The following is a 230,686-nucleotide window of genomic DNA, read 5'->3' as shown; positions in this document are numbered from 1 at the left end:
CCCAAGTCGTCTGTGTGGATTGCGACAAGATTTTCGAGATCAGCGCGCCGTTCATGGAATGGTATGGCAGCACGGTGTCGTTGAAGCTGGGTCTCAAACCCATTACCCAGCGTCTCCAAGTGAGCGCTCAGTGCATTGCGCAACGCCAGACCGGCTTGTGCCCGCATCGCGTTGCCAAGTAACCATGTCCAAGACGTCGAAACACGATACCCAATTTGAAATCGAGTTTTATGAAGCGGTGCACCGCCGCTGCCCGAGCTACGTAGATATCGTCGGTCTGCTCGGTGGACTTTACACGAAAGTTGGCCGCATCGCCGATGGACTCAAAATGGACCGTAAGCTGGTGCGCCTCGAACCGGAGAACGCGACCGCGCACTACAATTTGGCGTGCAGCCTGGCGCTCTGCAAAAAGCGTCCCGACGCGCTGCGCTCGCTGCGCAAAGCGGTTTCGCTTGGCTATGACGACGTCGACTGGATGCAGCAGGATCCCGATTTGGAAATCTTGAAAAAAAATCCCGAGTTCCAGCATTTGCTCGGGCAGTTGAAGCCGCAGAGCTGACGTTGGAATCCTAGCGAGAGCGCGTTAGCGCACAGCTCACCTCAGCGTTGCCCGAATACCAACTGGAGTATCGTCGTCATGTCCGAACCGGGGATGTAGCCCGACCCTTTCGGACGCACGAGGGTTTTGCCGCGAGCGCGGCGGAGAGCGGGATTATCCACTTCCAAAATCTCGACCGAGCCTGCGCGTTTGCCCGCGACTTCCGCCGGCGTCAGCGGCGTCCACGAGAACGGCAAACCTGTCACGCTCAACTGCACTTCCCAGCCACCGATGAGGCCGAGGGGAATTTCTTTTTTCAACAACGCCGGATAACGCACGATAAAATCCGGCCGGCGGCTCGTCACGATGCGGAAGCGCACCGCCGAATCCATGCGTGAGAAATACTGGTCGAAATTATCGACTTTGCGCGTGCGCCATTTGGACAGAAAATCCATCGGATCGAGGCCGAGCAGATTCATGCCGTTGTAATCGCCGTGCTGGTTCGGACTGCCGAATTTTCTCCAGTTATACCACGCTTGAAAATTTTCCGTGCCAACAAGACCAATCTCAAAATGCAAATGCGCGCGATCCTTCGGAATCGCATAGCCGCCCGCGCTGCGCCCCATCGTCGCGAGCACCTGCCCCTGCTTAACGGATTTGCCGCGCGCAATGCCGGGTTCGACTTTGGCGAGGTGCGCGTAAAGCGTGTAAACCGCCGGTTGCACATCCGGATGCTCGATCACGATGTAGCGACCATAACTACTGTTGCCGGGAGAAATGCTCACGTGCCGCACGACACCCGACATCGCCGCCGTGACCTTATCGGCCGCTTCACCTTTCGAATCGCGCGTCACCGGGCGAATATCCAAGCCCTCGTGAAACTGGGTGCCATTGCTCCGCACCGAACCGAACAAACCCGACTCCAGTTGTCCGGAAACCGTGGGCTGCACCCACGCGTCGTAGGATTTGCCCTGCTCCCACGCGCGGTTCGGAGTCGGCCAGCTGATGTCGATACGCTGCGCGACGAGCGTCACGCTGATGCAGGCGAAAATCCAAAAAATGCGGAGGCCGAATATCATTATTTCTTTTTGGCGGCGGCCCGCGCGATATCGAGCGAGGTGCGTTTGAGGCGACCGACGATTTCCGGCAGCTCCGCATCAGGTAATTCCACAAAAATTAAAACGACACCGTCGGCAGTCGCTTGCTCAATCCGGCGCGCGCCGACCGGCGAATCATTGAGAGAAAGGACGAGACGACGCCCTATATTCGAGACCGAAAGCCGGTAAAAATCGCGCGTCGCCGCCGGCGTCAGTTGCAGCATCAGGCACGCGCCGAGATCTACTTTAGCGACTTCGGCGTTCACGATATCGTATTCGACGATGATCGGTTTCGGGTTAACCGTCACACTGACTCCACTCACCGGCAGTGGGAGTGCCACACCGGTTTCGGTCGGTTTCGCTTCGAGGAAAAAGCGGGCCACAAGTGGCGCGTAATCCTTCGGTTTATCGGCCGTCTGACACCCGGCGAGCAACGCCACGATCAGCATTCCGGCGAAGCTTGGCAAAACGCGGCGGCAGTTCATTCGGCGGCTACCTTTGCGGAGGTTTCGAAAGCCTCAAGAATTTCCGCTCCGATTGCGTCAGCCACCAAACGCCCGCGATCCGTCAGGCTGATGCGCCCTTCCGGCGTCGTCACGAGCAAGCCTTCAATCAAGAGTTTCGGCAGTAAATCTTCCAGTCCGCTCCACGCAGCAGTCGGAAAACGTTTGCGCAATTGCGGCAGCGACACGCCCGCATTCATGCGCAGGCCAAAGATCACGGCATCTTCCGCAAGCAAGCCCGGCGTGAGTTCCACGCGGTCGCTGGTCGCACGTTTGCCGGCGTCGACATCAGCCAGCCACAAGCCGAGATCAGCAGGATTGCCTGAGCGCCAGCCGGCATGTTGCGAAGCCGCCGATGGGCCGAGACCGACCCATTCGTGCATATTCCACGTGTTGAGATTATGCAGGCACGCGTGACCGCGCCGCGCGAAATTCGACACCTCATACTGCCCGTAACCGGCCGCGTTGAGGTAATCCCACGTGTGTTGGTAGAACACTGCTTCCTTCGCCACATCGAGTTTCACTTTGCCTTGCGAAAGCTTGATCCACATCGCCGTGTCTTCTTCGAACGTCAGGCAATACGTCGAAAGATGATCCGGCGCGAGACGGATGGCTTCATCCAAATCCGCCCGCCATTGCGTTTCCGTCTGATTCGGCAGCGCGAACATCAGGTCGAGATTAACGCTTTGAAAACCCTGTGCACGAATCAGATCGTAAGCCCGATAAATCTGCTCCGGCGTGTGCTGCCGACCAAGCGCATCGAGTAACGGCGCATCGAAACTTTGCACGCCCATCGAGATGCGCGTCACCCCGAGTTGCTTTAACATCGCCAGCCGATCCGGCGTCACCGTGGCGGGCGCGAGTTCGACCGTCCATTCAATGGGTTGCCCGCCCGCATGACGCAGCACGGTTTGCCCCAATGCTTCGATTTCAGCGGGCTTTAACAACCCGGGCGTGCCGCCGCCCCAAAATACCGTGCTGATCCGTTTTCCGTTCCAAGGAACCAACAACGCCTCGCGCGCGACTCCGTCCAAGTAGCGTTTAACCGCGTCGCCTTTCGGCACGGTCTGGTAGAACGCGCAAAAGTCGCACGTCGTCGCGCAGAACGGCACGTGCAGATACAGGCCCAGTGGTGACTGAGCTTTTTCTTGCTCTGGGAGGAACCCAACCATTATGAAGTGAGTCAATTTACGATCTGCCAACGGCCTACGCGGCATCCGCAATCGATTATTCCCATGCAAAAGACTCCCTTCTCTCACGCGAGCAGAATTTTTTCCGCCCTTCTGGTCGCGGCGACGTTACTCGTCCTTACGGGCTGCAATTTCAGCATCACCAACCTGACGCCCGCGACCGTTCCGGCGAACCCGTCGCAAATCTACACGATCACCGCGAGCTTCCAGCCAAAGACCCAGCATATCCTTCGCGATTCGATCAATCCGCGCATCATTATCGACGGCTCCAGCTACAAGATGAACCACAGCGCGGTGAACGGTGATATCTGGGAATTCGACTACCAACTCCCCGCCGGTCGCACCTCGGCCTCGTATTATTTCATCTGTGATTTCCGCACCGAAGGTCAGACCTCCAGCATGCCGACAGAGGTTTATTCCGAGCTGCAAAATTTGAAAATTGTGGGCCGTTACGTGCTCCGCTCCGAGGCGACCCGCGCTCCGGTCGGTTCGCGCGTAAGCGTCCTCGGCGCCGGTTTCACGAGTTCGGACATCGTCTATTTCGATAGCGAGCCCGCTCGCACGGTGTTCGAATCGCCGAGTTCACTCAGTTTCTTCGTGCCGGCGTTGGCCGCAGGCCGTAGCTACAAACTCAGCGTCGTCGGTTCGGGTGCGAATCTCGACGTCGGCACCTTCCGCGTCGATGGCATCACTTTCCAAGTTTCCCCTTCCGCGCTCTCGCTCCGCCAAGGTGAGCAACAGTCGTTGACCTTCACGATCCCGCAACCGGCTCCGTCCGGCGGCATGCTGATCGACGTCACGACGGACATTGCTGCGAGCATCATCTTGCCCGAGGTCATCGTGCAGGCCGGCCTTTCAAGCGTCACCATACCCGTGCAAGGCGGTCAGCCCGGCACCGGCTCGCTTTTCTTCAAAAGCAGCGCCGGCGACAGCTCGATTCCAGTCACGGTCACGAAGTGAGACTGGAATTAAATTTTCACGAAAGGCGCGTTTCACGACGCGCCTTTTTCTTTTGCGACACCGTGCTGTTTCGCGTTCAGTTTTCCCCATGCCCGACTACCAAGCGCCCGCGTTTCTCACCGAACTGCTCAAAGCCAAATCGCCCTCCGGCGCCGAAGCCCAAGCCCAGGCGGTTTACGATAAGTTCGTGAAACCACACGCCGACACTTACGAGAAAGACGCCCTCGGTTGCCGCCTCGCCACGTTGAATAAAAAAGGCGCCCCGACCGTGATGTTCGCCGGCCACATGGACGAGCTCGGCCTCATCATCACCTACGTCAACAAAGACGGTTATCTTTATTTTGACACCATCGGCGGTCACGACCGCAGCATCATCTCGGGTCGCCGCGTCATCATCCAAACCACCAACGGCCCAGTCAAAGGCGTGACGGGCAAACGCGCGATTCACCTGATGGAAGAATCTGACCGCAAAAAGGTGCCGGAAATCCACGAGATCTGGATCGACATCGCCGCGACATCGAAAGCCGACGCACTCGAACGCGTTTCCATCGGCGACGTCGCCACCTACGACCACGAATTCGAATTGATCAACGGCAGCGTCGGCACCGCGCGCGCATTCGACAACAAAGTCGGCGCTTACGTCGTCGGCGAAGCGCTCATCCGCCTCGCGAAGGAAAACGCGAAACTGAATGCCAAACTCGTTTCGGTCGCCACGACGCAGGAAGAAATCGGCGTGCGCGGCGCGCAGACGTCGGCGTTTGCCGTCGATCCGCACGTGGCGCTGGCGGTCGACGTCGGTCACGCGACCGACCACCCCGATTGCGATCCGCGCAAATTCGGAGAAACAAAACTCGGCGCCGGCCCGATCGTTTGCCGCGGTCCGAATATTAATCCCAAAGTTTATCAACGCATCGTTGAAGTCGCGAAGAAGCACAAAATCCCGATTCAACTCGAAGCCGACCCGCGTCCGACCGGCACCGATGCTCGTGCCATCCAAATGGCCCGCGGCGGCGTCGCCTGCGGACTGATTTCGATTCCACTGCGTTACATGCACACGCCGAGTGAGGTCGTGGATTTGGAAGACGTGGAAAACTGCGTAAAGCTCTTCGTCGCGTTCGCGAAATCGATTTCTAAAGACGAAAGCTTTAACTGGTAATTATCTTGGGCTTGGCGGGCGTTTGCTCGACTTCGCTAAAAACAAAAGGCGCGATTCAAATCGCGCCTTTTTATCCATTTGGAAGACGCAGCTTAAGCGGCGTCTTTCGTGTCAGCTGACGTCGGGCGCGCCAGCTTTTTGACCTGCGGTTTGCGGCGGCCTTCCACGACGGCTCGGTCGATGATCACCTCGGCGATATCATCGCGGTGCGGGATATCATACATGACCTCGAGCATGATTTTCTCGATGATCGCACGCAGCGCGCGAGCGCCGGTCTTGAGCTCAATGGCTCGCTTAGCGATCGCGACCAGCGCGTCGCGGGTGAAACGCAGTTGCACGCCGTCCATCGCGAACAGTTTGGAATACTGTTTCACCATCGAATTCTTCGTGCTCAGGAGCACCTTTTCCAGATCGGCGACCTTGAGTTCGTCGAGCATCGAGATCACAGGCAGGCGGCCGATGAACTCTGGAATCATTCCGAAGCGAATCAAATCCTCCGGGGCCACCGCGCGCATCATTTCCTCCGGGGAAAGCTCCCGGTCCTTGTCATTCGAGTGGAATCCGAGCGAGCGCTGTCCGAGGCGTTTTTTGATCACGTCGTTCAAACCGACAAACGCGCCACCGCAAATGAAGAGGATGTTCGAGGTGTTAACCTGAATGTATTCTTGATTCGGATGTTTGCGGCCGCCTTGAGGGGGGACGTTGCACGTCGTGCCTTCGAGAATTTTCAGCAGCGCTTGCTGCACACCTTCACCAGACACGTCACGCGTGATGGAAACATTTTCCGTGGTGCGGCGAATCTTGTCGATTTCGTCGATGTAGATGATGCCGCACTCAGCTTTCTTGACGTCGTAGTTCGCGGACTGCAGGAGGCGCAGCACGACGTTCTCCACGTCTTCGCCCACGTAACCGGCTTCGGTCAGCGTGGTGGCGTCGGAGATCGCAAACGGCACATCAAGGATGCGCGCCAGCGAACGAGCCAGCAGCGTCTTGCCGGAACCAGTCGGGCCAACGAGTAGGATGTTACTCTTCTCGACTTCGACATCGGTGAACTCCGCCGGCATCGAAGCCGCGTCACGGTGGTTGCCGGATCCGGCATCGAAATTCAGTCGCTTGTAGTGATTGTAAACCGCGACCGACAAAACCTTCTTGGCGTGGTCCTGACCGATCACGTGATCGTCCAGCACTTTCTTAATTTCCGCCGGCTTGACCAAACGAAATGCCGGTTTGGCGCCGGCTTCGGGCGTCGTGCCCGTGGCATTGCCGGCCGACTTTACTTCACGGTCGATGATCGTCTTGCAGACATTGACGCACGAATCGCAGATATAAACGCCCGGGCCCGCAATGATCTTGCGGACTTCCGCCTGCGATTTGCCGCAGAACGAGCACAGGGTCATGCGCGAAGATTTGGCCATGTGGAAATAGTCAGTAAGGACGGGCGTTAGTCGAGGGATTTTCCCGTGCTAAGCCAGTTGTAACAAAAACGAACGCTTAAACTTAAGCGGCGCTCGGGACGAGTTGCTTAATGTCGCGCGTAGAAGTGATCACGTGATCCACAATACCGTAAGCCTTCGCTTCGTCGGCGCTGAGATAATAATCACGATCCGAATCCTTCTCCACTTGGTCGATGGTTTTGCCCGTGTGGCGGGAGATGGTTTCGTTCAAGGTCTGGCGCCAGCGGAGAATCTCGCGCGCTTGGATGGCGATATCGGCCTGCTGGCCGCCGGCGCCACCCGAAGGCTGGTGGATCATCACGCGGCTGTTTGGCAGCGCGAAGCGCTTGCCCTTCGTGCCGGCAGCGAGGAGCACGGTGCTCATGCTCGCGGCCATGCCGATGCAATACGTGACGATGTCGCACTGGAGGAAGTTCATCGTGTCGTAGATGGCCATGCCACCGGTCACGACGCCGCCAGGCGAATTGATGTAGAGCTGAATGTCCTTCTTCGGGTCCTCCATCTGGAGAAACAGCATCTGCGCGATAACCACATTGGCCACGCCATCATCGATGGGTGAACCGATAAAAATAATGCGGTCTTTCAGCAGACGGCTGTAGATATCCATCGACCGCTCTCCGCGGCCGGTATTTTCGAGGACGATTGGGACGTAATAGCTCATGCGTTGGCGGTTGCCGTGTTAACGGTAGCCTTAGACACGATAAAATCAAGGGCCTTGTCGAAAGTGATCTGCTGCTGGATGGCGCGAAGCTGTTCGCGATCCTTGCCGAGGTCTTTCACGAGCTTCTCGGGACGTTCGCCTGAGCGCATCGCTTCGCGCATGATCCAGTTGTTGAAATCTTTTTCGTCGACCTTGAGTTTTTCGTTCTCGGCGATCTTCGCGAGCATGAGCTGAACCTTGATGCGCGAGACAGCGGCCTTCGTCGCGTTGTCGTGCAGTTCTTTTTTATTCGCTTCAAACTGCTCCTGCGGAACGCCGCGGCGCATGTTCTCTTCGATGAACTGGCGAAGCACGCCATCGCGCTCGGAAGCAACGAGGCTCTCCGGCACCGGGAAATCAACCGCCGCGAGCAGCGCATCGGTCACCTGACGGCGTTGAGCGGCGCGGTTCTCGTGCTCTTTGCGCATCTTCAAGTTCGTGGAAACTTGCGACTTCAAGCCGGCGAGATCGTCAACTTGTTGTGCTTTGAAAAAAGCTTCGTCGAGCGGAGGCAACACGCGTTCGCGCACTTCCTGCACTTCGATTTCGTAGGAAGCGGTCTTACCAGCCAACGCGAGCACCGCCGCGAAATCAGCAGGGAATTCGACCGTCACGGTCTTCTTGTCGTCCTTCTTGAGGTCGGCGATTTGTTTGCTCAAGCCGGGCAGCAGCCCTTCGTTGGCACCTTCCACTTCTTCCCACGTTTGGGGAGCGGCCGCGTAAATTGCTTTGTCACCCACGACTTCGCTCAACGGTTTGCCGTCAAGCGTGCCGGTGTAACCAAAGCGGACGTAGTCACCTTTCGCGGAAGCGCGTTCGGCGACTTTGAAATCGGCGCGCTCAGAGCGCAGGCCTTCGATCACGGTGTCGAGTTCAGCATCGGTCGGCTCGACGGAAGTAATTTCCGTCTTCAAGCCGTTGTATTCCGGCAGCGTGAATTCAGGGCGCACATCGACCGTGATCTTCACGTCGACTGCCTGGCCCGCTTCGACGGTGCCTTCCTGCACATCGACGATGTTGAGCACATCGAGCTTCGATTGCTCGAGGCCATCGCGATAAGCTTTACCCACAACCTGGCTCTTGAACTCTTCCTTGAGCTGCTTGCCAAAACGCTGCGCGACCATCGCCGCGGGAGCTTTGCCCGGACGGAAACCGGGGATGCTGACTTGGCGGGTGTATTCGCCCAACAGTTTCTGGTATTCGGCATCCACCTCGCTCTTATCGAGCGCGACATTCAGCACTTTGCGGGTCTGGTTTGTTTCGGTAATAGTGACGTTCACGGTATTAAAAATTGAAGCAGTTTTGAGTCGTTGAACGGTCAAAGGTAGGTCACACCCCCTCTTGGTCAATGCCAGATTGGGTCACGCCGCACCCCGGAAACCAACATGGACATTTGCCTTCGCCCACCCAAACGTGCCCGCGCAATGCCTTCCCTTCCACAGCTTTTGGCCAGTCATGGCAACTTGCTCGTGCTGGATGCTGCTTCAACGCGCATCCAAGTCGGCCTCCTGCGCCTGCAAGCCCCGGCGATCTGGCGTGAAGCCGTCGAGGAGGCGGGCTCCGGCCTTTTTTCGCTGACCCAAGCCGCGTTGCAGGAGGCCAACCTAAGAATCGCCGAGGTGGGTTCTTTTGTATTCTGCGAGGGGCCCGGCTCGATGCTCGGCATCCGGACGGTTGCGGCAGCGTTGCGCACGTGGCAGGCGCTCGCGCCACGCCCCTGTTTCTCGTATCAAAGCCTGGCGGTTGCCGGTCATTACGCGTGGGCTAAAAGCGACGCCCGCCCGCTCACGCTCATCGCGGACGCACGCCGCGACACATGGCATGTCCAAATAATCAGCGTGGACGGCAAACTTGCACCGCTCGCACGCGTCGCGGCGACGGAGTTGGCCCAAGGAGAAATCTTCACCCCGGACAATTTCCGCGTGTGGACAAAACTGCCAGAGTCGGTGCAAACGTGCAGCTATCGCCTCGAAGAGATTCTCCCCACCTTGGTCGACGGCGATTATTTTCGCCCCACGGAAAATCCAGATGCGTTTCAGCACGAAGCTCCCGAATACAAAAAATGGTCGGCGCAGGTGCACAGTGCCGCGACCGCCCCGCAAAAGTAATTTACTGACCCGCAAATCCAAGCGGGCATAAAAAAGCGGCTCGTAAGCCGCTTTGAGTAGCAGGTTTTTGCGAAGCTGATCAGGGCTTGCCGATGCCGGAGGCGCGGAAACCGATTTTCCGAAGCGCCGCGAGATCGACGATGTTACGACCATCGAACAAGAATGCCGGCTTCGGCATCGCCGCATAGATTTTCGCGTAATCGAGCGCCTTGAATTCATCCCACTCGGTGAGAATCGCGATCGCGTGGGCACCTGCACAGGCTTCGTAGGCATCTTTCGCGATCGTAAGCCGCGGGTTCTCCGTCCCCTTGCCCAGCGTGTCGTGTTTGATTTCGTCTGCCGGAACTTTCGGGTCGTAAACGGAGACCTTGGCATGTTCGGAGAGAAGGTCGCGCACCACGTTGATCGCGGCGGATTCGCGCGTGTCATTCGTGTCTTTCTTAAATGCAAAGCCGAGGATCGCGATTTTCTTGTCGGCAACCGTGTTAAAGAGTTCGCGCACGATGCGACCGGCGAAACGCTTTTTCTGCCAATCGTTCATTGAAACGACCTGCGTCCAGTAGGCCGCGACATCGTGCAAGCCGAAGCTTTCGCAGAGATACGTGAGATTCAGAATATCTTTTTGGAAACATGAGCCGCCAAAGCCCACGGAACTCTTAAGGAATTTCGGACCGATACGGCTGTCTTTGCCGATCGCATTTGCGACTTCGTCGACGTCAGCACCCGTCGCTTCACACAGCGCCGAAATGGAATTGATCGACGAAATGCGCTGCGCGAGGAAGGCATTGGCCACCAGTTTCGAAAGTTCCGACGACCAGAGGTTCGTCGTAATCACGCGATCACGCGGCACCCAACGTCCATAAACCGCCGCCAGCGTCTCAATGGCTTTTTCCCCGTCAGTCGTGCGCTCGCCGCCGATGAGCACGCGGTCAGGGTTGAGCAGATCTTTGACGGCCGTGCCTTCCGCTAAAAATTCCGGATTAGATAAAACATGGAATTTCAAACCTTTGGAATTTGAACTGACAATCGTCTGGATCGCGTCGGCGGTTTTCACCGGGATGGTCGATTTTTCGACGATGATTTTGTCGCTTTCGGCATGCTCCGCAATCGTGCGCGCCACTGATTCGATATACCGCAAATCCGCCGCGCGGCCCGCCCCGACACCATAGGTTTTGGTGGGCGTATTCACGGCCACGAAAATAATGTCAGCCTTCTTAATATGACCGGCTACGTCCGTGGAGAAAAACAGATTACGCCCACGAGATTCTTCCACGATCTCCTGAAGGCCGGGCTCAAAAATCGGCAGATTTCCGCTATTCCAAGCCGCGACGCGCGTCGCATTCATGTCGACGACCGTCACCGTGATGTCCGGGCATTTAAGGGCGATCATCGCCATGGTCGGGCCACCCACGTATCCAGCTCCAATGCAGCAAATATTCATAAAAGTAAGCGCGAAGCGTGCTGGAGGCAGTTCTTCAATCCAAGACGATTCTCACAAAAAAGCCGGACGTAAAGTCCGGCTTGGAAGCTAATGGATTACACTATCCTCACGCCGGGTGCGGTGCCGGCGTGCCACCGTGCGAATCGGATTCGCGATTGGCCACCGAATCAGCAGGCTTCGCCGGTGAGGCTGGCGGAATCTTCGGTGGTTTTTCGCTGGAAATGGGCGAGCGAATCTCGCCGTGCTGAACAATCTCCAGCACGTGGCGACCTTCGATCGTCTCATGCTCGAGCAACGCGCCGGCAATCTTGTCGAGAGCCGCGCGGTGTTCACCAATGATTTCCTGCGCGCGTTTATACTGTGAGTGAAGGATGCCGGAAATGGCGTCGTCTATTTTCCGCGCAGTGTCTTCGCTGATTTGCTGCGAACGCGTAATATCACGACCGAGGAAAACCGTATCTTGGTTTTCGCCCATCGCGACCGGCCCGAGGTCGCTCATGCCGTAATCGCACACCATCGCGCGAGCAATCCGGGTCGCTTGTTTCAAATCGCCGTAAGCGCCGTTCGAAAAATCGCCCGTGACCATTTCCTCCGCGATACGACCGCCCATCGCCATCGCGATCTGATTGAGCAGTTTTTTCTTGGGCTGCGTGAGAATATCCTTTGTCGGAAGATAAGTCGTGCTACCGAGGCTTTGGCCGCGAGGAATGATCGTAACCTTGTGCACCGGCATCGTGCCGTCATCGAGCACAGCCTGCACGATCGCGTGGCCGGCTTCGTGCCAGGCAACGAGGCGCTTTTCGGCGTCGTCCATCACGCGGCGTCGCGAGAGGCCCCAAAGGATTTTATCCCGTGCTTCATCGACGTGCGCCATCTCGACTTTTTTCTTATTGCGACGGGCGGCGAGCAGCGCGGCCTCGTTCAAGAGGTTCGCCAGTTCCGCGCCGGAAAGGCCGGGCGTGCCGCGCGCGATGACCGCGAGGTCAACGTTCTCGGAGAGCGAAATTTTGCGGGCATGGACGCGGAGAATTTGTTCGCGACCGATGATATCAGGCAAATCGATCGAGACTTGGCGGTCGAAACGACCCGGACGCAGCAACGCGCTATCCAGCACATCGGGGCGATTCGTCGCCGCGATGATAATCACACCTTCTTGGGTGTCGAAACCATCCATCTCGACGAGCAACGAATTGAGCGTCTGCTCGCGTTCGTCGTTTCCACCGCCCAGACCCGCGCCACGTTGGCGGCCGACCGCGTCGATTTCATCAATAAAGATCAAGCACGGCGCGTTCTTGCGGCCCTGTTCAAACATATCGCGCACGCGGCTCGCGCCCACGCCGACGAACATTTCCACGAAGTCAGAACCGCTGATGGAGAAGAAGGGCACGTCCGCTTCGCCCGCGATCGCCTTGGCGAGAAGAGTTTTACCGGTGCCGGGAGGACCGACCATCAAGATACCTTTCGGAATGCGTCCGCCGATCTTTTGAAACTTCTTCGGCTCCTTCAAAAATTCAACGACCTCGCTCACCTCTTCTTTCGCCTCATCGCAGCCGGCGACATCGGCGAACATGATCCGGTCCTTGTCGCGAGTCAGCATCTTAGCGCGACTTTTGCCGAAGCTGAGGGCACCTTTGCCCGCCTGACGAATTTGCCGGACGAACAGAAAATACAACAACCCGATCACGATGATGAACGGTAGCACGTTTACAAAAAGCTGGTTCATCGCCGTGGTCGCGGGTTTTTCGGTGAACGCCAACGATTTCAATAAGCGATCCGCATTCGCCTCGGTGAGACGTCCGGAAGCGACAAACGATTTCGTCGCGGTGCCGCCTTCGACGCGCAACGTCGCTTCTTTGAGCTCGCCGGTCAGCGTATACCAGTTGCGACCGCCGTTGGCTTCCTCGCGAATCGAACCTTGGGCGACCAAGCCTTGCTCCGCGTATTCGACGACTTGCGGAATCTTCAGCGTGGCGGGCGTGGGCAACTTGCTTTCGCTAAATCGGTAAACCATCCAGATCATCGCGAGCACCGCGAGCCAGATGAGGATCATCTTCACAGGGAAGCTCTCAGGCGGAATAGGTTTAAGCGCGCGGCGTTTCTTGTTGTCGTCGTTATCGGCCATGGGGAGTTAGAGTAGTTGGCGAACGTGTAGGTTCCGCTAGGATAAGTCAAACGAAGCGCTCATGGAAATTCGCGCTAAAATCGCACCTAGCGTCATCGCAGGCTAAATTTCAACCCGCCCTGCTTCAACACGGCATAACCGGTTGCGCTTAAACTAAACCGCGTCGGCTTGCCCATCTCGACCGCCTTTAGCAATTGCTCGAAGCCCTGCCGCGACAAATCCACCGGCCTTTTCAAACTCAACAGCCACCCATGCAGCGCACGCCGGATGATCGCACGCGGCAACCCCGCCAGCGCATTAACATCGAGCCGGCCACGGTTGATCAATTTCAAGGACGCCACCCAAGCCTCCAGCGCTGCGTCGTCCTCTTCCAACCGCTCCCGCGCCAGTGCCGCGCCGGCTTGCGCATCGCGCCCGGCCGCTTCGATCCACGCGGGCAAAACATTTCGGCGCACTCGATTCCTAAAATAGTCGTCGGCTGCGTTCGAAGAATCCTCGCGCCACTTCACGCCCACGCTGCGCAACGCCACCACCAAGTCCTTCTTCTTAATTGTGAGCAACGGTCGCAGATGCACCCGCCCGTCGCCCACCCTTTGCACCGGTCGCGGAGCCGCGAGACCCGCCGTGCCACTCCCGCGCGCGAGCCGCATCAGCATGCTTTCCGCAATATCGTCCTGTTGATGCGCCAGCCACAGCAGTGCGCTGCCGAGCTCGCCCATTTCTTTTTCGAAAAACCCGTGCCGCGCCTGACGCGCTTCTGCTTCGCTCGCCCGTTTCACAACGCGACGCCAGCGTCCGACGCGTAATTTTACACCCAGGTCTGCGCACACTTTCCGGCAAAACTTCTCGTCCGCGTCCGACTCACGACCGCGCAGCTTGTGGTTGAAATGCAACGCGACTACCCGCTTCCGTCGCTCCGGCCACAACCCCCAGACCAACAGCAAAAGCGCCACCGAATCGGCTCCGCCCGAAAGCGCTACGCACCACGTTTCACTCCCGTTGTTACGACGATTCGCCACGCGCGCGAGCGGTGCGGGATGCAATCGTGTCAGCGGAAACCGCGCGGCGAGTGCCGACGCTTTTTCAGTGAGTCGGACACTCGATTTCTCTGAACTCATCTGCGGAAACCCGCCCGTCCGTTCACTTGAACGTGACGTATTCCTTGCCGAAATACGGCACGAGCGCCGCCGGCAGTTTCACGCGACCGTCTGCTTGCAGATTGTTTTCCAACAACGCGGCCAGCACACGCGGCACCGCCAGACCGGAACCGTTCAACGTGTGCACGAGCTCGGGCTTGCCAGTTTCTTTGCTCCGAAAACGGATCTGCGCGCGACGCGCCTGGAAGGCTTCGAAATTCGAGCAACTCGACACTTCGAGCCAGCGTTTCTGGCCGGCGGCCCAGACTTCGAGATCGTATTTTTTGGCCTGACCGAAACCAAGATCACCACCGCACATCAGCAGCACGCGATACGGCAATTCGAGTTTTTGCAGCAAGCGCTCGGCGTCGGCACGGAGCTTTTCCAACTCATCGTAGCTGCTCGACGGGTGAACCCATTTCAAAAGCTCAACCTTGTCGAATTGGTGCAGGCGATTCAGGCCGCGCACGTCCTTGCCATAACTTCCTGCCTCGCGGCGAAAACATGGCGTGTAAGCGCAACGACAGACCGGCAGTGCCTCTTCATCGAGAATCTCGTCGCGGAAAAAATTCGTCAGCGGCACTTCCGCCGTCGGCACCGCGTAAAGCTTGTCGATGGTTTCATACATCTGGCCTTCCTTGTCGGGCAGCTGGCCAGTCGCGGTTGCGCTCGCGGCGTTCACGAAAATCGGTGGGCTCACCTCGGTGTAACCGGCTTTACCGTCTTCATCCAAAAAGAACTGCAGCAACGCGCGCGAAATTTTCGCACCTTCGCCCACAAAAAACGGAAAGCCGGCGCCGGTGACTTTAGAGCCGCGTGCGAAATCGATGAGGTTACTAAAACCCGGAATTTCCCAGTGCGGTTGCGCATTGGGCGATACGGCTTCGACCGAACCGTTGGTCGCGTAAACTTGGTTTTCTTCGGGCGTGCGGCCTTCCGGCACCGAAGCATGCGGGAGATTCGGTAATGTGAGCATCGCCGCGCGCCATTTTTCCTCGGTCTGGTTAAACACCTCTTCCTTCGCCTTCACTTCAGCCGACACCGCCTTCATCTCTTGCACTTTGGCGATGAATTCCGGCGAACCTTTCTTGAGCGCCGCCATCTCGGTGTTAGCCGCTTTCTGCTTGGAGCGCAGCACCTCGACTTCGGTCAAAAGCGCACGCCACGTCGCATCAAGCGCCAGCACGGCGTCGAGATCGACGTCGAGATGCTTCTTGGCAATGGCCGCACGCACGGTGTCGGGCGATTCACGAAGGAGTTTGGGATCGAGCATGGGAGGCCATGTCTGACGCACCCGCCCGCAGGAATAAACAAAATTCTCCGCACCCGATTAATCCAGCCGCCGCATCCCGCCCGCTCGTTTATTGCGACGCGACCAGCGGCGACACTCCAGTCGTCTTGGGCGAGATTTTTTCAATCCGGTTGAAGGTCGAAAATACTTCCTTTGCCGACAACAGGCGCATGTCGCCCACCGGGGCTTGGATCGCAAAGTTAGTCGGACTCTTGATTGGATAAGGTCCGTAAACCCGCGGATCGGTCGGCCCGAAAATACCGATCGTTTTGAACCCCATCGCCGCCGACAAATGCATCGGGCCGCTGTCGTTCGAGATCACCCAGTCCGCTTTCGCCAGCAAAGCCGGCAGCGACGTGAGGCTCGTGTTGCCCGTGAGGTTCACGAACGCGCCCTCGGGAAACGTCTCTTTGCACGGCAGATAATTATTGCCCGCCCACACGACTTTGCGCCCGCCCTCGCGGATGAGCAGCGCCGTCAGCTGCACGTAGCCATCCCACTTTTTAGCCGGATGACCGCTATCCGGGAAAATCAAAATCGGCCGCGCCCCTCTGCGCGAATCCATGAACGCCAGCGGCAGCCGCTCCAGATCGCGGAAGCGCAACGGTCCCGCCAACTGCGGCTCTGCGCCGACGACTGTGCAAAATTGCAGCAACGTATCCAGGACGTGCGTCTGCGCGCCCGCCGCGGTCGATGCCAATTTCTCGTCGTAGAAAAATCCTGCACCCTCACGGGCATCGGCGCGACCGATCTTCTTTTTTCCCCGCGCCCACTTCGTCATCAGACCGGTGCGCAAGAGTCCTTGGAAATCGAGCACGAGATCGAACTCCTGCTTCCGCACTTCCTTCATCGTGCGGAAAAAACCGCGAACTCCCTCATGCCGGCGAAACACGTAAATCTGATCCACCGCCGCGCACGAACGCACGAGCGGCGCAAAAATATCGCGCACAATCCAGGAAATGCGCCACTCCGGTCGCTGCGCCTTAATCGACGTCGCCACCTGCAATCCGTGCACGATGTCGCGGAGTGCGGAGGGCTTGATGATGAGCATTTCCGGCATGGTTTTAAAACGAGACCGCGGTGGGGTAACCGCGTTCCTAAATTTGCATTCGCGCTTCTAAATGCAAACGCGAAGCAGCGTAGAAGACGATTTTTCCCAACGTTTTAAGAAACTCGCGCCGACGCCATTAGAGTTTCCGCGCCTGTAATTCCTGCAAGGCCCCCAACACCGCCACCGGGGCCAGCACCGCCAGATTTCCGCCCGGCGCTTCCACGGCGCAGTGCTTCCGATTCGATAACGGATACGGCCCGAAACGCTGCGGCGAAGTCGGCCCGAAGATCGCCAGCACACGATTGCCCGACGCCGCCGATAAATGCATCGGCCCGCTGTCATTGCCGATGAACGTCGCCGGCTGCCGCACCAGCGCGATCATCTGATCCATCGGGCAACCGGTTAAGTTGAGAAACCGCTCTGCCGGCACGGCCACCTTCGGCTCTTCCAGTTTGCCCGCGCACCATGCGACCCGCGCGTTCGGGATCGTCTCGAAAATCAGCGTCGTGAGTTCGTTAAAGCGCGGCCACTCCTTCTCCGCGCCACGACTGTCCGTAAACATCACAAACGTATTCGCCGGATCCGCGCTAAAAAATTCCGCCCATGGCTGCGCCGCGTCGGGTTTCAGCACGAGCGGGAAATCGATCCGCGGGGCAACTCCGGCTGCGGGCAAAAATTGCTGCAAAATATCCAGCGCATGATGCGGCCCTTCCGCCGCGGGCAGGGCCACGCGTCGATCGTAGAAAATGCCCGCACCCTCGCGCGCATCCTTACGGCCCCATTTTTGCGGTGAACGCACGGCCCATGTCATCAGCCCCGAACGCAGCAAACCTTGCATATCCCACACCGCATCGAACTGCCTGCCGCGCAGCGCTCGTAATAGATTCAGAAACGCCTTCGTGCCGTCGCGCCGCCGAAAAATAATCACTTCATGCACAAACGGCGCCGCCTGCACCAACCCGGCGAACCGCTCGCGCACCACCCAGCTGATCCGGCACTCCGGGCGCTCCTTTGCGAGCGTTTGCACCACCTGCAAGGCGTGCACGATGTCGCCGAGCGAGGAAGGTTTTATCACGAGGAGGCTTTTCATCAAAGAATGCGCGCAGGCTTGTGTCCGGCAGGGTTTTCTTCAACTCCATTTAGCCCGTCACATGAAATTCGAAGCCGACAAAATCGCCGCCCGCCAGCTCGACCTCACCGCCCGCTGGCACCAAGCCACGCCCGCCGCCACCGGCGAAGGTTTCGATCGCTTGCTGGAGGAAAATCACCTCCGCAATTTCTCGCTCTGGCACGAAGAAGACGTCGCCCGCCGCGACGACCTCGGTTTCGAGGCCGTTTACAAGGCCAAGCGCAACATCGACCGCTTCAACCAGGAGCGAAACAACTTCGCCGAGGAAATGGATAAAGCGGTCGTCGCCGCGCTCACGCCGCCGGAATCGGGTTGCCCGCGCAATTCCGAAACGCCGGGCATGATGATCGACCGCCTCTCGATTCTCGCCCTTAAGGAATTTCACATGCACGAGGAAACCGTGCGCGCCGACGCCTCCGCAGCGCACAAAGAAAAATGCGCCGAGAAGCTTGCGCGCATCCGCCGTCAGCGCGCCGATCTCACCGGATGCCTTGCCGATCTCCTCGCCGACGTCGCCGCGAAACGCCGCACGTTCTCCGTCTATTATCAGTTCAAGATGTATAACGACCCGGCGTTGAACCCGCAGCTCTACCGCAACCCAAAATCGGGCGCATGAGTCGCGCGAGCGACCAACTCAAGCTCTGGCTGCCGCAACACTGGCCGATGTGGTTCGGCGTGGGCGTAGTGTGGCTGCTCGACAAACTGCCCTGGCCGGAAAAACGCCTCCTCGCGCGCGGACTCGGCTGGTTTATTTTCAACGTGCTCACGATTCGCCGCCGCGTCGTGTTCACGAATCTGCGCCTCTGCTTTCCCAAGCTCAGCGTGCAGGAAATCAGCATCCTCGCCCGCGCGCATTACGATTCGCTCGCCCTCGGATTGTTCGAGGTGTGCGCCGGCTGGTGGGCGAAAAAGCAGGATTTGCCGCCTTACCGCGTCGTCGGCGCGGAGCATCTCGACGCGGCCCTGGCCCGCGGCAAAGGCGCGCTGTTGCTCACCGCGCATTTCACGACGCTGGAGATCGGCGGTCGCTTCATGTCGGAAACGCGCTCGATGGGCGGCCTCTACCGCGATCCCAACAATCCCGTCGTCGCACACTTGATGCGCGGCCAGCGTGCGCGGCACATGTCACCCGCCGTGCATTTCGACGACCTCCGCGGACTCGTGCGCGGGCTGCGCAGCAACGCGGCGATCTGGTATGCGCCTGACCAGGGTAAACGCACGAAATCATCGGAAATATTGCCGTTCTTCGGCGTGCCCGCGATCACCAACACCGCCACGAGCAAGATCGCCGAGATGACCGGCGCCGCCGTGGTGCCATTTTTCGCGAAACGCGAAGCCGATCACAGCTACACGCTCACAATTTTGCCGGCTTTGGAAAATTTCCCCACCGCCGACGCTTCCGCCGATGCCGTGCGCATCAACGAGATCATCGAAGAGCACATCAAGCACGCGCCGGAGCAATATTTCTGGGTGCACAAACGCTTCAAAGCTCGCGGGCCCGGTTACCCGACCGTTTATTAGCCCATGGCCTGGCCCGATCTCCGACCGCAGCGCATCCTGGTGATTCGTTACCGGTTTATCGGTGACACCGTGCTGGCCATTCCGACGCTGCGCAACCTTCGCCAGGCATTTCCGAATGCTAAAATCGACGTGCTGTCCGAACCGGTTTCCGGCGACACGCTCGCGCTCTGCCCCTACAAGGACGAACTGCTCTACTACGCGCCGCGACTGAAAGGCGAAAAAAAGCGCGCTTCGAAACACCCCACCAGCCTCATCGGCATCACGAAATTCCTCCGCGCGCGTCACTACGACCGTTGCTACATTTTGCGGCGCTCGTTTTCCTCGGCGATTCTGCCCCTGCTCGCGGGCATTCCGCATCGCGTCGGTTTCGCGACTGACGGACGCAGTTTCCTCCTCCAACGCAGCACGCCTTACGCCGATAAGCACGAGGTGGAATGTTTTCTCGATGTGCTCCGCGCCGACGGCATTCCGATCAACAGCACGCACAACGAAAACTGGACTGACCCCGCGACCGATGCCCGCGTCGCCGCCGCACTTCCGCCCGGCAATCGTCCACGCGTTTTCATCTGCGCGAAATCAATCGTCACTTCGAAAGATTGGGCGCCCGAACGTTTCGCCGAACTCATTGTGTGGCTGGTGAACGAACGCGGCTGCGAAGTGCATTTCTGCGACTCGCCCGCGCTCGCCGATTACTACGAACAAATCCGCGCCGCGCTCCCCTCGCCGCTCGTCCGGGAATGGCACGACTGGAGCCGCCAGCTTTCGATCAAAGAATCCAATTCTCTCTTTCAACGCATGGATCTCGCCGTCGGCATCGACACCGGCCTGCTGCATCTCGCGGCTTCCTTTCACCTGCCGATCGTCGGTTTGTTCGGCCCGCTCGAACCGTGGCGTTGGCACCCGTGGGACACGGCCCACACCATTGTCCGCCCGAATGATGTCACCGGCCCGCGTCCTTTGCTGCGGCTTTCCGTGGCCGAGGTAAAAGCCGTCGTGGAACCCTATCTGCAAGCGCTCGCGAATCGATGAGCGCCACTCCCCGCGTCATTCATTTTGTCACTGGCGGCGGCTCCGGCGCGACTAAAGTTGCCTTGGAGATCGCGTGCGGTCATCTGCGCACCGGTAATTTCGAGCCGTTGCTTATTCTTCGCCGAAAGCGCGCTTCGCTGCCTGCGTCGATGCAGGCGCAAATTGCCGCCTCCGGCATTCGAACGGTGTGGGTGGATAGCGGCTTTAAATACATCACGCGCCAACAGCTCGCCGCCGCCATTGCCGCGTTTCAGCCGCAGGTCTTTGTTGCTCACGGCAACAGCGAACACCTGTGGGGACGCCAAGCGGCGTTTCGCGCGAAAATTCCGGTCGTCATCCACGTCGAACACAACTGCGAGCGCTACTCGTTCTGGCGTCGCTGGCAGACGCGACAACTCGCGCGTGCCACGTCGGCCACCGTCTGCGTTTCCCACGGCGTCGCGGATCATTTACGGACGCATCGGCTCGCCAGTGAGCGGCTAGAGATCATCCACAACGGCGTCGACCCGGCATTTTTCGTGAAGGAAATGCCGTCATTCGCGGCGCGCAATCCCGACATCGTCATGGCCGCCCGTTTCGCGCGCCAAAAAGATCATCCCACGCTTATTCGCGCCGCGCACCGGCTCGTTCAATCCGGCTGGTCAGGCCGTTTACTTTTGGCCGGTGGCGGCAACCAGCGCCATCGCACCGCGTGCGAAAAACTCGTGCAAAAACTCGGAATCGCCGAGCGCGTGAATTTTCTCGGACAAGTCAGCGACATCACGAGCCTCTACCACCGCTGCCGCGTCGCAGTGCTTTCGACTCACTACGAAGGCATGCCGCTTTCACTCGTGGAATACATGGCCGCAGGCTGCGCGGCCGTCGCCAGCGATATCCCGGGCGTCACCGATGTGATCCAATCCGGCAAAAACGGCTGGCTGTTCCCCGTCGGCGACGACGCAGCCCTCGCGCAAATCCTCCAAACTGCCCTCGCCGGCGGCTCACACGTTGAAGCCGTGGCGAAACAAGGCACGCAAGACGCCGCAACGCGCTTCGCCCGGGACAAAATGATCGCGCGCTACGAAACACTTTTCACAGAGCTGTTGAACGCTGGCGCACGCTAGTTTGCCATTGCGAGCCGCGAGTCGGCCTCCAGTTTTTAGTTTATCGTCATGCCATTGCTCGAAGTCACCGACCTGAAGGTAAGCTTTCACACGCGCAGCGGAATTTATCGCGCGGTCAATGGAGTCAGTTTCTCCATCGAGAAAGGCGAGACGCTCGGCATCGTCGGCGAATCCGGCTCGGGCAAATCCGTCACGTGTTACTCGCTGCTCGGGTTAATTCCGCAGCCTCCCGGAAAAATCGAAGGCGGGCGCGCGATCTTCGATGGCGTCGATCTACTCAATTGCTCACCGGGCCAGTTGCGTAGCATCCGCGGGCGCCGCATCTCGATGATTTTCCAGGATCCGATGACGTCGCTGAATCCCTACCTGCGCATCTCGGAGCAACTCATCGAACCGCTGCTGGTTCACGAAAATATCTCCAAAGCCGCCGCGCTCGAACGCGGCTTGGCGATGCTCGAAGCGGTCGGCATTCAGGACGCGGCGAAGCGCCTGCACAGTTATCCGCATGAATTTTCCGGCGGCATGCGCCAGCGCGTGATGATCGCCATGGCGCTGATCACCAAGCCCGACATCCTCATCGCCGACGAACCGACCACCGCGCTCGACGTCACCGTGCAGGCGCAAATCCTGCAGCTGCTCAAAAAACTCCAGCGCGAACTCGGCATGGCGGTGATCTTTGTCACGCACGATCTCGCAGTCGTTTCAGGCATCTGCGATCGCGTGCAAGTGATGTATGCCGGGCGGATCGTCGAATCCGCGCCGACTCGGGAAATTTTCCAAGCGCCGCAGCATCCCTACACGAAAGCGTTGCAGCGCTGCATTCCGTCGCTTCAGGAAAAAGGCCGGCGCCTCTTCACAATTCCCGGCCTGCCGCCGGATCTTTCTCAGCCACTCACCGAAGCTCAGATCATGTCGCGCTTCGATTTCATGGCCGACGGGGACGGCGCTGCAGGCAACGAAAAATCCAATTACTCCGCTCCGGTCATCGGCGACGAAGTCGTGCTCGAGGCGCGCGACTTGTGCACGCATTTCTCCATCGAGAGTGGATTTCTTTTTCGGAAAAAAACCGGCGTCGTCAAAGCGGTCGATGGCGTGAGCTTTGCAGTGCGCCGCGGCGAAGTGCTCGGCTTGGTCGGCGAATCCGGCTCCGGCAAATCCACGCTCGCCCGCACCATCATGCAACTGGTGCACACGACTTCAGGCAGCGTGAAAATAAACGGAAAGCTGCTTTCGGCGGACCACAAACATCAGGCGAAAGACATCACGCGCGACTTGCAGATGATTTTTCAGGATCCGTTCGCCTCGCTCAACCCGCGCATGACGGTGTTCGATACGCTCGCCGAGCCGCTGTTGGCCCACGGCGCCGTGCCCTCGAACGAGATCACCCCTCGCGTCGCGAAACTCATGGAGCAAGTCGGCCTGGCCGCGCGCTTCATGCAAAAGTATCCGCACGAATTTTCCGGCGGCCAGCGTCAGCGTATCGCCATCGCGCGCGCGCTCGCGCTCGAACCGAAAATTGTGATCGCCGACGAACCCGTCTCGGCGCTCGACGTTTCTATTCAGGCCCAAATCCTGAACCTGCTCGCCGATCTCGTGCGCGACATGCAGCTCACGATGGTTTTTATCGCGCACGATCTTTCGGTGGTGAAACACATCTCCGATCGGATCGCGGTGATGTATCGCGGCAAGATCGTCGAAATCGGCAACGCCGTCGACGTCATCGAGCGCCCGCAGCACGACTACACGCGCACGCTCGTGAGCGCGATTCCAACGGTTACCTCCTGACAGGAGTCGCCGGCAAGGCGGCGACTGATTTCTTAATCGGACAGTCAGCTTTTGAAGCTTTCGCGTTGCGGGGCAAAAAACGCGGCGCACGGTCAGAGTCAGCTTTTACCCCTTATGAAGAAACCTCACTTCGTCTTCGGTTGCGCCGCGCTGGTCGCATGCAGCCTGTTCGCGCATACCGCGATCGCCTCCAATGTCGGCAAACGCTACGCCTCCGAAAAGAAAACCTACACTGACGCCGTCACCGGATTCGAAGTCACGGTGCTCACGAAGGATGACGCCGGCATGTCGAAGCCGTATCAAACGCACACCACCTGGACCGCCGACGGCAAATGGATCATCGGCCGCGGCAATCGGGGCGGCAATGGTTCGCAAAGTTTTCTGATTAACGAAAACACCGGCGACATCATTCAAGTGACCGATGGGCCATTGAGCGGCACGGGCAGCCAGAATCTCGCGCGTAAATCCATGAAGCTTTACGTCATTCGCGGCGGTCGTGCGCAAGGCGCCGCGGCGGATGCACCTGCCACGCCGCGCCAACTCGTGGAGATTAACCTCGATCCGCTCATTACCGACGCGATGAGCGGCAAACCAAAAGATGCCTCCGCCTATGAGCGCATCGTTTGCACGCTGCCGGAAGAGTTACGCGATGCGGGCGGCTTCGCGCTCGATGCCGACGAAACCAAAGCCTACTGGGGCGTGACGTGGGGCACGCCACCGCCCCGCCCCGCCGCGACCGCTCCTGCCACCGCCAGCAACCCGAACGAGCGCCGCTCCATTGACAACGCGAACACGAATCCGGCTGAAGCTCGTGAGGCGGCGCGGCAGCGTTTCGCGACCAACGGTAAAGGCCCCGGCGGCATCCGGGCGATCGATCTCGCGACTGGCGTCGTTACCAAAGTGATCGATACGGAATTCCGCATGGGCCACGTGCAGACCAATCCATGGGTGCCGGGCGAAATTATTTACTGTCACGAAACCACCGGCGACGCGCCGCAACGCATGTGGACCGTGCGTGGCGACGGCACTGGCAATCGCCCGCTCTATGTGGAAACGCCCGACGAGTGGATCACGCATGAAACGGTCGCGACGAAAGATGAAGTGATGTTCAACATCATGGGTCACCTGCCCTACTTGCGTGAACGCCCGACCGGCGTGGCCGTCATCAACCTTCGCACTAATACCATGAAGCTCCTCGGCCAGGTCGAAGAAGACATGGGCAAAGGCCAACTCGGCGGGTTCTGGCACTGCAATGGTTCACCCGATGGAAAATGGGCGGTCGCCGACACGTTCAAAGGCGATGTCTTCATCATCAATCGCGAGACGGGCGAAAAGCATTTGCTGACGACGGATCACAAAATGAAACCCGATCACACGCATCCGATTTTTAGTCCCGACAGCAAACGCGTGCTCATCCAGTCCGGCAAACAAAGCGACGGTAAGACGCTCGATTTGATGTATGTCGAGCTGCCTGCGAAGTGGTCGCGATAAGCCCGCGATTCATCGCGTCACGCAAAGCGTCCGCCAGTGGTGCGGGCGCTTTTTTTATTCTATCAACTGACGTTTTTATTTTTTCGTTTCTGATGACAACACTTCTGTTTCCGCGAGAAATTTCAATTCGCCCAACGAAACGCGGCCTTCGCGCATATTCGCTTTCAAGTGAACCAGCCCGTCAACCGGTCGACCAAAGGCCAACCCGCCAGCCTGGCTCAACACGGGTAACGCTTCGGTAAAGTTATTTCCCGGCGCACGCACGCTCAGTCGCGTCACCCAGATGAGCTTCGAGCGTTTTTCCTTTTTCATCAGCTGGTAATCGTAGGCCATCAAGACCACGAAATAGCGCTCCTCACTGAGTTCGGCGTAGAGCGTCTTTTCTTTCTCAGTTTGGTATCCGCCACGCTCGCCCAGGCGCTTCAAGCTATTGGCATAACCGAGCAACGTCGCATTACGCGATTGCGCACTGCTGACGTTGTTTTCGCTCCACGCCAACGAATCGGAAATAAAATCCATGGCACTCGAGTCCGCGATTCCGTTCGCCGCAATCTCCGCCTGATAGGCCGGCAACGCCGTATTCATCGCTTCGATCGACTTATCCTTCAAAGGATCATCGAAAACCAAAGTCGTTCCCCAATTCACCACAATCAGCACATCCGCGTTGGGCTCATCTTTTGTCGGGTAATATTTTTGCCGGGCTAGATCCGGAGCCAGCTTTTGCATCAGCTGCGTGAAAGTGACTTTTTCGATGCTCCGATCCACGGTGCCGCCGCTTAAAAATTTACCCTCAGTGACCACGTAAGTCGCCGCCCGCGGGCCTTTGCCGCCCTCCAGTTCACGGACATAATCCGGGGCCACAGTCGAACTGACTGCAATCCTCTCATTGAGCGGAGCCACCTCCGCCGCACAGATCCGTAAGGTGGACACCAACGCCAGCAACAAAAGCGATACTCTCATGATTTTGGAAGGGGTTACCCGTGAACCTGCCCGATCCTAAAATCGGCTCAACGAAAAATCTCCGCGACGTTTCCCGCGCCTAGAGAGTCAGGCCACCGATTTGGCGAAGAGCCTCGTAAGTCGCGATACCAGCCGACGTCGAAAGATTGAGCGAGCGAAGTTCGGCATTCGCGTGCGGGATTTTCACGCGATGCGCGTCACCGAATTCGGCGTGCAGCCAATCCGGCGCGCCGGCCTCTTCGTTGCCAAACACCAATCCGTCGTCCGCGGCGTAGCGCACATCCCAAAACCCCTGCTTCGCATGCGTCGTAAAAAGCCACATGCGCTTCGGCGCGACCGCGCTCGCCTTGAATGCCGCCCAGTCTGCGTGATGGTGCACATCGAGCGAGAACCAGTAGTCCATGCCGGCGCGTTTCAGGTTTTTGTCCGTCACTTCAAATCCCAGTGGATGAATTAAATGAAGTCGCGAACGGGTGACCGCGCACATCCGACCGATGTTACCGGTGTTGGGCGGAATCTGGGGTTGGAACAGCACGACGTGCAGCATGGAAAACGGCAGCGTGCCGCCGTTCGCCACGCGATGTCAACGATTGGCCCCCAAATCGCGGGCTGAGTAGTTTATCCGCTTTACGCAAAGCGGCTTCATCTCAAGACCGGTTACCTCGGTTAAGAATCCCCATGTCGGAGCGCCTCTCAAATCCCTCGGAAAAAATCGTCGTGTTGATCGACGACGAAATCGCCTACATTGACTTGTTGGCGCAACTGCTGGGCGAACAACTTTCGTGTCCGGTCCGCGGCTTTACCAAACCCTCCGAGGCATTGCGTGCCTTGCCGGGTTTGAATGTCGGCCTGCTCATCACGGATTACCAGATGCCAGAAATGAACGGCCTCACGCTGATCGAGCGCGTGCAAAAAATTAATTCCGACATTCCGATTCTCATGATCACGGGTCACTCGCTGCACCTGACCGAGCGAGAGAGACAGGAAATGCCTTCATTGCGCGGTTTCGTAAACAAGCCGTTTAAGTGGCGCACGCTCGCCGATGAAATTGCCAAACACTGGAGCGGATCCGTGCCGCCGAAAGTCGCTGTCTCAGCTGCGCCGGCGGGTCACCTTTAAGCCGGTGTTGTCACACCGCAGCAGGTGAACCTTACCCGTGACCCGGTGCCCGGCAAAGGCCGCCGCCATCGCTTTGCCGACCTTGTTCGCAACTTCGGGACGAGCCACACAAAGGACACTGGAACCGCTGCCGCTTAACCAACCCGTCAACGCACCCGCGGCCACGCCCGCATCGATCGCGGGCTTTGCGCCCGGGATGAGCGGCAGACGATAAGGTTCGTGGAGGAAATCGCGCACGGCGTCGCGCAAGCGTTCATACTGGCCGGACACAATCGCGGCGACGACGTAGGTCGCGCTGTTGACACTTTTGATCGCGTCGAAATACGGCAGCTCTTTCGGCAAGATCCCGCGCGCCTTTTTTGTTTCCAATTCCTGAAGCGGCGAGAACACGACGAAGTTCAAATCGCGCCCGATGGGCTTGCGCAACACGCCGAGTAATTCGTTCGTATGCGGGTCGCAACGCGCCACGCAAAAACCACCGATGACCGCCGGCGTCGCGTTGTCAGGGTGCCCCTCAAGTTGCGTCACAAGAATGCAAAGATCGTCCTTGGTGAGACGCGCGCCCGAAAGTTCATTCAGCGCCGCGACAACGCCCGCGCGCAAGGTCACACTCGAACCCAAGCCGCGCGACATCGGCACGTCGCCGGAGATCGCGAGTTCAAAACCAAATTCCTCCACGCCCGCGCGCACAAAAAACAGCGCTGCCGCTTCGTCGGCCATGCCAAGACCGGCGCGATCCGCGCTTTTCGCCGCCCGCGCCCCGACCCAATCGCCGCGCGTCAGCGTGACGTCGTTATAAACCGTAAGCGCGAGACCGAGCGTGTCGAAACCCGAACCGCAATTTGCTGTGGTGCCCGGCACGCGCACCGTGACGCTTTTAAGCTGCTTTTTCTTCATTTGCGAAATTTGAGCGCTTTGCGGGCCTCGAGGTTCAGTTCGCGCTTTTTGATATCGGCGCGTTTATCGAACTGCTTTTTGCCGGTCGCCGTGGCGATTTCGACTTTCACGAGGGCCTGCTTGAAATACATCCGCAGGGCCACGATGGAGCGTCCGCCGGTTTCGACTTGCTGCTGGAGTTTGCGAATTTCGTTCGCATTAAGCAGGAGTTGGCGCACGCGACGCGGCGCGTGCTGCGACAGGCCGCCGTGCGAATACTCTTCGACGTAAGCGCCGTAAAGCCACACGCCGCCCTTTTCCAACCGCGCAAAGGCATCCGTGATCTGCGCTTTGCCCGCGCGAATGGATTTCACCTCAGTGCCCGCCAGCTTGATGCCCGCCTCGAACTTATCATGGACAAAAAAATCCCGCAGAGCCTTCGGATTGCGAAGCTCCGTATAACGGGACGGGTCATGCTTGGTGGCGGCCATGAATAATCAAACTGATGCGTGGGAATGGAGACGTTACAAAACAAAAGAAGCGAGGCCAACAGCCTCGCTTCGCATAATAAGACCAAGCGTTGGCTTGGAAACTCAGCTAGTGTGCAGCTCGTAGCTGATCTTGCCTTCGATGACTTCGCGGAGGGCGACGTCTTCCGGGCTCAGTTTTTCGAGGGACTCGACAAGCGGGCGGCTGCCGCGGCGGAGTTGCTTCACGCGACGGGAAATCACGTTGATCAAGATGTTCGGGTCCGAAATGACTTTCTGGGCTTCGCGAATGTATTCGTCTCTCATGGTAAGTCGAAAATTTTGGTGAACGGATAGGGCTACGGCGGAGCGAGGCATGGTCAAGGGCTAATTTGTCACGCCGCCACCCTGCTTTTCGCTTTGCGGGAAACCGCCCTCCATGGACATTGAGCGCATGTTTATCGCATGGACCACCACCAGTGAACGAGCCGATGCTGACCGATTGGCGTTGGGCTCGGTCGAAGCGGGGCTTGCGGCCTGCGCCCAGGTCGACGCGGGCGTAACTTCGTATTATCGCTGGGCGGGAAAAATCGAAAATACGCAGGAATTTCGCATCTGGTTTAAATACCTGCCTGATAACGCTTCGCGATTAAGCGAGTGGATTCATGTCCATCATCCTTACGCCACGCCGCAATGGATTGAGGTCGCCGTCGAAAACGTGGGCGAAAAATACTTGTCATGGGCTAGGGCGAACTCTATCTCCCCACCCTTCCCGAGTCAGAAACCATCTTAAAACCACTCCCTTTATGTCCCAACATCCCAGTCTCAAAGCCGCCGGCGGCGGTATCGTGCAAAAACGCAACGTCCTGAAACGCTTCGAGCGCGTCGATTTGCTCAAGAAACGCGGCCAGTGGAAAGCCGGCGACCGCGTGCAAGGTCTCCGCAAGACCAAGCCTGGTATCTAATTAATTTAGAACTCTCCTTAGCAGGCAGTTTCAACGCTGCCTGCTTTTTTATTGCCCGGACGTTTCCCGTCACTTCGCGCCCATTCCTCCGCCATGTTCGACCTGATCAAGAAGCTCTTTGATTTCATTCTCCACATCGATGTTCACCTGAAAGAACTCATCGCCGACTACGGCGCATGGACTTACGGCATCCTCTTCTTAATCATTTTCGCGGAAACGGGTTTGGTCGTCATGCCGTTGCTGCCCGGGGACTCGCTGTTGTTTGCGGCCGGCGCATTTTGTGCACCGACCCCAGAACATCCCGTTCCGGTGCTGAACGTTCACTTCATGGCCGGTCTGTTGTTCATCGCCGCGGTCATTGGCGACACGCTTAATTATTGGATCGGCTCCAAGGTCGGTCCGGCGGTTTTCAAACGCGAAGACTCTTTCTGGCTTCGCAAAAAGCACCTCGATAAAGCGCATGCCTTTTTCGAGAAATACGGCGGTCGCGCCATCATCCTCGCCCGCTTCGTGCCGATCGTGCGCACCTTCGTGCCGTTCATCGCCGGCGTCGGCTCGATGACTTATCCGCGCTTTCTCGCCTACAACGTGATCGGCGGCTTCGTGTGGATTTATTTCTTCACCTACGCGGGTTTCTTTTTCGGCACGCAACCGTTCGTGCAGAAAAATTTCAAGCTGGTCATCCTCGCCATCATTTTCCTTTCCGTTCTGCCGATCGCCATCGAGTTCCTCCGCGAGTGGCTGAAGTCCCGTAAAGAACCCAAAGCTGTCGCGTAAGCGCGTCACACAGTTTTCAAACATTGCCTCAAGCGCCGCGCGATAACACGCTCGGCGCTTATTTTTTTACCCATGAGCAAAAAGAAAGTAGCCATCCTCACCGCCGGCGGACACGCCCCCTGCCTCAGCGCCGCCGTCGGCCAACTCATCCTCCACTATACGCAGCAATGCCCGGATTGGGAAATCATCTGCTACCGCTCCGGCTACAAAGGCCTGCTTCTCGGCGACAGCATTAAAGTGACTCCCGAAATCCGCGCCCAAGCCAGCGTGCTCGCCCAATACGGCGGCAGCGTCATCGGCAACAGCCGCGTCAAACTCACCAACGTCAAAGACGCCGTGAAACGCGGCCTCGTCAAAGAAGGCCAGCTCCCGCTCAACGTCGCGGCCGATCAACTCACGAAAGACGGCGTCGATATTCTCCACACCGTCGGAGGTGACGATACCAACACCACGGCTGCCGACCTCGCCGCCCACCTCGAGAAAAACGGTTACAAACTCAACGTCATCGGCCTGCCCAAGACGATCGACAACGACATCATCCCGATCCGCCAAAGCCTTGGCGCCGTGACCGCCGCCGAGCAAGGCGCGCGTTTCTTTTCCAACGTCGTCACCGAACTCGGTGCCAGCGCGCGCATGCTCATCGTGCACGAAGTCATGGGCCGCAACTGCGGCTGGCTCACCGCCGCGACCGCGCAAGCCTACCAGCAAAGCCTCGCCGGCAAAACGTGGGTGCCCGGCATCGGTCTCGCCAAAGAGCGCTACTCGGTCCACGCGATCTATCTCCCCGAGTTGGCTCTCGACATCGAAGCCGAAGCCAAACGCCTCCGCGCCGTCATGGACCAGGGCGGCAATGTTAATCTGTTCATCAGCGAAGGCGCGGGCCTCGACAGCATCATCAAGGAACTGACCGACAGCGGCAAGGAAGTCGCCCGCGACGCCTTTGGCCACGTCCGTCTCGATACGATCAACCCCGGCAAGTGGTTCGCCGAACGCTTCGCCTCGATGATCGGTGCCGAAAAAACGCTCGTGCAAAAAAGCGGTTATTTCGCCCGTTCTGCGCCTGCCAACGCGGAAGATTTTAAACTCATCGATACGTGTGTGCTCAAAGCCGTCGAGAGCGCCAAAGCGGGCATCACCGGCCTCATCGGCCACGACGAAGAACGCGGCAACGAACTGCGCGCCATCGAATTCCCGCGCATCAAAGGCGGCAAAGCCTTCGACGTCACGCAACCGTGGTTTCAAGCCCTCCTCAAGGAAATCGGCCAGCCGATGACGTCAGTCGTCCACGTCGCGCACTAAGCGTCCCAGGTGGTCACCGGTCTCCGCACCGGCGACAGCCACGCGCTCGTTGAAATGTCGGTGAGCCGACCCACGGCCACCCGCGTAGAAAAGCCGCAGCACAAACATCTTGAAAACGAGCGGTGCCCGCGAAAGCTACCCGCTCGGTTCCCTGCGAGTGTAGCACAATGGATAGTGTATCCGCCTCCGAAGCTGATGATCCGGGTTCGACTCCCGGCACTCGCACCAACTGTCAGTCAACGTTTCCTTAGAAATCCAGTCCGCGCGTGCCCACTCTGCCTCCGAAAACGCTGCGTGGTTTAATCGGCATCGTCTACGCCGTCGCGATTGGGTTGCTCGCCACCGAGCTATTAAATCCGAGCCGTCCTCGCGAACAAAAGATCGCTACGCCGCAAATCGAAGCAGCCGCCGCTCGCCTCGAACCAGCAAAGGCTCCTGCGCCCGAAAGAACGCCCTTCCAAATCGCGCTCCTCAAGCGCGCCGAGTATCTGTCCGGTCGGGTTGACTTCTTCAGGGACGCCTTCGCCAAAAATCCGCACCTGAAGATTCCCGAACTTGAAATCCTGCCTGAGCGCTACTGGCTCGATGTGGCCATAGGCTATGCCGACGATTCCGAAGCCAGGCAACTGGAGCAAGGATTGGTGTCACTGAGAGGCTACGCAAAAGCGCACTTCAGTATGGAAGAACTGGGCAGAGCGATGTCGAACTACCTGAAGCAATCCGGTGGAGAAATGCCCGCTTCGACGTCGGCCCTATTACCTTTTCTAAAAAACGAAAACCAAGCGGTGCGGGCGGAGATTTTGGAGCGCTATGAACTCGTTGCGAAAGGCTCCATCACCAATCTGTCCAAGGAAGAGCAGCGTCTGCTCCTTTTCGAGAAAACGTCTCCCGATGAAGCCAAAGATCAAAGAATGATCCTTGGAGCCGGCTCTGCGAGGTTTTCGCGCTTCGACGAATTCGACGCGGATCTCTCCGTGGCACGGAGAACCTACCTCACTCAATTTCCCGAACGGCAGAACGTCACCGATCTCGAACTGGCGGACTTCATCAAGCCACCGTTGTCGCCCTATCGCCGCCAGAAGCTCCGCGAAAAAGGGAATCCATGAACGGCAGCGTGAAAAAAATTCTGTGGACGGTCGTGTGGTTGCTTCCCGTCGTCTCCATTTCCAGAAGCGCACTCGTGCTGCTCAATCGCGAGCTACCGTCTCAGCCAGTCGTCGCTCCATCGAAATTTCCGGACATCGTCTCCTCATCTCCCACCGGAACAACACGGCCGCACCATTCGCCTGCCGAAAGTTCGCCGACGCGCGCCGCAAAAATCGCGGAGAAAACCGAAGCCCTGCTCGATTATTTTGCGTCTCATCCTGATCAAGCCATCCCCGAGATAGAATTGTTGACAGACGACCAATGGATCAAAGCCGCTGCCAATGCGGATACGAGCGCGCCAAATATTAAGAAGGCAGCTGCGGAATTAAGAATGGCCGCGAAAAGAGAATTCATCGGGCGCTTGGCCTCGGCTTATCAGCGTTACCTTCAAACAAACGACGGGAAGCGCCCCGCCACGCTGGAAGAAATCAATGCCTATTTCGTTCGCCCCGTTCCGTTGTCACTCTACCAGCGCTATGAGTTCAGCTCTGAAAATGGACTCCCTGCGCCCACGAGCGAAAAACTTCCGATAATCTGGGAGAAGAGTGCAATCGATAGGGAGCTGGATTCACGGGGTGGTGTCAGCGGTGAAGGCCGGCAGTGGTATGGCCGAAACGGAATTCGCGGATGGATTCCCTATCCAGACGGTTACGATGCGATGATGAAGAATGTCCGCGCCAGCTACTCGGCAGATCATCATGGCGCCGCTCCCGAAAATCTCGAAGTATTACGCAGCTACTTTGAGACGCTTATGCCGAAAGAGATGGCGGATGCCTTGATTAAAACCGAGCAACGCAAATAACCGTTTGTTCATGTCCTCTCCCATTTTAGGTTTCGGCATCGTCGGCACGGGTTCGATTGCCCACACCCACGCCCAAGCCATCGCTTCATTGCCGAATGCGCGCGTTGTCGGCGTCTCCAGTCGCTCGCAGGAAAACGCTCACGCGTTCGCGTCCAAGCACGGCATCGTTCAGGTAACCGCGACCGCAGCGGAGCTCGCTGCACGCGAAGACATCGACGTTATCGCCATCACCACACCAAGCGGTGCGCATCTCGACGTCGCTCTCGACGCGATCCGTGCGGGCAAACACGTCGTGATCGAAAAACCGTTGGAAATCACCACGGCCCGCGTAGACGAATTACTTTTGGCGGCCGATCAAGCCGGCGTGCGCGTCGCCGCGATTTTCCAAGCCCGCTTCGGCGATGGCGCGCGGACTGTGAAAGCGGCCATCGAAGCCGGCCGCCTCGGCCGGCTCGTGCTCGCAAGCGCTTACATCAAGTGGCACCGGCCGGCATCCTATTACACAGGTTGGAAAGGCACGCGCGCGCTCGACGGCGGCGCGGTGCTCATCAACCAGGCGATTCACGGACTCGACGCGTTGCAGTGGTTCGCGGGCATGCCGGGCGAAGTGTTTTGCCGCACGGCGCGACTCGTGCACACCGACATCGAAAGCGAAGACACCGCAGTGGCGACACTGCGTTACGCGAACGGCGCGCTTGGCACGGTCGAAGCCACGACCGCGATTCGCCCCGGTTGGGCGCGACGCATCGAACTCTGCGGTGAAACCGGCTCGATCTGCCTCGAAGACGACCGCATCACGCGCTGGGATTTCGCCACCGCGCAGCCCGAGGACGAATCGATTCGCGCTGGCAAATCCGTCGATGCGCTCGGTTCCGGGTCAGCGTCGCCCACGGCAATCTCACTCACGGGTCATATCCGTCAATACGAAGACATTTGCGCAGCGCTGCTCGAAAATCGTCCGTTCGCGATTGAAGGTCGCGAAGGCCGCAAAGCCGTCGCGTTCGTAAACGCGCTCTACGCCTCCGCCGAAAGCGGCCGGCCCGTCACGCTCTAAGCGTTTTAAAATATGGTTCACGCACTCGCCAGCTTGCTCGCCGGCAGACACGGGCATTTCCAAATGGAATCGGGCTACCACAGCGAGTGGTGGTATGATTTGGATAAACTCTTTTCTTGATCGCGCCCGCCTGCAGCCCTTCGTGCACGAACTCGCGTCGAAATTAAAGACGCTCAACATCGATGCCGTGTGCGGGCCGATGACCGGAGGCGCAAAGCTGGCCGAACTTGTCGCTGACGAACTCTGTCTCGAATCATTTTACACCGAACGCTTCGAACCACCCGCAGCCACTGGACTGTTTCCCGTGCGCTACAGCGTGCCCGCCAACCAACGGGCCAGCCTGCGCGGTCGCACCGTGGCCATCGTCGACGATGCCATCAGCGCCGGCTCGGCGGTGAAAGGCACCTACGAAGACCTGCTCGCGTGCGGTGCGCGACCAATTGCCTGCGGTGCGTTGATCCTGTTTGGCAACGCCGCGGAGAAACTGGCCGCTGATCGAAATCTAGCCCTCGTGAATGTCTGCCAGCTTCCCTTCGCGCTCTGGAAGCCCGACGCGTGTCCGCTTTGTGAAGCCGGTCTGCCGTGCGAAAAAATCTCTGACGCACCGAAGCCGTCGGTTGGCGCATCTTCGTAAGCGTCCAAAAAAAAGTGGCCCAAGCCTGAGCTTGAGCCACTGCGATGAAACTAACCCCAAATTAGAACTGCAGCGTGTTCGTGAGCATCCAGTTCCGGCCGGGCGACAGCACGAAGGAGCCTTCGGAATACTGCTCGTCGGTCACGTTATAGATACCCAGTGAGGACGTGAGGTTGAAGCCGAGCACCTTCCACGGATAGCTGAAGGTTGCATCGAACACCACGTAGTCACCGGCCTGGTAACCGCCCGCGAGCGGATTCCAGTCGACGGTGCGACTAACGACCGTCTCGGACGAGTAACGCGCACCGCCACCCACTGAGCCGCGACGCAACACCCCGTCGGTAAACGTGTATTTGCCGAAGACGGTGAACTTATACTCCGGCACGTTTTCGATACGCGCGTTGTAATAAATGTCAGACGCCACTTTCGCCGCAGCCGACGACGCATTGTAGGCCGCCGAACCCGGCGCTGCACGTGTGCGATCGTAAACGGTCTTGGCAGTCCACAACCACGATGCGTTTGTCACGAGTTGCAGGTTGGAACGCGGCGACCAGATGACTTCGGCTTCGGTGCCTTCGATGCGGTTCAACAAATCAGCCGTGCGCCAGCGGAAGTTACGCGTGTTGTAGCCGATCGTGCCCGGCGCGAACAGCGTCGTGCTGAAGTTAAACGGCTCTTCGATGTTCGACTGTTTGGCCGCGTCGTCGAGGCGTTGATCTTTGCGCTCGGCGCGGAAGAGCGAGAGCGTGCCGACAATCTTGGAATCGGCAGACGTGATCTTCGCGCCCACTTCCCAGTTCATGCCTGACTCGTCCTTGATGTTACGGTAAGCGCCGCGATCTTCCATGATCTTGCGCGCTTGCTCGACCGAGGTGACGGTCTGGCCGAGATATTGGAAGGAGCCGCCGCCATTGCTCAGCGCGCTTTGGAAGACAGCGAGCTCGTTGCCGGTGAAGACACCGCCGACGTTGCCCAAGTTGAATTGGAAGGTCTTCGAGACCGACGCGTAGATATTGATCGTCGGCGTGATCGCGAAGGACGCGCCGCCCATCCACGAGTCGCCCTTGCGACGATAGACGTTTGTGCGGGCGTAGTTGCCTGAGTAACCCCAGACATCTTCCGGATACGCGGACGGATTCAGATAAGCATCATTCGGGACGACGAACCACGGATAGTTCGACTCGAGGTATTGGCCCTTTTCTTCGCGCCATTGACGGCGGAAACCACCGATGACGTTCAAGCGATCTTCAAACATGGACGCTTGGTAATTCAAATAAGCAGCCTCGACCGTGGGCTTGTAGCCGTCGAGCCAGACGCGGCTGATCGGGAAAAGCTTGTCGATCGGCGGGGTCTCTTCGAAGCCCGGATCCCAATCGCTATACACGGCCTTCACGAGTTTGATGCTACCGTTACGGTCACGGATGACTTGGTTGACGGTCGGGATGCCGGTGTCGTGGCCGCGGCCTTCGCCGACGAGATTGCCCGCCACTTGGGTTCCACCGGTCGTGCCGGCGACGTAGCCAGGATTGGCAATTGGATTGGTCGATCCGGGCACAAAGCCGTAGAACGGCGTCAGGCGAATGTCGTTTGCCAGGTAGTTCTGCGTCCATTGCGACCACGAGTAGCCAGTGAGGAATTTATGATCGATACCCTTGGTTTTCGCTTTGAATACGAGGTCGAGTTGGTGCGTGTCCGCAAAACGATAGTAACCCGACGTGGCCGAAGCACCGACGTTCCAGTGAATGCCATCGGCATACGGTGTCGTGATGCCTTCAATCGAATTAAAGCGGCTGTTGTCGCGTTGGAATACGTAACGTGCGTCAAGCCATGTCGTCGGCGCGAGGTCGACCGTCGCGGTGAAGTTCTTCACCTCGTTGGTGGTTTTGGCGCCGCGGCTCGTGTAATTGAACTCCTCGTCGTGAATAAATTTTCCGGAGGCGTCCGTGTAGTAAGCGCCGCGTTCGACGCTCGTGTAAGCCGGCAGGGCGAAGTTGCCCGTCGCGATGCGCTTGTTGTTGATGTAGGTCGCGTAGGCGAGACTCGGAGTGTTCACCGAGTTGGCCTGGATGGCGCCGCCAGCCGCAGCCGCCTTCCAGCCGGCGAAGTCACTGAAGATCCAGTCGTAGTCGTTCATGTTGAAGCTTTCTTTCACGAACTCGAAATCGAGATTCACGCGGAGTTTACCGCTTTCGAACGGCACGATCGTCACCGACGGCGTGAGGTTGTAGTTCTTGCGGAACTCAAACCGACGCTCGCCTTCCGCATCTTCCCACGCTCCGATCATGCGCAACGCGACTTTGTCCGAGAGAACTTTGTTTACGTCGGCGACGAGCTTCTGACCGTTGTGGTCAGACAGGCTGTAACGGAACGTGCTCGGGATTTCAGTGAACGAAGGTTGCTTGGTGATGTAATTGATAACGCCACCCGGATAACCCTGCCCGAAAAACACCGCGGCCGGGCCTTTCACGATCTCGACGCGCTCGACGTTATCGAGGTTGTAGGAGATGTAGCGGAAAATGCTGTTACGCATGAGCGTGTTCACGGGGAAACCGCGCATCGTAAAACCACCTTGCGGCGTCGCTTCGTTACCGGGGCGACGCATCGCGAAACGCGTATCACCCGAGGCACTGCTGGTGTAGCGCAACACGTCCATCAAGGAACGCGTATTGGTGTCCTCGAGGAATTCGCTCGAGAGCACAGAGACGTTGAACGGCACTTTCTGAATCTCCATGCCGACGCGGGTCGCGGTGGCGGAGTTCGTTTTGAGGTAGCCGTTGTCGCGCGCACCCGTCACGGAGAACACCGACAACGAGAGCGTTTCGGGATCCGTCGAAGTAGTTTCGGTGCGCGCGGTCGAGGCGACTTTCGAAGCGCTGGAGCGCGCCGGCGTTGCTTCAGTCGACGCAGACGTGGTCTGGCTGGACGTCGCGCCGGGTTCATAGCGGCTTTTCAGAGCGGCATTCTCAGCGCGGAGCGCTTCGATTTCAGCGCGCATTTTCTGTAATTCTTCCTCAGGGGTCGCGTGCGCCGTCGCGACAAACGCGGAGAGCAGCGCAATACGGGCGACGAGTGACAGGTGTCGCCGGATAGGGCTTAAGGCTGGAGTAGTGTTCATGGGAGTTAAGATCTGTTCGCGCACAACATCACTTGTTTAACGCAATGCGATGCGAGAACTGAGTTTCCAACACGGGGGCTAGGTTTGGGTAGGCCTCACGCATCCTGAGACGCGCAAAGCAGGAAAGGTAACTTACCTCTCGACTCTGAAAGTAATTCACTTGATGTCGCCTTCGTAGAATTGGAAGCGTTGCAAAAATGGAAACAGTTACCCTTCGCGCCCTCGCCGAACTTTGCGGAATCTCTCCCGCCACCGTCTCGCGCGCCCTTTCCGGCCACCCGAACGTCAGCGACAAGGTCCGCAACAAAGTGCTCCAGTTCGCTCACGAACACGGGTATCAACGCAATCAACTCATCAGCGGCGTGATGGCTCAGGTGCGGCACGCCCGCACGCAGCACTTCGTCGGGAATCTCGCCATCGTGCACGTCCCCGCTCCGGAGCAACCCGAGCCCCGCCCGATGCAACAACGCATGATCGACGGCGCCAAAGCGCGGGCCGTGGAACTCGGATTTCAAATCGGGAGTTTCACGCTCGGCGCGAGCGCCGGCGCACCGGCCACCCTCGCCCGCGTGCTGCGCGCTCGCGGCGTCATGGGCGTCGTGTTTCTCCATTCAAATTCCAATGGTAAAGTCGCCGCCTTCCCCGCGACCGATTTTGCCGTCGTCCAGATCGATTATGATTCGCCGGTGCTGCGCCATCACACGGTGTCGCTCGATCACCATTTTACGCTCATCGGTGCGATGACGCGTCTGCGTGAACTCGGTTATCGCCGCGCGGGATTATTCATCGAAAACCACAAGGACGATCGTCTACTCAACAAGTGGTCGGCCGCGTTTCGCTCCTTCCAGGAAAATCAGGGTCTCATTGGCGACATTCCGGTGCTTCACGTAAAAGAACTCGTTCAAACCGAGTTCATGAAATGGCGGCGGGCGCACAAACCGGATTTGATTTTAGGCCACGTGGATCGCGCGGTCGAATGGCTCAAAGCCTCCGGTGCTAAAATCCCGGATGACCTCGGCTTCTTTAATTTGAATTGGAACGAGCGAACACATCCGTGCGCTGGCCTCGACCTGCGTCCCGAACTGCACGGCGTGGTGGCGGTCGAAACGCTCGCCGCCCAGATTCAGCGCAGCGAGCGCGGCTGGCCGGCGGATCCCCGCACCGTGATGTTCAACGGCACTTGGGTCGACGGCCCGACAGTGCGCACCGCTCCGATGGCGTTAGCAACTGCGACTGCCGGAAACTAACCGCACGGCGGTCAGGAACCAGGCGACTGACGCAAAACACGATTTCTGCAACGGTTGCAATATCCGCGGCTCGCTCCGCTCTGACGGTGCAGGCCAAGTAAGGGTTGCCGGACGGGACAGTTTGCTGCGCTTCCCCCGCCCGCGCTTCACCCCTCGGGAGCGTGAGCCGTTTTAACCCCAGAATTTGCATGATTCGCACCGCAATCGTTGGTATTTCCGGCTATGGCCGCTGGCATTTGATGATGGCGATCGACCAGATGCTGGTCGGTCGTCTGAAACTGGTCGGTGCCACTGTCATCAATCCCGAAAGCGAAGCGTTCGTCTGCCACCGCCTGCGTGAACTCGGTGTGCCGATCTTCGCGACGTTCGAGGAGATGATTGCGACGCTCCACGGAAAACTCGACCTGTGCCTAATTCCCACCGGCATCCATCACCACGCCCCGATGACGATCGCGGCGTTAGGCGCAGGCGCCAATGTGTTGGTCGAGAAACCACTTGCCGCGACGCTTCAACAAGCGAACGCCATTCACGCGGAAGAAGCGCGCACCGGGCGTTGGGTTGCCGTGGGCTTTCAAGATCTTTACGTCGAGGAAACCCATGTCATCAAACGGGCGCTCCTGGATAAAAAGATCGGCACCGTGCAACGCATCACCGTAGTCGGCCAATGGCCGCGCGGGCACAGTTACTACCGTCGCAACAATTGGGCAGGCCGCCTGCACGTGGACGGCGCCTGGATTCTGGATTCACCCGCGAACAACGCCTTGGCGCATTATTTAAATCTCGGATTGTTTTGGGCAGGTTCGGCGCCGAACGAATCCGCGGAGATCGTCGCCGCACAGGCCGGTCTCTATCGTGCCCAGGCCATCGAGAGCTTCGACACATTCAGTTTTCGCCTCGTCGCCAGGAGCGGCATCGAAGTTATTTTCCACGGCACGCATAGCGGCGCACGTAACGGCCCGCCAGAAATCACCATTCAAGGTTCCCACGGAAAAATTCATTGGATCTACGACCGACACTACACCGTGACGACTGCGGCAGGTGCGACCCAACACCGGCTTTTTGAATTCCTCGGCGCACGCATGTTCGTCGGGGAAGCCGTGGTTAAAAAATGCACCCAACCGGACACGTTCGTGTGCTCGACCGCCCTCGCCCGCGCCCATACCCGGGCGATCAATTTGTTGCATGGCACCTTCCCGATTGTCGATGTCCCGGCAGAGTTTCTCGAAACCATCTCCGAAGCGGGCGAAACTTTTACGCGGATCAAAGGAGTCGACACCGCCATTTCCACCGCCATCGAACGGGGCAGCCTGCTCGACGCGTCGTGCGCACCCTGGGCAGTCACCTCGGCCATGAAGGACGTCGAAGACTACCAAGTCTTCGAAGGTTGCTGGCCAGACTCAGAAACGAATTCTCCTCGCTAAGCTCATGCTCACTCCTCCGCTTTTTTTCGCCACCGTCACTCGCCAAGGCTTGAGCGCGCTCGATTACACGCTGCTCGCCGTCTATTTTGCGCTCAATCTCGGCATCGGCTGGTGGTGCGCCCGCAAACAATCTGGCAGCAGCTCCGGCTATTTTCTCGGTGGCCGCAAAGTCCTGTGGTGGGCCGCAGCGGTGAGTTTTTTCGCGACGAGCACGAGCAGCATCAGCTTCATGGCTCTGCCCGCGAAAACGTATCAATCCGACTGGATGGCCTTCGGCTCGGCGCCTGCGCAAGGCTTGGCAGGCTTGATGGTGGGCTTCGTCTTCGTCGGTCTCTTGCGCCGGCTCAATCTCACCACGATTTACGGTTACCTCGACCAGCGGTTCGACATGAAAGTCCGGCTGCTGGGCTCAGGGCTCGCAGTGTTGTTGAAATTATTCGGACGCATGAGCGTCGTGATGCTGCTGCCCGCGCTCGCACTTTCGACCGTCACGGGATTAAACGTTTACCTGAGCATTCTGTTGATGGGCGTCGTGACGACGATCTACGCAATGGAAGGCGGATTTGACGCCGTGATCTGGACAGACGTCATGCAAGTCGTCGTCACCTACGGCGGCGTAGTGATTGCACTCTTCTTTCTCGCGAGTGGCGTCGACGGTGGTCTGGCCGGCATCATCGCGACCGGCACCGATCTCGGGAAATTCAAGATGATCTCCTGGGAACCGACGCTCACGCAACCGACCGTGTGGGTGTTCATCGGCATGTTTTTCGGACACATTTTCACGCAACTCGCCGATCAACCGCTCATGCAACGCATGCTCGCGAGCACCGACGCCACCGAGGCGCGGCGCACCGTGGTGCTGGGCAACGTCCTCGGCATGATGAGCTCGCTCGTTTTCTTTTTCATCGGCACCGCGCTCTTCGTTTTCTACCGGGCGCATCCCGAACGCCTCGAAGCCGCGCTGCCCAACGACGCAATTTTCCCCTACTTCATCGCGAACGAACTCCCCTCGGGCATCGTCGGGTTGATCGTCGCCGGTCTTTTCGCTGCCGCGATGGGCGCGATGAGCAGCACACTCAATTCAATCGCTGCGATGGTGGTCACTGACTTCCAACTCACGTTCCGCCCCAAATCGCCGGAGAAATCGCAAGTGCGCCTCGCGCGCGCGACCACGTTACTTTCGGGTGTCATCGCGACCGGCATGGCGGCGTTTCTCGCGTGGCGAAATGTCAGCTCACTTTGGGATGAATTTCTCCGCTTGATCGCGCTCATCGGCGGCGGCTTCCCCGGCGTGTTCGCGCTGGGATTCCTCACAAGACGCGCTAACGCCCGTGGCGTGATCATCGGCACCTTCGCGAGCATCGCGATCACGTGGTGGGTGCAAAACTACACGCAAACCAGCGTCTTCCTCCACAGCTTCGTGGCCATCGCTTCGTGCATGATCATCGGGTATGTTGCCAGCATCCTCGCGCCGGACGGTTCACGCCCGAAAAATTTCGCCGGCCTCACGCTCTGGGATCTGCGCACGCGCGCCAAGCCCACTTCCAAATAACTCAAGCCTCCCGACGCCCATGAAATTCCCCGCTCTCACTCGATTGGTTTGCGCCCTGCCGTTAATGTCGTCGTTAATGCTCACAGCCGCACCGGCCAAAGCACCCGCGGGCGACTTCTACATCTGCGCCGGCGTGAATAAAAATTACGTCATCGGCTCGAAGATCACGACGGTCAACGGCATGTTCCGCCTCACGGATCAGAATACGTGGGAGCACGTCGGCTATAACGACACCACCATCACTGCTGCCGCCATCGATCCGCGCGATCACAACGTCGTTTACACGGCGGCGTTCAACGGCTGCTGGCGCACGCTCGACGGTGGCAAGACCTGGCGCATGACCACGAGTTGGGACATGACCGAAGGACTCAGCATCGCGCTGGACACTTTCGCACCCGACAACCTCTACCTCGCACTCGTCGACGGTATCGCGCACTCGAGCGATCGCGCGCAGACCTGGCGCCGTTTCGAAAACGGCCTCCCCGAGCGCGGTAAATTCACGCAGGTGATCCGCCTGGATCGCACGCGCCAGGGCCGCGTGCTCGCCGGCTGCGAATCGGGAATTTATTTAACGGAAAACACGCAATGGAAACGCGTGTTGCCGACCGACACCACCGTCATCGACATCCAACAATCCCCGCACGATCCGAAACATTGGTTCGCCGTCACGCAAAGCAACGGTGCCTGGGAGTCGCGCGACAACGCCGTCACGTGGACGCAGTTTAAATCCGTTTCGACCGAGCACGCACTTTACAGCATCACGCAAGATTACGCGAACCCCGCCCGCCTCGCCATCGGCAGTTGGGCGCACGGCGTATTAACCACCGAGGACGGCGGGCGCACGTGGACCCAGCGCAACACGGGCCTGCCGGCTTCACCGCGCGTCTGGCGCGTGGGCGTCGAGCCCGCGTCCAACCGCCTCTACGCCAGCGTGCGCAACGAAGATATTTTTTCCTCCGACGATTTCGGTCGCACGTGGAAACCCACCGGCCTCGCTGGCTCCGCCGTGCACAGCTTCCTGATCGTGCCCAAACTCGCCCGCTAATGAATCCCATGAAACTACGCGTCACCTTTCTCACGCTCGGGGCGATCTTTGTTTTCGGCTCGGCGTCGGCTCAACCTTCCTTCAGCGGCGCGGTGCCGGCCACCGCCGTCATTAACGATCCCGCCGCGCAGCGCGCCGCGTATTTGCAGCGCGTGGATGAAATGAAATCGTGGCGCATCGCCGAAGCGAATCGCGCCGGCGCCGCGCCGATGGACATGGCCGCGATCGCGGTAAAGCTTTCCCGTGGCGAAGACCTCGCCGCCTGCTCGCAGCGCGTGATCGAGTTGATGAAAGATCCCGGCACGGGCCCGTTCTGGATGTTCCCTGCGGTGAGTGTGACGTTCACCGGACGCGACAAACTTTCTTCCGAAGCCCGCGCGGCGTTGCGTGACGTGTGGCGCACGACGCGCCAACAACGCGGCGACACGGAAAATCACTGGGTGATGTATTACGCGAGCATCTACCTCATGGCAGATCTCTATCCCAACGAACCCGCGGAAAGCTGGGCCACCGGGAAAACTTCCGCCGAGAATCTCGCCGAGGCGGAAGGGTTTCTTCTGCACTGGATGGAGCTCACCACCACGCTCGGCCAGGGCGAATTCAACGCGACGCACTACATCGGCGAATACGCGATCCCGCTGCTCTTCCTCAAAAGCTGGGCCAAAGATCCCAAGATGCGCTCGCGCGCGCACATCATGCTCGATTGGATTTTCGCCGACCTCGCGCAGAACACGCTCAACGGCGTGCTGCGCGGCACGAATGCCCGCACCGACGACATCTCCGTAATCGAACGCTGGAACGCACTCGCGTCGACCTTCAGCTGGTTGCTCTTCGGCAATACCCCGCCGACGCAAAGCTACGGCGGCTGGGGAATTTATTTCGCCGTGGCCGCGGAAAACTATGAATTGCCCGACGTCATTTACCGCATCGCCGTCGATCGCAAAGAAGACTTTCTCCAGGAAGACATGAAGCGCACCCGCCGCCGTTGGCGCTTCAGCGACGTGCTCATGGCCCCGATCTACAAAACAAATTACGTGCGCCGCGACTACGCCGTCGGCTCTTATCAGGGCGGACTTAGCGATCCGATCCAGGCGCACGTGTGGGACGTTACGTGGCGCGTCGACGATCCGCGCGGCGTGCACCCGACGATGTTCTCGTTGCACCCGCACTCGTCGTCGAAGGCGATGCAGACCACCTTCAATTGGTATCCCGAGCCCATGATCAAGCAGGTCGCGTTCGAGGGAAAACCTTCTTACGACGAACCCGACAAAATCCTCGGCTGCTCGCCTTACGAAGCCGTTTTGCAAGACCGCGACACCATCATCGCCCTCTACAATATTCCCGCGGGCGAACGTTTCCCGCACATCAACGGATTCTTTTCCAAAGACCTCACCGATGTCAGCGAAGATTCCTCGGGATGGATCTTCGCCCGCGGTGGCAACACCTACCTCGCGTATCGCCCGCTCGCGAGCTACACATGGATGCCGTATCTATTTTATAAAACTATGTGGGCTTCCGATCGAGTCGATCAAGGCGATCGGCTACTCCAAAGCGCGCACTTGAAAAACGGGACGATCGTCCAAGCCGCCAGCGCGAGCGAGTTCGTGTCGATGGCTGCATTCAAAGCCGCGATCAACGCGCTGCCTTTGACCTACAAACTCGAGCCCGTCCCCACAGTCACCTTCACAAGTCTGCGCGGCCGCAAACTCGCGTTTACTTACGGCGAGACACCAAGCATCGACGGCAAGGTCATCGACCACGCAAAGTGGAAGCTCTTCCAAGGCCCTTACCTCAACTCCGATCTAAACTCCCGTCGCTTAGAAATCTCCCACGGAAAATTAAAACGCGTGCTAGATCTGAATACTCTGACAATCACCGACGCCTCCACGCTTTCGACGAAATAGCTACAGCAAGCTACGGGCATTTAGAAATTGGAGGCCGGGCCATCAGCCCCGCGTGTTGATACGCAAATTTGTAGGTGGCCCGCTGGCGGGCCACGTTCGTTGCGCGCAAGCGCGCAACCTACAAGCAGAGCAACGCCATAGCTCGCGGAACTGATGGCCTCGCCTCCAACGGAACGCCAAAAAAAAGGCCGGCACATGGGCCGGCCTCGTAGCTTGAACTGAAAGCTGACTGCTTCTCTCGCGTGCCGCGCGCGTCAGATGTGGATCGCCTTGCCGTGCACCGCGAGGGCCGCTTCGCCGAGGGCTTCGGAGAGCGTCGGGTGCGCGTGGATCGAATCGTGGATCTCGTCGACCGTCGCCTCAAGATTCATCGCGAGACCATACTCAGCGATGAGTTCGGTGGCTTCGTTGCCGATGATGTGCACGCCGAGAATTTCGCCCGTCTTCGCGTCGGCGATGACTTTGACGAAGCCTTCGGAGTCACCAGCCGCGACCGCCTTGCCCACGGCTGTGAACGGGAATTTGCCGACTTTGTAATCGAGTTTCTTTTCCTTCGCGGCTTTTTCGGTGACGCCGGTGCTGGCTACTTGCGGTTGGCAATACGTGCAGCCCGGGAAGATGCCCACTTGCTTCGGCTTGCTGTGGCCGAACATGCCTTCGACCGCCTGCACCGCGCGGAACGACGCGACGTGCGCGAGCCACGGCGGTCCCTGGATGTCGCCCGCGGCGTAAACGCCGGGGACGGACGTCTGGTAATTTGCGTCCACCTTCACGAAGCCGCGGTCGAGTTCGACCTTCACCTTGGAGGAGAAAAGTCCATCGAGCGCCGACGTGATGCCAATCGCGACGAGCACCGTCTCGACTTCGAGTTCGGTCTTCGCGCCATCTTTGACGAGGTCGAGCTTCACGCTCTTTTCGCCGACGCGGATGTTTTCGCTCTTGGTGCCCACATGCACCGCGATGCCTTGCTTCTCGAAATTACGCTGCAGGAGCTTCGCGACTTCTTCGTCTTCAACCGGCAACACTTGCGGCAACATTTCAACGAGCGTCACTTTCGTGCCGAACGCATTGAAGAAATATGCAAACTCCACGCCGATTGCGCCGGCGCCGATGATGGCCATCGTTTTTGGCGGCGCTTTGGCGGCGAGGGCTTCGCGCGAAGTCATCACGCGAGTGCCATCGACCGGGAGACCCGGCAATGCGCGCGGCTTCTGGCCGGTCGCGAGGAGAATATTTTTTGTGCGGAAGAACGTCCCTTTCTTTTCGCCTTCCGTGATCGAGACCATGCCGGGCACGGTGACTTCCGCTTTGCCGGTGAAGTAATCGACTTTGTTTTTCTTCAGGAGAAATTCCACGCCTTTCGCCATCTGGCCCGCGACTCCGCGTGAACGTTGGACGACTTTTTCGAAATCGAAGCCCACTTCTTTTACGCTGAGACCGTAGCTCTCCGCTTTCTGGAATGTGCGATATAATTCCGCGCTCTTGAGCAACGCCTTGGTCGGGATGCAGCCCCAGTTCAAGCAGGTGCCGCCGGCGCGCTCCATTTCAATGACGGCAACTTTCTTGCCGAGCTGTCCGGCGCGAATTGCACCCACATAGCCGGCAGGACCGCCACCGATGACCACTAAATCGTAAATTGTATCGGACATAGTTTAAGAGATTTTGGCCCTCAAAGTCGTCCTCCAGACCACATCCGTCAAACGGAAAGTCCTGCCGCCAGATTCGCCGCGCAACTGCCCGATCAAATATCGATCACGTCGTCACGCTTGCCGGTGGGACGGGGAGCCGATGGCGGCGGCGCGGGCGGGCGCGGCGGATTGAGCAGGCGATTCAAAACCAAATTCGTCACGCTGACGATTAACGCGCCGAGCAGCGCTGAGCCAAAACTCGCCACGTAAAACCCATCGACAATTCGCCCGACGAAATAAAACAGGAGCGCATTGATCAGCCAGATGCCGAGCCCCAGCGTGAGCACGATAAACGGCAGCGAGAACAGCATCAGCAGTGGTTTCAGCACGGCGTTGAACAAGCTCAGCAGAAGCACGACGACAAATAGCGTAGTGCCGGTATCGTAGCTGATGCCGTTGACGATTTTTGTGCTCAACACCACGCCCAGCGCCAAAATCGCCCAGCGCACCAGCAGATTGACGAAACCTTTGTTCATTGAATGATGTTTAACTTTTTACCGCGACACCTTGCGGAGCAATGAAAATTCTTATCGTCCAAGATTACCTGCGTAGTGGCGGCACCGAGCGTCAATCGGTGTTCATGGCTACGTCTTTCGCCAAAGCTGGCCACGAAGTCACGCTTCTCACCTTTCGCCCGCGCGGCGTGATCGAGTTCGAAGGCGAGCAACAACCTTTCGCGTTCCGCTCGTTGCAATCATTCGACACCGGCCTCGACTGGTTCGCGCCCGGCCTGTTGAAGGCCGCCGAGGAAGCCTCGCCTGATGTCGTCCTCTGCATGGGCCGCATGGCGAATTGTTACGCCGGCTTCATTCAAAAACGCCTGCCACGTGCCGCTGTCGTCTGCACGATGCGCACCGGTAAACTCCTGCCCTACCTTTTCGTGCGCTCGTTGCGTTTGTGCCGCCACATCATCGCTAACAGCCACGTCGCCAAACGGGTGTTGACCGACGACCACGACATCGAATCGCACAAAATCACGGTCATCCACAATTCCGTCCTGCGCTTCACCGACGAAACTGCCGCGCGCAACAATGCGCTGCGTCGCTACCATGGCGCAAATCCGACTACCGTCGTGATTCTCAACGTGGCCATGTTCCGCCCGGAAAAAAACCAGCGTGAATTGATTGAAATCTGCGCCAAGCTTCCCGGCTATCTCGACTGGCAACTCTGGCTCGGCGGCGATGGGGTCGCGCGCAAAAAGTGCGAACGCCTCGCGCACGATCTCGGTCTCGGGTCGCGCGTGAAATTTCTCGGCTATCAATCCGACCCGACGCCCCTCTACCTCGCGTCCGACGTCGCGGTGCTGGCCTCGCAAAGCGAATCGCTCCCGAATTTCCTGATCGAAGCACAACTTCACGGCGTGCCCGTCGTTGCCTACGACGTCGTCGGCGTCGGCGAATGTTTCGTGCCCGACCGCTCCGGCTACCTGATCGCAAATAAGGATCAAACCGGCTTTATCACCGCGCTCGATAAACTCATCCGCCAGCCCGCCGAGCGCCGTCGTTTTTCGCAAGTTGGCCGTGAACACGCGCAGGCAAATTTCGTGCCCGGTCGGCAAATGCAAGCGCAGCTCAACGTATTTCACGACCTGACGAAGCAGTAACTCGGTGGGCGTCGGTCCCCGCCCCGACGCCGGCGCCGATCGTGGCATCGGCAACCACCAAAGTTCAGCCGCGCCACTGCTCCCTCCTGACACCGTTATGTCAGCAGTCATCGATTGCGTCGGAGCGCAGTTTGCAATCCCCTCAAACCTCTTCATTCGTGCCTGCCGTGACGATCTCCGCCGCTCCCTCCAACCCTGAAGTCATCCGCCTCAAAGGCGTCCGCCAGAACAACCTGAAGGGCTTCGATCTCGATATCCCGTTAGGCAAATTTATCGTCGTCACCGGCCTCAGCGGCGCCGGCAAATCGTCGCTCGTTTTCGATACGCTCCACGCCGAAGGACAACGCCGCTACGTCGAGACCTTTTCGGCCTACACGCGCCAGTTCCTCGATCTCCTCGACAAACCGAAGGTCGACTCTGTCGAAAACATCCGCCCGTCCATCGCCATCGAGCAGACGAACACGGTCAAAACGTCGCGCTCCACCATCGGCACGATGACGGAACTCACGGACTTTTTCAAAGTCTGGTTCAGCCACGTCGCCGAATGCTTCGACCCCGCCACCGGCGAAAAGGTCGAAGACGACAACCCGCAAACCATTTGGACCAAGACGCACGTCACGCATCCGGCGGAAACGTTGCTCCTTTGCTTCCGCGTTGCGAAACCCGAGAACCTGAAATGGGCCGAGGTCCTCACGAGCATCAAGGGCCAGGGTTACACGCGCGTGCTGCTGGAACACTCGACGCCGAACGCTGAACGTCGAACATCGAAGTCGAACCAGGACGCTGATAGTTCGAAGTCATCCCCTGAACTCCATAAAATCGACGATCTCCTCGTAGCTTTAGACGGCTCTAAAGTTGAACGTTCAAAGTTCGACGTTCAAAGCTCGACGTTCATCCATGTCGTTCAAGACCGCTTGCTGATCTCCGCCGACAACAAGTCGCGTTTTCTCGAAGCCACGGAAACCGCGCTGCATTTCGGCAACGGCCAGATTTTTTTATTCACCGCCGACAAGTTCGCCGACGCCGGCCACTATTCGCGCGGACTGCATTCGCCGAAAACCGGCCGCACGTTCCGCGCCGCTACGCCGGGTCTTTTCTCTTTTAACTCGCCACTCGGTGCGTGCCCGCGTTGCCGCGGCTTCGGCCGCGTGATCGATATCGATTACCGCCTCGCGATTCCGGATCACTCGTTGTCCATCGACGACGGCGCGATCAAGGCGTTCGAGGGAGAAGTATTCAGCGAGTCGAAGCGCGACCTCCTGAAGTTCACCAAGAAAAACGGCATCCCCACCAACGTCCCGTTTGCCAAGCTTACCGCGGCGCAAAAGACGTTCGTGATCGAAGGCTCGCCGGGCTACGACGGCAAAGATAACCAGTGGCCGCAGTATTGGTATGGCCTCAAAGGTTTTTTCAAATACCTCGAAGGCAAAACCTACAAGATGCACGTGCGCGTTTTCCTCTCGCGCTACCGCACCTACAATCCCTGCCCAGAGTGCGGCGGGGCCCGCTTGCAGCCCGAGGCGCTGTGTTGGAAATGGCACAACCACACTCTCCCCGCGCTCTACCAACTTCCGGTCAGCGATCTGCTCGCACTCATCGCGAGCAGCGAAGGCGCCGCCGATAAATCCGCTTCCACGCATCAACGCGATCTCGCGCACGACTCCATCGTCACGCGCCTGCGTTACCTGCAACAAGTCGGCCTCGGCTACCTCACGCTCGACCGCACCTCGCGCACGCTTTCCGGCGGTGAAGTGCAACGCGTCAACCTCACGTCGTGTCTCGGCACCTCGCTCGTCGATACATTGTTCGTGCTCGATGAACCGTCGGTCGGTTTGCATCCGCGCGACATCGACCGCCTCATCGGCATCATCCGCACGCTGACCGATACCGGTAACACCGTCGTCGTCGTCGAACACGACGAAGCGATGATTCGCGCCGCTGATTACGTGATCGAAGTCGGCCCCGAGCCCGGCGCGCGTGGCGGCGAAATCGTTTTCAAAGGCACGGTGAACCAGATGCTGCGTTCGCCGAACAGCATCACTGGCACCTACCTCTCCGGACGCGCACGCGTGGAGCTGCCGAAGAAGCGCCGGCCCGTCGGCACCGATGGTAAGCTCGCGCACAATGCCTGGCTCCGTTTCACCAACGCCTCCAAGCACAATCTTAAAAACGTCAGCTTCGAGTTGCCGTTACAACGTTTCGTCTGCCTGTCCGGCGTCTCGGGTTCTGGCAAATCCACGTTGCTCAACAACGTCATTCACCAAGGCCTGCTCACGCAGCGCAACTTGATGACCGAGGATCCCGCGTCGATCGAATCGATCAAAGTTGATGCCGCGTTTTCGGAAGTCGTCCTTGTCGATCAATCGCCGCTTAGCCGCACGCCGCGCTCGAATCCCGCGCTGTATTGCGAAGCGTGGGAACTCATCCGCGAACTCTACGCGCGCGTGCCCGAGGCGCAGGAAGCCGGTTTCAGTTCCTCGAGTTTCTCGTTCAACAGCGGCGACGGCCGTTGCGACAATTGTCAGGGCCTTGGCAGCGAACGTGTCGAGATGCAGTTCCTTTCCGACGTTTTTGTCCCTTGCCCGATTTGCGAAGGTAAACGCTTCAAACCCGAAGTTCTCGCCATTTCCTGGAACGGCAAATCCATCGCCGACCTGCTCGCGACCACGGTCAGCGATTCTCTGCCACTTTTTAAAGGCCACGCGGAAATCCACCGCCGCCTCGCCTCACTCGACGAAGTCGGCCTCGGCTACCTCACGCTCGGTCAGCCGCTCAACACGCTCTCGGGCGGCGAATCGCAGCGCCTCAAGCTCGTGCGTTACCTAAGCAGCTACGCTGCCGAAGATGGCAGTTCGGAGATAAAAGATGGGGCCACAGGCAGCCCCAATCTCGCGTCTTCCATCTCCCATCTCCCGTCGGTTCATCCAGCAGGAGCTTTGCTGCTGCTGGATGAACCGACCACCGGTCTCCACCGCCACGATGTCAAACGCCTGCTCGAAGTGCTGCAGCGGATCGTCGATCGCGGCCACAGCATCGTCCTGATTGAGCACAATCTCGACGTCTTAAAATCCGCCGACTGGATTCTCGAAGTAGGGCCCGAAGCCGGCGCAAACGGCGGCCAGATCATCGCCAGCGGCACACCCGAAACCATCTCCCGCACGCACAGCGCGACAGCTCCCTTCCTCCTTGAAGCACTCGGTGCCAGCGAAATTCTTTCCGACGCCGAACTTGCCGCCGCCGAAGAACCCGCGCCTTACCAAACCAGTCTCGTGGCCGCGCCCAGCGAACTCGTGGTGCTCGGTGCGCGCGAAAATAATCTTAAGAACATCTCGCTCTCGATTCCGCACCGCCAGTTGTCCGTCGTCACCGGCGTATCTGGCTCGGGCAAGTCGACTCTGGCGTTCGACATCATTTTTGCGGAAGGCCAGCGCCGGTTCATGGAATCGATGTCGCCCTACGCACGGCAATTCGTCGAACAACTCCCGCGCCCCGACATCGATCGCTTGAGCGGCATTCCACCGACCGTCGCCATCGAGCAACGCGTCACGCGCGGTTCGCGCAAATCCACTGTCGCGACCATCACCGAAGTCGCGCAATACCTCCGCCTGCTCTACGCGCGCCTCGGCATCCAGCATCACCCGGAAACCGATCGCGCCGTCACGCCATTGACGCCAAGCCAGCTCCGTCTGTTGCTCGAGAAAATCATCGCCTCGCCCAAAGCGAAGAAAGCGAAACACCTTTATCTCTGTGCCCCGCTCATCCGCGGTCGCAAGGGTCACCACGAACCAATTGCGAAGTGGATCGAGAAACAGGGTTACGAACTCATGCGCGCCGACGGTCGCTTGCTGCGCGTCGATACCTTCCAAAAACTCGATCGCTACAAGGAGCATGATGTCGAAGTCGTCGTCGCCGACTTGAAAGGCAAAGCTCCGAAAGAAACCGGTGCGGCCCTCACTCTCGCTCTGAAACTCGGCAAAGGCGCATGCTTCCTGATCACGCCGACCGGCGAAGTGCTCTCTTGGTTCTCCACGACGCGCACCGATATCGCCAGCGGAGAATCTTTCCCCGAGCTCGATCCAAAGCATTTTTCCTTCAACTCGCCGAAGGGCTGGTGTCCGACCTGCCGCGGTCACGGACGCATCTTTGACTGGATGTTGAAGCCTGACGAAGACGAAGAGCGCTCTGACGAAGTCGCCGACGCGTTGCGCACCATTGATCCAGATGATCCCGCTTCGAATGGAAAAATCTGCCCGAGTTGCCACGGCGAACGCCTCAACCGCATTGCCCGCGCAGTAAAATTGCCGGTGAAACGCGCCGAGCCGATCTCGCTGCCCGCGCTCACCCGGCAAACACCCGAGGATTTGCTCGCGACGCTCCGGAACCTCCAACTCGACGGACGCGGTAAACTGATCACGCAAGACATCGTCCCGCAAATCGAAGAGCGCCTGCGTTTCCTCGATCAAGTCGGTCTCGACTATCTGCAAATGGATCGCCCGACCGACACGCTTTCCGGCGGTGAAGCCCAGCGCATCCGCCTCGCCGCCCAACTTGGTTCGAATCTCTCCGGCGTGCTCTACGTGCTCGATGAACCGTCGATCGGTTTGCACGCGCGCGACAACGATCGCCTCATCGAAACGCTGCTCTCGTTGCGCGACAAGGGAAACACTGTGCTCGTGGTCGAACACGACGATGTCGTCATGGAACGCGCCGACCGCATCATCGATCTCGGCCCCGGCGCCGGCATTAATGGTGGCCACCTTCTCGCCAACGACACACCTGCGCACCTCCGCAAAAACGAAAAATCGCTCACCGGCCTTTACCTCGACAAAGGCATCAAGCATCCGTTGCTCGGCCAATACCGCGCTCTGCCTGCAGCGAAAAAAGCGTCGGCCAAAAAACCAGAATGGCTGGAACTCAAGGACGTTAACTTCCGCAACATCCGCGACCAGTCGCTCGCAATTCCCCTCGCCCGCCTGACGTTGTTCTGCGGCCCGAGCGGCGCCGGCAAATCGACGCTCTGCCGCGACATTCTCCACCCGGCCGTCGCTTGCGCGATCAAGGAAAAGAAGGCCAAACTCTCCGGCAAAGATTTCGTGCGTCTCGCTGGCTTCGAGAACGACGATGAAATCGAAACTGGAAAACCGAAACCGCCCTTCTTGGAATTGACCGGCGCCAATGGCTTCAAAACCGTGGTCGAAGTCGATCAATCCCCCATTGGCAAAACGCCGCGTTCAACGCCGGCGACGTATCTCGGGATCTTCGACTTGATCCGCCAGTTTTTCACGACGTTACCGGAATCGAAAATGCGCGGCTACACGGCCAGCCGGTTTTCATTCAACACCGCCGGCGGCCGCTGCGAAACTTGTTCAGGCGCCGGTCGCATCAAACTCGAGATGGCATTCATGCCGGATTCCTATCTGCCGTGCGACGCCTGCGGCGGTTCGCGTTACAGCGCCGAACTGAACGACATCACGTGGAAAGGAAAAACTATCGGCCAGGTGCTGCAGCTCTCGTTCGACGAAGCTGCGGTGTTTTTCGATTTCCACTCGCAGCTTTCACAGGTCTGCAAACTCATGGTCGATTGCGGCCTCGGCTACCTCACGCTCGGCCAAAGCAGCCCGTCGCTCTCCGGCGGCGAAGCGCAACGCCTCAAGCTCGTCACTGAACTCACGCACGGCCTGCGCACCTACACGGAGCGCTCGCGCGATATCACCGTTAAAAACCTCTATCTCCTCGAAGAGCCCACCATCGGTCTGCACCTGAGCGACTGCGAAAAATTGATTCGCGTGCTGCAAAGCCTCGTTGATCAAGGTCACACTGTGGTCGTGATCGAGCATCACTTGGATCTGCTCGCTGAAGCCGACTACATCGTCGAAGTCGGCCCCAGCGGCGGCCCCGCTGGTGGCGAGATTCTCTATCAAGGCCCGCTCGCCGGCCTTACGAAAGTAAAACGCAGCCCAACCGCCCCGTATCTCCGCGAGAAGTTTAAGTGGTAGGACGGACTAATTCCTTGTGGAGGCGGGCCCATCAGCCCCGCGAGTTATCATTCTCGTCTTTGTAGGCGGCGGGCTTGCCCGCCACGTTGCGAGTAAACGCGCAACCTACAAGATCGAGCGGATATGATGGCTAGCGGGACTAATGGCCCCGCCTCCAATTAAGAAACAGCTAATGCCAGCGGCAAACTCGGCGCGATTTCCAGCGCGTAATTGGTTTCGTTGACGCCACCGGTTTCACGTTCCGCCCATGCAGCGAAGGCAATCATGCCGGCGTTGTCGCCGGTGTGACGCGGCAGTGCGCGTAAGAAAGAAATGTTTTGCCCGCGCGCGACGGAGTCGAGCTGGGCTTGCAGTGTTTTATTATTCGCGACGCCACCCGAGAGTCCGAAGCTGCGGTAGGCGCCACGCTCAAGCGCGAGCTTCGATTTGCGCACGAGCGCGTTGAAGACGGCGTTCTGATAGCTGGCACACAAATCCGCACGACGGCGTTCGATTTCTTCAGGCTGCATTTTTTCCAACTGGTAACGCAGGCTCGTTTTTAACCCTGAGAAACTAAATTCAAGCGACGAGCGTTGCGCGACCGCCTTGGGGAATTCGAACGCGTTAACATTCCCGCTCAACGCAATCTTCTCCACTTGCGGGCCGCCGGGATAACCGAGGCCGAGGAGCTTCGCGCCTTTGTCGAGCGCCTCGCCGGCGGCGTCGTCCATGGTCGTCGCGAGCAGGCGAATCTGGCGCGCTTCATCCAGCGAAAACAAAATCGTATTTCCGCCCGAGACCAACAGACCGAGGTGCGGCAGCAGTTTCGCGAACTCCTCCTCAAATGCCGCCGGATTCTCGGTGTGCAGTGGGATGAACGTCGAAAACGCGTGCGCGCGCAGGTGATTCACGCCGATCACCGGCACGCCCCAGGCGAGTCCGAGGCTTTTCGCAGTGGCGACGCCCATCGCGAGGCACGCGGCCAACCCCGGCCCATTTGTGACAGCAATTTTCGTAATAGCACCCGCATCGACGACGGTCAGCGCCCGCTTTACCAGCGGCCCAAAATGCGCGAGATGTTCGCGGCTCGCGAGATCGGGCACGACGCCACCGTAACTTTCGTGCAACGTGATTTGGCTGTGCACGAGTTCGGTCACGAAGCCTTTCGCGGGATCGAACACCGCCACGGCGGTTTCATCACAGGAACTTTCGAGCGCAAAAATCATTGTTTCGTTTCGCGAACTGCCAGCACGCCAGTCAGGACTTCTTCCGCGGCGTTGAGTTGCACGTCTTCGATGCGTTCGAAACCGAAGCGATCATTGAACTCTGTCGATCCCGCTAAATCTGGGCGCGATTGCTGCAATCGAATCTTATCTTCGTCGTCAGCGGAGATTTCGATTTCGATCTGCGGTTGAATGCCCCTCTCGTGAATCGTGACCCCGCTCGGCGTGTAATAACGCGCGGTGGTGAGGCGCAGTCCTTCGCCATGATTTAACTCGATGATGCTTTGCACGGAGCCTTTGCCGAAAGTTTTTTCGCCGACGATCACCGCGCGCTTCGTGTCTTTCATCGCGCCGGAAACGATTTCAGCCGCGCTGGCCGTGCCACTGTTCACGAGAATCGCGATCGGGTAATCCCGCTTGGTGTGCGCGCCGCCAGCGTTGAAATCCTCGCGCGCGTCCGGCGTGCGGCCTTGCGTGTAGGCGATCAGTTCGCCCTTCTCAAAAAATTCGTCGCACACCTCAATGGCCGCATCCAGCAAACCGCCCGGGTTGTTGCGCAGATCGATGATGAGCGAACGCAGGTTCTGTTTCTCCAGCGCGGCCAGTGCCGCGCGAAATTCCTCGCCGGTGCGTTCGCTGAACTGCGTGATTTGCAGGTAACCGATGCCGTCCGGGCGAATCATGGTATTGCGCACGCTTTCGAGGCGGATGCGTTCACGCTTCATCGTGAAATCCAGGTTCTTTTCCTGGCTCGGGCGATACACCGTCAGCGTGACCTCCGTGTCGGGCGCGCCGCGCACGAGGCGGACGGTTTTGTCGACGCTGGGATTTTCGACCGGTTTACCGTCGATTTTGACGAGCCGGTCGCCTTGGCGGAGGCCGGCGCGTTCGGCCGGAGTGCCGGCGATGGGCGTGATGATGACGATCTGGTTGTCGCGTTGCTCGACTTGAATGCCGACGCCGCCGAACGCATTGCTCAATTCCTCTTCGGATTCCTGAAACAGGTCGGCCGTCATGAACTGGGAGTGCGGGTCGAGTTTCGCCACCATGCCGTCGAGCGCATTGCGCGTAAGGTCGTCATAGCCGGCGGGAGCATCGCCCATGTAGTTTTCTTTCACGAGCTGCATGACTTCGCGGAAATACTTCACATTACGGTCGCGCTCACGGTCGGGCCACCAACTCGGTGCGCCGGAGCGGGCCGCGACCTGCGCGAGGCCGTAACCAGCGAACACCGCCGCCATGATGAACAAAAACCGTTTGAGCATGGCTTTCAGTGGTCACAAATGCTTGGCTTGGCAAATGGGTTCATCGTCCGACTTTTTCGAAATCTTTGCTGCAGTGCCAAACGCCACGACTGGCGTCTCGTTTGCGGACTACATGCAGCTGGCCATGTATCATCCGACGGCGGGTTACTACACGCGCGATTTTCAACGCGTGGGACGCAGCAATGCGGCGGATTTTTTCACGGCAACGTCATTCAACCCGGTTTTCGGCGAACTCGTCGTCGCGGCCTCGGTGCGGCTTTTGGGCAAGGACGCCAACCCTGCTGATTATACTTTCGTCGAAATCGGCGCGGAAACCTACGGCGGGACGCTGCGCGATATCAAACACCCGTTCGCGGCCTACAAAACCATTCCGTTCGGCAAGGCGTTCGACATCCCGCCGAAGTCCGTGGTGTTTTCGAATGAGTTGTTCGACGCGCAACCGTTTCACCGCGTCGTCTGGCGCGAAGGCAAATGGCGCGAACTCGGCGTGGCGATCCAAGGTCGGCACTTGCGCGAGGTGGAATTGCCGGAGTTTACCGCCGAACTCGTGGCCTACGCCGATCGCCTGCCCAAGAGCGCAGAGGAATACTATACGATCGACGTGCCGATCCGCACGGTGCCGATTCTCGAACGCATCGTCGACCAGCCGTGGAAGGGACTTTTTATTGCGTTCGACTACGGCAAGTTCTGGGTGGAACTCGCTCAGCACACCCCGCGCGGCACGGGGCGCACTTATTATCGCCAGAAACAGGATAACGATCTCCTTAACCGCCCCGGAAAACAGGACATCACCTGCCACATTTGCTGGGATTGGCTGGAAGACGGTTTAGTTCGCGCCGGTTTCGGCGAAACCCGGGTTGAATCGCAGGAAGCGTTCTTCATGCACCACGCGGCCGATACGCTCGCCGCGATGACTAAGGCCGAAACTGCGACCTTTAGTCCCCGAAAACGCCTGCTCATGCAGCTACTCCACCCGGCCAATATGGGGCAGAAGTTTCAGGCCCTCCACGCTTTACGCAAATAAACGAGCGACAGGCGACGTTTTATAAAATTCCCTTGCTAAGGGTTCGCCCAAACCTTTACTTCCGACCCTTTAACCAATCGAAACACCATGGCACGAATTTGCGCAATCACCGGTAAGCGTCCCACAGTCGGGAGCATCATCAATCGTAAGGGTCAGTCCAAGAAGAGCGGCGGCATCGGCACGCACATCACTAGCCTGACCAAGCGCAAGTTCCGCCCGAACCTGCAATGGATCAAGGTTAAGCTCCCCAATGGCGGCACGAAGCGCATGTGGGTCTCGGTCAAAGCCATCAAGGCCGGCCTCGTCCAAAAAGCTTAAGCGATTCTTCGCTGATCAATTTCAAACCCGTAGCCGCAAGCTGCGGGTTTTTTCGTGCCTTGGTTTGGAAGGTGGGCGTCGGTCTCCGCACCGACGCCTCTGCACTAGCGCGAGTGGGAACATGCACATGGAACATCGCCGGTGCGGAGAGCAGCGAGCACCTTTTCAGCTCAGTTCGCCAGTAAGTCCTGATACTCGGCATGCCGCTCGATGAACTTCGCCACGTAAGAGCACGCTGGCACGACTTTAAATTTCTTGGCGCGTGCCTCAGCGAGTCCCGCGCGCACCAACTGCTCAGCGATCCCTCGCCCGCGTAATTCCGACGGCACCAACGTGTGCGTGAAAATCATGAGCGACTCGTCGATCGCATAGTCGCACACCGAAAGATGGCCGTCCACGGTCGCTTCAAAACGATTGGCCGCGACGTTGTGCAGGACTTCGATGGGAACCGGCGTGCTCATCTCCACAATGGAATCTTCGCGCGCACTTTTGCAATGAGTGGTTCGAAATCTTCGCGCCCTTCGATTCTCAACACCCATAACACCCCCGCATAAATCGCGCACGCCAGCGGAATAAGCGTCACCAGCACCGCAAAATCCTGCGCCTTCCCAGCCAGTGGCGAGAACTGCCACGCCCACGCGCCTGCAAAGACGCATGCGCCCATCACCAAGCTCGCGAATACGATCTTCACCAAATTCGGCCAGAGCGGCGCAAACCCGAGCTCAGGCAGTTTTCGCGCAAGCCTCGTTTGCAAATACCACGCCTGTGCCAACACCGCGAGATTACTGGCCAGCGCCAGACCGACCGTCGAGAGCCACTGCATGAGCACGATGCTCAGCACGAGATTCACCACGAAACTCAGGATTGCCGCGCGCACTGGAGTTGTGGTGTCCTTCAACGCATAGAAACCACGCAGCGCGAGCGTCGTGAAAGACAGGAACGGCAGCCCAAGTCCATAGACCGCGAGGATCGGCGTCATGAGTGCTGTGTCGCTCGAGGTGAACGCGCCCCGTTGAAACAGCAGCCGCGTGATCGGTTCGCTCAACAATGCCAGGCCAACCGCTGCCGGCACATTCGCGACCAGCACCAAGCGCAGCCCTTTGTGATAATCCACGCCCATCGCCTTCCATTCATTTTTCGCGGCGTGTTTCGCAATCAGTGGAAACACCACGGTCGCGATCGCCGCCGCAAACACGCCAATCGGTAATTCCATCACCCGCGTCGCGAGATTCAGCACCTGCGTCGCGCTGTCGTTCAGCGACAGGCCGATGAAGCGCGAGATGGAAATGTTAATTAAGTAAACCGCCGAACCGAGCACCGTGGGCGCCATCAAACGGCGAATCTCCCGCACGCGCTCGTCCATCCGCAGATCGAATTTCGGACGCCAGCCTTCGCCCAACAACACTCCCGCCGGCACGGCCATCTGCAAAAACCCACCGAACAGCACGCCGGCGCACAGCAAATGCATGCGCGCTTCATCGCCCCACGCCCACCAACTGCCGAGCCCGAGCGACGCGAGCACGGCAAAATTTAACCAGATAGGCGAAAGCGCCGGCTCCGTGAAACGCCCGAGCACCTGACACGCTGCGCTAAACGCCGCCGCGAGGCACACGAACGTCATGTAAGGAAATAAAATCACGGCCAGATCAGCGCCCATCAACAAACGTCGAATCGTGTCCGGCTCCATGCCGAGCCCGCCGAATGCATCGAGTAACGACTCCGCATTAGCCATCACGACCATCGCAACGACGACCACCGCAACCGTCACGACCAGCAACCAACTCACGACTTTGCTCAGCAACGCAAAGGCCGTGTCCCGATGCCGGTGTTCCAGCTCCTGCGTCATCGTCGGCACAAATGCCGCCGTCAACGCGCCCTCGCCGAGCAAACGCCTAAACAAATTTGGCAACGTGTTCGCCGAGACAAAGGCCGAACTCAGCGCACTCGTGCCGAAGATCGCGGCGATCCCCATTTCGCGCACCAACCCGAGCACGCGCGACATCACGGTGGCAATCGCCACCACGCTGATGTTCTTCAGGTTTTTCGACACAGGGCGGCGGAGCAATACGCCGCGTTACTGCACGGCAATTTGAATCGTGCCCTGCGCGATCGTGACGCCGTCAACTTTGGCCCACGCTGAACGCAATTCGTCGGAGGTTTTCGCCTTCGAAATTAAGTTCGAAACCAACAGCCCGCCTGCTCCCGGAATGAGGTGCAGCGGGCATGAACCGAGATAAACTTTATCCGCTTTGAAAACGACATTACCGCCTGATTTCTCAAAACGACCCGTGGCAATCACGACGGTATCAAAAGTAGTGCCAAAATAATCCAGCGTCACCGGCACGCCGATTTGCAGCTGTTCGCCAATCACGCGAAAATTGGGCCGACCGGGAATGATCAACCCGTCGCTCGGCGCCTCTTTACCCTCGACGACAGGTTGCGCGCCCAGCGAACCCGCCCACGCGTTTAATTCGTCTTCGACCACTTCCACGCTCGTGCCCGCGATCAGTTTCGTCTGCTTGGCCTGCCACGTGCGGTTCTTCGCGCTGCTTTCCGAACCGGTGAGATAATACACCGTGCCGAGCGTTGTTTCCTTCGGCATTTCTTTCACGGTCTGCACCGGTTTAAACACCAAATACGCCGCCGCCAGCACCACGCCGAGCAGCAGTCCCAACAACGCGCCCACCGCGACCTCGGTCGTGCTCGGGCCATACAATGCTCTTTCGATCTTTTTGGTGGGCATGAGTGGGAAAGGTTCGAAAACGCGTCCGAATTCGACCCGAAATATGATTCTGGCGACGCAACTTGGCGAGTCTGTTCTACCTTCGAGGGGAACAGAATCCATTTGCCAACCCCCGCCTGCTGCCAAGCTTTGCTCGCGATGGATTTTGCTGCCCAATTCGAAGATTACCGCCAGCGCGTCGAGCGCGGCCTCAACGAATTGCTACCCGCCGCGCATACACGCCCCACGCGCCTCCACGAGGCCATGCGCTACAGCCTCCAAGCCGGTGGCAAACGTCTGCGGCCCGTCCTCACGCTCGCGACCGCCGAAGCCTTCGGGGCGGCTCCAGAAATCGCGCTGCCCGCCGCCGTCGCCATCGAGTGCATCCACACTTACTCGCTCATCCACGACGACCTGCCGTGCATGGACAACGATGACCTTCGCCGTGGCCGGCCGACTGCTCACCGCCAATTCGACGAAGCCACCGCCCTGCTCGCGGGCGACGCATTGCTCACGTATGCCTTTCAATTGATCGGCGGACATTACGCGGGAAACGCCAAGCTCTGCGCCACCCTCACCCGCGAAATCGCCGACGCCGCCGGCAGCGAAAAACTCATCGGTGGCCAGATGGAAGATTTGCTCGCGGAAAAAAACGCCAGCGCCACCGCGGACGATCTGGAGTTTATCCATCTCAATAAAACCGCCGCGATGCTCACCGTGTCGCTTATCGCCGGCGGTTTGTGCGGCAACGCGAATCCCACGCAACTCGCCGCCCTGCGCAGCGCGGGCCGGCAACTCGGTTTGGCGTTTCAAATCATCGACGATATTCTCGATGCCACTGCCGACACCGTGACGTTGGGAAAAACCGCCGGCAAAGACGCCCGAGCGGACAAGACGACTTACGTGAAACTTCACGGCTTGGAAAACTCGCGGCGTTTCGCCTCCGAACAATCCGCCGCCGCGATTGCCTCGCTGCGAACTTTACCCGGCAACCCCAGCTTCCTCATTGCTCTCGTGGAAGACATGGCCCGCCGCACTCACTAAGCAAAACAACGCAAAGTCGGCGTGACACGGATTACTTAAATTTCCACGAATTTCCCGATGAACTTGAGACAGTTTAACTCCCAATTCGTGCAAGTTCGTGAAATTCGTGTCTCCGCTCTTGCTCCCTAACCTCTCCGCATGCCCGCCCAACGCCGCGATTATCTGATGAATCAAATCGACCTGCTCCGGCAGTTCGTGGCGCGACTCGTCGACGGCAAGTCAACGCGGGACTCGACGACATGCTGCAGCTTTCGTTCAGCCTGCAGGAAAAATTATTCAACATGCCGCCCTCGGAGTTCCTGCAAAAGGAAGTGTCCGAGCAAGTGGCCTCTTTAAAAGCCGGCGAATCCGTAGCCGCCGGTCGCGAGAAATGCCTGACCTACGCATCGCTGCTCAAGGAAACCGCCGCCCTCTACGAAAATCGTGGGCACGACGATTTCGCCACTGGCGCGCGCCAACTCGCGTTGCATGTCACGCTCAGCGTCGCATTGGAAAATCCGTCGGACGTCGTAGCCGATAAATTAGTCGGAGACTTGCTCGCCAAACTTGACCCGCTGCAACTCCATCCGCCCGTGCGCGAATTGCTGGAGCAATTCAACCAGTCTTAAAATTCAGCGCGTCGGCGCGCGCGCGCCGATTTGGAGGCCGTCGAGCAGTTCTTCCATTTCGGCGGCGACCCCGGGATAATCTTTCTGCGTCGCCCAAGACCGCAGCTGCACCGCGCCCTCGCGACCACTGTAGAAATAGCCGTGATTTAGATAGGTCACTTTCTCCACCTGCGCGAGAAACTGCAGTTCGCTCATCTGCACGAGGCCACGCATTTTCTTCCCACGCTTTTTTACCGAGACACTATCGGCACCTTCGCGGGCAGTCTGCAAAACGGCATCCTCAATGTTTCCCTGCACGGGTTGCTCATCGATGATGAGCTGTGCCTCGGCTTTTTGATCCGCCCGAACTAAATTATAAATTCCCGGCTCCGTGTCGGACGGGTCGCGATACCACCGCGCCGCATCGTAACGCAGGCGAAAATTTCCCGCCGCGAGTTCGCGCCAGCGCTCGCGTTCGTCGACCGCGCGCATGTCTGCAAAATTAGCGTTCAACGAGAGACTGCTGAAGAAGCGTGTCGCGCGCGCCGACCCCGGCCCTTTATCCGCTGCAGGATATTCCGCGCTCATGATGTAGAGCGAAGAGCCGATCACCACCATGCGGATCTCACGCGTGGTGCGCTCGCGCGGCTGCGAAATCACGATGCGGTAACCATCGTAAGGCCCGAGCGCGAACGGCTCGCTCATCGTCACCTTCCCCGGGCGCGACTTCATCATCTCTTTCAGCGATTTGTCGTAGAGCGCAGGCTCTTCACCAGGAATCATCGCGAGCGGATAGACAAAGTGCACGAGCAGGTAATTCTCGCCCGACAGCTCAAGAAAGTAGCGTGTCGCTTTCACGTCACCCTGCGGCGACGGCGTGCTCACTTGATCCGTTGATGGCTTCGCCTCGAGCTTAACTTCGATCGCCCAATCGGGTGCGCTAAACTGATACTCTGCGCGGAGCGCCGCGCCGAAAATCAGGGCGCAAAAAAGAGCGATGGGGTAACGCATCGCTCAAACGAAATCAGAAGACTTTCTTGCCCCGCAAGCTCGCGCGCAAAGGTGTTTACCCCAGAATCACGGGGCCGAGGGGCGAATGGCTAGTTTGCTGCCGCCGCCGCCTTCACTAACTCGACAAAAGACTTCGCTTCAAGCGATGCGCCGCCGATCAGACCGCCGTCGATGTCTTTTTCCGCGAGCAGTTCGGCCGCATTCGAGGGCTTCATCGATCCACCGTAGAGAATGCGAACCTTTTGCGCCAAGGGCGCGCCGTAGAGCTTCGTGAGCAAATCACGGATGAACGCGTGCACTTCCTGCGCTTGCGCGGTCGTGGCAACTTTGCCGGTGCCGATAGCCCACACGGGTTCGTAAGCGATGACCACCGTCGTGATCTGATCGAGCGCGACGCCTTTCAAGCCACCTTCGAGTTGCGTCTGGACAACCGAAAGCGTCGAACCCGCTTCGCGTTCCGCGAGGGTTTCACCCACGCAAAGAATCGGCTTCAACTGGCTCGCCAGGGCGGTGATCACCTTCTTGTTAATGAACGCGTCCGTCTCGCCGAAATACGTGCGGCGTTCGCTGTGGCCGAGAATCACGTGGGTGACGTAAAGCGCGCGCAGCATCTCTGCGGAAATCTCACCGGTGTAAGCGCCGCTCTTTTCGTGGTGGAAGTTTTGCGCGCCCAATTTGACGGCCTGGCCTTCGAGCGCCTTTGCGACGCTTTCGAGCGCGGTAAACGGCGGACACACGACGACTTCGACCGACGTCTCGCGACCGATCTCGTCCACGATGTCTTTCACGAGCGTGGCGCCGTCGCCAGCCGACTTGTTCATCTTCCAGTTACCAGCGATAAGTTTCTTACGGATCATGTTAAATTTGGAGTTGGGAGATGGGAGATAGAAGATGGAAAACAGTCAAAGGATTCTGCGACTTTTCCATCTCCCATCTACGATCTTCGGAAACCGTTTTAGGTTTCCAAGAACGCCACGCCGGGGAGCTTTTTGCCTTCGAGGAACTCCAGGCTCGCGCCGCCACCGGTGGAGCAATGCGTGACCTTGTCGGCCACTTTGAATTTCTTCGCGGCTGTCGCCGTGTCGCCGCCGCCGACAATCGTCGTGGCGCCTTTCGCGGTGGCTTCAGCGATGGCGTCGGCCATGGCTTTCGTCGCGCCGGCGAATTTTTCGAATTCGAACACGCCTGCCGGACCGTTCCAGACGATGGTCTTGGAAGACAGAATCGCCTGCTTGTAAAGTTCGATGGACTTCGGGCCGGCATCGAGACCTTCCCAGCCATCCGGGATGCCGCCTTCGAGCGTGGAAGGTTGCGTGTTGGCGTCGGGGGCGAATTTATCGGCCGAGATAAAATCGATCGGGAAGATCAATTCCACGCCGCGCTCTTTGGCTTTGGCTTCGAGTTCGCCGACGATTTCCGCGCCGGCTTTGTCGAAGAGCGACGAACCGATTTTCATTCCACGCAGTTGTTTGTGGAACGTGTAGGCCATGCCGCCGCCGATGATGATCTTGTCGGCTTTCTCGATGAGATTTTTAATGAGCGGGATCTTGTCGTTGATTTTCGCGCCGCCGAGGATCGCGAGGAATGGGCGCTGCGGATTTTCGAGCACGCCGGAGAACGCATTGAGTTCTTTCTCCATCAGGAAACCCGCGGCTTTTTGCGGGAGATTCACGCCGACGATCGACGAGTGCGCGCGGTGCGCGGCGCCGAAGGCATCGTTGACGTAAACATCGCCGAGCTTCGAGAGGCTCGCGCGAAATTCTTCGACCTTCTTCGGATCGGCCTTCGTGGAGCTGCCGTCTTCGTTTTTGATTTTACCTTCCTCCTCAATGTGGAAACGCAGATTTTCGAGCAGCACGACGTCGCCCGCCGCGAGTTTCGCCGTCGCTTTTTCGACCTCAGCGCCGACGCAGTCGCTCAAGAACGTGACTTTCTGGCCGAGGAGTTTTTCGAGTTCGGCCGCGATGGGCTTCAGTGAAAATTTGTCGATCTTCTGGCCGTCGGGACGACCCAAGTGTGACATGAGGACGACCGACGCGCCTTGTTCGAGCGCGTATTTAATCGCGGGCAGCGCGGCGACGATGCGGGCGTTGTTCGTGATGGCGCCGGTTTGCTTGTCCTGCGGGACGTTGAAATCAACGCGCATGAGCACGCGTTGGCCGGAAAGGTCGAGGTCGCGGATGGTTTTAAATTTAGCCATATAAAAGATTCACCACGAAGCTCACGAAGGACACGAAGAGAAACAAAGTTCCGGCTTCGTGAGCTGCGTGCTCTTCGTGGTGAAGGGTTTAATTTTTTTAAATAGTCTTAGAGTTGCGCGGCGATCTTCTTGGTGAGGTCGACGACGCGGTTCGAATAGCCCCACTCGTTGTCATACCACGAGACGAGCTTGAAGAAGCGCGGGTTAAGTTCGATGGACGAGCCGGCGTCGTAGATCGACGATTGCTTGTCGTGGATGAAGTCCGAGGAAACGACTTCGTCGCTGGTGTAGCCGAGGATGCCCTTGAGATACGTTTCCGACGCTTTCTTGAGCGCGGCGTTGATCTCGGCGAGCGAGGTGTCCTTGGTGGCTTTGAACGTCAGATCGACGACCGAGACGGTCGGGGTCGGCACGCGGAAGGACATGCCGGTGAGCTTGCCCTTCGTTTCCGGCAACACGAGCGCGGTGGCCTTGGCGGCGCCGGTCGATGACGGGATGATGTTGATCGCAGCCGAGCGGCCACCCTTCCAGTCTTTCTTGGACGGACCGTCGACGGTCTTTTGCGTCGCGGTGTAAGAATGGATCGTGGTCATGAGACCTTCTTCGAGACCGAAGCCTTCCTTCAAGATCACGTGCACGAGCGGCGCCAAGCAGTTCGTAGTGCAGGAAGCGTTGGAAATGATGTTGTGCTTGCTGAGGTCGAGTTTGTCGTCGTTCACGCCCATGACGATCGTGATGTCCTCGCCCTTCGCCGGAGCAGAAATGATGACTTTCTTCGCGCCCGCCGTGATGTGGCCCTTGGCTTTGTCGGCTTCAGTGAAGAGGCCGGTCGATTCGATGACGAGATCGACGCCGAACTTCGCCCATGGCAACTCGGCCGGGCTCTTGGCGCTGACGACGTGGATGTCTTTACCATTCACCACGAGCACATCGTCTTCGAGCTTGTCGGCAGACGATTTCTTGGAGGAAACGGTGCCTTGGAATTTGCCCTGCGTGGAGTCGTATTTGAGCAAGTAAGCCAGATTGTCAGCGGGAACGATATCGCCGACGGCGACGACATCCAATTCTTTGCCGAGCAGACCTTGCTCAACCAGCGCGCGGAAAACGAGGCGGCCGATGCGGCCGAAACCATTGATTGCTACTTTGACTGCCATGTTAGGTGTTGGGTTAGGAACGTGTTAAGGGCTGACGTCTGGAAATGTCGTCAGTCGCCCGCTATCAAAAGCACGACCTATGCCTTGGCAAGTGAGATGCGTGCCATATTCGAGGCCCCAAAAGGGTGATTTTACCGAACGGCGAACGATCAATTTTCCGCGATCCAGAGACTGCAACCGAGCCCGGGAATAAACAGCTCCGAGGTCACCGTATGTCCCGACGGATGCTGCCCTTCCGTATAAAAACACTCGTGATCGGCCACCAACTTCCAATCTAACGCGCCGAAAGCCCCAATCGCTATGCTCAGGTCGTCGGTGTGCGGATTCACCGCAAACATCAACCGCGGTGCGCCCTGGCTACCGTCCGCGTTGTAAATCGCCACCAACGCCGGCCAGCCGGGTTGCGTGAAGCACTGGAAAAAACCTTCCGAAACGCGCGACCATTGCCGCAACAACGCTCCACGCGCCGATTTGCGAAACGCGATCCACGCGGCGAAATACGCATGCGTGCCCGAGAATTTCGCGAGCCGCCGATAATCGAGCGCGTTCAGGTCACCGCGTAGATACGTGTTATTCACGCCGTGCTTCGAACGCAGGAAATCCTGCCCGGCCGACAACATCGGAATGCCGACCGACGAAAACAAAATCGCCGCCATCAGATGCGTGCGCCGCCGATCGTTCAGCGTGGGATTGAAGCCGTTGAACTCCGCGTTCTCCGTAATCATGTCCAGCCACGCGCGGTCGTCGTGCGACTCCGTGTAGTTGACGGTTTGCGCGGGCCAATAGGCGAAATGCCACGGCGAACCTTTGAGAAAATACTCCAACTTCTCCGCTGCACCGATGCCGTGCACGTAACTGCGCACGAAGTTGCGATAACCGTCGTTCCACGACGCAAACCCTGTCGGGCGCAAGGCCGCCGAAATGTGACCGCGAAAACTCCACGGCTCCGCGATGAGGATCACGTCGGGTTTCACTTTTTTCAGCGCCGGCTCGACTTCACGCAACACATCGACGCCGATCAGCTCCGCCAAATCGAAACGGAAACCATCCACTCCATACACTTCGATCAGGTGCACGAGGCTGTCGATGATCAGTCGCGTGACCATCGCAGAGCGCGCCCGCAGATCGTTGCCGCACCCGCTCCAATTTTCCATCGTGCCGGCATCCTCGAGTTCGAAGTAGTAGAGTTTATCGACGAACAACAAATGCGCCGGCTCGCCGACGTGGTTGTAAACCACATCGATGATCACGGCCATGCCTTGCTGATGGAACGCCGCGACGAGCTCTTGAAACTCGCGCACCTGCGTCGCCTTCGCCCCATCCGACGCGTAAGCGCTCGCGGGCGAAAAGAAATTTACCGTCATGTAACCCCAGTGATATTCGCCCTTCGTTTTGTTATCGAACTCGTGAATCGGCTGCAGCTCGACCGCATTCACGCCAAGTTTCTTTAAATAAAATTCCGGGCTCTTCACCCACTTGGTCAGTCCTGCAAAACCGAGCCGCTCCTCTTCATTCAATGGCAGCGGCGCATGCGCCACAAGATCGCGCACATGGGCTTCGACAATCACCAAATCCTGCCACGCGGGAGTTTTGAAACCACTGCGCGGCGCTTTGCCCACGAGCGCCGCATCGAGCACAATCGCCGGGCCTTCGCGACCCACCACAGCCTGTGCGTAAGGATCCAGAATTTTTTGGTTCGGGTGGAAGTGACTGAACACGCCGGGCGGACCACTGATCGAATACCAGTAATACCAGCCGTGCAAATTCCGGTCGACATTCACTTCCCACACGCCGCGCCAGATTCCGTCCTCGTCGCGGCGATCGAGTTCGTAACCAAACGCCTTGCTCGAATCTTCGAGTTGGTCCGTCACCAAAATCCGCACGTGTTTCGCGCGCGGTGCAAAAATCCGGAACGTCGTGCCTCCGCGTTTCACGATCGCGCCAAGCGGCAAATCGCTGCGCATCTCGTGGAAAAATTTCCCCAGCCGCACGCGCACCTTCGGCGCCGGCGAACCGCTTTCCAGCATCGTGACAGTGTAGGCCAGATTCAGCTGCACGGGCTGCTGCGTCGTGAATTGAAACAGATTTCGGCCCGTGCGCCGCGGCAGCAGCGCCCAGTTGTAATGGCTGCTTCCGTCGGAAACTAAATTAGTGGCATCGTGCGGCAGATCGATCCAGCGGCTGTCACCCGTGATAAATTTAAACTGCTGCGGCGGCTCCGTGAAAAGAGCCTCCGTCGGCTTCCGCAGCAGCCACATCTCACGTCCGTTAATTGTGCCGGGTTGCAAACACCACTCGGCCTGCCCGACCGCCGCGTCCCAGCCATTGAAGCTACCCGCGACATACACCGGCATCTTCCCATAATCGATCCACGTGTGCTCCTGCGGATCGAGCACGAAGACCAGTTGACCCTTGTCATCGACAAAATACGCCGCCTCATCCGCGTATAAAGCGGGCGCCGCCGGCTCGAGCGAAGCGAAGGCGAATGCCTTGTCGCCAGGCGTAAGCACGGGCAGCGACTCTCCTTTCCAATCTGCGTCGAGTTCGATCACGCCACTTGTCGTGGAAGTGAGCCAGGCGCGGGCGATGCGTTGTGTGGTTTCGGGCAAGGAATTGGCAGTTTTAGCAGATGCCGCGCCACCGCAAGCGCGACCTGTGAAACATTTTCCGCCGCTACATCACGGGAAATTTCCGCATCCGCCCCACAGATTGACAAATCCTGCGCCCCCCACTCTTTCTCCTCCCCAATGGAACGCATCCTCGTCGGCATGTCCGGCGGCGTAGACAGCAGTGTCGCCGCCCTCCTCCTCAAGCAACAAGGCTTCGAGGTCGTCGGCGCTTACATGAAAAACTGGATCAACGAGGACAACGTCATCGGCCATTGTCCATGGATGCAGGACATCGACGACGCCCGCGCCGTCGCCGAGAAAATCGGCATTGAATTCCGCGTCGTCAATTTGATGCAGGATTACCGCCGCCTCGTGGTTGACTACTTGCTCGACGGTTACACGCGCGGCCTCACGCCCAATCCCGACGTGATGTGCAACAGCCGCGTGAAATTCGGTGTCTTCACCGAGTATGCGCGCGCCGAAGGTTTCACCGCGCTCGCCACCGGCCACTACGCGCAACGCGTCGAGCGTGGCGATCACTTCGCGCTCCTGGAAGGCGCCGACCCGAACAAAGACCAATCCTACTTTCTCGCGCTACTTTCGCAGTCACAACTTCGCGACGCCCGTTTTCCCATCGGCCATCTGCTCAAGCCCGAGCTGCGCCAAATCGCCGCCGATGCCGCCCTGCCCACTGCGCAAAAAAAAGACAGCCAAGGCATCTGCTTCATCGGTGAAGTGAAGATGGCGGATTTTCTCACCGCCTACGTGCCGCAGCACCTCGGCCCGATCATTCGGGCCACCGACGGCAAACTTCTCGGCCAGCACCGCGGCCTGCACTACTACACCATCGGCCAGCGCAAAGGCATCGGCATTCCTTCGAACACCGACCACGAAGCTTACGTCGTCACTGGTAAACGCGCCACCGACCACGCATTGCTCGTCGCCTTCGACGGCCCCCAAGCGCCCGGCCTGTGGACCAACGAATGCCGCGTCCACAGCCTGAGTTTCATCGGCGACGCATTAACCAAACCACAACGCCTCGAATGCCGCGTGCGTTACCGCGACCCGCGCGTCGTGATCGATTTCATCCCCGGCGGTGACGACACCGCGCTGGTAAAATTTGAAACCCCGCAACGCGCCCTCGCCTCCGGCCAGATCATGGCCTTTTACCAAGGCCCGCAACTCGTCGGCGGCGCGGTGTTCGCATAACACGCGGACTTGCCCGCCAGTCGTCGCGGGCCCATCTTTGGCTTCATGCGCACTCTCCCGCTTGTCTTGTTCGCGTTGGCTTTGGTCGGTTGCGAAACCACGAAAAAAACCGCCGTCACTCCCCTTACGCCTTCTCAAACCGTGATGCTCGCCGCCGAAAAACCGGAAGGCGTCACCGGCACATTCGAGTTCATCGTGCGCGGCAGCGGCCGGCAGGACGAAAGGTATTTTCTGAACTCGGAAGTCGATTATCGCGACCAACGCTGCCTCACCCTCGTGCTCACAAGCGATGCGTATCGCACCTTGAGCGCTCGCTTGGGTGATGACGCGGCCTCGATTCTAAACGGCAAAAAAATCCTCGTGAATGGCACAGCTCGCAAAACTCGCATCGATTTTATCTCCATGGGTCGCGTGACCGACAAATATTATTATCAGACGCATGTCGCGGTGGGCGACGCTGGGCAGATTCGAACCGTGAACTGATCGGCGTTTCCCACCGCCAGTTTCCCATGATGAAGGAAAACTACCGCTCGATCGCGCGCACCATCCTTCTCGCGTTTGTGCTCACCTTCGCGTGCGCGCGGATTTTGGTTTATCTCATCATGGCGCGCGTGGTGCCCGATTTGTATTTCTTCGTGGGCACGACGCATGTTCATCATCTCAACTACGGGATTTTTCTCCTTTCGGGGGTCGGCGCATTCTTGCTTTTTAAACGGCCCAAAGGTCGCTGGCTGACCGCGTCGGCGCTCGCGTATGGCGTCGGTCTCGGGCTGACGTTCGACGAATTCGGCATGTGGCTCCACCTCGGCGGCGGCTACTGGCAACGCGCGAGCTTCGACGCCGTCATCACGATTCTCGCATTACTGGGGTTGATCTCATTCATGCCGCGCCTGCGCACGTGGACGCCGAAGCGCTTTCTCTGGGCGGGCATCGTCGCGATCATCACCGTGATCTTCTTCTGGAAATTAATCGTCTCGCTCGATTTCGCCGGACGCTGGGGACCGCACTTGCGGCAGTTGGAAAGCGGAGATTCAACCCGCGCACCCCACGCTCAACCGTAGTTTACGTCCTTCGTTTCACGACTCAGAAAAAGCGCCACGAGTGTCAGCGCCGCCGCTCCACTCAAGTAATAACCGACCGCCGGCAACCCATGATGGGTCGCCAGCCACGTCGCCGCATACGGCGCGAGCGACGCTCCGAAAATTCCCGCCATATTAAAGGTCAGCGACGAGCCCGTGTAGCGCACGGCCGTGGGAAACAACTCCGAGAGCAGCGTGCCGAGCGGGCCGTAAGTCAGCCCCATCAATCCGAAGCCCACGATCATCGTGGCCACCGCGCCCGCGGTGCCGGCGTTGAACATCGGCGCGAGCACAAATCCAAATCCGATGATCCCCGCCGTCACCCACATCAGCGTAAACCGACGCCCGCTCCGATCCGCCAGCAAAGCCGAAAGCGGAATGCCCATCGCGAAGAACAGAATGCCGATGAGCTGAATAATGAGAAACTTCTCGCGCGTGAATCCAAGTTTGCTCGTGCCCCAACTCAGTGAAAAAACCGTAAGCAGGTAGAACAACACAAACGTCGCGAGCGCGATCATCGTGCCAAGAACCAGCGCCTTACCGTGGTGATGAATCACCGAAAAAAACGGCACCGCCACGCGTTCCTTTTTCGCCAGCGTCTGTTGGAACGCGGGCGTCTCGGTGATCTTCAATCGCACATACAATCCCACCAACACCAGCACGCTGCTCGCAATAAACGGCAGCCTCCAGCCGAAGGAAATGAACTGTTCGTTCGTTAGCGTCTTCGACAGCAGCAGAAAAATCCCGCTCGACCCGATGAATCCCAGCGGCGCTCCGAGCTGCGGAAACATCCCAAACCACGCGCGCTTTCCGGGTGGTGCATTTTCCGTCGCGAGCAAAATCGCCCCGCCCCACTCACCGCCCAAGCCGAAGCCTTGCCCGAATCGACACAGCGCGAGCAACAACGGCGCCGCCACGCCAATCGTCGCATACGTCGGCAGCAACCCGATGACCACGGTCGAAAGCCCCATCGTAAGCAGCGCCGCGACCAGCGTCGCTTTGCGGCCGATGCGGTCGCCATAATGTCCGAACACCGCCGAGCCCACCGGCCGCGCAAAGAATGCGAGCGCGAACGTCGCGAGCGATTGCAACGTTGCCGACGCCGGATCCGATGACGGGAAAAACAACTTCGGGAACACCAGCACCGCTGCCGTCGCGTAGATATAGAAATCAAAAAACTCGATCGTCGTGCCCGCGAGGCTGGCGAGCAGCACGCGTCGCGTGGAATTCAAAGGCGCGGGACTACTGGAAACAGAAGTGCTCATACGGGGACGACCGCAGTCGTGCGACTGGTTATGAATTCCCGCGAAAACACGTCAACGCCCGCGTGAGCCTCCACTCCGCACGGCTCGCATTTCTTGAGAGCGCATCCGCAAGTTCACGGCGTTAGTTTTCAGTGAAAGCACCGCGCGCGACCATTCCCGTGTCGCTTTCCGGCGAGCGTAGTTTCACGTTTGCCAATGCACCGTCGGCTTACGCCTCTCCACGCTCTCTTTCTCGCGCTCATCACGCTCGGCGCGCTGCGCGCCCAAACGCCGGTCAACCCGATCCTGTTCGTCACGCAGGTGCCGCACACGCAGGATTTCGCCGTCGCGTCGGTTTTTGGCAATCATCTCCCCGCGCCTTCGGCGGCGCCACGCGGGGGCGATCTTTGGATTCGTTATCCGGACGGCTCCGTGAAAAATCTCACCGCGACAGCCGGCTTCGGCGTAGCCTCCGGGTTTCAGGGCACTAACGGTATCGCGGTGCGTGATCCCTCGATGCACTGGGACGGCCGGAAGGCGATTTTCTCTATGGTAGTCGGCGGCTCCAGTGTGCGCTACCAACATCCGGTCTCGGACGTCTGGCAACTTTACGAAGTCACCGGCTTGGGCGCAAACGAAACGCCCGTGATCACCCGCGTGCCGAACCAGCCCGCAAACTACAACAACGTCAGCCCGTGCTACGCCACCGACGACCGCATTATTTTCACGACCGATCGACCGCACAACGGACAGGCGCATTTGTATCCGCAGCGTGACGAATACGAGGAGTCGCCCACCAACACCGGCCTCTGGAGTCTCAATCCCGTCAACGGCAATTTGTTTCTCATGCAGCACATGCCGTCGGGTTCGTTCACGCCGATCGTCGATAGTTTCGGCCGCGTGCTTTACACGCGCTGGGATCATTTGCTGCGCGACCAGCAAGCGGACAACGACCGCGCCACCGCGCTCGCGACCGGCCCCAACTCCACGACTTTCGGCACGTTTAATTATTCGAGTGAAAGCGCCAGCGCCACTTATGCCTTCGGCGTGCGCGACGAGGTTTTCCCCGAGAGCCGCCTGCCCGAGGGCAACGTCGAGGGCCTCGCATTTAATTTCTTTTTCCCGTGGATGATTCAGGAGAATGGTGAGGAAGAGGAAACGCTCAATCACCTCGGTCGCCACGAACTGCTCAACTATTTCGCCCGCTCGTTCACCGACGATCCGAACGTGGACTATTTCTTCAATCCCGGTGTCGCCGCGAATCCGAATCGCATCAACAGCTGCTTGCAAATGAAGGAAGACCCGCTCGTGCCGGGCCGCTACATCGCGACCGACGCGCAGGAATTCGGCACGCACGCCGCCGGTCGACTCTTCGCGTTCAACGCTGCGCCTTCGATCAATCCCGAGGACACCGTCATCAATTATCTCACGGTGCCGGCGTCGACGAATCCCGCGCAAAACACCACGGGACATTTCCGTGATCCCTTGCCGCTCAGCAACGGCGGCTTGGTCGCGATTCACACCGCCGACGCGCGCGAAGATGTGCGCAATGCGCCGTCCATTTATACGTTCCGCCTGCGTCAACTCACGCTCACCAATGGCGTCTGGACACCAGGGCCTTTTCTGACCAGCGGCACGAGCAAAACTTTGTGGTGGTGGTCACCGGATGAGCGCATCGATTTCTCTGGCGCCTTGTGGGAATTACAGCCCGTCGAAGTGCGTGCGCGTCCGCGGCCCGAGCGTCGTTGCGCGGATTTGCCCGACATCGAATCGGCCGTCTTCGCCCAAGCGGGCGTGCCCATCGCCGCGATGAAACGTTGGCTGCGCACGAATAATCTGGCGCTGATGGTTGTGCGCGATGCCACGACGCGCGACCGCGCCGACGAACAACAACCCTACAATCTGCGCGTGCCCGGCGGTGTGCAAAGCATCGGCAGCACCGGCAAAATCTACGACGTCACCCATCTCCAGATTTTCCAAGCTGACTTGGTTCGCGGCCTCGGCCTGCGCAAACCCACGGACACGCCCTACCCGGGCCGCCGCGTGCTCGCGCAACCGCTCCACGACACCGTCGCCGAGTTGCCCGCGACGATCGGCCCGGCGGGCAGCGTGAAGCTCGCGCTCGACGGCTCAGCCGCGGCCTTCGTGCCCGCGCGCCGCGCATTGAGCTGGCAACTCACCGACGCCGCCGGCGTCCCGGTCGTGCGCGAACGTTTTTGGATCACGTTTCAATCGGGCGAAGTGCGCAGCTGCACCTCCTGCCACGGCGTGAACACGCGCGATCAGGCAAATAAAACCGTTCCCACCAACACGCCCCAAGCGCTCGTCGAATTGCTCGCCACGTGGAAAACCAAACACCCGACCGAGCCGCTGACCGATCCCTACGAAGTGTGGGCGGCCGGCCTCGCCGACAAAGCACTCGCCGCCGATGCCGACGGCAATGGTCGCTCCAATCTACTCGACTACGCCTTGCCCGACGAACCCGCTGTTTCGCAAGTCACCGTCGGCGGAATCGCGCGTTGGAATTTCGGCTTCAGTCTTCCCGCCACCGCCACCGACACTAACTACGTCGTGCAAGCTTCCCGTGATTTGAAAACGTGGTCAGAGATCGCGCGCTTCGGTCCGGAAGGCGATTCGGTCACGCCCACGCTCGCCACCCAACTCAGCCGCACCACCAGCAACGGCGCGGACACCATTTTGCTCAGCCCCGTCCAACCCGCGACGGAAGCACCCACTCAGTTTTTCCGCATCAAATTGAAGCGCTACTGAGTCACGTCGAAGTCCGCACCGCCGGCCATCATCACGCGACCGGCACGCCCTCAACGATCAAGCGCAACGAGTCCAACCGCAGACGCGCTTGCTCGATCGCGGTGCGCGTTTGCAACACCTGCTTACGCGCGAGTTCGATTTCTTCGGGACGCACGTTGTCGTTGAGTTTGCTGAGGTCAACGAGTCGTTGCAGGTCGGCGGTTAACACCGCGGCAGCCCGCTCACGCGCATCCTTTTTCAGGACGAGCGAATGTTTCGCGGCGAACTCCGACGCGCCTTCCACGAGATTCTTCAGCAGCGTCGCGTTGAAGCCTGGGCGCGCCAGAAAACGCGGCAGCGGCGCATCCTCGATGTCTTTCGCGAGATTGGCGCGGTCAGGCGCGAACGACAAATCCTTGCCGTGGATATCCACGAGCACGCGCACCGGCGTCGGCGCGAGGAATTGATCCACGTGCCACTTCGAGTCAGCCACGGTTTCGAGCACAAACACCGCTTCGAGCAGCAAGTTCGGTTTGTCGCCTTCGAGTTGAACGAACGACGTGGTGCCGGCTTTTGAGTCGATCAAGAGATCGATCGCGTTCTGCACGAGCGCGTGATCCTGCGAGATGAAGCTGATGTCTTCGCGCGCAATCGCCCGCTCGCGCTTGAACGTCGCCAGCATGCCGTCCGCGTTGATCGACGGAAAGCTGTCCACGTAAGCGTGGCTCGGATCGAGCGTGATGTCGCCGTTCTCGTCCTCCTTGATGCGCACGCCGAAATGATCGAGCAAATCGATCAAGAAATTACGCAGCAACGGATCCGCATCCACCGTCCGCACGCGCTCGATGATTTTCGCCGCAACAGCCGGATTGAAGGAATTTAACTCCAGCAACCGGTCGCGCCCGCGTTCCATTTTTGCCGAGAGCTCTTCGCGAAACTGCACCGTGTCGGCGACCAGTTTCGCCAGATCGGCGCGGCTCGCCTTGCTGTCCCCGTCGGCGAATTCCGCCGCGACTTCCAGCAACCGCGATTTAAATTTTTCCTGATAATCGTTGCCGCCGTGCAACGATGTTTCAAACGCGTCGAGGCCGCGGTGATACCATTCGACGATGCACTCCTCGGCGCTGCCGCCGAAATACGGCGCGTGCACGCGGATTGTTTCCGTCTGGCCGATGCGGTCGAGGCGACCGATGCGTTGCTCGAGCAAACCGGGATTGAGCGGCAAATCCCACAGCACCAGATGATGTGCGAATTGGAAATTCCGGCCTTCGCTGCCGATTTCCGAGCAGATCAACAGTTGCGCACCATCCGGCTCCGCGAACCACGCGGCCTGGCGATCACGCTGCACGAGTTGCAGGCCTTCGTGAAAGTAACCGATCTTAATCGCCGTCTTCTCCTGCAACGCGGCTTCGAGCGCCGCGACTTTGCGCTGAGATTTGCAGATCAACAGCACTTTCGCGGGTTTGTTTTTTTGCAGAAATTCGACGAGCCAGTCCAGGCGCGCGTCTTCCTTGAAAGCGTAACGCACCTCGGAATCCGTGCCCGCTGCTTCCGCCGCGAGTTCGCGCGCGACGCGGGCGAGTTGGGTCAGGTTCGTCTCTTTGATCGGCACCGGGCAGAACTTGCGCTTCGGAAATCCGGTCATTGCCGCCCGCGTGTTGCGAAAAATCACCCGGCCCGTGCCGTGTTGGTCGAGCAAAGTTCTCAGCAATGCATCGCGCGCGCCGGCTTTACCTTGGTCGAGCGCATCGAGGTGTTCGGCCAGACGCTCCGGGTCGCTCACAAAAATTTTCTTCAGCGCCGCATGGTCTTTCGGCTTCAGCGGCTTGCTCTCGATAATTTTTTCGGCGATGTCGGCGACCGCACCGAATTCTTCCGACTCCTCTTTGAAACTCGCGAGGTCGTCGTAGCGACTCGGATCCAGCAATCGCAAGCGCGCGAAGTGTCCTTCCAAACCAAGTTGCGTCGGCGTGGCGGTCAGCAAAAGCAGTCCGGAGGTTTTTTGCGCGAGCTTTTCCACCAACGTGTATTCGGCACTCGGCGTTTCCGGCGACCACGCGAGATGATGCGCTTCGTCGACCACCACCATGTCCCACCCGGCGGCGAGCGCATGATCGCGACGCTTTTCATCGTTCGCGAGGAAACTCACGCTCGCGAGCACGAGTTGCGATGCGAGAAACGGATTTTGCGCCGCGTCGCTCGCTTCGAGATCGTTGCAGCGTTCGGCGTCGTAGATACTGAACCACAGATTAAACCGGCGTAGCAGTTCGACAAACCACTGGTGCGTCAGCGACTCCGGCACGAGAATGAGTGCGCGCTTCATTTTGCCGACCGCCAGCAGCCGTTGAAGAATCAAGCAGGCTTCGATCGTCTTGCCCAAGCCCACTTCGTCCGCGAGCAACACGCGTGGGAGCTGCCGCGAAGTCACTTCCTGCAGAATGTAGAACTGGTGCGGAATCAGCTGCAGTCGCCCCCCCAAAAAACCGCGCACGTCGGACTGGCGGAACTTCGACTGAGCCTGCAACGCACGCAGTCGCAGATCGAACACTTCGCTCGGATCAGCCTGCCCGGCCATCAAGCGTTCCTGTGGCAAACTCACGCTCGTGACATCGGAGATCGCATCTTCCCGCACGCGTTTGCCGCCGCCGATATAGGTCAGCAGCGCCTCCGTTTCATCGACTGACTCCACGGAAAATGACTCGCCGGTGCGCGTGGTGACATTTTCACCGACACTGAATTGCACGCGTTTCAACACCGGCGTGCCGAGCGCATAAATGCGCCGCTCATTCGTCGCGGGAAACTCCACGGTGATGCGTTTCGAGGACTTATCGACCTCCGCAACCGAGCCGAGCCCTAGTTCAGGCTCGCGCTCACTCACACAACGTTGTCCGACGACAGTTAGAGACATCCCACTATCAGGGCCGATAGGCGCGAGAGTTCAAAGAATAATTTTTAAGGCGCTGACGAAGCCAGTTTCATGTCGCCGCCCTCATCATCGAACGCCGGCGTCGCCGCGACTTCGTAACGTTGCGCCACAAAATGAACGATCATCGCGACCACGATTAATCCGCACGCGGCGCCGCACACCACTGGCCACCGCCCATGCGTCCACGCAAACGCGCCAATCAATGAGCCAACCGCGCCTCCGGCAAACCGCGACACCATGTAAAGCGTGTTCAAACGACTGCGCGCCTCAGGGAGCAGCGATAAGACCCGCCCCTGCTCGGCCACTTGCACGGTCTGCACGCCCACATCCATCAACAACACGCCGACGACCAGCATCGGGATGGTAACCCACACCCACATCAAGCCGAACGCCGCTAGAATCACCACGAGCGCAATCGACACCGTAAAAGCCGCGCCACGTTTATCGGCCAACTTGCCCGCGTAAGGCGCCGCGAGCGCGCCGACCAGACCGACCACGCCGAAGAGGCCGGTTTCAGTGGAGCCACGGTGAAATTCTTCGCTCATCAGAAACGCCAGACTCGTCCAAAAAGCCGTAAACGTGGCAAACGACAAGGCCCCCACCACGGCTGGGCGCCAGAGCCGCGGTTGAGTTTTCAACACAGCCCACAGCGAGCGCATCAGGCGCGTGTAAGATAATTTGAGGGTCGTCGGCCGATGCGGCAACCGTCCGCGTAACAAGAGCGCCAGCGTGACCATCATCAACGCCGCGAGCGCGAACATGGCGCGCCAGCCGAAATGGCCGCCGACAAATCCCGCGAGCGTGCGCGCGAGCAGAATTCCTCCCAGCAACCCCGTCATCATCACGCCGACCGTGCGGCCTTGCTCATTGGCCGGCGACATTTCCACGGCGAGCGGAATCAGAATTTGCGCACTCATCGCCGTCGCTCCGATCAACAAATTACCGAGAATCAACAGCGGCAGACTCGGGGCCGCTGCCGTCACGGCCAGCAGGCCGGCGCAAATCCAGATCAGATTCAGCACCAGTTTCCGGCGCTCAAGAATATCGCCGAGCGGCAGGAAAAAAAGCAGTCCCAAGCCGTAACCCGCCTGCGTCGCGACCGACACCCAGCCGACTTGCGACGCGGTCGCTCCGAAATAAACCGCGAAGTCTCCCAGCAACGGCTGATTGTAACAGATATTCGCCACGCAGACGCCGCACGCGATGGCCATCAGCCAGAGCGTGCGCGGCGACAATTGCCCGGAAGCATTTTTCGAAGTTACATTCATAATTTTGCGGGGCGGGTTCACTTAAAAACGAAGCGTAGAAAACACAAACGAGCAGGCTTTCCAAATGCACAACGACCACGCCAAAAAAATGGACGTGGTCGGAGCGAATCGAAACGGGCGGGATACCGGTTACGCCAAACCGCCGAACGTGCAGTGATCGTCGAGGTCAATCAGATCAAACCACGTGGAAATATCCTCCCTCGTTTTTGAAAACTCGGCGACGTGCGCGGCGAAATCCGCGAGCGTCTCCGCGTCGCTGTCCGGCGTGCGATGGGTCATGTATTCGCTCCAGCTCATAATTTCCCACGGCGTGCGCGCATGCTTGGAATGGGCATGCACCCACGCCAGCAACTCGCCGTCACCGCCACCTTTGGCGACTTCGGCGCGCAATGCTTCATGGTCGAGACCCGTGAAGTTAAAGAAGTGCCGATCCATCCCGCGGCCATTGAAACGATATTCGCCGAGCTTGTCGGCATGAGCCGCGCGGGCTTTATCGAGCAAGCGCGGGAGAAACACAAAACCGCCGAGCTTCAAGCGCGGACTGCGCGGCGGACGTTGCGTGAGGTCGATCGGACTGTGAGTCGTGGTCATGATTTTAAATCAAAAGTTACGCCTGGCTCAGTGCACGCCGCCGCCGGCGCGGAATTGTTCTCCGGTCAACCAGCCTGATTCATCGGACGCGAGAAACACTGCGATGGAAGCGATGTCGTTCGGCTGGCCAATGCGACCGAGTGGCGTTTGTGCCACGGCACTTTTTTGGAAATCAGAACCGATAAAACCCGCCGTATGCGTGCCTTCGGTTTCGATCATGCCGGGATTCAGCGCGTTCACGCGAATATTTTTCGGCCCAAGTTCTTTCGAGAGCACGCCGGTGATCGCATCGACCGCGCCCTTAGTTGCAGTGTAAACGGCGCTGCCCGGAGGCGTGATCGCGCTGACCACCGAGCCAATGTTGATAATGCTGCCGCCGCTCGCGGGGAATAGTTTCACGGCTTCCTGCGTTGTCAGCAGCAAGCCCAGCACGTTCACGTTGAACTGGCGGTGATAATTTTCCGGTGTGATCGCCTCGAGCGCCCCGAATTCGTAAACGCCGGCATTGTTGACGAGCACATCGATTTTACCGAACGCGGTTTTGGTTTCCGCCACGAACCGCACGATGTCGGCAGGTTTGGAAACATCGCCTTGGATTGCGACGGCTTTGCCGCCGGCGGCGGTGATTTCCGCCACGACCTTGTCGGCCCCGGCGCGACTGGATGCGTAGTTAACCGCGACCGAGGCACCGGCGGCGGCGAGGTGTTTAGCGATGGCGGCGCCGATGCCCTTGGAGGCACCGGTGACGAGCGCGACTTTACCGGACAATGAGGAGGATGATTTGGTATTCATATGGGTGTTGAGTTTGGATTTTTGATTATCGGGAAAATTTATTCCTGAGTCGGGCTCGTCTCGGTCGAGACCAGCGCGATGAGTGCCGCGAGAATGATGACAGTGAAGATCATGGTGGTTTAAATGAGTTGGATGAAGCTGCAGAGCTGTGCGTGCTGAGGCGTCAGGCAAAATGCGGTTGAGAGGCCGATGGCGCGGCGTTGCGTGCCGGTTTGTGCTTGGAAAGTGATATGACCCAAAGAGCCACCAGCGCGGTCGCACCACCGGCGAGCATCACCGTCGAGGAACCAAACGCATCGACGATGCGTCCGCCCGCCACCGAGCCTAGGGCGATGAAAATTTGAAACGTGGAAACCACGAGGGCCGCGCCGCCCTCGAGTTCGCCGGGAGCCGCCTTGAAGACCCAAAGTTGCAGCGAGATGGGCAGAGCACCGAAGGCCAGCCCCCAAACCACGAGCAAGGCGGTAGCACCGGCGGGATGCCGACCGAAGAGCGGCATCAGCAACACCGATCCGGCGAGTAACACGATCACGCCAACAAGCGTCGCGCGCAGATTCCGCCCAGCGAGCGCACCACCGGCGAAGTTGCCGATAATCCCTGCGAACCCGAAAACAAAGAGCAACGTGCCCACCAAACTCGAGCTGATGCGTCCGCTTTCCAGTAGAAACGGCGTTACGTAGGTGTAAGCGGCGAAGTGTCCCGCGATGGCGAAAGCGATCGTCAACAAACCGAGCCGCGCATCGACGTGGCTGAGCAGCCTCGCCAACTCACCCGCACCGAAGCGGCGCGTCGAAGGCAGCGCGGGCAACACGAAAAGTTGCACGATCGCGACGAGCGTCGCCGTGCCAGCGAGCGCGCCAAACGCCGTGCGCCAACCGGCAAACCCGGCGAGGAAAGTTCCCGCCGGCACACCCGCGACCGTGGCGATGGAAACACCCGCGAGAATAAACGTGGTGCCGCGCGCCACATTCTCGGGCATCAAACGTGCGCCAAGGGTCACGGCCACCGTCCAAAAACCGCCGAGGCTGATGCCAAACACCACGCGCGCGATCAGCATCACGGTCAGGTTCGGCGCCAGCGCGGCGAGAATATTTGCCACGACGAGCAACCCCAACAACGCCAGCACGAGAAAGCGCCGGTCAAGCCGACCCGCAAAAATTGTCAGCAGCGGAGCCGTTACCGCCGCAACCAAGCCGGGAACGGTGACGAGCAAACCAGCGGTGCCGGCAGATATGTTGAGACCTGAAGCAATCTGGGTGAGCAAGCCGATGGGCAAGAACTCGGACGTCACGACGATAAAAGCGCCGAGCGAAACCGAGAGGACCGCGAGCCAGGTTTTAAGTGTAGAAGGTGAATTCAGTGACATGAGAAACGCAGAATTTAAATTTAAGAGGTGCGACTCAGGCGTGTTCCGGCGCGATCGCCGGCGGCGTAATCGGCGCGGGCTTTGGCTTACGCGCGGCGAATTTTTCGAGCACCACGTAGAAAATCGGCGTGAGGAAAAGTCCGAACACCGTCACCCCGATCATGCCGGAGAATACCGCGACGCCCATGGCCTGACGCATTTCCGCGCCGGCTCCGGACGAGATCACGAGCGGGAAAACACCCGCGATAAACGCGATGCTGGTCATCAAAATCGGACGCAGGCGCAGGCGCGAGGCTTCGAGCGCGGCTTCCACAAAGCCCTTCCCTTCCTCGCGCAGCTTCACCGCGAACTCGACGATGAGAATCGCGTTTTTCGCCGCGAGCCCGATGAGCACGATGAGGCCGATCTGGGTGAAGACGTTGCTGTCGCCGCCCGTCAGCCACACGCCCACCATCGCGGAGAGCAGTGCCATCGGCACGATGAGCAACACCGCAAACGGCAGACGGAAGCTTTCGTATTGCGCCGCGAGCACCAGCAGCACGAGGAGGATGCTGAGCGGAAAGATGAACAGGCCGGTATTGCCCGCGACGATGCGTTGATACGTGAGTTCGGTCCAGTCGAGCGCCATGCCTTTCGGCAAAGTCTCAGCCGCGAGTTTTTCCATCAGTGCTTCCGCTTCGCCTGAGCTAAAGCCCGGCGCAGGCGCACCACTGATATCGGCGGCGGCGTAACCGTTGTAACGCATCGCGCGATCCGGGCCGTAAGTTTCCTTCACGGTCACAAGCGAGCCGAGCGGCACCATCTCGCCGGCAGAGTTGCGGGTTTTAAGACGAGTGATGTCCTCCGCAGTCGCGCGGAATTTTGCGTCCGCTTGCGCCACGACCTGATACGTGCGGCCGAAGCGGTTGAAATCGTTCACGTAAAGGGATCCGAGATTGATCTGCATCGTGTCGAAAATATTCGCGAGCGGCACGCCCTGCTGTTTCGCCTTGGCGCGGTCGACGTTCACTTCGAGTTGAGGCGTGTTAATCGTGAAGCTCGAAAACATACCGGCGAGGCCCGGTGTCTGGTTCGCCTTCGTGATCAGTTCCTGCGTCGCTTTATAAAGTTCGTCATAACCGAGACCGGCGCGGTCTTCGACGTAGAGTTTAAAGCCACCCGTTGAGCCAAGGCCGTTGACCGGCGGCGGTGGGAAGATGGCCACGAACGCTTCCTGAATCGCGCCGAACTTCGCCTGCAAGTCCGCCGCGATTTCGTTCGCCGACATGCCGGGCTTGCCTTTCCGCTCCTCGAACGACTTGAGCATCGTGAACGCGATGCCGGAGTTGGAGCTGTTCGTGAATCCGTTGATCGAAAGGCCAGGAAACGCGATGACGTCTTCCACGCCGGGATGTTGCCGCGCGATATCGGTCATGCGGCGGATCACGGCATCACTGCGCTCAAGCGAAGCGGCATCGGGCAATTGCGCGAACGCGACGAGATATTGTTTATCCTGCGTCGGCACGAAACCCGCCGGCACTTGTTTAAAGGCGACAAAGGTCAACCCCACTAGTCCCGCGTAAACGATGAGCGCGATGGCGCTCTTGCGAATCAGGCGCGCGACTCCGTTCGAATACTTTGTGGAAGCCCAGTCGAAAAACTGGTTGAAGGGACGGAAAAGCCAACCGAGCCCGCGATCCATGATGCGCGTGAGCCGATCTTTCGGCGCGTGGTGCGAGCGCAGCAGCAGCGCGCTGAGCGCGGGCGAAAGCGTGAGCGAATTAAACGCCGAGATGACCGTCGAAATCGCAATCGTGATGGCGAACTGTTTATAAAACTGGCCGGTCAATCCGCTGATAAATGCCGTGGGCACAAACACCGCGGAGAGCACGAGCGCCGTGGCCACGATCGGGCCGGTCACTTCCCGCATCGCAATCTTCGTCGCCTCGAACGGCGAGTGGCCGAGCCCGATATTACGTTCCACGTTTTCGACGACGACGATCGCGTCGTCCACCACGATACCGATCGCCAGCACGAGGCCGAAGAGTGAGAGCGCGTTGATAGAGAATCCAAGCGCATGCATCGCCGCGAACGTGCCGACCAGCGACACCGGCACGGCGGCGAGCGGAATGATCGACGCGCGCCACGTTTGCAGGAAAAGAATCACGACGATTACGACGAGCGCGATCGCTTCGAGCAACGTCGTGACGACGGCTTTGATCGAGCTGCGCACGAACACCGTCGGATCGTAAGCGATGGCGTAATCCAGACCTTCTGGAAAATTCTTTTTCAGCTCCGTCATCGTCGTGCGCACCTGATTGGAGAGATCGATGGCGTTGGAGCCCGGCAACTGAAACACGCCGATGCCAACCGCGGTTTTATTCGAAAGTAACGAGCGCAACGCGTAGTCAGCCGCGCCGAGCTCGATGCGCGCCACATCGCGCAGCAGCGTGCGTTCTCCACGTGTGCCGGTCTTCACGACGATGTTGGCGAACTCTTCTTCGTTCACGAGACGGCCCTGCGTGCTGATGAGCAGCTCAGTGTCCGAAACATTTGGCGTCGGCTGCTGGCCGACCGCACCGGCGGCGACCTGGACGTTTTGTTCACGAATGGCGGCAACGACGTCGCCCGCGGTCAGGCTGCGCGCGGCAATCTTGTGCGGATCGAGCCAGACGCGCATCGCGTAATCACCGGAGCCCCACATATTGACCTGACCGACACCGGGCAAGCGCGTGAGGACGTCCTTGATTTGGAGCGTCGCGTAATTGCGCACGTAGATGTCGTCGTAGCGTCCGTCCGGTGAGAATAAATGCACGACCATCGTGAGGTCGGGCGAACTTTTCGTCGTGGTCACGCCGATGCGGCGGACTTCCTCGGGCAGTTTCGGCAGCGCTTGCGCGACGCGGTTTTGCACCTGCACCTGCGCCTTGTCGGCGTCGGTGCCGAGCTTGAACGTGATCGTGAGCGTCATCGCGCCGTCGCTCGTCGCCTGCGAAAACATATATAGGGAATTCTCGACGCCGTTGATCGCCTGCTCGAGCGGCGTGGAAACGGTTTCGGCAATCGTTTTCGGATTCGCGCCGGGATAACGCGCCGTGACGATCACCGTCGGCGGAATCACCTCGGGATATTCGCTCACCGGCAGGTTCAGCAGCGAGATCGCGCCCACGAGAAACGTGACGATGGAAAGCACGCCGGCGAAGATCGGGCGTTTAATAAAGAAATCGGAGAAGTTCATGACGGGAAATAGCGGTGGGTGGGCGAAGCGGTAGCTGGAGCAGCGCGCGTGAAGCGGCTGATATAAGCGCGAAGTAAAACGAGGTTCTTTAGGTAGGGGCGGTTATCCTTAACCGCCCTCGTCGGTGATATAGTTTTCGAAAGGGCGGTTTGGGAGAACCGCCCCTACCCTCGAGCAGCTGGACGGATTTAATTCTGCGCGATTGATGTCGCGGGTTTCGGTTTGCTAGCAGGCGCGGCGTTTTCGGCCACAACGGTCATGCCTGGGCGCGCGCGTTGCAGGCCATTGACGATGATGCGTTCGCCGGGCTTCAACCCGTCGCGCACAACGCGCTGGCCTTCGATTAGCGGCCCGAGTTTCACCGCGCGATAAGCGACGGTGTTGGCGCCATCGACGGTGAGCACAAATTTCTGGCTCTGGTCAGTGCCGATCGCACGCTCGCTGACGAACATCGTTTTCTCCGCCGCGCTCACAGGCAGGCGCACGCGAGCAAATAATCCCGGGACGAGTTGGCCGTCGTCATTGGGAAACACGAAGCGCACCACGAGACTGCCGGTCGCTGGATCGAGACGATTATCGGACGACTCAACATAACCGCGATGCGTGAACCCCGACTCGTCGCTCAACTGCATTTCCACAGGCACGCGACCGTTTTCAGTGATGATCCGACCGGCGCGCTGCAGACGGTTGAAACCGAGCACGGTGTTTTCGTCGACGTCGGCGTAAACATAAACGTCGCCCGTCGAAACAATGCTCGTGAGCAGCGTCGCACCACCCGGCGCGCCGGAAACGAGATTGCCCGCCGTCACATACGCGCGGCTTACGCGACCGGCGATCGGGGCACGCACTTCAGTGTGCTCGAGATCGAGACGCGCGGTCGCTAGAGTGGCTTCGGCGGCGCGGAGTTCGGCGCGCGCTTCGGCAAGACGCGTGGTGCGCGTGTCGGCTTCCTCAACGGAAACCACCGACTTTACCAACAGCGCTTCGATGCGCTTTGCTTCGCGCTCGGCGATATTGAAACGCACGCGCGCGCTGTCGACCTGCGCGGTCGCGAGATCGAACTGCGCCTGATACCAACGGCGATCGATCACGAACAACACGTCGCCGGCCTTCACGAGTTGACCGGATTGCAGGCGCACTTCCGCGATATGCCCGGACACACGCGGGCGAATTTCCACGGCCTCGCGCGCATCCACGCGGCCGAGCAGTTCGCGTTGATCGACAAATAATTTCTCTTCGACGGGCGCGACGGTCACGGTCGGTCCTGCCGGCGCCGCGGCGGACGCCGCATCGGACTCAGCCGCTTCGGCGCGCGTGGCGACATACGCGGCGGCTCCGCTAAAGCCGAGCACACCGGCGATGGCAAAGAGTGAGCGGCGACGAAAACGTCCGCTGAGCAAGCGGTGGCGCGTGGTGGGCAAGGAAGATTCTGGCGTGTTCATAAATTGAAAAGTAAGTCTGGCTCAGTTGAGTAGTTTACTAATTAGTAAACAATAAGTGCAAAAAAAGGGATCAGCCAACAGGTTGCGTGCGTTTCGCGCCCAAAATATCCAACGCGGTTTCGGGCAGGTGGCGCAGGTAACTCAGGTCGTTGTGAATGCGGGCCTGGCCGAGGCTGCCCTCGAAAAGCGCGAAGAGGCACTTCGCTTTCGTCGCCGCATCGCCGGGCGGCAACACGCCCTCGGCTTGGGCATCGCGAATCGCCGACTCGAAGTAACGCACCTGACGCTGGAGGATCTCCTGCACTTTAGCGCGAATGGTTTCGTCCTGGGTCGAAGTTTCAGAACCGACCGAAAAACAGGGGCAGCCCAGCACTTTGCCCTGTTCGGCAAAAAGTCTTTCCTGCGCGTCGTGCGAGTTCTGAAAAAAGCTACGGATGCGCTCAAGCGGCGGCATGGATGCAGAGAACATCTCATCCCATTTCGCTTTGCCGCATTGCGCCCAGTCCGCCTCAAGCGCCGCGACAGCCAACTCGGACTTGGACTCGAAGAAATAGTAGAAACTCCCTTTCTTGACGCCCGCCTTGTCGCAAATCGCATCAATCGTCACGACGCCGTAGCTGCGCTCCCAGATCAGATCCAGTGCGGCTTCGAGTAATCGCTCTTTGGCGTCGCTTGTGCGTCCCATGGGGAAGACTGATTGTTTACTATTTAGTCAACTTCAAGGTTTTTCTCCTAAAAAGACGTTCCGGAATTCGTAACCCGTTAAACACCACAGTTGCGGCACTGCAATTTTCATCCCTCATTGCATCCGACACATGAACGCACTCGTGGTGAAATGGCGCGATTACGTGGAGCGGGAACGGCTGCAGCCGGACCTGAGCCGGGCGATGCGTGCCACCCTCGGCTTCATGGGCCCGATGCTCGCAGTGCAGTTCTGGCATTTGCCCGTGGAAGCGAGCTTTGCGGCGATCGCGGCCCAAAATATCGCGATGGTCGATGTGCGCGGCTCCTACCCTCTGCGGTTAAGTTTGCTGCTCGCCATGACCGCCGTGCTGGCCGGCTCGGTGTGGCTGGGCGGCGTGGCGGGCGACACCTTGCTCTATGCCCTTGTAGTCACGGCGATTGTTACCGGCATCACCGGGGTGTGGCGTCACCTCAGCATGGAATACGGCGCGTCGCTCGCTGCGGCGTCCGGCCTGCTTTTTCTAATTTCCATCGCCCATCCTGAAGGCGACGCCGTCGCGAACCGGCATTTTCTCGCGACGCTCGCGGGCGGATTTTGGGGGCTGGCGATTCAGGGATCGCTTTGGCCGTTCCGCGCACAACACCCGTTGCGACGCACCGTCGCCGACAGCTGGCTCGCGCTTTCCGACCTGCTGGAGGTCATGGCGCCCGATGAGAAAATTTCTGCCGCCGAGCGCCATCGCGCGATCATCGAAAAACAAGCGCTCCTGCGCACCGCGCTCGACCAAGCCACCGCCACCCTCGCGGCAGTGCCGGCAGCGAAGCCCCGCCCCTACCTCAAGCAACTCGACGACCTCAACATGACCGCCGCGCGCCTCGCGACGCGCTTCATGGCATTTAACGTGTCGCTCGAAAACGTGATGGAGAAACCCGCGTTCGCTTCGATCGCGCCAAGTTTTTCCCCGCTGATCACCTCGCTCACCAACACCGCACGCACGGTGGCGCTCACGATCGTATCGCGCCAGCCCTCGCACTTCGCCTCGTTCGAAGTGCGTTTGACGCGCCTGGAAAATTTGCTGCAAGCGCTGCAGGAACGCGTCCTCGCGCAAACCGACCACGCGTCGGAAGGCACGCAACTCACGTTTATCCTGCGGCAGATCTCCGCGCTGCTGCCGGCCGCGGGCAACGCATTGCGCTCCGCGACCGAACGCGCCGACGAACACACGGCGTTTTCGCGCGAGTTGTTCGACGTAAAAACGTGGACGCTGCGCCCGCTGGCCTCCGCGCTCAACTTACAATGGCGACCCGATCCGGCGCTGCTGCGTTTCGTCGCGCGACTCACCGTTATCCAACTAATCGGCGTCGGTATTTTTAAGTATTTCAATCTGCAACACGGCTACTGGTTGCCGCTCACCGTGCTCGTCGTCTTGCAGCCCGACTACGGGTCCACGCGGTTGCGCGCCAGCCAGCGCTTGATTGGCACGCTCGCGGGCAGCGTCGTCGCGAGCGGCGTGTTGTGGCTGTCATTGCCGCCGGGCGTGCTCTTCGTCGCGATGGCCGCCACCATGTTCGGCTTCGCTTTCTGGCTGAAACGAAATTACTCGATCGCGGTTTTTTTCATCACGCTGTTCGTGGTGCTCATCACCGAAATCTCCACGAAGGTCACGCTCGCGTTCACCCTCGAACGCCTCGCCGCCACCGCCTCCGGCGGCGTGCTCGCGCTCGTCGCCGCGCTGTTGTTCTGGCCGGTGTGGGAACGAAAAGTGTTTCCGCGGCTACTCGCGCGAGCGCTGCGCGCCAACCGCGATTTTCTCACCACGATCGACCAGCGGCTGCATGCGGGCGGCACTTACGACGAGCCGGCCATTCAGGCAAAACGCGCGGCCGAAGTCGCCAACAGCTTCGTGTTCTCATCGCTCCAACGCATGTCAGCGGATCCGAAAAATCAACAAACTGGCATCGATGCCGCCGCGGCGCTGGCGAACGGCAACCAGCGCCTCACGCAGTCGCTGACCGTGGTGGCGTTGCACCTCAACCGGGAACTGAGATTTGCCCGACCCGAGTTGCACCGTTTCAGCGAAGTAGCTTCCGAGATTCTGGAGACGCTCGCCCACGGTTTCGAAACGCACGACCTACACCCTGCGCAAAGCACGGAGCTACGCCAGACCCTCAACCAAATCGCGCTCACGATTCCGCCGGACGCCAAGCCGGCTGAAACCACCACGTATCTCCAGTTCAGTCGTTGTGCTACCGAGCTAGGCGCGATGTTACTCGCAATCGACTCCGCCCAAAACGCCACCACGCCACCGTTCGAGAACGACTAGCCAATCGTCGCGAATGCGAGGCTCACCGCGAAGCCCAAAAACACCACGCCCAGCGCGCGATCAATCCAGTGGCCATAACGCAGGAAGCTGCGCCGCACGCGTTCGCGCGTGAATACAAACGCGACGAAACTAAACCACGCCATCGTCGTCAGCGTCATCCAGAGCCCGTAGCCCGCTTGAACAATTTTCGGTGTCGTAACGCTCACCGCCAGCGGAAACAGCGAAATAAAAAAGAGCGCGGCCTTCGGGTTGAGCAAATTGACCAGAAACCCCGTCGTCCACGCCGCACGATCCGTTGGCGGCACGACGCTCGTCGCGAGTTCCATGTCACCCGTGCGCGGTTTCGAGCGCAGCGCCTGCACGCCTACATAGGCGAGATACGCCGCGCCGAGATATTTCACGACCGCGAGCGCCAGCGCGGAGTTTTTCAGAAATAACCCCAGCCCCAACAAACAATACGCGATGTGCACCGAAAGCCCGCACCCGATCCCGACGCTCGTCCACACCGCCGCGCGCCTTCCGTGGGTCACGCTCTGCTTCAGCACGATCGCAAAATCCGGCCCCGGACTCGCCACCGCGAGCGCATGCGCCATCATGATCGTCAGAAACTCTCGCCAGTAAATCATGGGATGAAACCGCGCGATTGCGCCGCCACTACCGCCGCAATTCCATGTCCTGCGGGACGTTGCTCAAGGCTTCGGCGAGAGTGGTGAGACCGTCTTTCACTTTAATGACGCTGTCCTGGTGCAGCGTCTTCATGCCGTTTTTCATGCAGATGCGTTTCAGCTCGGCGGTCTCGGCTTCCTTGTTGATCGCTTCGATGAGTTCTTCGTTGTTCACGAGAAGTTCGTGAATGCCGAGGCGGCCTTTGTAGCCGGTGCTGTTGCACTTCGGGCAACCGGTCGGATTGGCTTTGAAAATCTGTCCGCTCCAACCGATCGCGCGCTCCATCACTTCCTTTTCGCGCCCCTCCGGCTCGTAGGCCACGCGGCACACCTTGCAGACGCGACGCATCAGGCGTTGCGCGCACACGCAGACGAGTGACGACGAAATCATGAACGGCTCGACGCCCATGTCAGTCAGACGCGCCACGGTGCTCGGAGCGTCGTTCGTGTGCAGGGTGCTGATGAGCAAGTGCCCCGTGAGCGCGGCCTCGACGGCGATGTTGGCGGTTTCCTTGTCGCGAATTTCACCGACGAGAATGATGTCGGGATCCTGACGCAAAAACGCGCGCAAAGCCGCGGCGAACGTGAGGCCGATCTGCCGGTGCATCTGCATTTGGTTGATACCGGGCAGTGTGTATTCGATCGGATCTTCGGCCGTGCGGATGACGATGTCCTGCGTGTTGATCTCGTTCATCGCCGAGTAGAGCGTCATCGATTTGCCGGAGCCGGTCGGGCCGCAGTGCAAAATCATACCGTAAGGCTGGCGGATACACTCGCGGTATTTGGCGAGATTTTCCTCAGTGAAACCCAGCGCGGGCAGCGGCAGCGTCGACTTCTGTTTATCGAGAATACGCATCACGACACCTTCGCCGTGATTCAACGGCGCGGTCGAGACGCGTAGATCGATGTCGATGTTCTTCTTGTTATACTGCTTGAAAACAATGCGTCCGTCCTGCGGCAAACGTCGCTCGGAGATGTCGAGGTTACACATGATCTTCAGGCGCGCGACGAGCGCACCAGCGACCTTGGCCGGCAGACGAAGCTTTTCCTGCGTGAGCCCGTCGATGCGGTAACGCACCACGAGTTCTTTTTCCCACGGCTCGATGTGAATGTCGGACGTGCCGGCGAAATACGCATCCTCGATGATCCGATTCGCGAGTTGGATGATCGGCGCCGAATCCTCGCTCGTGAGATCCTCCTCTTTGATTTCCGCTTCCGTCTCCTGAAATTGCGCGCCGAGCTGATCGACGACATCGGCAAACTGCACGTCTTCGCGAACCTGGTCTTTCTTTAATTTATCGCGGATGTCCGTTTCTTTCCCGAGCAAGCGGATGACGCGTAGTCCGGTTTTTTCGGTGATTTTCGCCGCAAGCGCGGTTTCAAACGGATTTGCGAATGCCACCAACAGGAAGTCGCCCACTTTGCCGACTGGGAGAATTGTGTTCTTCTGGCAGAATTCCAAATCGATGATCTCAAACGTGGCGGGCTGGACTTTGAACCGCGCCACGTTGAACGGCGTGAGCCCGAGCGCGCGACACTTCGCGAGCTGCAACGGGAAATTCGTGATCTTGTATTCCGTGAGGAGAATCTGATCGAGCTGGTCGCCCGTCGGCTCATCGGGGCGCGCGAGTAGCGCCGTTTTTTGCTCGGTGGACAATTTCCCCATGTCCACCAGCTTGTCGACGATCTGAGTCTGGACGCGTCCGAGCGGCATGGTCAGGTCGCCGGTTTAGGCTTAGGGGCGTCTTTCGCCGCCTGGTCACGCTCAGTCTGCACGCGGTCGAGAAACTCCGCGATGATCTCCATCGTCGTCGCCTGCCACACGAGGTTTTTGCCGAGCTTTTTTTCCCAATGCGCGCGCACCGCGGGGCTCAAATAATACGCGGTCGCGATAAAATAAAAATCCTCATCCTTATCGTAAGGCACGCTCCACGACGCCCAGCACGCGCCGATATCCAATCCGCGCTTCACGTCTTCGGGGACTTCGTAGCTGCGCAGATCCACAACGCCCACCGTGTGCTCGTCGACCGCGCAATTAAGCAAATCCTGCTCGCGCAGCACTTTTTTTTCATCAACCAGCACGCTCAGCACCGAGCTGCGGCGCAAATCACCCGTCGCGGAGATTTCCAGCAAACGCTCGTTCGCTGTCTCGAGGTCTTCGAACTTCACCAGGTTGTGCTCGATCAGCGCCGAGCCCAGCAAGCGGTTGGCGCGCAAAAGGAGTGGCCGGTGTTCCGACATGAGACGGAGAGATGACTCAGGCTTTCGCGGCTGACGATTTCTTTTCCTTCGCGCGCATCTTCAGGACGCGTTTTAACAATTCTTTCCGAAGCTTCGGAATACCGACCTCGCTCAAGCAGGAGATCGGGATGATATCCACTTTTGAGTAGCGCTTCTTGAATTTCTTGATGTTTTCGACGGCCGCGTCCTCATCCATCTTATTCGCGACCACAATGCGCGGCTTGTCCAGCAACGCTTCGTCGTAAAGTTCGAGTTCCTGCAAGAGCTGCTTGTAGTCGTCGCGCGGATCACGCGTGTCGGTGCCCGCCATGTCGATCAGGATGAGCAGCAGTTTGCAGCGCTCAAGGTGGCGCAGGAAACGGTGCCCGAGTCCCTTGCCTTCGTTCGCACCGGCGATGAGTCCCGGCACGTCCGCCATGACGATGCGCTCATACTCTTCCACGTAATCGATCACGCCAATCTGCGGATGCAACGTCGTGAACGGATACGGCGCGGTTTTAGGACGCGCATTCGTGATGAGATTCGTGAGCGAGGATTTGCCGGCGTTGGGAAAGCCCACGAGGCCGACGTCCGCGATGCTCTTCAATTCGAGTTTGAACTCCGCAATCTCGCCGGGTTCGCCCGGACCAGTTTTGCGCGGCGCGCGCGTGACGGATGATTTGAAACGCGTGTTACCAAAGCCGCCCTTGCCGCCTTTGCACAAAACAAACTCCTGACCGTCTTCGAGAATTTCCGCGACGACCTCGCCAGTGTCTTTGTTGTAGGCGACGGTGCCGAGCGGCACGCGCAGGATCGCGGGTTTGCCTTCGCGACCGTTACAATCGCTGCCGAGGCCGTGACCGCCGCGTTCACCGTTCCAGTGCGGCTTGAATTTGAAATCGATGAGATTGTTCTGGTCGTCGTCGCCGCGCAGGATGACATCGCCGCCCTTGCCGCCATCGCCGCCGTTGGGGCCGCCCCACGGTTCGTATTTCTCACGCCGAAAACTGGCGCAACCGCGCCCGCCGTCGCCCGCACGTGCTTTGATGGATGTCTCGTCGATAAACATACGCCTAAAACGCGCAAACGGCGCGATAAGTCAAAGGTTACTCAGACGGTGATCTTGATGCCTTTGCGCAGGTAAGTCGGCACGTCGAGATCCTGCCCTTCGAAGAGATTTCGGTCGGATTTGCCGAAGGAACCGCGGTTTTCCACGGGCTCTTGTTGGAAACCAAACTCGTCCTGCTTCGGCTTATTGGGGTCGGCCAGCAGTTCGTCGTCCCTTATGGAAACTGCCGATTTGGCGGGCCCCGCATCTGCAGAAAGCAACGCTGCCGTGGCGGAAGCCGAAACCTTTTCGCTGGGCTTGCGCGGCGCGGTCGCAGCCGGTGCGCGGCGGACAAAATTGCGGCCACCCATGTCAGCCGCGCCCATCACGCAAATTTCAACTTTGCCCTGTAACCCTTCGTCGATCGACGCGCCCATCACGACGTGCGCTTCGCGCCCGAACTCATCCGTGATCGCAGACATGAGTTCGTTCACCTTCGTGAGACTCAAGTCGGCGCCGCCGGTGATGTTGACTAAAAGACGATCCGCTTTGCGCGCGTATTCCGGCGTGTGCAGCAGCGGGCATTGTTTCAAATCCTCGAACGCCGCCATCGCCGCGTTTTCGCCTTCGCCCACGCCGAGGCCGAATAAAGTTTTGCCGCCACGCTGCTGGAAAACCGTGCGCACTGCCGTGAAATCCACGTTAATCAACCCGGTGCGCGAGAGCATCGACCAAATCGACTTCACGCCGCGACCGATCCATTCGTCCGCGCGCGCGAACGAATCGAGGACACTCGTCTGTTCCGTGCCTTCCTGAAGCAGCATGTCGTTGGACAACGGGATCACCGCGTCGCACACGCGACGCAATTCCGCGAGCGACTCTTCCGCCTGTTTGCGGCGACGACCGCCTTCGAAACTAAACGGAAGCGTCACAAACGCCACGACAAGCGCCCCATTTTGCGAAGCGATTTCCGCCACGACCGGGGCAGCGCCTGAACCGGTGCCACCGCCCAAACCCGCGACGAGAAAAACCAAATCCGTGCCTTTGACGATCTCGGCAATTTTGTCCGCGTCGGCTTCGGCGGCTTTAGCGCCGAGTTCGGGATCGCCGCCGGCGCTGAGGCCGCGCGTGAGCGAAGTGCCGATGAGCACTTTGTCTTGCACGGGGGACGTGCTAAGCGCTTTGAAATCGGTGTTGATGACCGCGAGTTGCAAGCGGTCGAGATTCTCCATCTTGAGCCGGTCGACGGCATTCGAGCCGCCGCCACCGACGCCGACGAGCTTGATGCCGACATCGCGATCCGCGAGGGCCTCGAGCGGAAGTTCACTGTGCAGGTTGTCCATGGCTCAGGTCGAAAAAAGTTTTGTCAGGTTACTCAGCAAGCCGGTCTTGCGGCGCGGCGGCATCGCGTGCTCGTAAGCGCCGCGCAAGCCGAATTGGAAAACGCCCAGCACGCTGCTGAACATCGGATCGGCGAGTTCTTCCTTCACCCACGAAGGCGATTCGCCACGACGAGCCGGCACGCCAAACACGCGCGACGCAGCTTCTTCGATTCCCGGCATGCGCGAAGAACCGCCCGTCAGCACGACGCCCGCACCGCAATGTTCGGGCGCGAACGCGTGGCCGAGTTTCTGTTTCACGACTTCGAGCAGTTCGAGCATGCGCGCCGCAGAAATCGTTTCGATGGCGACCTTGGCCAACTGTCGGTCGCCGAACGACGCGTCGCCGTTGAGCCAGACTTTTTCGGATTTGTCGCGCGTCTGCACCGTCGCGCGTGACCAGCGCATTTTCAACACTTCCGCCTGCGCGGTCGTGACGCGCAAGCCGAGGCTCAAATCGTTTGTCACGTGATCGCCGGCGACCGGCAACGTGCCGGTGGTCAGCACATGACCGTCGCGATACAGCACGTAATCCGTGACGCCTTTCCCGATATCGATGACGAGCGCGCCCTGCGTGCGTTCTTCCAGCGTCGTGAGCAGCGAACCGCTCGCGAGGCTCGCGAGCACAATCTCGCGCACTTCCAGATGATAACCGCCCACGACGTGGATGTTGTCGCTCACTTTGCCTTCGTGGCCATGGACGATCCAATAACCCACTTCGAGCCGGCGACCGGAAAGATGTTCCGGATCCGGCACCGCGCGACCATCGAGCCGAAACGGGCGACGAATTTCGTGAATGCGCGACCGGCCTGCGGGGAGTTCTTTTTGTTTCGCGAGGTCGCACACCGACGCGATGTCGAGCGCCGTTACCGTGTTGTCGGCCGACTTCACGTTGACCGAACCTTCGTTATAGAAACCATCCAGGTGACCGCCGGTTTGCGCAATCCACACTTCCTCGATTTTGATGCCCGCGCGCTTTTCAGCCATTTCGAGCGCGTGATGCGTCGCTTCGCAGGCGGCCTTGTAATCGACGACTTCGCCTTTGAGCACGCCACGCGAGGGCGCGACGCCCACGCCGATGATATTGAGGCTGCGCCCGCGGGCGACCTCACCGATGAGCACGGCAATTTTACCGGTGCCGATTTCGACGGCGGCGATGATTCTGCTGCTGTTAGAGATCACGTTTTCGCTTAATGGGTGGAAGGTTCTTCTTGGAATTGGGAAGCCCGGCGCCGGCGAGTTCATCGGGCGTCTGCTCAAGTTCAACGGGCACTTGATTCTCGATCGTGAGATTCACCGACTTAAACACCGGGTCAGGCATCGTGTGAACGCGATCGATGATGTAGTCGAGCCGCGCGATCTGTTTGTAGAAATCGAGTTTTCGGCTAAACAAAATTTTCGGGATTGTTTTCGCCTGAACCGCAATCTCCTCGTTGTCGTCGAAATGCGCCATCGAGACGATCAGCCATTCCCGATACAAATGCGGGGCTTGCAGCTGGGCCGTGGAAAGCAGCGACGAAACTTCTTCCATGCCCGCGATCGGCTTGAAGCCCGCTCCGTCTTTCACAAGCGTGACGCCATCCAACACCGGCAGCGAGGCCAGCAATTCCTTCGAGTAACCCACGCCGAGATAAACCGTGCCGTCTTTCGCCACGAGCCATTCACGGGCATCGAAACCGCCATCGAAAATCCGCGCGACCGGCGAACGTTCCTTGAGCGTCACCACCAGCGTGTCGGGAAAGCTGCGCGTGAGCACGACGACTTGCGCCTGTTTGCTTTCCAATAATTTCTCGCGCAGCTCCGGCAGTTCGAGCGCCATCAGGCTGATATTTTTCGGCAACTGCAGGGTGTCGATCACCCACTTTTTATCGAGCACGCCGCCGGGAGTAAGCACCGCGATTTCCTTTAATGGTTCGCTGTGCACCGCCGAGGCCAGGCCGACGCGGTCCGTTTCCCATGAATAAATCACCGAGTAAATCGCCCACCCTGCCGTGCCGAACACCGCGCACAGCCCGGCGACTTTCGTCCACGCGATAAGGCGACGACGGCGACCTTTGCGCGACATCGCATCCGACTTCACGTCCTGCCGGATCGAGCGCCACGAGCCGCCCGTTTCCACTGGGGAAATTTTCCCGGCTGACTTCACCGCTTCGCCTCCGCGACGTTGAAGCGTTCCACCGCCGCCGAAACCATTTCGCGACACAGCGCGATAAAATCGAGCCCGACACAGCGCGCGCTCATGGGCAGCAGGCTGGTTTCCTTCATGCCCGGCAGCGTGTTGATTTCGAGCAGGTAAATTTCACTGTCCGCCGAAAGCATGAAATCGATACGGGCGTAGTCACGGCAACCGCACGCCGAGAACGCCGCCTCGGCCGCGGTGCGCATCTTGCTCGCGAGTTCCTCGGAGATTTTGGCCGGCGCGAAATACTCCGTGAGGCCTTTCGTGTATTTGCTCGTGTAGTCGAACACCCCTGACTTCGGTGCGATCTCCACGATGCCCATCGCGCGACCGCGCAATACACCGACCGTGAATTCGCGACCAAGAATACGTTTCTCGATGACCCAATCGCCCTGGCGGATGCCGTTCATGGCGATTTCGAGACCCGCCCGCGTCGTGATGATTTGCAGCCCGACACTGCTGCCCTGCCGGTTCGGCTTCAACACGACTTGATCACCGAGCTCATTCGATAGCGCCGACGCTGCGGGTTTCGCGGTCGCGTGGAAATTTTTACCGGGAGCGACTTGCACGCCCATCGCGGACACCGTCTGGCGCGTGCGCCATTTATCGAACGTGAGTTCGCTGCCTTTTGCATCGCAGCCCGCGTAGCAAATCCCCGCGCCTTCCAACAAACGCTGCATGCCGCCGTCCTCACCGAAGACGCCGTGCAGCGTGGAGCAGACGATGTGTTTGCGCGGATCGAGGCCCGGCGGCAACGCGTCGGAATCGATCACGAAAAGTTCCGTGGGGTAGGAATAAGCCATCGACAACGCGACGGCCTTGCCCGAACCGAGTGACACGTCGCGCTCCGGCGAAGTGCCTCCTGAGAATACTGCAATAGTTGGTGTGCTCACAAAACGTCCCTCCAGTCCTGCCCGTAGAGCAAAACCTCGGGTTCGAGGTCGATGCCTTTCGCGCTTTTGACTTGGGCGCGGATTTTCCGAACGAGCCCGATGATGTCGGCGCTCGTCGCGTGACCGCGATTTACAATGAAGTTGGCATGCACCGTGGAAACTTCCGCATCGCCCACGCGTTCGCCTTTCAAACCGGCTTCGTCGATGACGCGGCCTGCCGACGTGCCCGTCGGATTCTTAAAAATGCAGCCCGCGCTCGGCTCGCGCGGCTGGGACTCCACGCGCTTCTTTTGGTAAGTGTCGATCTGCTGACGAATCTCGCTGGATTCCACCGTCGCCGCCGGTTTCAGAAACGCGCCAAGCGCGATCGCGTGGTGCAGCTCTTCACAATGCCGGTAAGCGACGTGCATCTCGGATTTTTTGAGCGCACGCACGTCGCCGTCCATCGTCATCAGGTGGACTTCGTCGACGACATCGAACATCCAGCCACCCATCGCGCCGGCATTCATCCGCAACGCGCCGCCGACATTTCCGGGAATGCCTTCGAGAAACTCGAACCCTTTCAAGCCGGCCTTGATCGCGAGGCCGCACAAATTTTTAAGTCGCAAGCCCGCACCCGCCCACGCGCGACCGTCAGCCTGCGGTTCAAATTTTTGCCAGTTGGCGTGGCCAAAATTGATCACCAATCCATCCACGCCCGAATCGGGAATCACAAGATTTGAGCCCCGTCCCAGCAACAGCACCGGCAACGCGAGGCGCTTCGCTTCGACGATCAACTGCCGCAATTCCTCCGAGCTCGCCGGCTCCGCGTAAACGCGCGCGGGGCCGCCGACGCGCATCGTGGTCTTGCTCGCCAGCGATTCGCGCTCGGTAAATTTGGTGCCTGCCGCCAGGCGCGGGCGCACGGACGCGACAAACTCCTGCCAGAGCGTCTCGTCGATGGGCTGCGCGCGCGTGGTCATGATCGAAAACTCAGGCCGCACTTTCATGGTTGGAAGGCGCGGGCGCGTGACGCATGTGACGCGCCGGCATCGTGCCAGTCGCGAGATTTTGCAGATCGTTCACGATGATCTCGATCGAGTTTTCCTGCGACATGCGGTGCAGGTTGATCCGGAATTTCTTGAGCAGCCAGTCGTTGAAAATCACATCGAGCACTTCCTGTTTCAAAGTCGCCAGCGATTGCTCTGCAACGACAACACCGCCGCCTTGCTGTTCAAAATTCAGCGCGTTGGCCGCCTGGTGATTGTCGGCCGCGAAAGGATACGGAATCAAAATGGCCGGCGCTTCGCAGCGGACGAGTTCGGCGATCGTGCCCGCGCCCGCGCGGCTCAACACGAGATCGGCGGCCGACATCAACACGCCTACGCGATCGGAAAAGGATTCAAACTGCACTTTCACGGACTGGCCGCTGCGCGAACGGAACTCGCGCACGCCTTCGCTGCCCTTGCCCAAACCGGTCACGCAATAAATCTGCACGCCCTCCGCCGTGAGCGCCGGGATGTTTTGTTCAATCCACCCGTTAAGATTCGCGGAGCCCTGGCTGCCGCCGAGCACCACGAGCAAACGCTGGCCGACATCGAGTCCGAGTTGCGCGCGCGCTTCATCGCGCGGGAGCCGCACAATTTCCGTGCGCACGGGTAAACCGGTGTGGCGAATCAGCACGCCGCGCACATTCGGCAGGCGCACGCCGGGCGGCAGATAGAGACGTTTCGCAAGGCGCGACAGCACGCGGATTGCGCGGCCCGGGACGCGATTCGCTTCGTGTAACGCCACCGGAATGCCCAGCAAACGACCCGCGACCACCACGCCGGCATTCGTGAAGCCACCGAAACCGATGATCGCATCGGGACGATTCGCGCGCAGAAAACGCAGGCTGAAAATCAAGCCCTGCGTCTGCCGCAAATGGAAATTGATATGCTTGTCCGGACGCCACGAAAACGGCACGCCCGGCACGCGCTTCGTGGAAAGGTGCGCGTATTTTTCGACCAAACGCGTGTCCACTTTCTTCTGGCTGATGAAAAGCGTGACGGTGTGGCCGTGCGCGACGAGCGCCTCGGCGAGCGCGATGCCCGGCGAGAGATGTCCACCCGTGCCGCCGCAGGCGATGACGAACTTGCTCACGCGGTCACCTCCGTGAGCGAACGCCGGCGCAGGAGCGGCTTCGGGCGTTCCCACGTGCGCGCTGAGTTGATGACGATGCCGACGAGCAAACCCATCAGCAAAAGATTCGAGCCACCCGCGCTGATGAACGGCAGCGACATGCCTTTCGAAGGCAGCAAGCTGGTCACGACGCCGAGATTAACAATCGACTGCATCGAGATGAGCAGGATGCAGCCGGTCACGAGGAGAAATTGAAACAGATTCGGGGCGCGTCGCACGTGCATGAGTCCCGCGACGAAAATCGTGCCGAACAAAATCACGACCGTCAGCGTGAAGATCAGGCCCATTTCTTCTCCGAGAATCGCGAAGATATAATCGGTGTGCGCTTCCGGCAAAAACGCGTTTTGCTGGCGACCGTTGCCGAGCCCCACGCCATCGACGCCGCCCGAAGCCAGCGCAACGAGCGCCTGATACGGTTGGTAGCCGGCATCTTGTTTGTGCTCTTCCGGGCTGAGGAACGAGAGCACGCGCGTCATGCGCACAGGATTCAACGCCACCATCACGGCGAACGCCGCGACGGTGCCGAGAACGCACGGGAGCAAAAATTTCAACCGGGCACCGGCGAGGAAAAGCAGAATCAAGCCCACGGATCCGAGCAGCGCGGTAGCGCCGTAGTCGCTTTCAAGGATGATGAGAATCGCGAACGAACCGATCAGCAGACACGGATAGAGAAACCCTTTCACGAAATCGTGCAGGCGGCTTTGGTTGATCGCGAGGTAGTGTGCGAGCGCGAAGACCATCGCGATTTTCGCAAACTCGGAGGTTTGCAGACGAAACGAACCATAGCCGAGCCAGCGCCGACTGCCGTTGACCGAGATGCCGACGAGCAACGTCAGCAGCAGTGCGAAGAGCGCGAGGCCCATGATCGGCCACGCGAATTTGCGCAACTGCTCGAGATCGACGCGCGCCGCGAGCCACCCCAGCCCGATCGCCATGCCGAGGAAAATAAACTGCTTATACAAATACGCGTAAGGCCCGCCCTTGATGGGCGAGCTCGCGCTGAACAACACGACCAGCCCGATCGAGATCAACGCCGCCACGCAAACCACGATGACGCTCGCGGGCGTGATCGTGAGGTGTCGGCGGGGGACCGCGGCGCTCGTCGAACTCACCATGGCAGTGGCGAATTATTTCTTCGGCGGTTGCTCGACGGAGGGAAGTTCGAGCTTAAGCGTCGGCACTTCTTCCGTGGTGGTATTTTTCAAGCCGGCGTCCAAGTCCTGACCGGGCGGCGGTGGCGCGAGTTCAAAGCGTTGCACGTTCGACGCAGCCGGCGGAGTTTCGGCGGGCGGCGTCGAGGTATCGCCAGTCGGAGTGGCCGTGGCCGCACCGTTCGCCGCCGTGGCGGTCGCGGGTTTCGACGTGCCGTTGGCACGACGACCGCCGGGAATGTTGAGCGTCTGGCCAGCGCGAACGTTGGCTGGATTCGTAATATTATTTTCCGCGACGAGCGCGCCGACGGTCACGCCATATTTCCGGGCGATCACGCCGAGGACTTCGCCGGGCAATACCGTGTGCTTGATAAGTTCGCCTTTCGTCGCGGACTTTTCAGCGGACAGCGATTTCTCAGCGGGAGTCGTGCTGGCGGTCGTGGTCGTAAGGTCTTGCGGCGACGCAACCGCGGCAGCTTTGCCGGGAACCACGAGTTTCTTGCCGGGTTGCAGCGTCGAGTTCGTGGTGAGGTTGTTCATGCGCGCGAGTTCGGACACGCTCATGTTATTTTTCTTCGCGATGCTCCAGAGGCTGTCGCCACGCGTGACGGTGTAGGTGGTGATCGGGGCGACTTCCGGCGCAGGCTTTGCCGGAGTGACGGCGGCGGCGTTAGGCGAACCCGGACGGGTCGGAGCCGCGTAACCCGAAGTGGTGGTCGAAGCGGGCGGGCCGAGGTCGACGGGCGTGGGCGTGTTAAAGGAAACAGGAGCGACGTCTTGCGAAGGCGAGGTGGCGTCGGGCGTGGGCACGTTACGAGGGCCGGACTGGCAGCCGGGGCTCGCAAAAATGAAGATAAACGCGAGCACGTGGACGGCGACCACGGCTCCGAAGATCTGAAGGATTTTCATGACGGGAATATGAGTAGGCGGTTGGTTGATTAGCTATCTAAAAATCGGACTTATTCACAGGTTTTGCACAGCTGTTTTTGCGGCGGGCAAATGGACTGGAATTTCGAAGCTTTTGAAAAAGAAGAGCAGGTGTTCGCTGACAGCAAAGATAGGTAAGGTTCCGGTTAAGGATTGGATGTATAAAGAACCTGTCAGCGAACTCCTGCGAAAATTTTGGCGGTGCGCACCACGGGGCCTTCGATGACGGGTTGACCCGAGCGAAGGCGGCGCAGCTTGGAAAGGGAACGAACGATGGGTTGGCGCAACAGCAGCAAACTCGTGCGCGTGACATCACGAAAACTCGGGCTGGCTTCGAAGTTGTAATCGATCGGCATGGGAAATTTTTTGTTATCTGGAACTCAGGAAATCAGGAAGAAATGCCACAGCACCGGGTTCGTTCCTGATTTCCTGAGTTCCAGATTCATATTTTTGATTTTTAGCGCAGTTTCAGCGTGGCGAGGCCCAGCAGGGCAAAGCCGAGGGAGAGCACCCAAAAGCGCAGGACGACCTTGGTTTCCGGCCAGCCCTTCTTTTGGAAATGGTGATGAATTGGCGACATCAGGAAGAGGCGCTTGCCCACTCCGGTGCGACGCTTGGTGAACTTAAACCAGCTCACTTGAAACACGACGGACAGCAGCTCCATCACGAACACGCCGCCGACGATTACCAAGGTGAATGGCTGGTGAATCATGAAGGCCATCACGCCAATCAAGCCACCGAGCGCGAGCGAACCGGTGTCACCCATGAACACTTCCGCCGGGTGCGAGTTATACCAAAGAAACGCCATGCACGCCCCGATGAGCGCGCCGCAAATCACCGTGAGTTCGCCCGTGCCGGGCACGTAACTGATGAGGAGGTATTGCGAGTAAATGCTGTTGCCCGCGATATACGCCATGATGCCGAGCACCAGTGCCACCGTGATCGTGCAGCCCACGGCGAGGCCATCGAGTCCATCGGTCAGGTTGATCGCGTTGCTAAAGCCGACGATCCATAGATAAATTAAAATCAGCAGCAGCGACCAGTGCATGTGCGGAATCACGGCCGTCTTCAAAAACGGCACCCACAACTCGTGGATTTTATGCGAACTCGTCGGATGCCAGAGCAGAATCGCGAGCGCCACGACTGTCGCGAGCGACTGCCACGCGATTTTTTCCCACGAATTGATCCCGTCCTTGTTTTTGTGAACGACCTTCAGGTAATCGTCGCGAAAGCCCGGAATCGTGAGCGCCGCATAAACAAACAACGCGACCAACACCCAGACATTCGGCGTTGCCCAAAGCAATGCGCTGATGAACACCGACAAAAAAATGATCAACCCGCCCATCGTCGGCGTGTGCTTTTTATCGAAGTAAGTCGCACCGAGCGCGCCCGTGCGTTCGTCGATGTAGCCGTGGCCAAACTTCATTTTCTTAAACCAAAGGATGAGGCGGGGCGCGATGATGAAGCCCACGATCAACGCCGTCACCGCCGCACCGACCGTGCGCACGGAGATGTATTGGAGCAACCGGAACGGTCCGAAAACGTGGGCGTATTCTGAGAGATAACTAAGCATGGGCGACAGCGTGCGGATCGAGCACGGTTTCAAGCTGGTAACGGCGGCTGCCTTTCACGAAGACCGCGCCTTTAAAATGCGCGAGGCGGTCACGTGCGGGCTGCAAATCATTGAGCACCGCGATCTGCGAAAAATCATTTCCATTCTCGAGCACACCGACGCGCAACGCCTCGGCCTGGCTGCCAATGAGAAAAATAAAATCGCCGCTCCGCAAATGCAGCGAACGTCCCACCTGACGGTGAAACGCGGCCGAATCAGCGCCGAGTTCTTCCATCGAACCGAGGATGTAGAGGCGCGGCAGTTCCTCTTTTACGGAGGCCGTGAAAGCCGCGATCGCATCCATCATGGACGCAGGATTCGCATTGTAGAAATCGCAATACACGAGCGCGTCCCCCACCCGCTGCAGTTCCCCGCGCCACTTCGACGGCTGCCAGTGGGCGAGTCGCGTTTGCAGCGTCTCGTCCGACACGCCGAGTTCGGACGCCAGCACGAGCGCGAGCGCGGCGTTTTGCACCATGCCCGCGCTGACGCGTCGCGACAGGCTGAAGCGCCGTTTACCATTCAGAGTGAGTTCCGAGTTTTCCGCGCGTTGCGCGAAGGAAAACTTAATCGCCCGCCCGCTCGCCGGCTGCATCGCGATTTCGTTCTCCGGCACGAGCACGAGCGGATTCGCGAGTTCGCGAAAGCACTCGAACTGCCAGCACGACACCGGAAACACGGCGAGACCACCGCCACGATTCGCCGCCGGTAATCGCGATTTCTCAAACGCCACGCCACCGAGCGAGCCAAGTTGTTCCAAATGTGCCGGCGCGACGAGGGTGATGATGCTGTGATCGGGTTCAATCATCGCCGCCAGCGAAACCATCTCTCCCGGCACACTGATGCCAGCCTCGACCACAGCGGCCCGATGCGTCGCGGCGTCGAGCTTTGTGAGCGTCAGCGGCACGCCGATGAAATTGTTAAGATTCCCCGCCGTCGCCAGCACTTCGGGGGCGCCACCGAGCAACACCGACAAGAGATCTTTCGTCGACGTTTTCCCGACGCTGCCGGAGATCCCGACGACTGTGCCGGGAAATTCGCGACGATGGTCGCGCGCGATGCGTTGAAACGCTTCGAGGGTATCGCCGACGACGAGTTGCGGCAGATTTACGTCGTCAACTTCCCGACTCACCAGCGCCGCCGTCGCGCCGCTTTGCTGCGCTTGAGCCAGAAAATCGTGGCCGTCGCGCTTATCCGTTTTCAGCGCAACGAACACCTGCCCTGCCGCGAGTTGCCGGGTGTCGTTGGTAAAGCCAGCGACCGCGCCGCTGGGAAAGCGGTTCCAACGGCCGCCCGTCCCAGCGGCCATTTTTTCTGCGGTGAAGGTTGGCATGGAGAGAGGTTCAGACCGTCGTGGTGTTTTTGATGGCGATCAGCTCGCGCACCACTTGGCGGTCGTCGAACGGCACAATCGTGCCGGCAAATTCTTGATAAGTCTCGTGGCCCTTGCCCGTGATGACCACGCAATCGCCTTCGCGCGCTTCGGCGAGGGCGAGGCTGATCGCGCGACGACGATCTTCGGCAAAAGTGATCTTCGCCGGCTGACTCACGCCGGTTTTCATGTCTTCGAAAATTTGCGTCACCGCTTCCGAGCGCGGATTGTCCGCCGTCGCCCACGCGTGATCGGCAAACTCCTGCACTACGCCCGTCATGAGCGAACGCTTCGCGCGGTCGCGATTGCCGCCGCAGCCAAACACCACGAACAACCGCCCCGGCGTCACCGCGCGCACCATGCCGAGCGCATTGCGCAACGCGTCGTCGGTGTGCGCGTAGTCGACCAGCACATTGTAACCCTGGCCTTCGTCGATGCGCTCCATGCGACCGGCGACTCCGGCAAAACTTTTCAAACGCGCCGCGATCACCAATGGATCGCGACCGAGCGCATAACACGCCGCGAAGGCGGCCAACAAGTTGCTCACATTGTAGCGACCGATGAACGGGCTTTCAATTTCGAGCGCGCCTTCCGGCCACACGAGACGCAGCTGCGTGTTCGTGAAATTGAGACGCACGTTCTCGGCGCGCACGTTGGCGGCAGGCGATTCACCAAACGTCACGACTTTGATGCCGGCCGGCGTCTCGGCAGCGAGTTTCGCACCGCAAGCATCGTCGATGTTGATCGCCGCTGCGCGCGGCGCGTGCCCGTTGGCGCCATTGAACAAACGCGCCTTCACATCGAAATACGCGTCGAACGTCTGGTGACAATCGAGATGGTCGCGCGTGAGATTCGTGAACACCGCGACGCCCAATTGCAGACCGAGCACGCGATCCTGATCGATGCCGTGCGAGCTGATTTCCACTGCGGCCTGGCGACAGCCCGCATCGCGCATCTGCGCGAGCATGCCGTAAAGATCGAGCGCTTCCGGCGTGGAACGATACGACGGCACCACGCGGTTACCGAGATCGTAGTTGATGGTGCCGATCAAACCGACGCGCTGCGTCTGAGTGGAAAGCAGGTGTTTCACCAGACTCGCCACCGTGGTCTTGCCATTCGTGCCGGTGACGCCGACCAGATCGAGCGACTTGTCGGGAAAGCCAAAGAAACGCTGCGACACTTTAGCGAGCGCTCGGCGGGTGTTAGCAACTTGGATATAAGTCACGCGCGTGGCGGTGCCGGCGGGAATTTTTTCAGCAACAATCGCGACAGCGCCACGGCTGATGGCTTCGTCGATGTAGGAATGCCCGTCGGCGCGGCGTCCTGGGAGTGCGAAGAAAATATTTCCCGCCATCACGCGACGGCTGTCCATCGCCAGCCCGGAAATCGGACGCTCGAGATCCCCTTTGCTCGCGACGATTTCGCCGTCGTGGAAAAAGTCATCGAGCTTCGGCGCCATTTTCATGATGGGCGAAAGCGTGCGCCGCGTCGTGCGCGTGCGTTCCGTCGGCAGCGCACGAAACGCCGCGATCAACGGATAGTTGGGGGTAAGATAACCGATCATTGCTCGTCTCCCTTCATCGCCAAAAATTTAAACGGAGCCTGCTTCACAGGCTTGATGTCCATGTATTGAATGAGTTGTTCGCCGATGCGTTTGAACGACGGCGCCGCGACCGCGCGACCGTAAGCGTTGCCCTTGGTGACTTTACCGTCGTCGACGATCACGCTGATCACGACCTCGGGACGACTCGCCGGAAAAAAGCCGACGAAGGAACCAACGTGACGCGTCGTCGAATAACGACCGTCGATAATTTTTTGCGTCGTGCCCGTCTTGGCGGCGACTTCGAAGCCTTCGATGTCGAAATCCTTGCCCGTGCCGTGCGTGACGACGCCAGTGAGCAGTTGCGCGACAGTGGCGGCGGTGCTCGGGCGGATAACTTGCACCACTTTTTCCGGCCCGAATGAGCGGATGATTTTCCCGTTGGGTTCGCGGATTTCCTTGATGATTTGCGGACGAAGACGCGCGCCGCCGTTGGCGATTGTCGCGAAGGCCATGTGGATTTGCAGCGGAGTCGCGGCAACGGCGTGGCCCATCGGCATGCGGGAAATGGTGAGGCCGTCCCAACGTTTCGGATCGTCAAGGATGCCGCGCACTTCGCCGCCGAGCGCGAACTCCGTGCGCTGGCCGAAACCGAAGGCGCGCGCGTAATCGTAGAAGCGACGATCGCCGAGTTTCATCGCGAGATGCGCTGCGCCGCGATTGCTCGATTGTGCAGTGATTTCGGAGACCGAGAGCATGTGCCCTTCGTGGTCGTCCTTCGGGAGCTTAATCGTGCGGCCGTTGTATTCGACGGTGGAGTCCGCGCAGTTGAACACCGAGTCAGGCGTGACGAGATCGTCGTTCAGCGCGGCACCGATGGCGACGATCTTGAACGTGGAGCCGGGTTCGACGATGTCGGTGACCGCATAGTTGCGCTGCGACTCCGGTGTGGCCTTGTTGAAATTATTCAGGTCGTAGCTCGGATAGCTGCCCATGCCGAGAATCGCGCCGGTCTTGGGATCGCTCACTATAATAGAAGCGAATTTCGGCGAGAAGCTGGCGGCGATGGTCTTGAGTTCGTCTTCGACGATGTGTTGCACCACTGAATCGATCGTCAGCACGACATCGTTGCCGTCGTGGGCCTCGACTTCGCGCGAGCGGAATTGCGCCATCTCGCGGCGGGCGCCGTCTTTTTCGGATTCGATCCAGCCGTCCTGGCCTTGAAGATAAAGGTCGAAGTGATTTTCGGCGCCGGTGACTGGGGTGCCTTCTTTATTAAGGTAACCGACGATTTGAGCAGCGAGGCCGTTGCTCGGATAAACGCGGCGGTAAATGCGATCAAAGGTCATGCCTTGCAGCGTCACGTCCTCGAAACCGGATTTCTTTTTTGGATTGGGAATTTTGATCGCCTGAAGTTTGGCGAGCGTATCTTCGTCGATGCCCTCGCGGATTTTCACCCAACGATCGCGCACGAAACCATCTTTCACGCCGTCACGCGTATCTTTGGCGATGTCGATCGCCTTCATCTTCGGCTCGAAGGCGGCATCGATCTCCGCCTGCGACATGCCGAGGATTTGTGCGAAAACCGCGCGCGCGTCCTGCTGCTGTTTCGCGCGAAATGCGCGGCGCACGGGGCGTTTCGTATCCTGGTCGAGGTATTCCACCAATTGCCACGGATCGAGCGCGATGGTGATTTCGGATTTGCTGGTCGCGAGCAGGTTGCCGTTGCGATCGAGAATCGTGCCGCGACGCGCGTGCTCGACCGTGATCGACTGGCGCGCACGCTCCATATCTTTGATCCGCACGTCACGATCGATGACTTGCACAAAAACCAAACGGACCGCCACGACCGCAAAGCACGCTACGACGAGCGCGCTCAGCAGGTGCATCCGAAAGTTTGAGGCGAATCCTTGCGACATGAGTCAGTCCTTAGCGCAGCGAAGCGAAAACGATGCGGGTGGAATCAGCCGGCGCCGTGGCAACCGGGGTCGTGCCGCGCACATCGAGGCGCGGGCTGGACGCGATGTTGAAAATTTCCTGATTTCGTTTGCGCGCCAGATACAGAGTCGGCGATTGATCTACGCGCTGGACTTGGATTTCGCGCGGCGAAACCAACGCAAGTTTCATCACTTCATTCTGTTTGCGGAGAGCCGTCGCATCGATGGCCTGAGCGACTTCGGCGTTCACTTCGTCGATGCGGCGCTCGACGTCGGCGATTTTCACTTCGAGTGAGCGACTACGATTCGCGGATTGAGAAATCCCTTGGCGGGCCCAGACCGCGCCGAGTCCCAACGTGCCGCCGCAGACAAGCAGCACGAGCGTCAGGATGACAACTTGGTTAACAAGCGAGTGTGAAGGCGGTGGTTTCATGGGCAGCGGATCAGAGTTTGCGCAGCACGCGAAGCTTCGCGGAACGGCTGCGGGGATTGGCGGCGAGCTCGGCCTCGGAGGGTGTGAGCGGTTTGCGAGTAAGTGAGTTCGCGTGCTTCTCACGCAGCTGTTGCGGCGTGGAATCGTTGGCATCGACCGGCTGGCCACAGGCCTTGCGGAAAAATTGTTTCACCGGGCGATCTTCCAACGAATGGAAACTGATCACCGCGAGCACGCCACCGGAGGCGAGTTTTTCAAACGCCGCCGGCATCGCGCGCTCGATGGCGCCGATCTCGTCGTTCACCGCGATGCGGATGCCTTGAAAGGCGCGCGTCGCGGGATGGATGCGGCTCTCGCGTTTCACCGCGGCGGGAATCGCGTCGGCAATTAATTCTGCGAGTGAAGACGTGCGCGTGAGACGGCCGGTGCCGCGAGCGGACTCAATCGCGGAAACGACGCGGCGCCAGTTTTGTTCTTCGCCTAAATCACGCACCGCGCGCACGAGGGCTTCGTGACTCGCGAATTCGAGCCAGCGACTCGCGGGCTGGCCTTCGCGCGTGTCCATGCGCATGTCAGCCTCGCCATCGAGGCGAAACGCAAAACCGCGGTCGGCTTGATCGAGTTGAAATGAGGAAAGCCCGAGATCGAACAGGATGCCGTTGAACCCTGCGTCGGGCAGCGTGGCGAGATCGCCGAAGTTCAGGTCGACGAAGCGAAACGTGCCTGGAAATTCAGCTCGGAGTTTTTCCGTGCGCGGTTGCGCGGCGGGATCGCGGTCGAGCGAGGTGACATGCGCGCCAGTTTCGAGAATCGCGCGGGTATGCCCTCCTCCGCCGAAAGTGCAGTCAAGCAGGCGTTGGCCCGGTTGCGGCGCGAGGTATTCGAGCACCTCATGCAACATGACGGGTTGATGCCCAGGAGTCATCGCTAGGATCGGAAGCTCAAGCGCGCGCGCGGCCATTGAGTTTCTTCCAAGGCAAGCCGACGGTCATCGGCTGACGCAGGAGTGAACGCCGGTTCGCCGTGAAGATCGGCGAAAGCTTCGGCAAAGGTTGCGGACGGATGAGCGTGGTGAGGGTCTTCATTTTTTAGAGTCCGATGCGGCGCATCATGTCGCCGAAGTGTTCGCCGTCGGTGGCACCGTAGAGCGCTGTCCAGCGCGCGGAGCTCATGATGTTAAAAGTGTCGCCCATGCCGTTCAGGATAACGTCCTTCACCTCGATGCCGGCATGACGCAGCAGATCAGCGTTCACGCTAAAGCGGCCCTGCTTGTCGAAGGTGAACGAAAGCGCGTTTCCGAAGATGCGCATTTTCACCGCCTGCGCTTCACGGTCGGAAATCTTCATCTCCGAAACCTGCACCATCATCTTCGCCACGCGTGCCGGCGGCAAAATCGCGATGTAACCATCGGGATGCGGCATGGCCAAAAACGTCTCCGTGTCCGCATGCGTCCAGCGCCACGCAGACGGAATCGTGAGACGATTCTTGTCGTCGAGCGTGTGCTCAAAACGGCCGGTATAGACGGTGGTGCCAGTGGATGACATTAGGAAGAACTTTGGCGCACTTCCTCCAAAGTGCACCATTTCTCCCCATTTCACCCCTTTCAGTCAAGAACACAGACGGTAAATCGCTTAGATAATTGTTCACAAGTTGCTACCACGGGACGGAGTAACGTTGCATCCATCGGTGATAGTTCAACGTGAAAGCATATTCGTCTTAAAGCGTCGGGGAAATCCCCGATATCCACTCAGGCGAAGGTGAGTGCCAAAAATTGGCCTTAATTTCTCTTTTTATCAGCGTCGCAACTCATCGCTCAGCACACATGCGCAACCGCTACGCGCGTAATCGAGCCCAATTGGATGCAGGTTAAGCCACCGCCCATCGGCGGAGGAGCGGCGTCAGTTCAAAAACTCGCAGATCCATCTTCACAACGGCGTGCCTCCGCCCCGCGCTTCCGCGCCGTGCGCACGCGAGCAAATCCGGCAGATAAAATTTAAACCGCTTAAGTTACGGCGGGAAATTTCACCCAACGCGCGCCGCGCTTCGAGCTTAGCACTGTCGCCTCGATAAACTGCATGCCTTCGACCCCGTCGTCGATCGTGGGGAAATCCAGATTTGCCGGCGCCTTCTTTCCCGCGACTTCCGCGGCGATCGCGCGGAACGCTTCACGATAAATATTTGCGAACGCTTCAAAGTAGCCCTCCGGATGTCCGCCCGGAATACGGGTCGCGCCCTTCGCTTCGTCGCCGACATAACTATTGCCGCGCCGCCACGTCTCGGCGGGTTTGTCAGGATATTTCACGACGAGTTCATTCGGGTGTTCCTGCTTCCATTCGAGCCCGGCCTTTTCGCCATACACGCGCAACGAAAGATTATTTTCCTCACCGACGCAAATTTGCGAGGCGTGCAAAATGCCTTTCGCGCCGCCGTGGAAGCGCAGCAAAATCGCGCCGTCATCGTCGAGTTTTCTTCCCGGCACGAAGGCCGTCAGATCGGCGCACAGTTCGGAAATTTTCAACCCCGTCACGTAAGCCGCGAGATTCGCCGCATGCGTGCCGATATCACCGATCGCGCCGGCCGCGCCGCTGCGTTTCGGATCGGTGCGCCACGCCGCTTGTTTTTGATCGGAAGCCTCCAGTCGCGTCGCGAGCCAGCCTTGCGGATACTCGACGACCACTTTGCGAATCTTGCCGAGCTTGCCCGCGGCCACGAGAGCGCGCGCCTGTTTCACCATCGCGTTGCCGGTGTAGGTGTGCGTCAGCATGAACACCTTTTTCGATTTGCGCACGATGGCCTGTAGCTGCTTCGCCTGCGCGAGATCGAACGTCACCGGCTTGTCGCACACGACGTTGAATCCTGATTCGAGAAACAGTTTCGCCGGTCCAAAGTGCTGGTGATTCGGCGTGACGATCACGACGAAATCCAATCGGCGATCCGCCGGCATCGCCGCCTCGACGCGCGCCATTTCTTCGTAGCTCGCGTAAACCCGTTTCGGATCGAGAAAGAAATCCTCGCCGGAAACGCGCGAACGCTCCGCGTCGCTCGAGAAAGCGCCCGCGACGAGTTCCGCCTGATTGTCGAGTTGCGCCGCGATGCGATGCACGCCGCCGATAAAAGCGCCGCGCCCGCCGCCGATCATGCCGAAACGAAGTTTACGATTCATTGGTTCTTTTTATCGAAAGCTGCGTCGAACGCGATCGTGCTGCGCGCGAAATCAAGGGTGCGCACAAAGGCCGCGGCTTCCGTGCCGCCGTGCACGCGATCCATGCGAATATCTTCCCACTCCACGGAGAGCGGCCCGGTGTAGCCGACGTCGTTGAGGGCCACGATGACATCTTCGAATTTAATGTCGCCGCGACCGGGCGAACGGAAATCCCAGTAACGACGCGCGTCGCCGAACCCCGTGTGGCCGCCGAAAACACCGACCGAACCGTCGCCGTGGCCCCACCACACGTCCTTGATGTGCGAGTGAAAAATGCGGTCCCCGAACGTGCGGATAAACTTCACGTAATCGACGCCTTGGTAACCGAGGTGCGACGGATCGTAATTAAATCCGAAGCGTTTGTGATTCTTCACCGCGGCGAGTGCTTGCTGCCCCGAAGCGATGTCGAAAGCGATTTCCGTCGGATGCACTTCGAGCGCGAAGTTCACATTCGATTTTTCAAACTCTTCGAGAATTGGGCCGAAGCGTTTGCCGAAATCCTCGAAGCCTTTCGCCCAGTATTCCGCGCTCGTCGGCGGGAACGCGTAGATCGAATGCCAGATTGAAGAGCCGGTAAACCCATTCACGACGGCGGCTTTGTTCTTGGAGGTGGATCCATCCGGTTGTTCGTCGAAGAACGCGCGGGCGGCCTTCGCCGTCTTGACTAGTTGTTTCGCGGCGCGTCGACGCACGCCTTCCGGCTTGCCATCGCCCCACACCGCCGGAGGCAAAATCGCCTGGTGGCGTTCATCAATCAAGTCGCACACCGCCTGGCCCACGAGGTGATTAGAAATCGCGTAACACGTCAGGCCGTGCGCGCGCAGCAGTTCCCATTTTTCGCGGCGATATTTTGCCGATGAAGCGGCCGCATCGACGTCGAAATGATCGCCCCAGCACGCGAGTTCGAGGCCATCGTAGCCCATTTGCTTCGCGAGCGGCGCGAGTTTTTCGAGTGGGAGATCGGCCCACTGGCCGGTGAAAAGCGTGACAGGACGTGGCATAAAGAAGCGGAATTTAGAGTTTCAAGTCGCGCAGGTAAACGAGCGAAGCCGGAATATGTTCGAGCGGCGCGATCCCTTCATCTTCGAGGAAATAATATTCGACGCCCGCTTTTTCCGCCGCGCGCAAAATCGCCGGCCAATCGAACTGCCCCTGCCCGACCGCAACTTTATCCGTGGCCGGCGCGCGGCCCGTATGAATGCCCGTTACCACGCCGCGACGCATGTCTTTGACGTGAAGCAATCGCCAGCGGTCGGGAAATTTTTTCAACAACGCAACCGGATCGATCCCCGCGTGCGCCACCCAAAAAACATCCATCTCCAAGCACACATTTTCCGGTTTCGTCTTCGCGATGAGAATATCGAAACGCGTGCCGCCGCCTTCCATTGGCCGAAACTCGTAGCCGTGCGGATGGTAACCGAATTTCAACCCCGCCGCGCGCAACTGCGCGCCCCACGTATCAAATTCTTTCGCGATGGCCTCTGCATCGAAAATGCCTTCCTCATTCGGCAGCCACGGAATCACCACATAAGTTGCGCCGAGAGTCTTGGCCTCGGAAATCACCGCCGCAAGGTCGGCTTTCAGTCGCTCGTAGGGCATGTGCGCTGCCACGGCTTTTAATCCGCGCTGCTTCAGTGCCTCCGCATACGCCACCGTCGTCATGCTCCCGGTGCCGGCAGTTTCCACGAGGGCGAAATGGTAATCGCGCGCGAGATCCAGCGCGGCCACCGGATTAAGTTTTGCCTGTTCGCGCAGGCTCCACAGTTGAATCCCGAGCGCTTGCTGGAAGTCGCTTTTTTCAGAGGTCGGATTGCCGTGCATCATAGAGGTAAAACCGAGGAGAAGCGAAAGTCCGATCAACTTCCGCCGTGGCATCATCGTGAGATGGGAAAACAATTTCATTGGGGTAAGATTGAAAACTGGAACCTCTCTGGAGCGACCGCAAACCTCGAAAACACTAAGCCTGTCCGTCGCTGGCCACGTAATGGCTGCCTTTGCTGACCGGATTTAACGCAGCGGCGTGCACCACGAGCAGCGCGGTCTGGACGGCATTGCGCAACTCAATGAGTTCACGCGTAGGCCGACAGTCGCGGTAAAACGCCTGAATATCCTCACGCAGCTCCAGTAAAATCCGCCGCGCGCGCGCCAGCCGTTGTGGCGAACGAATGATGCCTGCGTAATTCCACATTGTTGTTCGCACCTGTTGCAAATCCTGTCGCACGAGCATCGGGTCGGCATTTTTCTGCGGGCTCGTCCATTCGCGCGGCGTCGGCAGGTGAAACGCGGCCTGCGACGCTTCCGCTTTCAACTCGGCAACGTCGGCCCGGGCCGTGGCTTTGGCCGCCACGAGGCATTCCAGCAACGAGGTGCTCGCGAGGCGATTCGCCCCGTGCAAACCGGTGCAGGCAGTTTCGCCGATGGCGTTGAGATGGCGCACATTCGTGCGACCACGCAGATCGGAGTGCACCCCTCCACAGGAAAAATGCGCCGCCGGCACGACCGGAATCGGCTCTTTGGTGATGTCCACGCCCCCGACCAGACAACGCTCGTAGATCGCGGGAAATCGCTCGCGAATGAAGTCTGCCTTCAACGCCGATAAATCGAGAAACACGCACGCATCGCCGGTCGTCGCGAGGTGCTGCTTAATCGCCCGCGACACCACATCGCGCGGAGCGAGCGAACCGAGCGGATGCACGGCGTCGACAAAACGCTGGCCCTTCGCATCGACGAGCACCGCGCCCTCCCCGCGCAACGCTTCCGTGATCAAAAATGGCTGCGCGCCGGCCTGACTGAAGATCGTCGGATGAAACTGCACGTATTCCAAATCGATCAGCCGCGCTCCGACGCGAAACGCCATCGCCACGCCGTGGCCGACGCTGCCGGGCTGATTTGTCGTATGCAGAAAAATTCCACCCAGCCCGCCGGTGGCGAGGATGGTTTTCTTCGCCACGAATGCCACGACTTCACCGGTCGCCGTATCGAGCGCGTAACACCCGAAACACGTGAGCGGCTCATAACGCTCACGCACATCGCTGGAGTTGTGCGAGAGCGTCAGCAAATCGATCGCAGCAAAACCCGTGCGCCGCGTGATATTCTTTGTCGCGTCAACGCGCTGCACAATCGAAGCCATGATCGCGTGGCCCGTTGCATCTTTCACGTGGATGATGCGGCGTTCGCTGTGGCCGCCTTCGCGCGTCAGGTCGAGTTGGCCGGCGGGAGCGCGATCAAATTCCACGTCGAGTTCTTCGAGCAATAATTCTTTCACCGCCGCCGGGCCCTCGCGCACGAGTTGCTCGACCGCGGCAGGATTCGCCATGCCATCGCTCGCGTCGATGATGTCGCGCGTGAGCTTTTCCGGATCGGGATCGGTGTCGTAAATAATCCCGCCCTGCGCCCAGTCACTGTTCGCTTGCAGCGGTTCGCCGAGCGAAAGCAACTCCACCGTCAACCCGGCGCGCGCCGCGTGCAACGCATACGCCGAGCCGGCGAGACCGGCGCCGAGCACGAGACAATCCGTGTGCACAATTTTCATCGACGTGATTTCAAACCGGTCGCGCGGAACGCAAATCGAGGCTCAGATCCGCCGAGGGCGCCGAATGAGTGAGTGCGCCGATGCTAATCACACTTACTCCAGGCAGCGCATAGTCGCGAATCGTCGCGAGCCGAACGCCACCCGACACTTCGACCAACGCGCGCCCCGCAATGACCGTGACCGCGGCAGCCACCTGCGCGGGCGACATGTTATCGAGCAAAATAACTTCTGCGCCGGCACGACACGCTTCGCGCACTTCCGCGAGCGTCTTGGCTTCCACTTCGATCTTCGCAAGGTGCGGCGCAGCGGCGCGGCAGAGTTGCACGGCCTTGGTCAACGAACCCGCGGCGGCAATGTGGTTGTCTTTGATCAACACATGTTCACCGAGCGAACTGCGGTGATTGAAGCAACCGCCTGTGCGCACGGCGTATTTTTCGAGCGCCCGCCAGCCGGGCGTGGTCTTCCGCGTATCGACCACGCGCACGCCGGTGCCTTTGACCGCTTCGGCGAATCGTTGCGAAAGCGTCGCGATGCCGGTGAGCCGTTGCACGAAATTTAACGCCGTGCGCTCCGCCGTGAGCAACGCCGCCGTCGGGCCGTCGACGCGCAACACTGCCGCTCCGCTTTTCACGTGGTCGCCATCGGCGGCGAGCAACTTGGTTTTAATCGACGAATCGACGCGCGAAAAAACTTCCGCCGCAACCGCCAAGCCGCACATGACGAGATCTTGCTTCGCATCGATAATCGCCCGGCTTTTGTGCGCCGGCGAAAAAATCGCGCGGCTGGTGACATCGCCGAGGCCGGCATCTTCTTCCAGCGCGAGATCGATCAAGTGAGTGGTGCGAGGGGAAAGCGGCATGGGGTGTTTGTAATATACTACGTTACAAAGGGTCGGTTCAGTCTTTTTTCGGCGTGAGTTCGAACATCCGCTCGATGCTGTGGGCGGCGCGCTGACGCAGGTCTTCGTCGAGTGTAATGATTTGGTCGGGACGCGGCGCGAGGAGCGCATCGCGCACTTTCTCGAGCGAATTCAGCTTCATGTAAGGGCACATGCGACAGCCGCCGATGAAACGTTTCTCAGGGTCCTCGACTTGAAGGCGCGCGACGAGGCCACACTCCGTGAGCATCAGGAAATACGGCGCGGGCGTCGTCTTCACGTATTTCATCATCGCCCCAGTGCTCCCCACGAAATCAGCCGCCGAGGCCACTTCCGGCGTGCACTCTGGATGCGCGACGACTTTCAAGCCCGGGAAACGCGCGCGGGCTTCGGTGATTTTTGAAACGTCAAACTGGTCGTGCACCATGCACGTGCCGTCGGAAGAGACGATGTCTTTGTCCACGCCACGCCGCTTCATTTCACTGCGCACGTTTTCCGCCATCAAGCGATCGGGCACGAAAAGAATTTGGCGCTGCGGAAGACCGGCGACGATGTCGTAAACATTTCCCGAGGTCACACAGACATCGGATTCTGCTTTCACTTCCGCCGTGCTGTTGATGTAGCAGACGACGGCCGCGTTCGGGTAGAGTGCCTTCATTTTTTTCACGTCATCGCCGGTGATGGAGTCAGCGAGCGAACAGCCGGAGTTGTGATCGGGCACCACGACCACGGCGTCGGGAGAAAGAATTTTCGCCGTCTCGGCCATGAAGACCACGCCAGCAAACACGATCTTCGCCGCACGGGCTTCCTTGGCTTTCAGGCTGAGGAAATACGAGTCGCCCGTGAAATCGCCGACGCCGTAGATGATCTCCGGCTCCACGTAGGAATGCGCGAGGATGATGGCGTTTTGCTCGCGCTTGAGCTGATTGATTTCGAGCGTGAGCGGGGCAATCGCGCGGCAGGCCTCGTAGTTCCACTGTTTGCCCGGTTCGCAGTCGACGTGCATCAACTTGCGAAAAAGCCGCTCGGTTTCCGCGTCGAGTTCCGCGGGCGTGAAAATGGGTGGTGAAAGCGTGCTCACGTAAAAGAGAAAAAGTTGGCCGGAGGCGCGGATTGGGCAAATTTTATCAGCGTCATCTGGAACGCGATTAGTCACTTGCGCACCCCGGCAGTTCCTTTCGTGACACAGGCTTGCCAACCGCCCGCTCTGGCCAAACTTGGGCACTGTGCCGCTGCGTTACCTCACCATCGATTTCAATTCGTTCTTCGCCTCGGTGGAGCAACAGGAACGACCAGAACTGCGCGGCAAACCGGTCGGAATCGTGCCGGTGATGGCAGAAACGACGGGCTGCATCGCCGTGAGCCTCGAAGCGAAAAAACTTGGCCTGACCCGCAACGCCCGCGTCGCCGAAGCACGTAAACAATGCCCGGGCATCGTCATCGTCGAAGCGCGACCAGAGCTATATATCCAGTATCATCGCAAGCTCGCCGCGATCGTTCACTCGATTCACCCGACTTGGAAAATCCAATCGATCGACGAAGTCACTTGTAAGTTTTTCAACGAAACCACGACGCGCGCCCAAGCCGAGAAAATCGCCCGCGACATCAAAGCCAAGATCTCGCGTGAGGTCGGGCCGTTTTTACGCAGTTCGATCGGCATCGCGCCGACCTGGCTGCTCGCGAAAGTCGCTTCGGACATGGAAAAGCCCGACGGACTCGTCGTGCTGGAGGACGCGGACGTTCCCGGGAAACTGCTCCGCCTCGAAATCGACGACATCAGCGGCATCGGGCCCAATATGGCGCTGCGCCTGCGCGCCGAAGGCATCGATACGATCGAAAAACTTTACGCCGCCGACATAAAACTGTTTCGCGGACTCTGGCGCGGCATCGTCGGCGAACGCATGTGGCGTTTGCTGCATGGCGAGGACGTCGATTTTCCGCAGGAAGAAAGCAAACAGCTCGGCCACGGCGCGGTGTTGCCGCCGGACAAGCGCAATCACCTCGATGCACTGGCAACGCTGCACCGCCTCTTGCAAAAAGCCGCGATGCGCCTGCGGCACTCGGGACGCTACGCCACGGGCATGCAGGTTTCGGTGGAATACATCGGCGAAGGTATTCATTGGAGCGATGAACTCCAGCTGACGGAAACACAGGATACATTAAAGTTAACCCAAGCACTCAACCAGCTGTGGATGAGACGACCCAAAAAATTTGAGCGCCACAAACCGGTGCGGATCGGCGTCCAACTCACCGGCCTCATCGACTTGAAGATGCACACGCCGGATTTGTTCGAGCAGCAAGCCGAGCAAGCCCACGATAAATTGTTCAAAGCCGTCGATCACCTCAACAAGGTGCTCGGGAAAAACTCCGTGTATTTCGGCGGGGCGCATGGCGCGACCAAAGATGCGCCAATGCGGATTGCGTTCACCCGCATCCCTAAACCTGAACTCGAAGAGATCGATCGGCGCTACGAAGGCCGGGTGAATAGCAAAAAAGAATTCACCGACCCTGAGCCGGAAGTGTGGTGAATGATTAACTCCCGCAATCGGACTACAGTGATTTCGGCAAATCGCTTTCGTTAAAAATAATCCGCGCGCCGCGGCGGTAGGTGAAATACGAATACACCCAGCTCATAAAAACCGAGATGCGGTTGCGCAGGCCGACGACGAAAATCAAATGCACGCCGAGCCAGGCCAACCACGCGGGCACGCCGCTCAAATGAAGTTTCCCGATCTGCGCGATGGCTTTTGAGCGACCGATCGTGGCCATGTTGCCCTTGTCCCAATATTTGAATGCCTCGCGCTGCTCCGGAGGGCGGGCGCCGACCGCGATGTCGTAAGCCACAAGTTTCGCGACATGCGCGCCACCCTGCATAGCACCTTGGGCGACGCCGGGGACGAACACGCCGTTGGCGTCTGTCAACGTCGTGAGATCACCGACCGCGAATACATGGCGATGGCCCGGCACGCTGAGATCGGGCAATACTTTGATACGGCCCGCGCGGTCAACTTCGACGCCGAGCGAGCGCGTGACGGGACTCGCCCCGACGCCAGCGGCCCACACGATGTTTCCCGCGCGCAGCGGCACGCCATCCAGTTCGACTTCGTTTTCACGGATCGCGGTGACCTTGGTGTTTAAACGGACGTCCACGCCGAGTTTCACCAGTTGCTCATGCCCTTTTTGCGAAAGATCCGGGGGAAACGCCGCGAGGACCCGCGGGCCACCTTCGACAAGAAGAATGCGCGCCTGCCGTGCGTCGATGTGATCGAAGTCCTTATAAAGGACGGTGCGCGCGAGCTCTGAAAATGTGCCGGCCAGTTCTACTCCCGTCGGGCCGGCGCCGATCACCACCGTCGTCATCAACTCCTGGCGCTTCGCGTCGTCTCCTTCCATTTCTGCGCGTTCATACGCGAGCAGCATGTTGCGGCGCACTTTCATCGCGTCGTCGAGCGTCTTGAGGCCGGGCGCGAATTGCTCCCACTCGTTGTGCCCGAAGTAACTCGTCTGCCCGCCCAGCGCGATGACAAGGTAATCAAAATTGAGCGTAGTGTCATCCAGCTCCACCTTGCGTGCGGCGAGGTCGACGCGCTTCACCGACGACATCATGACGCTCAAGTTCGGCTTTTTGCGCAGGATAGCGCGGATCGGTTGCGCGATGTCCGGCGCGGCGAGGCCCGCGGTGGCCACTTGATAAAGCAGCGGTTGAAACAGGTGGTGATTTTGCCGATCCACCACGGTCACGCGCGCCATGTGAGACGGAAAATGATTCGCAAAGGCGAGCCCGCCGAAGCCGGCTCCCAGAACCACCACATGCGGCAACTCCTGCTTGGTCGTATTCATGGCCTCATCAAGGTAGTCGGACAATAACAGGAGTAAACGTCGCTGACGGGAAAGTTTAAGGGCTTCACTTCACGGGCAGATTGCTAATAGCTGCTGGAAATTCTCCCATGCTCACGCCCACAGACATCCAGCTCATCGGTTCAGAAGTCGCCATTCGCTGGTCGGATGACAAAGAAAGCTTCATCTCATGCGCTACGCTGCGCGCTGCGTCGCCCAGTGCCGAAGTGCGCGGGGAAAAAGATATTTTCGGCCATCAATACGGCGGCGAAGCCCCGAAGAATTTCGTCGGTGTCGAAGTAAAAACGTGGGAGCGCGTCGGCAACTACGCCGTGCGTTTCGATTTCAGCGACGGCCATCGCACCGGCCTCTACAGCTATGAGTTGCTGCGGCAATTGGGCGAGTTGGGAAACAGCTGAGCGGCGTGTGAGTGCAGGTCGCGCGCCTGCGCACAACGTGGCCCGCAAGCGGGCCACCTACATTTCCTGTTTCTTGGAGACGGGTCCATTAGCCCCGCGAGTTATCACGTTCGGCGCTATGCCCCGCGGGGCAAATGGCCCCGCCTCCATTTAGAAATTATTTCCCTGCTACGACGCCGCGTTCGCTTCTCTCCACGAAGTTCAAGAAGTGCGTGAACTCGGCCGTGTTGGCCAACGCGTGCGCATGCATGCGTTCGAAGGCCTGCGTGCGATTCAAGCCGGTGCGGTAAAACACGCGAAACGCCTGCTTCACCGCATCGAGTTGCTCGATCGTAAAACCAAAACGCTCAAGGCCGACTTTGTTGATGGAACGTGCAATCGCCGGATTGCCGTCGGCGATGATGAACGGCGGCACATCTTGGACAGCTTTCGACATCGCACCGAGCATCACGTGCGCGCCGATGCGGCAGAATTGATGCACGCCGACGCCCCAGCCGATGTTCACGTGGTCTTCGACGATGACGTGGCCCGCGAGCGCCGCTTGCGCGCTCATGACCATGTGATTGCCGACAATACAATCGTGAGCGATGTGGCCGTAAGCGAGGATGACGTTGTCGTTGCCGAGGCGCGTGTATTCGTCGGCCTTAGTCGCACAGTGCACGCTCACATATTCGCGAAACACGTTGCGATCACCGACGATCAAGCCCGGTTCGCCACCGATGTATTTCAAATCGTGCGTCTTGGTGCCGATGCACGTGAACGGAAAAATTTCGCAGTCTTTGCCAATCGTCGTGCGGCCTTCGACGTTCGCGTGATGCTGGAGAATCGTGCCGTCGCCGAGCACGACTTGCGGGCCAACATAAGAATAGGCGCCAATCGTGACGTTTTCGCCCAGCTGCGCGCCGGGCTCGATGATGGCGGTGGGGTGAATAGTTCCGGCCATGACTGACTCAGTCCATCGCGCTGTTATCGACGACGGCGAACATCAAGTCCGCCGAGGAGACAGCCTGCCCGTTCACACTGCATTCGCCTTCGGCGCACGCGATCGTGCCCCGAATTTTAGTCATTTTTACTTTCACCAAAAGCTGGTCGCCGGGGCGAACCGGTTTGCGCCATTTCACTTTGTCGCAACTCATGAAGAGCGCAGTTTTGCCCTCCATGTTGGTCTGGCGAAGCAGCATGATGCCGGCGGCCTGAGCCATCGCTTCGATTTGCAGCACGCCGGGCATCACGGGATTGCCGGGATAATGGCCCTGGAAAAACGGCTCGTTAATCGTGACGTTTTTAATCGCGGTGAGCTCGGAGTCTTTGAGTTCCACCACGCGGTCGATCATCACGAAAGGATACCGGTGCGGCAGCATGTCGAGCACGCGACGAACGTCCAACGTGGTCTCTACCGTGACCTCGGCTTTCGGCGCGGCTGGCTTGGCGACTTTTTTGCCGCCCTTTTGCCACGCCTGGTATTTCTCGAAAAGAATCTTGGTTAACTCCGCATTGACGGCGTGGCCCGGACGCGTGGCGACGATGTGCGCTTTTAACGGCACACCGAGCAGCAGGATATCGCCAATGATATCGAGGATTTTGTGGCGCACGAACTCGTCCGCGAAGCGCAGCGGCTCTTTCGAAATGATTTTGTCGCCCTTGATGACGACCGCGCAGTCGAGCGAGCCGCCCTTGATTTTGCCCATCTTGATGAGCTCCTCAATGTCCTCGTAAATAGTGAACGTCCGCGCCGCCGCCACTTGGGCCGCGTAAACTTCCGGATCAATCGTCAGCGACAAATGCTGTGTGTGGATGCCGCGATCGTCGGCCGACGTGCAGGTGATTTTTAAGCCGTCGTAAGGTAGCGCGATGACGGAAGAGTTACCACGGGCGACTGAAATGGTCTCGGTGAGCGTGAAGTATTCGCGCTCAGCGTCCTGTTCGACGGGTTCACCTTGCTGGATGAGTTGAACAAACGGACGGGCTGAACCGTCCATAATCGGCGGTTCGCTCGCATCGATTTCGATGAGCAGGTTATCGATACCGTAGCCGTGCAGCGCACTGAGCACGTGCTCGACGGTATGCAGCTTTGCATGGCCGACCTGAATGGTCGTGGCGCGCACGAGGTCGGTCACTTGGTCGACGCGCGGCTTCAGCTCGGGATGGCCGTGCAAGTCCACCCGCTTGAACACGATACCGTGGTTCACGGGAGCTGGTTTGAAGATCATATGCACGGCGTCTCCGGTGTGCAGGGCATTGCCCTTGATGGAGACCTCGCGCAAAAGTGTGCGCTGCTTCATGGGATTTCGCGGAGTGTCCTAAGGCGCTTGGAAATGACAAGCTTGGAGATGTCACCCTCGATATTAGCGGGCCGGCCGAAAATGAAAATTCACCGACCTGACGGCGGGGTTGACATCCCCGAAGGCGGCTTCGTATTTCTATCCCCTTACGTAATTCAAAACCCTTAACCGTATCAGTCATGCCCGCAGCTAACGACGTCCGCAGAGGCCAAGTCATCAAATTCAACGGCGAGCCGCATCTCGTCATGGAAACCCAGCATCGCACGCCGGGCAATCTCCGCGCTTTCGTGCAGATCAAGATGCGCAATCTTCGCTACGGCAAGACGCTCGAACAACGCTTCAACTCCCCCGACCCGGTGGAAGTTCTCCCGACCGACCGCCGCACCCTGGAATTCAGCTACGCGGACCGCGACAGCTATTCGTTCATGGATCCGGAGACGTTTGAAACGTTCGAGCTGAACGCCACGATGATCGGCGAGGCCAAGAATTACCTCGTCGCCAACGGCAAAGCCGAAGTCCTTTTCATCAACGAAGCCCCGGTCACCATCGATATTCCCTCTTCTGTCACGCTCAAGATCACCGAGAGCGCCGACGGCATCAAGGGCGACACCGCTTCGAACGTGCAAAAGCCCGCCACCACCGAAACCGGTCTGGTCGTGCAAGTGCCGCTCTTCATCAAAGCCGGCGAAATCATCAAGGTCAGCACCGCCGACGGCAGCTACCTGGGTCGCGCTTAAGGCCCGTCGCGATTCACCAGCACTCTCGAAAGCCCGCGAAGAAATTCGCGGGCTTTTTTATTTACCACGGAATTGTGGTGACGCCTCGCCCGTTGACGACCGTGACCGCTTTTTTATAAGCCGCGCCCACGTCATCCGCCTTGCTCGCGGTCATCTCCAAGTCGCGCAACAAACCGTCGCGCAATCCATAAATCCACGCGTGCACCGTCAGGTTCTGTCCGCGCGCCCAGGCGTCCTGCACGATGGTCGTCGCGCAAACATTGGCGGCTTGTTCGACCACGTTCAGTTCGCACAGACGCGCACTCCGCGCCGTGTCGTCGGGCAAATGCCCGAGGCAAACTTCGTGTTTGTCGCGCACATCCTGCACATGACGCAGCCAGTTGTCCGCGAGCCCGACGCGCTGGCAACGGATGACCGCACCAACGCCGCCGCAACCATAGTGACCGACCACCATGATGTGTTTCACCTTCAGCATATCGACCGCGTATTGAATCACCGAAAGCGCGTTCAGATCGGCGTGCACCACGACGTTGGCGACGTTGCGATGCACAAACACTTCGCCGGGCAGCAGGCCGATAATCTCGTTCGCCGGCACGCGACTATCGGAGCAACCAATCCAAAGATATTCAGGATTTTGCTGCCGGGATAGTTTCTGAAAAAACTCCGGATCCTTGTGCTTAATAGCGTCCGCCCAACTGCGGTTCTGCTCGAAAAGGTGATCAAGCGTGCTCATGTGCGCGTCATGCTTGGGGCGCGCCGCCGTTTGTCCATGATAGATTACGGCACCCGTGCCCAGAGCAGTTTCAGGTAGCGGCTTTCGAGGCAGTTTGAGTAAACCGGGTGATCCACACCAGGGCCGGTGCGGTCGAAGATTTGCAAGCGGCGGTTGAGGCGGTGCACGCCTTTGATGACGCAAGCTTCGAACGTTTCCAGCGTGACGAGGCCGGAGCACGAGCACGTCACGAACAACCCGCCCGGGTTTACGAGGCTCGCGGCAATGGTGTTCAAGTCGCTGTATTTGCGCATGCCTTCGGCTGCAAAAACCGGATCCCGCGTCATCACAAACTTCGGTGGATCGCAGAGCACGGCGTCGAACTTTTCCCCGTTCTTCTGCATTTGTTTCGCATAGGCAAAGGCGTCGGCGTGCACCCACTTGAGTTTGTTCGGTGAAACCTGGTTCAAGTTCGCGTTGCGGCGGCCTTGCACAATGACGTTTTCGTCGAGGTCGACCGCGGTGACTTCGCTCGCGCCGCCGAGAATTGCGTTGATCGAAAACCCGCCTGTGTAACTGCACAGGTCGAGCACGCGCATCCCTTTCACGAGCGTGCCGAAACGTTTCCGATTGTCGCGCTGATCGCAGAAGAAACCGGTTTTGTGGCCTTCGGCGAAATCAACTTCGAATTTCACGCCGTGCTCTTTGATGCGCACTTTGTCCGGTGCCGATTCGGTGAGATGCTTAAGCTGCGATGGCTTGATGCCTTCGAGGCTGCCGATGTCGTGATCGACGTGGATGCGCACGTGTTTCGTGCCGAGTAATTCGTGGAGCAGCGGCAACCATTTCGGCAGCCGATGAAAAATGCCGAGCGAGTAAACGTCGCAATACAACACGTCCGCGTAACGGTCGATCGTGAGGCCGCTGATGCCGTCGCCGTCGGAATTGATCACGCGATACGCCTCGGTCTGCGCGTCCAATTTAAACATGTCGCGACGCAGCGCGACCGCGCGCCGAATCGCACTTTCGAAATACTCCTCGCCTAGGGGCTCAGCCGTGTGGCTGACAACGCGCAGCGGCATTTTCGCGCGCGGGTTGAACAAGCCGATGCCGACGCGGTTGCCGAACTTGTCGTAAACATTAACGAGGTCGCCGGGCCGCGCGTCACTCGAGACTTCGCCGAGCATACGCGGGAAAATCGCCGGTTGAAACGAAACAAATTTCAACTGCGCCCACGGCCGTTGCCACAGCGAGCGATCCACCGGCACCTTGGGCGCGGCTTTGTCGGGCAACTGTTCTTCGATCTCAAAATCTTCGTCGGGCAAATCGGACATCGCCCGAGCAGAACATTCCCCCGCGTGGATGGAAACCTGAAACTAGCGCGGCGCGGAACTCAGCGTCCCCCGCGGCCAATCAGGAAATACAAAATCGATCCGAGAAACGGCAGCAGGATAATCACGATGATCCAGACTACCTTGTTGGGATTATTGCTTTTGATGCAGTCGATCAAAGCGACGAGCCAGAAGACCAGACACAAAACGCTGATGAGGTAGTTGATGTTCATGCGCCCGATTTTAGCGATTTCCACGCGCAACGTCGATAGGGGCAAACCCTACCGTTCGTCCCGGAATGCGGACTAATAAAAAAGCCGACCGGAAATCCGGTCGGCTTTGGAGATTCGAAAACGATTTCGTTTTGCGATGCGCTTAGGCGACGCGCTCGACAACGAGCGGCGGCGGCACGGGGCGCTTCGGCGCGAGACGGTAGGCGTCCTTGAAGTAGTTGAGCGCCTGCTCGAGTTTCGCTTCGTCGTTGTAATGGATCATCATGAGCGGCTCGCCTTGCTTGACCTGCGTGCCGACTTTCTTGATTTCCGAAACACCGACGGCGTAGTCGATCTTGTTGCCGTGCGCTGGATCCTTGCCCGCGCCGAGCAGCGAGACGCCCTTGGCGATCATGGCGGCATTGATCGTATGCACGTAGCCGCGCTTCGGAGCCGGCAGTTTGCGAATGTGTTTTGCCGTCGGGAATTTTTCCGGGTGGTCGATGAACGAGATGTCGCCGCCCTGGGCTTTGATCATCTCCTTGAATTTCTCGAGCGCGGAACCGTCGGTGAGGTGACGTTGCACCGTCTGCTTGGCCGACAGCGTGGAACCGGCGACGCCAGCGAGGCGGACGATTTCCATACCGAGCTTCAAGACGAGTTCCTTCATGTCTTCCGGACCTTCGCCCTTCAGCAATTGGATCGCTTCCTTGATTTCAAGCGCAGTGCCGACGGTGTCACCGAGCGGCTGGTTCATGTCGGTGACAAGCGCAACGCAACGGCGCTTCATCGAACGACCCACGCGGGTCATCGAACGGGCGAGTTGTTTGGCTTGTTCGAGATCCTTGATGAAAGAGCCGTTGCCCCACTTCACATCGATCACGAGACCTTCGGCGCCTTCCGCGAGTTTCTTGGAAAGCACGCTGCCCGTGATGAGCGGCAGCGACGGAATCGTGCCGGTCTCAAGACGGAGGTCGTAGAAAATCTTGTCAGCTGGAGCGAGCTCGTCGGTCTGCGCCGCGATGGCACCGCCAACGCGGGCGAGTTGATCGGAGAATTGCTCGATCGTCATCTGGCTCTTGAAGCCGGGGACGGCGGAAAGTTTTTCGAGCGTCGTGATGACGAACTCTTGTTCCACACCACACATCATCGGGACAACCACACCGCTCGCCATCGCGAGAGGCGCGAGCACGAGCGCGGTTTTGTCGCCGACGCCGCCCGTGGAATATTTATCGATCTTCGGTTTCGCGATGTGCGAGAGATCGATCACTTCGCCGGAGAGCATCATCTCTTCGGTCAAAATCGCCGTTTCCTGCGCGGACATGTTAGCGAAATAAATCGCCATCAAGAGCGCGGCTTGTTGGTGCTTCGGCATGTCTCCATCCAACGTGGAGTCGATGATGTAGCGGATTTCCTCTTGCGTGAATTCCTGGCCGTCGCGTTTCTTCTCAATCAATGAAGTAAACGACGGTTTGATAAACCGACGCGTTGGAATGGGACGTTTTCTCATAGTTGACACAAGGTGTGGCGGAATGGCGCCATGCGGCGCAAAGCTCGAAGAGGCAAGAGGTTTGGCTGATTTTGTCGAGGCTTAAAAAGGGGTATGACCGCCTATTTTCAGGCTCAAAATCCGCGCATTTTTCGCATTAAAAAACCAGCGCTTTAGCTCGCAAAAATCGTTCTTGCTCAAAGCCAAGCGCAATTCCTCAATCGCCAAATGTCCCTGCCTTTCAACGTCGCTAGCCACCTTGACCACGCCCTTCGCGAAACCGCGACCAAGCTCGGTTTGGCGGATCGCGGCTTCCAGCCGGATGTGCGCGTGGCCGACCCCGCCAATGGCGATTTTCAAGCGAATGGCGCCCTCGCCTTTGCCAAACGCGAGAAGCAAAATCCGCGCGCCGTCGCGCAACAAATCGTGGACGAGCTGGCGGGCTTGCAGGCGGATTTCACGTTCGAGCTCGCCGGCCCGGGCTTCATTAATTTCCGCATCAAACCCGCCGCGTTGCTCGCGTGGTTGCAGGCCTACGGTTCCGAACAACAGCTTCAATCGGGCGCCGCCGGCGCGAAATCCGGTCAGACTTGGGTGGTCGATTATTCGTCGCCTAACACTGCGAAACAAATGCACGTCGGCCATCTGCGTTCCGCCGTGATCGGCGAAGCGATCTGCCGCCTGCTCACTTTCAGCGGGGCCAAAGTGATTCGCGATAATCACCTCGGCGATTGGGGCACGCAGTTCGGTAAACTCATCTACGGCTACAAACGCTGGGCCGATCAAAACGCGCTCGCCACCGACGCCATCGAAGAACTCGAACGCATCTACAAACTCGGCCACGGCGCCACACCGGATGGCTCGCCTGAGTTGGACGAGGCGCGCCGCGAACTCGTTAAATTACAAAACGGCGACGCCGAAAATGTCGCGCTCTGGCAAAAATTTTCCGACGTCTCGCTCGCGGCCTTTCAACAGATCTACGACCGGCTCGGCATCAAATTCGACCACAACCTCGGCGAAAGTTTTTACAACAATCAGGTCGATCGCATCTACCGCGAACTCGCCGACACGAAAATCTCCGAAGTCAGCGAAGGCGCGCAAGTCGTCTTCCACCCCGAACACCCGCGCTATAAAACGCAGCCGTTCATCATGCGCAAAGCGGATGGCGCTTCGAACTACGCGTCCACGGATCTCGCGACCGCGCTGTATCGCGTCGAACATTTCAATGCCGACGGCATCGTCGTCGTCACCGATTTCCGTCAGGCCGATCACTTCGAGCAACTTTTTCTCACCGTGCAAAAATGGTTCGCGGCGAAACAGTATCGTTTGCCCGAATTGCATCACGTGACCTTCGGCGCTGTCACTGGCGAAGACGGTAAAGCACTCAAGACTCGCGACGGCGGCGTGATTAAATTGAAAGCCCTGCTCGACGAAGCCGAGGAGCGCGCCTTCGCGCTCGTCTCGGAAAAAAATCCCGACTCACCGGAAAGCGAACGCCGCGAAATCGCGCGCGTCGTCGGCGTGAGCTCCGTGCAATACGCCGATCTCTCGCAAAATCGCAGCAGCAATTACGTGTTTTCGTGGGAAAAAATGTTGAGCCTCGAAGGCAACACCGCGCCCTACCTGCTCTACGCCGTCACGCGCGTGCGTTCCATTTTCCGCAAAGCCGGCCTCGATCCCGCGCACCCGCCGGTCGGCGATGCGTCGGCTCCCGAAACCGCGCAGGAAATAAATCTCGCGCGCAAGCTCGTGAAATTCCCCGACGCCGTGCAGCTCGCGACGAACACGCTGCGGCCGCACTTCCTCGGACTTTATCTCTACGAACTCGCGGGCGACTACAGCACGTTTTACGCAGCGGACAAAGTCATCGTCGACGATCCGGCGGTGCGCGCGCGGCGTTTGCTGTTGTGCCACCGCACCCTCGTCACGCTCGAAACCGGCCTGCATTTGCTCGGCTTGCGGACGTTAGAGCGGATGTGAGTTTGGATCGGTAGGGCCCGACCTCCGGGCGGGCCACAGAGATATCCGAAACGAGAAACTACGGCCTGCCCGGAGGTCAGGCCCTACCGTTGTTCACAGTTGACTTCGCTCTTGCCGTAACTGCGTCAGCACGCAGCCTTTCCGCATGGCTACCCAAGAGATTTACGTGCGCGGCGCGAACGACACGGAAGCCCGCGGCCCGTTTACGATCGAGCAACTCATCACGTTGGTCGAAGCCGGCCAAGTGACAGCGGAAACCTATTTTTACGACTCGACAACCGAGCAATGGATTTTGATCGGCAGCAGCGCGGCGATGAAGGCCCAGCTTTGGCCCGAGAAGAAAAAAATGGGCTTCAAGCAGAAGGATTTCAAGTCGGTCACCCAGATTCCAGAAGACAGCGCGCCGCCGATCAGCGTGCAGGATTTTCTCGCGGCGGCCGAAGGCAAAACTGACGACACCAAGGACAAATCCAACAAGGCCGATTCAATGATGAACGCCGCGGTGTGGGGCACGCGTTCCGCTGCGATTATTTGTTTGTTGAGCGCGGTGGCGTTGATTCTCCCCGGCATCGATGCGCTGACTTCGATGGACTTCGCGAAGATCATGGAAAAGCCTTTCGTGTTGCTCGGCGTGGTCGATGCGTTGTTAGGAATCTTACTCCTGCTCGGCGTGATCACGCTGTATCCCTTTGTGCGTTTTCGCGCGGTGCTCGGGTTGGGGTTTCTTGGATTTCTCTTTCTCGCGCAAGGTCAGTTGACTCCGATCATCGCCGTCGCCGCGGGTTCAGTGGGACTTTATTTCTGCACTATTTTCCTGAGCTATGTGCCGCTAACGGTCGCGGCGCTCGCCGGTGTGGTGGGCATGGTGATGTTGGCCACGACTTCGTATTCCTGATCGTAGGAACACTGTCGCCTATCCATGCCGCTGTCCGCGCTCATTCAACGTTTCCAGCGACTCTGGAATCATGATATCTGGACTGCGGGCCTGACCAAGGAGCGCACGATCCGTAATCGCGGCCTCGCGCTGATGCGCATCGTCTCGATCACGCTGTCCGGACTCAATGAACTCAAAGTCGCGTCGCGTGCCGCCGCATTGAGTTACAGTTCGCTGCTCGGCCTCGGCCCGCTCGTGGCGATCGCCGTGCTCATCTCAGGCTTCGCGCTAGGCGACAAAGATCCGGCCCTCGCGGCGAATAGCCTGAATAAAATCATCAGCTTTATCGCGCCGCAGGTTGACCAATACCAACGCGCCCTGAGCGACGACCAAAAACTTGCCGCGGCGAAAAATCGCACGACTCCGTCGATCTCCGTCGCCGCGCCCACTCCGTCCACGGCAGAGGTCATGCCTCCCCCCGACCCGGAACTGGTTAAGCTGATCAATAATTTCATCACGAGCAGTCGCTCCGGTGCCGCGGGCGTCGTCGGCATTCTCGCGCTGCTCGTGATCGTGGTGCTGCTGTTCACGAACATCGAAAACACCTTTAACGACATCTGGGGCGTGCGCCGCGGGCGCAGCTGGATGGCGCGCGTGGTGTATTATTGGACGGTCATCACGTTGGGAGCGCTGCTCTTCTTCGCTTCGCTCACGCTTTTTTCAGCCGGTGCGTTCGTAAACGTGTTTAGTTCGAGCAAGCCGGCTGAGACCAGCCAAAGCGTCGAAAACAAATCCGCTGACGGAATTTCATCGAATAAGGAAATCACCGCGAGTTCCGCGCAGCGTCCGCTGAACAAAACTTTTTCGAAGTTCCTCGCCTTCATTTTGCCTTCGAGTGGCGCGGCGGCCCTCGTTTTAATTCTCACGCTCTTCTACCGGCTGATTCCCAATACCCGTGTGAAATGGCGCGCGGCATTCGTCGGTGCTGTGCTCGTGACGCTCCTGCTGTTTCTCAACAACTTCCTCGCGTTCCTCTATTTCAAGAACGTCGTTTCCACCAAGAGCCTTTACGGCTCCGTCGGCATCCTGCCGATCCTGATGCTCGGGTTGTATGTGTTCTGGTTTTTCGTGCTCGTCGGCGGACAAATTACCTACGCCGTGCAAAACGTGCATTACCGCAGCAGCCAAAGCGCGTGGCACAACCTCAACCACCACACCCGCGAATCCATGTCGCTGCTCGTGCTGTTGTTGATCGCACGACGCTTCAAAGCCTGCGCGCCCGCCTATTCCGTCACGCAGCTTTCGCATCACATCCGCGTGCCCTCGCAGATACTCAACGAAAGCCTCAACCGCCTCTGCGACCTCGAACTCATCGCCGAACTCCCGCCCGGCGAAGGCGCCGACCCGAGCGACCACCGCTATCAACCCGCCCGCCCGCTCGGTCGGATCACTTTGGCTGATTTCCGCGAAATGTTCGAAAACTACGGCGAATCCCCGGCCGGCGGCCTCCTCGACAATGTCGACCCGATCCTCGCGCACTACCACGGACGCCTCACCGCCGCTTTGCCCATCGCCCTTGGGACGCAAACCTTGGACGAACTCATCGACGGCTTGGAACCCAGCCAAACTTACGCGCCGTTCCCGGTGCGCTGAACGTTAGGTGGTTCGGTCAAGAGCCCGCCATTTACGGCCGCAGACGGTCCTCCAAACCACCACTCTGCCCTCTAGCTTTCGCCTGTTGACAGAGTCTAAGGCGTTTCTAGCGTCGGCCCCTTTCCCCTATGATTTCCTGGATTCAACGCACGTTTCAGCAGCACACCAAACTGGTATTTTTCTTCCTCCTGTTTGCCGTCACCATCCCGTTCGTGTTCACGATCGGCGCTCCTGGAGTCGGCAGCGCGGGCACCAAGCTCAACAAGCGCGACTTTTTCCACGTCAACCTCGGTAACGAAGAAGAGGTGCGCAAAGTCATGCTCGACGGCCAGCTGAGCGCGCAGCTCCGCATGAACTACCAAGCCATGCAAAACCCGCAGGCTTACTCGCTGCAACGCGTCGCCGGCATCGCTTTGGCGGATAAGTTCCACCTCCCGCAACCCACCGCCGACCAAGTCTCCTCATTTGTCGCCACCCTGCCGGCGTTCCGCACGGAGCAAGGCGGTTTCGACCAAGCCCGCTACACCCAATTCGCCGACTCCCTTAAGGCGGGCAGCCAAATCTCCGCCGCTGACGTCAATCGCGTGCTGCGCGACGACGTCCGCCTCGAACAACTCGGCAAAGTCGTCGGTGGCCCCGGCTACGTTTTGCCTTACGACGTGAAGCAACAACTCATCCGCTCCGACTCCTCGTGGACGGTGCAAGTCGCGACACTCGATTATGCCTCTTTCAATCCCACGATCGCGACCCCGGACGATGTCCTGAAGAAATTTCACGAGGACAATTCGTTCCGTTACGAAATCCCCGCCCGCCCGCGCATGAGCTACGTGGAATTCAAGAACGCCGACTTCCTCCCGCCGGTCGCCCCGACCGAGGCCGAGCTCCGCGCCTTCTATAATCAGAACCAAGCCCGTTTCCCCGTTCCTGCCGAAGCCGATAAGAAAGACGCGCCCTCGATCACGCCCGCCGCGGCCCCTGTCGATAATTTCCCCAAAGTGCGCGCCCAAGTCGAAACCGCCCTCAAAGAAGCCGCTGGCGCCACTCACGCCTCCAAGGCCGCGAACGACCTGACTGTCGCGCTCTATGAGCAAAAGCTCACCGCCAACTCGCCGCAATTGACCGCGTTCCTCGCCGGCCAGCGCCGCCCCGCCCTCGCCATCGCTCCCTTTGCTCCCGACAATCCTCCTGCTGACAAGCCATGGCTTGGCTATTACGGCGAGAACTTCTCCCGTCTAAACCAAGAGCGCTTCTTCACGGATCCGCTGCAAACCGAGACCGGTTTCGTTGTCCTCTTCTGGAACGAAAGCTTGCCCGCCCACAAGCCGCTCTTTGCTGAAGTGCGCGAACGCGTCCTCGCGGACTACAAGGAAGGCGAGAAGCGCAAACTCTTCGCCGCGAAAGGCACCGCCCTTCGCGCCCAGCTCCAAGCCGCCGCCACCGCCGGTGCCGACGCTTTCAACAAAGCCGCCACCGCCGAGAAACTCGAAGTTAAGTCTTACGCCAACTTCAACCTCCGCGAACAACCGAAGGACATGCCTTATCCGGCCCTCTCCACGCTCCAGACGCTCGAGAAAGGCCAGGTCTCCGAAATGGCCTCTGCCGCCGACAAAGGCTACTTGGTTTACGCCCAGGACAAAAAACTCCCGGATGTTTCACCGGCCAGCCCGCGCTACATCGAATTGCAGAAGCAACTCATGACTTTCACGGCCGGCACCAACGAAAACTCCTATCTCGGCCGCTTGGTTGAGGAAGAGCTGAAGCGCACCGAGACGGCGGCGAACACCGCCCCGCAAAGTTAAGCCCTTCGCCGCGGCACCGTTTATCCAGTCAGATTGCCGCCCGCCCAGATTACACTGCCACCGCCGCAAGCGGTGGCATTTTCTTTCCTGAAACCAGCAACCCGCGCACGCGTCACAAAAAGCTTAAACTTTCCGCCAACTTCCCGTGTTCTGTCTGCATCCCTGATCTCTTTTCAATGACTACGACCCTTTGCCGTCTCTCTTCCGTCCTTCTGGCCACTGCGCTCCTGACCAGCCACGCCCTCGCCCAGAACGAAGCACCCAAAGAAGTGGTGCCCACAACCGTGCCCGGCTCCACCGCCACCCCGGAAGCTTCCACCCCGGAACTCACGCTCGAACAATGCATCCAGCGCGCCCTCGCCCGTAATTTCGATCTCGAGATCGGCCGCTTCAATCCCCTCATTGCCAAAGACGCCATCGACGTCGCGCGCGGCGGCTACGAGCCCGTGCTGACCTCCAGCGGGGTCCACGGCAAAACGACCAGCCGCGTCGCCGGCACGTCCTCAACGGTTTCCGATCTTCGCATCGGCGTTTCCCAGGATCTCTACACCGGCACCACGGTGAGCGCCAGCAGCAGCCTGGATCGCAGCAAACTCAACCCGCTGCTTCTTCAGAACCCGAACCCCGCTTACGACGCCGACGTCACCCTCTCCGTTCGCCAATCGCTGCTCCGCGGCTTCGGCACCGCCGTGAATCGCGCGAATTTAAACCGCGCCAAGATCGGCCTCGACCGCGCCAATCTTGATTACAAGGCCACCGCGCTGGACATAATTCAGGCCACAGAATTCGCCTACTTCGACCTCACGTTCGCACGCGAACAACTCAAGGTCCGCCAGTTCTCGCTTGAGCTCGCCAACACTCTTTTCGACGAAGCCAAATCCCGCGAAAGTGTCGGCACCGCCATTCAACTCGACGTCCTCCAATCCGAAGTCGGCGTCGCCAACGCCCGCCGTAATCTCATTCTCGCCGAGCAATCCGTCAAAGACCGCCAGGACGCGCTCCTCGCCCTCATCGGCCAGTTCGAACTCGACGCGCCCGTCGGCACGGTGCGTTTCGCCGAAACGCCCACGACGCTGCCGGTGTTCGCTTCGTCGCTGAATCTCGCGAAACAAAACCAGCCCGACTACCTTTCCTCCATCGCCGCCATTGAGCAGCTCAAACTCGATCTCCGGATCGCCAAGGACAACGTAAAGCCCGACCTCACCGTCGGCGGCGCCGTGGGTCTCGGCAGCTCTGATACGAACACCGGGCGCGGCGCCATCGGCAACGCCCTCGATCGCGACCGTCATTCCTGGCAGGTCGACTTCGCCTTCAGCTATCCGCTCGGCAACGTCTCCAACCGTGCGCGCTACCGCCAAAGCCTCTCCACGCTCAGCCGCGAAGAAATCCGCCTTCGCCTCATCGAGCAAAACATCGAAGTCCAGGTGCGCGCCGCCGTCCGCTCCGTCGAAACCAATCTCGAAAGCGTGCGCATCGCCGCCCTCGCGTCCCAATTAAGCCAGCGCCAATACGAAGCCGAAAAATCCCGTTTCGAAGCCGGCCGCTCCACCAGCCGCATCGTGCTCGAAGCGCAGGATGATCTCGAAATCAACCGCGTCTCCGAACTCCAAGCCCAAGCCGCGTTACACTCTGCCATCGCCGCGCTCCACCGGATCGAAGGCAGCTCGCTCCAACGCTACAGCATCACGCTCCCGTAACGTCTGCCGCTCGTTTCACTTTAAATCACTCGCCCCTCACGCCTGCGCGGAGGGGCGATTTCTTTTGTTTCCTCGTCCGCAAACCGCCAATTTCCCCGACCTATGTCTCGCGAATTCAACTTTGGCCTGATTACCGGTGCAGCGGTGTGCGTTTGGATTTTACTCCAATACGCCTTCGGTCTCCACACGAGTCATCTGGCCATTGGCCGTTACGCCGGGCTGCTCTCAAATCTGATTCCCGTCATCGCCCTTTTTTTGGTGCTGCGGGCACGCCAACGCGACACGTGGGACGGCCGCCTTACGTTTGCGCGCGGGATTTTCTCCGGCCTGCAAGTGATGTTTGTGAGCTCGCTCATCGTTTACTGCTTCCTGTCGATTTATCATCATTACATTAATCCCAGTTGGATCGACCACGCCCTCGAATGGAAAGTCGCCCAACTCCGCGCCGGCGGCAGCGACGAGGTCGCCATTCGCCAGCACATCCTCGCCTACCGCGAAGCTTACACGCCCATCGGTTTGGTAAAATCGACGGTGATCAGCATGACACTCACCGGCGGCGTGCTGGCGGTGTTAATCACGTTGCTCATGCATATCCTTCCCAAGCCGGCCGCTAAGGGCACTCCCTAGCTTCACAGACAGGCCACTGGCCATATCCGTGGCGGACGATACGAGGGGATTAGCTCGTTCGTGAACACTCCGGTAGGGTTCGCTCATGCCAAGTAAGCGGATTTTGGCATTTCGCATCTAGACCAAGGGCACAGCTCCTGCTCTTCTGTTTATGACACTAACCCTAAGATTCACTCCCACCACCATGAACACACCGTCATTGAGTCACACCGCCAAAATGCTAGGCGTGCTTGTTTTCGGATTACTTATTTCAATTCTACCCAGTGCCCACGGCCAAGGCATCGTCTCAGCCGGCGTCACCGGCGTGGTGCGCGACAGCGGAGGTCGCCCGGTATCAGGCGCTTCGATTGAAGCGGTCCACGTTCCGACCAACACCACTTACACTGCGACCACCGGCAGCACCGGTCGCTACACGCTGCGCAATCTCGTCGTCGGCGGCCCCTACACGTTCACGGCCAACGCCACCGGTTTCCAATCGGCGGAACAAACCGAAGTCATCACGCAACTCGGCTCCGATATCGATGTGAACTTCGGGCTTAAACCCAGTGAAGTCATCACGCTCGATAAATTTGTGATCACGAGCGAATCCGACCAACTCGACGCCGCGGCCGCAGGCGCGGGTTCCATCATCACCAACGCGCGCATTCAATCGGTGCCGACCGCAAAACGATCCATTGGCGACATGGCGCGCACCAATCCGCTCGTCACTTTTCGCCAGGCGATCACGGACCGCGATGACCAGATGATCACCGCCGTCGGCCAAAACAATCGCTACAATTCCATCCTCCTCGACGGCGCGCGCATCAACGACCAGTTCGGCCTCAACGCCTCGGGCATTCAGTCGTTCTTCAATCCCATCTCGCTCGACACCGTCGAACAGTTTTCCGTTTCAATTTCACCTTACGACGTGCGCCAAAGCGGCTTCACCGGCGCGGCGATTAACGCTGTGACCAAGTCCGGCACGAATCAGCTGCACGGTTCCGTCTACGGCTTCTACACGAGCGCCAACTACGCCGGCGAAAACATTACCGGCACGAGCGCCGTGCCCATCGAAGGCATCAAGCCGCTCGACACCCAAAAGACTTGGGGCGCCACGTTGGGCGGGCCGATCCTGAAAAACCGCCTCTTCTTTTTCCTCAATTACGAAAAACTCGAACGCGAAACCGCCGCCAGCGTCCCCGGCTTCACGCCCGACTCGACCCAACTGAGCACCATCACCGCGCGACTCGCCGCGATCAACGCCGCCATCGGGAGCAAGTCGGTTGATTTCGGGTCGTTCGGTGGTCCCGCATTGTTGACCGAAGAGGAAAAGAAGCTCTTCAAGATCGACTGGAATATCAGCCGCGATCACCGCCTGTCGGTGCGCTACAACGAAACCGAAGGCGTCCTGCCCCAGTTCGGCCGATACAGCACCGCTTCCAGCTTTGCCCCCACCACCTCACTCGTGAACACGGCTTCCGTCGGCACGAACCTCTCGTCCAACTTCTACACGCAAAGCCGCACCGAAAAAGTCTGGGCCGGCAGCGTCTTCAGCAATTGGACCAGCAATTTCAAAACCGAGCTTCGTTACGCGAAGACCTCCTATCAACAGCTCACCAGTTCGCCGTCGATTTTCCCCGAAGTTCGCATCTTCGGTGTGTCCGGCGTCAACGTCAGCGGCGCGGCCATCAGCAACGGCGTGCTCTTCGCTGGCACCGAGCAGTTTCGTCACGGCAACGTGATCGAACTCGATACCGAAAGCTACGCGGCCAATGCCGACTACATCTGGGGAAATTTCACGTTATCCGGCGGCTTGGAAAAAGAAGACAGTAACTTCTACAATCTCTTCCGCGGCGGCTCTTACGGGTTGATCGAATACGCCAGCCTCACCGATTTCCTCAACGACACGCCGAACGCGTTTCGTCGCGAATACATCGTGGCCGGCACGCCCGTGGCCGACGTTTCTCAATTCGGCATCACCGGCGTTTACGGCCAGGCGAAATGGGACATCAGCCCGCGTCTCAACCTCACTCTCGGCGGCCGCGTCGATTTCATCGGCTCCGACATCCGTCCGCTGTTCAACCAAGGCGTGTTGACCACCTTTGGCGTGCGCAACGACGGTTTGCCTGACGGCGTGAGCGAATTCGCCCCGCGTGTCGGTTTCAATTGGTCGCTCGACGAAACCCGTGTGACGCAAGTGCGCGGCGGCGTCGGTCGCTTCCTCGGCCGCGCGCCGTGGGTGTTCTTCTCGAATTCATTCTCGAATCCCGGCGTCGGTCGCTTCGGCATCACCAACACGCTCAGCACCACCACCCCGCCTCCGACGTTGGTGAGCTACATCAACACGCAGTTTGATCCGGCTAACCCCATCGGCGTCGCCCCGAACGACGGCGACCCGAATGCCCGCCGCACGATCAACTTGCTCTCAGATAAAATCCACCTTCCAGCCGTCTGGCGCGCCAACCTGGCCGTCGATCGCAAACTCGGAATCCTCGACAGCACGTTGTCCGCGGAATTTGTGTTCACCAAAAACGACTACGCGCTTTTCTCGGATAACATGAACATCAAGCCGCTCGTCGTCACTCCGACCAGCGGACCGGCGGTCGGGTTGGATGGACGCCAACGTTTCAACGGTTCCTCCACCGGCGCGGGCGCTTTTAGCACCGCCTTCAACGAAGTGATTCGCGTGCGTAACGTCGACGCCGGCCAAAGCGCTTACTTGAGCTTGGCTTGGGATCGGCAAATGAAAAACCACTGGGCCGCCAATCTCTCCTACACTCACGGTCGATCCACCGAAGCGCAATCGAGCGGCCAAACCGTTGCTGTCGACGGCTGGACGCGCAACGCCGTCTTCAATCAGAACGCCGTGGAAAATTCCCGCTCCGACTTCGAGGTCGAACACCGGTTGCAATTCACCGCCAGCTACGAATTCGAGCCTTGGAAAAAATGGAAGACCCTCACCTCGCTCTACTACGAAGGCCGCACCGGAAATCCCTACTCGTTTGCTTACAACAGCGATCTCAACACTGACGGCGTTTCCGGCAACGACCTCGTTTACGTGCCGACCGGTCTGAGCGACGCGAAAGTAGATTTCTCCGGCCTCACCGCGCCTCAAGCAGATGCCTACATGCGCTACATCAACAGCAGCGAGCTCGGCGCTTACAAAGGCTCGTATGCCCCGCGTAATTCATTCCGCCTGCCGTGGCAAAACCGCCTGGATATTCGCCTGAGCCAGACGATCCCGATCTTCAAACCCGTGCATTTCGAAGTCTTCGCCGACTTCATCAACTTCGGCTATTGGCTGAGCCGCGACGTGTTTGGTTACACCGAGGAACTCGGCAACAACAACGGCGTGTATGCCCGCCGCTTGTTGGGCAATGCGGCTTACGCCAGCGACGGGCGCGTTCGCCCGACTGGCATCACGCTGGACAGCGCCGGCAACTATGCCCCCGCGGGCGCGACGATCAATCCCCTCGCCTCACGTTGGCGCATCCAAGTAGGCGCTCGCTTGAAATTCTAGCCTGCGAAAATCTCGCTCCACGCCGCATTGGTTTCCAATGCGGCGTTTTTATTTATGGCCCAAACAAATCGTCCGTCTGTGCGTCCGCAGCGTTTACGCGACGGTGTTCAGGCAATTGCGTCTTGAACCACGTGCGCTGCTTTTTCACGAGGCCGCGGGTGTTTTTAGTGATGGTCGCCGCGAGATCCGATTCGGGCAGCCGCCCTTCGATAAAATCGATCGTCTCGCGGTAGCCGATGGCCCTCGCGGCGCTCGGATTTTCCATCAGCCCGTGGCCGAGGAGCGCGCGCACTTCGTTTACCAGTCCATCGCGCAGCATCACATCCACCCGCTGAGCCACGCGTTGCTCCAACTCCGCTGGCTCACGCACCAGTTCGCACAATCTCACTTCATAATCCGCAAACGGCGACGGCTGCGCCGCGAACTCGGCCTGAAGTTGCAGCAGCGGTCGGCCTGAGGCGCGACACCGCTCGAACGCCCGCAACACGCGGCGCGGATTCAACACATCCAGATCGCCGAGCCCCTGTGGATTCAGCGCGTGCAATTCCGCGAGTAACGGCTCAACGCCTTCGCGCTCCAATTTCCCACGCAGTTCCTCGCGCAAATCCTCCGGCACCTCGACCGAATCCGCCACCGGCGCAAAAAACGATTTCAGATAAAATCCGCTGCCACCCGTGACCAGCACGCGCTTCGTTCGCCCCAAAATATCCGCCACCGCCGCCCGCGCCAATGACACGTAATACGTGACATTCATCTGCTCGGTCACTGCACACACATCGATCAAATGATGCCGCACGCGCGCGAGTTCCGCTTGGGTTGGCTTCGCCGTGCCGATGTCCATGCCACGATAAAACAGCAACGAATCGCACGACACGATTTCTGCGTCGTTCGCCTCCGCCCAACGCAACGCCCGCTCGGTTTTGCCGACGGCGGTGCAACCGGTGAGGACGTGAATCGTGGGACGCATCGCCGATCACTCGAACCGGCGCGCACGATTGTTGCAAAACTCGTTTTGCCAACCCGCACGATTCTCGTTTGAATGCCGGTCACTTCATCGCCTTTGAAAGTCCGGTTTATTTTCAACCCCCATTCAGGCAGCAACCGTCGCAATCCGTATCTTCGCGATCGGGCCGTTGCTTTCATCGCCGAACACCAGCTTGACGGCGAGGTTGTCGCGACCGAACGCCCACGTCACGCCACCGAACTCGCGCGCGCAGCCATCGCCGACGGCTGCACGCACGTCGTCGCCATCGGTGGTGACGGCACCATGAACGAAGTCGCCTGCGCCCTGATTGGCACCCAGGCGATTTTCGGACTCATTCCCTGCGGCTCGGGCAACGGCCTCGGTCGCCATCTCGGTATTCAAAAACCAAACCGGCACGCCTTCGACACGCTGCTCAACGGCCGCGCGCTTGCGATCGATAGCGGCATGGTGAATAGCGATCCGTTTTTTTGCGCCGCTGGCATCGGCTTCGAAGCATTGATCGCCGGGCAATTCAGCCTGATGACCAGTCGCGGCTTCCAAGGTTACATCCGCGCGAGCGCGAAAGCGTGGCGCAGTTATCAGCCGGAAACCTACACCATTCGCCACGCTGACGGCGTCGCCAAAGTCACCGCCTTCACGCTCGCGATCGCCAACTCCGCCCAATACGGCAACAACGCCTACATCGCGCCTGGCGCTTCGGTGAGCGACGGCCTGCTCGATGTCACCGCCGTGCCGCCAGTTGGCCTGTTGAGTGCCCCGCCGCTGCTCTGGCATCTATTCAGAGGTTCGCTCGGTCGCGTAAAATCCGTGCTTCGATTGCGTGGAAAAACATTCATGATCGAACGCGAAAAACCAGGCTGGGTTCATACCGACGGCGAACCGCGCGCCGAAACGCAACGCCTCGAAATTTCGATCAAGCCGCAAAGCCTGCGCATGATGGTGCCGCAAAACGCCGCGCCCTCGCACACGCCGCCAAATTAAGCAGTCGTGTAAAGAAACTCGCGGCCGTCCGCAGTTTTCACGCGGTTGCGTCCGCCGGTTTTCGCGGCGTAAAGAGCCTTATCGGCCGCAGCGACGAGCTCGGTCGCGCTTTGGGCATCTTCAATACTCGTCGCCACACCGGCGCTCATGGTGACTTTTACCGTGAGATTTTTATCGGGCACGATGCACGGCGTTTCGAGCAGCAAACCGCCGAGCCGCTGCATCATTTGCACGGCGCTCATTTTGTCGGTCTCGACCATCATCAACGCAAATTCCTCGCCGCCGTAACGCGCGATGCGATCCACCGTGCGCACCTGACCACCGAGCAGGCTCGACACGTGGCGCAAAACATCGTCACCGACTTGGTGGCCGTAGGTGTCGTTGATTTTTTTGAAGTGATCGATGTCGCACATCACGAGCGTGAACGGGCGATTGAAACGGATGCTGCGATCCCACTCTTCCTCGAGAAACCGCTTGAATTCCCGGCGATTGTAGAGGCCGGTGAGTTCGTCGCGCTGGGCAAGCCGGCGCAGTTGCGCAAGCGTGTCGCCGAGCTTCAACGCGTAGCGCAACGAGCGCTCCAGCAAACGCGGCGTGAGCGCACCTTTGACCAAATAATCAGCCGCACCCGCTTCAGTCGCGGCGATATCAACTTCCTCATTTTCGTCCGCCGTCAGGAAAACGACCGGCGTATTGCAACCCGCCGCGCGAGCTTCCGCGAGCAATGCGAGTCCGTCGCGATCTCCCAAACGATAATCGAGCAGACACGCGGCGAAACGATCGCTCAGCAAACTCTTCAAACCGACATCGTAAGTCAGTGCTTCTTCGATTTCGAACGGGTTGCTGCGAAAATTCTTCACCATCTGCGCGACCAGGCGCTGCTGCAGACGATCATCGTCGATGAAGAGAATTTTGCGAACGTTGGAAGGATTCGTTTCCATCTTCAGACGACAGTTCCAGCCACTAACTTTGCGGCGACCCCATGAAGCTTTGCCGGCATCGCGCCGCGATTGCCGAGATGATCACGAATCACATTCACGAGCGCGCTGCCGACGACGACGCCATCGGCGTGACGCGCGACCTCACGCACTTGTTGTGCAGTCGAAATCCCAAACCCCACCACCACGGGCAGATTTGTGTGTTCACGGATACGCGCGACCGCTTCGGGAATATTGGTGGCGAGTTGGTCGCGCACACCGGTTACGCCTTCGCGAGAAACATAGTAGATGAAACCCGTCGCGACCGCGCCGATCTTTGGCAAACGAGTCGTGGGCGTGGTGGGCGCGACGATGAACACCGTTTTCACATCGTGCTGTTTACACGCCGTCAACATCTCGCCCGCTTCTTCCGGCGGCAGATCAAGTGTGAGCATGCCATCGACACCTGCTGCTTTCGCGGCCCGCACGTAGGCTTCGACGCCGTTTGAAAATACGAGATTGTAGTAAGTGTAGAAAACAATCGGCACCTGGCTCGTCTTGCGAATCTCGCGCACGAGTTCGAAGACTTTTGCGGACGTCATGCCGCCCTCGAGCGCACGTTGGGCGGCGAGCTGATTCGTCAAGCCGTCGGCCAGCGGATCGGAAAACGGCACGCCGAGTTCCAGCACATCGATGCCGGCGGCAATCAGTGCGCGGCATGCCGCCAGCGACGAGGCGAAATCCGGGTCACCCGCGCACAGGTAAGCGACAAACGCGGCGCGTTTCTCCCGGCGGGCTCTAACAAAGGCTTCGGCGATGCGGTCCATTCGTCCCACACGATTTGGAAGCCAACGCCATGGGTCGAGCGCAAACTCTTATGACGCAACGCGTCAACCCAGCGAAAATTCCACCAATACAGGGCGGTGATCCGACAAGTAAGCGCGCACGATCTCGCAATGCAGCACTTTGCATTCCTGCGGCAGCAACGCGTAGTCCAGCGCCCGTGCCGGCAAGGCCGACGGAAATGTCCGGCCTTTTTTCGGCAAGAGCGTGTAGTTATCGGTTTCTTCGCACGAACCGAGCATCATCGCGGTCGCGTCGGGATTGCTGGCTGGATTGTTGAAATCGCCGCAGAAAATCGGTTTTGCCACCCAATGTCCTGCCCGGTGCGCATTGGCATTTCTAACAAACTTCATGAGGTGCGCCGCCTGCAACAGCCGCTGTTTGCGCGAACTATGGTGTAAATGAAGGTTCACCAACGGGAGACGTTTGCCAGGGGCAACCTCGGTCTCGACAAACAAAAACCCCTTCTCGCCCATCGGCCGGTTACCAAACGCCACCGCTTCTGCGTGCACAATCGGCCAGCGCGAGATCGTGGCATTGCCATAATTCAACGGATAGCGACCGCCACGCTGATTGGTCAGCCCCATCGCCGTGTGCGGCAGCCCGCAATGTTCGCTCAAATAGGCGACGTGGTTAAAACTCCCGTTCCACCGCGAGTTCTCGTCCACCTCCTGCAGCGCGACGATGTCCACTTTGTGCTTCACGATCAGGTGTGCGATCTTGAGCAAGTTCTTGCGGATGCGATCCACCGAACGCAGGCCTTGATGGATGGGCGTCACCCCCCGCGCGTGGGCCACGTTAAAAGTAAGCAATCGGTAGTTAGCCATGGTGGGTGCCCGCTAATGACACCGCAAAAGCCGTTCTGTTGCCACTACTAACAAAACTCCTTCGGCGAAGGGGAAAATGGGGCGGCCAACGGGATTCGAACCCGCGACCCCAAGAATCACAATCTTGTGCTCTAACCAACTGAGCTATGGCCGCCGTGAAAGGCCGAGAAAGTCCATGACGCACCCGCGTCTGTCAAATCCTTCTTTTTCGCTCTCAACGCGCTGATTTTTCGCCACCAACTACCGAAAATTCCTCCACAAAAGTCCGGAGATTACCAGCAACGATGCGAAATACGCTTCGCGAAAATAGTTTTCGGGCGCCGCCCATGGGCAGGCTGTTGCCATGTCGTAACTTTTGTAAAAATCGCCTCGCCACCCTGCTGTCCTCAGCTATCGCATCTGAGGCATGATTTCCTTCAAGAAGTTGCTGGGTAAGGATGAAAAATTCTACGACTTACTAGAGGCGAGCGCCGAAGAGGCCCGCATGAGCACCAGCCTGCTGGTTAAAATTCTCAATAACGACAGCGCTGCGCAAACGTCCAGCATCCACGACATCATCCAAGCGCGCCGTAAGGACAAACGCATCACGCAGGAAATCACCGAGGAACTTTGCAAAACCTTCGTTACGCCACTTGAACGCGAAGACATCGAAGCACTTTCGCTCGCGCTTTACCGCATTCCCAAGACGGTCGAAAAACTCGTCGAGCGCCTTACGATTTGCCCGGCCCGCGTGCCGCGTGACAGTCTCCAGCAGCAAGTTTCCCTCCTCGTTCAAGCCGTCGACTGCGTCGTCGCGATGGTGAAACAACTCCGCCACGGCACGCAGGTCGACTCAATCAAGGATTACCAAGCCAAGTTGCAGTTCGCGGAAGGCGAAGCGGACAAAGTCATGCTGCAACTCGTCAAAGAACTCTACAACGGCCCGCATGATGCCAAGGAAGTCGTCATCCTCATGGAACTCTACGACATGGTGGAGGCCGCGGTGGATCGTGCGCGCGACGCCGGCCAAGTCGTCTTCATGATCATGTTGAAATACTCCTGAGTTTATTGCCGGGCGACTGGCCCGGACAAATGCTGGCCGGTCAGCCGACCGGAACGGTGAAAGCGATTTCCGCCCCATGACTATTTTCCTGATCGTCCTCCTCGCCGCACTCGTTTTCGAGTATATCAATGGCTTTCACGACGCGGCCAATGCGATCGCGACGGTCGTCTCGACGAAAGTCCTCACGCCGCGCCAGGCCATTTTTCTCGCCGCCGTTTTCAACTTAGTCGGGGCGCTCATGGGCACCGCCGTGGCCAGCACGATCGGCAAAGGCCTCGTCGACACCAACGTCGTGACGATGATCACGATTTTTTCGGCGCTCATGGGCGCAATTATCTGGAATCTCATCACGTGGTGGCTCGGTCTGCCGTCGAGTTCCAGCCATGCGCTCATCGGTGGTTTGTGCGGCGCGGCCCTCGCTTCCGCCAACGGCAATTGGAGCGTGCTGCACTGGAGCGACACCAGCGCAACAGGCGTGCGCAGCGGCTTGTGGCCCAAAGTGGTGCTGCCGATGTTCAGTTCCCCGGTGATCGGCTTCGTGGCGGGCGGGGTGCTGATGTTTCTTCTGACCATCTGTATCAAGCGTTGGCGGCCGCGCATCGTGAATATGGTGTTCGGCAAACTGCAGCTCGTGTCCGCCGGCTTCATGGCGTTTAGCCACGGCTCGAACGACGCGCAAAAAACCATGGGCATCATCGCGCTCGCGCTCTTTACGGGCACGCAATCCGGCGCCTTCAACGACCTGCCCCAGTGGGCCGGTTTCCTTTACACGCCGGAATTCAAGGTCGAGCAATGGGTCGTCATCACCTGCGCGCTCGTCATGGCGATTGGCACTGCGGGCGGCGGCTGGCGCATCATCCGCACGATGGGCCACAAAATGGTGAAGCTGCAACCGGTGCACGGTTTCGCCGCAGAAACCACCGCCGCGATTATCATTCACGGCGCGACGACGCTCGGAATTCCGCTTTCCACGACGCACGCGATTTCCACTTCCATCATGGGCGTCGGCGCGGTGAAACGTTTCAGTGCTGTCAAATGGGGCGTCGTCGAACGCATCATCTGGGCGTGGGTGCTCACACTGCCTGTCTGCGGGTTGCTCGGTTATTATATCGAGAAACTCTGCGTCGCGCTCGGCTACAAGTAACCGAGCGCCGCTGGCGGCAAATCCGGTTTACACGTCGCCGTCTTTCGGCGGCACGTATTGCGAGATGCCGCTGTGACGGATGTCCTGTCCTTTCGAAAGAAATACCATCTCCTCCGCGATATTCGTCGCGTGGTCGGCGATACGTTCGAGTGATTTCGAGATGAACATGAGTTCGAGAGCACGCGCGATCGTGTCGGGCTTTTCGATCATGTAGCTCGTGAGACGGCGATAGACGAGTCGGTTGAGGTTATCGACCTCAGAGTCGCGGCGAATCACGCTCAACGCCTTCTGCTCGTCCTCTTGCACAAAGCAGTCGAGTGCGTCGCGCAGCATTTCGAGCGCGATGTTCGTCATGCGCGGAAAGTCGCCGTAAAGTTCCAGCTTGGGCTCGATCGCCAGCTTGCGGGCGCGGCGGGCGATGGAGGTCGCCTCGTCGCCAACGCGCTCCAAGTCGTGGCTCGCTTTCATGCCGACGATGATAAGGCGCAATTCAGACGCCACGGGACCGCGCAGGGTCATGTAGCGGATCGCTTCGTCGTCGATCTGGATTTCGAAGCGGTCGATCTCGTCATCGGCTTCGATGACTTTGTCCGCGAGTTTCAGGTCGGATTCGAGCAGCGCGCGCATGGCGAGGCGCGTTTGATCGATGGAGCGCTCGCCCATCTGAAGAAGGTGCGAGCGGAAGGTTTCCAGTTCGGCGTCGAAGAAGCGTTTCATGGGAAATAAGACTGAGTTTTTATCTGGAAACCAGGAAAGCAGGAACGAACCCAAAGTGCGGTGTTCATTTTCCTGATTTCCTGAGTTCCAGATTAAATGGTTTTAAGAGGTTAGCCGAAGCGACCGGAGACGTAGGCTTCCGTCTGCGGGTTGGAAGGATTCATGAAGATCGTGCGCGTTTCGGCGTATTCGATCAGGCGGCCGAGATAAAAGAACGCGGTGCGGTCGGAGCAACGGGCGGCCTGTTGCATGTTGTGTGTCACGATCACGATGGTGAACTGTTTTTTCAATTCGTGGATGAGTTCCTCAACCTTGGCGGTCGCGATCGGATCGAGCGCTGAGCACGGTTCGTCCATCAGGATGATCTCAGGTTCGACGGCGATGGCGCGGGCGATGCAAAGGCGTTGTTGCTGGCCGCCGGACATACCGAGCGCGCTTTCGTGCAGACGATCTTTAACTTCGTCCCAGAGCGCGGCGCCACGGAGGCTGCGTTCCACGATTTCATCGAGCTCGGCTTTGTTTTTACGCCCTTGGATGCGCAGGCCGTAGGTGATGTTTTCGTAGATGGATTTCGGAAACGGATTGGACTTCTGAAATACCATACCAACGCGTTTGCGGAGTTCGATCACATCGACGCGCGGGTCGTAGATATTCACGCCGTCGATGCGGATCTGACCGGCGGTGACCTTGGCGATGTCGATGAGGTCGTTCATGCGATTCAGGCAGCGCAGCAACGTGCTCTTGCCGCAACCGGACGGCCCGATGAACGCGGTGACTTCGCGCTCGCGGATATTGAGCGTGATATCGTGCAGCGCTTTGCTCGCGCCGTAGTTGAAATCGAGGTCTTCGATTTCGATGACGTTGCGGGTCGCGATCGCAGACGATGACGACGCGGCAGGAACCGTGACCTGACGGGGAACGGTGGTGGGAACGACAGGGTCGGACATGGGAAGAGGTGGTGCGATTACCATTTGTATTTCTTGCGCAGCTTCTGACGGAGAATGACCGCGGTCATCGCGATGGCGGCGACGGTGAAGAGAAACACGAACGCCGTGCCGTATTGGACGTCGCGCGTGTATTCATTTTGCGGGATTTTGGAGGCGACGACGTAGATGTGATACGGCAGCGCCATTACGCCTTGGAAAAAGAAGTCGGTCCACTTGTCCACCTGCCAGGGCAGTTCGTCGCGCATGACGAACGCCGCGGTGAACATGATCGGGGCGGTCTCACCGGCGACGCGGGCAATGGAGAGCACCGATGAGGTCAGAATGCCCGGCAACGCGTAAGGCAGCACGTTCGTCGTGATGGCTTGGAATTTCGTGGCGCCCAGTGCGAGCGAGCCTTCGCGGTAGCCTTTCGGCACGGATTTAAGCGCTTCCTCCGAAGCGGTGATGATAATGGGCAGCACCATCACGGCGAGCGTCAGCCAGCCCGCGAGCAGCGAGACGCCGAACTTCATCGAAATTACGAACAAGCCGAAACCGAACAACCCGAACACAATCGATGGCACGCCCGCGAGGTTGACGATAGAGAGTCGCAAGAAGCGGATAAACGGACCGTCGGTCGCATATTCACTCAGGTAGATTGCGCTTAGCACCCCGAGGATGAGCGCGATGGTGATCGAACCCGTCACGAGCAACACGGTGCCGACGATGTTCGGAAAAATACCGCCCGCGGAATACACGAAGGTTTCCACCTTCACATCTTTCATTTCGGCTTCGTGCGCGGTGCGGAACTTGCGGAAATCTTTATCACCCATCCGCTGCTTTTCACCTTGGTAGTCGAACACATTGAGTGTTTCCGGCGACTCGGTGAGGAAGGCCACGTTGATAAACGGCGCTTCCGTTTTAAAAATCACGCCCCCGCCCTTCACGCCGATGTCGATGAAGATGGTCGCGGCGCACGCGAGGACGAAGTAGGTGCTCAGACGCAGAAGCCAAAACACTTTCGACTCGACGCGTTTGGCGAAACTCGGTTTCGCCGTGAGCAAGCTGTTGATAGGAGTGGCGCTCATCCGATGGAGATGCGGTAGCGGCGCACGATTTTCTGCGCGAGCCAGTTGACGGTGAGGGAAATCATGAAAAGCACGACGCCGACCATGAACAGCGCGCGGTAGTGAATGCTATTGCGCACCACCTCGCCCATTTCCTGGGCGATAATGCCGGTCATCGTGTGCACCGGTTGGAAAATCACGCCGAGGCCGGAGCTGAATTCGGGAATCTGAATGCGATTACCGGCGCACAGCAAAACGACCATCGTTTCGCCAATGACTCGGCCGAAACCCAGCAAGATCGCCGCCATGATGCCGGACAGCGCCGCTGGAACGGTGATGTGAATGATCGTCTGTAAACGCGTGGCGCCGAGCGCGAGCGACGCTTCTTTGAACGCGCGCGGGACGTTATTAATTGCATCTTCCGCGAGGGAAAAAATCGTCGGAATCGCCAGTAGCGCGAGCAAGCACGCAGCCGTCGTGGCATTGAGACGCTCGGCCATCGGAAATCCCGGGATCCAATTGAGCGAAGGAATTTGCGACACGCGACGCAGGGTTTCGCCGAGCATCGCGATGCCGAAGAAACCGAGCACGACACTCGGAATTGCCGAGATAAATTCGATATAGGGCTTGATGAATTGCTGCTCGGCAGGACGCGCGACCTGGCTCGTGTAAACTGCGGCGGCTACCCCAAGTGGAATTGCGATGATGAGCGCGATGAACGCGATCATGAGGGATCCCGTGAGCAGCGGAATAATGCCATACCAGTCCTGCCAGAAACTCGCAGTGACCCACTGCCGGCCGAAGGCGAAGGCGTTAAACGATTCCAGCCACGTCACAGGTTTCGACTGATCCCACGCGGCAAGTTTTTCCTCGGTCGTTTTAACTTCGCCGAGATAACGCTCCACGAAGCCTTTGAATTTATCCATGCGGCCGTCGAGTGCGGCGTCGTTGAACTTCGGCGGATTCACGACGAGTTCGCGCAACGCGGCGACTTGCTTTTCGTTGGCCGCGAGCACCTCGGCGCGCATGGCGCGCAGCGGTAGGACTTCCGCTTTGAAATTAAGCGTTTCGATCTCGATCGCGTCGGCTTGCTTCTTCAGTTCGGTCGCGCGCTCGGCAGAGACGCGCACCATTTCGTTGAGGAAATTCTGTTTCGCCTCGGTCAGATCCTCGGCGACTTTTTGCCGTTCCTTGATCGACGAGGCGAGTTCGGTCATGTTGCCGAGAATCGTTTCGTGGTCGCTCGTCGTGTCGGCGAATTTATTAGCGAACTCATCGAAGGCCGCGAGGCGCGCCGTCGCGTCGGCGGGCGTGAGGTTTTCCTTTTTCAGCAACGTATCGAGGCGTTGCATGCGGAGGCTCGCCAAGTAACGCGACATCGCCGTGTGCGACTTCACCTGCTCGCGCAGGATGTCGACGAACTCGAGGCCCGCGAGGCGATAGACCGCGAGGTTCGAATGGTTTTGCGGAATGAACCCGACCGCGTCCTTGAAAATGGTGAACGTGATCAGGATGAGCGCGATGATCGAGATGACCGCGTTGCCTTGAAACACGTATTTGACGAACTGGTCGCCCGTGAGCCCGAAGAACCAGCCGCGTCGTTTGCGCAGCAGCGCCACGCTGGTGCTGGGTCGGGTCGTGGGTGTTTGAGTGACGGGAGCGGACATACGGTGGGTGCGTGCTAGCCTCGCGGGTGCGACGGGACGGTCAACCGGCGCAGGTTACGGTTAGGTTACAAAAGGGGCCGCCCGCAGTCCGGGCAGGTCTGCGGGCGGCTGAATCTCTCTCTACTACACAAACGGGTGGTTACTTTTTGACGGAAACAAAACCGACTTTGCGAGCGATGGCCTGGCCTTCGTCGCTGAGGGTGAATTCCACAAATTTCGCAGCTTCGCCGGTCGGCTCGCCGTTCGTATAATAGAACGTCGGGCGGGCGAATGGGTATTTCATGCTCTTGACGCTTTCCTCGGTCGGCGCGGCGCCGTCGATGGTCGCTGCCTTCACGCCTTCGCTGTGGAGGTAAGCGAGACCGACGTAACCGATACCGGACGGATTCTTCGCGACTTCCGCGGCGATTTGCTCGTTGCCCGCCATTTTCTGGGAGGACGGAGCGTAATCGCGCTTCTTCATGGCGAGATCCTTGAAGTCCTTGTAGGTGCCGGACGAGGTGTTGCGCGTGTAGATGGAAATCTTGCCGGGCGCGCCGCCGATCTGCGACCAGTCAGTGACGTCGCCGGTGAAGATTTGCTCGACCTGGCGTTTCGTCAGGTTGGCAACCGGATTGTTGGAGTTCACGATCACGCCGATGCCGTCGTAAGCGACGATAGTCGGCTTGAGCGTGACGCCTTTCGAGAGGGCCTGCGCGGATTCCACCGAGGTGGCGCGACGGGACGACATGCCGATTTGCGCGGTGTTGTCGATAATCGCGGTGATGCCGGTGGTGGAACCTTCAGCGGCGATTTCAAACGTCGTGCCGGCATGCTTGGTTTTGTATTCTTCCGCGAGCAACGGCACGAGTTTCGCACCGAGGGTGTCAGAACCCTTGATGACGAGTTTCTGGGCCTGCGCCGTGAGCGCGGCGGCCAACGCTACAGAGACAACGAGTAATTTGTTTTTCATTAGGATAAAATTTTAACGGTTACGGTGAGCTTAGAACTTCACGTTCAGGTCGACTTGCCAGATCCAGTATTTGTCGAGCGCGTTGTTGGCGCCGACGTCGCCGGAGCCGGAAGCGATCACGCTGTCGTTTTTGCGTTCGCCGTTCGCATACGTGAGGCTGAGTTGGGTGGCGGCGCCGAGGGCATAATTGCCGCCGAGGATGAAGCCCTGCATGTTCGTCTTGCTGTCGAACAGGTCGGAATCGACGAGATTGGAATCCAGCGCGAAGGCGCCAACGGATTGATAAATCACACGTGCATCCCATTCACGGGGCAGCGAGGCTTTGCCGTATTGGAAACCGACGTGGTAGGCTTTGTCTTCGCCGTCGAGATCGGGGCGGCCGAATTTCGCAGCGCGTTTGTCGGCATCGAGATTGATGGCGAAGTCAGCGAAAGCGCGCAGCGGCACGCCGTTGCCGGCGACCCAGTTGTATTCGAAAGGAATTTCGAGCACCGTGAGGTTGTTGATCGGCGCAGCGTTGGTGGCCGTGGCGACCGTGTTAAAGGCCGCCGGATTGGCGCGCTGGTCGGCGCCCAGGAACGTGTAGAGCACCGGTGAGATCTGGAAGAAGTTCGTCGCGCCATTGATGTAGCGCTTGTAGCCACCCTGCCACGCGGTGAAGAAAAGATCTTCGGTGCCTGCGATGTTAGCCGGAGTGACGGCTGCGAACGGGTCTTGCGTGCCGGACGTGCTGTAGAGGAACTGGCCGAGCGTGACGAAGAATTCATTATTGCCGCGACGGGTGCGGAATTGCTCGGCGAGACCTTCAGGATTGATGTCGCCGTCCCAGACCATCGAGGTCGTGACGAGCGGGTTGGCCATGCGACCGGCGGTGAAAGACCATTCGGCGGTCGGCGTCCACGTGGCGTAGATTTGACCGATGTAGATACCGTCGTTCGTCTTGGCGAACGGGCCGGCGTCGTCACCCATGGTCACGTTGCTGGAGCGGCTGCCGGTCGAGGTTTCCAAGCGGGCACCAAATGCCCAGTTGTTCAGAACTTTGCCGGAAAGCAGCGTGCGGAAACGATAGCGAAAACGATCGCGGTGCAGGTCGTCGCCATTGGCGAGTTCGCCGCCGCGGCCTTCATAACGAATGCGCGCGTCGCCGGAGATACGCAATTCGGTGACCGTGGAGCTAAGGTTGAGTTTACCGGCGGCGGTGTTGGAGGCGAAGTCGCGCACGAGTTCGGCACGAAGGTCTTCGGCTTCCTGGTCGCTGAGGAGACCCTTGCGCACAAGGATGTCGATGAGCGGGCCGCTGTCTTGAGCGAGCGCAGCGCTCGCGCACACAAGGGCGGCGGTCGCGACTGCGATCAGTTTGGTTTTAAGATTACGCATTTTTCAGTCCTGCTTGGCTTGAGTTGGGTGATGTGCCGGCAAGGTGGCCGGTCACGGACTGAAAGATAGCGGCCCAATGTTACGGTTTCGTGTCGTCTGTGTTACAAACCGGGAAAAGCACCACCTTGGCGTGATTTACCCACAGCCCAGCGAGCGAGCGGAACGCGTGCTACGCAGCTCGCTTGTCGCGGCCCTTCCCCTCGAGCAACGCGAGGAGCAAATCATTCTTCACCAGAATCCCCAGGAATTTTTTCGTGTCGGGCTCCACCACCGGAATCGTCTGTCCGGATTGCTGGGCGAATAACTTCAACGCCTCCGCGAGCGGCGCATCCGGCGCGATGGTCGGCATATCTTCACGCAACACATCGCCCGCGATCACATGTTCAGCGATGGCCGCGTCACTGAGGTAAGGCTTGATGTCGTGCAGCGAAATCACTCCCGCGTAACGCTCTTCCGCCGCCGTCACGTAAATTTCCTCATGACGCGATTCGAGGAACTCTTTCGCAATCGCTTCGAAGTGCGCTGTGAGCGCGACGGGCGTGGTCTGCTTTTTCACGAGGTCGGAAACCACGCCGGGCAAGCGCACGAGTTCTGGTTCTTCGGCGGCTTTTTTCTTCAACGCTTCGCTGTAAAGTGAATGTCCCTCGATGCCTCGCGCCGTGTAATAGGCGACCACGCTGCACAGCATCAGTGGCAGGATGATGTCGTAGCTCAGCGTCATCTCGAACAGCATGATGATCGCCATCACCGGCGCGTGGCTCGCCGCCGCCAGCAACGCACCCATCCCCACGAGCGCGAACGCCTGCGGATCCGCCGCACCCGTCGGCCAGATCGCATGCACCCCGTAACCAAATAAGTAGCCCATCGCCGCCCCGATAAAAAGCGTCGGCGTAAACACACCGCCCGGCGCACCCGAGCCAAACGACGCCGCCGTCGCCGCCCATTTGCACACGAGCACGAGAAATAACATCTGCCACGCGAGCCCGCCGTTCAAAATCGAGACGACCACGCTGTAGCCGTTGCCCGTGACTTCCGGCACCCACACGGCGAGCCCGCCCACCATCAAGCCGCCCAAACCGAGTCGCAGCGGCAGCGGCAACTTCGTGCGCGCAAACACAGCTTCCGTTGCGCGCAGCGATTTCAAAAACCACGGCGACAACGTGCCCGCCACAATCCCCAAGCCGACGAAGGGCCCGATTTCCCAGAGCGAGTGCAACGTAAACTCCGGCACCTTGTAGAGCGTGTGCGCATCGGATAGCGCGCGCATCGTGAGCGTCGCCGACACCGCCGACACCGCGAGCGGCCCGAGACTCTCCATCGCAATCGTGCCGAGAATAATTTCCGCCACGAAAAAGGAACCCGCAATCGGCGCATTGTAAGCCGAGGCAATGCCCGCCGCCGCTCCGCAAGCGACGAGCAAACGCAGTTGCGGCGCCGACATTTTTCGCCAGCGCCCGATCCATGAAGCGGCCACCGCCGCGAGTTGCACGAGCGGGCCTTCGCGACCGATCGATCCGCCCGACGCGATCGAAAACATCGCCGCCGTGCTCTTCACCAGCGACGGGCGCGTATGAATTTCGCCGTTTCCGATGAGAATCGCCTCCATGTAGTCGGTGGAGCTTTGGCCGCGGTGCAGGCGCTTGCCGAACAACAATACAAAACCCGCCATCAAGCCGCCGACCGCGGGAATGCTGAGCCGCTGCCACCATTCCAACCCGCGAAACGAATCCACCATACCGGAGCCGGTGCCGGTCATGAAATAATGTAACAGGTCGATGCCGCCGCGAAAAATCAGCGCTGCGAGCGCACCCAGCACGCCTGCGACCGCGGCCCAACAAAGTGTTTCCTGCCACGGCGAAGGCCGCAGTTTTTCGACAATCCACAAACGCCAGCGCAGCAATCGTAACAGGCGTTCATAAAATTGCGGCACCCCTACCTTCACGGTTTTTTTGGGTTAAATGCCGAAGCCGTGTCCACGTAAATTACGATGCGCTTCACGTTCGGCCTGACAAGGCTTGTTCGTTGTCCTCGCAGATTAAAAAAATCAGGCGTTTATCGCCGGACGCACTTCATCATCCGCCGCCGCTTTCTCTTCCGCTTCCGGTGACACCGGCACTGGCAGAGTTGTGACAGTTGCCGTCGGTGCAGGCGGCGCTTCCGGCTCACTCGTTTCCACTGCGCGAAGTTGGATCAAGCTGTTGAGCGAACTGAAATGAGTCGTCCACTCGAAGTCGCCCGTTGAGTTGTCGATGATCTGACTGAAGAGCTGACGCTTCTCCGTCTTGAGCGCTTGGATGCGCTCTTCGATCGTGCCCGCCGTCACCATGCGATACACGAAAACGGTATTCGTTTGGCCGATGCGGTGCACGCGATCGATCGCTTGATCTTCGACGGCGGGATTCCACCACGGATCAAGTAAGAATACATAATCCGCCGCGTGCAACGTGATGCCCGTGCCGGCGGCTTTGAGGCTGACCAACATCGCCGCCGCGCCTTGCGCATGCTGAAATTGATACACCGGTTTTTGCCGATCCACGGTCATGCCGGTGATTTCGTAGAGCGGAAGATCCGGATAATGCTGCACGAGCGCACTGCGCACGCGATTAAGCAGCGTCACGAATTGCGAAAAGATGACGACCTTGTGACCGCTCGCGACCACCTCCTGAAGTTTCTCGATGAGCAACTCCAGTTTGCCGCTCTGCTCCAAGGGTGAGTCCATCCACGGCAACAAATCCGGGTCGCAACACACCTGGCGCAAACGCGTCAGCAGTGCGAGGAAGCCAAACGATTTTTCGCGCAGCGCCACCGTGATATCTTCGCCCAGACGCGCCAGACCTTCGGTGCAAATGCGCGCGTATTCGGCGCGCTGCACTTCGCTGAGCGGGCAAAGCAAATCCATCTCAACCTTCGGCGGCAGTTCTTTTGCGACTTCCTTTTTCGTGCGGCGAAGGATGAACGGCGCGACTTGCTGCCGCAGACGTTTCATCGTGCCGTCGCGATCCTGCGCCAACGCCGCCTCGAACGCCGTGCGCGAACCGAGCAGGCCGGGCAGCAGGTAACGGAAAATCGACCAAAGATCCAACTGACGATTCTCGAGCGGCGTGCCAGTCATGACGATGCGGTGCTTCGTTTTAATCGCGAAGCACGCCTGCGTGACTTTCGCGTCGGGATTTTTGATGAACTGTCCCTCGTCGAGCACCGCGTAGCCAAACTCGATCTTGTCGAGCAACCCGCGGTGTTTGCGCAGCTGCGTGTAGCTCGCGATCCAGATGCAGGGTTCTTTGTTTGTCGTGAAATCGTGGCCCGACTTCAGCGTGTCGACTTTCGCCTCCGGGAAAAACCGCGCGATTTCTTCGCGCCACACCGGCACCACGCTCGCCGGGCACACCACGATGTGACGAAAACCCTCCAACGGACGCGAACGCAGCAACGCAATCACTTGCGCGGTTTTGCCGAGACCCATTTCGTCCGCGAGCAAGCCGTGGCAATCCGTCTCGCAGAGGTGGTGCATCCACTCGACGCCACGGCGTTGATAATTACGCAGGTAGTCCGGCAGCGTCGGCGATTCCGCCGGCGGGGTGAGCACCTTGTCGCGCCAGTTCATGATCTCCGGGCCGAGCGTGACCTTGATGCGGTTGTCGCTGAACAAAGAGAAAATCAAATACGGCGGAATTTTCCCGTCGCTCGTTTGCGTCTCCTCGATGTTGCGACGCCACTGGTTGTAGCTCTCCCACTTCTCGGGGGTCATCGTGACGATGCCGAGATCGGGCAACAGCATCGGGGTGCGCCCGTGTTTTAACAACGCGGCTGCTTGTTCGTCGGTGAGCAGTTTTTCGCCGGCGCGGAAAATCCAACGCAGGTTCAATCCACCGACATCTGAAGTCGACCCGCCACGGCGATCCGCCACCGCTTCGATTTCGAGCGAACGCGCGCCTTGTTTGATGCTCTCGACCTTCGCATCGATCTCGACGCCGAATTGCTTTTTCCAATGCGGCAGGATGTCGCGCAGAAATCCGGGGATGTCCGCCAGCGCATCAAGCGCGTAGGCATGCGTGGTCTGGTTGTAACGGAAATGGGCTTTGCGCGCGTAAGTCGCCAGCGCGATGAGCTTGGCGCGCTCCGTCGCAGTCGGGTGGTTGGTCGTGTTGCCCAGCGCCGGGACGCGCGTGCGCCCGTGTTTCCAATACGCGAGAAACACCAAGCCGTCCGCCGTGGTGGTGAAGCTCAGCAATAAATCGCGCGGCGCACGATCGGCTCCCGCCGCCGGCGCACCGTGCACGGTCGGAGCCGGCGCCGCGGTCAGTGCCGCGACTGCGTGACCGTGCCCTGTCGGCGCAGCCGCCGCTTGCCCCGCATTGGCCCCGGGAGCCACGGTCGTGCCGTTTCTACGCGTGAGTCCGCGCGAGAGCGCATTCAGTTCGTCAGCCAAAAGTTCTTCGATCTCGTGCAACCCAGCCACCGCGATGGCATTAGCCAGCGCCTCATCGGTGGACGAGGAACGCACTTTGATTTTTTCGCCGTCCCATTCGATGACCGCGTATTCCTCTTTTTTCTCAACTTTGCGGTGGATAATCGCGTCGCTGGCACCGAGTTCTACTTCCCGAATCTCGCCGTCACGATACATCGCGTGGCCTTTCTCGACATGTTCGGGGTCAAACTGCGGTTCCCAGTCCGCCTCCAGGCGTTCGAACCAAAACTCAAGGGATTGCGGAGTATAGATCCGCTTCGGGCCGTGTGTTTGCATCAAACTAAAAGTCAGACGTTAGAAACTTCCGCGCGGCTCGGGCAATCACTATTTCGACTTTTTGTGACCAAGTGGAAACTGCTTCGTTTTACGTAATCGTCACGCGGAAGCCACGGGTTCTTCACACGCTTACCTCAAGCTTGGCCCGTGCTCGCCGCGTGGCAGGTCGCCACCAGTCGGGCCGACTCGCTTGAACATCACACTCGTCACCGAAACTTACTCTCCTGAAATCAACGGCGTCGCGATGACGCTCGGCCACCTCGTGCAAGGCCTCGCGGCCCGCGGCCATCGCGTGACGATCATCCGTCCGCGCCAGCGCTCGGAAAAAGGCGCGCCCGCGATCCTCGTCAACGGCTCCGTGTCGCAACATCTGGTGCAAGGCTTGCCGATCCCCGGTTATCCCCTGCTCCGCTTTGGCCTGCCCGCGGCGCGCCGCTTGAAGAAACTGTGGCGCAACGAACGCCCGGATCTCGTCCACATCGCCACGGAAGGTCCGCTGGGCTTTTCCGCACTTAACTCGGCGCGCTCGCTCGGTCTGCCGGTGACTTCGAGCTTCCACACCAACTTTCACCAATACACGCACAACTACCGCTTCAGCTGGTTGTTTTCCGTCACGGCGAAGTGGCTGCGCTACTTCCACAATCGCACGCTGCGCACCTTCGCGCCGACCCGCGAACTTTGCGACCAGCTCGCCGCCGATGGTTATAAAAATCTCCGCGTGCTCTCCCGCGGAGTGGACATCGCGCAATTTTCAAAAGCCCGCGCGGATCTTTTGCTGCGCGAAAAATGGGGCGTCACCGCCGGCGACCCGGTCGTCATCCACACGGGCCGGCTCGCGCGCGAAAAAAACTACAGGCTCATCTTCCGTGCATTTGACGCCATGCGCGCGGCGAATCCCCGCTGTCGCTTCATCGTGGTGGGCGACGGCCCGCTGCGCACCGCGCTGCAAGCCGCGCATCCTTACGCGCACTTCACGGGCTTCGTGGATCGCGCAACGCTCGCCGCGCATTACGCGTCAGCCGACATCTACCTACACGCGAGCGTGACCGAGACCTACGGCAACGTCGCCGCCGAGGCGCTCGCGAGCGGCCTCGCCTTCGCCGGCTACGACTACGCGGCCGCGCACGAACTCGTCCGCTCTGGCGAAAACGGCCTGCTCATTCCTCTCGGCGACGAAATCGCTTTCATCGCTTCCGCCGTAAAACTCGCCGCCGAACCAGATCTCGTCGCCCGCCTGCGCGCGCGTGCCGCCGACCTCGTGCGCGACCGTTCGTGGGCCAACATCGTAGCGCAATTCGACGCTGATCTCACGGAAGCCGTCGCCAGCCATCGCGAAGACATTTCCTCAGACACCAATCCTAGCCTCACGAACACCAACCTCGCGACCTCCTCCCGCCCATGAGCAAAGCCGCCCTTCACGTCCGCACCGTCATCCTGTCCGACATTCACCTCGGCACGCCCGACAGCAAAGTCGAGGAAGTCACCCACTTCCTTAAACACGTGCGCTGCGACCGCCTGATTCTCAACGGCGACATCATCGACGGCTGGCGCCTCAAACGCGGCGCCGCGTGGTCGAAGACGCACACGAAATTCGTCCGCCGCGTCCTCACGATGATCCAGAAACGCGACACCGAAGTGATTTATCTCCGCGGCAATCACGACGATTTTCTCGGCCGCTTGTTGCCGATGCAATTCGAACGGCTGAGCTTGGTGGAAGACTACGTCCTCGAAACCGAACGCGGTCGCTACCTCGTGCTGCACGGCGACGTGTTCGACGGAGTGATTAAGAACATGGTATTCCTAGCCCACCTTGGCGACATCGGCTACACGCTGCTGCTGCGCCTCAACCGCCTCTACAACTGGTTTCGCAAACTGCGCGGCAAGGAATATTTCTCGCTGAGCAAAGCAATCAAGGCCCGCGTCAAACAAGCCGTCAGTTTCGTCGGAAAATTCGAAGACCAAGTCGCCGCGCTCGCCCGCGACCGGGGCTGCGTGGGCGTCATTTGCGGACACATCCACACCGCCGCCGATAAAATGGTCGGCGACATCCATTACTTAAATTCCGGTGACTGGGTCGAATCGCTCACCGGCATCGTCGAGTATTACGACGGGCGTTTCGAACTCATCTCGTTCGCCGATTTCGTCACCCGCGTGCCGATGACCTCCACGGTCGAATCCACGCCGGAAGAAATCGACGATTCGCTCCAGATTCCGGTGCTCGTCTGAACTCGCGTATGCAAACTGTCCTGATCTTAACCGCCGGCTATGGCGAAGGCCACAACAGCGCCGCCCGCGCTTTGGAAGCCGCGTTTAACGAGCGGCCCGACACGCGCGCGGAACTCGTGGACATTTTCGCCCTGCGCGCCCCGCGCCTGAATCATATTTCGCGACTCGGCTATATTCGTGTCATCAATTCCGCGCCACGAATCTGGAGCAGCATCTACTCCTGGCTCGATAAATCGCCGCGCGTTCCCGCACTCTTCCGCGGCCTCGCCAGCCACCGACGCCTGCTCGGCAAAATCATCGCCGAGAAAAAACCTGCCGCGATTGTTTCCACTTATCCGGTTTATGCGTGGCTGTTAAACGAACTGCGTCGCGAAGGCCTGCAATTCTGCCCGCATCACACAGTCGTGACCGATGCGCTCACCATCAACTCGCTGTGGTATCGTTCCGGTTCCGCGGGTTGGTTTGTGACGGACGACGACTCCGCCGCTTTCCTTCGCGAAAAAAATGTGCCGGCGGAAAAAATTCACGTGACCGGATTTCCCGTGGCGCTCGCCTTCGCCGATCGCCCGGCGCACCTCGCCCCGCCCGAACCCGTGAGCCCGACGCAACCACGTCGGGTATTGTTCATGATCAACTGTGGACGCGCCCGCGCCGTCGCCATCGCCCGCGCACTGCTGCGTAATCCCGCCTGGCACGTGACCATCACTGCGGGCCGCGACGAATCCCTGCAGACCGAGTTAAAAGCGATCGCCGCGAAATCTTTCGCAACCTACGAAATCCTCGGGTGGACGAATCGCATTCCCGATCTGCTCATGACGCATCACGTCATCATCAGCAAAGCCGGTGGTGCCACCACGCAGGAATCGATCAATGCGCTCTGCCCGATGCTTGTGAACCAAATCGTCCCCGGCCAGGAAGAAGGCAACTACGAGCTCATCCGCCGTAACGAAGCCGGCGCTCTCGCAGAAACCCCGGAGATGATTGTCGCGACCCTGAACGCCGCTTTCGCCGACAATGCCGCGCTCTGGCGCAAATGGCGCGGAAATCTCGGCTTATTCGCCCAACCGAACGCAGCGCGGAATATCGCCGCGACCGTGCTCGCGCCCATCGAAGCAAGTCCGATTGGAAGCGGGGCCATTAGCCCCGCGAGGCATCATACTGTATCGGCGCTGTAGGTTGCGCGCTTGCGCGCAATGTGGCGTGCAGACCCGCCACCTACGAAATGATCGCGCTAATTTCGCCCCGCAGGGCTGATGGCCCTGCCTCGGAAAATAGGAGTTATTTGTTCAGCTGCTGTCGGATCGCTGCAAGCGTGCGCTCGGTCGCACCACGATTAGCGGCGTGCCACGCGCGCGCGGCCGCGGCGAGGCGATCACGTTGGGCGGAATCCTGCAGCAATTCCACCGTGACAGCGATCAGTTCGCTGTGCGTCTCCACTTTGCGCACCGCCCCCGCCTCGGTGAGTGTGCGGATGATTTCGTGGAAGTTCGACATGCGCGGCCCGTGCAAAACAGGTTTCCCAAGCACCGCCGCTTCGACCGGCGTCTGGCCGCCTTCGTGCGGCGCGAGACTTTTTCCAGCGAACACCACGTCCGCGAGTTGCGTGAATTTACGTAACTCCCCTGTCGTGTCACCGACCGCGACATCGACCGTGTGCGGCGCGAGCCCGTCGCTGCGAAAATGAAACTTGAGTCCGGTCTTCTCCAGCAAGCCGCGCAGCTCTTCCCGCCGTTCTGCATGTCGCGGCACGATCAACAACGAAACGTTCAAGCCGCGATCGCGCGCCGATTTCAGCGCGGTGATGAGGGCCGTTTCCTCGCCGGGCCATGTGGACGAGCCGAGTAAAATCAAACCGTCCGGCAGCCCAAGTTCGCTGCGCAGCGAAACCTTTTCCGCGTCGGCCATTGCCGGAATACTGACATCAAGCTTGAGGTTACCAGTCGTCTGTAATTTCTCGCGCGAAAATCCGAGCGACTCGAACCTCCGCTCATCGCGCTTCGACGAACACAGCACCTGCGCCATCCCTTCCGCGAGCGGTCGCATGAAAGCGCGGAAACGCAGCGAGCGGCGGTAGCTTTTGTCGGACATGCGCGCATTCACGCTCACCACCGGCACGCCACGCGCCCGCGCTTGATGCACGTGCTCCGGCCAGCGCTCGCCTTCCATGAGAATGCACAAATCCGGCTGCACTTTTTTCCAAGCACGCGCGTTGAACGCCCAGAAATCCAACGGGAAATACCCAATGCCCGCCACGAGCCCCGCATATTTTTCCTTCGCCAGCTTGTAGCCCGTGCTCGTGGTCGTCGTGAGATAAACCTCCACGCCGCCGTCGCGTTTAAATGCCTCGAGCAGCGGAGTGATCGCGAGCATCTCGCCGACACTGACCGCTTGGAGCCAGATCCGTTTCACGCCCGCCTGCTTCGGCGGCAAGGCCGGCACCTCGCCAAAACGATGCCAAAACCCTTCTGCGTAACCGCCGCGACGTCGCATCCGCCATAGATAATACGGCGCTGCGATGAGCAGCAGCGGTAAAAACAAAAATCGGTAGAGCCAGATCACGTCGCTAAAGACGGAGATTAAAAAACCACAGAGGCACAGAGTTCACAGAGCAATTCCTCCGTGTTCTCTGTGCCTCTGTGGTTCAATTGAGAGCGCTTATTTGCCCAAGATCCACGAGAAGATCAATGGCACCACGATGGTGGCGTCGCTCTCGACGATGAACTTCGGCGTCTTCTGGCCGAGCTTGCCCCACGTGATTTTCTCGTTCGGCACGGCCCCGGAATAGGAACCGTAGCTCGTGGTCGAGTCGCTGATTTGTGCAAAGTAACCCCACAACGGCACGCTGGTGCGGCCAAGATCCTGATGCAGCATCGGCACGACGCAGATCGGAAAATCGCCCGCGATACCGCCGCCGATTTGGAAAAACCCAATCGAGCCTTCGCCCGTGCGGAGGAGTTTGGCGACATCGGTATACCAACCGGCGAGCCACGTCATGTATTCGATGCCGGTGCGGACGGTGTGGACATTCTTAATTTCCCCGGTCACGACGCGGCCGGCATACATGTTGCCGAGCGTGGCGTCTTCCCAACCCGGAACGATAATCGGGAGATTCTTTTCGCACGCGGCGAGCATCCACGAATTTTTCGGATCGATCTGATAATATTTTTTAAGATCACCCGAGCGGATCATTTTATACATGAACTCGTGCGGGAAATAACGTTCGCCTGCCGCGTCGGCGGCGAGCCATTGCTTGGCGATGGCGGCTTCGATGCGGCGCATCGCTTCACCTTCGGGAATGCAGGTGTCCGTCACGCGATTCATGTGACGATCGAGCAGGCCTTGCTCATCTTCGGCCGTGAGATGGCGGTAGTGCGGGACGCGCTCGTAGTAATCGTGGGCGACCAGGTTGAAGATATCTTCTTCGAGATTGGCGCCGGTGCAGACGATGGCGTGCACCTTGTCCTTGCGAATCATCTCGGCGAGCGTGATGCCGAGTTCAGCCGTGGACATCGCGCCGGCGAGCGTCACGAGCATCTTGCCACCCGCAGCGAGGTGGGTCTCGTAACCCTTGGCGGTGTCCATGAGCGCGGCCGCGTTGAAATGGCGGTAATTATGCGCGATGAACTTCGACACCGGGCCCTTCTTGGCCGCGAGCTTCGCGTTGATGTCTTCGGGGCGTTTCGTCTGGCGTTTAGCTTTGATCATTTCGCGTCTAGCAAGGAAGCCGGGCGCACATTTGGCCACACAAAAGTCGGGCGAAATCCACGCGTGCGGACCGCGCCAGGTGCTTCGTCGAATAGGCCCAACGACTCATAGTTGGAAACTTGCAGTCGCGGTGCGGGTCGGTGAAATTTACCACTATGTTCCTCTCGCGACCTGTTGCTCTGTTCCGCGCTACGTTCATCGCCCTGTTGCTCGCTCCGCTGCTGATTTTCGCCGCGGATTTCGCGCACGAGACCAGCGACCTCACCGTCGATCCGGCCATCAAATGGGGCAAACTGGACAACGGTCTGCGCTACGCGCTCCTCAAAAACTCCGAGCCCAAAGGCCGCATCAGCGCGCGTCTCGCAATCAAAGTTGGCTCGCTCTACGAAAACGAAGACCAGCGCGGCGTCGCTCACTTCCTTGAGCACATGGCGTTCAATGGCAGCAAACATTTTCCCTCCGCCAACGTCATCGAATTTTTCCAGAAACTCGGCATGGAGTTCGGCGGCGACACCAATGCGTCCACCAGTTTCGACCGCACGATTTACCAACTCGAATTGCCCGACACGAAAACCGAGACGCTGCACGAAGCGCTCACGTATTTTTCCGACGTCGCTGGCGGACTGCTCCTCGAATCCAAGGAAATCGACAAGGAACGCGGTATCATCCTCAGCGAAAAACGCGCGCGCGACTCCGTCGGCCTGCGCACGTTCCTGGCGGAACTGAATTTCCTCATTCCCGACAGCCGCTTTCCGCAGCGTCTGCCGATCGGCACAGAGGAAGTGATTCGCGGCGCCGCACGCGAGCGTTTCGTAGAATTCTACGATGCGTGGTATCGCCCCGAACGCATGGTGCTCGTAATCGTCGGCGATATTGATCCCGAAAAAGTCGAAGCGACCGTTAAAGAGATTTTCGCGCCGCTTGCGGCGCGCGCGCCCGCGTTGCCCGAGCCGCGTCTGGGCACGGTCGTTCCTCCGGAAAATGTCATCGCGGGCCTACACACTGAGATGGAAGCGGGCAGCACGAACGTCGGCCTGCAAACCGTCGTCCCCTACTCCCACGAAGTCGATAACGCGGCCAACCGCCTCAAATATCTCCCGCGCACGCTCGCGTTGCGGATGTTAAATCGCCGCCTGTCGATTCTCGCGAAGAAAGAAAATGCGCCGTTCGTCAGCGGCATGGTCGGCGTGACGGAGCAGTTCGAATTTTTCCGCAACGCCTCCATCGAACTCAACTGTCGCCCCGACCAATGGCGGGAAGCGCTCGAGGTCGCCGAGCAGGAACTGCGGCGCGCCCTCGAACACGGTTTCCAAGCCGACGAACTCGCCGAATCCATCGCTGAACTCAGCAATAATCTTCAGCAAGCCGTCCGCACCGCACCCACGCGCCGCTCCGGCCCGCTCGCCGACGACATCGTCGATGATGTGCTCGATCGCTCGGTGCCGACGCATCCGGTCGTCAATCTCGAGCTCTACAAACCCGCGCTCGCCAGTATCACGACCAAGGACTGCACCGAGGCCCTGCGGGAAGCGTGGAACGAAACGAATGGCCGCAAGATTTTTGTCTCCGGCAATCTGCAACTCTCGCGCGCCCCGCAAAATATCGCCGCCGCTTACAACGCCAGCACCAAGATCGCGGTCGCGGCGCCGCCGGAAAATACGCAATCCGAGTTCGCCTATACCGACTTCGGCAAGCCGGGCGAAGTTGAAAAAACTGAAGTGGTCGAAGATCTCGGCGCCACGCTCATCCGTTTCAAAAATAACGTCCGCCTCAATCTCAAGCCGACGGATTTCGAGTCCGGTCGCATTCGCATTTCCGTGCGCATCGGCGGCGGCGTCCTCACGATGCCACTCGATAAACCCGGCCTGACATTGCTCGCAAACTCGACGTTCACGCCGGGCGGTCTCGGCAAACACAGCGTCGACGACCTGCAACGCCTGCTCGCGGGCAAAACGGTCGGCCTCGGCTTCGGCGCGCAAACTGATGCATTCACTTTCTCCGGCTCGACGAATCGCGACGACCTGCTGCTTCAGCTTCAACTTTTCTGCGCGTTCATCACTGATCCGGGCTATCGTCCTGAAGCGATGCGCCAGATGCAGAAAGGCGCTGAGCAACTTTACAATCGCCTCGCCCACACGCTCGAAGGCCCGCTGCAGTTGGAATTTTCCCGCCTCCTTGCGAGTGGCGACGTGCGCTTCGGCCTGCCCCCGAAAGACGTGCTCCTTTCACGTAATACGGACGAATTGAAGAGCTGGCTTTCCCCGCAATTCGCCAAAGGCCCGATCGAAATCGCCATCGTCGGCGACTTCGACCCCGACGCCACCGTCACCGCCGTCGCACAGACCTTCGGAGCGCTGCCGAAGCGCGCGAAGAAACCCGACTACGACAAAGCACGCAAAGTCTCCAAACCGGCGGAGCCGCTGGTTAAATCTTACGAAGTCGCTACCGAAATCCCGAAGGGCCTGGTGCAACTTTACTGGCCCGCGACTGATGCGCGCGACGTAAAGATCGCCCGCCGTTTCCGCCTCCTCGCCGACGTCCTCGCAGACCGTCTGCGCGTTAAAATCCGCGAGCAAATGGGCGGCACTTACAGCCCCAACGCCGGCGCAGACCTCAGCGACACTTATCCTAATTACGGTTTCATCGCCGCGTCGGCTACGGTCGCGCCCGATGAAGCGCGCGCCATCGCTGATGCCATGAAAGCCGCCGCCGCGTCGCTTTACACCGATGGCGTCACCGAAGAGGAACTCGTCCGCGTCAAACAACCCATCCTCACCGGCCTGCGTGAGTCCTCACGCACCAATCCCTACTGGCTGGGCAGCGTGTTGAGTTCCGCGCAAGAGTTCCCCGAACGCCTTGACTGGAGCCGCACACGTTACAGCGACAACGAAAGTGTCACCGCCGAAGAGCTGACCGCATTGGCTAAGCAATACCTCGACCCGGCTAAAACCTCCGAAGTCATCGTATTGCCTGCGCCAAAGGCTGAGCCCGCGGCGCAGCCAACGACCAGCGAGACGCCAACGCCGAATTCTTAAACGAGCGAAAGGTGGTCGCCGGTCTCAGCACCGGCGACAGCCACGCGCGCGTTAGGACGTCGGTGCCAAGACCGACACTCACCTCCAAAACAAAAAACACCGTATCCTTTTGAGATACGGTGCTTAAAGTGGTGGCCAGTCTCGGAATCGAACCGAGGACACAAGGATTTTCAGTCCTCTGCTCTACCAACTGAGCTAACTGGCCAAGCCCGATTTGAGTCGGGAAGAGGCCGAGATAAAAGGGCGGCCATGGGGTGCGTCAACGGGGAATTTCACTTTTGGCAAAGTTGCCGAACTGGCAATTCCCGCGCGGCGCGTGACTTAGATTTTCTTGAAGACCAACGCGGCATTCTGGCCGCCAAATCCGAGGTTGTCGCTCATCACCGCTTTGAGGTCCGCTTTACGCGCAACGTTCGGTGTGTAATCGAGATCACACTCCGGATCGGGCGTTTCGTAGTTAATCGTCGGTGGCACGTCGCCCGTTTGCAGGGACTTGACACTGATGATGGCTTCAATCCCGCCCGCTGCACCGAGCAAGTGACCCGTCATCGATTTCGTGGAGCTGATGATGACTTTTTGCGCGTGATCGCCGAAGACTTTCTTGATCGCGAGCGTCTCGAACTTGTCGTTGTAAGGCGTGGAAGTGCCGTGCGCGTTGATGTAATCGATGTCCGACGGCTGTAGGCCGGCATCTTGAATCGAACGGCGCATCGCTAGCGACAGGCCTTTGCCTTCAGGGTCCGGGGACGTGATATGATACGCGTCGCACGTCGCGGCGTAACCGGCGAGTTCGCAATAAATGTGCGCGCCGCGCGCCTGGGCGTGTTCGAGGCTTTCGATGACGAGCACACCGGAGCCCTCGCCCATGATGAACCCATCGCGGTTCGCGTCGAACGGACGGCTGGCTTTACCGGGAAATTCGTTGTTCGTGCTCATCGCTTTCATCGAGCAGAAACCCGCGTAGGAAAGCGGCGTGATGGACGCTTCGGTGCCACCGCAAATCATCACGTCGGCATCGCCGTCGCGAATCATGCGCACCGATTCACCGATGGCGTGCGTCGCCGTCGCGCACGCGCTCACGACACCGAAGTTCGGACCGCGCGCGCCGAGCTCGATCGCGACGAGACCCGTGCACATGTTGGAAATCAGAGCCGGAATCATGAACGGCGACACCTTGCGCGGGCCGCGTTCGAGGAGGACTTTGTGCTGCGTCTCGATCGTCAACATGCCGCCAATGCCGGAGCCGATAATGACGCCCACGCGGTCGCCATCTTCCTTGGTCATGTCGAGTTTCGCGTCGGCCACCGCTTGTTTCGCCGCACAAAAACCAAAGTGCGTATAACGGTCGTTACGCCGCACTTCCTTCGGATCCATGTGCTGCGTGGCGTCCCAGCCGCGCACTTCGGCCCCGATCTGGCAGGTGTAGTCCTTGGTGTCGAACAGGGTCACGCGGTCGATGCCACACTTGCCGGCGAGGATGTTCGCCCAGAAGTCGTTAACATTGTGGCCGAGCGAGGTGATGACGCCCAGACCCGTAACTACGACGCGTTTTTTTGAAGAAGCTGTTTCCATCGAATGTTCAGAGGTGGAAAATAAAAAAGCGCCCTACCGAGCCAGCCCGAGGCCAGACGGCAGAACGCTTTGGACAGAAACCAAAATCTTACTTCTTGCCAGCTTTGGCTTCGATGTAAGCGGTCACATCGCCGACGGTCTGCAGCTTTTCAGCATCCGCCTCGGGAATCTCGCCTTTGATCTCATCTTTGAACTCTTCTTCGAAGGCCATGATGAGCTCGACCGTGTCGAGGGAATCGGCGCCGAGGTCGTCGAGGAACGATGCCTGCGGGGTGATCTGTTCTTCGTTAACATTCAGTTGGTTAACGATGATTTCTTTGACGCGCTGTTCGATGGTTTTCTGGTCGGCCATGTTAAAATTGGGTTCGTGAACGTGTTGTGAAAAGGGGTCACATCACCATGCCGCCGTCAACGGTAAAAACTTGGCCGGTGATGTAGTTGGCTTCCTCGGAACAGAGGAAGGCGGTCATGTGGGCGATATCGGCGGCTTCGCCGAGACGCTTAAGCGGAATTACCGCGGAAATCTTCTCCGCAGCTTCCGGCGGCATGGCGGCGGTCATGTCGGTTTTGATGAAACCAGGCGCTACGGCGTTCGAAGTGACGTTACGGGCGGCAAATTCCTTCGCGATGGACTTTGTAAAGCCGATCATCCCGGCCTTGGCGGCGCAGTAATTGGCCTGGCCGGCGTTGCCCATGAGGGCGACGACCGACGTGATGTTCACAATGCGGCCCCAGCGCTTCTGCGTCATGGAACGACCGATGTGTTTCGTCCAGTAATAGCAGCTGTTTAAATTGGTCGCGATGACAGAGTTCCAATCATCCTCGGACATGCGGAACAGCAGGCCATCTTTTGTGATGCCGGCGTTGTTCACTAAAATATCGATCTGGCCAAACTCCGCGAGCAAGTCGGCACTGGCCTTCGCGACAGCGGCGCCGTCGGCGACATCGACCGCGAGCGCCTTGGCTTTGCCACCAGCGGCAATGATACCCGCGGCGGTCGCGCCGCAGCTGTCGGCGGACTTGCTCACGCAAATCACGGTCACGCCGTTCTTCGCCAGCAAATCAGCGATCGCTTTGCCAATGCCACGGCCCGCGCCGGTCACCAGCGCCACTCGATTATTGAAGGTAAGACTCATAGGTAACGGCCATACAGCGCCGTTACCCTGCCCTTTTGTCAATACACGTCACGCTGGTAGCGCTGGTCCTTCTTCATCTGCTTCACGTAGGCAATCGCGGCCGCGGCGTCCAAGCCACCTTGCTGCGCAATCACATCGTGCAGCGCCACATCGACGTCCTTTGCCATGCGCTTGGCGTCGCCGCAGACGTAGAAATGCGCGCCATTTTGAATCCACGCCCAAAGTTCGGCGGCGTTTTCACGCATGCGATCTTGCACGTAAACTTTGAGGACTTGATCGCGCGAGAACGCGAGGTCGGCGCGCGCGAGTTGGCCCTTCGCCTGCCACTCGGTCCATTCCTCTTCGTAAAGATAATCTGTGCCGCGGTGTTGATCGCCGAAAAACAGCCAGTTGCGGCCAGTCGCGTTCGTCGCGACGCGTTCCTGCATAAATGCACGGAACGGTGCCACGCCCGTGCCCGGCCCGACCATGATGATGTCTTTCGCCGTATCTGCCGGCACGCCAAAGTGCGAATCGGAAACGAAGATCGGCACCGGCGTATTTTTCAGCTCGACGCGGTCGGACAGAAACGTGCTCGCCACGCCGACGCGCGTGCGGTGATTCGTTTCGTAACGCACAATCGCCACCGTGAGGTGCACTTCGGTCGGAAATGGTTTCGAAGACGACGCGATCGAGTAGAGGCGCGGCATCAATTTGCGCATGAGATCGACGAGTTCTTGCGGCGCGATTTTGGCGCTCGGAAATTCCGCCAGCAAATCCACGTATTCGCGATCTTCGAGATAACCGGCGAGTTGGTCTTTGCCCTCCGGCGCGAGCAGCACGGCGAGTTTGGCTTTGTCGCCTTCGTCCGCGGATTTAGCCGCGAGCAGTTCCAGGAATTTGCGCGTCGGCTTCGCGAGGGCGAGACGGCTGGTAAGCGCTTCGCGGAGCGGGATCGGCGTGGTGAGTTTCAACATCGCCGGCGACACGGCTTCCTGACCGCTCGCGCTGAGGCGCATGAGCAATTCGTCGACTTCGCTTGCGCGATTAGTCGGGAAAACACCGAGGGAATCGCCGACTTTGTAGTGCAAATCGCTGCCCGCGATGTCCACGACGAGATGGCGCGTCTCTTTGTGCGAACCGGGTTTGTTGAGGAGCCGGTTTTCGATCAGTTTCGCAGGAAACGGATTATCTTTCGAGAAGGCGCTGGTCTGGACGTGTTCGCTCATGAGGAGGGTCTTTTTAGGCATTTCGCCTGCGGTGTAGGCAAGCACCGTTTGTGCCATAGTGAATCTCGTTGCGCAGGCTCTTTTCGCCAGCCATGAAGCCAACTCACATGGAACCGGTTCGCATTCAAAAATACATCGCCGACGCCGGCATCTGTTCACGCCGCGCCGCCGAGGCATTGATCGTAGCCGGGGAGGTTTACGTTAACAGCAAGCCCGCCACCCTCGGCCAGAAAATCGAGCCGGGCGTCGACAAGGTCACCGTCAAAGGCAAAGGCGTCGCCTCCAAACCACAGCCGAAGATCGCCCTCGTGATGCACAAGCCGCGCGGGCTGGTGTGCAGCAACAACGATCCGCACGAGCTCCACACGATTTTCGATCTCCTGCCCAAGGAATGGTCGCGCCTGCGCCTGTTTTGCGCCGGTCGTTTAGACAAAGACAGCGAAGGTCTCGTAATCCTCACCTCCGACGGCGACCTCGCGCACCGGCTCATGCACCCGTCGAATCTCGTCGTGAAACGCTACTACGTTTCCCTCGAAGAACCGTTTCCCGCCGCGCGCCTGAAAAAGCTCCTCAGTGGCGTCGTGATCGAAGGCGAACACCTGAAAGTCGAGCGCGCCAATCTCGTTAACGCGAAGCCCGACAAGAGCTCGACCGAGCTCGATGTGCACATGCACCACGGTAAAAAGCGCGAAATCCGTCAGCTGTTTACCGCGCTCGGTTTTGAAGTGCGCCGCCTCCGCCGTTATCAAATCGGCGAATTGCGCTTAAAGGGAATTCCTTCGCGCGGCGTGAAACAACTCTCCGAGAAAGAAATCAAATCCCTCTTCGCGGTGCCGGCCATCCATTACCGCGAAATGAATCCCTCCACCCACGATGAAAATTAAACTCATCCTCACAACGCTCGCGCTGATTACCGCGCGCCTCGCGGCTGAAACCGTCGCCACCGACACCGCCGTTTTCATCCAGACCGACGCAAAATCCCCGATCATCGCCCGGCTCAAAGCCGGTGCGCTCATCGTGCCCGTAGGCGAAGCGCCCGCCGGTTGGAAACGCATCGAAGTCGCCGGCCCGTTCGACGCTTACGTCAACAATCGCGACGTCACCAAGAGCCTCGACGTGCGCGAAGGCGCCAGCATTCACTCCGCCCCGAGCAAAGATTCGCCCGTGATGACCATCGCCCAACCCGGCGACAAAACTGAACTCGTCGGCCTCGCCAACAGCGACTGGGCCCTGATCAAACTCGATAAACCCCTCCAAGGTTTCATCGCCGTCGGCGCCACCGCCAACACCCCATCAACCGCGAAACCGATTTTCAACGTCACCACGCCACCGCCCGCGTCGACCTCAGTGACGGTTGCGTCGTCGACTCCCGTCACGACACCCGGCCGTCCCGCTGCCGCCAGCGCCAACAACGCCGATCTCGCCCGCGTGTTGACCGGCAAATTTGTCGTCGCGAAACGCCTCCTCAATCTGAACCCGCCCTACGACTACCAACTCATGGATTCCAGCGGTCGTCGTTTGGCTTACATCGACACGAAACGCTTGCTGCTCACGGACAAACTCGAAGCTTACATCGATCGTAGCATCACCGTCACCGGCACGTGGCGAAACACCCTCGACGGCAAAGATCTCGTCATCGCCGCCGAGTCTTTGAAACTAAACTAAGCGTCCTCTCGTTTTTTGGAGCCGGTCGCGCGCGCGCCGGCTTTTTCTTTCCCACCATGGAACTCATCGACGGAAATAAAATCGCCGCCACCATCATCGCCGAACTTAAAGCCGAAGTTGCCACGTCAACCGGCCGTAAGCCGTGCATCGCGCTCGTCCGCGTCGGCGACGATCCCGCCTCGGTTTCCTACGTTACGAAGAAGGAAAAAGCCTGCGCCGAAATCGGTATCACGAGCCGCCTGATTTTTCCCGCGGTCACGATTTCGCAGGACGAACTTTTCGCGACCATCGATCAACTCAACACTGACGACACCGTCGACGGCATCCTCGTGCAGTCACCGTTGCCAAAACACATCAACGAAATCGCCGTCTTCCGCCGCATCGCCGCGCACAAAGATGTCGACGGTTTCCACACGATGAACCTCGGCAAACTCGCACAGGAAGACGACACCGGCTTCGTCGCCTGCACGCCCGCCGGCATCATGGAACTGCTTCAGCGCTCCGGCGTGAATCTCACCGGCAAACACGTCGTCGTGCTCGGTCGCAGCTTGATCGTTGGCAAGCCCGCCGGCCTGCTCGCGCTGCAGCGCAAACCGTGGGCCAACGCCACGGTCACGATCTGCCACTCGCAAACCACCAATCTCGCCGCGATCACGAAGCAGGCGGACATCCTCATCGCCGCTATCGGCAAAGCAGAATTCGTCACCGCCGACATGGTAAAACCCGGTGCCGTCGTGATCGACGTCGGCGTGAATCGTGTCCCCGACGACACTAAAAAAAGCGGCTTCCGCCTCACTGGTGACGTGCACTTCCCGACGGTGTCACCTTCGGTCAGCAAAATTACTCCCGTCCCCGGTGGCGTCGGCCCGATGACCGTCGCGATGTTGATGAAGAACACGGTGAAGGCCTATCGCCAAAATCTTGCCTCGACCACAGCGTAAACTACGCCCAACTCGCCTCTTGCCACGTTCTGGCAAAACGCATTCGCTCTCTTTCTCCCGCAATGGCTGCACCCAAGATTCTCGTCGTCGATGATCAGCCGATCAACGTTCAGTTGCTCAAACGCAAACTGGAACGCGAAGGTATGTCGGTCGCCACTTCCTACTCGGGACGAGAGGCCCTCGACATGGTCAAGGCCGACAAACCTGACTTGATTCTGCTCGATGTGATGATGCCCGAAATGGACGGCATCGAAGTCTGCCAACGCCTCCAAGCCGATCCCGAAACAAAACCGATTCCGGTAATTTTCATTACGGCGCGCACGTCGAAAGAAGGCAAAATCGAAGGCCTCGGCGTCGGCGCCGTCGACTACATCACCAAGCCCATCGATCTCGATGAAACCCTCGCGCGCGTGCAAACGCAGCTGCGTTTCGTCGCCATCAATCGCGAACTCGTCGACCTGCAACGCCGCCTCGGTGACTCGCGCCGTTCCGCGACCATCGGCGCCGTCACGCAAGGCATCGCGCACAATCTTAATAATCTCCTCGGCGTCGTCATCGGTTACATCGACCTGATCAAAGCTTACAGCGAGAAGCCGGAGCTCGTCCGCAAAAACGCGCAGAATCTCGACGACGCCGTGAACCGCATCGTCGTCATCATCAAACAGCTCACGGGCCTCGTGATCAAAAATCGCCCGCCGCTCGTGCGCACCAATCTCGCGCGCGTGATCGAAAACGGCATCCGTCGCTACCAGGCGGAAAACAAAATCGACCAGGCCGTCACGATTACCAATTCGCTCGGCGAAATCACTTTCGATACGAACGTCGAAGTCATCGAAGACGCGCTCGCCAAACTGCTCATCAACGCGTGGGAAAGTTATGGCGACGAACCAGACGACAAGCGCCAGATTAGTATCCGCACCGAACTAACCGACTCCGACCTTCCGAGTGAAGGCCGCCAGCTTTTTTTCCATGTCGAAGACCGCGGTCGCGGCATCGATCCGGAAATCCGCGACAACGCGTTCGAACCGTTCACGAGCACAAAGCACACCGTCGGCGTTGGCATGGGCCTCACCGTCGCTCGCCACGCGATGCGCAATCTCTCTGGCGAAGTGACTTTGAATGATCGCCCCGGCGGCGGTGCCATCGCGACCGTGCGTCACCCGTTCGAGCAGAAAGCCAAGCTCTGAGGGAGGTGCGGTTATCCGTAACCGCCCTCGTTCACGACCGGCTCACAATTCGCGTTGCGACTCCATGCGGTCGGCGCAATCAATCAGCCACGTCATGGCTTCGACCAAACTTGCTTTCATCGGCTCCGGCAATCTCGCGTCCGCCATCGTGCGCGGTCTGCTCGCAAAAAAAATCTATGCATCTGGCGACATCGCCTGCACGAGCAAAACCGGCGGCACCGCGCAGAAGCTAGCCGCCGACACTGGCATCACCTTCGAACCGGATTTAGCCAAACTGCTCGCGAGTGCCGACACCGTCGTCGTTGCCTTCAAGCCTCAATCGCTCGCGATCGCTGACCCACGTCTCGCCGAACTCACGACGGGCAAACTCGTGCTCTCCGTGCTCGCGGGAAAAAAAATCGCGCGCCTCGCCCAATCTTTTCCGCGCGCGCGCAACATCATCCGCACGATGCCCAATACCCCTGCCGCCATCGGCGCGGGCATGACGCCGTATTGCTCGCTCACAGCGCTCACTGACGCCGACCGCGCCATCGTCGAACAACTGCTCGGCGCGCTCGGCAAATTTGTCGCGCTCGGCGAAGAACACATGGACGCAGTCACGGCGCTCGTCGGCAGCGGCCCCGCCTTTCTTTTCGAATTCGTCGCCGCGCTCCGCGACGGCGGCATCGCGGCAGGCTTATCGCGTGAACACGCGCAAACCCTCGCGCTTGAAACTGCGCTCGGCGCGGCGAAGCTCCTCGCGCATACCGGCCTCGATCCCGAAGTTTTGCGCGACAAAGTCGTCTCGCCCAACGGCACCACTTACGCCGGCCTGCAAACGATGGCCGCACGCAATTTTCGCGAGACGATGAAGGAAACCATTCTCGCCGCCGCGCACCGAGCCAACGAACTCTCGCGCGACTAATTACGGTCGGTTGTCGATCCGCGCAAAGTTACCCGCATCTACATCTGCCGGATTCGCGGCCATCTTGTCGGTCACCATTACGTAAAGCAACCGGCCATCGGCGAGCGTTTCGACACGATGCGGCTGAAGCACGCCGCCAACCGGGCGGAAATCTTTGAACAACGTGTCCATCGCCACGCGTTTCCCTTTCACCGTGCGATACACCGTGCGCTTCACGATTTCGTAGTTCTTCGTGTCGACCCACAAAAAGAAAATGTGATCTGTTTTGCTCATCACGAGCAGCTTGAACGCGTCGCGGCCGTCGATTTTTTCTTCACCTGCGTAGTCCACGGAAAATCCTTTTGCTGCATAATTCACCAGTGGCCCATCGAAGTCTGCGTTTTCGATAAAATCCTTCGCGTCGCCCTCCGGCATGTTTTCCGGAATGCCGTTTTTGATTTCCGTGTGGCTAATCCACGGTGCGTTAGTGCCGTCATAGACCTGCACCACGCGACGCAACGGCGTATAGCTCTCGACCCGCAGCCGATTCGGCCGCTGCGAGATAAAGGCAAACGGCACCACCTCGCGCCCGATAAACGTTTTTCCATCACCGCGCAGCGAGTTCAACGCCGGCAGTTTCGCGCCCGCCCGTTCGGCGTGTTGGCGCGCAATATCGCGGCCGATATCCGTCGACGCTCCAAAAACGGAACACGCCAGCAAACCCAGCACCAGAATCACAGGGGGTAAACGATTCATGGAGGAACAGCGTGGTTAACTTCTCCGCACCGTCTAGCAAAACTTAGCGAACGCCGCACTTGCTGTCGCGAAGTAAACCTTTACCCCTTGGCGCATGGAATTCGGCTGGTGGCAAAAAGACGAGGAAGGCAAAAAACACCAAGTGTGCGTGGACATCTTCGGCAAGACGATCACGTGGACTAAAAAATATGGTCGCAACACCTCGTGGATCGAGTTCGAGCCCAACGACGAGGAATGGGACACGCTCATCACCGAAGCCAACCGCCGAGTCCCACGCCGCTTATTCTCGCAAGGCCAATACGAATTTATTCTGAGCCAGCGCCCGCCGAAATAAACCAGCGACGCGCCATCGGCCAGAGATAGAGAAACGCCGGCGCCAGTTCCTGCGGACGCTCTGCGATCCAACGATCAATCGCCTCGATCGTAAACCACGCGCCCCGCTCGATCTCTTCGGGATGCAGCGTAAACGGCCCCTCCGATTCGACGCGATACACCCACACAAATTCCTGCCCCGTTTCCTCGCGAGCCTCGATTTTGAAAAGCGGCTGCGGCGGCCTCTCAGGACGACAACCCAGTTCCTCGTCCAATTCGCGCACCGCCGTGCCATCGTAATCTTCGCCAGCGCCCACATGCCCGGCGGCCGACGAGTCCCACACGCCGGGAAATAAGTCTTTGCTCATCGAACGCTGGTGCAAAAACACCTCGCCCGCACGATTCGTCACGAGCAGATGCACTGCGCGATGCCGCAGTTTTCTCGCGTGCACATGGCGACGCTCCAACTGAGCCGTCACGTGGTCGTTTTCGTCCACGACATCGAAAAGTTCGTCTAGGTTTTGTCCCACGAATTAGCTTTGTCATTCCTGCCCGTTCGTGTCCATTCGTGCTTTTCCCCAATTTCCCATGGCTAAAATCGAAGTCAACCAAGTCGCCGAAATCCTCAAACGCCACAAACTGGAGCCATCGCTGCTGCGCGAGATCGTCGAGGAAATGAATTCCGCCACGCAACCCGAGGCCGACGAGGAAAAGCCACCGGCCGCGAAGAAACAATTCGTCGTGCTCCTCTCCGACATGGAAGGCAAACTTCCGACCGAGAATCTCACCGGTTGGGTCGTGCAAATCCCGGAAGACGCCAGCCCCTACTCGACCACCGAACGCATTTTCAAAGGCGCTTACGATTTCAACGCTTCGAAAAAAGGCCGCATGATGCCGGTCAAATCCGTCGGCGAAGCGCTCGAAAGCGCGAGTCCGAAATACTTCAAAGAGTCCGAGCTCTGGATCAAAACCAAGCTGCCCGTCGCTGTCGTCGTCACCGACAACGTGCTGCCGAAAGACGAGTTCAAAACCGAGAAAGTCGACCGTCGCCGCAAAGACGCGTGACCGCCTGAGTCGGTTTCAGCGAATCCCAAACGCTTCCGGGCGCAGGTTGCGCGCCTTGAGCGCCTCGGCCAACGCTTTCAGATCGAGCTTGGCATCTGGTTTAACTCCGTTTTGCGCGAACCAACCTTGGTTCATTTCGAGGGCAAACTGCAACGACCGCGAGCGCGAGCTGACGGAGCGTTCGTCGCGTGGATACATCGGATAGATTTCCTTCAATTCGCCATTCGCATCCAGGTAGCCGATATCGAGCGCCAGTTCCGTGTTCCGCATCCAAAAGCCGAGCTGCTGCGGACGATTAAACACAAATAACATTCCTTCATCCGCGCCCATCGTCTTGCGAAACATCAGGCCCTTTTGCATTTCGTCGGGCAGCACCGCGAGTTGCATCTGCACCGTGCGGTCGCCGATCTTGATCGCGAAACGATCATCGACGGTTTTCGGGCCGGAGCTCTGTTTCGAATCGGAGCCGCCGCACGCGGTCAGCAACGAGACGATGGCAAAAGTGAAACATTGAACGAACAAGCGGCGGGAAAACATTTTTGCGTTTTGGTTTAACTCCTAGTTATCGTTCGGCCGTTCCAACACAATCTTTCCCTCCACCGTGAAAACTTCACTTCCGCCGCTTCTCTACGCCGACACCCACGCCAGCGCCGACATGCTCTATTTCGGCCGCGTCGAAGTGCATGATCCCTTCATCGCGTTCGGCGCCCGCGGAAAAAAAATTACCGTGCAAAGCGCGCTTGAACTTGGGCGCGTGAAGAAAACGAGCACCTTCGATATCATCATTCCCCGCGATGAAGCCCTCGCCCGCGCGCAGGCCCAACACGGCGCCAAAGCCAGCACCGCTGAAATCATCGCCACACTCGCCAAGGAATACGGCCAGCGCTCCTTTCGCATCGCGGACGATTTTCCAGCGTCGCTCTACGTAAAACTCACCCAGCTCGGCCTGAAACTCACCTTTGCCAACGGCCTGCTTTTCCCGGAACGCGAAATTAAATCCGATTGGGAAGCCGCCTGCATTCGCGAAGGTAACCGTCTCTGCTCCGTCGGCTACCTCGCGGCGGAAAAGATCCTGCGCACCTCTAAAATCAAAGGCGCCCATCTCATCCACCAAGGCAAACCGCTCACGTCCGAGCGGCTGCGTTTCACGATCGAAGTCGCCATCAAGGAGCAAGGCGGCAACCCGCAGGACACAATCGTCGCTGGCGGCGACCAAGCCTGCGATCCGCACGAGCGCGGCTCCGGCCCGTTACGACCGCACGAACTGATCATCATCGATATTTTCCCGCGCGTCACCAAGACCGGTTACTTCGGCGACATGACGCGCACCTATTTGAAAGGCCGTCCCCGTGAAGTGCAGCGCCGCATGGTCGCCACCGTCCGCGAAGGCCAGCAGCTCGCGCTCAAAGCCATCCGCGCCGGCATCGACGGACGTGCGATTCACGCGGCGGTGTCTAATTATTTCGAAGATGCCGGCTACGAAACCCGTCACGACAAGAGCGGCTCGGTCGGATTTTTCCACGGGACCGGCCACGGACTTGGACTCGCCGTTCACGATCCCGGCCGCATGTCGCCGACCACGCCGTATCCGCTAAAAGCAGGCTCGGTGCTCACGGTCGAACCCGGCTTGTATTATCCAGGACTCGGCGGTTGCCGCTGGGAAGACGTCGTGCAGGTGACCGCAACCGGCACCAAGGCGCTCTCGAAGCATCCGTATAATTGGGAAATTCGTTAACCGATGCCCGAACTCGCTGAAGTTGAATTTTTCCGCAAGCGCTGGAGCATCGGCCATGGGGCCAAAGTGCTGGAGGTTAAACTCCACGCTGAGAAAAAAGTATTTCGTGGTGCGAACGCTGCGTTGCTGAAAAAGCATCTCACGGGAGCCAAACTCGTCACGTCTGAGACTGCCGCCAAGCAAATGCTGTTTTTGTTCAGCGGCGAAAGCTGGCTCGGCGTCCATCTCGGTATGAGCGGTGAGCTACGCGTCGAAGCGAGTGACTACGCCCAGCAAAAACACGACCACCTGATTTTGGTGCAGAAGGATCGTCAGCTGGTGTTTAACGACCCGCGAATGTTCGGAGCGATTTTATTTCATCACGGCAAAGACGCGCCTGCGTGGTGGACGCGCATTGCGCCGGCGATTCTCTCGAAAGCGTTCACCGTCGAAGCTGTGGCCACATTCCTGAAGCGCCGCGGCCGCACGCCGATCAAAGCGGTATTGCTCATGCAGGAACGTTTTCCCGGCATCGGCAACTGGATGGCCGACGAAGTGCTTTGGCGCTCCGCGATCCATCCGAAGCGCCTCGCGGCCTCGCTCACTACGGTCGAAATCAAAACGCTGCATCGCGAATGCCGCACCGTATGCCGCATCGCACTCGACACCATCGCCGGCAAAGGCGCTTACCTGCCACCTGACTTGAATCATCACATTCCCAAATCGTGGCTTTTCTGGCACCGCTGGGAGGATGGCGGCCTCTGCCCACGCACCAAGAAACCACTCACCCGCGAAGAAGTCGGCGGCCGCACCACCTGCTGGTCACCGGCGCGGCAGAAACTCATTTGACGCGTGCCCGCGAAAACCAGACTCGATGAACTTCTCGTCGCTCGCGGCCTCGTGCCGTCGCGGGCGCAGGCGAAATCTCTGATCATGACGGGGCGGGTGCGTCACGGCACGGAGCGCCTTGAAAAACCGGGCAAAGAATACCCGGCGGATTTCGAAGTCACCATCGACCAACCCCCACGCTTCGTCAGTCGGGGCGGCGAAAAATTGGCCGCTTATCTCGAAAAATTTCCGACCGATCTCAACGGCACGCACGTGCTCGATGTGGGCGCCTCGACGGGTGGTTTCACAGATTGCGCGTTGCAAGCCGGTGCGGTGTCGGCGACCTGCGTCGATGTCGGTCACAGCCAGTTACATGACCGGATTCGCCGCGATCCGCGCGTCACCAACCTGGAGAAAACCAATGCGCGACACCTGCAACCCGGTGAGTTGCCACGCGAAAATTACGACGTAGTGATCATGGACCTTTCGTTCATTTCGCTCAAAAGCGTGTTGCCCGCCGTGTGGCCGTTTTTGCGCAAAGGCGGAACCCTCATCGCGCTCGTAAAACCGCAGTTCGAAGCCGGCAAAGCCGAAGTCGATCGCGGCCAAGGCATCATCCGTGACGACGCGGTGCGCGAACGTGTCCTCACGGAAGTGCGCGAGTTCGCGTTGCGCGAGCTGGCCGGCGCAATTCTCGTCGGCGAAATGGAATGCCCGATTCACGGCACCGACGGAAATCGCGAATACCTGCTTGGGCTGACGCGGCAGAAATAGTCTCGCCCTCCCCGCCGCTGCTAGGGCACTAGAAACCATGCAGCCGTTTCAAAAACTGGCCTTTGTTTTCAACTCGGAAAAACCGGGCGCCGCCGACCTTGCGCAAAAGCTCGCGCAAATCGCGCGCGACGCCGGTGCGAAGAAGATCAAATTTTCCAGCGAACGTGATTTGCCAGCGGGCTACTTCAAAGGGTTTGACGCCTGCTGCGTCATCGGTGGCGACGGCACTTTGCTCGGTGTCGTCGGCGGAGCCGCGCGCCAAGGCATCCCCGTCATCGGCGTCAATCAAGGCAGCCTCGGTTTTCTCACGACATTTTCGGCCGAAGAAGCGTGCGCACAATTCGCCAGCGTGCTCGACGGCGACTATCGTCTTGCGACGCGCTCGCTGCTCAATTGCCAGGCGAGTCCCAAGCACCGCGACATCGCGTTGAACGACGTGTTGATCAAAAATGAAGTTAATTCCCGCCTCGTCCGTCTCGAGGTGTTTGCCAACGGCAAGCTCGTGACTGACTACTATTGCGACGGCGTGATTTTTTCCACGCCGACTGGCTCGACGGCTTACAATCTCGCGGCCGGTGGCCCAATTATTCACCCGGGGGCCGGAGTGATCGCGATGACGCCCATCTGCCCGCACACGCTGAGCAACCGCACCATTATTTTCCGCGACGACGTAAAACTGAAAGTTTACAATCGCAGCAAGGAATCGCGTTTGCTCGTCGCGATGGATGGACAACGCAACACCACGGTGACGGAAGACTCGCCGATCGAGATTTCCATCTCGGAACGCTCGCTCTCACTCGTGCAACGCCGCGATTATTCCCATTTCGAAGTCATGCGCACAAAGCTCAAGTGGAGCGGCGGCTTTTTGGACAAAAAATAAACCCCGGCGATCAGGCCGGGGTTTGTGGTAAAACAGAATTTCTCGCCAGGTTTATTTAGCCGCTTTCTTGGCGTCTTTTTCAGCCTTCTTCGCCGCTTTGGCGGCATCATCGTCGGCTTTCTTGGTGGCCTTTTCGGACTCTGAAAGTTTGCCGTCTTTGTCAGCGTCGTATTTCGCGAGATTGGCTTCCTTGGTGGCTTTCGCTTTGGCCGCAGCACCGGCTTTCGCCGCCGCATTTTCCTCTTCACTCAGCACGCCATCTTTATTGGCGTCGTATTGTTCGAGAGTGGCTTTCGAGGGCTTCTTTTCCTTATGGCCTTCTTGGGCGAACGAGGTGGCAGGGGCAGCAATCGCGAGCGCCAGTAAACCCAGCGCGATAGTCCAAAGAGAGCGTGTGGCTTTCATGAGAGCGGCACGCTAACTGAAATACGCGACAGCACGCAAGGACCGTGCTTACCTAAATTCAGGCTGTCGGTGCGGAGGGCTCGGGTTTAACCACCAACTGCACGCGTTCCGGTCGCTGGAAATATTTCCGCGCGAACGCCTGCAAATCGGTGAGCGTCACTGCGTCGATCCGGGCATCATAGGTGCGCCAGTCGTTCACCGGCAACCCGTAGACCGCATTGAGCGCGGCGCCTTGAGCGCGAGCCGAATTCGTCTGCATGCCCATGCGCTTGCCTGCCTTCAGACGAGTCTGACAGCGCAGCAACTCTTCCTTGGTCACTTTACCTTTCTGGACGCGGGCGATCTCCAAGTTTAGTTCAGCGATCACTTCCTCATATCGCTCGGGGCTCGTGCCGGCGAAGAAATAGAACATCGCCGCCTCCAAGCCGACGATGCGATTGGAGCGCACAAAATACGCCAGACTCTTTTCTTCACGCACGCGCTCGAAGAGATGCGAAGACATGCCGCTGAACAATTCGTCGGCAACTTCGCTCACGATATAATCCTCCGCGAGCAATCCCGGGCCACGAAACGCCTGAAACACAATTGCCTGCTGACGTGGCTGGATTTCGACGAACTCACCCGTGGCACTTTTAAAGGTCACGTCGAGGCGGCTCACGTTGCCTTTCGGGAGCTTCGCGAGAAACGCTTTCAAATTCGGCACAAGTTTCTGCGGATCGAAATCACCCGCGACCGCCAGCACAGCATTGCCGGCCACGGTAAGTTTTTTGTGCAGCGTTTTCAAATCCGAGATCTGAATCGCATGGAGCGATTTTTCGTCGCCGCCGCTTTCGATCGCGAACGGATGCCCGCCGAAGAATTTCTCGCGCATCTTTTTGCGACCCACCGAAACCACGTCGTCCAAACTTTCCTTAAGCGACGCAAGCGACGCTTCGCGTTCGATTTCCAAGCGCACGGATTTAAACGCCGGTCGTAAAATCGCATCGGACATCAATTCCAGCCCAAGTTCGACGTCGCTCGGCAAAACTTCCGAAACGAGGCCGAAACTATTATTGCCTGAAAAATCATGGAACGCACCGCCCACTTCCTCGATGGCTTGGGCGACCGCTTCGGCGGATCGTTTCGTAGTATCCTTCGTCAACATCGTCGCCATGAGCGACGTGCTGCCGGCGCGACCGGAAACTTCGAACATCGGGCCGCCGGCAAAGGCGAGTCGCAGGTGGAGATTCGGCAGTTTTTTGTTCGGCTGGAGCAACAGGCGCGCGCCGTTCGGCAGCTTGATTTCTTCGAAATCAAGGGTCGTCGCCGCGCGTTGCTTGCCGGCGTCGCCGGCATCGGCTGATGCGAGCGGGTTGGAAGAAACCACGACCAATTTCTCCGGCACGAGGTAAGTGCGCATCACGCGTTTTAAATCTGCCGGCGTGAGCGCGAAGATCTGCTCGAAGTAACGTCGCGTGTAATTGATGTCGCCCACCACGACTTCACCGGAACCGAGGCGCGAGGCTTGGCCGGACATCGTTTTGCGCATGTTCACTTCTGACGTGACCACTTGACGCACCGCTTTCGCGAGCGCGGCGGCACTGATGCCTTTTTTCTCGATCCGTTGAAGTTCGCTCAAAATCGCCTGCTCGGCGGCGAGACGTTTGTCAGGATCAGATAAATACGAAATGTAGAACAAGCCGCTCGTGCCCGGGCTCCACGACATCGCGTCGATGCTATGCACCAAGCGCGCCTTTTCACGAATGCTTTGCCAAAGGAACGAGCTGTCGCCGTTGCCCAGCACCATCGCGAGCATGTCGAGCGCGGGCGCGTCAGGGTGAGTGAGTCCGGGAATCTGCCAGCCGAGGCCGGCGCGCGAAACTTTGACGTCTTCGTAGAGGTGCTGGTCGCGACGGGAAAGTTGCAACGACTCTTCCGGCACGAGCACGGGAGCGAGTCGCACACGCGGGGCTTTGCCGAAATGCTCGGCGATGGCCGCCTTCGTCGCCGCCGGTTCGAAATCGCCTGCGATCACCACGACGAGATTGTTCGGCACGTAGCGCGCCCGATAATACGCCACGAGGTCCTCGCGCGTGATCGCAGCAAAGACATCGCGATGGCCAATGATCGGCTGACGATACGGGTGATCGCGAAACGCCGTCTCAAATAGCGCCTGCGAAAGTCGCTGATCGGGATCGTCGAGACACATATCGATCTCGCGCAGAATGACGTCTTTTTCTTTCGTCACTTCGGCCGCGGGCAGCGTCGAATGCAGCGTAGCGTCCGCCAGCAAGTCGATCGCGACATTCGTGTGCACCGAAGGAAGATCGATGTAGTAAACGGTGCGGTCGAACGTCGTGTAGGCGTTAATGTAACCGCCGTGCGCTTGCACGGTCGCAGAGATCTCGCGGCCGGCACGGCGTTCGGTGCCTTTGAACAGCATGTGTTCGAGATAATGCGACAACCCCGCGCCGAGCGCGATGCCTTCGTGGATGCTGCCCGTCTTCACCCATACCTGCACCGAACTCACCGGTGCGGACGTGTCTAATTTGAGCAGGACGGTGAGTCCGTTGGGCAACACGTAGCGTTCGACCGGCTCGCGCCAGAGATTTTCGAGCAATGCGAGGTCGCGGGAACGGACAGATTGGGTCTTGGGCATGGAAAATTAAATCAGCTGAATCAGCAAACATTCGCAACAGGGCTTTCCCTCTTCGCGCACAACGGTGCGCGCAATCAATTCGCGCCGCTCGCGCGCGAGCCACGGCGGCCGCTCCGCGCGGGCGCGAAAGGTTTCACGAAGGCTTCGTCGAATTCGTAGATGTTCGCGAAATCTTCGCGGCGATCCGCGTCAGTTTTGCTGAACACATTATAATCGATCAGGTTGAAAACGATGTCGCCGAAATCGCTGCACTGCGTGATGCCCCAAGCATTGAGCACGGTCTTGGTCATCGGGCCGAATTGCTCCAGCGCATACGCGCGCGTGCCTTCGAGCAGTTCCGCGCCGCTCACGTGTTGGGATTTGCCGGTGCGCTCGGGAGTTTTTTTCTTCAACTCCTTTACCGTGTGGTCGAGCGCTTGCCGCACAAACGTATAGGCTTTGCGATCAAAGCGAGTGTCCTCTTTGCAGATGAGTCCGACGATTTCGGTAAATTCGAGATCTTGCATGAATTTCAGATTCTTTACGTAGCATACCACTCGTCACCTCGCAACCATGCAACACCCCACTTTTCGCCCCAGTAAACACCCCATTCACCACAAATGTCGTTAATCATACGCGAGTTACGCAATCTTCTCCTCGCAATCCTTGGGCGATACTCCCAGAGATTGATGCATGATCGCTGCGACACAATCAAACCACCCAATGGGTGCCATCAGCACTCAGCCCGTTGAATCTCCCTTGGACGAGGCCCGCGCTCGCATCCGCAATGCGCAAATGCGCATCACCAAACCCCGCGTCGCCATTATCGAATCCCTTCTGCAACACGAAGGCCCGGTCAGCATCGAGCGCATCCATCAAGACATGGGCACCGACGTGTGCGATCTGGTCACCGTTTATCGCTGTCTCGCCGCATTCGAGAGCATCGGCATGGTGCGTCGCAGCTACCTGCACAACGGCACCTGCCTTTTCGAACTCACGCTCGGCGCGCAACGCCACTACCACATCGTCTGCAAAGCCTGCGGCGGCACCGATCGCGTCGACTACTTCCCCATCGAAGGCATGGACAACCTTATCAAAGAACGCGGCTACACCGAAGTGAGCCACGTCGTTGAGTTCTTCGGCGTTTGCCCGACCTGCCAAAAAGACGCTACCTCGCGCACTTCCCGCGTGAACGGTGTTTCCGCCGGCAAATAAGTTTCGAGTTTCGCACACAAACCCTGCAAAAGGCGCGGTCGCAATACCGCGCCTTTTTCGTGTCCGCGCCCCATGAATCCCCCACCACGCCTGATCGCCGCAACTGAACGGCTCCAACTCAACGAGTTTACGGCCGCCGACGCCGCCTTCGTGGTCACCCTGCTCAACGAGCCGCTCTGGCACCGCTTCATCGGCGATCGTGGTATTAGAACCGTCGAAGATGCCGTGAGCTATTTGCAAAAAGGGCCGATCGCCAGCTATGCCAAAAACGGTTTCGGCCTTTGGGCCGTGCGCTTAAAAAACAGTCAAACGCCCATCGGCATGTGCGGACTCATCAAACGCGACACGCTCGAAGACATCGACGTGGGTTTCGCCTTTCTTGAAAAACACTCCGGCCACGGCTACGCCACCGAAGCCGCTTCCGCCGTCCTGCACTACGGTTGGACGCACGCTGGCTTGAAACGCATCGTCGCGATCACCGATTCTCAAAACGACGCGTCGATTCGCGTCCTGGAAAAAATCGGCCTGCGCTTCGAAAAAAACATCGCCCTGCCCTCCGACGGGAAAATCGGCAACCTTTACGCCATTGCTGCTCCTGCGCGCAACGAACTTGCGTCAGCAGAAGTTTGAGTGTGCTTACTTCCCAGGTGACGCGAGCGGATTAACCGCCCGCACCCATTCAGCGACCGGCACGCCGCCTTCGATGTGCTCCTTGCGGATTCGGTCAAAACGCTTCGGCGTGACTTCCGAATACCACACGCCCTCGGGATAAACGACGAGCCACGGCCCCTCGTGACACATGCGGAAACAATCCGCTTTCGTCCGCAGCACGGGAAGATCGCGATCTTTGAGTTCCGACTTCATGTGCTTCCACGTCGCTTCGCCCTCTTTTTCCGAGCAACACTTCGGCCCGGGGCACAGAAACACATGGCGGCGCGCTTCGGGAATCCCAACTTCCTCGATAGATTTAGAGCCCATGGCGCGCGCGTGAGCTAAAAATTAAACTTTCTTCGCAGCGGCGTAATTTTCGCCCGCCTGCGTCCAGTTCACCACGCTCCAAAACGCTTTCGTGTAATCCGCGCGCATGTTCTGGTATTTCAGATAATACGCATGCTCCCACACATCGAGGCCGATAATGGGCGTCGCCCCTTCGGTGAGTGGCGAATCCTGATTGGCGGTCGAGTGCACGACCAGCTTGGCATCCTTCAGCGAAAGCCACGCCCAACCGCTACCAAACCGTTTCGCGGCGGCGTCGTTAAATTGTTTTTTCAACTCATCGAGCGAACCAAACGTCTTGTTGATGTCCTCGCCCAACGCTTCCGGCAACACGCCGCCGCCACCCGGCGCGATAATCTTCCAGAAGAAAGTATGATTCACATGCCCGCCCGCCTGGTTGCGCAACGTCGTGCGCGTGGCCTCGGGCACCGTGATCGAACCCAGCGAGGCGACCAATTGCTCCGGCGTCAGCTTCAGCAGATCCGGATGCTTCTCCAACGCCGCTTTGCCGGCGTTGATGTAAGCTTGATGGTGTTTCGAATGATGAATCTCCATCGTGCGCGCATCGATGTGCGGCTCCAGCGCGTCGTAAGCATACGGTAATTTCGGCAACACCCAGCCATCCACGCCCGCGGCAGAAATCTCCGCCGCGCCGCCACGACTAAAACCGATGCCCGCCGCGGCCAATCCCAAACCCATGAATTTCAAAGCATCACGACGCGAAAGATGGGAGGACGGATTTTCAGATTTCATAAGAGGGAGAGGGTTTAATTAACTCAGCTTTCTCGACATTCAAAGCGCCGTTTTGTGCCGAAGCAAAAATTCAGGAATCACATCGATAGCCCACCCCGTGGACCGTCACGATGACTTGCGGGTCTTCGGGATCCATTTCGATTTTTTTTCGCAGTTGCGCCACATGCTGGTCGAGTGTGCGCGTCGTTCCGAAATAATCCACGCCCCACACGGCATTCAGCAGCGCATCGCGCGTCAGCACATCGCCGGCCCGCGCCGCAAACGTCTCCGCCAGTTTCAGCTCCCGCGCCGTGAGCGACTGGGAATGGCCCGCGAGCGTCACCGTAAATTTCCGCCGGTCGATCGTGGCTTTACCCAATTTGAACGTCGGCTCGATTGCCTCGGGCTCCACCGCCATCGCCGACAAACGTCCGCGCCGCAATAGCGCCTCCACCCGCGCCAGCAATTCCTGCACGCCAAACGGCTTCGTGAGATAATCATCCGCGCCGAGCTTCAGGCCCACGACCTTGTCGATTTCTTCGCTTTTCGCCGTGAGCAACAACACCGGCACGCGCGAGCCCGAGGCGCGGAGATCGCGGCACACATCGTAACCATTCACCTGCGGCATCATGACGTCGAGAATCACCAGATCGAACTTCTGCTGTGCGAAAAACTTCTTCGCCTGCGCGCCATCACCTGCCGCGGTCACCGCATAGCTTTCACTTTCGAGGGTCGCGACCAAACCGAGCCGGATGTTCGCGTCGTCTTCCGCGATGAGAATTTTTGCCTTCATGGTAATTGTAATTCGAACACCGCGCCGCCGCCCTCACGCGCGCGATAACGCAGTTCTCCGCCCAGCCCACGCGCCAGTTGCCGCGCGATGCTCAAGCCCAGGCCTGCTCCGGCTTTTTCAGCAGTCAGCGTATCGTCCACGCGATGAAATTTCTCGAAGATGCGCAGTTGATGTTCCGGCGGCACGCCGGGCCCCCGATCCATCACGCGAAGCACTGCGCCGCCCTCTTTTCGCGGCTCAAGCGACACCGTCAACTCGCCGCCGCGGTCCGCGTATTTGCAGGCGTTCTCCAACAAGTTCAGAACAATTTGCTCAAGCGCGTCGCGATCCGTCTGCACCCGCACCGGTGCGTGCGGCAAGTGCCGCGTGACTTGAAGACCGGCTTCCGACAAGCGGGGCGACTGCGTATCCAGCAGGCGCCCGACTTCCGTGGTCAACTCGATCGGCTCGAGCGCGAACTTCTTCTGTCCCTGTTCGAGCCGGCTGAAATCCAGCACGTTGCCCACCAACCGTGACAGCCGCTGAGTTTCGCGACCGATCGTTCGCAGATAGTCTGCACTTTTACCCGGATCCTGCACGCGACCTTGCTCCAATAGCTCCGAATAGAGCCGGATCGTCGTGAGCGGCGTTTTGAATTCGTGCGAAACATTCGCGACGAATGACGTCTTCTGAGCCGCCTCCGCCTCGCTACGTCGTGCCTGCCACAAGAGCAGCGATCCGCCCACCACGATTGCCGTCACAAAAATTCCAATCAGCAACGAGCCCACCAAAAAGAAACTCCCGCCCAATCCCGCATCGCGCTCCGCCAGCGGCAAAAACGCCACGACGTCCCAGCCCGGCAATGAGTTTCCGGCAAACGGCACGCGCACCGCCGGCTGCGCTTCACGGGCGATTGCGCCGACTTGGTGCAAAATCCGCCCTTGCTCATCGCGTAACGCGTAACCTTCTCCACCGTCGACTTCCGCCGGCAACGCGCCGCCCATGCGCCCGATGAGCGCTACCATTTCCATTTCTGCCCCACGCACGGCGCTCGCGTTAGCCGGCTGCACCCACCCGAGCATATGCAAGCGACCGTCGATGAGCCATGAGTTCCAACCGCGACGTTCCGGCGAAACCTCCCGCGCCTGGCTGATTGCCGGACTTGGCGCCGCGTAACCCGCTCCCGCGCTCGCCGCCGAAGCTTCAACGGCGGGCACGCTATCCGCTAACGCCGGCGCAGAGTTCTGCCGCGAGGAGACTTTGGCATCGCGGCGCGCGTTTTGCATTTTGAAAACATTCGAAGCCACTTGCTGACGCGCCGCAGTTTCCTCGCGTTCCTTTTTGGCTTCGTCGAACGACGCGGCGAGATCCGCTTTTGCTTTCGGCTGGCTGAATCCCCACGGCGGCGAGTCGAGGAAACGCGCGCCAAATCTCCGGATGAATCCGCGACCATCTTCGTCAGCGTTAATCGAGAGAGGCCGCTGCAACCGTCCCTCGCTCGCCGCAATAAACGCCGTGCGCACAAACGGATTCGTCTTTTCCCACTGATCCAAAAAGACCAGTAAACTCTCCGCCGGCTCGGCCGCGAGCGTGTCGAGCAACCCGGTTTGAATGTCGCCCATCAACAACTCGACGTTTTCCACCACCAGTCGTGTGCGCGCCGTGACGGCGGCGAGCCGCGCTTCATCGGCGTATTGACCGCGTTCGACGAGCCGCGCCTGCTCGCGTCGCAACAACTGAATCGCCCCTGCGCCCACCACGAGTGCGGGCAGCAACAGGAGCAACCAGTAGAGAAATATGCGACGCGATGCAGTGAGCACGACTGGTTCAAACTAGTTATTGAAGAGCCAATGGGAAGCCATGAAACCGCGCCGCATTTTTTGATTAACGCGAACCCGTCGCCTGCTGGCTTTTCACTTGAGAGCTTTCGGCGCGATACGCTTTGCGCTGGGCGTTATCGAGTCCGTCTCGCGCGACGCGCTCGGCTTCGGGCGCAGCCACTGCCGCGGCTGAAGCAACCGCCGTGTTACTGTAGGTGTCCGCCATCGATTTGAATTCCTGCGCCCGCGCTTTGAGCAAAGCGCCCGCTTCGTCGCGCCGCCCCGCATCGACGAGTTCGATCGCTTTTTCCTTCGCGACCGCGAGCGAATTGGCGGCGTAGTCGGCTTGCACTTGATGATTGGCCGAGGCGACGACCACTTCCGATTTCTCGCTGAACTTCACGTTGCGCTTGGCGCTGATCGACGCGCTTTGCTGCGTGAGCGCGTTTTCGTAGGAGATCTTGGCGCTCGCGATCTCGCGTTCGCGTCCGTTTTTTCCCGGCGAGACTTCAACTTCGATCAAGGCGAACTTTTGCTGGCCACCGTAGATTTGGCTCAGCGAAAGCTCGGCACGCTGCCCGCGAATCACGCCGTCACGCCCGACAAAGTTGATCGGGCGCACGCCTTCGGGAAATTCGATTTCCACCACAACCCGCCGCGCCACCACATTCAACACGTCGCCAAGTTCCCGCGCAAAAATCGACGGCAGGTCGTCGCTGTTTTGCACGAAATAAGTGTTACCATCGCTGCGCGAAGCCAGGCGCGCCATCAGGTCTTCATTGAATCCGAGCCCAAGGCCGATCGTCGAAACCGTGATGCCTTCCTTCATCAGCGACGCACCGAGACGCCCCAGCTCATCCGGCGAACTCGGGCCGACATTGGCCATGCCGTCTGAAAGCAGAATCACGCGATTGATGTAGCGCGCGTCTTCGATGTGTTTGCGGATTTCGTCCGCGCCCCGAGTCACGCCGCCGTAGAGCGCCGTGTTGCCGCGGGCTTCGAGCGAGCGAATCGCATATTCCAAACCGCGCCCGTCGCCGACGCGTTGCGCCGGCACAAGGGTTTGCACGCTGGTATCGTAGGCGATCAGCGCGACGATATCGTCCGGTGCGAGTTGACGCACCGCTTCGAGCGCGGCCTCGCGGGCCTGTGCGATTTTGTCGCCTGCCATCGAACCGGATCGGTCGATCACCAACGCGAGATTCACCGGCGGGCGCGATTCACGGCGCGGCAACTTGATGCCGTCTAGGCCGATTTTGATGACGGCGCGCTCAGTGATGTTGGCGCCAAGCGTCTCACGATCGACGTCGATGACGACGCGCACAGGTTCATTGGAGGCCGATTTGGCAAAGAGCGATGCCGCGCCAATCAGGCCGGCCGCGAAGAGAGAAGAGAGAGCGATAAGTTTCATGAGTTGATTCAGGTGTTACGATTACGTCCTGAGTTAACCACAAAACCCGCCGCCGTTTGTCACCGGCACGTAAGGAAATTGTCAGGCGTTTGTCATGGAACGAGGACGCTACCTCTTACCTGTAGGTTGTCCGCTTGCGGACAACACGGCGCGAGCGCGCCGCCCACAGAAAACTCTACACTACGCCAACTGCTTACGCACGATCTCGTCGACGAGCTTGGGATTCGCTTTGCCTTTCGACGCTTTCATCACGGAACCCTTGATCGCGTTGAGCGCTTTCTCGTTACCGTTTTTGAAACCGGCCGCCGCGGCAGGATTTGCCGCGATCGCGTCGCGCACCCAACCTTCGAGTTCGCCGGTGTCAGTGGACTGTTTCAGGCCTTTGCGCTCGACGATTGCGCCGGGTGTTTCGCCCGATGTCGCCATCTCCACAAAAACTTCTTTTGCGATGCTGCTCGAAATCACGCCGTCATCGACGAGTTTCACGAGCTCAGCCACGTGCGCCGGACGAATTTTGCTCTCCGCAACCGTCGTGTTCGCCGCAGAAACCTCGCGCAACAAATCATTGGCGATCCAGTTGGCCGCAGCTTGGGGTTTGCCGCTCAACTTGGCGGCTTCCTCAAAATACGCAGCCAACTCAGCATCGGAAATCAGCACCGCGGTGAGCGTGTATGGCAGTTGGTATTGTTCGAAATACCGCCGCTGACGGTCAAACGGCAGCTCGGGCAAAGCCGCCCGTAAGTGCGTTTTCCAATCTTCATCCACTTTCACGGGCATCAAATCCGGGTCTGGGAAATAACGATAATCATGCGCCATTTCTTTCGAGCGGAGCGATTGCGACGCGCCGGTCTGGCCATCGTAGTCCCGCGTCTCTTGCACGATTGTGCCACCGCTGGTTTTCACCGCGATCTGGCGGCGAATTTCGTGGGCGATGCCGTCGCGCACGAAGGAAATCGAGTTGAGATTTTTAAGTTCAACTTTGGTGCCGAGTTTGGTTTCGCCAATCGGACGAATCGAGATGTTGGCGTCGCAGCGCATCTGGCCTTTCTCCATATCGCAGTCGGAAATGCCACCCTGCACCATGATCGTGCGCAGCACCGTGAGAAACGCGAAGGCTTCGTCCGCACTCTTCAACACCGGTTCGGTGACGATTTCCATCAACGGCGTGCCGGCGCGGTTGTAATCGACGAGCGAATCGACCGAACCGTGGTTCAATTTGCCCACGTCTTCCTCGAGGTGAATGCGCGTAAGTTCGATGTGCGTATGCTCGCCCATCACGTTGCGCGACGCGCCGGGTAATTCGATTTCAACTTTGCCGCCGATGCAGATCGGTTGGTCGAATTGAGAAATCTGGTAGTTCTTCGGCGAGTCGGGATAAAAATAGTTTTTGCGATCCCATTTGCACACCGGCGCGATTTTGCACCCGAGCAGCAGGCCGGCTTGGATGATTTTATCGAGCGCCTGCTTGTTCAGCACCGGCAATGCCCCGGGTAACGCGAGCACCACGGGATCCGTGAGCGTGTTCTCGGCGTGACCGAAACCGGCCGGCACGCGCGTGAACATCTTCGACGCGGTCTTAATCTGCACGTGGACTTCGAGTCCGATGACAGCTTCGTAAAGGGGAGTTGCTGAGGTTTGAGACACAGAGTGAAGAGGAGTTGGCACAGAGATCACAGAGCGAGGCGACGAAGACCTTTAATCAAAGTTATGGATCGGAAATTAAGGAGGAGGCCAATTTTGCAGCCGGTAAATTTCAAGTAAGTGAGCACTTGGGCGTCATGCACCTCAAGGAGCGCATCGACTGCCTTCAATTCAACCACGACAGTGTTACTCACCAAAAAATCCAGTCGGTAAGCATCATCAACTAACAGTTCTTTGTATTTCACTGCGCATGGTTTTTGCGCTTCGTATTCCATTTCACGCAGATTAAATTCGTGAGCCAACGCACGTTGATAGGCCGATTCCAACAGGCCTGGCCCAAGCTCACGGTGAACTTCAATCGCTGCGCCGATGATTCGCTCGGTTAACTGATTGATGTCACTGTCCATGGCTCCGTGTCCTTTGTGTTTCTCCTCTGACTCTGTGAATCAAAGTTCAGGATGCTGGGATTTCCAGTCATGCGCGCGTTCGTAGGTCTGCGCGATGGCCAGCAAGTCGGCCTCGGCAAACGGTTGGCCGATGATTTGCAGACCGATCGGCAACTTTGACGCCGTAAAACCGCACGGCACCGAAATGCCCGGCAAGCCGGCGAGATTCACGCCGATGGTGTAGATATCCAACAAATACATCGCGAGCGGATCGCCGACTTCGCCGATCTTGAAGGCCGGCACCGGCGACGTCGGCGAGAGCAACGCGTCGCACTCGGTGAAGACGCGTTGATATTCCTGGCGAATCAGCGTGCGGACTTTTTGCGCGCGCAGGTAATACGCGTCGTAGTAGCCGCTGCTGAGCACGTAGGTGCCGAGGATGATGCGGCGTTTCACTTCTTCACCGAAACCTTCAGCGCGCGACTGAAAATAGAGATCCACCACATTCTTGGCACTCTTGGAGCGGTGGCCGTAACGCACGCCGTCGTAGCGCGCGAGATTTGACGACGCTTCCGCGGTCGCGATGATGTAATACGCCGCGATCGCGTATTCCGACGCGAGCGGCAGCGAGACTTCTTTGATTTCGCAGCCCGCGTTTTTGTAGAACTCGATGGCTTTTTTCACTGCCGCGCTGACTTCGGGATCCAAGCCTTCACCAAAAAATTCCTTGGGCACACCCAAGCGCCACGGGCCTTTCTTTTGCTTTAACGCCGCCGCGTAATCCGGCACCTCCGCGCGATACGAGGTCGAGTCGCGTTCGTCATGTCCCGCTATTACGCCGAGTAAAGTCGCCGCATCTTCTACTGAATGCGCGAACGTGCCGATCTGATCCAGCGACGACGCATAAGCCGCCAGACCGAAGCGTGAAACCAGGCCGTAAGTCGGTTTCAATCCCACGATGCCGCACAATGCGGCCGGTTGACGGATCGAGCCGCCCGTATCCGAACCGAGCGCCCAAGGCGCAAACCCCGCTGCAACAGCGGCCGCGCTGCCACCGGAGCTTCCGCCTGGCACGCGCGTGAGATCCCACGGATTTGCGGTCGGACCGAACGCCGAGTTTTCCGTCGATGAACCCATCGCGAATTCGTCCATGTTGAGACGTCCCCACGGGATCGCGCCGGCTGATTTCAACTTGGTCGTGACGGTGGCGTCGTAAGGTGAAACGAAATTTGCGAGCATCTTGCTCGAGCACGTCAGCGGCTGGCCTTCGACCGCGATCACGTCTTTCAAGCTCACGGGAATACCGTCTAACGCGCCTTTCGCCTGCCCGGCAGCGCGACGTTCGTCGGCCGCTTTCGCCGCGGCGAGCGCGCCGGGTTCGTCGAACGAATTAAACGACTTCACGCGGCCATCCAGCGACTTGGTGCGCGCGATGAACGTCTGCATGAGTTCGCTCGATGAAATTTCTTTCGCCGCAAGTTTGGCCGACAGTTCGGCCACGGATTTGAAAACGATTTCGTCAGCCATGGGTCACTCCACTACTTTGGGCACCGCAATCATGTTTTCGCGCTGCGCGGGTGCGTTTTGCAACGCGGCTTCGACCGTCAGGCCCGCTTTAGCGACGTCGGCTTGCCAGACGTTAAAGACCGGCGAGGCGTGCGCCATCGGCTCGACGCCGGTCACGTCCACTTCTTTCAGTTTTTCAATGTAATGGAGAACATTACCAAGTTGAGCGGAGAATTTTTGTTTCTCGGCGTCAGTGAGCGCGATGCGCGCGAGGTTCGCCACGTAGTCGATGTTGAGGTCGGAAGCCGAGTTCATGAAAGTGCAGATGCGCCGTCAAAAGAGGCGGTCGCCGCAACCATTGGCAATCGGCAAAACTCCCCTGCCGCGCAACGGAAGAGGAAATTTGTGTGCGGGCTTGAATTGGCTAGGGTTTCCTTTAACCCAATCCGCGATGCTGCTCTTCAAACGTATCCTCAATTTCACCCAAAACAGCGTGTCGGCCAGCAACAAGCGCAACGCCGAGCGCTACAACGTGGGTGAAAAGTTTCCGTTTAAAGCCACCGTTTCTCTGATCCGTCACGACGAATTCGGGGTGGCCGTGCCCAATGATGACATCGGACAGGATTGGGTCGGCACGCTCAACAATATCTCCGCTACGGGTGCGAGCATCCAACTGCATTCCGCGGCGATCGCCAGCCGCGGCCAGGCGTGCTGCTTGAAGCTGAGCCTCGACGATTACGTTTTGGAGATTCCCGGCACGGTCGCCTATTTCCGCACTTATCCGCATCACACCGTGTGCGGCTTTTCGTATGGGTTCGATTATTTCGAAACCCAGAAAGCCTACATGCAAATCCTCGAGGCCGTCGCCTTGGGCGCGTCACTTGAAGCCGTGAAGGCAAAAGAGGTGAAGCAGGACGCCGCGGGTTTGTTGAAGGAAGTTTACAAAGGCAAAGGCGAGTCGCAGCTGACGATCTGGCGCAAGGACATCGACCGTTCCATTCACAGTTTCGAGTTCCGCATGAGCGACTACGGCGTGCGCTGGACCGCGGGCCTGACGGAGTTGGAAACGTATTCGATCAACGAGCGCGCCACCGCGAGCCGCAAGAACGGCCTCACCAAGGCCCAGCACGACGAAGTCAGCTGGCTGTTCTGCCTCGCAGTGCCGAACCTGCCGAAATCGGTGCCGGCCGATGTGCGCGAGTTTCTCGACCAGTTGGTCGCCTAAGTCATCGCAATCCTTTCAAAATAAAAGCCGCCGGTTTAAGCCGGCGGCTTTTTAATGAGGAGATGTCTCGCGAGAATTATCCGCGGACACTCATCGAGCCATCGAGGACGATGTCTTTTTGAATTTTCGCAAAGGCAACGTTCACTTCTTCGTCCGTAAGCGTGCGCTCGGCGGAGCGAAACGTGAGCGAGAAAGCCAGGCTCTTCTTCCCTTCCGGCAGACCCTTGCCTTGGTAAACGTCGAACACCTCGACGCCCTCCACGACAAACGCCGTGCCTTGCGCGGATGCGCGGGCAACGTTGAGCAAGTGCGCGCGCACTTCTTCCGCGTGACGCGCGCCGTCGACGACAAGCGCGAGATCGCGCAGCGCGGCCGGATAGAGGCTGAAATCTTTGTAACGGCTGCGCACCGAGCCCGAGAGCGAAGCGAGTTTTTCAGGCGAGATGGCAAACATACCGCCCCAGACTTTGCCTTCGACGCCGGTTTCGCGCGCCATCGCGAGATTAAGCAGACCGAAACGCGCGGTCCAACCTGACGCGACATCGCCGGCCGACGCAGAATGTCCGTCCTGCCAGCCCCAGAACGCGCCAGTCACAGGCGCGAGTGCTTGTTTCGCCAGATCGATGCCCGCCGCTTGCGCGAGGATTTCCATGTGGCGTTTCACCTCGTAGAAATCGGGCGCCGAGCGGCCGAGCCACGCACGATCTTTTTCGTTGTGCGCAATGATGAAACCCACGCCCACGAATTCGCTGATCGAGCCGTTCACTTCCAAAAACACGCGGCCAGTCTCGCAGAAACGCGCCACGCGGTTGCCACGCGATTGGTTGAGTTTCAACGTTTCAACCAAGCCCAGCAGCAGGGTCGGCCGCAGGTGCGATTGATCGTCGACAAAAGGATTCGCGAGCGCGAGTTCCTGCGCGGCGGTGTCGGAGACCCACGTCTTGAGTTCCTTGCCCGCACGCAGCGTATAATTGACGCACTCGTGGAAATGCTGGCCGACGAGGTAGTCGGTGACCTTGCGATTAAACACGACCGTCGGAGCGTCTTCGCTGTCGACGAGCGCCGGGCCGACGGCCGGAGCCGGCGGAACTTTTTCGGTGCCGTAAATGCGGAGCACTTCCTCGACGAGATCGATCGGGCGATCAAGGTCGCCGCGCCAGCTCGGAATCGTGACGGTCCACGCCGGGCCGCGTTTTTCGGTCGGTTCTTCGTGACGAATCACGAGATCGAGCGCTTCGAGCGCCGCACGTTGTTCGTCGGCGGGAATTTCAAAGCCGAGCTTTTCGTTGATGTAGGCCGGTGTGACGACGATCTCGCGTTCCCACGGCACATCGCCGCCGACTTTGAACGACGGACCGACCACGGTGCCGCCCGCAGTTTCGAGCAACAGATCGACCGCGCGATACGCCGCTTCGAGCGTGCTGTGCGAATCGACGCCGCGCTCGAAACGATACGACGAATCCGATGCAAGGCCGAGACGTTTGCCGGTCCAGCGCACGGATTGCGGACGGAAATACGCGGCTTCGAGCACGATGTCGGTCGTGGAAGCGTCCACTTCGGCATTCGCGCCACCCATGATGCCCGCGACGACAAGCGGTTTCGATTCGCCGGCAATCACGAGCATGCGGCTGTTCAACGCGCGTTCTTTGTTATCGAGCGTGGTAAGTTTTTCGCCATCGGTCGCGCGCCGCACCACGATCTGGTTTCCGCCGATTTTTTTGGCGTCGAACACGTGCAGCGGTTGGCCGAGTTCGAGCATCACGTAGTTGCCGACATCGACGAGATTGCTGATCGGACGAATGCCAATGGCTTTGAGTCGATCCTGCATCCACTGCGGGCTCGGGCCGACTTTCACGCCAGCGATGCTGATGCCCACGTAAAGCGGACAATCTTCCGGAGACTCCACGCGGATGCCGGAGAGAATATCCGGACGCGCGCCGTGGGTTTTGCCATCGAACTTGATCGCGGGAAATTTGAGCTCTTTGCGAAACCACGCTGCGAGTTCGCGCGCGATGCCGATGTGACTGAGCGCGTCGGGACGATTCGGAGTGATTTCGATGTCGAGCACCGTGTCACCGCCAGGAATTGCGTCGTTGATCGGGAGACCGATCGGTGTGGCCGCGTCGAGAATGAGCAAGCCCGCGTGATCGCTCCCGAGGCCGAGTTCGTCGGCGGCGCACATCATGCCCTGCGACTCGTGACCGTAGGTTTTGCGTTGGGCGATTTGGAAACCGCTCGGTAAAATCGCGCCCGGAAGGGCGACCGGCACGCGTTTGCCCGCGTCGCAATTCGGCGCGCCGCACACGATGGAGCGAATGCCGCCGTTAGCTTCGCCGACATTCACGGTGCAGAGTGAAATCTCTTTTTTGAGGTTCGGAATTTTTTCACGCGTGAGGATTTCGCCCACGACGACGAGTTTCAACGGCGCCAAGCCGGTCGTGATGACGCCTTCGACTTCAAAGCCGAGAAAAGTGACGGCGCGTTTGATCTCGTCGACGGACACGCCGTCGAGGTTCACGTATTGGTTGATCCAATTAAGGGAAATTTTCATCGGTCTGCGCTCAGGCGAACTGTTTCAGGAAACGAACGTCGTTTTGGTAGAAGTAGCGGATATCATCGATGCCGTAGACGAGCATCGCGAGGCGTTCGAGGCCCATGCCAAACGCATAGCCCGACCACACTTCCGGATCGTAACCGACGCCTTCGAACACGGCTGGATCGACCATGCCGCAGCCGCCGATTTCGATCCACTCCTTCTTCACTTTCGGGAGGTGTTTCGCCGACAAATCGACTTCGAAGGATGGCTCCGTGTAACCGAAATAGTGCGGGCGGAAACGCGTCTTGGTGTCTTTGCCGAGCAGCGACGCGAAGATATAATCGAGCAGCGCCTTCAGGTCGCGCACCGTGACGTTTTTATCGACGTAAAGGCATTCGAGCTGATGGAAATTCGCGCTGTGCGTGGCGTCGGTCGTATCGCGGCGATACACGCGGCCCGGCGACACGATGCGAATCGGCGGCTGGCCTTTGAGCATCGTGCGGATTTGCACGGACGAGGTGTGCGTGCGGAGAAGGTATTTCTCGCCTTCGACTTTTTTGGAGACGTTGCCGAAGCGTGCGGCTTCGGGGAAATAAAACGTGTCCTGCGCATCGCGCGCCGGGTGATCGGACGGCGTGGCGAGGGCGTCGAAGCAGTAATATTCGGTTTCCACCTCCGGGCCGTCGGCGACGGCGAAGCCCGCTTTGCGCAAGATGCGGCACATTTCTTCGCGCACGAGCGTGAGCGGATGCGTCGTGCCCGGGCCGGCGTCGGGCGACGGCAGCGACGTATCGATCGCCGAACCGAGTTGCGCGGTGATTTCGGCGTCGGCGATGCGTTGCAACGAGACGTCGAGTTGCGCTTGGAGTTGGCCCTTGGCCTCGTTGATGAGTTTGCCCATCGCGGGGCGCTGCTCTTTGGGCACGGTGCCCATTTGCTTCATGAGCGCGGTGAATTCACCGTTAGGGCCGACGTAGCGGGCTTTGGCGGCTTCGAAATCGGCGCGTGTGTGCAGCGTGACGAGTTCCGCCGACGCTTTGGCGAGGATGGCATTAAGGGAGTCTTGCATCGAAGGAGAGGCGAAAATTCGTTCGTTCCGCGGGTTAAACGGAGACGATGAGTGAAAATAAAAAGGACGGACTCAGCGAAGAGTCCGTCCTGAGAGAAATGGTCTGAAACTGGAAAGCGAGCCTCGAGCGGACGCGCGATTTCGTTTAGGCTTTCGCGGCTTTGGAAGCCTTGGACTTCAGCGAATCTTGGGCGGTTTTCACCAAGCCATTAAACGCAACGGAGTCAGCGATCGCGATCTCGGAGAGTTGGCGACGGTCCAGCTGGATATCGGCGGCTTTGAGACCTTCGATGAAACGGCTGTAGGTGATGCCAGCTTCGCGGCAAGCCGCATTGAGGCGCACGATCCAGAGGCCACGCATGTTGGCCTTCTTCTTCTTGCGATCAATGTAGGCGTATTGCCAGGCATGCTGAACCGCTTCTTTAGCGTAGCGGTAAAGCTTGGATTTATTGCCGAAATAGCCCTTGGCGTATTTCAGGACTTTCTTGCGGCGCTTGCGCGACGCCGGGGAGTTTGTGACACGAGGCATGTTATGTAGTAGGTTTGGAGCCGGCGGGTCGTCTCGTTAAGATTCACCCGCCTGACTGATTTTAGTTTCGCGCTTTAGCGGAGACCGGTGGGGAGACAGCGGAGCAGCGGCTTGGCATGGCCTTCAGCTACGAGCTTGTCGCGGGAGGCACGTCGTTTGGACTTCGTGCTCTTCGCGGCCAGCAGGTGGCGAAAACCAGGCGTGCGGCGGATCAGCTTACCCGTGGCGGATATCTTGAAGCGCTTGGCAACGGACTTTTTGGTCTTTTGCATGGATAGAGCGGAAGAAAACAGAGAACGCCTGGTGGCTTGGCAAGAGTTTTGTCCGGGAAAGTTACAAATCTCAAAAATCGGACTCGGGCCGGTTTCGCCAAACGGGTTTAGCGATTATCGAAAAGCCATTTTGTGAGGTAAATTCATTCGAACAATTCGCGAAACGATCACGCAAACGCACGCTCACGGCAATTTTCCGAAAAGGATTTGACATGGCTACAGCGTTCTCAACTTTCAGCCCCTCACTTTGACGGCTTCCTAGCTCAATGGTAGAGCAGTTGACTCTTAATCAATTGGTTCCGGGTTCGAGTCCCGGGGGAGCCACCAATTTCGTTGTTTGCATCAACCCTTGCCTGTTTTAGCGCGCAGCGCGCCACGCCGGTGTAGCTCAATGGTAGAGCACCTGTTTTGTAAACAGGCGGTTGCGGGTTCGAATCCCATCGCCGGCTCCAGTTCGAATTTAGGCGCCATATTACTAATTACTCCAGCTTATGGCGCGCATTCATTCACTCCGCTCGCATAAAAATTCGCCGCAAAAAATTTCCACTGCCCGATGGTGTAATGGTAGCACGAACGACTCTGACTCGTTCTGTCTAGGTTCGAGTCCTAGTCGGGCAGCCAGTTCAAATGTTAAAGAAAAAATTTGCGGACACAATAAAGCGCGTTGACAGTCTAATTTGATTACAAACAGCATGACCCATCTTGGAATTTTTTGGTCCTTTGCTTTCCGACAACTCACTCCTTTCTGCGCTACCCCCCGATAAAAGCGCGTCTTTACTTTAAGCGGTCCTGTGGCCCGCTGCCTGCTCAAGGATTTTTATTATTTTCTCACAACAGAAACATTCACCACACGATTAACCCAATAATTATAATTCACGCACTATGATTACTCAACTCCCGCTCGCACTCCTGCTCACGAACACCGACGGCAGCCCGATGACTGCCATGGAGCTCTTCATTCACGGTAAGTGGATCATGTGGCCGATTCTGGTAGTGTCCTTCCTCCTCTTCACGGTCGCCATCGAGCGCATCATCTTCATTTTCCGCGAGAACTCCCGTCGCGAGCCTGAAGTCGTCGACAAGATGCTTGAGAAGGTCGAAGCCGGCGACGCTGAAGGCGCGCTCGAACTCGGCAAGAAAAGCAGCGACTACCTCGCTCGCATTCTTGTTTACGCCCTTACCCATAAAGAACACTCGCTCGGCAACGCTTTCACCCGCGCTTCTAACCAAGAGCTGCAACGTTTCAGCCAAGGTCTCCCGACGCTTGATACCTGCATCACGGCGGCTCCTCTCCTCGGTCTTCTCGGCACGGTTACCGGCATGATGGGCACGTTTGCTGCTCTTAACTCCGGCTCAGGCGATATCGGTGCTTCCACCGGCGCTATCACGGGTGGTGTTGCTGAAGCGCTTATCGCCACGATGGCCGGTCTCTTCATCGCCATCACGGGTCTCCTCCCCTACAACTATTTGAATGCTCGTCTCGAACAAGTGCGTCACGAAATCGAAGACGCTTCGAACTCTCTCGAGATCATCATCAACAAGTCGCAGCCGGTCAGCCGTTAATCGGCTCACCTCGCTGTAACTTTAATCCCTCCTTACTGTCATGCACGGCGGCGGCGGCGGACAAGGCCCAGGTGGCACGAAGAAAGCACGTATTGAGATCATCCCTCTCATTGACGTTATTTTCTTCCTGCTCGCCACCTTCGTCCTCTTCACAATCTCCCTCAACAAGTCGAACGGCCTCAAGGTCGCGTTGCCTTCTGCCGAAACCGGCGAAGCTCGCGATCCCAATGGCACGGTCACCATCACGGTTACCGACGAAGGCGCGATCGCTTGGAATAAAGACTTGGTCACTCTCGACGAGTTTCTCGCGCGCCTTCAGGCCTACAAACGCGATGAACCCGAGGGTCGCATCCTGATCAACGGCGATCATCAAGCATTCTTTGCCCAAGCTGTTTACGTTTTCGATCAGGCTCGTATCGCTGGTTTCAATAAAATCTTTATTGAAACCCTCGTTCGCTGAGCTCTCGGATTCGATCTAATAAATCTCCTCCGGGCGCGTTTAACTAATTCTCCAGACGCCCACATCCTATGGAAGGCAATAAAATCAAAGTTCGTCCGCTAAAGAAGGCACGTATCGAGATCATCCCGCTGATCGACGTTATCTTCTTTTTGCTCGCGACCTTCGTCCTCTTCACCCTCTCGCTGAATAGCATCAAGTCGGTTCCGATCGATCTGCCTGTTCCTGCCCCACCCACTACGGTAAAACCGGAGGAACCGTTGACGATTCAAGTCTCCGATGCCGGCTCAATCTATTGGAATCGCGAATTGATCGATCCCAGCGAATTGCCCTCACGTCTCTCCTACTATCGTAGCCAAAATGCGGATCCCCGCGTCCTACTTACCGGCGACGAAAAAGCCCGCTTCGGTGCGACGATCGATGTGCTGGATGAAGTTCGCAAAGCTGGCATCCTCAAATTCTCGGTCGAAACCCGCACTCGTCCGACCGGCAAATAACCTCCACCACCCATGAACAAAGACATCATCATCGGCGTTGTGGCTTCGATTGGCATCCATCTCGCGGTCATCAATCCCTTCTCTGGCAAGCAGCCACCACCAAAGCGCGAAATCGTTAAAAAAGAAGCGGTCGTGCAATTTGAGATGCCTCCCATCGAGGAAGAAAAAGTTGAAGAAGTCGTGGAGCTTGAAGAAGCCCCGGCCAACCAGCTCGCTCCGCCCAGCTTAACGGACACCCTCACCGTCGTCCCCGTCGACGCTTTCACGCAACCGCTCACCCCGCCCCCGCCTCCTGGCATGACTGCCACCAGCGGCGCGATCAGCATTCCGGTTATCAAGCCGGGCACGACGTTCGGCAAGGGCATCGGCGACCTGTTCGACATTAACAATCTCGATCAAAAGCCTGCGGCTCGTGTTCAGAACTCACCGCAATATCCTTACGAAATGAGCCGCGCCGGCATTAATGGCGAAGTGCTCGTAGAATTCATCATCAACGCCAACGGCGACGTCATTCAGACCCAAGTGGTTCGTTCTTCCCATCGCGAATTTGAAGCCAACGCGCTCCAAGCCGTTTCCAAATGGAAGTTCAAGCCAGGCCGCAAGGGCGGTCGTCCGGTGAACGTCAAGGCTTCCCAGCTGCTCGAGTTCAATCTCGACGACAGCAAGTAACATCGCCCCAGCCATGTTAATCTCTCCCTCTAAACGTCTCTTCTCCACGCTTCTACTGGTTGGCGCCAGCTTGGTGTTCACCGCATCAGCCTCGGCCCAAGCCAAAGCCCGTGATTACTCGCCCAGCGAGACCACCGGCGAAGCGATCACCAAATACAAGACCGCCGTCGACGCCAAAAACTACGACTCCGCGTTAGCTATCTTGGACGCTCAGTTGGCTAAAGTTGCTGCCGACAGTTACGACGCAGCGTTGCTTTACCAAATCAAGACGCAGACCTTCCTTCAGAAGGGCGACTTCGCCAAAGCTATCGAGCCTCTCGAGAAAGGCCTGCAGCTTTCGGATACGAAGACCCCTTCTTATTACGAAGAAAAGCTGACCCGTGATTTGGTCTATTTCCAAGCTCAGCTTTATTTGCAGGAAGCGGTTCAATCCAAAGATCCCAAAGTCATCGCTTCTCTTTACGAGAAATCCGACAACACCATGGCTCGTTGGTTGAAACTCACACCCGCAACCACGTCTGACGCCCAATTGCTCTATTCGCAGCTGCTTTACAGCCGTGCAGTCCAAAACCCTGAGAAACCTGACTTGGCCATTCTAAAACGTGCCCTTGAACAGGTTGAAATCGGTCTTCGCCTGAGCACCCGCCCGAAGGATACCTTCTACGTCCTGAAACTGGTCAGCTTGCAGCAACTTGATCGGAACGCTGAGGCCGTTGAAGTTCTTGAGCTTCTCGTAAAGCAAAAGCCAGATTCTGGCACGTATTGGCAGCAACTCGCCGCCATCTATCTCGGCGCTGATAAGCCCATCCGCGCCGCTCTCAGCATCGAACGCGCCCAATCCCATGGGCACATGAGCACCCCCAAGGATCATTACAACTTGGTTGGTATCTACTTCAACATTGGGCAATTCGAGAAAGCGGCCGAACTCCTCACGGCTGGCCTCAAAAACGGCAGCATCGAGCCTGACATCAAGAATTGGGAACTGCTCGCCCTCTGCTACCAGCAGATGGATCGCCCCTTCAAGAGCATCGAAAGCCTGAAGGAAGCTGCGAAAGCGTTCCCGAAGTCTGGCCAAATCGAATTCCTCATCGCCCAAGCTTACCAATCGCTGGACAAGTCGGAAGAGACCTTGCTTCACCTGCAAAACGCAGCGAGCAAAGGCAATCTGACCCAACCCCACCGCGTTTACCTCTATCTCGCCTACATCGCCTTCGAACTTAAAAAATTCGATATCGCAATGGATGCCGCCAAGAAAGCCGCCGCCATTCCGGAAGGCGCAAAAGATGGCCAAAACATGATCAAAGCCATCGAGGAAACCCTCAAAGACCGCGAAGCTCGTAAGAGCAAAATGTAATCTCTCCCTTTAACGCACGACACACCGACCATGAATAAAGTCTACATTATCGTCCCCGTAGTTCTTCTAGGTATCTTCTTTTTCTTCTATAGCGGCGCTATCAAAGAAATGCACGTCAAAGAGGACAATATCAAGAAGGCCGTCATTGCTAAGCGCGAAGCCAAGGCGGCAAAGGATATCGCCAATCGCGATCAAGCCATGAAATCCGCGCTTGAAACCCAAGCTAAGCGCAAGAAAGAGCGCGAAGAAAAGGAAGCGATCGACGAGAAAAAGAAAACCGATCGCCAAGATGCTGAAGACACTCGCATCCGCGCCAACGAAGACAAAAAGAAGTTCAGCGACCAAGTCTCCCGCCTGAAGAAGGATCTCGAGGAAGTGAAGGAAGCCACCAAGAAGGTTTCCGACGAAAAGAAAAAGAACCTCGAAGAGCAGGCCTTCTTGAAAGACTACGTCAAACAGGCTGAAGCCAACGTTAAATACTACTACGATCTTCTCGATAAAATCACCGCCGCCGAAGCTGCTAAAGTCGCTGCCGACGCCGCTGCCGCCGCTGCCGCCAAGAAAAGCTAAACCGCCCCACTTTCGACTCACATGAACAAGTTTTATATCATCGTCCCAGTCATCCTGATGGCCGGCTTTGGCTTCCTCTACTCCGGTGCCGTGAAAGAAATTCACACCAAGGAAGCAGCTAAGAAAGTCGAAGCTGAGAAAGCGCAAAAAGTTGAAGCTGATCGCAAGAAAGAGATTGAAGCGAGAGCCTCCGCCGAAGCCAAAGATCGCCAGGAAAAGCGCGACGCCGAAGAAGCGGCCAAGCTCAAGAAGCGTGAAGACGACTACAAAGCCGCCATGAACCAGCTTCAAGGCGACACCGCTAAGCTCAACTCCGAGGCCGATAAACTCGCCAAAGAAGCTGCTGACTTGGAAAATCAAATTTCCCAAAGCCGCACCGATCGTGAGAAACTCAACCGCGAAGCCCTCGAAATCGCCAAGCAAGTCGAGCTCGCGAAGATCAATCGCCGCAACGCTGAACTCGAAATCCAGCGCATGATCGACATGGTCGCGAAGAAAGTTGGCACGAGTTCCGTGGCCAATCCGCCGCCGCTGCCGGTTCCTGCTACGAAGTAAGCAGTCCGCTTCCGGATCTTCTCAAAGCCGCACCAACCGTGCGGCTTTTTTATTGCCACGATCTGACCGCGCACGGCCGAAACACTGCAGGTTTTTATGCGTAAATGCCCGAACACGTGTCATATCAAAATAACTTTCTGTTCGGTGGGAACGTTGGCCTGCCATGTGCTGACTAGCTCGCGTGATACCGGTTTACCGACGTAGTCACAAGAGACAGGAAATGGATTTATCAAATTCCAACCTGTTAACTTGAGCCGACGTCGGGCGACCGGCAAGCAACCTACTACCAAATACTACACCAATGAAGAAAACTGCTCTAATCCTCGCGGCGCTCGTTGCGGGCGCTTCCTTGTCCGCTCAAGACGCGGCAGCTCCCTCCTACTCCGTCACGGTGGACTTCCCATATGCCAGCAAGTATGTGTTCCGCGGCGTTCAATACGCTGAAGGTTCCATTCAGCCTTCGGTCAAATTGACCACGGGCAGCTTCTATGCCGGCGTCTGGACGAACCAGCCCATCACCAGCAACATCGACAACGAAGTCGATTTCTTTGCCGGTTACGGCTTCAAGTTGAGCGACACGTTCAGCTTGGATGTGGGTGCGACCGCTTATTATTACCCGGAGCTCGATGACAGCACCGGCCTCGATAACGCCACCTACGAAGGCTACGTCGGCTTGAACGGCACATTCGGCGCGTTCACCACCGGTCTTTATGCCTACAATGACTTCACGTTGGAGTCGTTCACGGTTCAAGGCACCGTCGGCTACAGTGTGGCTCTGAGCGACAAAGCGTCGTTCAACTTGCTCGGCACCATCGGTAAGGTCTATCCGGATTCCGGTGACGACTACACCTACTACGGGGTCGGCGCCACGGTTCCTTACAAGCTGACCGACAGCGCCACGCTTACGGGCGGCGTGCAATATGCCACCCATGACATCGATGGCCTCGAAGATGGCCACCTCTGGTTCACCGTTGGCCTGACCGTCACCTTCTAAGGTAACGCCAGTCCTCGGATCCGATCCGATTTAATAAAAAACCCGCTCCGGCTTCGTGCCGGGGCGGGTTTTGTTTTTAAGATGATCAGCGGATCAACGCGCTGTTGTCGCCAAACTTTCCACGAATCGCTCGATCTTATCGCAGGCCAGCGCGAGCTTTTGCTCGTTAGCCGTGAAACAAGCCCGCACGTGGCCCTTTCCGGCCTCGCCAAAGGCCGTTCCCGGCACGACGGCCACCTTCTGCTCAAGCAGCAGGCGCTTCGCGAAATCGGTCTCAGAAAGCCCCGTAGAGGCCACCGACGGAAATGCGTAGAACGACCCGCTCGGCGCATGGCACTTCAAACCCGCCGCATTGATGCGGCCGACGATCAAGTCACGACGTTCGCGGTAGCGATCGCGCATGAACTTCGTGGCATCGTCGCCCAAGCGCAGCGCGGCGAGCGCGCCTTCCTGGCTGATGCTCGGGGCGCACAACATCGAGTATTGATGCACCTTCATCATCGCCTCGATCAACGGCGCCGGGCCGCACGCGTAGCCAAGACGGAAGCCCGTCATCGCAAATGCCTTTGAGAAACCGTGCAGCAACAGCGTGCGTTCACGCATGCCGGGCAGGCTCGCGATGCTCGTATGCACGCCTTCGAAAATCAGCTCGGAGTAGATTTCGTCGCTGATGACGATCAGGTCCTTTTCAATCGCGAATTTCGCGATGCGCTCCAACTGCTCACGCGAGCACACGCCGCCGGTCGGATTACACGGCAAATTCAGGAGCAACAGCTTGCAGCCGGGTTGCCACGACGCGCGCAGCGCCGGCTCGTCGAGCGAGAAATGTTCGGCCGCGCTGGTCGCAACCGGCACGCCCACGCCGTGAACCAACTCCACCGTCGGCGCGTAAGAAACATAACACGGCTGATGATACAGCACTTTGTCACCCGGATTGAGCAACGCGCGCATCGCGAGATCGAGCGCTTCGGAGACACCGACGGTAACAAGGATTTCGTCTTCCCAGCTGTAAGCGGCTTTGAAATAGCCTTCGACGTAGCGGCTGATTTCCTTGCGGAGATCCGGCTGGCCGAGATTGGACGTGTAATGCGTTTTGCCCGTATCGATCGCCGTTTTGACGGCGTTGCGAATTGGTTCCGGCGTGTCGAAATCGGGTTCGCCGATGCCGAGCGAGATAACGCCGTCGGTCTTCGCCACGAGTTCAAAGAAGTCGCGAATGCCGGAGCGGCGCAGGCCCGCCACGTGACGCGCAACGAAGCGCGCCGTATCGAGTGGCGGTTTGGAAATGGTGTTCATTTAAGAAAAAGAAAAAGAAGTTAACTGAGGTGCGTCGCGCCCGGACCCTTAGAGCCGTTCGCGAATCGCCGCACCCATCTGAGTCGTGTTCAAGGGTGTCGCGGTGCCGAGATCCGCGGTCAATTTGCCGGCATCAATGGTTGCCGCGACCGCGGCTTCGACGGCCGCTGCTTCTTTCTCCAGTCCGAGTGAATGCCGCAGCAACATGGCCGCGGAAAGAATGGTGCCGGTTGGATTCGCGATGCCCTTGCCCGCGATGTCCGGAGCCGAACCGTGAATCGGTTCGTAAAGTCCCAACGTGCCCTCGCCCAACGATGCGCTGGGCAACAGCCCGAGCGAGCCGGCTAACACGGCCGCTTCGTCGGTGAGGATGTCACCAAACATGTTTTCGGTCACGATGACGTCGAATTGCGCAGCGTGCGTGATGAGGCGCATCGCGGCCGAATCCACGAGTTGATGCTCGAGTTTCACGTCAGGATATTCCTTACCAATCTCGATCGCGATCTTGCGCCAGAGGCGGGAAGACTCGAGGACGTTGGCCTTATCAATCGACGTGAGAAATTTGCGACGCTTGCGCGCGAGCTCGAAACCAAGACGCACAATGCGACGAATTTCGTGCTCCGTATAAATGAGCGTGTCGACGGCGCGTTCGCCTTCTGGCGTCTGCGTGCGACCTTTCGGCTGACCAAAATAAAGTCCGCCCGTGAGTTCGCGAATAACGACAAAATCCACGCCCGCGACGCGTTCCGGTTTGAGCGGAGACAATTTCGCCAGCGAAGGAATCGCCTTCACCGGACGCAGATTCGCGTAGAGACCGAGGCCTTTGCGGATCGCGAGCAAACCCTGTTCGGGGCGCACCGGCGATTGCGGATCGTCCCACTTCGGGCCACCCACGGCACCGAGCAACACGGCGGCGGCAGCTTTGCATGCAGCCAGCGTCGCTTCCGGCATCGCAGTGCCTGTGGCGTCGATCGCGCACCCGCCGAGCAGGTGTGTCGAATACTGGAATTCGTGGCCGAACTTTGCCGCGACCGCGTCGAGGACGAGGCGCGCTTCGTTGACCACTTCAGGGCCGATGCCGTCACCGGGCAACAGGACGATATTTGCTTTCATGCTAAAATCAGGATTTGGCCAGCGCAGGTTCAGTGCGCGCGGCGAAGGCGAACTCGTAACCGTCCGCGAGCGCGAGCCAGGTCGCGTCGAGGATGTTCGTGCCGGCGCCGACCGTGCTCCAACGGCGTTCGCCGTCGTGCCAGTCGATCAACACGCGCGTGATCGCGCCCGTGCCGGTGTTGGAGTTCAAAATACGCACTTTGTAGTCGGCGAGTTGGATCGCCGCGACCTGCGGGAAAAGCGGCTGCAATGCCTTGCGGAGCGCTTTGTCGAACGCATTGACCGGACCATTACCTTCGGCGGCGGTGTGCACTTCGTGGCCGTCGATATCGAGTTTAATCGTCGCGTCGGCGACCTGGCGTTCGCCGTGGCGCGTCACCATGCCGCGATAATCGAGCAAGGTGAACAGCGGCTTGTAATTCGGCGAAGCGCGCTTGATGAGGAGCGCGATGCTCGCTTCGGCGGCTTCAAAGGAATAACCTTGGTTCTCTTTCTCTTTGATGAGTTCGAGCACCTTCGCACCGAGCTCGGCATCGACGTTCTGCAGCCCAAGCTCGCTCGCTTTCGAAACGAGATTCGCGCGACCGGATTGTTCGCTGACCACGACACGCATCTGATTGCCGACCAATTCAGGCGCGATGTGTTGATACGCATCAGGGTGACGCTGCATCGCGGAAACGTGAATGCCGGCTTTGTGCGCGAACGCGCTGTTGCCCACGTAAGCCATCTGCTCGTTCGGCGCGAAGTTTGCGACCTCGGCGACGAAATGAGCAACTTCGTGAAGACGCGCGAGACGGCCTTCCGGCAACGCACGCATCTTTAACTTCAATTGAATGTTCGGCACCACGACGCAGAGATTCGCGTTACCACAACGCTCGCCGTAACCGTTGATCGTGCCTTGCACGTGCGTCGCGCCCGCGGTGACCGCCGCGATAGTGTTTGCAACTGCGCAACCCGTATCGTCGTGCGTGTGAATACCGACCTTCACACTGTCGCCGAAATGATCGCGCACTTTCTTCACGATTGCCGCGACTTCCCAGGGAAGATGGCCGCCGTTGGTGTCGCACAACACGACGGTTTCCGCACCGCCTTTTGCCGCCGCACCGAGCGCGAGCAGTGAATAGTCAGGCGTTTTGTCGAAGCCGTCGAAGAAATGCTCCGCGTCGAAAATCACGCGTTTTCCCTGCGAGCGCAGATAAGCGGTGGTTTCTTCGATCATCCGGAGATTTTCTTCCGCGGTTGTGCGCAGGATTTCCAACACTTGAAAAAGCGAGGACTTGCCGACAATGCAGCAAACATCCGTGCCGGCGGCGACCAGCGCTTGCACGCTCGGATCTTCCTCGGGCTTCAGCTTCGCGCGGCGCGTCGCGCCAAACGCCACAATCTTCGCGGTTTTCCACGTTTCTTTCCGCGCGAGGTCGAAAAACGACACGTCTTTTGGGTTTGAGCCCGGCCAGCCGCCTTCAATAAACGCCACGCCGAGTTCGTCGAGCTTGCGCGCAATGCGCAGCTTGTCGTCAGCGGAATACGAAATGCCCTCCGTCTGCGCACCGTCGCGCAGCGTCGTGTCGAACACCTCGATGTATTGGCGGTTGTCGGCTGTCGTCATGAAAAGTTTTCCGAAAAATTCTAAAAACTAACCCTGCCTCAGAAAAAACAGCGGGCGACGGGCGGCTTCTGAAACGAAACCGCCCGTGCTCGCGAAACCTTACTTGGAGATCGTGACCGGATTCAGGAACGGCATCATCGCGCGCAGTTTGGCGCCGACGACTTCGATCTTCTGGCCGCGCTCCGTGTTGCGGAACTTCGTCATGGTCTTGCGACCATACTTGTTGTTCTCGTCGATGAAGCGCTTGGCGAATTTGCCCGTCTGGATGTCCTTCAAGATGCGTTTCATCTCGGCTTGCGTCTTCTTTGTGACGACGCGCGGGCCGGAAACGTAATCGCCCCACTCCGCCGTGTCGGAAACCGAGTAGCGCATGTAGTTGAGGCCGCCGCGATACATCAAGTCGACGATGAGCTTCAGCTCATGCATACACTCAAAGTAGGCGATCTCAGGCTGGTAACCGGCGTCGACGAGCGTCTTGAAACCGGCTTTGACCAGCTCCGCCGCACCACCGCACAACACGGCTTGTTCGCCGAACAAATCCGTCTCGGTTTCTTCGCTGAAGGTCGTCTCGAGGACGCCTGCACGCGTGCAACCGATCGCGCGACCGTAGGAAAGCGCGAGCTTCTTGGCGTTGCCGGTCGCATTTTGTTGAACTGCGATGAGGCCGGGGACGCCGCCACCTTCCTGGAACACTTCGCGCACACGGTGACCGGGCGACTTCGGCGCGATCATGGAAACGTCGACATCCTTCGGCGGAACGATGCCACCGAAACGGATGTTAAAGCCGTGGGCGAACATCAGCATCTTGCCGGCGGTGAGGTGCGGAGCGATTTCCGCTTTATAAAGACGAGCCTGCACATGATCCGGCACGAGGATCATGATCACGTCGGCCCACTTCGACACGTCGGCAACTTCACCGACCGTGAGGCCGGCCTTCTTCGCCTTCGCGACGGACTTGCTGGTCTTTGCCAGGCCGACGCGAACTTTGACGCCGCTCTCTTTCAAGTTGAGCGCGTGTGCGTGGCCTTGGGAGCCGTAGCCGATGATTGCGACGTTCTTGCTGCGGATGAGCGAGAGATTCGCGTCTTTGTCGTAGTAGATTTTAGCCATGGGAATAAATTGGGTTTGGGATTGAGGGTCTGGGTTTTTGGTTTTCGAAATTAAACGGACATCGAGAGGCCGGAGTCGTCGGCGTGATCGGATTTCTTGGCGACAACCGCGCGCACGAGCGGCGGGTTGGCCGAGAGTTTTTCGTGACCGCGCGCCATCGCGACGGAACCGGTGCGCACCATTTCGACGAGGCCGTAAGGGCGGAGCACCATCTCGAATTTGCCGATTTTTTCCGGCGTGCCGGTGACTTCGATCGTCAGGCTCTCTTCGTCGACATCAACCACGCGAGCGCGGAAGACTTCGACAAGTTGAAGCACTTGCGAACGCGTCTGCGGCGACACGGAAACCTTCACGAGACCGAGTTCGCGCACGAGCGCAGCTTTGTGCGTGAGGTCGTCGACGCGGAGCACGTTGACCAGTTTGTAGAGGTTGGCCTCGACGAGGCGCGCACCGGCTTCGGTGGCGTCGACGACGACCGTGAGTCGGGAAACGCCGACTTGTTCGGTGCGGCCGACGGTGAGCGAATCGATATTGAAGTTACGGCGACGGAACAGCGACGCGATGCGGTTCAAGACACCGGGCACGTCCTCGACGTAGGCAATGAGCGTATGTTTGGCCATGGCGGGAATTGATTAGCGGCGGGCGGTTGATTTTTTCTTGGCGGGAGCGACGCGCGCGGATTTCGCGGCGGGCTTGGCGGCTTTGGCCGCCTTGGCAGATTTAGCGGGAGCGGATTTCTTCGCCGCCTTGGCCGCCGGAGCGGACGCAGCTTGGAGTTTTCCGTTGATCACCTCTTCCGCGGCTTTTTCGGCAAACACGTTCGGAAGACCGGACGACGGCATCTCCCAATCTTTGTCGGAGCCGGATTCCAGCATCACGTCCTGCTTCGGACGGCGGATCATCTTGTCGAGCGCGGCGCCGGCGGGGACCATCGGGAATACCGTGTCTTCCTTCTCGACGACGAAATCAATGACGACCGTGCCCTTCGTCGAAAGTGTTTTCTCGACGGTCGACTTCACGTCGCTGCGCTTGTCGCACAACAGACCGGTGAGACGATACGCTTCGGCAAGTTTGACGAAATTCGGACCCGTCATCGGCGTGGCGGCGTAGCGCTTGTCGTAGAAAAATTCCTGCCATTGGCGCACCATGCCGAGGAACGCGTTGTTGATGATCGCGACGTTGACCTTGATGCCTTCCTGCTCGGCCGTGGCCAGTTCGCACGAAGTCATTTGGAAACCGCCGTCGCCCACGACGACCCACACGTCCTTCTCGGGACAGGCAAACTTTGCGCCGATGGCCGCGGGGAGCGCGAAACCCATGGTGCCGAGACCGCCGGACGTGATGAGCGAACGCGGTTTCTCGTGATGGAAATACTGCGCTTCCCACATCTGGTGCTGACCGACGTCGGTGACGACGATCGTGTCGCGCTTTTGCGTGAGGCGCCAGATGTCGTTGATGACATGCGCGGCGTAAAGGTGGCCGTTGTCAGGGAGATTTTTGATGTCGCGCACTGCGGAATCGCCCTTCGCGGCCGCGATGGTCGCCCACCACTCGCCACGATCGGCGGTGCGGACGCCCGGGAGCAATTGCTCGAGCACTTCGCTCAAATCGCCGATGAGCGCGACGTCCACCTGGACGTTTTTGTTCACTTCGGACGGATCGATTTCGACGTGAATCTTCTTCGCGTGTGGCGCGTAGGTCTTGAGATTGCCGGTGACGCGATCGTCGAAGCGCATACCGAGCGCGATGATCAAGTCGGCCTGTTGAATGGCTTCGTTCACCCACGACTCACCGTGCATGCCCATCATGCCGAGATTCAACGGGCTCGAGGCTGGAATCGCACCGATGCCGAGCAACGTGACCGCGATCGGCGTGCGCGTGGTGTCGGCGAGTTCGAGGACTTGCGCGGTGGCGCCGGCCTTCAACACACCTTGACCCGCGAAGATGATCGGACGTTTCGCGGAATTGATGAGTTCGAGCGCCTTCGCGTATTCGCTCGGAAGCGCGCGGAGGTCGGGACGATAGCCCGGCAGTTTCGGCGCGGCGGCTTCCCAATCGAATTCAGCGGTGAGCTGCTGCGCGTCCTTGGTGATGTCAACCAACACCGGGCCCGGACGGCCGCTCTTCGCGATGTAGAACGCTTCGCGGATCGCGCGGGCGATGTCATCGGCGCGCGTGACGAGATAATTGTGTTTGGTGACCGGCAATGTGACGCCGGTGACATCGGTCTCTTGAAACGCGTCGGTGCCGATCGCCTTCGAGCCGACCTGGCCCGTGATACATACGATCGGAGACGAGTCCATCATCGCGGTGGCGATGCCGGTGACCATGTTGGTCGCACCGGGACCGGACGTCGCGATCGCGACACCGACCTTGCCGCTTGCGCGGGCATAACCGTCGGCCATGTGCGTCGCGCCCTGTTCGTGGCGGACGAGCACATGGTGGATCTTCGGATACTTGGTCATCGCGTCGTAAGTCGGCAGAATAGCGCCGCCCGGATAACCGAACACGACGTCAACGCCTTCCTTTTGTAAGCATTCCCAAATGATTTCTGCGCCGGTGAGTTTCATGATGTCCCTGGAGTTATGAGTGAGTAATTAAAAAATTAAGAAGTGACGGCGCCTTCCGAGGCCGTGGAAACAGTGTTGGCGTATTTCGCCATGACGCCGCGCTTGTAACGCGGCTCGGGGGCCTTCCAGCCCTGGCGGCGCTTGGCGAATTCCTCGTCGGAAACGAGCACCTGCAACTTGCGCGCCGGCACGTCGATTTCGATCGTGTCGCCTTCGTTGACGAACGCGATCAGACCGCCCACGAACGCCTCAGGCGCCACGTGACCAATCGAGAAACCACGCGTCGCACCAGAGAAACGACCATCCGTGAGCAACGCCACGGAATCGGCGAGCCCCTGCCCGGCCAACGCGCCGGTCACGCCGAGCATCTCGCGCATCCCCGGACCACCTTTCGGCCCTTCGTAGCGGATAACGACGACGTCGCCCGCTTTGATCTGTTGCGCATTCGCGGCGGCCATCGCGGATTCTTCGTTTTCGAAGACGCGCGCCGGACCGGTGATTTTTTCGCGATTGCTGCCCGCGACTTTGAGCACCGCGCCATCTTGCGCGAGATTGCCGCGGAGAATCACGAGACCACCCGTGGTCTTGAAAGGCTTGTCGGTCGGACGGATGACTTGCTGGCCCGCAGCTTCAGGCGCGTCTTTCACGGCGTCGCCAATCGTCTGGCCGGTGACCGTGAGACATTCTTTATGAAGGAAACCGCCCTCAAGCAGACGACGCAGCAGCAACGAGATGCCGCCGGCTTTCTGCATCTCGACCGCAGTATAAAGACCACCCGGCTTGAGCGTGGCGATGGTCGGCGTCTTCGCGCTGATCACATCGAACTCATCGATCTTCAAAGAAATGTTCACTTCCTTCGCGAGCGCGAGCAAGTGCAGCACGGCGTTCGTCGAGCCGCCGGAAGCGGCGACCGACGCGATCGCGTTTTCGAACGCCTTGCGCGTCATGATCTGCGACGGGCGCACATTTTTGCGCACGAGGTCCATCACGATTTCGCCGCAACGGAACGCCGCTTTGTTTTTCTCTTCGGAAGCGGCCGGGACACCGTTGAGCCCAACCGGCGAGATGCCGATGGCTTCCATGATGGTCGCCATCGTGTTCGCAGTGAATTGACCGCCGCACGCGCCGGCCGTCGGACACGCTTTGTTTTCAACGCAGTTAAATTCCTTCGCGTCGATTTTGCCGGCGGTGAATGCGCCGACTGCTTCGAACACATCCTGCAACGTCAGCGCCTTGCCGTTGTGCAGACCGTGATCGATCGAGCCGCCGTAAAGCGCGAGGCCGGGGATGTCCATGCGCGCGAGCGCCATCATCACGCCGGGATTGGTTTTGTCGCAGGCCGAAAGACAGACCAGGCCGTCGAGGCTGTTGCCGCGCGCGACGAGTTCGATGGAGTCGGCGATGACTTCGCGGCTGATGAGCGATGTCTTCATGCCTTCCGTGCCCATCGTGATGCCATCGGAGATCGAAACCGTGTTGAATTCGAGCGGCGTGCCACCCGCCGCGCGGATGCCGGCCTTGACGTGTTCAGCGAGCGCGCGCAGGTGGAAATTGCACGGCCCGATTTCCGTCCACGTGTTCGCCACGCCGATCAACGGCTTGCTCAAATCTTCGTCGGTAAACCCGACGGCTTTCATCATGGCGCGAGCCGGCGCGCGACTCACACCATCAGTGACCACTTGGCTGTAACGTTTGCCAGTTTCCATAGGGGATAGTTCAGGCGACGCTACCGAAATATTCGGAGCGCGGCGAGACATGGTTAAAAGTTTTTTTGGAGGTTTGCGTCATACGCTAAAAATAAAAAAACCGCCCCTTTTCGGTGGGCGGCTTCCTCTTTGAGTTTTTGATTTCTCTTAGGAGCGTTTGGCTTTAACGAGCCGCCCAGTTGGTGTCGTGGCCACCGCTACAATTGCGGCGACTACGGTAATAAGGGCAATGGCTACGAGAGAAAACATGCGGGACGGGCTAGAACGTGCCCAAACTCCCCCGCTCCTGTCAATCTTCGTTTCTCACTTTTTGACAACCAGGCTTAAATACGGGGAGTCCGTAACGGTTCAGAGCAAAAATTGAATGAAAACGTATCAAAAATGATACGAACTCACGTCGCGCGCCGGCCCCGGATATTCTGCGCAAGCCGCAAAATGTCCGCCAGCACGCCGCCTGCGGTGACGTCGCCGCCCGCGCCCGCGCCGCGCACCACCAACGGGTATTGGCGGTAGCGCTCAGTTTGAAACGCGACAAAAGCTTCCGAACCGCGCAACGAGGCCGCCGGATGCGTCGCTTCGACTTCGACCGGGCCGACGGTGACTTTCGCGCCTTCCGCACCGGGCGTAATGCGCGCGAGATAACGCGGCAATTTGCCTTGGGCGATGCAGGCGGAGACTTTTTCGGCAAACTTCGCGTCGAGTGCCGCCAACGATTGCAGGAATTTCTCCGGGTCGTCTTCGCGCAAATGTTCGGCCGGCACGAGCGGCTCAAGCACGACATCCGTCAACTCGACTTGCAGACCAAGTTCACGCGCGAGGATGATCGCTTTGCGCGCCACATCGAGGCCCGACAAATCGTCACGCGGGTGCGGCTCGGTATAGCCAAGGTCCTTCGCTTTGCGCACCGCGACGGACAGCGGATCACCTTGCACGAGGCGATCACACAGGAAACCGAGCGTGCCCGAAAATGCGCCTTCGATCGAAATCACGTGATCGCCCGTGCGCACGAGATTCTTGAGCGTCTCGATCACGGGAAGCGCAGCGCCGACCGTCGTCTCGTAGTGATAGGCGCGGAAATTTTTCCGGGCCGCGCCGAGCAACGCCAGCCGTTCGGGCTGCGGCAGCGCGAGCGGTTGTTTGTTCGCCGAGACGACGTTGATGCCTTCCGCAAACGCGGCGCTGTAAATTTTTTCCATGCCGGGCGCCGCCGAGCAATCGACGAGCACCGGATTTGGCAGCTGCGAGAGTTTGCGCAACAACGTGCTGACGTCGCTCACGACTTTTCCTTCCACGAGCGCTTTTTCGAGCAACGCAACGGCTTCAACCGGCGGCAACCCGTCCGCGTCGAATAACGCGCCCTTGCTTGAACCGATGCCGACGAGGCGCACTTGCACGTCGTGCTCGCGACCGAGTGCTTGGTTCTGACGATTGATTTGTTTCAGCAGACTACCGCCGACGACACCCTTGCCGAGGAGCAGCACGCTGATTTGCGTGTGCGCGAGATTGAACGCGCCGTGCACCGTGCGCACCGCTGTTGCGGTTTGGTCTGCATCGACGACGCATGAAATGCTGCGCGAGGAAGCGCCCTGCGCGACCGCGCGCACCGAGATACCAACCGAGCCAATCGAATTAAGAAAATGTCCCGCGACATTCGGACGCTTGCCCATATTTTCACCGACAAGCGTGACGAGCGTGACCGGCGAAATCACCGGCTCGATGCGCAAGTCGCCCGACTGGATTTCCGGCGCGATTGCTTCAGAAATGCTCTGCTTCGCGCGCGCTTCGTCCATTTCAGGAATTACGACGGAGAACGATTGCCCGAGCGTCGACTCGGTGGTCATCCACACACGCACGCCGGCTTCGTTCAGCGCGGCGACGATGCGACCGCCCACCGGGCGACCGAGCCCCGTGCGGCGCGATTGCACGCCGAGCAAAGTGAGACGCTCCAAACTCGTGACGCACGTCGGACGATTCGGATCAGGATTGCCGGTCGCGTCGATGCGCGTGCCGGGAGCGTCAGGCTGAGTGGTGCTACGGATGACGAGCGCCGCGCCGCATTCGCGCAACGGAATGATCGTGCGCGGGTGAAACATGCGCGTGCCGAAATAGGCGAGCTCGAGCGCTTCGTCATAAGAAAGTCGATCCACCGGCACGGCCTCGCGCACGAGCGACGGGTCCGCCGTCATCACGCCAAGCACATCTGTCCACACCGTGACGGCGGTGGCTTTGAGCAAACCGGCCACGAGCGTCGCGGTGTAGTCGGAACCATTGCGACCAAGCGTAGTCGTCTGGCCATCGCGCGTGCGGCCAATGAAACCGGTCACCACTGCCACCGTGTTCGCCGGCCATTTTTCCGTCACTGCGGCGAACTTCACTTTCGTTTCGGCTTTGTCCACCGCCGCAGCGCCGAACGTGTTGTCGGTCACAACGAAATCGCGAGCATCGACGGGAATCGCCGCGACGTCGCGCTCGCACAAAGCGCGCGCGAGCAAGGTAACGGAAATGCGTTCACCGACGCTGATGATCGAGTCGAGCGTGCGCGGTGAGCATTCGCGCGTGAGCTCGATACCCGACAACAAGCGCTCGACCGGCGTCAGGATTTCATCGAGGTCGTATTTAAACCCTTTTTGATTCTGCGCGTTCATCACCGTGCGCGCAGTGTTCGCGGCGAGTTCGCGCACTTGCGTGAGCTGACGGCGCGCTTGGGAAATGTTACCTTCCTCCGCCGAGCGCGCGGACAAGATCAACCAATCCGTGCTGTCGCCGAGCGCGGAAACGACAACCGTCAATGGCTTCGGCGCCGCCGCGATGAGCTCGAGCACTTTGGGCAAACGCCCCGAAGTGCCGACCGATGAACCACCAAATTTATAAACCTGCCAGCCTTCGCTCATAGTGTGGGTGCCTGCAGTTGCAGCGCGCGGGTTAAGATGGGAGCGAGTGAACCCCACTCGATTAAAAAAGCATCGTGGCCGTGAATACTCTTCACCGTCGTGCGCTCAACTTTCGCGCCGCTCGCACGTAATTGCTGCGCTAGGACGGCGGCTTGTGCGGGCGTGAAAAGCTGGTCGGTGTCGACATCGACGACCTCCGTCGAGGCGCGCACGCGCGAAATCGCCGGCACGGTGTCGCCCGGCAACGGTTGCGTGAGATCGTGGTGGTCCATCGCGGCAAGTTGCAGTTCGTAAGCGCGCGCGGCGAAACGACTGCGCAGTTTGCGGCCTTGATGCTCGAGGTAACTTTGCACGGGATAACCCGTGTCCGCACCTTTGCTGAGGACTGGACGCGGTTGCCGCGCATCGAGGCCGGGCTCGGCGCGATAGGTCAGAATCGCGAGCTGACGCGCGATCTCGAGGCCGCGACCGACGTTGTGCGGGTAACCGGGATCGAGCCGCAAAATCTGCCGTGCCACGTGATTCCAACCGACGACCCACGCACTCGCCGACACGCTCGTTGCGAGCGGCAAAATCCGTTCAAACCGTTTTGGCGCGATCGCGGCAAGCGTGAGCGTAATCATGCCACCGAGTGAGCCGCCCGTCGTGAGGTGCACGCGATCGATGCCGAGTTTATCGAGCGCGAGAATCTGCGCTTTCGCGATATCGACACCGGTAAGATCGACGGTTTCGTCCGCCGGAAAACCCGCGACGCCCGGACCGCTGCTGCCGTAGCATGAACCGAGATTATTAAAACAAATCAGGCGAAACTGCGCGGGATCGAGCGGTTTGCCGGGGCCGATCAACGGCTCCCACCAACCGCCGGGCCCGCCGGCTTGGGCGCTACCCGTGAGCGCATGCACGATGAGCACCGTAGGCACATCGGCTTGTAACGATTCAGGCGTATCTCCTTCGCGACTCCACCACCACCCGGCGGAGCGGTGCTGATGAACTACCCCTCCGCGCGCGAGCGCGAGGTCTGGCAAAGCCAGTTCAAAGGAACGCGGTAACGCGGCAACAGTCGGCATGAGAATGGTCGGCAGTTTGCTTCCATTTCACGCAGCCGGCGTCGAAACGCCGAGGATCGATTGTTGCATACCCGTCATGCCTTCCGTCACGTAATCGCCGCCATTATTTGCGGGGCATTTGCTATGAGTGGGAAGTTTGGCGTTAAAGGAATTCATGACGTTAATCGTTTATTTGTGTTGGGGATAAGCGTCGCCGCGCTGCAAGTCGAGACAAGGCGTCAAGCTGTCATAGCTGGAAGCGTGCCCGCTGTAACGTGTCATAGCGAGCGACTTGAGGATTCCGGCTTGTTGACGAACGGTCGCTGGCTACGCTCCTCCGTTCATGGCTAAACGTTCCCAACGCATCGTGCTCAAATTCGGCTCCGGCATCTTGGCCTCCGAAGGCGGCATTGGTCTGAGCCGCAAGCAGATTGCCCGGCTCGCCCGCGAAGTTGGCGCGCTCGTCCGCGCCGGCCACGAGTGTGTCATCGTTTCCAGCGGCGCCGTCGCGGCTGGACTCGCCACGCTCGACCTCACCTCCCGACCGAAGGAACTCGCCGCCAAGCAAGCCTGCGCCGCCGTCGGCCAGTCCCAGCTCATGCACGCCTACGCCGCGGAGTTTTCGCGCCAGGGGATCGCCGTCGCGCAACTATTGCTCACTTACAGCGATCTCGACAGCCGCACGCGCCATCATAACGCGCGCGCCACCCTCACCCATTTGCTCAAAAGCGGCGTCGTCCCAATCATCAACGAGAACGACACCGTCGCGACCGAGGAACTCAACTTCGGCGACAATGACCGCCTCTCCGCCGAAGTCGCGATCCTGATCGAAGCCGACACGCTCATCATCCTGACCAGCGTCGATGGTTTGCAGGACAAGGACGGCAAGGTTGTGCCGCTCGTGAAAAATTTCGACGACGTCGCCAGCCTTGTCCGTTCCGACAAAGGCGCGACCTCGACCGGCGGCATGGTCACAAAACTCCAAGCCGCGCAACTCGCCGTGAAAGCCGGCATCGCCGTCCACATCGCCAGCGGACGCAAAGCGGGGCTCGTTTACGAAATCGTCGCCGGCAAACGTGTGGGCACGACCTTCCCGGTAAAGTCCAAGTAAGCGATGGCCGATCTCGTCCAACTCATCGCCCAACTCGGCCAACAAGCCCGCGTCGCGGCAAGGTCGCTCGCCACGACGCCGGCCGCGCGCATCGACGACGCCTTGCGTGCGATGGCCGATGAACTTCTCGCGGCCCAAGACGCCATCATCACGGCCAACGCTGCCGATGTTTCCGCTGCACTTGCCAACGGCCAAACGCCCGCGCTCGTTGATCGCCTCACGCTCACTCCGAAACGCTTGCTCGCCTGCGCCGAAGGCTTGCGCCAAGTCGCGTCACTGCCCCACCCCGTCGGCCAGAAAATTCGCGAATGGACGCAACCCAACGGACTGCAAATCGCCAAAGTGCGCGTGCCGCTCGGCGTCATCGGTTTCATTTACGAGTCGCGTCCCAACGTCACGTGTGACGCCGCCGGCTTGTGTTTGAAGAGCGGGAACGCCGTGATTCTCCGCGGCGGTTCGGAAGCGTTGCGCTCGAACTTGGCGATCGCGACCGCACTCGCGCGCGGCCTCGCCAAAGCCGGCTTGCCCGCGCACGCGGTGCAACTCGTGCCCGTCACGGATCGCGACACGGTGCGCCTGCTCGGCGAAGCCGTGGGCGTGATCGATCTGCTCATTCCGCGCGGCGGCAAAGGCCTCATCGAAGCCGTCGTCAAATCCGCGCGCGTCCCCGTCATCAAACATTATGACGGCATCTGCACGCTCTACGTCGACCGCGAGGCCGATCTCGCGATGGCGACCGAGATCGCCATCAACGGCAAATGTTCGCGTCCCGGCGTGTGCAACGCACTCGAAACCATTCTCGTGCACCGCGACATTGCCGACACGTTCCTCGCACAAGCCGGTCGCGCCCTTACGGAGCGTAAAGTGCAGCTCCGCGCCGAACCGCACGCACTCGCGCTCCTCACCCAAGCGGGCGTCCCCGCCACAGTCGCAAACGCCGACGATTTTAAAACGGAATTCCTCGCGCTCATTCTCGCGGTGAAAATTGTCGACGGAGTCGAGGCCGCGATCGAGCACATCGAAACGAACGGCTCGCATCACACCGACACGATCGTCACGCGCGACAGCGCCACGGCGGAACAATTTCTCGCCGGCGTCGATAGCGCGGTCGTGTTGTGGAATGCGTCCACGCGTTTCAACGACGGCTACGAATTTGGTTTCGGCGCTGAGATCGGCATCAGCACGGATCGCTTGCACGCACGCGGCCCGATGGGACTCGAAGAACTGACTTCGTATAAATACATCGTGCGTGGAGACGGCCAAATCCGGCAATAGTCCGGCCAGCACGGCCGGGCCACATTTCACTTGCAGGGCAAAACAAAGCCGCTGCCCGGTTTCATCAGGCAGCGGCTATTATTTTCTAACTTAGTGAGGGCGACCAACCGTTAATTAGTGCCCTCGAAAGGCAGTTAGTTGAAATAACAGACCGTCGTCACGCATTTTCCCGCTAGCGACGCGTCACAAATTTGCGACAATTTCGGTTTTTTAAGGGAACCTGAGGTTAAATCCCGATCGAGTCAGTGCATCACACCCTAGCCCCTTAAGGAGAATTACGCCGCCACCGCTTCATCTGAGAATTTTTCGCAGGGATAATTTCAAAGACCCAGAACTGGTTCACTTGCCGTGCGGTAAAATTATCATCGGACGCGATCACGAGCGTGTCGTGCCCATTCGGTAGCTTTCGACCCAACGCGATGCATTCGAGATTATCAATGTGCGGCTGACCGGCGCTGTCGAAATTGTAGAGCAAGCGTTTCGTCGCCGCTTTCACCGGTGCATCGCCGAGCGACGCCACCGCGGCAACATCATCGGCTGCGCTGAGTTTCGCCTCGAATAAAAGTGCGCCGAAGCGCCACACGTTGTCCGACGCCGTGCGCGAACCAGAACGCTCAAGCACCAGTAATGTATCACGCGACACCGCGAAAATTTCCGACACGCCATTGTCCGCCAGTTCTTCGGCCGCAATTTTTGGCACGATCGGATCGCGCACATAAGCGATTTGGCGGAGGATTTTCCCTTCGCGATCAAACTCCGTGAAGCGTGCCGGATCGCGCGTGCCCGAACCGGCCGGCGCACGGTCTTGTTGCAGTGCCCCTTCCATTCCGACCCACAAAGAATTGCCGTCGGTCGAAAAACTAAGGCCCTCGAACGTCTCGTTAAAACGCGGGCCGCTTCCCTTCTCTTTCGCAAATTTCAACTGAGGCGGCGTGGGCATGTCCGCGAGAAACGTGCCATCGCGCTTCGCGTGACGCACCAGGGGATCGGTTTGCGGGCGGCGCAACCCTTCATGCGTATACCACACGCTGCCGTCGCGCGGATCGAGGCGAATGGCTTCGAAATCAGGCACGACATCGCTGGGCTTGGCGTTTCGTTCGTTGGGGTAATCGCTGCCGTCAGGTTGCCGCAGCGCTTGCACCGCAGTCACGCGCGCACTGCGAAATTCCTTTTCGTCGTAGTCGAGTTTTACCGTGTAGAAACGCCCCGGGCCTTGATCCGATTTATCGTCGCTGATCGCAACCCACGCGTCATTCGCCCGATCGTAATCCAGTCCCGAGAACCCGCCGACGCCGGTCTCTTGAAATTTATCTTTCGCAACCGTCTGCACACCGATCAACCGCAGTTCCGCGATGCCGTTTTCAGCGGGCGCACGATTGATGGACGTGCAACCCACCAGCATGCCCAGCAAGCCAACCACAACCGCTTTCGAAAAATCACTGACGATAGAACGGAAAACTTTCATGAAGCAGCGCAGGTTAGGAACGCGCCGCTATTTTGCAGCGGAAATCTTTTCGCCCCACCCACCCACTCACCGCCCTTAACGCAACGGCGGCTGCGCTTGCGTGGATTCCTTGGCGAGGCCGTCGCGAATCAACGCCGCCACGATGGCATCGACTTCCGTGCGGCGCCCCGGGCAAAACAGCTTGATCCCGCGACGCAGACTGCTCTCCAGGTTATGTATCAAATAGTAGCCGGTCATGTCGAATTGCAGGCCGCTCACCGCGCGCAGCGCATACGCGGTTTCGCCGTTGAGCGCAGGACGCTGCGCATAGATGAGCGTGAAACGCCCGGCGGCAGTATCGATGACGTGACTTGGACGGGGATGTCCCGGCAGATTGATGGTAAGAAACATGAAAAGTGGATCGAGGGTGGCCGGCAGCAGTGAGCGCCTTCGACCAGTTTAAGAGCGGATTCGACGCCAACCTGCCAAAAATAGCGATTTATCTTTGTCGTCTGGATCATCGGCTACGGCTAGAATTCGTTTTTCCGGTAGCAGGTTAGGAGATTCTCCGAGGGTTTATTTTTTGCGTGCGCACGCGCGCCACCTTGAATCAGCACAAATCGCTTCCGTTGTGCCCAGCCACCCAACCTCCGCTGCTTCCACTCATTCCATGCCACGCGCTGACCCCGCTATTTTAAAAGAAGTCGTGCGCACGGAAGATTTAAAATGGCGCCCTTCGCACACCGCCGACTATCGCAGCGAAACCGAGGCGCTCACCACCCTCGCCCGCACGATGGCGGAGGAACCCCAAAAAATCTTTCAAGGCCTCGTCGACCTGATTCGCCCACTTTGTCGCGCGGGCTCCGCCGGCATCAGTTTGTCAGAAGAACACGAAGGCCAAAGCCAGTTCCGCTGGGTGGCGACCTCGGGAGAGTTCGCGCCTTTGCGCAATGCGACACTCCCTCGCTCATTTAGTCCGTGCGGCGTCGTGCTCGACGAAAACACTCCGCAACTCATGGTGCGTCCCGAGCGCGCCTATCCTTACATCAATGATTTGAAAATCCCCGTCGAGGAAGTGCTGCTCGTGCCTTTCTACAATCGTGGTGTTCCGATCGGCACCGTGTGGGTGGCGACTCATGACAACAGTCAGCATTTCGATCGCGAGGATCTGCGTATTACGACGAGCCTTTCCCAGTTCGCCGCGCTGGCCGTCCAAGCCATGGCCAGAAGCTCAGAAGTGGAATCCGGTCGCCAAGCCGCGTCGGATGAGGAGCGCGAGCGCTTGCGCGTCGTCGACGAACTTTCCCAGGTAAAACAGCGCCTCGACGCCGCGCTGCTCGCCAGCGAAATCAGCCTTTACGAGTGGGACGTGCCGACGAATCGCGTCGACGGCGACGACAACTTCTACCGCATTTTCGGCGAGGATTTGCGCGCCACGCCGGAACACCGGCTGCAGCAATTCACCGCGCGCATCCACGCGGACGACCTGCCTGAGGTGATGAAGCGCATCCAGCGCACGCTCGAAACCGGCGAGCACTACGAAGCGGACTACCGCGTGGTGCGCGATGGCCGGGAAATCTGGGTGCGGGCGCGCGGGCGCATCACCTTTGATTCCACTGGGAAACCTTCACACTTCACCGGTGTGCTCGTGGACATCAACGATCGCAAACGCGCCGAGATAGAGCGGCGCGACGCCGAATACGAATCCGAACGACTCACCAAAATTTACGAAACAGTCCTCTCGTCGACCGAGGACTTCGCTTATATCTGGGACACGCGCGGCCGGTTCGTTTACGCGAATCGCAGCTTGCAGCGCTTGTATGGCAAAACTCTCGCCGAGATCGTCGGGAAAAATTTCTACGAACTCGGCTATCCCACCTGGCACGCGGACATGCACATGCGCGAAATCGCGCAAGTCATCGCCACCAAGCAGCCCTTCCGCGGTGAAGTGCCTTTCACCGGCGGGAGTGGCATCTCGGGCATCTACGATTATATTTTCATGCCGGTTCTCGGCAAAAATGGCGAAGTGGAATTCATCGCCGGCACCACGCGCGACGAAAGCGAACGTCGGCGTCGCGTCGACCGCGATCAATTGCTCATCGCGCTCGACGACGCCACGCGCCCGATGACCGACGCGCAAGAGATCACGCAAAAATCGGCTCAACTCCTCGGCAAGCAACTCGCCGTCAATCGCTGCGCCTACGCTCACGTGCATGAGGATCAAAACACTTTCGATATCCTCGGTGATTACAATTTCCGCGTGCCGAGCATCGTCGGTCGTTATCGTTTCGATCAGTTTGGAGAAGAGTGCGTGCGCCAGATGCACGCCGGAGAACCCTTTATCGTTGAGGACACTTTTGCTGATCCGCGCACCGCGTCCGTTCGCGATGCCTTTGTCGCTACGCAGATTCGCTCGGTTATTTGTGTGCCATTGCACAAAGCCGGCCGCTTTGTCGCGGGAATGGCCGTGCACCAAACTACGCCGCGCCTCTGGCAACCGCACGAAGTCGAGATGCTCGTCTCCGTCGCCAACCGCTGTTGGGAATCCATCGAGCGCACGCGGGTCACGCGTGAACTTGCCGACCGCGAGCGTGACTTGCAAAATGTCGTGCAGGAACTCGCCACCGCGCAACGTGGTCTCGAACAACACGCCAACGTCCTCGAACAAACCGTCGCTGAACGCACCGCGCGTTTGCAAGAAACGGTCTCCGAGCTCGAAGCCTTTTCCTACAGCGTGTCGCACGATTTGCGCGGCCCGCTCCGCGTCATGCGCAGTTTCGCCCAGGCTCTGCAGGAAGATTGCGGCGCGGAATTAAATGTCCTCGGACAGGATTACATCCGTCGCATCGTGACCGCCGCAGGCCGCATGGATCAAGTCATCCAGGACGTGCTCGAATACAGTCTGCTCGTGCGCAATGAGCTCCCGATCGAGCCCATCGCGCTGGAAGGATTTCTCGTTGGTTTGCTGGAAGGCTACCCGGAATTCGAGCACGCGGAAATCGTAGTCGAGTCGCCATTGCCAGTCGTATTGGGCAACACCGCCGCGCTCACGCAGTGTTTCGCCAATCTCATCGGCAACGCGCTTAAGTTTGTCGCGCCGGGCACGACCCCGCTCGTGCGCATTTACGGCGAGGCTGACGATAAAACCGCCCACGTGCACATCGAAGATAACGGCATCGGCATTGAAAAAAGTATGCAGGACAAAATTTTTGGCGCGTTCTATCGTCTTGATACCACTTACGAAGGCACCGGCATCGGCCTCGCCATCGTGCGCAAGGCTATCGATCGCATGGGCGGCACGGTGACCGTCGATTCGCAACCGGGCCACGGCAGCACGTTCCACCTGCATCTGCCGATTGCGCGGGAGGACGCTTCATGAGCCAGCCCGCACCGGTCATTTACGTCGAGGATACGGAGGACGATGTCTTCCTGATGCGCCGTTCGTTCACGAAAGCGCACATGACGCACCCGCTGGTTGTCATGCCGAATGGGCGCGAAGCCATCACGCACCTCGAATCCCTCGTCGGTCACGGCCCATCGCACCCGAAAATGCCGTGCCTCATTTTGATCGATGTCAAAATGCCCTTCGTCAACGGCCTCGAATTGCTCTCGTGGATTCGCGCGCGACAGGATTTCCGCCATGTGCCAGTGGTGATGTTTTCATCGTCGAGTCAGAAGCGCGATATCGACGCCGCCCGTTCACGCGGGGCAAATGGCTATGTGGTAAAACCCAGCAATCTCGACGAACTCCGCGCGCTAATCGAAGCCCTCCGTCCAGTCTGCACCGCGCTCGTCGCCAGTGATGCGTGGGTCACCCTCCCCGGCAGTATCAGCGAAGACGCAGAGGACGTTTAAATCGCAAGGGCCGATCTCCGAGCGGCCCGAGAAATATTATTCTACACGGTGGCCCGCCCGGAGGTCGGGCCCTACCTCGATACGCTCGGCTTTTCGCCTTACTTCAGCGACGCCATATCGATCACGAAGCGATATTTCACGTCGCTCTTGAGCATGCGCTCGTAGGCCTCGTTGATCTGATCCATGCGGATCATTTCAACGTCGCTGGTGATGTTATGCTGCCCGCAGAAATCCAACATCTCCTGCGTCTCCGGCAAACCACCGATCAACGACCCGGAAAGCGAACGACGCCGAAACAGCAACGGGAACGCCGCCACGGGCAACGGTTTTTCCGGTGCGCCGACGAGCACGAGATTTCCGTCACGCTTCAAGAGATTCATGTAGGCGTTGATGTCGTGCTCCGCCGAAACCGCATCGAGGATGAAATCGAAACTACCCGCGTGCGCGGCCATTTGCTTTTCATCTTTTGAGACGACGACTTCATGCGCGCCGAGGCGTTTCGCATCTTCGACTTTGTTCGGCGACGTCGTAAACAACACCACGTGCGCGCCGAACGCGCGCGCAAATTTCACGCCCATGTGGCCGAGACCACCCAAGCCCACGATCCCGACTTTTTGACCGGCGCCGACTTTCCAGTGCTTCATCGGGGAATACGTCGTGATGCCCGCGCACAACAACGGCGCCGCAGCCGCGAGATCGAGATTCGCTGGCATGCGCAGCACAAATTCTTCCGTCACCACGATGCTTTGGGCATAACCCCCGAGCGTCGGCGCGTTGAGCTGCTTTTCCATGCCGCCATAAGTCATCACCATGCCGGCGCAGAATTGTTCGAGTCCATTTTGGCAATCAGCGCACGTGCGACACGAATCAACGAGACAGCCTACCCCCACGGAGTCGCCTACTTTGAATTTGGTGACACCGCTGCCGACCTTCGTCACGCGACCGACGATCTCGTGGCCTGGCACCGCCGGATATTGCGTGAAATGCCATTCATCACGCGCGAAATGCAAATCAGAG

202 protein-coding genes and 6 tRNA genes (2 of these 208 cut by a window edge) are annotated in these 230,686 nt (G+C 59.0%); 83 read left to right on the top strand and 125 right to left on the bottom strand.

The window, feature by feature from the left end; translation table 11 throughout:
- A protein-coding gene (locus tag ACRRQW_RS14570; protein ID WP_438482290.1) for a Fur family transcriptional regulator crosses the window boundary here: on the top strand, positions 1-182 show its end. 286 nt of this gene lie to the left of the window's left edge; only the last 182 of its 468 coding nucleotides appear in the window; the start codon falls outside the window, past its left edge; its stop codon occupies positions 180-182.
- A gap of 2 nt (positions 183-184) precedes the next feature.
- Positions 185-559: a TPR end-of-group domain-containing protein gene (locus ACRRQW_RS14565; RefSeq protein WP_438482289.1), complete on the top strand. Its 375-nt coding sequence runs from the start codon at positions 185-187 to the stop codon at positions 557-559.
- 41 nt (positions 560-600) lie between these two features.
- On the opposite strand, the gene ACRRQW_RS14560 is transcribed toward ACRRQW_RS14565, so the two are convergent.
- From ACRRQW_RS14560 to hemW, 3 genes are read right to left on the bottom strand one after another with little or no spacing between them, the layout of a single operon-like run.
- Complete coding sequence (locus ACRRQW_RS14560) at positions 601-1,617, bottom strand: M23 family metallopeptidase (protein WP_438482288.1); 1,017 nt, start codon at positions 1,615-1,617, stop codon at positions 601-603.
- Positions 1,617-2,120: a hypothetical protein gene (locus tag ACRRQW_RS14555; RefSeq protein ID WP_438482287.1), complete on the bottom strand. Its 504-nt coding sequence runs from the start codon at positions 2,118-2,120 to the stop codon at positions 1,617-1,619. Before ACRRQW_RS14555 ends, ACRRQW_RS14560 begins: the two co-directional genes overlap by 1 nt.
- Positions 2,117-3,310 (bottom strand): radical SAM family heme chaperone HemW, encoded by a 1,194-nt coding sequence (hemW, locus tag ACRRQW_RS14550; RefSeq protein WP_438482286.1) that lies wholly within the window; start codon positions 3,308-3,310, stop codon positions 2,117-2,119. Before hemW ends, ACRRQW_RS14555 begins: the two co-directional genes overlap by 4 nt.
- 63 nt (positions 3,311-3,373) lie before the next feature.
- Between hemW and ACRRQW_RS14545 the strand changes: the two genes are divergently transcribed.
- A complete protein-coding gene (locus tag ACRRQW_RS14545; RefSeq protein ID WP_438482285.1) occupies positions 3,374-4,288 on the top strand; it encodes an IPT/TIG domain-containing protein in 915 nt (304 codons plus the stop codon).
- Between the two features lie 88 nt (positions 4,289-4,376).
- Entirely contained in the window at positions 4,377-5,444 is a 1,068-nt protein-coding gene (locus ACRRQW_RS14540; RefSeq protein ID WP_438482284.1) for a M42 family metallopeptidase, read from the top strand.
- 92 nt (positions 5,445-5,536) lie between these two features.
- On the opposite strand, the gene clpX is transcribed toward ACRRQW_RS14540, so the two are convergent.
- From clpX to tig, 3 genes are all read right to left on the bottom strand, one after another.
- A complete protein-coding gene (clpX, locus tag ACRRQW_RS14535; protein WP_438482283.1) occupies positions 5,537-6,859 on the bottom strand; it encodes an ATP-dependent Clp protease ATP-binding subunit ClpX in 1,323 nt (440 codons plus the stop codon).
- A gap of 82 nt (positions 6,860-6,941) precedes the next feature.
- Positions 6,942-7,559, bottom strand: coding sequence for an ATP-dependent Clp protease proteolytic subunit (locus tag ACRRQW_RS14530; RefSeq protein WP_438482282.1), 618 nt, complete (start codon positions 7,557-7,559; stop codon positions 6,942-6,944).
- Positions 7,556-8,878, bottom strand: coding sequence for a trigger factor (gene tig / locus ACRRQW_RS14525; protein ID WP_438482281.1), 1,323 nt, complete (start codon positions 8,876-8,878; stop codon positions 7,556-7,558). Before tig ends, ACRRQW_RS14530 begins: the two co-directional genes overlap by 4 nt.
- Positions 8,879-9,022: 144 nt before the next feature.
- On the opposite strand from tig, the gene ACRRQW_RS14520 reads away from it, so the two are divergent.
- Positions 9,023-9,706 carry a peptidase M22 gene (locus ACRRQW_RS14520; RefSeq protein WP_438482280.1) on the top strand — a complete coding sequence of 228 codons (684 nt, stop codon included), beginning with the start codon at positions 9,023-9,025 and terminating at the stop codon, positions 9,704-9,706.
- A gap of 79 nt (positions 9,707-9,785) precedes the next feature.
- Here the strand turns inward: ACRRQW_RS14520 and ACRRQW_RS14515 are convergent, their stop codons facing one another.
- The 6 genes from ACRRQW_RS14515 to ACRRQW_RS14490 form a co-directional block, all read right to left on the bottom strand.
- Entirely contained in the window at positions 9,786-11,147 is a 1,362-nt protein-coding gene (locus tag ACRRQW_RS14515) for a UDP-glucose 6-dehydrogenase (protein WP_438482279.1), read from the bottom strand.
- A gap of 106 nt (positions 11,148-11,253) precedes the next feature.
- Entirely contained in the window at positions 11,254-13,269 is a 2,016-nt protein-coding gene (gene ftsH, locus ACRRQW_RS14510) for an ATP-dependent zinc metalloprotease FtsH (RefSeq protein ID WP_438482278.1), read from the bottom strand.
- A 92-nt stretch (positions 13,270-13,361) separates the two neighbouring features.
- A complete protein-coding gene (gene tilS, locus ACRRQW_RS14505; protein ID WP_438482277.1) occupies positions 13,362-14,387 on the bottom strand; it encodes a tRNA lysidine(34) synthetase TilS in 1,026 nt (341 codons plus the stop codon).
- Positions 14,388-14,409: 22 nt separating this feature from the next.
- Positions 14,410-15,678 carry a serine--tRNA ligase gene (gene serS, locus ACRRQW_RS14500; protein WP_438482276.1) on the bottom strand — a complete coding sequence of 423 codons (1,269 nt, stop codon included), beginning with the start codon at positions 15,676-15,678 and terminating at the stop codon, positions 14,410-14,412.
- An 88-nt stretch (positions 15,679-15,766) separates the two neighbouring features.
- Positions 15,767-16,756, bottom strand: a complete 990-nt coding sequence (locus ACRRQW_RS14495) for a glycosyltransferase family 9 protein (RefSeq protein WP_438482274.1) — start codon at positions 16,754-16,756, stop codon at positions 15,767-15,769.
- Positions 16,757-16,883: 127 nt separating this feature from the next.
- Entirely contained in the window at positions 16,884-17,837 is a 954-nt protein-coding gene (locus tag ACRRQW_RS14490; RefSeq protein ID WP_438482272.1) for a glycosyltransferase family 9 protein, read from the bottom strand.
- A 61-nt stretch (positions 17,838-17,898) separates the two neighbouring features.
- Here ACRRQW_RS14490 and ACRRQW_RS14485 point away from each other — a divergent pair, with 61 nt between their 5' ends.
- The 6 genes from ACRRQW_RS14485 (at position 17,899) to ACRRQW_RS14460 (ending at position 24,805) form a co-directional block, all read left to right on the top strand.
- A complete protein-coding gene (locus tag ACRRQW_RS14485; protein ID WP_438482270.1) occupies positions 17,899-18,492 on the top strand; it encodes a DUF4254 domain-containing protein in 594 nt (197 codons plus the stop codon).
- Entirely contained in the window at positions 18,489-19,397 is a 909-nt protein-coding gene (locus tag ACRRQW_RS14480; RefSeq protein ID WP_438482268.1) for an LpxL/LpxP family acyltransferase, read from the top strand. Before ACRRQW_RS14485 ends, ACRRQW_RS14480 begins: the two co-directional genes overlap by 4 nt.
- Before the next feature lie 3 nt (positions 19,398-19,400).
- Positions 19,401-20,426, top strand: coding sequence for a glycosyltransferase family 9 protein (locus tag ACRRQW_RS14475; protein ID WP_438482266.1), 1,026 nt, complete (start codon positions 19,401-19,403; stop codon positions 20,424-20,426).
- Positions 20,423-21,529 carry a glycosyltransferase gene (locus ACRRQW_RS14470; RefSeq protein WP_438482264.1) on the top strand — a complete coding sequence of 369 codons (1,107 nt, stop codon included), beginning with the start codon at positions 20,423-20,425 and terminating at the stop codon, positions 21,527-21,529. Before ACRRQW_RS14475 ends, ACRRQW_RS14470 begins: the two co-directional genes overlap by 4 nt.
- A gap of 48 nt (positions 21,530-21,577) precedes the next feature.
- Positions 21,578-23,314, top strand: coding sequence for an ABC transporter ATP-binding protein (locus ACRRQW_RS14465; protein ID WP_438482262.1), 1,737 nt, complete (start codon positions 21,578-21,580; stop codon positions 23,312-23,314).
- Positions 23,315-23,428: 114 nt separating this feature from the next.
- Complete coding sequence (locus ACRRQW_RS14460; RefSeq protein WP_438482260.1) at positions 23,429-24,805, top strand: oligogalacturonate lyase family protein; 1,377 nt, start codon at positions 23,429-23,431, stop codon at positions 24,803-24,805.
- 75 nt (positions 24,806-24,880) lie between these two features.
- Here ACRRQW_RS14460 and ACRRQW_RS14455 read toward each other — a convergent pair whose 3' ends face one another.
- Both ACRRQW_RS14455 and ACRRQW_RS14450 read right to left on the bottom strand, forming a co-directional pair.
- The gene (locus tag ACRRQW_RS14455) at positions 24,881-25,765 is read right to left on the bottom strand and encodes a hypothetical protein (RefSeq protein WP_438482258.1); all 885 of its coding nucleotides are present in this window, start codon (positions 25,763-25,765) and stop codon (positions 24,881-24,883) included.
- A gap of 79 nt (positions 25,766-25,844) precedes the next feature.
- Positions 25,845-26,312, bottom strand: coding sequence for a tRNA (cytidine(34)-2'-O)-methyltransferase (locus tag ACRRQW_RS14450; RefSeq protein WP_438482362.1), 468 nt, complete (start codon positions 26,310-26,312; stop codon positions 25,845-25,847).
- A gap of 131 nt (positions 26,313-26,443) precedes the next feature.
- Between ACRRQW_RS14450 and ACRRQW_RS14445 the strand changes: the two genes are divergently transcribed.
- Positions 26,444-26,884 (top strand): response regulator, encoded by a 441-nt coding sequence (locus tag ACRRQW_RS14445; RefSeq protein WP_438482256.1) that lies wholly within the window; start codon positions 26,444-26,446, stop codon positions 26,882-26,884.
- On the opposite strand, the gene thrB is transcribed toward ACRRQW_RS14445, so the two are convergent.
- The 3 genes from thrB to ACRRQW_RS14430 form a co-directional block, all read right to left on the bottom strand.
- Entirely contained in the window at positions 26,858-27,781 is a 924-nt protein-coding gene (thrB, locus tag ACRRQW_RS14440; RefSeq protein WP_438482254.1) for a homoserine kinase, read from the bottom strand. The genes ACRRQW_RS14445 and thrB overlap by 27 nt on opposite strands.
- Complete coding sequence (gene smpB / locus ACRRQW_RS14435; RefSeq protein ID WP_438482252.1) at positions 27,778-28,251, bottom strand: SsrA-binding protein SmpB; 474 nt, start codon at positions 28,249-28,251, stop codon at positions 27,778-27,780. Before smpB ends, thrB begins: the two co-directional genes overlap by 4 nt.
- A 102-nt stretch (positions 28,252-28,353) precedes the next feature.
- A complete protein-coding gene (locus ACRRQW_RS14430; protein WP_438482251.1) occupies positions 28,354-28,554 on the bottom strand; it encodes a DNA-directed RNA polymerase subunit omega in 201 nt (66 codons plus the stop codon).
- A 127-nt stretch (positions 28,555-28,681) separates the two neighbouring features.
- On the opposite strand from ACRRQW_RS14430, the gene cutA reads away from it, so the two are divergent.
- From cutA to ACRRQW_RS14385, 9 genes are all read left to right on the top strand, one after another.
- Entirely contained in the window at positions 28,682-29,020 is a 339-nt protein-coding gene (cutA, locus tag ACRRQW_RS14425) for a divalent-cation tolerance protein CutA (protein WP_438482249.1), read from the top strand.
- A 13-nt stretch (positions 29,021-29,033) separates the two neighbouring features.
- Complete coding sequence (locus ACRRQW_RS14420) at positions 29,034-29,192, top strand: small basic protein (protein WP_438482247.1); 159 nt, start codon at positions 29,034-29,036, stop codon at positions 29,190-29,192.
- 93 nt (positions 29,193-29,285) lie between these two features.
- Positions 29,286-29,969, top strand: coding sequence for a DedA family protein (locus ACRRQW_RS14415; RefSeq protein ID WP_438482245.1), 684 nt, complete (start codon positions 29,286-29,288; stop codon positions 29,967-29,969).
- Between the two features lie 72 nt (positions 29,970-30,041).
- On the top strand, positions 30,042-31,268 hold the full coding sequence (locus ACRRQW_RS14410; RefSeq protein WP_438482244.1) for a pyrophosphate--fructose-6-phosphate 1-phosphotransferase: 1,227 nt from the start codon (positions 30,042-30,044) through the stop codon (positions 31,266-31,268).
- Between the two features lie 153 nt (positions 31,269-31,421).
- A tRNA-Arg gene (locus ACRRQW_RS14405) sits at positions 31,422-31,496 on the top strand.
- A 38-nt stretch (positions 31,497-31,534) separates the two neighbouring features.
- Positions 31,535-32,374: a hypothetical protein gene (locus tag ACRRQW_RS14400; RefSeq protein WP_438482242.1), complete on the top strand. Its 840-nt coding sequence runs from the start codon at positions 31,535-31,537 to the stop codon at positions 32,372-32,374.
- Between the two features lie 8 nt (positions 32,375-32,382).
- On the top strand, positions 32,383-33,216 hold the full coding sequence (locus tag ACRRQW_RS14395) for a hypothetical protein (RefSeq protein ID WP_438482240.1): 834 nt from the start codon (positions 32,383-32,385) through the stop codon (positions 33,214-33,216).
- A 10-nt stretch (positions 33,217-33,226) separates the two neighbouring features.
- Entirely contained in the window at positions 33,227-34,270 is a 1,044-nt protein-coding gene (locus ACRRQW_RS14390) for a Gfo/Idh/MocA family protein (protein WP_438482238.1), read from the top strand.
- A gap of 94 nt (positions 34,271-34,364) precedes the next feature.
- A complete protein-coding gene (locus tag ACRRQW_RS14385; RefSeq protein ID WP_438482236.1) occupies positions 34,365-34,904 on the top strand; it encodes a phosphoribosyltransferase family protein in 540 nt (179 codons plus the stop codon).
- A 61-nt stretch (positions 34,905-34,965) separates the two neighbouring features.
- On the opposite strand, the gene ACRRQW_RS14380 is transcribed toward ACRRQW_RS14385, so the two are convergent.
- A complete protein-coding gene (locus ACRRQW_RS14380; protein ID WP_438482234.1) occupies positions 34,966-38,019 on the bottom strand; it encodes a TonB-dependent siderophore receptor in 3,054 nt (1,017 codons plus the stop codon).
- Between the two features lie 197 nt (positions 38,020-38,216).
- Between ACRRQW_RS14380 and ACRRQW_RS14375 the strand changes: the two genes are divergently transcribed.
- From ACRRQW_RS14375 to ACRRQW_RS14355, 5 genes are all read left to right on the top strand, one after another.
- Positions 38,217-39,266 carry a LacI family DNA-binding transcriptional regulator gene (locus tag ACRRQW_RS14375; RefSeq protein ID WP_438482232.1) on the top strand — a complete coding sequence of 350 codons (1,050 nt, stop codon included), beginning with the start codon at positions 38,217-38,219 and terminating at the stop codon, positions 39,264-39,266.
- A 188-nt stretch (positions 39,267-39,454) separates the two neighbouring features.
- The gene (locus tag ACRRQW_RS14370; RefSeq protein ID WP_438482230.1) at positions 39,455-40,687 is read left to right on the top strand and encodes a Gfo/Idh/MocA family protein; all 1,233 of its coding nucleotides are present in this window, start codon (positions 39,455-39,457) and stop codon (positions 40,685-40,687) included.
- A gap of 4 nt (positions 40,688-40,691) precedes the next feature.
- Complete coding sequence (locus ACRRQW_RS14365; protein WP_438482229.1) at positions 40,692-42,239, top strand: sodium:solute symporter; 1,548 nt, start codon at positions 40,692-40,694, stop codon at positions 42,237-42,239.
- A gap of 19 nt (positions 42,240-42,258) precedes the next feature.
- The gene (locus ACRRQW_RS14360) at positions 42,259-43,284 is read left to right on the top strand and encodes a WD40/YVTN/BNR-like repeat-containing protein (protein ID WP_438482227.1); all 1,026 of its coding nucleotides are present in this window, start codon (positions 42,259-42,261) and stop codon (positions 43,282-43,284) included.
- Positions 43,285-43,292: 8 nt separating this feature from the next.
- Positions 43,293-45,188 carry a hypothetical protein gene (locus tag ACRRQW_RS14355; protein WP_438482225.1) on the top strand — a complete coding sequence of 632 codons (1,896 nt, stop codon included), beginning with the start codon at positions 43,293-43,295 and terminating at the stop codon, positions 45,186-45,188.
- A gap of 254 nt (positions 45,189-45,442) precedes the next feature.
- On the opposite strand, the gene lpdA is transcribed toward ACRRQW_RS14355, so the two are convergent.
- Both lpdA and ACRRQW_RS14345 read right to left on the bottom strand, forming a co-directional pair.
- Complete coding sequence (gene lpdA / locus ACRRQW_RS14350; protein WP_438482223.1) at positions 45,443-46,837, bottom strand: dihydrolipoyl dehydrogenase; 1,395 nt, start codon at positions 46,835-46,837, stop codon at positions 45,443-45,445.
- Between the two features lie 92 nt (positions 46,838-46,929).
- Positions 46,930-47,352 (bottom strand): phage holin family protein, encoded by a 423-nt coding sequence (locus ACRRQW_RS14345; protein WP_438482221.1) that lies wholly within the window; start codon positions 47,350-47,352, stop codon positions 46,930-46,932.
- Positions 47,353-47,393: 41 nt separating this feature from the next.
- On the opposite strand from ACRRQW_RS14345, the gene ACRRQW_RS14340 reads away from it, so the two are divergent.
- Positions 47,394-48,479, top strand: a complete 1,086-nt coding sequence (locus ACRRQW_RS14340; protein ID WP_438482220.1) for a glycosyltransferase — start codon at positions 47,394-47,396, stop codon at positions 48,477-48,479.
- A gap of 158 nt (positions 48,480-48,637) precedes the next feature.
- On the top strand, positions 48,638-54,475 hold the full coding sequence (locus ACRRQW_RS14335) for an excinuclease ABC subunit UvrA (protein WP_438482219.1): 5,838 nt from the start codon (positions 48,638-48,640) through the stop codon (positions 54,473-54,475).
- Between the two features lie 158 nt (positions 54,476-54,633).
- Here the strand turns inward: ACRRQW_RS14335 and tsaD are convergent, their stop codons facing one another.
- Entirely contained in the window at positions 54,634-55,680 is a 1,047-nt protein-coding gene (gene tsaD, locus ACRRQW_RS14330) for a tRNA (adenosine(37)-N6)-threonylcarbamoyltransferase complex transferase subunit TsaD (protein ID WP_438482218.1), read from the bottom strand.
- Complete coding sequence (locus ACRRQW_RS14325; RefSeq protein ID WP_438482217.1) at positions 55,677-56,942, bottom strand: S41 family peptidase; 1,266 nt, start codon at positions 56,940-56,942, stop codon at positions 55,677-55,679. Before ACRRQW_RS14325 ends, tsaD begins: the two co-directional genes overlap by 4 nt.
- Positions 56,943-56,976: 34 nt before the next feature.
- Here ACRRQW_RS14325 and ACRRQW_RS14320 point away from each other — a divergent pair, with 34 nt between their 5' ends.
- Both ACRRQW_RS14320 and rpmB read left to right on the top strand, forming a co-directional pair.
- Positions 56,977-57,966 (top strand): SAM-dependent methyltransferase, encoded by a 990-nt coding sequence (locus tag ACRRQW_RS14320; protein WP_438482216.1) that lies wholly within the window; start codon positions 56,977-56,979, stop codon positions 57,964-57,966.
- A gap of 87 nt (positions 57,967-58,053) precedes the next feature.
- Entirely contained in the window at positions 58,054-58,284 is a 231-nt protein-coding gene (gene rpmB / locus ACRRQW_RS14315) for a 50S ribosomal protein L28 (protein WP_438482215.1), read from the top strand.
- Positions 58,285-58,454: 170 nt separating this feature from the next.
- On the opposite strand, the gene ACRRQW_RS14310 is transcribed toward rpmB, so the two are convergent.
- From ACRRQW_RS14310 to ACRRQW_RS14300, 3 genes are read right to left on the bottom strand one after another with little or no spacing between them, the layout of a single operon-like run.
- The gene (locus tag ACRRQW_RS14310; protein WP_438482213.1) at positions 58,455-58,745 is read right to left on the bottom strand and encodes a GNAT family N-acetyltransferase; all 291 of its coding nucleotides are present in this window, start codon (positions 58,743-58,745) and stop codon (positions 58,455-58,457) included.
- Positions 58,742-60,334 (bottom strand): murein biosynthesis integral membrane protein MurJ, encoded by a 1,593-nt coding sequence (gene murJ / locus ACRRQW_RS14305; RefSeq protein WP_438482211.1) that lies wholly within the window; start codon positions 60,332-60,334, stop codon positions 58,742-58,744. The genes ACRRQW_RS14310 and murJ overlap by 4 nt, the downstream gene beginning before the upstream one ends.
- Positions 60,335-60,358: 24 nt before the next feature.
- Complete coding sequence (locus ACRRQW_RS14300) at positions 60,359-61,027, bottom strand: hypothetical protein (RefSeq protein WP_438482210.1); 669 nt, start codon at positions 61,025-61,027, stop codon at positions 60,359-60,361.
- A gap of 138 nt (positions 61,028-61,165) precedes the next feature.
- On the opposite strand from ACRRQW_RS14300, the gene ACRRQW_RS14295 reads away from it, so the two are divergent.
- Together ACRRQW_RS14295 and ACRRQW_RS14290 are read left to right on the top strand one after the other, a co-directional pair.
- Positions 61,166-62,050 carry a polyprenyl synthetase family protein gene (locus tag ACRRQW_RS14295; protein ID WP_438482208.1) on the top strand — a complete coding sequence of 295 codons (885 nt, stop codon included), beginning with the start codon at positions 61,166-61,168 and terminating at the stop codon, positions 62,048-62,050.
- Positions 62,051-62,289: 239 nt separating this feature from the next.
- Positions 62,290-62,658 carry a hypothetical protein gene (locus ACRRQW_RS14290; RefSeq protein WP_438482206.1) on the top strand — a complete coding sequence of 123 codons (369 nt, stop codon included), beginning with the start codon at positions 62,290-62,292 and terminating at the stop codon, positions 62,656-62,658.
- A 3-nt stretch (positions 62,659-62,661) separates the two neighbouring features.
- Here the strand turns inward: ACRRQW_RS14290 and ACRRQW_RS14285 are convergent, their stop codons facing one another.
- From ACRRQW_RS14285 to ACRRQW_RS14265, 5 genes are all read right to left on the bottom strand, one after another.
- Positions 62,662-63,648 carry a hypothetical protein gene (locus ACRRQW_RS14285; protein WP_438482204.1) on the bottom strand — a complete coding sequence of 329 codons (987 nt, stop codon included), beginning with the start codon at positions 63,646-63,648 and terminating at the stop codon, positions 62,662-62,664.
- A gap of 89 nt (positions 63,649-63,737) precedes the next feature.
- Positions 63,738-64,505 (bottom strand): triose-phosphate isomerase, encoded by a 768-nt coding sequence (gene tpiA, locus ACRRQW_RS14280; protein ID WP_438482202.1) that lies wholly within the window; start codon positions 64,503-64,505, stop codon positions 63,738-63,740.
- Between the two features lie 98 nt (positions 64,506-64,603).
- Positions 64,604-65,848 carry a phosphoglycerate kinase gene (gene pgk / locus ACRRQW_RS14275; RefSeq protein ID WP_438482200.1) on the bottom strand — a complete coding sequence of 415 codons (1,245 nt, stop codon included), beginning with the start codon at positions 65,846-65,848 and terminating at the stop codon, positions 64,604-64,606.
- Between the two features lie 107 nt (positions 65,849-65,955).
- Entirely contained in the window at positions 65,956-67,002 is a 1,047-nt protein-coding gene (gene gap, locus ACRRQW_RS14270; protein ID WP_438482199.1) for a type I glyceraldehyde-3-phosphate dehydrogenase, read from the bottom strand.
- A 149-nt stretch (positions 67,003-67,151) separates the two neighbouring features.
- Positions 67,152-69,611 carry an alpha-amylase family glycosyl hydrolase gene (locus ACRRQW_RS14265; RefSeq protein WP_438482198.1) on the bottom strand — a complete coding sequence of 820 codons (2,460 nt, stop codon included), beginning with the start codon at positions 69,609-69,611 and terminating at the stop codon, positions 67,152-67,154.
- Positions 69,612-69,749: 138 nt separating this feature from the next.
- Between ACRRQW_RS14265 and mnmA the strand changes: the two genes are divergently transcribed.
- Genes mnmA through ACRRQW_RS14250 form a run of 3 tightly spaced genes read left to right on the top strand, consistent with a single transcriptional unit; the run spans position 69,750 to position 71,881 of the window.
- Positions 69,750-70,820 carry a tRNA 2-thiouridine(34) synthase MnmA gene (gene mnmA / locus ACRRQW_RS14260; RefSeq protein WP_438482196.1) on the top strand — a complete coding sequence of 357 codons (1,071 nt, stop codon included), beginning with the start codon at positions 69,750-69,752 and terminating at the stop codon, positions 70,818-70,820.
- A 45-nt stretch (positions 70,821-70,865) separates the two neighbouring features.
- Positions 70,866-71,303 carry a hypothetical protein gene (locus ACRRQW_RS14255; RefSeq protein ID WP_438482195.1) on the top strand — a complete coding sequence of 146 codons (438 nt, stop codon included), beginning with the start codon at positions 70,866-70,868 and terminating at the stop codon, positions 71,301-71,303.
- Between the two features lie 26 nt (positions 71,304-71,329).
- Positions 71,330-71,881: a hypothetical protein gene (locus tag ACRRQW_RS14250; RefSeq protein WP_438482194.1), complete on the top strand. Its 552-nt coding sequence runs from the start codon at positions 71,330-71,332 to the stop codon at positions 71,879-71,881.
- Here ACRRQW_RS14250 and ACRRQW_RS14245 read toward each other — a convergent pair.
- Positions 71,872-73,164: an MFS transporter gene (locus ACRRQW_RS14245; protein ID WP_438482193.1), complete on the bottom strand. Its 1,293-nt coding sequence runs from the start codon at positions 73,162-73,164 to the stop codon at positions 71,872-71,874. The genes ACRRQW_RS14250 and ACRRQW_RS14245 overlap by 10 nt on opposite strands.
- Before the next feature lie 195 nt (positions 73,165-73,359).
- Here ACRRQW_RS14245 and ACRRQW_RS14240 point away from each other — a divergent pair, with 195 nt between their 5' ends.
- Complete coding sequence (locus ACRRQW_RS14240) at positions 73,360-75,912, top strand: hypothetical protein (RefSeq protein ID WP_438482191.1); 2,553 nt, start codon at positions 73,360-73,362, stop codon at positions 75,910-75,912.
- A 31-nt stretch (positions 75,913-75,943) separates the two neighbouring features.
- On the opposite strand, the gene rapA is transcribed toward ACRRQW_RS14240, so the two are convergent.
- The 8 genes from rapA to ACRRQW_RS14200 form a co-directional block, all read right to left on the bottom strand.
- Positions 75,944-78,799, bottom strand: a complete 2,856-nt coding sequence (gene rapA, locus ACRRQW_RS14235) for an RNA polymerase-associated protein RapA (RefSeq protein WP_438482189.1) — start codon at positions 78,797-78,799, stop codon at positions 75,944-75,946.
- A 44-nt stretch (positions 78,800-78,843) separates the two neighbouring features.
- Entirely contained in the window at positions 78,844-80,085 is a 1,242-nt protein-coding gene (locus ACRRQW_RS14230) for an MFS transporter (RefSeq protein WP_438482188.1), read from the bottom strand.
- A gap of 129 nt (positions 80,086-80,214) precedes the next feature.
- Entirely contained in the window at positions 80,215-80,676 is a 462-nt protein-coding gene (locus ACRRQW_RS14225) for a DUF5069 domain-containing protein (RefSeq protein ID WP_438482187.1), read from the bottom strand.
- 27 nt (positions 80,677-80,703) lie between these two features.
- Entirely contained in the window at positions 80,704-81,468 is a 765-nt protein-coding gene (locus ACRRQW_RS14220) for an SDR family NAD(P)-dependent oxidoreductase (protein ID WP_438482186.1), read from the bottom strand.
- A 163-nt stretch (positions 81,469-81,631) separates the two neighbouring features.
- Positions 81,632-82,834, bottom strand: coding sequence for an MFS transporter (locus tag ACRRQW_RS14215; protein WP_438482185.1), 1,203 nt, complete (start codon positions 82,832-82,834; stop codon positions 81,632-81,634).
- A gap of 34 nt (positions 82,835-82,868) precedes the next feature.
- Complete coding sequence (locus ACRRQW_RS14210) at positions 82,869-86,051, bottom strand: efflux RND transporter permease subunit (protein ID WP_438482184.1); 3,183 nt, start codon at positions 86,049-86,051, stop codon at positions 82,869-82,871.
- A 188-nt stretch (positions 86,052-86,239) separates the two neighbouring features.
- A complete protein-coding gene (locus ACRRQW_RS14205) occupies positions 86,240-87,493 on the bottom strand; it encodes an efflux RND transporter periplasmic adaptor subunit (protein ID WP_438482183.1) in 1,254 nt (417 codons plus the stop codon).
- A 70-nt stretch (positions 87,494-87,563) separates the two neighbouring features.
- On the bottom strand, positions 87,564-88,178 hold the full coding sequence (locus ACRRQW_RS14200; RefSeq protein ID WP_438482182.1) for a TetR/AcrR family transcriptional regulator: 615 nt from the start codon (positions 88,176-88,178) through the stop codon (positions 87,564-87,566).
- 130 nt (positions 88,179-88,308) lie between these two features.
- Between ACRRQW_RS14200 and ACRRQW_RS14195 the strand changes: the two genes are divergently transcribed.
- Entirely contained in the window at positions 88,309-90,501 is a 2,193-nt protein-coding gene (locus ACRRQW_RS14195; RefSeq protein ID WP_438482181.1) for an FUSC family protein, read from the top strand.
- Here the strand turns inward: ACRRQW_RS14195 and ACRRQW_RS14190 are convergent.
- The 27 genes from ACRRQW_RS14190 to nadA all read right to left on the bottom strand — a co-directional run bounded on the left by ACRRQW_RS14190 (position 90,498) and on the right by nadA (position 118,709).
- Positions 90,498-91,124 carry a LysE family translocator gene (locus ACRRQW_RS14190; RefSeq protein ID WP_438482361.1) on the bottom strand — a complete coding sequence of 209 codons (627 nt, stop codon included), beginning with the start codon at positions 91,122-91,124 and terminating at the stop codon, positions 90,498-90,500. The genes ACRRQW_RS14195 and ACRRQW_RS14190 overlap by 4 nt on opposite strands.
- A 31-nt stretch (positions 91,125-91,155) precedes the next feature.
- Positions 91,156-92,880, bottom strand: a complete 1,725-nt coding sequence (locus ACRRQW_RS14185; protein WP_438482180.1) for a GspE/PulE family protein — start codon at positions 92,878-92,880, stop codon at positions 91,156-91,158.
- A gap of 2 nt (positions 92,881-92,882) precedes the next feature.
- On the bottom strand, positions 92,883-93,407 hold the full coding sequence (locus tag ACRRQW_RS14180) for a hypothetical protein (RefSeq protein ID WP_438482179.1): 525 nt from the start codon (positions 93,405-93,407) through the stop codon (positions 92,883-92,885).
- Between the two features lie 16 nt (positions 93,408-93,423).
- The gene (gene obgE, locus ACRRQW_RS14175) at positions 93,424-94,455 is read right to left on the bottom strand and encodes a GTPase ObgE (RefSeq protein WP_438482178.1); all 1,032 of its coding nucleotides are present in this window, start codon (positions 94,453-94,455) and stop codon (positions 93,424-93,426) included.
- 41 nt (positions 94,456-94,496) lie between these two features.
- Complete coding sequence (ftsZ, locus tag ACRRQW_RS14170) at positions 94,497-95,777, bottom strand: cell division protein FtsZ (RefSeq protein ID WP_438482177.1); 1,281 nt, start codon at positions 95,775-95,777, stop codon at positions 94,497-94,499.
- Positions 95,778-95,780: 3 nt separating this feature from the next.
- On the bottom strand, positions 95,781-96,995 hold the full coding sequence (ftsA, locus tag ACRRQW_RS14165; protein WP_438482176.1) for a cell division protein FtsA: 1,215 nt from the start codon (positions 96,993-96,995) through the stop codon (positions 95,781-95,783).
- Positions 96,985-97,959 carry a cell division protein FtsQ/DivIB gene (locus tag ACRRQW_RS14160; RefSeq protein WP_438482175.1) on the bottom strand — a complete coding sequence of 325 codons (975 nt, stop codon included), beginning with the start codon at positions 97,957-97,959 and terminating at the stop codon, positions 96,985-96,987. Before ACRRQW_RS14160 ends, ftsA begins: the two co-directional genes overlap by 11 nt.
- Positions 97,956-98,885, bottom strand: a complete 930-nt coding sequence (locus tag ACRRQW_RS14155) for a D-alanine--D-alanine ligase family protein (protein ID WP_438482174.1) — start codon at positions 98,883-98,885, stop codon at positions 97,956-97,958. Before ACRRQW_RS14155 ends, ACRRQW_RS14160 begins: the two co-directional genes overlap by 4 nt.
- The gene (murB, locus tag ACRRQW_RS14150; protein ID WP_438482173.1) at positions 98,882-99,874 is read right to left on the bottom strand and encodes a UDP-N-acetylmuramate dehydrogenase; all 993 of its coding nucleotides are present in this window, start codon (positions 99,872-99,874) and stop codon (positions 98,882-98,884) included. Before murB ends, ACRRQW_RS14155 begins: the two co-directional genes overlap by 4 nt.
- Positions 99,858-101,006: a UDP-N-acetylglucosamine--N-acetylmuramyl-(pentapeptide) pyrophosphoryl-undecaprenol N-acetylglucosamine transferase gene (locus ACRRQW_RS14145; protein ID WP_438482172.1), complete on the bottom strand. Its 1,149-nt coding sequence runs from the start codon at positions 101,004-101,006 to the stop codon at positions 99,858-99,860. The genes murB and ACRRQW_RS14145 overlap by 17 nt, the downstream gene beginning before the upstream one ends.
- Complete coding sequence (gene ftsW / locus ACRRQW_RS14140; RefSeq protein ID WP_438482171.1) at positions 101,003-102,160, bottom strand: putative lipid II flippase FtsW; 1,158 nt, start codon at positions 102,158-102,160, stop codon at positions 101,003-101,005. The genes ACRRQW_RS14145 and ftsW overlap by 4 nt, the downstream gene beginning before the upstream one ends.
- 12 nt (positions 102,161-102,172) lie before the next feature.
- Positions 102,173-103,105 (bottom strand): LysM peptidoglycan-binding domain-containing protein, encoded by a 933-nt coding sequence (locus ACRRQW_RS14135; RefSeq protein WP_438482169.1) that lies wholly within the window; start codon positions 103,103-103,105, stop codon positions 102,173-102,175.
- 191 nt (positions 103,106-103,296) lie between these two features.
- Complete coding sequence (locus ACRRQW_RS14130) at positions 103,297-103,479, bottom strand: hypothetical protein (RefSeq protein WP_438482168.1); 183 nt, start codon at positions 103,477-103,479, stop codon at positions 103,297-103,299.
- A 101-nt stretch (positions 103,480-103,580) separates the two neighbouring features.
- Positions 103,581-104,696, bottom strand: a complete 1,116-nt coding sequence (gene mraY / locus ACRRQW_RS14125; protein WP_438482167.1) for a phospho-N-acetylmuramoyl-pentapeptide-transferase — start codon at positions 104,694-104,696, stop codon at positions 103,581-103,583.
- Positions 104,689-106,068, bottom strand: a complete 1,380-nt coding sequence (locus ACRRQW_RS14120; RefSeq protein ID WP_438482166.1) for a UDP-N-acetylmuramoyl-tripeptide--D-alanyl-D-alanine ligase — start codon at positions 106,066-106,068, stop codon at positions 104,689-104,691. Before ACRRQW_RS14120 ends, mraY begins: the two co-directional genes overlap by 8 nt.
- Before the next feature lie 10 nt (positions 106,069-106,078).
- Positions 106,079-107,671 carry a UDP-N-acetylmuramoyl-L-alanyl-D-glutamate--2,6-diaminopimelate ligase gene (locus tag ACRRQW_RS14115; RefSeq protein ID WP_438482165.1) on the bottom strand — a complete coding sequence of 531 codons (1,593 nt, stop codon included), beginning with the start codon at positions 107,669-107,671 and terminating at the stop codon, positions 106,079-106,081.
- A complete protein-coding gene (locus tag ACRRQW_RS14110; protein ID WP_438482164.1) occupies positions 107,668-109,536 on the bottom strand; it encodes a peptidoglycan D,D-transpeptidase FtsI family protein in 1,869 nt (622 codons plus the stop codon). The genes ACRRQW_RS14115 and ACRRQW_RS14110 overlap by 4 nt, the downstream gene beginning before the upstream one ends.
- Positions 109,537-109,576: 40 nt before the next feature.
- Positions 109,577-110,017: a hypothetical protein gene (locus ACRRQW_RS14105; protein WP_438482162.1), complete on the bottom strand. Its 441-nt coding sequence runs from the start codon at positions 110,015-110,017 to the stop codon at positions 109,577-109,579.
- A 10-nt stretch (positions 110,018-110,027) separates the two neighbouring features.
- Positions 110,028-110,942 (bottom strand): 16S rRNA (cytosine(1402)-N(4))-methyltransferase RsmH, encoded by a 915-nt coding sequence (gene rsmH / locus ACRRQW_RS14100; RefSeq protein WP_438482160.1) that lies wholly within the window; start codon positions 110,940-110,942, stop codon positions 110,028-110,030.
- Between the two features lie 16 nt (positions 110,943-110,958).
- Positions 110,959-111,102, bottom strand: a complete 144-nt coding sequence (locus tag ACRRQW_RS14095; protein ID WP_438482159.1) for a hypothetical protein — start codon at positions 111,100-111,102, stop codon at positions 110,959-110,961.
- A gap of 3 nt (positions 111,103-111,105) precedes the next feature.
- The gene (locus tag ACRRQW_RS14090; RefSeq protein WP_438482158.1) at positions 111,106-111,561 is read right to left on the bottom strand and encodes a division/cell wall cluster transcriptional repressor MraZ; all 456 of its coding nucleotides are present in this window, start codon (positions 111,559-111,561) and stop codon (positions 111,106-111,108) included.
- Between the two features lie 458 nt (positions 111,562-112,019).
- Positions 112,020-113,180, bottom strand: a complete 1,161-nt coding sequence (locus ACRRQW_RS14085; RefSeq protein WP_438482157.1) for a Gfo/Idh/MocA family protein — start codon at positions 113,178-113,180, stop codon at positions 112,020-112,022.
- Complete coding sequence (locus tag ACRRQW_RS14080) at positions 113,177-114,220, bottom strand: sugar phosphate isomerase/epimerase family protein (RefSeq protein ID WP_438482156.1); 1,044 nt, start codon at positions 114,218-114,220, stop codon at positions 113,177-113,179. The genes ACRRQW_RS14085 and ACRRQW_RS14080 overlap by 4 nt, the downstream gene beginning before the upstream one ends.
- A gap of 13 nt (positions 114,221-114,233) precedes the next feature.
- Complete coding sequence (locus ACRRQW_RS14075) at positions 114,234-115,121, bottom strand: sugar phosphate isomerase/epimerase family protein (protein WP_438482155.1); 888 nt, start codon at positions 115,119-115,121, stop codon at positions 114,234-114,236.
- 55 nt (positions 115,122-115,176) lie between these two features.
- Entirely contained in the window at positions 115,177-116,751 is a 1,575-nt protein-coding gene (gene nadB, locus ACRRQW_RS14070; protein WP_438482154.1) for an L-aspartate oxidase, read from the bottom strand.
- A 10-nt stretch (positions 116,752-116,761) separates the two neighbouring features.
- A complete protein-coding gene (gene nadC / locus ACRRQW_RS14065; protein ID WP_438482153.1) occupies positions 116,762-117,610 on the bottom strand; it encodes a carboxylating nicotinate-nucleotide diphosphorylase in 849 nt (282 codons plus the stop codon).
- A 37-nt stretch (positions 117,611-117,647) separates the two neighbouring features.
- The gene (gene nadA, locus ACRRQW_RS14060) at positions 117,648-118,709 is read right to left on the bottom strand and encodes a quinolinate synthase NadA (RefSeq protein WP_438482152.1); all 1,062 of its coding nucleotides are present in this window, start codon (positions 118,707-118,709) and stop codon (positions 117,648-117,650) included.
- 145 nt (positions 118,710-118,854) lie between these two features.
- On the opposite strand from nadA, the gene ACRRQW_RS14055 reads away from it, so the two are divergent.
- Positions 118,855-120,156, top strand: a complete 1,302-nt coding sequence (locus ACRRQW_RS14055) for a DNA polymerase Y family protein (protein WP_438482360.1) — start codon at positions 118,855-118,857, stop codon at positions 120,154-120,156.
- 22 nt (positions 120,157-120,178) lie between these two features.
- On the opposite strand, the gene ACRRQW_RS14050 is transcribed toward ACRRQW_RS14055, so the two are convergent.
- Positions 120,179-121,468: an NAD(P)/FAD-dependent oxidoreductase gene (locus ACRRQW_RS14050; RefSeq protein ID WP_438482151.1), complete on the bottom strand. Its 1,290-nt coding sequence runs from the start codon at positions 121,466-121,468 to the stop codon at positions 120,179-120,181.
- A 107-nt stretch (positions 121,469-121,575) separates the two neighbouring features.
- Here ACRRQW_RS14050 and ACRRQW_RS14045 point away from each other — a divergent pair, with 107 nt between their 5' ends.
- Positions 121,576-121,884: a gamma-butyrobetaine hydroxylase-like domain-containing protein gene (locus tag ACRRQW_RS14045; protein WP_438482150.1), complete on the top strand. Its 309-nt coding sequence runs from the start codon at positions 121,576-121,578 to the stop codon at positions 121,882-121,884.
- A 157-nt stretch (positions 121,885-122,041) separates the two neighbouring features.
- Here ACRRQW_RS14045 and lpxA read toward each other — a convergent pair whose 3' ends face one another.
- Both lpxA and ACRRQW_RS14035 read right to left on the bottom strand, forming a co-directional pair.
- A complete protein-coding gene (gene lpxA / locus ACRRQW_RS14040; protein ID WP_438482149.1) occupies positions 122,042-122,827 on the bottom strand; it encodes an acyl-ACP--UDP-N-acetylglucosamine O-acyltransferase in 786 nt (261 codons plus the stop codon).
- Between the two features lie 7 nt (positions 122,828-122,834).
- A complete protein-coding gene (locus ACRRQW_RS14035) occupies positions 122,835-124,166 on the bottom strand; it encodes a bifunctional UDP-3-O-[3-hydroxymyristoyl] N-acetylglucosamine deacetylase/3-hydroxyacyl-ACP dehydratase (RefSeq protein ID WP_438482148.1) in 1,332 nt (443 codons plus the stop codon).
- Positions 124,167-124,345: 179 nt separating this feature from the next.
- On the opposite strand from ACRRQW_RS14035, the gene efp reads away from it, so the two are divergent.
- Complete coding sequence (efp, locus tag ACRRQW_RS14030; RefSeq protein WP_438482147.1) at positions 124,346-124,903, top strand: elongation factor P; 558 nt, start codon at positions 124,346-124,348, stop codon at positions 124,901-124,903.
- Positions 124,904-124,964: 61 nt separating this feature from the next.
- Here efp and can read toward each other — a convergent pair whose 3' ends face one another.
- The 4 genes from can to ACRRQW_RS14010 all read right to left on the bottom strand — a co-directional run bounded on the left by can (position 124,965) and on the right by ACRRQW_RS14010 (position 128,668).
- Positions 124,965-125,636, bottom strand: coding sequence for a carbonate dehydratase (gene can, locus ACRRQW_RS14025; protein WP_438482146.1), 672 nt, complete (start codon positions 125,634-125,636; stop codon positions 124,965-124,967).
- Positions 125,637-125,680: 44 nt separating this feature from the next.
- Positions 125,681-126,949 carry a class I SAM-dependent rRNA methyltransferase gene (locus ACRRQW_RS14020; protein ID WP_438482145.1) on the bottom strand — a complete coding sequence of 423 codons (1,269 nt, stop codon included), beginning with the start codon at positions 126,947-126,949 and terminating at the stop codon, positions 125,681-125,683.
- Positions 126,950-127,008: 59 nt separating this feature from the next.
- Positions 127,009-127,203, bottom strand: a complete 195-nt coding sequence (locus ACRRQW_RS14015) for a PLDc N-terminal domain-containing protein (RefSeq protein ID WP_438482144.1) — start codon at positions 127,201-127,203, stop codon at positions 127,009-127,011.
- 118 nt (positions 127,204-127,321) lie between these two features.
- Complete coding sequence (locus ACRRQW_RS14010) at positions 127,322-128,668, bottom strand: thymidine phosphorylase (RefSeq protein ID WP_438482142.1); 1,347 nt, start codon at positions 128,666-128,668, stop codon at positions 127,322-127,324.
- Positions 128,669-128,875: 207 nt separating this feature from the next.
- On the opposite strand from ACRRQW_RS14010, the gene argS reads away from it, so the two are divergent.
- The 7 genes from argS to ACRRQW_RS13975 all read left to right on the top strand — a co-directional run bounded on the left by argS (position 128,876) and on the right by ACRRQW_RS13975 (position 140,776).
- Entirely contained in the window at positions 128,876-130,627 is a 1,752-nt protein-coding gene (gene argS, locus ACRRQW_RS14005; protein ID WP_438482140.1) for an arginine--tRNA ligase, read from the top strand.
- A gap of 145 nt (positions 130,628-130,772) precedes the next feature.
- Complete coding sequence (locus ACRRQW_RS14000; protein WP_438482139.1) at positions 130,773-131,522, top strand: GYF domain-containing protein; 750 nt, start codon at positions 130,773-130,775, stop codon at positions 131,520-131,522.
- A 24-nt stretch (positions 131,523-131,546) separates the two neighbouring features.
- A complete protein-coding gene (locus ACRRQW_RS13995) occupies positions 131,547-133,154 on the top strand; it encodes a YihY/virulence factor BrkB family protein (RefSeq protein WP_438482138.1) in 1,608 nt (535 codons plus the stop codon).
- A gap of 128 nt (positions 133,155-133,282) precedes the next feature.
- On the top strand, positions 133,283-134,953 hold the full coding sequence (locus ACRRQW_RS13990; protein ID WP_438482137.1) for a hypothetical protein: 1,671 nt from the start codon (positions 133,283-133,285) through the stop codon (positions 134,951-134,953).
- Positions 134,954-135,129: 176 nt separating this feature from the next.
- Positions 135,130-136,650 (top strand): TolC family protein, encoded by a 1,521-nt coding sequence (locus ACRRQW_RS13985; protein ID WP_438482136.1) that lies wholly within the window; start codon positions 135,130-135,132, stop codon positions 136,648-136,650.
- 102 nt (positions 136,651-136,752) lie between these two features.
- Positions 136,753-137,277 (top strand): DUF4199 domain-containing protein, encoded by a 525-nt coding sequence (locus tag ACRRQW_RS13980; RefSeq protein WP_438482135.1) that lies wholly within the window; start codon positions 136,753-136,755, stop codon positions 137,275-137,277.
- A 184-nt stretch (positions 137,278-137,461) separates the two neighbouring features.
- Positions 137,462-140,776: a TonB-dependent receptor gene (locus tag ACRRQW_RS13975; RefSeq protein ID WP_438482134.1), complete on the top strand. Its 3,315-nt coding sequence runs from the start codon at positions 137,462-137,464 to the stop codon at positions 140,774-140,776.
- 52 nt (positions 140,777-140,828) lie between these two features.
- On the opposite strand, the gene miaA is transcribed toward ACRRQW_RS13975, so the two are convergent.
- A complete protein-coding gene (gene miaA / locus ACRRQW_RS13970) occupies positions 140,829-141,743 on the bottom strand; it encodes a tRNA (adenosine(37)-N6)-dimethylallyltransferase MiaA (protein WP_438482133.1) in 915 nt (304 codons plus the stop codon).
- A 72-nt stretch (positions 141,744-141,815) separates the two neighbouring features.
- Between miaA and ACRRQW_RS13965 the strand changes: the two genes are divergently transcribed.
- The gene (locus tag ACRRQW_RS13965; protein ID WP_438482132.1) at positions 141,816-142,742 is read left to right on the top strand and encodes a diacylglycerol/lipid kinase family protein; all 927 of its coding nucleotides are present in this window, start codon (positions 141,816-141,818) and stop codon (positions 142,740-142,742) included.
- On the opposite strand, the gene ACRRQW_RS13960 is transcribed toward ACRRQW_RS13965, so the two are convergent.
- The 4 genes from ACRRQW_RS13960 to ACRRQW_RS13945 form a co-directional block, all read right to left on the bottom strand.
- A complete protein-coding gene (locus ACRRQW_RS13960; RefSeq protein WP_438482131.1) occupies positions 142,739-143,683 on the bottom strand; it encodes a diguanylate cyclase in 945 nt (314 codons plus the stop codon). The two genes, ACRRQW_RS13965 and ACRRQW_RS13960, sit on opposite strands and share 4 nt — an antisense overlap.
- Before the next feature lie 2 nt (positions 143,684-143,685).
- Positions 143,686-144,486, bottom strand: a complete 801-nt coding sequence (gene trpA / locus ACRRQW_RS13955; RefSeq protein ID WP_438482130.1) for a tryptophan synthase subunit alpha — start codon at positions 144,484-144,486, stop codon at positions 143,686-143,688.
- 63 nt (positions 144,487-144,549) lie between these two features.
- A complete protein-coding gene (locus ACRRQW_RS13950; RefSeq protein WP_438482128.1) occupies positions 144,550-145,329 on the bottom strand; it encodes an endonuclease/exonuclease/phosphatase family protein in 780 nt (259 codons plus the stop codon).
- Positions 145,330-145,406: 77 nt separating this feature from the next.
- Positions 145,407-145,483 (bottom strand) — tRNA-His (locus tag ACRRQW_RS13945).
- A gap of 252 nt (positions 145,484-145,735) precedes the next feature.
- Between ACRRQW_RS13945 and ACRRQW_RS13940 the strand changes: the two genes are divergently transcribed.
- Positions 145,736-146,371 (top strand): DUF47 domain-containing protein, encoded by a 636-nt coding sequence (locus ACRRQW_RS13940; protein WP_438482127.1) that lies wholly within the window; start codon positions 145,736-145,738, stop codon positions 146,369-146,371.
- 76 nt (positions 146,372-146,447) lie between these two features.
- Positions 146,448-147,515: an inorganic phosphate transporter gene (locus ACRRQW_RS13935; RefSeq protein WP_438482125.1), complete on the top strand. Its 1,068-nt coding sequence runs from the start codon at positions 146,448-146,450 to the stop codon at positions 147,513-147,515.
- A 27-nt stretch (positions 147,516-147,542) separates the two neighbouring features.
- On the opposite strand, the gene phoU is transcribed toward ACRRQW_RS13935, so the two are convergent.
- From phoU to ACRRQW_RS13895, 8 genes are all read right to left on the bottom strand, one after another.
- The gene (gene phoU / locus ACRRQW_RS13930; protein WP_438482124.1) at positions 147,543-148,232 is read right to left on the bottom strand and encodes a phosphate signaling complex protein PhoU; all 690 of its coding nucleotides are present in this window, start codon (positions 148,230-148,232) and stop codon (positions 147,543-147,545) included.
- Positions 148,233-148,342: 110 nt separating this feature from the next.
- The gene (pstB, locus tag ACRRQW_RS13925; protein WP_438482122.1) at positions 148,343-149,179 is read right to left on the bottom strand and encodes a phosphate ABC transporter ATP-binding protein PstB; all 837 of its coding nucleotides are present in this window, start codon (positions 149,177-149,179) and stop codon (positions 148,343-148,345) included.
- A 17-nt stretch (positions 149,180-149,196) separates the two neighbouring features.
- Positions 149,197-150,246 (bottom strand): phosphate ABC transporter permease PstA, encoded by a 1,050-nt coding sequence (gene pstA, locus ACRRQW_RS13920; RefSeq protein ID WP_438482120.1) that lies wholly within the window; start codon positions 150,244-150,246, stop codon positions 149,197-149,199.
- Positions 150,243-151,892: a phosphate ABC transporter permease subunit PstC gene (gene pstC, locus ACRRQW_RS13915; RefSeq protein ID WP_438482118.1), complete on the bottom strand. Its 1,650-nt coding sequence runs from the start codon at positions 151,890-151,892 to the stop codon at positions 150,243-150,245. The genes pstA and pstC overlap by 4 nt, the downstream gene beginning before the upstream one ends.
- Positions 151,893-152,031: 139 nt before the next feature.
- On the bottom strand, positions 152,032-152,844 hold the full coding sequence (locus ACRRQW_RS13910) for a phosphate ABC transporter substrate-binding protein (protein ID WP_438482116.1): 813 nt from the start codon (positions 152,842-152,844) through the stop codon (positions 152,032-152,034).
- Positions 152,845-152,874: 30 nt separating this feature from the next.
- Positions 152,875-154,221 (bottom strand): putative porin, encoded by a 1,347-nt coding sequence (locus ACRRQW_RS13905; protein WP_438482114.1) that lies wholly within the window; start codon positions 154,219-154,221, stop codon positions 152,875-152,877.
- 169 nt (positions 154,222-154,390) lie between these two features.
- Complete coding sequence (locus ACRRQW_RS13900; protein WP_438482112.1) at positions 154,391-156,163, bottom strand: ClcB-like voltage-gated chloride channel protein; 1,773 nt, start codon at positions 156,161-156,163, stop codon at positions 154,391-154,393.
- A 102-nt stretch (positions 156,164-156,265) separates the two neighbouring features.
- Positions 156,266-158,965: a DEAD/DEAH box helicase gene (locus ACRRQW_RS13895; protein WP_438482110.1), complete on the bottom strand. Its 2,700-nt coding sequence runs from the start codon at positions 158,963-158,965 to the stop codon at positions 156,266-156,268.
- Positions 158,966-159,155: 190 nt separating this feature from the next.
- On the opposite strand from ACRRQW_RS13895, the gene ACRRQW_RS13890 reads away from it, so the two are divergent.
- From ACRRQW_RS13890 to ACRRQW_RS13880, 3 genes are read left to right on the top strand one after another with little or no spacing between them, the layout of a single operon-like run.
- Positions 159,156-160,367 (top strand): glycosyltransferase family 4 protein, encoded by a 1,212-nt coding sequence (locus tag ACRRQW_RS13890; protein ID WP_438482108.1) that lies wholly within the window; start codon positions 159,156-159,158, stop codon positions 160,365-160,367.
- Positions 160,364-161,191 carry a UDP-2,3-diacylglucosamine diphosphatase gene (locus tag ACRRQW_RS13885; protein ID WP_438482106.1) on the top strand — a complete coding sequence of 276 codons (828 nt, stop codon included), beginning with the start codon at positions 160,364-160,366 and terminating at the stop codon, positions 161,189-161,191. The genes ACRRQW_RS13890 and ACRRQW_RS13885 overlap by 4 nt, the downstream gene beginning before the upstream one ends.
- 8 nt (positions 161,192-161,199) lie before the next feature.
- Positions 161,200-162,366 carry an MGDG synthase family glycosyltransferase gene (locus ACRRQW_RS13880; RefSeq protein WP_438482104.1) on the top strand — a complete coding sequence of 389 codons (1,167 nt, stop codon included), beginning with the start codon at positions 161,200-161,202 and terminating at the stop codon, positions 162,364-162,366.
- A 103-nt stretch (positions 162,367-162,469) separates the two neighbouring features.
- On the opposite strand, the gene ACRRQW_RS13875 is transcribed toward ACRRQW_RS13880, so the two are convergent.
- Both ACRRQW_RS13875 and ACRRQW_RS13870 read right to left on the bottom strand, forming a co-directional pair.
- Entirely contained in the window at positions 162,470-163,750 is a 1,281-nt protein-coding gene (locus ACRRQW_RS13875) for a 3-deoxy-D-manno-octulosonic acid transferase (RefSeq protein ID WP_438482103.1), read from the bottom strand.
- Between the two features lie 96 nt (positions 163,751-163,846).
- Complete coding sequence (locus ACRRQW_RS13870; protein WP_438482101.1) at positions 163,847-164,896, bottom strand: deoxyhypusine synthase family protein; 1,050 nt, start codon at positions 164,894-164,896, stop codon at positions 163,847-163,849.
- Positions 164,897-165,051: 155 nt separating this feature from the next.
- Between ACRRQW_RS13870 and ACRRQW_RS13865 the strand changes: the two genes are divergently transcribed.
- Positions 165,052-167,931, top strand: coding sequence for a M16 family metallopeptidase (locus tag ACRRQW_RS13865; RefSeq protein WP_438482099.1), 2,880 nt, complete (start codon positions 165,052-165,054; stop codon positions 167,929-167,931).
- Positions 167,932-168,060: 129 nt separating this feature from the next.
- On the opposite strand, the gene ACRRQW_RS13860 is transcribed toward ACRRQW_RS13865, so the two are convergent.
- The 5 genes from ACRRQW_RS13860 to ACRRQW_RS13840 form a co-directional block, all read right to left on the bottom strand.
- A tRNA-Phe gene (locus tag ACRRQW_RS13860) sits at positions 168,061-168,136 on the bottom strand.
- A gap of 116 nt (positions 168,137-168,252) precedes the next feature.
- On the bottom strand, positions 168,253-169,503 hold the full coding sequence (gene fabF, locus ACRRQW_RS13855; RefSeq protein ID WP_438482097.1) for a beta-ketoacyl-ACP synthase II: 1,251 nt from the start codon (positions 169,501-169,503) through the stop codon (positions 168,253-168,255).
- A gap of 88 nt (positions 169,504-169,591) precedes the next feature.
- Positions 169,592-169,855, bottom strand: a complete 264-nt coding sequence (locus ACRRQW_RS13850) for an acyl carrier protein (protein WP_438482095.1) — start codon at positions 169,853-169,855, stop codon at positions 169,592-169,594.
- A gap of 37 nt (positions 169,856-169,892) precedes the next feature.
- Positions 169,893-170,639 (bottom strand): 3-oxoacyl-[acyl-carrier-protein] reductase, encoded by a 747-nt coding sequence (fabG, locus tag ACRRQW_RS13845; RefSeq protein ID WP_438482093.1) that lies wholly within the window; start codon positions 170,637-170,639, stop codon positions 169,893-169,895.
- A 38-nt stretch (positions 170,640-170,677) separates the two neighbouring features.
- Positions 170,678-171,868: a sulfite reductase subunit alpha gene (locus ACRRQW_RS13840; RefSeq protein WP_438482092.1), complete on the bottom strand. Its 1,191-nt coding sequence runs from the start codon at positions 171,866-171,868 to the stop codon at positions 170,678-170,680.
- A gap of 71 nt (positions 171,869-171,939) precedes the next feature.
- On the opposite strand from ACRRQW_RS13840, the gene ACRRQW_RS13835 reads away from it, so the two are divergent.
- The 5 genes from ACRRQW_RS13835 (at position 171,940) to proC (ending at position 176,544) form a co-directional block, all read left to right on the top strand.
- A complete protein-coding gene (locus ACRRQW_RS13835) occupies positions 171,940-172,731 on the top strand; it encodes a pseudouridine synthase (protein WP_438482091.1) in 792 nt (263 codons plus the stop codon).
- Positions 172,721-173,512 (top strand): SH3 domain-containing protein, encoded by a 792-nt coding sequence (locus ACRRQW_RS13830; protein WP_438482090.1) that lies wholly within the window; start codon positions 172,721-172,723, stop codon positions 173,510-173,512. The genes ACRRQW_RS13835 and ACRRQW_RS13830 overlap by 11 nt, the downstream gene beginning before the upstream one ends.
- A 56-nt stretch (positions 173,513-173,568) precedes the next feature.
- On the top strand, positions 173,569-174,453 hold the full coding sequence (gene folD, locus ACRRQW_RS13825; protein ID WP_438482088.1) for a bifunctional methylenetetrahydrofolate dehydrogenase/methenyltetrahydrofolate cyclohydrolase FolD: 885 nt from the start codon (positions 173,569-173,571) through the stop codon (positions 174,451-174,453).
- Positions 174,454-174,515: 62 nt separating this feature from the next.
- Positions 174,516-175,640 carry a response regulator gene (locus ACRRQW_RS13820; RefSeq protein ID WP_438482086.1) on the top strand — a complete coding sequence of 375 codons (1,125 nt, stop codon included), beginning with the start codon at positions 174,516-174,518 and terminating at the stop codon, positions 175,638-175,640.
- Positions 175,641-175,734: 94 nt separating this feature from the next.
- Entirely contained in the window at positions 175,735-176,544 is an 810-nt protein-coding gene (proC, locus tag ACRRQW_RS13815; RefSeq protein WP_438482085.1) for a pyrroline-5-carboxylate reductase, read from the top strand.
- On the opposite strand, the gene ACRRQW_RS13810 is transcribed toward proC, so the two are convergent.
- The gene (locus tag ACRRQW_RS13810; protein ID WP_438482084.1) at positions 176,545-177,279 is read right to left on the bottom strand and encodes a hypothetical protein; all 735 of its coding nucleotides are present in this window, start codon (positions 177,277-177,279) and stop codon (positions 176,545-176,547) included.
- Positions 177,280-177,373: 94 nt separating this feature from the next.
- On the opposite strand from ACRRQW_RS13810, the gene ACRRQW_RS13805 reads away from it, so the two are divergent.
- Positions 177,374-177,613 carry a hypothetical protein gene (locus tag ACRRQW_RS13805; protein ID WP_438482083.1) on the top strand — a complete coding sequence of 80 codons (240 nt, stop codon included), beginning with the start codon at positions 177,374-177,376 and terminating at the stop codon, positions 177,611-177,613.
- Here the strand turns inward: ACRRQW_RS13805 and ACRRQW_RS13800 are convergent.
- Positions 177,585-178,121, bottom strand: a complete 537-nt coding sequence (locus ACRRQW_RS13800) for an NUDIX hydrolase (protein WP_438482082.1) — start codon at positions 178,119-178,121, stop codon at positions 177,585-177,587. The genes ACRRQW_RS13805 and ACRRQW_RS13800 overlap by 29 nt on opposite strands.
- A gap of 58 nt (positions 178,122-178,179) precedes the next feature.
- On the opposite strand from ACRRQW_RS13800, the gene ACRRQW_RS13795 reads away from it, so the two are divergent.
- Entirely contained in the window at positions 178,180-178,656 is a 477-nt protein-coding gene (locus ACRRQW_RS13795) for a hypothetical protein (protein ID WP_438482081.1), read from the top strand.
- A gap of 15 nt (positions 178,657-178,671) precedes the next feature.
- Here ACRRQW_RS13795 and ACRRQW_RS13790 read toward each other — a convergent pair whose 3' ends face one another.
- Positions 178,672-179,193, bottom strand: a complete 522-nt coding sequence (locus ACRRQW_RS13790) for a DUF192 domain-containing protein (RefSeq protein WP_438482079.1) — start codon at positions 179,191-179,193, stop codon at positions 178,672-178,674.
- Between the two features lie 64 nt (positions 179,194-179,257).
- Here ACRRQW_RS13790 and ACRRQW_RS13785 point away from each other — a divergent pair, with 64 nt between their 5' ends.
- Genes ACRRQW_RS13785 through ACRRQW_RS13770 form a run of 4 tightly spaced genes read left to right on the top strand, consistent with a single transcriptional unit; the run spans position 179,258 to position 182,852 of the window.
- Entirely contained in the window at positions 179,258-180,391 is a 1,134-nt protein-coding gene (locus ACRRQW_RS13785) for a M24 family metallopeptidase (RefSeq protein WP_438482078.1), read from the top strand.
- A gap of 3 nt (positions 180,392-180,394) precedes the next feature.
- The gene (locus ACRRQW_RS13780; RefSeq protein ID WP_438482077.1) at positions 180,395-181,219 is read left to right on the top strand and encodes an Fpg/Nei family DNA glycosylase; all 825 of its coding nucleotides are present in this window, start codon (positions 180,395-180,397) and stop codon (positions 181,217-181,219) included.
- A gap of 3 nt (positions 181,220-181,222) precedes the next feature.
- Positions 181,223-181,972 carry a TlyA family RNA methyltransferase gene (locus ACRRQW_RS13775; protein ID WP_438482076.1) on the top strand — a complete coding sequence of 250 codons (750 nt, stop codon included), beginning with the start codon at positions 181,223-181,225 and terminating at the stop codon, positions 181,970-181,972.
- 37 nt (positions 181,973-182,009) lie between these two features.
- A complete protein-coding gene (locus tag ACRRQW_RS13770; protein WP_438482074.1) occupies positions 182,010-182,852 on the top strand; it encodes an NAD(+)/NADH kinase in 843 nt (280 codons plus the stop codon).
- Between the two features lie 51 nt (positions 182,853-182,903).
- Here the strand turns inward: ACRRQW_RS13770 and ACRRQW_RS13765 are convergent, their stop codons facing one another.
- The 3 genes from ACRRQW_RS13765 to ACRRQW_RS13755 form a co-directional block, all read right to left on the bottom strand.
- Positions 182,904-183,257, bottom strand: a complete 354-nt coding sequence (locus tag ACRRQW_RS13765; RefSeq protein ID WP_438482073.1) for a hypothetical protein — start codon at positions 183,255-183,257, stop codon at positions 182,904-182,906.
- A 58-nt stretch (positions 183,258-183,315) separates the two neighbouring features.
- Positions 183,316-185,895, bottom strand: coding sequence for a M16 family metallopeptidase (locus ACRRQW_RS13760; protein WP_438482072.1), 2,580 nt, complete (start codon positions 185,893-185,895; stop codon positions 183,316-183,318).
- 74 nt (positions 185,896-185,969) lie between these two features.
- On the bottom strand, positions 185,970-186,401 hold the full coding sequence (locus ACRRQW_RS13755) for a Minf_1886 family protein (protein WP_438482071.1): 432 nt from the start codon (positions 186,399-186,401) through the stop codon (positions 185,970-185,972).
- A 196-nt stretch (positions 186,402-186,597) separates the two neighbouring features.
- Here ACRRQW_RS13755 and ACRRQW_RS13750 point away from each other — a divergent pair, with 196 nt between their 5' ends.
- Together ACRRQW_RS13750 and ACRRQW_RS13745 are read left to right on the top strand one after the other, a co-directional pair.
- Positions 186,598-187,089 (top strand): Fur family transcriptional regulator, encoded by a 492-nt coding sequence (locus tag ACRRQW_RS13750; RefSeq protein ID WP_438482070.1) that lies wholly within the window; start codon positions 186,598-186,600, stop codon positions 187,087-187,089.
- A gap of 72 nt (positions 187,090-187,161) precedes the next feature.
- Positions 187,162-187,719: a GNAT family N-acetyltransferase gene (locus ACRRQW_RS13745; RefSeq protein WP_438482069.1), complete on the top strand. Its 558-nt coding sequence runs from the start codon at positions 187,162-187,164 to the stop codon at positions 187,717-187,719.
- 6 nt (positions 187,720-187,725) lie between these two features.
- On the opposite strand, the gene ACRRQW_RS13740 is transcribed toward ACRRQW_RS13745, so the two are convergent.
- The 9 genes from ACRRQW_RS13740 to gatC all read right to left on the bottom strand — a co-directional run bounded on the left by ACRRQW_RS13740 (position 187,726) and on the right by gatC (position 196,668).
- Positions 187,726-188,067: a (2Fe-2S) ferredoxin domain-containing protein gene (locus tag ACRRQW_RS13740; protein ID WP_438482068.1), complete on the bottom strand. Its 342-nt coding sequence runs from the start codon at positions 188,065-188,067 to the stop codon at positions 187,726-187,728.
- A gap of 21 nt (positions 188,068-188,088) precedes the next feature.
- The gene (locus ACRRQW_RS13735; protein ID WP_438482066.1) at positions 188,089-188,838 is read right to left on the bottom strand and encodes a superoxide dismutase; all 750 of its coding nucleotides are present in this window, start codon (positions 188,836-188,838) and stop codon (positions 188,089-188,091) included.
- Between the two features lie 70 nt (positions 188,839-188,908).
- Positions 188,909-189,610, bottom strand: coding sequence for a response regulator transcription factor (locus ACRRQW_RS13730; protein ID WP_438482065.1), 702 nt, complete (start codon positions 189,608-189,610; stop codon positions 188,909-188,911).
- Positions 189,607-191,409 (bottom strand): sensor histidine kinase, encoded by a 1,803-nt coding sequence (locus ACRRQW_RS13725; RefSeq protein WP_438482064.1) that lies wholly within the window; start codon positions 191,407-191,409, stop codon positions 189,607-189,609. The genes ACRRQW_RS13730 and ACRRQW_RS13725 overlap by 4 nt, the downstream gene beginning before the upstream one ends.
- 64 nt (positions 191,410-191,473) lie before the next feature.
- Positions 191,474-192,820, bottom strand: a complete 1,347-nt coding sequence (locus ACRRQW_RS13720) for a vWA domain-containing protein (protein ID WP_438482062.1) — start codon at positions 192,818-192,820, stop codon at positions 191,474-191,476.
- A 180-nt stretch (positions 192,821-193,000) separates the two neighbouring features.
- Positions 193,001-194,464 carry an Asp-tRNA(Asn)/Glu-tRNA(Gln) amidotransferase subunit GatB gene (gene gatB, locus ACRRQW_RS13715; protein WP_438482060.1) on the bottom strand — a complete coding sequence of 488 codons (1,464 nt, stop codon included), beginning with the start codon at positions 194,462-194,464 and terminating at the stop codon, positions 193,001-193,003.
- A 26-nt stretch (positions 194,465-194,490) separates the two neighbouring features.
- Positions 194,491-194,868, bottom strand: a complete 378-nt coding sequence (locus tag ACRRQW_RS13710) for a GxxExxY protein (RefSeq protein WP_438482059.1) — start codon at positions 194,866-194,868, stop codon at positions 194,491-194,493.
- Between the two features lie 39 nt (positions 194,869-194,907).
- Complete coding sequence (gene gatA, locus ACRRQW_RS13705; protein WP_438482058.1) at positions 194,908-196,374, bottom strand: Asp-tRNA(Asn)/Glu-tRNA(Gln) amidotransferase subunit GatA; 1,467 nt, start codon at positions 196,372-196,374, stop codon at positions 194,908-194,910.
- A 3-nt stretch (positions 196,375-196,377) separates the two neighbouring features.
- Entirely contained in the window at positions 196,378-196,668 is a 291-nt protein-coding gene (gatC, locus tag ACRRQW_RS13700) for an Asp-tRNA(Asn)/Glu-tRNA(Gln) amidotransferase subunit GatC (RefSeq protein WP_438482057.1), read from the bottom strand.
- Positions 196,669-196,804: 136 nt separating this feature from the next.
- On the opposite strand from gatC, the gene ACRRQW_RS13695 reads away from it, so the two are divergent.
- Entirely contained in the window at positions 196,805-197,578 is a 774-nt protein-coding gene (locus ACRRQW_RS13695; protein WP_438482056.1) for a hypothetical protein, read from the top strand.
- 76 nt (positions 197,579-197,654) lie between these two features.
- Here ACRRQW_RS13695 and pheT read toward each other — a convergent pair whose 3' ends face one another.
- The 4 genes from pheT to rpmI form a co-directional block, all read right to left on the bottom strand.
- Positions 197,655-200,129, bottom strand: a complete 2,475-nt coding sequence (gene pheT, locus ACRRQW_RS13690; RefSeq protein ID WP_438482055.1) for a phenylalanine--tRNA ligase subunit beta — start codon at positions 200,127-200,129, stop codon at positions 197,655-197,657.
- A gap of 10 nt (positions 200,130-200,139) precedes the next feature.
- Positions 200,140-201,183 (bottom strand): phenylalanine--tRNA ligase subunit alpha, encoded by a 1,044-nt coding sequence (gene pheS, locus ACRRQW_RS13685; RefSeq protein ID WP_438482054.1) that lies wholly within the window; start codon positions 201,181-201,183, stop codon positions 200,140-200,142.
- 145 nt (positions 201,184-201,328) lie between these two features.
- Positions 201,329-201,712 (bottom strand): 50S ribosomal protein L20, encoded by a 384-nt coding sequence (gene rplT / locus ACRRQW_RS13680; protein ID WP_438482053.1) that lies wholly within the window; start codon positions 201,710-201,712, stop codon positions 201,329-201,331.
- A gap of 74 nt (positions 201,713-201,786) precedes the next feature.
- A complete protein-coding gene (rpmI, locus tag ACRRQW_RS13675; protein ID WP_438482052.1) occupies positions 201,787-201,984 on the bottom strand; it encodes a 50S ribosomal protein L35 in 198 nt (65 codons plus the stop codon).
- A gap of 252 nt (positions 201,985-202,236) precedes the next feature.
- Here rpmI and ACRRQW_RS13670 point away from each other — a divergent pair.
- The 11 genes from ACRRQW_RS13670 to ACRRQW_RS13620 all read left to right on the top strand — a co-directional run bounded on the left by ACRRQW_RS13670 (position 202,237) and on the right by ACRRQW_RS13620 (position 208,643).
- A tRNA-Lys gene (locus ACRRQW_RS13670) sits at positions 202,237-202,311 on the top strand.
- Between the two features lie 50 nt (positions 202,312-202,361).
- Positions 202,362-202,436, top strand: a tRNA-Thr gene (locus ACRRQW_RS13665).
- A 95-nt stretch (positions 202,437-202,531) separates the two neighbouring features.
- Positions 202,532-202,605, top strand: a tRNA-Gln gene (locus ACRRQW_RS13660).
- Between the two features lie 261 nt (positions 202,606-202,866).
- Positions 202,867-203,547, top strand: coding sequence for a MotA/TolQ/ExbB proton channel family protein (locus tag ACRRQW_RS13655; RefSeq protein WP_438482050.1), 681 nt, complete (start codon positions 202,867-202,869; stop codon positions 203,545-203,547).
- Positions 203,548-203,587: 40 nt separating this feature from the next.
- Positions 203,588-204,007 (top strand): ExbD/TolR family protein, encoded by a 420-nt coding sequence (locus tag ACRRQW_RS13650; RefSeq protein ID WP_438482049.1) that lies wholly within the window; start codon positions 203,588-203,590, stop codon positions 204,005-204,007.
- A 68-nt stretch (positions 204,008-204,075) separates the two neighbouring features.
- Positions 204,076-204,501 carry an ExbD/TolR family protein gene (locus ACRRQW_RS13645; protein WP_438482048.1) on the top strand — a complete coding sequence of 142 codons (426 nt, stop codon included), beginning with the start codon at positions 204,076-204,078 and terminating at the stop codon, positions 204,499-204,501.
- Positions 204,502-204,513: 12 nt separating this feature from the next.
- Entirely contained in the window at positions 204,514-205,170 is a 657-nt protein-coding gene (locus ACRRQW_RS13640) for an energy transducer TonB (RefSeq protein WP_438482047.1), read from the top strand.
- Between the two features lie 13 nt (positions 205,171-205,183).
- A complete protein-coding gene (locus ACRRQW_RS13635) occupies positions 205,184-206,524 on the top strand; it encodes a tetratricopeptide repeat protein (RefSeq protein ID WP_438482045.1) in 1,341 nt (446 codons plus the stop codon).
- Positions 206,525-206,554: 30 nt separating this feature from the next.
- On the top strand, positions 206,555-207,094 hold the full coding sequence (locus ACRRQW_RS13630; RefSeq protein WP_438482043.1) for a hypothetical protein: 540 nt from the start codon (positions 206,555-206,557) through the stop codon (positions 207,092-207,094).
- 21 nt (positions 207,095-207,115) lie between these two features.
- Positions 207,116-207,649: a hypothetical protein gene (locus ACRRQW_RS13625; RefSeq protein WP_438482042.1), complete on the top strand. Its 534-nt coding sequence runs from the start codon at positions 207,116-207,118 to the stop codon at positions 207,647-207,649.
- A gap of 301 nt (positions 207,650-207,950) precedes the next feature.
- The gene (locus tag ACRRQW_RS13620) at positions 207,951-208,643 is read left to right on the top strand and encodes a TorF family putative porin (protein ID WP_438482041.1); all 693 of its coding nucleotides are present in this window, start codon (positions 207,951-207,953) and stop codon (positions 208,641-208,643) included.
- A 93-nt stretch (positions 208,644-208,736) separates the two neighbouring features.
- Here the strand turns inward: ACRRQW_RS13620 and ACRRQW_RS13615 are convergent, their stop codons facing one another.
- The 10 genes from ACRRQW_RS13615 to ACRRQW_RS13570 all read right to left on the bottom strand — a co-directional run bounded on the left by ACRRQW_RS13615 (position 208,737) and on the right by ACRRQW_RS13570 (position 222,161).
- Complete coding sequence (locus ACRRQW_RS13615; protein WP_438482040.1) at positions 208,737-209,939, bottom strand: pyridoxal phosphate-dependent aminotransferase; 1,203 nt, start codon at positions 209,937-209,939, stop codon at positions 208,737-208,739.
- A 48-nt stretch (positions 209,940-209,987) separates the two neighbouring features.
- Positions 209,988-211,052, bottom strand: coding sequence for a 3-isopropylmalate dehydrogenase (gene leuB / locus ACRRQW_RS13610; protein WP_438482039.1), 1,065 nt, complete (start codon positions 211,050-211,052; stop codon positions 209,988-209,990).
- Between the two features lie 7 nt (positions 211,053-211,059).
- A complete protein-coding gene (gene cimA, locus ACRRQW_RS13605) occupies positions 211,060-212,661 on the bottom strand; it encodes a citramalate synthase (protein WP_438482038.1) in 1,602 nt (533 codons plus the stop codon).
- A 99-nt stretch (positions 212,662-212,760) separates the two neighbouring features.
- Positions 212,761-213,771 carry a ketol-acid reductoisomerase gene (ilvC, locus tag ACRRQW_RS13600; RefSeq protein WP_438482037.1) on the bottom strand — a complete coding sequence of 337 codons (1,011 nt, stop codon included), beginning with the start codon at positions 213,769-213,771 and terminating at the stop codon, positions 212,761-212,763.
- Between the two features lie 50 nt (positions 213,772-213,821).
- The gene (gene ilvN, locus ACRRQW_RS13595) at positions 213,822-214,391 is read right to left on the bottom strand and encodes an acetolactate synthase small subunit (RefSeq protein WP_438482036.1); all 570 of its coding nucleotides are present in this window, start codon (positions 214,389-214,391) and stop codon (positions 213,822-213,824) included.
- Positions 214,392-214,403: 12 nt separating this feature from the next.
- Entirely contained in the window at positions 214,404-216,341 is a 1,938-nt protein-coding gene (gene ilvB, locus ACRRQW_RS13590; protein WP_438482035.1) for a biosynthetic-type acetolactate synthase large subunit, read from the bottom strand.
- Between the two features lie 35 nt (positions 216,342-216,376).
- Positions 216,377-218,047: a dihydroxy-acid dehydratase gene (ilvD, locus tag ACRRQW_RS13585; RefSeq protein ID WP_438482034.1), complete on the bottom strand. Its 1,671-nt coding sequence runs from the start codon at positions 218,045-218,047 to the stop codon at positions 216,377-216,379.
- A gap of 392 nt (positions 218,048-218,439) precedes the next feature.
- Positions 218,440-220,938: a bifunctional aspartate kinase/homoserine dehydrogenase I gene (gene thrA / locus ACRRQW_RS13580; protein ID WP_438482033.1), complete on the bottom strand. Its 2,499-nt coding sequence runs from the start codon at positions 220,936-220,938 to the stop codon at positions 218,440-218,442.
- A complete protein-coding gene (locus ACRRQW_RS13575; RefSeq protein WP_438482032.1) occupies positions 220,935-222,005 on the bottom strand; it encodes an alpha/beta fold hydrolase in 1,071 nt (356 codons plus the stop codon). The genes thrA and ACRRQW_RS13575 overlap by 4 nt, the downstream gene beginning before the upstream one ends.
- Before the next feature lie 27 nt (positions 222,006-222,032).
- The gene (locus ACRRQW_RS13570) at positions 222,033-222,161 is read right to left on the bottom strand and encodes a hypothetical protein (RefSeq protein WP_438482031.1); all 129 of its coding nucleotides are present in this window, start codon (positions 222,159-222,161) and stop codon (positions 222,033-222,035) included.
- Positions 222,162-222,327: 166 nt separating this feature from the next.
- On the opposite strand from ACRRQW_RS13570, the gene proB reads away from it, so the two are divergent.
- Together proB and ACRRQW_RS13560 are read left to right on the top strand one after the other, a co-directional pair.
- The gene (proB, locus tag ACRRQW_RS13565; protein WP_438482030.1) at positions 222,328-223,095 is read left to right on the top strand and encodes a glutamate 5-kinase; all 768 of its coding nucleotides are present in this window, start codon (positions 222,328-222,330) and stop codon (positions 223,093-223,095) included.
- Between the two features lie 3 nt (positions 223,096-223,098).
- Positions 223,099-224,370, top strand: coding sequence for a glutamate-5-semialdehyde dehydrogenase (locus tag ACRRQW_RS13560; protein WP_438482029.1), 1,272 nt, complete (start codon positions 223,099-223,101; stop codon positions 224,368-224,370).
- Between the two features lie 265 nt (positions 224,371-224,635).
- On the opposite strand, the gene ACRRQW_RS13555 is transcribed toward ACRRQW_RS13560, so the two are convergent.
- Together ACRRQW_RS13555 and ACRRQW_RS13550 are read right to left on the bottom strand one after the other, a co-directional pair.
- On the bottom strand, positions 224,636-225,835 hold the full coding sequence (locus tag ACRRQW_RS13555; RefSeq protein ID WP_438482028.1) for an esterase-like activity of phytase family protein: 1,200 nt from the start codon (positions 225,833-225,835) through the stop codon (positions 224,636-224,638).
- A 75-nt stretch (positions 225,836-225,910) separates the two neighbouring features.
- Positions 225,911-226,225 carry a hypothetical protein gene (locus ACRRQW_RS13550; RefSeq protein WP_438482027.1) on the bottom strand — a complete coding sequence of 105 codons (315 nt, stop codon included), beginning with the start codon at positions 226,223-226,225 and terminating at the stop codon, positions 225,911-225,913.
- Between the two features lie 259 nt (positions 226,226-226,484).
- Between ACRRQW_RS13550 and ACRRQW_RS13545 the strand changes: the two genes are divergently transcribed.
- Together ACRRQW_RS13545 and ACRRQW_RS13540 are read left to right on the top strand one after the other, a co-directional pair.
- Positions 226,485-229,193, top strand: coding sequence for an ATP-binding protein (locus tag ACRRQW_RS13545; RefSeq protein WP_438482025.1), 2,709 nt, complete (start codon positions 226,485-226,487; stop codon positions 229,191-229,193).
- The gene (locus ACRRQW_RS13540; RefSeq protein ID WP_438482024.1) at positions 229,190-229,669 is read left to right on the top strand and encodes a response regulator; all 480 of its coding nucleotides are present in this window, start codon (positions 229,190-229,192) and stop codon (positions 229,667-229,669) included. Before ACRRQW_RS13545 ends, ACRRQW_RS13540 begins: the two co-directional genes overlap by 4 nt.
- A 98-nt stretch (positions 229,670-229,767) precedes the next feature.
- Here the strand turns inward: ACRRQW_RS13540 and ACRRQW_RS13535 are convergent, their stop codons facing one another.
- Positions 229,768-230,686, bottom strand: the 3' portion of a protein-coding gene (locus ACRRQW_RS13535) for an NAD(P)-dependent alcohol dehydrogenase (RefSeq protein ID WP_438482023.1). The gene runs 140 nt beyond the window's last position; 919 of the gene's 1,059 nt are visible here — the last part of the coding sequence; the start codon falls outside the window, past its right edge; the stop codon is at positions 229,768-229,770.

The organism is Oleiharenicola lentus (assembly GCF_051660365.1).
GTDB lineage: Bacteria > Verrucomicrobiota > Verrucomicrobiia > Opitutales > Opitutaceae > Lacunisphaera > Lacunisphaera lenta_A.
This window is presented reverse-complemented; position numbering and strand designations above follow the sequence as displayed.

Excerpts from the sequence above, each read along its gene's own strand:
- ACRRQW_RS14565 (WP_438482289.1), top strand. The coding sequence starts at position 185 with ATGTCCAAGACGTCGAAACACGATACCCAATTTGAAATCGAGTTTTAT.
- ACRRQW_RS14560 (WP_438482288.1), bottom strand. The coding sequence starts at position 1,617 with ATGATATTCGGCCTCCGCATTTTTTGGATTTTCGCCTGCATCAGCGTG.
- ACRRQW_RS14555 (WP_438482287.1), bottom strand. The coding sequence starts at position 2,120 with ATGAACTGCCGCCGCGTTTTGCCAAGCTTCGCCGGAATGCTGATCGTG.
- hemW (WP_438482286.1), bottom strand. The coding sequence starts at position 3,310 with ATGGTTGGGTTCCTCCCAGAGCAAGAAAAAGCTCAGTCACCACTGGGC.
- ACRRQW_RS14545 (WP_438482285.1), top strand. The coding sequence starts at position 3,374 with ATGCAAAAGACTCCCTTCTCTCACGCGAGCAGAATTTTTTCCGCCCTT.
- ACRRQW_RS14540 (WP_438482284.1), top strand. The coding sequence starts at position 4,377 with ATGCCCGACTACCAAGCGCCCGCGTTTCTCACCGAACTGCTCAAAGCC.
- clpX (WP_438482283.1), bottom strand. The coding sequence starts at position 6,859 with ATGGCCAAATCTTCGCGCATGACCCTGTGCTCGTTCTGCGGCAAATCG.
- ACRRQW_RS14530 (WP_438482282.1), bottom strand. The coding sequence starts at position 7,559 with ATGAGCTATTACGTCCCAATCGTCCTCGAAAATACCGGCCGCGGAGAG.
- ACRRQW_RS14520 (WP_438482280.1), top strand. The coding sequence starts at position 9,023 with ATGCCTTCCCTTCCACAGCTTTTGGCCAGTCATGGCAACTTGCTCGTG.
- ACRRQW_RS14515 (WP_438482279.1), bottom strand. The coding sequence starts at position 11,147 with ATGAATATTTGCTGCATTGGAGCTGGATACGTGGGTGGCCCGACCATG.
- ftsH (WP_438482278.1), bottom strand. The coding sequence starts at position 13,269 with ATGGCCGATAACGACGACAACAAGAAACGCCGCGCGCTTAAACCTATT.
- tilS (WP_438482277.1), bottom strand. The coding sequence starts at position 14,387 with ATGAGTTCAGAGAAATCGAGTGTCCGACTCACTGAAAAAGCGTCGGCA.
- serS (WP_438482276.1), bottom strand. The coding sequence starts at position 15,678 with ATGCTCGATCCCAAACTCCTTCGTGAATCGCCCGACACCGTGCGTGCG.
- ACRRQW_RS14495 (WP_438482274.1), bottom strand. The coding sequence starts at position 16,756 with ATGCCGGAAATGCTCATCATCAAGCCCTCCGCACTCCGCGACATCGTG.
- ACRRQW_RS14490 (WP_438482272.1), bottom strand. The coding sequence starts at position 17,837 with ATGAAAAGCCTCCTCGTGATAAAACCTTCCTCGCTCGGCGACATCGTG.
- ACRRQW_RS14485 (WP_438482270.1), top strand. The coding sequence starts at position 17,899 with ATGAAATTCGAAGCCGACAAAATCGCCGCCCGCCAGCTCGACCTCACC.
- ACRRQW_RS14480 (WP_438482268.1), top strand. The coding sequence starts at position 18,489 with ATGAGTCGCGCGAGCGACCAACTCAAGCTCTGGCTGCCGCAACACTGG.
- ACRRQW_RS14475 (WP_438482266.1), top strand. The coding sequence starts at position 19,401 with ATGGCCTGGCCCGATCTCCGACCGCAGCGCATCCTGGTGATTCGTTAC.
- ACRRQW_RS14470 (WP_438482264.1), top strand. The coding sequence starts at position 20,423 with ATGAGCGCCACTCCCCGCGTCATTCATTTTGTCACTGGCGGCGGCTCC.
- ACRRQW_RS14465 (WP_438482262.1), top strand. The coding sequence starts at position 21,578 with ATGCCATTGCTCGAAGTCACCGACCTGAAGGTAAGCTTTCACACGCGC.
- ACRRQW_RS14460 (WP_438482260.1), top strand. The coding sequence starts at position 23,429 with ATGAAGAAACCTCACTTCGTCTTCGGTTGCGCCGCGCTGGTCGCATGC.
- ACRRQW_RS14455 (WP_438482258.1), bottom strand. The coding sequence starts at position 25,765 with ATGAGAGTATCGCTTTTGTTGCTGGCGTTGGTGTCCACCTTACGGATC.
- ACRRQW_RS14450 (WP_438482362.1), bottom strand. The coding sequence starts at position 26,312 with ATGCTGCACGTCGTGCTGTTCCAACCCCAGATTCCGCCCAACACCGGT.
- ACRRQW_RS14445 (WP_438482256.1), top strand. The coding sequence starts at position 26,444 with ATGTCGGAGCGCCTCTCAAATCCCTCGGAAAAAATCGTCGTGTTGATC.
- thrB (WP_438482254.1), bottom strand. The coding sequence starts at position 27,781 with ATGAAGAAAAAGCAGCTTAAAAGCGTCACGGTGCGCGTGCCGGGCACC.
- smpB (WP_438482252.1), bottom strand. The coding sequence starts at position 28,251 with ATGGCCGCCACCAAGCATGACCCGTCCCGTTATACGGAGCTTCGCAAT.
- ACRRQW_RS14430 (WP_438482251.1), bottom strand. The coding sequence starts at position 28,554 with ATGAGAGACGAATACATTCGCGAAGCCCAGAAAGTCATTTCGGACCCG.
- cutA (WP_438482249.1), top strand. The coding sequence starts at position 28,682 with ATGTTTATCGCATGGACCACCACCAGTGAACGAGCCGATGCTGACCGA.
- ACRRQW_RS14420 (WP_438482247.1), top strand. The coding sequence starts at position 29,034 with ATGTCCCAACATCCCAGTCTCAAAGCCGCCGGCGGCGGTATCGTGCAA.
- ACRRQW_RS14415 (WP_438482245.1), top strand. The coding sequence starts at position 29,286 with ATGTTCGACCTGATCAAGAAGCTCTTTGATTTCATTCTCCACATCGAT.
- ACRRQW_RS14410 (WP_438482244.1), top strand. The coding sequence starts at position 30,042 with ATGAGCAAAAAGAAAGTAGCCATCCTCACCGCCGGCGGACACGCCCCC.
- ACRRQW_RS14390 (WP_438482238.1), top strand. The coding sequence starts at position 33,227 with ATGTCCTCTCCCATTTTAGGTTTCGGCATCGTCGGCACGGGTTCGATT.
- ACRRQW_RS14385 (WP_438482236.1), top strand. The coding sequence starts at position 34,365 with ATGATTTGGATAAACTCTTTTCTTGATCGCGCCCGCCTGCAGCCCTTC.
- ACRRQW_RS14380 (WP_438482234.1), bottom strand. The coding sequence starts at position 38,019 with ATGAACACTACTCCAGCCTTAAGCCCTATCCGGCGACACCTGTCACTC.
- ACRRQW_RS14375 (WP_438482232.1), top strand. The coding sequence starts at position 38,217 with ATGGAAACAGTTACCCTTCGCGCCCTCGCCGAACTTTGCGGAATCTCT.
- ACRRQW_RS14370 (WP_438482230.1), top strand. The coding sequence starts at position 39,455 with ATGATTCGCACCGCAATCGTTGGTATTTCCGGCTATGGCCGCTGGCAT.
- ACRRQW_RS14365 (WP_438482229.1), top strand. The coding sequence starts at position 40,692 with ATGCTCACTCCTCCGCTTTTTTTCGCCACCGTCACTCGCCAAGGCTTG.
- ACRRQW_RS14360 (WP_438482227.1), top strand. The coding sequence starts at position 42,259 with ATGAAATTCCCCGCTCTCACTCGATTGGTTTGCGCCCTGCCGTTAATG.
- ACRRQW_RS14355 (WP_438482225.1), top strand. The coding sequence starts at position 43,293 with ATGAAACTACGCGTCACCTTTCTCACGCTCGGGGCGATCTTTGTTTTC.
- lpdA (WP_438482223.1), bottom strand. The coding sequence starts at position 46,837 with ATGTCCGATACAATTTACGATTTAGTGGTCATCGGTGGCGGTCCTGCC.
- ACRRQW_RS14345 (WP_438482221.1), bottom strand. The coding sequence starts at position 47,352 with ATGAACAAAGGTTTCGTCAATCTGCTGGTGCGCTGGGCGATTTTGGCG.
- ACRRQW_RS14340 (WP_438482220.1), top strand. The coding sequence starts at position 47,394 with ATGAAAATTCTTATCGTCCAAGATTACCTGCGTAGTGGCGGCACCGAG.
- tsaD (WP_438482218.1), bottom strand. The coding sequence starts at position 55,680 with ATGATTTTTGCGCTCGAAAGTTCCTGTGATGAAACCGCCGTGGCGGTG.
- ACRRQW_RS14325 (WP_438482217.1), bottom strand. The coding sequence starts at position 56,942 with ATGCTCAAACGGTTTTTGTTCATCATGGCGGCGGTGTTCGCTGGTTAC.
- ACRRQW_RS14320 (WP_438482216.1), top strand. The coding sequence starts at position 56,977 with ATGGGTTCATCGTCCGACTTTTTCGAAATCTTTGCTGCAGTGCCAAAC.
- rpmB (WP_438482215.1), top strand. The coding sequence starts at position 58,054 with ATGGCACGAATTTGCGCAATCACCGGTAAGCGTCCCACAGTCGGGAGC.
- ACRRQW_RS14310 (WP_438482213.1), bottom strand. The coding sequence starts at position 58,745 with ATGAGCACGCCGGTTCCCATCGAAGTCCTGCACAACGTCGCGGCCAAT.
- ACRRQW_RS14300 (WP_438482210.1), bottom strand. The coding sequence starts at position 61,027 with ATGCCCACCAAAAAGATCGAAAGAGCATTGTATGGCCCGAGCACGACC.
- ACRRQW_RS14295 (WP_438482208.1), top strand. The coding sequence starts at position 61,166 with ATGGATTTTGCTGCCCAATTCGAAGATTACCGCCAGCGCGTCGAGCGC.
- ACRRQW_RS14290 (WP_438482206.1), top strand. The coding sequence starts at position 62,290 with ATGCTGCAGCTTTCGTTCAGCCTGCAGGAAAAATTATTCAACATGCCG.
- ACRRQW_RS14285 (WP_438482204.1), bottom strand. The coding sequence starts at position 63,648 with ATGCGTTACCCCATCGCTCTTTTTTGCGCCCTGATTTTCGGCGCGGCG.
- tpiA (WP_438482202.1), bottom strand. The coding sequence starts at position 64,505 with ATGATCCGTAAGAAACTTATCGCTGGTAACTGGAAGATGAACAAGTCG.
- pgk (WP_438482200.1), bottom strand. The coding sequence starts at position 65,848 with ATGGCTAAATTTAAAACCATCCGCGACCTCGACCTTTCCGGCCAACGC.
- gap (WP_438482199.1), bottom strand. The coding sequence starts at position 67,002 with ATGGCAGTCAAAGTAGCAATCAATGGTTTCGGCCGCATCGGCCGCCTC.
- mnmA (WP_438482196.1), top strand. The coding sequence starts at position 69,750 with ATGGAACGCATCCTCGTCGGCATGTCCGGCGGCGTAGACAGCAGTGTC.
- ACRRQW_RS14255 (WP_438482195.1), top strand. The coding sequence starts at position 70,866 with ATGCGCACTCTCCCGCTTGTCTTGTTCGCGTTGGCTTTGGTCGGTTGC.
- ACRRQW_RS14250 (WP_438482194.1), top strand. The coding sequence starts at position 71,330 with ATGATGAAGGAAAACTACCGCTCGATCGCGCGCACCATCCTTCTCGCG.
- ACRRQW_RS14245 (WP_438482193.1), bottom strand. The coding sequence starts at position 73,164 with ATGAGCACTTCTGTTTCCAGTAGTCCCGCGCCTTTGAATTCCACGCGA.
- ACRRQW_RS14240 (WP_438482191.1), top strand. The coding sequence starts at position 73,360 with ATGCACCGTCGGCTTACGCCTCTCCACGCTCTCTTTCTCGCGCTCATC.
- rapA (WP_438482189.1), bottom strand. The coding sequence starts at position 78,799 with ATGTCTCTAACTGTCGTCGGACAACGTTGTGTGAGTGAGCGCGAGCCT.
- ACRRQW_RS14230 (WP_438482188.1), bottom strand. The coding sequence starts at position 80,085 with ATGAATGTAACTTCGAAAAATGCTTCCGGGCAATTGTCGCCGCGCACG.
- ACRRQW_RS14225 (WP_438482187.1), bottom strand. The coding sequence starts at position 80,676 with ATGACCACGACTCACAGTCCGATCGACCTCACGCAACGTCCGCCGCGC.
- ACRRQW_RS14220 (WP_438482186.1), bottom strand. The coding sequence starts at position 81,468 with ATGAATACCAAATCATCCTCCTCATTGTCCGGTAAAGTCGCGCTCGTC.
- ACRRQW_RS14215 (WP_438482185.1), bottom strand. The coding sequence starts at position 82,834 with ATGTCACTGAATTCACCTTCTACACTTAAAACCTGGCTCGCGGTCCTC.
- ACRRQW_RS14210 (WP_438482184.1), bottom strand. The coding sequence starts at position 86,051 with ATGAACTTCTCCGATTTCTTTATTAAACGCCCGATCTTCGCCGGCGTG.
- ACRRQW_RS14205 (WP_438482183.1), bottom strand. The coding sequence starts at position 87,493 with ATGAACACGCCAGAATCTTCCTTGCCCACCACGCGCCACCGCTTGCTC.
- ACRRQW_RS14200 (WP_438482182.1), bottom strand. The coding sequence starts at position 88,178 with ATGGGACGCACAAGCGACGCCAAAGAGCGATTACTCGAAGCCGCACTG.
- ACRRQW_RS14195 (WP_438482181.1), top strand. The coding sequence starts at position 88,309 with ATGAACGCACTCGTGGTGAAATGGCGCGATTACGTGGAGCGGGAACGG.
- ACRRQW_RS14185 (WP_438482180.1), bottom strand. The coding sequence starts at position 92,880 with ATGCCGCTCGGACGCGTCCAGACTCAGATCGTCGACAAGCTGGTGGAC.
- ACRRQW_RS14180 (WP_438482179.1), bottom strand. The coding sequence starts at position 93,407 with ATGTCGGAACACCGGCCACTCCTTTTGCGCGCCAACCGCTTGCTGGGC.
- obgE (WP_438482178.1), bottom strand. The coding sequence starts at position 94,455 with ATGTTTATCGACGAGACATCCATCAAAGCACGTGCGGGCGACGGCGGG.
- ftsZ (WP_438482177.1), bottom strand. The coding sequence starts at position 95,777 with ATGGACAACCTGCACAGTGAACTTCCGCTCGAGGCCCTCGCGGATCGC.
- murB (WP_438482173.1), bottom strand. The coding sequence starts at position 99,874 with ATGAAAGTGCGGCCTGAGTTTTCGATCATGACCACGCGCGCGCAGCCC.
- ftsW (WP_438482171.1), bottom strand. The coding sequence starts at position 102,160 with ATGGTGAGTTCGACGAGCGCCGCGGTCCCCCGCCGACACCTCACGATC.
- ACRRQW_RS14135 (WP_438482169.1), bottom strand. The coding sequence starts at position 103,105 with ATGAAAATCCTTCAGATCTTCGGAGCCGTGGTCGCCGTCCACGTGCTC.
- ACRRQW_RS14130 (WP_438482168.1), bottom strand. The coding sequence starts at position 103,479 with ATGCCGATCGATTACAACTTCGAAGCCAGCCCGAGTTTTCGTGATGTC.
- mraY (WP_438482167.1), bottom strand. The coding sequence starts at position 104,696 with ATGCTTAGTTATCTCTCAGAATACGCCCACGTTTTCGGACCGTTCCGG.
- ACRRQW_RS14120 (WP_438482166.1), bottom strand. The coding sequence starts at position 106,068 with ATGCCAACCTTCACCGCAGAAAAAATGGCCGCTGGGACGGGCGGCCGT.
- ACRRQW_RS14115 (WP_438482165.1), bottom strand. The coding sequence starts at position 107,671 with ATGATCGGTTATCTTACCCCCAACTATCCGTTGATCGCGGCGTTTCGT.
- ACRRQW_RS14110 (WP_438482164.1), bottom strand. The coding sequence starts at position 109,536 with ATGCACCTGCTGAGCGCGCTCGTCGTAGCGTGCTTTGCGGTCGTGGCG.
- ACRRQW_RS14105 (WP_438482162.1), bottom strand. The coding sequence starts at position 110,017 with ATGAAACCACCGCCTTCACACTCGCTTGTTAACCAAGTTGTCATCCTG.
- rsmH (WP_438482160.1), bottom strand. The coding sequence starts at position 110,942 with ATGACTCCTGGGCATCAACCCGTCATGTTGCATGAGGTGCTCGAATAC.
- ACRRQW_RS14095 (WP_438482159.1), bottom strand. The coding sequence starts at position 111,102 with ATGAAGACCCTCACCACGCTCATCCGTCCGCAACCTTTGCCGAAGCTT.
- ACRRQW_RS14090 (WP_438482158.1), bottom strand. The coding sequence starts at position 111,561 with ATGTCATCCACTGGCACCACCGTCTATACCGGCCGTTTTGAGCACACG.
- ACRRQW_RS14085 (WP_438482157.1), bottom strand. The coding sequence starts at position 113,180 with ATGAATCGTAAACTTCGTTTCGGCATGATCGGCGGCGGGCGCGGCGCT.
- ACRRQW_RS14080 (WP_438482156.1), bottom strand. The coding sequence starts at position 114,220 with ATGCCACGTCCTGTCACGCTTTTCACCGGCCAGTGGGCCGATCTCCCA.
- ACRRQW_RS14075 (WP_438482155.1), bottom strand. The coding sequence starts at position 115,121 with ATGAAATTGTTTTCCCATCTCACGATGATGCCACGGCGGAAGTTGATC.
- nadB (WP_438482154.1), bottom strand. The coding sequence starts at position 116,751 with ATGAAAATTGTGCACACGGATTGTCTCGTGCTCGGCGCCGGTCTCGCC.
- nadC (WP_438482153.1), bottom strand. The coding sequence starts at position 117,610 with ATGCCGCTTTCCCCTCGCACCACTCACTTGATCGATCTCGCGCTGGAA.
- ACRRQW_RS14050 (WP_438482151.1), bottom strand. The coding sequence starts at position 121,468 with ATGAATACGACCAAGCAGGAGTTGCCGCATGTGGTGGTTCTGGGAGCC.
- ACRRQW_RS14045 (WP_438482150.1), top strand. The coding sequence starts at position 121,576 with ATGCTCACGCCCACAGACATCCAGCTCATCGGTTCAGAAGTCGCCATT.
- lpxA (WP_438482149.1), bottom strand. The coding sequence starts at position 122,827 with ATGGCCGGAACTATTCACCCCACCGCCATCATCGAGCCCGGCGCGCAG.
- ACRRQW_RS14035 (WP_438482148.1), bottom strand. The coding sequence starts at position 124,166 with ATGAAGCAGCGCACACTTTTGCGCGAGGTCTCCATCAAGGGCAATGCC.
- efp (WP_438482147.1), top strand. The coding sequence starts at position 124,346 with ATGCCCGCAGCTAACGACGTCCGCAGAGGCCAAGTCATCAAATTCAAC.
- can (WP_438482146.1), bottom strand. The coding sequence starts at position 125,636 with ATGAGCACGCTTGATCACCTTTTCGAGCAGAACCGCAGTTGGGCGGAC.
- ACRRQW_RS14020 (WP_438482145.1), bottom strand. The coding sequence starts at position 126,949 with ATGTCCGATTTGCCCGACGAAGATTTTGAGATCGAAGAACAGTTGCCC.
- ACRRQW_RS14010 (WP_438482142.1), bottom strand. The coding sequence starts at position 128,668 with ATGAGAAAACGTCCCATTCCAACGCGTCGGTTTATCAAACCGTCGTTT.
- argS (WP_438482140.1), top strand. The coding sequence starts at position 128,876 with ATGTCCCTGCCTTTCAACGTCGCTAGCCACCTTGACCACGCCCTTCGC.
- ACRRQW_RS14000 (WP_438482139.1), top strand. The coding sequence starts at position 130,773 with ATGGCTACCCAAGAGATTTACGTGCGCGGCGCGAACGACACGGAAGCC.
- ACRRQW_RS13995 (WP_438482138.1), top strand. The coding sequence starts at position 131,547 with ATGCCGCTGTCCGCGCTCATTCAACGTTTCCAGCGACTCTGGAATCAT.
- ACRRQW_RS13990 (WP_438482137.1), top strand. The coding sequence starts at position 133,283 with ATGATTTCCTGGATTCAACGCACGTTTCAGCAGCACACCAAACTGGTA.
- ACRRQW_RS13985 (WP_438482136.1), top strand. The coding sequence starts at position 135,130 with ATGACTACGACCCTTTGCCGTCTCTCTTCCGTCCTTCTGGCCACTGCG.
- ACRRQW_RS13980 (WP_438482135.1), top strand. The coding sequence starts at position 136,753 with ATGTCTCGCGAATTCAACTTTGGCCTGATTACCGGTGCAGCGGTGTGC.
- ACRRQW_RS13975 (WP_438482134.1), top strand. The coding sequence starts at position 137,462 with ATGAACACACCGTCATTGAGTCACACCGCCAAAATGCTAGGCGTGCTT.
- miaA (WP_438482133.1), bottom strand. The coding sequence starts at position 141,743 with ATGCGTCCCACGATTCACGTCCTCACCGGTTGCACCGCCGTCGGCAAA.
- ACRRQW_RS13965 (WP_438482132.1), top strand. The coding sequence starts at position 141,816 with ATGCCGGTCACTTCATCGCCTTTGAAAGTCCGGTTTATTTTCAACCCC.
- ACRRQW_RS13960 (WP_438482131.1), bottom strand. The coding sequence starts at position 143,683 with ATGGAAACGAATCCTTCCAACGTTCGCAAAATTCTCTTCATCGACGAT.
- trpA (WP_438482130.1), bottom strand. The coding sequence starts at position 144,486 with ATGGACCGCATCGCCGAAGCCTTTGTTAGAGCCCGCCGGGAGAAACGC.
- ACRRQW_RS13950 (WP_438482128.1), bottom strand. The coding sequence starts at position 145,329 with ATGGCTAACTACCGATTGCTTACTTTTAACGTGGCCCACGCGCGGGGG.
- ACRRQW_RS13940 (WP_438482127.1), top strand. The coding sequence starts at position 145,736 with ATGATTTCCTTCAAGAAGTTGCTGGGTAAGGATGAAAAATTCTACGAC.
- ACRRQW_RS13935 (WP_438482125.1), top strand. The coding sequence starts at position 146,448 with ATGACTATTTTCCTGATCGTCCTCCTCGCCGCACTCGTTTTCGAGTAT.
- phoU (WP_438482124.1), bottom strand. The coding sequence starts at position 148,232 with ATGAAACGCTTCTTCGACGCCGAACTGGAAACCTTCCGCTCGCACCTT.
- pstB (WP_438482122.1), bottom strand. The coding sequence starts at position 149,179 with ATGTCCGACCCTGTCGTTCCCACCACCGTTCCCCGTCAGGTCACGGTT.
- pstA (WP_438482120.1), bottom strand. The coding sequence starts at position 150,246 with ATGAGCGCCACTCCTATCAACAGCTTGCTCACGGCGAAACCGAGTTTC.
- pstC (WP_438482118.1), bottom strand. The coding sequence starts at position 151,892 with ATGTCCGCTCCCGTCACTCAAACACCCACGACCCGACCCAGCACCAGC.
- ACRRQW_RS13910 (WP_438482116.1), bottom strand. The coding sequence starts at position 152,844 with ATGAAAAACAAATTACTCGTTGTCTCTGTAGCGTTGGCCGCCGCGCTC.
- ACRRQW_RS13905 (WP_438482114.1), bottom strand. The coding sequence starts at position 154,221 with ATGCGTAATCTTAAAACCAAACTGATCGCAGTCGCGACCGCCGCCCTT.
- ACRRQW_RS13895 (WP_438482110.1), bottom strand. The coding sequence starts at position 158,965 with ATGCAAACACACGGCCCGAAGCGGATCTATACTCCGCAATCCCTTGAG.
- ACRRQW_RS13885 (WP_438482106.1), top strand. The coding sequence starts at position 160,364 with ATGAGCAAAGCCGCCCTTCACGTCCGCACCGTCATCCTGTCCGACATT.
- ACRRQW_RS13880 (WP_438482104.1), top strand. The coding sequence starts at position 161,200 with ATGCAAACTGTCCTGATCTTAACCGCCGGCTATGGCGAAGGCCACAAC.
- ACRRQW_RS13870 (WP_438482101.1), bottom strand. The coding sequence starts at position 164,896 with ATGATCAAAGCTAAACGCCAGACGAAACGCCCCGAAGACATCAACGCG.
- ACRRQW_RS13865 (WP_438482099.1), top strand. The coding sequence starts at position 165,052 with ATGTTCCTCTCGCGACCTGTTGCTCTGTTCCGCGCTACGTTCATCGCC.
- fabF (WP_438482097.1), bottom strand. The coding sequence starts at position 169,503 with ATGGAAACAGCTTCTTCAAAAAAACGCGTCGTAGTTACGGGTCTGGGC.
- ACRRQW_RS13850 (WP_438482095.1), bottom strand. The coding sequence starts at position 169,855 with ATGGCCGACCAGAAAACCATCGAACAGCGCGTCAAAGAAATCATCGTT.
- fabG (WP_438482093.1), bottom strand. The coding sequence starts at position 170,639 with ATGAGTCTTACCTTCAATAATCGAGTGGCGCTGGTGACCGGCGCGGGC.
- ACRRQW_RS13840 (WP_438482092.1), bottom strand. The coding sequence starts at position 171,868 with ATGCCTAAAAAGACCCTCCTCATGAGCGAACACGTCCAGACCAGCGCC.
- ACRRQW_RS13835 (WP_438482091.1), top strand. The coding sequence starts at position 171,940 with ATGAAGCCAACTCACATGGAACCGGTTCGCATTCAAAAATACATCGCC.
- ACRRQW_RS13830 (WP_438482090.1), top strand. The coding sequence starts at position 172,721 with ATGAAAATTAAACTCATCCTCACAACGCTCGCGCTGATTACCGCGCGC.
- folD (WP_438482088.1), top strand. The coding sequence starts at position 173,569 with ATGGAACTCATCGACGGAAATAAAATCGCCGCCACCATCATCGCCGAA.
- ACRRQW_RS13820 (WP_438482086.1), top strand. The coding sequence starts at position 174,516 with ATGGCTGCACCCAAGATTCTCGTCGTCGATGATCAGCCGATCAACGTT.
- proC (WP_438482085.1), top strand. The coding sequence starts at position 175,735 with ATGGCTTCGACCAAACTTGCTTTCATCGGCTCCGGCAATCTCGCGTCC.
- ACRRQW_RS13810 (WP_438482084.1), bottom strand. The coding sequence starts at position 177,279 with ATGAATCGTTTACCCCCTGTGATTCTGGTGCTGGGTTTGCTGGCGTGT.
- ACRRQW_RS13805 (WP_438482083.1), top strand. The coding sequence starts at position 177,374 with ATGGAATTCGGCTGGTGGCAAAAAGACGAGGAAGGCAAAAAACACCAA.
- ACRRQW_RS13795 (WP_438482081.1), top strand. The coding sequence starts at position 178,180 with ATGGCTAAAATCGAAGTCAACCAAGTCGCCGAAATCCTCAAACGCCAC.
- ACRRQW_RS13790 (WP_438482079.1), bottom strand. The coding sequence starts at position 179,193 with ATGTTTTCCCGCCGCTTGTTCGTTCAATGTTTCACTTTTGCCATCGTC.
- ACRRQW_RS13780 (WP_438482077.1), top strand. The coding sequence starts at position 180,395 with ATGCCCGAACTCGCTGAAGTTGAATTTTTCCGCAAGCGCTGGAGCATC.
- ACRRQW_RS13770 (WP_438482074.1), top strand. The coding sequence starts at position 182,010 with ATGCAGCCGTTTCAAAAACTGGCCTTTGTTTTCAACTCGGAAAAACCG.
- ACRRQW_RS13765 (WP_438482073.1), bottom strand. The coding sequence starts at position 183,257 with ATGAAAGCCACACGCTCTCTTTGGACTATCGCGCTGGGTTTACTGGCG.
- ACRRQW_RS13760 (WP_438482072.1), bottom strand. The coding sequence starts at position 185,895 with ATGCCCAAGACCCAATCTGTCCGTTCCCGCGACCTCGCATTGCTCGAA.
- ACRRQW_RS13755 (WP_438482071.1), bottom strand. The coding sequence starts at position 186,401 with ATGCAAGATCTCGAATTTACCGAAATCGTCGGACTCATCTGCAAAGAG.
- ACRRQW_RS13750 (WP_438482070.1), top strand. The coding sequence starts at position 186,598 with ATGGGTGCCATCAGCACTCAGCCCGTTGAATCTCCCTTGGACGAGGCC.
- ACRRQW_RS13745 (WP_438482069.1), top strand. The coding sequence starts at position 187,162 with ATGAATCCCCCACCACGCCTGATCGCCGCAACTGAACGGCTCCAACTC.
- ACRRQW_RS13740 (WP_438482068.1), bottom strand. The coding sequence starts at position 188,067 with ATGGGCTCTAAATCTATCGAGGAAGTTGGGATTCCCGAAGCGCGCCGC.
- ACRRQW_RS13735 (WP_438482066.1), bottom strand. The coding sequence starts at position 188,838 with ATGAAATCTGAAAATCCGTCCTCCCATCTTTCGCGTCGTGATGCTTTG.
- ACRRQW_RS13730 (WP_438482065.1), bottom strand. The coding sequence starts at position 189,610 with ATGAAGGCAAAAATTCTCATCGCGGAAGACGACGCGAACATCCGGCTC.
- ACRRQW_RS13720 (WP_438482062.1), bottom strand. The coding sequence starts at position 192,820 with ATGAAACTTATCGCTCTCTCTTCTCTCTTCGCGGCCGGCCTGATTGGC.
- ACRRQW_RS13710 (WP_438482059.1), bottom strand. The coding sequence starts at position 194,868 with ATGGACAGTGACATCAATCAGTTAACCGAGCGAATCATCGGCGCAGCG.
- gatA (WP_438482058.1), bottom strand. The coding sequence starts at position 196,374 with ATGGCTGACGAAATCGTTTTCAAATCCGTGGCCGAACTGTCGGCCAAA.
- gatC (WP_438482057.1), bottom strand. The coding sequence starts at position 196,668 with ATGAACTCGGCTTCCGACCTCAACATCGACTACGTGGCGAACCTCGCG.
- ACRRQW_RS13695 (WP_438482056.1), top strand. The coding sequence starts at position 196,805 with ATGCTGCTCTTCAAACGTATCCTCAATTTCACCCAAAACAGCGTGTCG.
- pheT (WP_438482055.1), bottom strand. The coding sequence starts at position 200,129 with ATGAAAATTTCCCTTAATTGGATCAACCAATACGTGAACCTCGACGGC.
- pheS (WP_438482054.1), bottom strand. The coding sequence starts at position 201,183 with ATGCAAGACTCCCTTAATGCCATCCTCGCCAAAGCGTCGGCGGAACTC.
- rplT (WP_438482053.1), bottom strand. The coding sequence starts at position 201,712 with ATGCCTCGTGTCACAAACTCCCCGGCGTCGCGCAAGCGCCGCAAGAAA.
- rpmI (WP_438482052.1), bottom strand. The coding sequence starts at position 201,984 with ATGCAAAAGACCAAAAAGTCCGTTGCCAAGCGCTTCAAGATATCCGCC.
- ACRRQW_RS13655 (WP_438482050.1), top strand. The coding sequence starts at position 202,867 with ATGATTACTCAACTCCCGCTCGCACTCCTGCTCACGAACACCGACGGC.
- ACRRQW_RS13650 (WP_438482049.1), top strand. The coding sequence starts at position 203,588 with ATGCACGGCGGCGGCGGCGGACAAGGCCCAGGTGGCACGAAGAAAGCA.
- ACRRQW_RS13645 (WP_438482048.1), top strand. The coding sequence starts at position 204,076 with ATGGAAGGCAATAAAATCAAAGTTCGTCCGCTAAAGAAGGCACGTATC.
- ACRRQW_RS13640 (WP_438482047.1), top strand. The coding sequence starts at position 204,514 with ATGAACAAAGACATCATCATCGGCGTTGTGGCTTCGATTGGCATCCAT.
- ACRRQW_RS13635 (WP_438482045.1), top strand. The coding sequence starts at position 205,184 with ATGTTAATCTCTCCCTCTAAACGTCTCTTCTCCACGCTTCTACTGGTT.
- ACRRQW_RS13630 (WP_438482043.1), top strand. The coding sequence starts at position 206,555 with ATGAATAAAGTCTACATTATCGTCCCCGTAGTTCTTCTAGGTATCTTC.
- ACRRQW_RS13625 (WP_438482042.1), top strand. The coding sequence starts at position 207,116 with ATGAACAAGTTTTATATCATCGTCCCAGTCATCCTGATGGCCGGCTTT.
- ACRRQW_RS13620 (WP_438482041.1), top strand. The coding sequence starts at position 207,951 with ATGAAGAAAACTGCTCTAATCCTCGCGGCGCTCGTTGCGGGCGCTTCC.
- ACRRQW_RS13615 (WP_438482040.1), bottom strand. The coding sequence starts at position 209,939 with ATGAACACCATTTCCAAACCGCCACTCGATACGGCGCGCTTCGTTGCG.
- leuB (WP_438482039.1), bottom strand. The coding sequence starts at position 211,052 with ATGAAAGCAAATATCGTCCTGTTGCCCGGTGACGGCATCGGCCCTGAA.
- cimA (WP_438482038.1), bottom strand. The coding sequence starts at position 212,661 with ATGACGACAGCCGACAACCGCCAATACATCGAGGTGTTCGACACGACG.
- ilvC (WP_438482037.1), bottom strand. The coding sequence starts at position 213,771 with ATGGCTAAAATCTACTACGACAAAGACGCGAATCTCTCGCTCATCCGC.
- ilvN (WP_438482036.1), bottom strand. The coding sequence starts at position 214,391 with ATGGCCAAACATACGCTCATTGCCTACGTCGAGGACGTGCCCGGTGTC.
- ilvB (WP_438482035.1), bottom strand. The coding sequence starts at position 216,341 with ATGAAACTCACCGGCGCAGAAATCATTTGGGAATGCTTACAAAAGGAA.
- ilvD (WP_438482034.1), bottom strand. The coding sequence starts at position 218,047 with ATGGAAACTGGCAAACGTTACAGCCAAGTGGTCACTGATGGTGTGAGT.
- thrA (WP_438482033.1), bottom strand. The coding sequence starts at position 220,938 with ATGAGCGAAGGCTGGCAGGTTTATAAATTTGGTGGTTCATCGGTCGGC.
- ACRRQW_RS13575 (WP_438482032.1), bottom strand. The coding sequence starts at position 222,005 with ATGCCGACTGTTGCCGCGTTACCGCGTTCCTTTGAACTGGCTTTGCCA.
- ACRRQW_RS13570 (WP_438482031.1), bottom strand. The coding sequence starts at position 222,161 with ATGAATTCCTTTAACGCCAAACTTCCCACTCATAGCAAATGCCCCGCA.
- proB (WP_438482030.1), top strand. The coding sequence starts at position 222,328 with ATGGCTAAACGTTCCCAACGCATCGTGCTCAAATTCGGCTCCGGCATC.
- ACRRQW_RS13560 (WP_438482029.1), top strand. The coding sequence starts at position 223,099 with ATGGCCGATCTCGTCCAACTCATCGCCCAACTCGGCCAACAAGCCCGC.
- ACRRQW_RS13555 (WP_438482028.1), bottom strand. The coding sequence starts at position 225,835 with ATGAAAGTTTTCCGTTCTATCGTCAGTGATTTTTCGAAAGCGGTTGTG.
- ACRRQW_RS13550 (WP_438482027.1), bottom strand. The coding sequence starts at position 226,225 with ATGTTTCTTACCATCAATCTGCCGGGACATCCCCGTCCAAGTCACGTC.
- ACRRQW_RS13545 (WP_438482025.1), top strand. The coding sequence starts at position 226,485 with ATGCCACGCGCTGACCCCGCTATTTTAAAAGAAGTCGTGCGCACGGAA.
- ACRRQW_RS13540 (WP_438482024.1), top strand. The coding sequence starts at position 229,190 with ATGAGCCAGCCCGCACCGGTCATTTACGTCGAGGATACGGAGGACGAT.